This window comes from Micromonospora sp. DH14 (assembly GCF_029809455.1).
GTDB lineage: Bacteria > Actinomycetota > Actinomycetes > Mycobacteriales > Micromonosporaceae > Micromonospora > Micromonospora parva.
The window spans coordinates 111700-342385 of the sequence record NZ_JARVKT010000003.1 but is presented as its reverse complement, the minus strand read 5'-3'; the positions used below and the strand labels follow the sequence as shown (position 1 = coordinate 342385).

General features: G+C 72.7%; 204 protein-coding genes, 2 pseudogenes and 1 riboswitch (2 of these 207 running past the window's edge). Of the genes and pseudogenes, 103 read left to right on the top strand and 103 right to left on the bottom strand.

Going from position 1 to position 230686, the window contains the following annotated elements:
- Positions 1 to 438 carry the final stretch of a S8 family serine peptidase gene (locus QCZ28_RS07440; RefSeq protein WP_279515844.1) on the top strand. It extends 3276 nt beyond the left edge of the window, so the window shows 438 of its 3714 coding nt (coding positions 3277-3714); its start codon lies beyond the left edge, outside the window; it ends in the stop codon at positions 436 to 438.
- Between the two features lie 61 nt (positions 439 to 499).
- Here the strand turns inward: QCZ28_RS07440 and QCZ28_RS07435 are convergent, their stop codons facing one another.
- Genes QCZ28_RS07435 through QCZ28_RS07420 form a run of 4 tightly spaced genes read right to left on the bottom strand, consistent with a single transcriptional unit; the run spans position 500 to position 5452 of the window.
- Positions 500 to 2548 (bottom strand): penicillin acylase family protein, encoded by a 2049-nt coding sequence (locus QCZ28_RS07435; RefSeq protein WP_279515843.1) that lies wholly within the window; start codon positions 2546 to 2548, stop codon positions 500 to 502.
- On the bottom strand, positions 2545 to 3369 hold the full coding sequence (locus tag QCZ28_RS07430; protein ID WP_279515842.1) for an ABC transporter ATP-binding protein: 825 nt from the start codon (positions 3367 to 3369) through the stop codon (positions 2545 to 2547). The genes QCZ28_RS07435 and QCZ28_RS07430 overlap by 4 nt, the downstream gene beginning before the upstream one ends.
- A gap of 29 nt (positions 3370 to 3398) precedes the next feature.
- Complete coding sequence (locus tag QCZ28_RS07425) at positions 3399 to 4427, bottom strand: iron chelate uptake ABC transporter family permease subunit (RefSeq protein WP_279515841.1); 1029 nt, start codon at positions 4425 to 4427, stop codon at positions 3399 to 3401.
- Positions 4424 to 5452, bottom strand: coding sequence for an iron chelate uptake ABC transporter family permease subunit (locus QCZ28_RS07420; protein ID WP_279515862.1), 1029 nt, complete (start codon positions 5450 to 5452; stop codon positions 4424 to 4426). Before QCZ28_RS07420 ends, QCZ28_RS07425 begins: the two co-directional genes overlap by 4 nt.
- Before the next feature lie 157 nt (positions 5453 to 5609).
- Here QCZ28_RS07420 and QCZ28_RS07415 point away from each other — a divergent pair, with 157 nt between their 5' ends.
- From QCZ28_RS07415 to QCZ28_RS07390, 6 genes are all read left to right on the top strand, one after another.
- The gene (locus QCZ28_RS07415) at positions 5610 to 6641 is read left to right on the top strand and encodes an ABC transporter substrate-binding protein (protein WP_279515840.1); all 1032 of its coding nucleotides are present in this window, start codon (positions 5610 to 5612) and stop codon (positions 6639 to 6641) included.
- Positions 6642 to 6724: 83 nt separating this feature from the next.
- Positions 6725 to 8266 carry an aspartate aminotransferase family protein gene (locus tag QCZ28_RS07410; RefSeq protein WP_279515839.1) on the top strand — a complete coding sequence of 514 codons (1542 nt, stop codon included), beginning with the start codon at positions 6725 to 6727 and terminating at the stop codon, positions 8264 to 8266.
- Between the two features lie 35 nt (positions 8267 to 8301).
- Positions 8302 to 9579 carry a SidA/IucD/PvdA family monooxygenase gene (locus QCZ28_RS07405; protein ID WP_279515861.1) on the top strand — a complete coding sequence of 426 codons (1278 nt, stop codon included), beginning with the start codon at positions 8302 to 8304 and terminating at the stop codon, positions 9577 to 9579.
- A complete protein-coding gene (locus QCZ28_RS07400) occupies positions 9576 to 10184 on the top strand; it encodes a GNAT family N-acetyltransferase (protein ID WP_279515838.1) in 609 nt (202 codons plus the stop codon). Before QCZ28_RS07405 ends, QCZ28_RS07400 begins: the two co-directional genes overlap by 4 nt.
- On the top strand, positions 10181 to 12028 hold the full coding sequence (locus tag QCZ28_RS07395; protein ID WP_279515837.1) for an IucA/IucC family siderophore biosynthesis protein: 1848 nt from the start codon (positions 10181 to 10183) through the stop codon (positions 12026 to 12028). Before QCZ28_RS07400 ends, QCZ28_RS07395 begins: the two co-directional genes overlap by 4 nt.
- 49 nt (positions 12029 to 12077) lie before the next feature.
- Complete coding sequence (locus QCZ28_RS07390) at positions 12078 to 12578, top strand: anthrone oxygenase family protein (RefSeq protein WP_279515836.1); 501 nt, start codon at positions 12078 to 12080, stop codon at positions 12576 to 12578.
- Between the two features lie 33 nt (positions 12579 to 12611).
- Here QCZ28_RS07390 and QCZ28_RS07385 read toward each other — a convergent pair whose 3' ends face one another.
- Positions 12612 to 13085, bottom strand: a complete 474-nt coding sequence (locus tag QCZ28_RS07385) for a MarR family transcriptional regulator (RefSeq protein ID WP_279515835.1) — start codon at positions 13083 to 13085, stop codon at positions 12612 to 12614.
- A 137-nt stretch (positions 13086 to 13222) separates the two neighbouring features.
- On the opposite strand from QCZ28_RS07385, the gene QCZ28_RS07380 reads away from it, so the two are divergent.
- A complete protein-coding gene (locus tag QCZ28_RS07380; RefSeq protein ID WP_279515834.1) occupies positions 13223 to 13783 on the top strand; it encodes an NAD(P)H-dependent oxidoreductase in 561 nt (186 codons plus the stop codon).
- 110 nt (positions 13784 to 13893) lie between these two features.
- Positions 13894 to 15177 (top strand): MFS transporter, encoded by a 1284-nt coding sequence (locus QCZ28_RS07375; RefSeq protein ID WP_279515833.1) that lies wholly within the window; start codon positions 13894 to 13896, stop codon positions 15175 to 15177.
- Between the two features lie 4 nt (positions 15178 to 15181).
- Here QCZ28_RS07375 and QCZ28_RS07370 read toward each other — a convergent pair whose 3' ends face one another.
- Positions 15182 to 15685 (bottom strand): hypothetical protein, encoded by a 504-nt coding sequence (locus tag QCZ28_RS07370; protein ID WP_279515832.1) that lies wholly within the window; start codon positions 15683 to 15685, stop codon positions 15182 to 15184.
- Positions 15686 to 15720: 35 nt separating this feature from the next.
- Positions 15721 to 16206 carry a GNAT family N-acetyltransferase gene (locus tag QCZ28_RS07365; protein WP_279515831.1) on the bottom strand — a complete coding sequence of 162 codons (486 nt, stop codon included), beginning with the start codon at positions 16204 to 16206 and terminating at the stop codon, positions 15721 to 15723.
- A gap of 71 nt (positions 16207 to 16277) precedes the next feature.
- On the opposite strand from QCZ28_RS07365, the gene QCZ28_RS07360 reads away from it, so the two are divergent.
- A complete protein-coding gene (locus QCZ28_RS07360; RefSeq protein WP_279515830.1) occupies positions 16278 to 16703 on the top strand; it encodes a fasciclin domain-containing protein in 426 nt (141 codons plus the stop codon).
- Positions 16704 to 16754: 51 nt separating this feature from the next.
- On the opposite strand, the gene QCZ28_RS07355 is transcribed toward QCZ28_RS07360, so the two are convergent.
- Both QCZ28_RS07355 and QCZ28_RS07350 read right to left on the bottom strand, forming a co-directional pair.
- Positions 16755 to 17729, bottom strand: coding sequence for an aminoglycoside phosphotransferase family protein (locus QCZ28_RS07355; RefSeq protein ID WP_279515829.1), 975 nt, complete (start codon positions 17727 to 17729; stop codon positions 16755 to 16757).
- A gap of 41 nt (positions 17730 to 17770) precedes the next feature.
- Entirely contained in the window at positions 17771 to 18844 is a 1074-nt protein-coding gene (locus QCZ28_RS07350) for a LacI family DNA-binding transcriptional regulator (RefSeq protein ID WP_279515828.1), read from the bottom strand.
- 93 nt (positions 18845 to 18937) lie between these two features.
- Between QCZ28_RS07350 and QCZ28_RS07345 the strand changes: the two genes are divergently transcribed.
- The 9 genes from QCZ28_RS07345 (at position 18938) to QCZ28_RS07305 (ending at position 30123) form a co-directional block, all read left to right on the top strand.
- Positions 18938 to 19714, top strand: coding sequence for a cupin domain-containing protein (locus tag QCZ28_RS07345; protein ID WP_279515827.1), 777 nt, complete (start codon positions 18938 to 18940; stop codon positions 19712 to 19714).
- 117 nt (positions 19715 to 19831) lie between these two features.
- Positions 19832 to 20779 carry an ABC transporter permease gene (locus QCZ28_RS07340; protein WP_279515826.1) on the top strand — a complete coding sequence of 316 codons (948 nt, stop codon included), beginning with the start codon at positions 19832 to 19834 and terminating at the stop codon, positions 20777 to 20779.
- 23 nt (positions 20780 to 20802) lie between these two features.
- Positions 20803 to 21807, top strand: coding sequence for an ABC transporter substrate-binding protein (locus QCZ28_RS07335; RefSeq protein ID WP_030327376.1), 1005 nt, complete (start codon positions 20803 to 20805; stop codon positions 21805 to 21807).
- A 4-nt stretch (positions 21808 to 21811) separates the two neighbouring features.
- Positions 21812 to 22606, top strand: a complete 795-nt coding sequence (locus QCZ28_RS07330) for an ABC transporter ATP-binding protein (RefSeq protein WP_279515825.1) — start codon at positions 21812 to 21814, stop codon at positions 22604 to 22606.
- 38 nt (positions 22607 to 22644) lie between these two features.
- On the top strand, positions 22645 to 23796 hold the full coding sequence (locus tag QCZ28_RS07325) for a Gfo/Idh/MocA family oxidoreductase (protein ID WP_279515824.1): 1152 nt from the start codon (positions 22645 to 22647) through the stop codon (positions 23794 to 23796).
- The gene (locus QCZ28_RS07320; RefSeq protein WP_279515823.1) at positions 23793 to 24944 is read left to right on the top strand and encodes a dihydrodipicolinate synthase family protein; all 1152 of its coding nucleotides are present in this window, start codon (positions 23793 to 23795) and stop codon (positions 24942 to 24944) included. The genes QCZ28_RS07325 and QCZ28_RS07320 overlap by 4 nt, the downstream gene beginning before the upstream one ends.
- Complete coding sequence (locus QCZ28_RS07315) at positions 24941 to 25744, top strand: sugar phosphate isomerase/epimerase (RefSeq protein WP_279515822.1); 804 nt, start codon at positions 24941 to 24943, stop codon at positions 25742 to 25744. Before QCZ28_RS07320 ends, QCZ28_RS07315 begins: the two co-directional genes overlap by 4 nt.
- Positions 25737 to 26900, top strand: coding sequence for a hypothetical protein (locus QCZ28_RS07310; protein ID WP_279515821.1), 1164 nt, complete (start codon positions 25737 to 25739; stop codon positions 26898 to 26900). The genes QCZ28_RS07315 and QCZ28_RS07310 overlap by 8 nt, the downstream gene beginning before the upstream one ends.
- Before the next feature lie 181 nt (positions 26901 to 27081).
- Positions 27082 to 30123: a S8 family serine peptidase gene (locus QCZ28_RS07305; RefSeq protein ID WP_279515820.1), complete on the top strand. Its 3042-nt coding sequence runs from the start codon at positions 27082 to 27084 to the stop codon at positions 30121 to 30123.
- A gap of 57 nt (positions 30124 to 30180) precedes the next feature.
- Here QCZ28_RS07305 and QCZ28_RS07300 read toward each other — a convergent pair whose 3' ends face one another.
- Both QCZ28_RS07300 and QCZ28_RS07295 read right to left on the bottom strand, forming a co-directional pair.
- Complete coding sequence (locus QCZ28_RS07300; RefSeq protein ID WP_279515819.1) at positions 30181 to 30717, bottom strand: AAA family ATPase; 537 nt, start codon at positions 30715 to 30717, stop codon at positions 30181 to 30183.
- A 179-nt stretch (positions 30718 to 30896) separates the two neighbouring features.
- On the bottom strand, positions 30897 to 34361 hold the full coding sequence (locus QCZ28_RS07295) for a ThuA domain-containing protein (protein ID WP_279515818.1): 3465 nt from the start codon (positions 34359 to 34361) through the stop codon (positions 30897 to 30899).
- A 189-nt stretch (positions 34362 to 34550) separates the two neighbouring features.
- Here QCZ28_RS07295 and QCZ28_RS07290 point away from each other — a divergent pair, with 189 nt between their 5' ends.
- Positions 34551 to 39092 (top strand): WD40 repeat domain-containing protein, encoded by a 4542-nt coding sequence (locus tag QCZ28_RS07290; RefSeq protein WP_279515860.1) that lies wholly within the window; start codon positions 34551 to 34553, stop codon positions 39090 to 39092.
- Positions 39079 to 40419 carry a hypothetical protein gene (locus tag QCZ28_RS07285; RefSeq protein ID WP_279515817.1) on the top strand — a complete coding sequence of 447 codons (1341 nt, stop codon included), beginning with the start codon at positions 39079 to 39081 and terminating at the stop codon, positions 40417 to 40419. Before QCZ28_RS07290 ends, QCZ28_RS07285 begins: the two co-directional genes overlap by 14 nt.
- 30 nt (positions 40420 to 40449) lie before the next feature.
- Here the strand turns inward: QCZ28_RS07285 and QCZ28_RS07280 are convergent, their stop codons facing one another.
- Positions 40450 to 41577: an NAD(P)/FAD-dependent oxidoreductase gene (locus tag QCZ28_RS07280; RefSeq protein ID WP_279515816.1), complete on the bottom strand. Its 1128-nt coding sequence runs from the start codon at positions 41575 to 41577 to the stop codon at positions 40450 to 40452.
- Positions 41578 to 41671: 94 nt separating this feature from the next.
- On the opposite strand from QCZ28_RS07280, the gene QCZ28_RS07275 reads away from it, so the two are divergent.
- Both QCZ28_RS07275 and QCZ28_RS07270 read left to right on the top strand, forming a co-directional pair.
- Complete coding sequence (locus QCZ28_RS07275; RefSeq protein WP_279515815.1) at positions 41672 to 42325, top strand: TetR/AcrR family transcriptional regulator C-terminal domain-containing protein; 654 nt, start codon at positions 41672 to 41674, stop codon at positions 42323 to 42325.
- Positions 42326 to 42412: 87 nt separating this feature from the next.
- Positions 42413 to 43219 carry a protein phosphatase 2C domain-containing protein gene (locus tag QCZ28_RS07270; RefSeq protein WP_279515814.1) on the top strand — a complete coding sequence of 269 codons (807 nt, stop codon included), beginning with the start codon at positions 42413 to 42415 and terminating at the stop codon, positions 43217 to 43219.
- A 33-nt stretch (positions 43220 to 43252) separates the two neighbouring features.
- Here the strand turns inward: QCZ28_RS07270 and QCZ28_RS07265 are convergent, their stop codons facing one another.
- On the bottom strand, positions 43253 to 44806 hold the full coding sequence (locus QCZ28_RS07265) for an NAD(P)/FAD-dependent oxidoreductase (protein ID WP_279515813.1): 1554 nt from the start codon (positions 44804 to 44806) through the stop codon (positions 43253 to 43255).
- A 169-nt stretch (positions 44807 to 44975) separates the two neighbouring features.
- Between QCZ28_RS07265 and QCZ28_RS07260 the strand changes: the two genes are divergently transcribed.
- The 3 genes from QCZ28_RS07260 (at position 44976) to QCZ28_RS07250 (ending at position 47335) form a co-directional block, all read left to right on the top strand.
- A complete protein-coding gene (locus QCZ28_RS07260) occupies positions 44976 to 46202 on the top strand; it encodes a hypothetical protein (protein WP_279515812.1) in 1227 nt (408 codons plus the stop codon).
- A 107-nt stretch (positions 46203 to 46309) separates the two neighbouring features.
- Positions 46310 to 46882 carry a GNAT family protein gene (locus QCZ28_RS07255; RefSeq protein ID WP_279515811.1) on the top strand — a complete coding sequence of 191 codons (573 nt, stop codon included), beginning with the start codon at positions 46310 to 46312 and terminating at the stop codon, positions 46880 to 46882.
- Between the two features lie 39 nt (positions 46883 to 46921).
- Entirely contained in the window at positions 46922 to 47335 is a 414-nt protein-coding gene (locus QCZ28_RS07250; RefSeq protein WP_279515810.1) for a type II toxin-antitoxin system Phd/YefM family antitoxin, read from the top strand.
- A 77-nt stretch (positions 47336 to 47412) separates the two neighbouring features.
- Here the strand turns inward: QCZ28_RS07250 and QCZ28_RS07245 are convergent, their stop codons facing one another.
- The 5 genes from QCZ28_RS07245 to QCZ28_RS07225 all read right to left on the bottom strand — a co-directional run bounded on the left by QCZ28_RS07245 (position 47413) and on the right by QCZ28_RS07225 (position 51110).
- A complete protein-coding gene (locus tag QCZ28_RS07245; protein ID WP_279515809.1) occupies positions 47413 to 48480 on the bottom strand; it encodes an ABC transporter ATP-binding protein in 1068 nt (355 codons plus the stop codon).
- A complete protein-coding gene (gene modB, locus QCZ28_RS07240) occupies positions 48477 to 49247 on the bottom strand; it encodes a molybdate ABC transporter permease subunit (protein ID WP_279515859.1) in 771 nt (256 codons plus the stop codon). Before modB ends, QCZ28_RS07245 begins: the two co-directional genes overlap by 4 nt.
- Before the next feature lie 80 nt (positions 49248 to 49327).
- Positions 49328 to 50113, bottom strand: a complete 786-nt coding sequence (gene modA, locus QCZ28_RS07235; RefSeq protein WP_279515808.1) for a molybdate ABC transporter substrate-binding protein — start codon at positions 50111 to 50113, stop codon at positions 49328 to 49330.
- Positions 50110 to 50532, bottom strand: coding sequence for a MerR family DNA-binding transcriptional regulator (locus tag QCZ28_RS07230; protein ID WP_279515807.1), 423 nt, complete (start codon positions 50530 to 50532; stop codon positions 50110 to 50112). The genes modA and QCZ28_RS07230 overlap by 4 nt, the downstream gene beginning before the upstream one ends.
- A gap of 134 nt (positions 50533 to 50666) precedes the next feature.
- Positions 50667 to 51110 carry a helix-turn-helix domain-containing protein gene (locus tag QCZ28_RS07225; RefSeq protein WP_279515806.1) on the bottom strand — a complete coding sequence of 148 codons (444 nt, stop codon included), beginning with the start codon at positions 51108 to 51110 and terminating at the stop codon, positions 50667 to 50669.
- Positions 51111 to 51247: 137 nt separating this feature from the next.
- Between QCZ28_RS07225 and QCZ28_RS07220 the strand changes: the two genes are divergently transcribed.
- Positions 51248 to 52114, top strand: coding sequence for an aldo/keto reductase family oxidoreductase (locus tag QCZ28_RS07220; RefSeq protein ID WP_279515805.1), 867 nt, complete (start codon positions 51248 to 51250; stop codon positions 52112 to 52114).
- A 46-nt stretch (positions 52115 to 52160) separates the two neighbouring features.
- On the opposite strand, the pseudogene QCZ28_RS34500 reads toward QCZ28_RS07220, so the two are convergent.
- The 3 genes and pseudogenes from QCZ28_RS34500 to QCZ28_RS07210 all read right to left on the bottom strand — a co-directional run.
- A pseudogene (locus QCZ28_RS34500) lies at positions 52161 to 52247 on the bottom strand (hypothetical protein); the annotation flags it as partial.
- Between the two features lie 115 nt (positions 52248 to 52362).
- Positions 52363 to 52854 carry an SsrA-binding protein SmpB gene (gene smpB, locus QCZ28_RS07215; protein WP_279515804.1) on the bottom strand — a complete coding sequence of 164 codons (492 nt, stop codon included), beginning with the start codon at positions 52852 to 52854 and terminating at the stop codon, positions 52363 to 52365.
- 25 nt (positions 52855 to 52879) lie between these two features.
- Positions 52880 to 55117 carry a hypothetical protein gene (locus QCZ28_RS07210; protein WP_279515803.1) on the bottom strand — a complete coding sequence of 746 codons (2238 nt, stop codon included), beginning with the start codon at positions 55115 to 55117 and terminating at the stop codon, positions 52880 to 52882.
- 151 nt (positions 55118 to 55268) lie between these two features.
- On the opposite strand from QCZ28_RS07210, the gene QCZ28_RS07205 reads away from it, so the two are divergent.
- Positions 55269 to 56927 (top strand): FAD-dependent oxidoreductase, encoded by a 1659-nt coding sequence (locus QCZ28_RS07205; protein ID WP_279515802.1) that lies wholly within the window; start codon positions 55269 to 55271, stop codon positions 56925 to 56927.
- A gap of 161 nt (positions 56928 to 57088) precedes the next feature.
- Positions 57089 to 58546, top strand: a complete 1458-nt coding sequence (locus QCZ28_RS07200) for an ATP-binding protein (RefSeq protein ID WP_279515801.1) — start codon at positions 57089 to 57091, stop codon at positions 58544 to 58546.
- A 145-nt stretch (positions 58547 to 58691) separates the two neighbouring features.
- On the opposite strand, the gene QCZ28_RS07195 is transcribed toward QCZ28_RS07200, so the two are convergent.
- The 6 genes from QCZ28_RS07195 to QCZ28_RS07170 form a co-directional block, all read right to left on the bottom strand.
- Positions 58692 to 59210, bottom strand: a complete 519-nt coding sequence (locus tag QCZ28_RS07195; RefSeq protein WP_279515800.1) for an NUDIX domain-containing protein — start codon at positions 59208 to 59210, stop codon at positions 58692 to 58694.
- A gap of 106 nt (positions 59211 to 59316) precedes the next feature.
- Entirely contained in the window at positions 59317 to 59958 is a 642-nt protein-coding gene (locus tag QCZ28_RS07190; RefSeq protein WP_279515799.1) for an SRPBCC family protein, read from the bottom strand.
- Positions 59958 to 60323 (bottom strand): metalloregulator ArsR/SmtB family transcription factor, encoded by a 366-nt coding sequence (locus QCZ28_RS07185; RefSeq protein ID WP_030327423.1) that lies wholly within the window; start codon positions 60321 to 60323, stop codon positions 59958 to 59960. Before QCZ28_RS07185 ends, QCZ28_RS07190 begins: the two co-directional genes overlap by 1 nt.
- A 28-nt stretch (positions 60324 to 60351) precedes the next feature.
- Positions 60352 to 62436, bottom strand: coding sequence for a xanthine dehydrogenase family protein molybdopterin-binding subunit (locus QCZ28_RS07180; RefSeq protein WP_279515798.1), 2085 nt, complete (start codon positions 62434 to 62436; stop codon positions 60352 to 60354).
- The gene (locus QCZ28_RS07175) at positions 62433 to 63416 is read right to left on the bottom strand and encodes a xanthine dehydrogenase family protein subunit M (protein WP_279515797.1); all 984 of its coding nucleotides are present in this window, start codon (positions 63414 to 63416) and stop codon (positions 62433 to 62435) included. The genes QCZ28_RS07180 and QCZ28_RS07175 overlap by 4 nt, the downstream gene beginning before the upstream one ends.
- Entirely contained in the window at positions 63413 to 63907 is a 495-nt protein-coding gene (locus tag QCZ28_RS07170) for a 2Fe-2S iron-sulfur cluster-binding protein (protein ID WP_279515858.1), read from the bottom strand. Before QCZ28_RS07170 ends, QCZ28_RS07175 begins: the two co-directional genes overlap by 4 nt.
- Positions 63908 to 64030: 123 nt before the next feature.
- Here QCZ28_RS07170 and QCZ28_RS07165 point away from each other — a divergent pair, with 123 nt between their 5' ends.
- The gene (locus tag QCZ28_RS07165; protein ID WP_279515796.1) at positions 64031 to 64657 is read left to right on the top strand and encodes a nucleotidyltransferase family protein; all 627 of its coding nucleotides are present in this window, start codon (positions 64031 to 64033) and stop codon (positions 64655 to 64657) included.
- Here QCZ28_RS07165 and QCZ28_RS07160 read toward each other — a convergent pair.
- The 5 genes from QCZ28_RS07160 to QCZ28_RS07140 form a co-directional block, all read right to left on the bottom strand.
- Positions 64644 to 65312, bottom strand: a complete 669-nt coding sequence (locus tag QCZ28_RS07160; RefSeq protein ID WP_279515795.1) for a TMEM175 family protein — start codon at positions 65310 to 65312, stop codon at positions 64644 to 64646. The two genes, QCZ28_RS07165 and QCZ28_RS07160, sit on opposite strands and share 14 nt — an antisense overlap.
- A 110-nt stretch (positions 65313 to 65422) precedes the next feature.
- On the bottom strand, positions 65423 to 66799 hold the full coding sequence (locus QCZ28_RS07155) for a GH1 family beta-glucosidase (protein ID WP_279515794.1): 1377 nt from the start codon (positions 66797 to 66799) through the stop codon (positions 65423 to 65425).
- A gap of 29 nt (positions 66800 to 66828) precedes the next feature.
- Entirely contained in the window at positions 66829 to 67668 is an 840-nt protein-coding gene (locus QCZ28_RS07150) for a carbohydrate ABC transporter permease (RefSeq protein ID WP_279515793.1), read from the bottom strand.
- On the bottom strand, positions 67661 to 68653 hold the full coding sequence (locus tag QCZ28_RS07145) for a sugar ABC transporter permease (RefSeq protein WP_279515792.1): 993 nt from the start codon (positions 68651 to 68653) through the stop codon (positions 67661 to 67663). Before QCZ28_RS07145 ends, QCZ28_RS07150 begins: the two co-directional genes overlap by 8 nt.
- 70 nt (positions 68654 to 68723) lie before the next feature.
- Positions 68724 to 70022, bottom strand: coding sequence for a sugar ABC transporter substrate-binding protein (locus tag QCZ28_RS07140; protein WP_279515791.1), 1299 nt, complete (start codon positions 70020 to 70022; stop codon positions 68724 to 68726).
- Between the two features lie 236 nt (positions 70023 to 70258).
- Between QCZ28_RS07140 and QCZ28_RS07135 the strand changes: the two genes are divergently transcribed.
- The gene (locus QCZ28_RS07135) at positions 70259 to 71458 is read left to right on the top strand and encodes an ROK family transcriptional regulator (RefSeq protein WP_279515790.1); all 1200 of its coding nucleotides are present in this window, start codon (positions 70259 to 70261) and stop codon (positions 71456 to 71458) included.
- 229 nt (positions 71459 to 71687) lie between these two features.
- Entirely contained in the window at positions 71688 to 74321 is a 2634-nt protein-coding gene (locus QCZ28_RS07130; RefSeq protein ID WP_279515789.1) for a discoidin domain-containing protein, read from the top strand.
- Positions 74322 to 74436: 115 nt separating this feature from the next.
- Here QCZ28_RS07130 and QCZ28_RS07125 read toward each other — a convergent pair whose 3' ends face one another.
- Entirely contained in the window at positions 74437 to 75759 is a 1323-nt protein-coding gene (locus QCZ28_RS07125; RefSeq protein WP_279515788.1) for an FAD-dependent oxidoreductase, read from the bottom strand.
- Between the two features lie 276 nt (positions 75760 to 76035).
- Here QCZ28_RS07125 and QCZ28_RS07120 point away from each other — a divergent pair, with 276 nt between their 5' ends.
- The 3 genes from QCZ28_RS07120 (at position 76036) to QCZ28_RS07110 (ending at position 78813) form a co-directional block, all read left to right on the top strand.
- Positions 76036 to 76395, top strand: a complete 360-nt coding sequence (locus tag QCZ28_RS07120) for a YciI family protein (RefSeq protein ID WP_279515787.1) — start codon at positions 76036 to 76038, stop codon at positions 76393 to 76395.
- Between the two features lie 2 nt (positions 76396 to 76397).
- Entirely contained in the window at positions 76398 to 77606 is a 1209-nt protein-coding gene (locus QCZ28_RS07115; protein WP_279515786.1) for an RNA polymerase sigma factor, read from the top strand.
- Between the two features lie 73 nt (positions 77607 to 77679).
- On the top strand, positions 77680 to 78813 hold the full coding sequence (locus QCZ28_RS07110) for a glutamate--cysteine ligase (RefSeq protein ID WP_279515785.1): 1134 nt from the start codon (positions 77680 to 77682) through the stop codon (positions 78811 to 78813).
- A 29-nt stretch (positions 78814 to 78842) separates the two neighbouring features.
- On the opposite strand, the gene QCZ28_RS07105 is transcribed toward QCZ28_RS07110, so the two are convergent.
- The gene (locus QCZ28_RS07105) at positions 78843 to 80627 is read right to left on the bottom strand and encodes an N-acetylglutaminylglutamine amidotransferase (protein WP_279515784.1); all 1785 of its coding nucleotides are present in this window, start codon (positions 80625 to 80627) and stop codon (positions 78843 to 78845) included.
- 143 nt (positions 80628 to 80770) lie between these two features.
- Positions 80771 to 81202 (bottom strand): MarR family winged helix-turn-helix transcriptional regulator, encoded by a 432-nt coding sequence (locus tag QCZ28_RS07100; RefSeq protein ID WP_279515783.1) that lies wholly within the window; start codon positions 81200 to 81202, stop codon positions 80771 to 80773.
- 96 nt (positions 81203 to 81298) lie between these two features.
- Between QCZ28_RS07100 and QCZ28_RS07095 the strand changes: the two genes are divergently transcribed.
- Complete coding sequence (locus QCZ28_RS07095) at positions 81299 to 83077, top strand: ABC transporter ATP-binding protein (RefSeq protein ID WP_279515857.1); 1779 nt, start codon at positions 81299 to 81301, stop codon at positions 83075 to 83077.
- 57 nt (positions 83078 to 83134) lie between these two features.
- On the opposite strand, the gene QCZ28_RS07090 is transcribed toward QCZ28_RS07095, so the two are convergent.
- The gene (locus tag QCZ28_RS07090) at positions 83135 to 83965 is read right to left on the bottom strand and encodes a TetR family transcriptional regulator (protein ID WP_279515782.1); all 831 of its coding nucleotides are present in this window, start codon (positions 83963 to 83965) and stop codon (positions 83135 to 83137) included.
- 112 nt (positions 83966 to 84077) lie between these two features.
- On the opposite strand from QCZ28_RS07090, the pseudogene QCZ28_RS07085 reads away from it, so the two are divergent.
- The 7 genes and pseudogenes from QCZ28_RS07085 to QCZ28_RS07055 form a co-directional block, all read left to right on the top strand.
- Positions 84078 to 84986 (top strand): annotated as a pseudogene (locus tag QCZ28_RS07085) (ABC transporter ATP-binding protein); the annotation flags it as partial.
- A 92-nt stretch (positions 84987 to 85078) separates the two neighbouring features.
- Positions 85079 to 86704, top strand: a complete 1626-nt coding sequence (locus QCZ28_RS07080; protein ID WP_279515781.1) for an anibiotic ABC transporter — start codon at positions 85079 to 85081, stop codon at positions 86702 to 86704.
- 190 nt (positions 86705 to 86894) lie between these two features.
- Positions 86895 to 87836 (top strand): DUF559 domain-containing protein, encoded by a 942-nt coding sequence (locus QCZ28_RS07075; protein ID WP_279515780.1) that lies wholly within the window; start codon positions 86895 to 86897, stop codon positions 87834 to 87836.
- Between the two features lie 57 nt (positions 87837 to 87893).
- Complete coding sequence (locus tag QCZ28_RS07070; protein ID WP_279515779.1) at positions 87894 to 90983, top strand: hypothetical protein; 3090 nt, start codon at positions 87894 to 87896, stop codon at positions 90981 to 90983.
- A 220-nt stretch (positions 90984 to 91203) separates the two neighbouring features.
- On the top strand, positions 91204 to 92637 hold the full coding sequence (locus QCZ28_RS07065) for a hypothetical protein (protein WP_279515778.1): 1434 nt from the start codon (positions 91204 to 91206) through the stop codon (positions 92635 to 92637).
- A 52-nt stretch (positions 92638 to 92689) separates the two neighbouring features.
- Positions 92690 to 93028 carry a hypothetical protein gene (locus tag QCZ28_RS07060; RefSeq protein WP_279515777.1) on the top strand — a complete coding sequence of 113 codons (339 nt, stop codon included), beginning with the start codon at positions 92690 to 92692 and terminating at the stop codon, positions 93026 to 93028.
- A gap of 176 nt (positions 93029 to 93204) precedes the next feature.
- Complete coding sequence (locus QCZ28_RS07055) at positions 93205 to 93729, top strand: carboxymuconolactone decarboxylase family protein (protein WP_279515776.1); 525 nt, start codon at positions 93205 to 93207, stop codon at positions 93727 to 93729.
- A gap of 261 nt (positions 93730 to 93990) precedes the next feature.
- Here the strand turns inward: QCZ28_RS07055 and QCZ28_RS07050 are convergent, their stop codons facing one another.
- A complete protein-coding gene (locus QCZ28_RS07050; protein WP_279515775.1) occupies positions 93991 to 94284 on the bottom strand; it encodes a DivIVA domain-containing protein in 294 nt (97 codons plus the stop codon).
- A 315-nt stretch (positions 94285 to 94599) separates the two neighbouring features.
- On the opposite strand from QCZ28_RS07050, the gene QCZ28_RS07045 reads away from it, so the two are divergent.
- Entirely contained in the window at positions 94600 to 94842 is a 243-nt protein-coding gene (locus tag QCZ28_RS07045; RefSeq protein ID WP_030327471.1) for a winged helix-turn-helix domain-containing protein, read from the top strand.
- Between the two features lie 58 nt (positions 94843 to 94900).
- Here QCZ28_RS07045 and QCZ28_RS07040 read toward each other — a convergent pair whose 3' ends face one another.
- Positions 94901 to 96268, bottom strand: coding sequence for a helix-turn-helix transcriptional regulator (locus tag QCZ28_RS07040; RefSeq protein WP_279515774.1), 1368 nt, complete (start codon positions 96266 to 96268; stop codon positions 94901 to 94903).
- A gap of 117 nt (positions 96269 to 96385) precedes the next feature.
- Here QCZ28_RS07040 and QCZ28_RS07035 point away from each other — a divergent pair, with 117 nt between their 5' ends.
- Positions 96386 to 96640 carry a hypothetical protein gene (locus QCZ28_RS07035; RefSeq protein WP_279515773.1) on the top strand — a complete coding sequence of 85 codons (255 nt, stop codon included), beginning with the start codon at positions 96386 to 96388 and terminating at the stop codon, positions 96638 to 96640.
- Between the two features lie 34 nt (positions 96641 to 96674).
- On the opposite strand, the gene QCZ28_RS07030 is transcribed toward QCZ28_RS07035, so the two are convergent.
- Positions 96675 to 97844, bottom strand: a complete 1170-nt coding sequence (locus QCZ28_RS07030) for a hypothetical protein (protein WP_279515772.1) — start codon at positions 97842 to 97844, stop codon at positions 96675 to 96677.
- Positions 97810 to 98658, bottom strand: a complete 849-nt coding sequence (locus tag QCZ28_RS07025) for a hypothetical protein (protein WP_279515771.1) — start codon at positions 98656 to 98658, stop codon at positions 97810 to 97812. The genes QCZ28_RS07030 and QCZ28_RS07025 overlap by 35 nt, the downstream gene beginning before the upstream one ends.
- Before the next feature lie 294 nt (positions 98659 to 98952).
- On the opposite strand from QCZ28_RS07025, the gene QCZ28_RS07020 reads away from it, so the two are divergent.
- A complete protein-coding gene (locus tag QCZ28_RS07020; protein ID WP_279515856.1) occupies positions 98953 to 99390 on the top strand; it encodes a ribonuclease domain-containing protein in 438 nt (145 codons plus the stop codon).
- 101 nt (positions 99391 to 99491) lie between these two features.
- Positions 99492 to 99857 (top strand): barstar family protein, encoded by a 366-nt coding sequence (locus QCZ28_RS07015; RefSeq protein WP_279515770.1) that lies wholly within the window; start codon positions 99492 to 99494, stop codon positions 99855 to 99857.
- Positions 99858 to 100065: 208 nt separating this feature from the next.
- Here QCZ28_RS07015 and QCZ28_RS07010 read toward each other — a convergent pair whose 3' ends face one another.
- The 8 genes from QCZ28_RS07010 to QCZ28_RS06975 form a co-directional block, all read right to left on the bottom strand.
- Entirely contained in the window at positions 100066 to 101559 is a 1494-nt protein-coding gene (locus QCZ28_RS07010) for an FAD-binding oxidoreductase (RefSeq protein WP_279515769.1), read from the bottom strand.
- A gap of 151 nt (positions 101560 to 101710) precedes the next feature.
- On the bottom strand, positions 101711 to 102436 hold the full coding sequence (locus QCZ28_RS07005) for an HD domain-containing protein (protein ID WP_279515768.1): 726 nt from the start codon (positions 102434 to 102436) through the stop codon (positions 101711 to 101713).
- A gap of 83 nt (positions 102437 to 102519) precedes the next feature.
- On the bottom strand, positions 102520 to 103875 hold the full coding sequence (locus QCZ28_RS07000; protein WP_279515767.1) for a pectate lyase: 1356 nt from the start codon (positions 103873 to 103875) through the stop codon (positions 102520 to 102522).
- Positions 103876 to 103904: 29 nt separating this feature from the next.
- Positions 103905 to 105116 carry a Gfo/Idh/MocA family oxidoreductase gene (locus tag QCZ28_RS06995; RefSeq protein WP_279515766.1) on the bottom strand — a complete coding sequence of 404 codons (1212 nt, stop codon included), beginning with the start codon at positions 105114 to 105116 and terminating at the stop codon, positions 103905 to 103907.
- Positions 105106 to 106599, bottom strand: coding sequence for a mannitol dehydrogenase family protein (locus QCZ28_RS06990; protein ID WP_279515765.1), 1494 nt, complete (start codon positions 106597 to 106599; stop codon positions 105106 to 105108). The genes QCZ28_RS06995 and QCZ28_RS06990 overlap by 11 nt, the downstream gene beginning before the upstream one ends.
- On the bottom strand, positions 106590 to 107894 hold the full coding sequence (locus tag QCZ28_RS06985; RefSeq protein WP_279515764.1) for an enolase C-terminal domain-like protein: 1305 nt from the start codon (positions 107892 to 107894) through the stop codon (positions 106590 to 106592). Before QCZ28_RS06985 ends, QCZ28_RS06990 begins: the two co-directional genes overlap by 10 nt.
- 55 nt (positions 107895 to 107949) lie before the next feature.
- Positions 107950 to 109383, bottom strand: a complete 1434-nt coding sequence (gene uxaC / locus QCZ28_RS06980) for a glucuronate isomerase (protein ID WP_279515763.1) — start codon at positions 109381 to 109383, stop codon at positions 107950 to 107952.
- 25 nt (positions 109384 to 109408) lie between these two features.
- Positions 109409 to 110737 carry a Gfo/Idh/MocA family oxidoreductase gene (locus tag QCZ28_RS06975; protein ID WP_279515762.1) on the bottom strand — a complete coding sequence of 443 codons (1329 nt, stop codon included), beginning with the start codon at positions 110735 to 110737 and terminating at the stop codon, positions 109409 to 109411.
- A gap of 235 nt (positions 110738 to 110972) precedes the next feature.
- On the opposite strand from QCZ28_RS06975, the gene QCZ28_RS06970 reads away from it, so the two are divergent.
- From QCZ28_RS06970 to QCZ28_RS06945, 6 genes are read left to right on the top strand one after another with little or no spacing between them, the layout of a single operon-like run.
- Positions 110973 to 112103 carry a LacI family DNA-binding transcriptional regulator gene (locus QCZ28_RS06970; protein ID WP_279515761.1) on the top strand — a complete coding sequence of 377 codons (1131 nt, stop codon included), beginning with the start codon at positions 110973 to 110975 and terminating at the stop codon, positions 112101 to 112103.
- A gap of 19 nt (positions 112104 to 112122) precedes the next feature.
- A complete protein-coding gene (locus QCZ28_RS06965) occupies positions 112123 to 113469 on the top strand; it encodes an extracellular solute-binding protein (protein WP_279515760.1) in 1347 nt (448 codons plus the stop codon).
- A gap of 30 nt (positions 113470 to 113499) precedes the next feature.
- Complete coding sequence (locus tag QCZ28_RS06960; RefSeq protein ID WP_030327490.1) at positions 113500 to 114483, top strand: sugar ABC transporter permease; 984 nt, start codon at positions 113500 to 113502, stop codon at positions 114481 to 114483.
- Positions 114483 to 115370 carry a carbohydrate ABC transporter permease gene (locus QCZ28_RS06955; protein ID WP_279515759.1) on the top strand — a complete coding sequence of 296 codons (888 nt, stop codon included), beginning with the start codon at positions 114483 to 114485 and terminating at the stop codon, positions 115368 to 115370. The genes QCZ28_RS06960 and QCZ28_RS06955 overlap by 1 nt, the downstream gene beginning before the upstream one ends.
- Positions 115354 to 116058, top strand: coding sequence for a hypothetical protein (locus QCZ28_RS06950; RefSeq protein ID WP_279515758.1), 705 nt, complete (start codon positions 115354 to 115356; stop codon positions 116056 to 116058). The genes QCZ28_RS06955 and QCZ28_RS06950 overlap by 17 nt, the downstream gene beginning before the upstream one ends.
- A complete protein-coding gene (locus tag QCZ28_RS06945; RefSeq protein WP_279515757.1) occupies positions 116055 to 116906 on the top strand; it encodes a PmoA family protein in 852 nt (283 codons plus the stop codon). The genes QCZ28_RS06950 and QCZ28_RS06945 overlap by 4 nt, the downstream gene beginning before the upstream one ends.
- 7 nt (positions 116907 to 116913) lie before the next feature.
- Here QCZ28_RS06945 and QCZ28_RS06940 read toward each other — a convergent pair whose 3' ends face one another.
- From QCZ28_RS06940 to QCZ28_RS06855, 18 genes are all read right to left on the bottom strand, one after another.
- On the bottom strand, positions 116914 to 119133 hold the full coding sequence (locus tag QCZ28_RS06940) for a hypothetical protein (RefSeq protein ID WP_279515756.1): 2220 nt from the start codon (positions 119131 to 119133) through the stop codon (positions 116914 to 116916).
- Between the two features lie 50 nt (positions 119134 to 119183).
- Positions 119184 to 119939: a hypothetical protein gene (locus tag QCZ28_RS06935; RefSeq protein WP_279515755.1), complete on the bottom strand. Its 756-nt coding sequence runs from the start codon at positions 119937 to 119939 to the stop codon at positions 119184 to 119186.
- Positions 119940 to 119964: 25 nt separating this feature from the next.
- Entirely contained in the window at positions 119965 to 120426 is a 462-nt protein-coding gene (locus QCZ28_RS06930) for a hypothetical protein (protein WP_279515754.1), read from the bottom strand.
- Complete coding sequence (locus QCZ28_RS06925; RefSeq protein ID WP_279515753.1) at positions 120423 to 121352, bottom strand: hypothetical protein; 930 nt, start codon at positions 121350 to 121352, stop codon at positions 120423 to 120425. Before QCZ28_RS06925 ends, QCZ28_RS06930 begins: the two co-directional genes overlap by 4 nt.
- Complete coding sequence (locus tag QCZ28_RS06920) at positions 121349 to 121864, bottom strand: phage tail protein (protein ID WP_279515752.1); 516 nt, start codon at positions 121862 to 121864, stop codon at positions 121349 to 121351. Before QCZ28_RS06920 ends, QCZ28_RS06925 begins: the two co-directional genes overlap by 4 nt.
- Entirely contained in the window at positions 121845 to 124505 is a 2661-nt protein-coding gene (locus tag QCZ28_RS06915) for a putative baseplate assembly protein (RefSeq protein WP_279515751.1), read from the bottom strand. The genes QCZ28_RS06920 and QCZ28_RS06915 overlap by 20 nt, the downstream gene beginning before the upstream one ends.
- The gene (locus QCZ28_RS06910) at positions 124502 to 124936 is read right to left on the bottom strand and encodes a GPW/gp25 family protein (protein WP_210863368.1); all 435 of its coding nucleotides are present in this window, start codon (positions 124934 to 124936) and stop codon (positions 124502 to 124504) included. The genes QCZ28_RS06915 and QCZ28_RS06910 overlap by 4 nt, the downstream gene beginning before the upstream one ends.
- Positions 124933 to 125274, bottom strand: a complete 342-nt coding sequence (locus QCZ28_RS06905; RefSeq protein ID WP_279515750.1) for a hypothetical protein — start codon at positions 125272 to 125274, stop codon at positions 124933 to 124935. Before QCZ28_RS06905 ends, QCZ28_RS06910 begins: the two co-directional genes overlap by 4 nt.
- On the bottom strand, positions 125271 to 126863 hold the full coding sequence (locus QCZ28_RS06900) for a contractile injection system protein, VgrG/Pvc8 family (protein WP_279515749.1): 1593 nt from the start codon (positions 126861 to 126863) through the stop codon (positions 125271 to 125273). The genes QCZ28_RS06905 and QCZ28_RS06900 overlap by 4 nt, the downstream gene beginning before the upstream one ends.
- Positions 126860 to 127765, bottom strand: coding sequence for a hypothetical protein (locus QCZ28_RS06895; protein ID WP_279515748.1), 906 nt, complete (start codon positions 127763 to 127765; stop codon positions 126860 to 126862). The genes QCZ28_RS06900 and QCZ28_RS06895 overlap by 4 nt, the downstream gene beginning before the upstream one ends.
- A complete protein-coding gene (locus tag QCZ28_RS06890; RefSeq protein ID WP_279515747.1) occupies positions 127765 to 127977 on the bottom strand; it encodes a hypothetical protein in 213 nt (70 codons plus the stop codon). The genes QCZ28_RS06895 and QCZ28_RS06890 overlap by 1 nt, the downstream gene beginning before the upstream one ends.
- Before the next feature lie 1132 nt (positions 127978 to 129109).
- A complete protein-coding gene (locus QCZ28_RS06885; protein WP_030327509.1) occupies positions 129110 to 129592 on the bottom strand; it encodes a phage tail protein in 483 nt (160 codons plus the stop codon).
- 1 nt (position 129593) lies between these two features.
- The gene (locus QCZ28_RS06880; protein ID WP_279515746.1) at positions 129594 to 130844 is read right to left on the bottom strand and encodes a phage tail sheath subtilisin-like domain-containing protein; all 1251 of its coding nucleotides are present in this window, start codon (positions 130842 to 130844) and stop codon (positions 129594 to 129596) included.
- Positions 130845 to 130867: 23 nt separating this feature from the next.
- Entirely contained in the window at positions 130868 to 131566 is a 699-nt protein-coding gene (locus QCZ28_RS06875) for a carboxypeptidase-like regulatory domain-containing protein (protein ID WP_279515745.1), read from the bottom strand.
- Complete coding sequence (locus QCZ28_RS06870; RefSeq protein WP_210866078.1) at positions 131563 to 132171, bottom strand: glycine zipper family protein; 609 nt, start codon at positions 132169 to 132171, stop codon at positions 131563 to 131565. Before QCZ28_RS06870 ends, QCZ28_RS06875 begins: the two co-directional genes overlap by 4 nt.
- Before the next feature lie 13 nt (positions 132172 to 132184).
- A complete protein-coding gene (locus tag QCZ28_RS06865) occupies positions 132185 to 132520 on the bottom strand; it encodes a hypothetical protein (RefSeq protein WP_030327513.1) in 336 nt (111 codons plus the stop codon).
- A 148-nt stretch (positions 132521 to 132668) separates the two neighbouring features.
- Positions 132669 to 133451: a DUF3153 domain-containing protein gene (locus QCZ28_RS06860; RefSeq protein WP_279515744.1), complete on the bottom strand. Its 783-nt coding sequence runs from the start codon at positions 133449 to 133451 to the stop codon at positions 132669 to 132671.
- Positions 133452 to 133643: 192 nt separating this feature from the next.
- The gene (locus tag QCZ28_RS06855; protein WP_279515743.1) at positions 133644 to 134807 is read right to left on the bottom strand and encodes an FAD-dependent oxidoreductase; all 1164 of its coding nucleotides are present in this window, start codon (positions 134805 to 134807) and stop codon (positions 133644 to 133646) included.
- 45 nt (positions 134808 to 134852) lie between these two features.
- Here QCZ28_RS06855 and QCZ28_RS06850 point away from each other — a divergent pair, with 45 nt between their 5' ends.
- Both QCZ28_RS06850 and QCZ28_RS06845 read left to right on the top strand, forming a co-directional pair.
- Positions 134853 to 134993: a hypothetical protein gene (locus tag QCZ28_RS06850; protein ID WP_279515742.1), complete on the top strand. Its 141-nt coding sequence runs from the start codon at positions 134853 to 134855 to the stop codon at positions 134991 to 134993.
- 1069 nt (positions 134994 to 136062) lie between these two features.
- Entirely contained in the window at positions 136063 to 137187 is a 1125-nt protein-coding gene (locus tag QCZ28_RS06845; protein WP_279515741.1) for an FUSC family protein, read from the top strand.
- A 12-nt stretch (positions 137188 to 137199) separates the two neighbouring features.
- Here QCZ28_RS06845 and QCZ28_RS06840 read toward each other — a convergent pair whose 3' ends face one another.
- Both QCZ28_RS06840 and QCZ28_RS06835 read right to left on the bottom strand, forming a co-directional pair.
- On the bottom strand, positions 137200 to 137928 hold the full coding sequence (locus QCZ28_RS06840) for a phospholipase (protein ID WP_279515740.1): 729 nt from the start codon (positions 137926 to 137928) through the stop codon (positions 137200 to 137202).
- 87 nt (positions 137929 to 138015) lie between these two features.
- Entirely contained in the window at positions 138016 to 139005 is a 990-nt protein-coding gene (locus tag QCZ28_RS06835) for a LacI family DNA-binding transcriptional regulator (protein ID WP_279515739.1), read from the bottom strand.
- 160 nt (positions 139006 to 139165) lie between these two features.
- On the opposite strand from QCZ28_RS06835, the gene QCZ28_RS06830 reads away from it, so the two are divergent.
- Complete coding sequence (locus QCZ28_RS06830; protein ID WP_279515738.1) at positions 139166 to 140419, top strand: MFS transporter; 1254 nt, start codon at positions 139166 to 139168, stop codon at positions 140417 to 140419.
- A gap of 73 nt (positions 140420 to 140492) precedes the next feature.
- Entirely contained in the window at positions 140493 to 141395 is a 903-nt protein-coding gene (locus QCZ28_RS06825; protein WP_279515737.1) for an aldo/keto reductase, read from the top strand.
- Between the two features lie 86 nt (positions 141396 to 141481).
- Here the strand turns inward: QCZ28_RS06825 and QCZ28_RS06820 are convergent, their stop codons facing one another.
- The 10 genes from QCZ28_RS06820 to QCZ28_RS06780 form a co-directional block, all read right to left on the bottom strand.
- Positions 141482 to 141979 (bottom strand): MarR family transcriptional regulator, encoded by a 498-nt coding sequence (locus tag QCZ28_RS06820; RefSeq protein WP_279515736.1) that lies wholly within the window; start codon positions 141977 to 141979, stop codon positions 141482 to 141484.
- Between the two features lie 291 nt (positions 141980 to 142270).
- Positions 142271 to 142684 carry a Rid family hydrolase gene (locus tag QCZ28_RS06815; protein WP_279515735.1) on the bottom strand — a complete coding sequence of 138 codons (414 nt, stop codon included), beginning with the start codon at positions 142682 to 142684 and terminating at the stop codon, positions 142271 to 142273.
- 325 nt (positions 142685 to 143009) lie between these two features.
- Positions 143010 to 143636, bottom strand: a complete 627-nt coding sequence (locus QCZ28_RS06810; protein ID WP_279515734.1) for a GPP34 family phosphoprotein — start codon at positions 143634 to 143636, stop codon at positions 143010 to 143012.
- Positions 143637 to 143918: 282 nt separating this feature from the next.
- Positions 143919 to 144242: a hypothetical protein gene (locus QCZ28_RS34495; RefSeq protein WP_347815091.1), complete on the bottom strand. Its 324-nt coding sequence runs from the start codon at positions 144240 to 144242 to the stop codon at positions 143919 to 143921.
- Positions 144243 to 144292: 50 nt separating this feature from the next.
- A complete protein-coding gene (locus QCZ28_RS06805) occupies positions 144293 to 144472 on the bottom strand; it encodes a TetR family transcriptional regulator (protein ID WP_279515733.1) in 180 nt (59 codons plus the stop codon).
- Positions 144473 to 144629: 157 nt separating this feature from the next.
- The gene (gene ileS / locus QCZ28_RS06800; RefSeq protein WP_279515732.1) at positions 144630 to 147776 is read right to left on the bottom strand and encodes an isoleucine--tRNA ligase; all 3147 of its coding nucleotides are present in this window, start codon (positions 147774 to 147776) and stop codon (positions 144630 to 144632) included.
- Positions 147777 to 148055: 279 nt separating this feature from the next.
- Positions 148056 to 148721, bottom strand: a complete 666-nt coding sequence (locus QCZ28_RS06795; protein ID WP_279515731.1) for a hypothetical protein — start codon at positions 148719 to 148721, stop codon at positions 148056 to 148058.
- A 30-nt stretch (positions 148722 to 148751) separates the two neighbouring features.
- Positions 148752 to 149264 (bottom strand): hypothetical protein, encoded by a 513-nt coding sequence (locus QCZ28_RS06790; protein WP_279515730.1) that lies wholly within the window; start codon positions 149262 to 149264, stop codon positions 148752 to 148754.
- Positions 149265 to 149366: 102 nt separating this feature from the next.
- Positions 149367 to 150086, bottom strand: coding sequence for a hypothetical protein (locus QCZ28_RS06785; RefSeq protein WP_279515729.1), 720 nt, complete (start codon positions 150084 to 150086; stop codon positions 149367 to 149369).
- Complete coding sequence (locus QCZ28_RS06780; RefSeq protein WP_279515728.1) at positions 150079 to 150651, bottom strand: RNA polymerase sigma factor; 573 nt, start codon at positions 150649 to 150651, stop codon at positions 150079 to 150081. Before QCZ28_RS06780 ends, QCZ28_RS06785 begins: the two co-directional genes overlap by 8 nt.
- A 136-nt stretch (positions 150652 to 150787) precedes the next feature.
- Between QCZ28_RS06780 and QCZ28_RS06775 the strand changes: the two genes are divergently transcribed.
- Complete coding sequence (locus tag QCZ28_RS06775) at positions 150788 to 151123, top strand: hypothetical protein (protein ID WP_279515727.1); 336 nt, start codon at positions 150788 to 150790, stop codon at positions 151121 to 151123.
- Between the two features lie 2 nt (positions 151124 to 151125).
- Here the strand turns inward: QCZ28_RS06775 and QCZ28_RS06770 are convergent, their stop codons facing one another.
- On the bottom strand, positions 151126 to 151842 hold the full coding sequence (locus tag QCZ28_RS06770) for an MBL fold metallo-hydrolase (protein WP_279515726.1): 717 nt from the start codon (positions 151840 to 151842) through the stop codon (positions 151126 to 151128).
- A gap of 341 nt (positions 151843 to 152183) precedes the next feature.
- Positions 152184 to 152313: riboswitch (cobalamin riboswitch) on the top strand.
- Between the two features lie 312 nt (positions 152314 to 152625).
- Between QCZ28_RS06770 and cobN the strand changes: the two genes are divergently transcribed.
- The 12 genes from cobN to cobA are packed head-to-tail and all read left to right on the top strand — an operon-like array spanning position 152626 to position 168736.
- Positions 152626 to 156294, top strand: a complete 3669-nt coding sequence (gene cobN / locus QCZ28_RS06765; RefSeq protein ID WP_279515725.1) for a cobaltochelatase subunit CobN — start codon at positions 152626 to 152628, stop codon at positions 156292 to 156294.
- Positions 156295 to 156350: 56 nt separating this feature from the next.
- Positions 156351 to 158495: a putative cobaltochelatase gene (locus QCZ28_RS06760; RefSeq protein ID WP_347815090.1), complete on the top strand. Its 2145-nt coding sequence runs from the start codon at positions 156351 to 156353 to the stop codon at positions 158493 to 158495.
- On the top strand, positions 158495 to 159106 hold the full coding sequence (cobO, locus tag QCZ28_RS06755; RefSeq protein WP_279515724.1) for a cob(I)yrinic acid a,c-diamide adenosyltransferase: 612 nt from the start codon (positions 158495 to 158497) through the stop codon (positions 159104 to 159106). Before QCZ28_RS06760 ends, cobO begins: the two co-directional genes overlap by 1 nt.
- Complete coding sequence (locus QCZ28_RS06750) at positions 159100 to 160455, top strand: cobyrinate a,c-diamide synthase (RefSeq protein ID WP_279515723.1); 1356 nt, start codon at positions 159100 to 159102, stop codon at positions 160453 to 160455. The genes cobO and QCZ28_RS06750 overlap by 7 nt, the downstream gene beginning before the upstream one ends.
- Entirely contained in the window at positions 160452 to 161225 is a 774-nt protein-coding gene (gene cobI, locus QCZ28_RS06745; RefSeq protein WP_279515722.1) for a precorrin-2 C(20)-methyltransferase, read from the top strand. Before QCZ28_RS06750 ends, cobI begins: the two co-directional genes overlap by 4 nt.
- On the top strand, positions 161222 to 162046 hold the full coding sequence (gene cobM / locus QCZ28_RS06740) for a precorrin-4 C(11)-methyltransferase (protein WP_279515721.1): 825 nt from the start codon (positions 161222 to 161224) through the stop codon (positions 162044 to 162046). The genes cobI and cobM overlap by 4 nt, the downstream gene beginning before the upstream one ends.
- Complete coding sequence (locus QCZ28_RS06735; RefSeq protein ID WP_279515720.1) at positions 162043 to 163194, top strand: cobalt-precorrin-5B (C(1))-methyltransferase; 1152 nt, start codon at positions 162043 to 162045, stop codon at positions 163192 to 163194. Before cobM ends, QCZ28_RS06735 begins: the two co-directional genes overlap by 4 nt.
- A 32-nt stretch (positions 163195 to 163226) precedes the next feature.
- Positions 163227 to 164540: a precorrin-6y C5,15-methyltransferase (decarboxylating) subunit CbiE gene (gene cbiE, locus QCZ28_RS06730; protein ID WP_347815092.1), complete on the top strand. Its 1314-nt coding sequence runs from the start codon at positions 163227 to 163229 to the stop codon at positions 164538 to 164540.
- Complete coding sequence (cobJ, locus tag QCZ28_RS06725) at positions 164537 to 166264, top strand: precorrin-3B C(17)-methyltransferase (protein WP_279515719.1); 1728 nt, start codon at positions 164537 to 164539, stop codon at positions 166262 to 166264. The genes cbiE and cobJ overlap by 4 nt, the downstream gene beginning before the upstream one ends.
- Positions 166252 to 166443, top strand: coding sequence for a 4Fe-4S binding protein (locus tag QCZ28_RS06720; RefSeq protein ID WP_210866097.1), 192 nt, complete (start codon positions 166252 to 166254; stop codon positions 166441 to 166443). The genes cobJ and QCZ28_RS06720 overlap by 13 nt, the downstream gene beginning before the upstream one ends.
- Complete coding sequence (locus tag QCZ28_RS06715; protein WP_279515718.1) at positions 166440 to 167036, top strand: precorrin-8X methylmutase; 597 nt, start codon at positions 166440 to 166442, stop codon at positions 167034 to 167036. Before QCZ28_RS06720 ends, QCZ28_RS06715 begins: the two co-directional genes overlap by 4 nt.
- Positions 167033 to 168736 carry a uroporphyrinogen-III C-methyltransferase gene (gene cobA / locus QCZ28_RS06710; protein WP_279515717.1) on the top strand — a complete coding sequence of 568 codons (1704 nt, stop codon included), beginning with the start codon at positions 167033 to 167035 and terminating at the stop codon, positions 168734 to 168736. The genes QCZ28_RS06715 and cobA overlap by 4 nt, the downstream gene beginning before the upstream one ends.
- 3 nt (positions 168737 to 168739) lie before the next feature.
- Here cobA and QCZ28_RS06705 read toward each other — a convergent pair whose 3' ends face one another.
- The 7 genes from QCZ28_RS06705 to QCZ28_RS06675 form a co-directional block, all read right to left on the bottom strand.
- Positions 168740 to 170896, bottom strand: coding sequence for an FtsX-like permease family protein (locus QCZ28_RS06705; protein ID WP_279515716.1), 2157 nt, complete (start codon positions 170894 to 170896; stop codon positions 168740 to 168742).
- Entirely contained in the window at positions 170893 to 171573 is a 681-nt protein-coding gene (locus tag QCZ28_RS06700) for an ABC transporter ATP-binding protein (protein ID WP_279515715.1), read from the bottom strand. Before QCZ28_RS06700 ends, QCZ28_RS06705 begins: the two co-directional genes overlap by 4 nt.
- Positions 171570 to 172094 carry a PadR family transcriptional regulator gene (locus QCZ28_RS06695; RefSeq protein WP_279515714.1) on the bottom strand — a complete coding sequence of 175 codons (525 nt, stop codon included), beginning with the start codon at positions 172092 to 172094 and terminating at the stop codon, positions 171570 to 171572. The genes QCZ28_RS06700 and QCZ28_RS06695 overlap by 4 nt, the downstream gene beginning before the upstream one ends.
- Positions 172095 to 172198: 104 nt before the next feature.
- Positions 172199 to 172561 (bottom strand): fluoride efflux transporter CrcB, encoded by a 363-nt coding sequence (gene crcB / locus QCZ28_RS06690; protein ID WP_279515713.1) that lies wholly within the window; start codon positions 172559 to 172561, stop codon positions 172199 to 172201.
- On the bottom strand, positions 172558 to 173031 hold the full coding sequence (locus QCZ28_RS06685) for a CrcB family protein (RefSeq protein WP_279515712.1): 474 nt from the start codon (positions 173029 to 173031) through the stop codon (positions 172558 to 172560). The genes crcB and QCZ28_RS06685 overlap by 4 nt, the downstream gene beginning before the upstream one ends.
- Positions 173032 to 173143: 112 nt before the next feature.
- Positions 173144 to 173902: a class I SAM-dependent methyltransferase gene (locus tag QCZ28_RS06680; RefSeq protein WP_279515711.1), complete on the bottom strand. Its 759-nt coding sequence runs from the start codon at positions 173900 to 173902 to the stop codon at positions 173144 to 173146.
- 142 nt (positions 173903 to 174044) lie between these two features.
- On the bottom strand, positions 174045 to 175265 hold the full coding sequence (locus tag QCZ28_RS06675) for an MFS transporter (protein WP_279515710.1): 1221 nt from the start codon (positions 175263 to 175265) through the stop codon (positions 174045 to 174047).
- Positions 175266 to 175400: 135 nt separating this feature from the next.
- Between QCZ28_RS06675 and QCZ28_RS06670 the strand changes: the two genes are divergently transcribed.
- The 4 genes from QCZ28_RS06670 to QCZ28_RS06655 all read left to right on the top strand — a co-directional run bounded on the left by QCZ28_RS06670 (position 175401) and on the right by QCZ28_RS06655 (position 178987).
- The gene (locus tag QCZ28_RS06670) at positions 175401 to 175850 is read left to right on the top strand and encodes a MarR family transcriptional regulator (protein ID WP_279515709.1); all 450 of its coding nucleotides are present in this window, start codon (positions 175401 to 175403) and stop codon (positions 175848 to 175850) included.
- A gap of 75 nt (positions 175851 to 175925) precedes the next feature.
- Positions 175926 to 177248 (top strand): phenylacetate--CoA ligase PaaK, encoded by a 1323-nt coding sequence (gene paaK / locus QCZ28_RS06665; RefSeq protein WP_279515708.1) that lies wholly within the window; start codon positions 175926 to 175928, stop codon positions 177246 to 177248.
- A gap of 10 nt (positions 177249 to 177258) precedes the next feature.
- Entirely contained in the window at positions 177259 to 178365 is a 1107-nt protein-coding gene (locus QCZ28_RS06660) for a nucleotide disphospho-sugar-binding domain-containing protein (protein WP_279515707.1), read from the top strand.
- 55 nt (positions 178366 to 178420) lie between these two features.
- On the top strand, positions 178421 to 178987 hold the full coding sequence (locus QCZ28_RS06655) for a dienelactone hydrolase family protein (RefSeq protein WP_279515706.1): 567 nt from the start codon (positions 178421 to 178423) through the stop codon (positions 178985 to 178987).
- Positions 178988 to 179072: 85 nt separating this feature from the next.
- Here the strand turns inward: QCZ28_RS06655 and QCZ28_RS06650 are convergent, their stop codons facing one another.
- The 3 genes from QCZ28_RS06650 to QCZ28_RS06640 form a co-directional block, all read right to left on the bottom strand.
- On the bottom strand, positions 179073 to 179765 hold the full coding sequence (locus QCZ28_RS06650) for a hemerythrin domain-containing protein (RefSeq protein WP_279515705.1): 693 nt from the start codon (positions 179763 to 179765) through the stop codon (positions 179073 to 179075).
- A 90-nt stretch (positions 179766 to 179855) separates the two neighbouring features.
- Positions 179856 to 183140: a BTAD domain-containing putative transcriptional regulator gene (locus QCZ28_RS06645; RefSeq protein ID WP_279515704.1), complete on the bottom strand. Its 3285-nt coding sequence runs from the start codon at positions 183138 to 183140 to the stop codon at positions 179856 to 179858.
- A 108-nt stretch (positions 183141 to 183248) separates the two neighbouring features.
- Positions 183249 to 185492, bottom strand: a complete 2244-nt coding sequence (locus QCZ28_RS06640; RefSeq protein WP_279515703.1) for an adenylate/guanylate cyclase domain-containing protein — start codon at positions 185490 to 185492, stop codon at positions 183249 to 183251.
- Between the two features lie 194 nt (positions 185493 to 185686).
- On the opposite strand from QCZ28_RS06640, the gene QCZ28_RS06635 reads away from it, so the two are divergent.
- The 5 genes from QCZ28_RS06635 to QCZ28_RS06615 all read left to right on the top strand — a co-directional run bounded on the left by QCZ28_RS06635 (position 185687) and on the right by QCZ28_RS06615 (position 194130).
- Positions 185687 to 188584: a LuxR family transcriptional regulator gene (locus tag QCZ28_RS06635; protein WP_279515702.1), complete on the top strand. Its 2898-nt coding sequence runs from the start codon at positions 185687 to 185689 to the stop codon at positions 188582 to 188584.
- 140 nt (positions 188585 to 188724) lie between these two features.
- Positions 188725 to 189495 carry a DUF5995 family protein gene (locus tag QCZ28_RS06630; RefSeq protein ID WP_279515701.1) on the top strand — a complete coding sequence of 257 codons (771 nt, stop codon included), beginning with the start codon at positions 188725 to 188727 and terminating at the stop codon, positions 189493 to 189495.
- Positions 189496 to 189869: 374 nt separating this feature from the next.
- The gene (locus tag QCZ28_RS06625; RefSeq protein ID WP_279515700.1) at positions 189870 to 190271 is read left to right on the top strand and encodes a hypothetical protein; all 402 of its coding nucleotides are present in this window, start codon (positions 189870 to 189872) and stop codon (positions 190269 to 190271) included.
- Between the two features lie 87 nt (positions 190272 to 190358).
- On the top strand, positions 190359 to 192455 hold the full coding sequence (locus QCZ28_RS06620; RefSeq protein ID WP_279515699.1) for an amino acid transporter: 2097 nt from the start codon (positions 190359 to 190361) through the stop codon (positions 192453 to 192455).
- Positions 192456 to 192627: 172 nt separating this feature from the next.
- Entirely contained in the window at positions 192628 to 194130 is a 1503-nt protein-coding gene (locus QCZ28_RS06615) for a hypothetical protein (protein ID WP_279515698.1), read from the top strand.
- Positions 194131 to 194254: 124 nt separating this feature from the next.
- On the opposite strand, the gene QCZ28_RS06610 is transcribed toward QCZ28_RS06615, so the two are convergent.
- Positions 194255 to 195214, bottom strand: coding sequence for a TIGR03557 family F420-dependent LLM class oxidoreductase (locus QCZ28_RS06610; RefSeq protein ID WP_279515697.1), 960 nt, complete (start codon positions 195212 to 195214; stop codon positions 194255 to 194257).
- Between the two features lie 221 nt (positions 195215 to 195435).
- The gene (locus QCZ28_RS06605; protein WP_030327576.1) at positions 195436 to 195642 is read right to left on the bottom strand and encodes a hypothetical protein; all 207 of its coding nucleotides are present in this window, start codon (positions 195640 to 195642) and stop codon (positions 195436 to 195438) included.
- 254 nt (positions 195643 to 195896) lie between these two features.
- Here QCZ28_RS06605 and QCZ28_RS06600 point away from each other — a divergent pair, with 254 nt between their 5' ends.
- Positions 195897 to 196724 (top strand): hypothetical protein, encoded by an 828-nt coding sequence (locus tag QCZ28_RS06600; RefSeq protein WP_279515696.1) that lies wholly within the window; start codon positions 195897 to 195899, stop codon positions 196722 to 196724.
- Between the two features lie 34 nt (positions 196725 to 196758).
- Here the strand turns inward: QCZ28_RS06600 and QCZ28_RS06595 are convergent, their stop codons facing one another.
- The 3 genes from QCZ28_RS06595 to QCZ28_RS06585 form a co-directional block, all read right to left on the bottom strand.
- Positions 196759 to 197916, bottom strand: a complete 1158-nt coding sequence (locus QCZ28_RS06595) for a low temperature requirement protein A (protein ID WP_279515695.1) — start codon at positions 197914 to 197916, stop codon at positions 196759 to 196761.
- Between the two features lie 197 nt (positions 197917 to 198113).
- Entirely contained in the window at positions 198114 to 199070 is a 957-nt protein-coding gene (locus QCZ28_RS06590) for a 5'-3' exonuclease (RefSeq protein ID WP_279515694.1), read from the bottom strand.
- 59 nt (positions 199071 to 199129) lie between these two features.
- The gene (locus QCZ28_RS06585) at positions 199130 to 199357 is read right to left on the bottom strand and encodes a hypothetical protein (RefSeq protein ID WP_279515693.1); all 228 of its coding nucleotides are present in this window, start codon (positions 199355 to 199357) and stop codon (positions 199130 to 199132) included.
- Between the two features lie 176 nt (positions 199358 to 199533).
- Between QCZ28_RS06585 and QCZ28_RS06580 the strand changes: the two genes are divergently transcribed.
- Positions 199534 to 200421, top strand: a complete 888-nt coding sequence (locus QCZ28_RS06580) for a winged helix-turn-helix transcriptional regulator (protein ID WP_279515692.1) — start codon at positions 199534 to 199536, stop codon at positions 200419 to 200421.
- A gap of 50 nt (positions 200422 to 200471) precedes the next feature.
- Here the strand turns inward: QCZ28_RS06580 and QCZ28_RS06575 are convergent, their stop codons facing one another.
- Positions 200472 to 201839, bottom strand: a complete 1368-nt coding sequence (locus QCZ28_RS06575) for a glycosyl hydrolase family 18 protein (RefSeq protein ID WP_279515691.1) — start codon at positions 201837 to 201839, stop codon at positions 200472 to 200474.
- 200 nt (positions 201840 to 202039) lie between these two features.
- On the opposite strand from QCZ28_RS06575, the gene QCZ28_RS06570 reads away from it, so the two are divergent.
- The 3 genes from QCZ28_RS06570 (at position 202040) to QCZ28_RS06560 (ending at position 204902) form a co-directional block, all read left to right on the top strand.
- Complete coding sequence (locus QCZ28_RS06570; RefSeq protein ID WP_279515690.1) at positions 202040 to 203149, top strand: Xaa-Pro peptidase family protein; 1110 nt, start codon at positions 202040 to 202042, stop codon at positions 203147 to 203149.
- Positions 203146 to 204288 carry an acyl-CoA dehydrogenase family protein gene (locus QCZ28_RS06565; RefSeq protein WP_279515689.1) on the top strand — a complete coding sequence of 381 codons (1143 nt, stop codon included), beginning with the start codon at positions 203146 to 203148 and terminating at the stop codon, positions 204286 to 204288. The genes QCZ28_RS06570 and QCZ28_RS06565 overlap by 4 nt, the downstream gene beginning before the upstream one ends.
- Positions 204289 to 204395: 107 nt before the next feature.
- Positions 204396 to 204902, top strand: coding sequence for an Lrp/AsnC family transcriptional regulator (locus QCZ28_RS06560; protein ID WP_030327586.1), 507 nt, complete (start codon positions 204396 to 204398; stop codon positions 204900 to 204902).
- Here QCZ28_RS06560 and QCZ28_RS06555 read toward each other — a convergent pair.
- Positions 204832 to 205443 carry a histidine phosphatase family protein gene (locus QCZ28_RS06555; RefSeq protein ID WP_279515688.1) on the bottom strand — a complete coding sequence of 204 codons (612 nt, stop codon included), beginning with the start codon at positions 205441 to 205443 and terminating at the stop codon, positions 204832 to 204834. The two genes, QCZ28_RS06560 and QCZ28_RS06555, sit on opposite strands and share 71 nt — an antisense overlap.
- Positions 205444 to 205600: 157 nt before the next feature.
- On the opposite strand from QCZ28_RS06555, the gene QCZ28_RS06550 reads away from it, so the two are divergent.
- From QCZ28_RS06550 to QCZ28_RS06535, 4 genes are all read left to right on the top strand, one after another.
- Positions 205601 to 205795 (top strand): CsbD family protein, encoded by a 195-nt coding sequence (locus QCZ28_RS06550; RefSeq protein ID WP_088989634.1) that lies wholly within the window; start codon positions 205601 to 205603, stop codon positions 205793 to 205795.
- Between the two features lie 147 nt (positions 205796 to 205942).
- Entirely contained in the window at positions 205943 to 206890 is a 948-nt protein-coding gene (locus QCZ28_RS06545) for a polysaccharide deacetylase family protein (protein WP_279515687.1), read from the top strand.
- Between the two features lie 68 nt (positions 206891 to 206958).
- Positions 206959 to 207522: an RNA polymerase sigma factor gene (locus tag QCZ28_RS06540; protein ID WP_279515686.1), complete on the top strand. Its 564-nt coding sequence runs from the start codon at positions 206959 to 206961 to the stop codon at positions 207520 to 207522.
- Positions 207522 to 208586, top strand: a complete 1065-nt coding sequence (locus QCZ28_RS06535) for a hypothetical protein (protein WP_279515685.1) — start codon at positions 207522 to 207524, stop codon at positions 208584 to 208586. The genes QCZ28_RS06540 and QCZ28_RS06535 overlap by 1 nt, the downstream gene beginning before the upstream one ends.
- 53 nt (positions 208587 to 208639) lie before the next feature.
- On the opposite strand, the gene QCZ28_RS06530 is transcribed toward QCZ28_RS06535, so the two are convergent.
- Positions 208640 to 210031 (bottom strand): lysine 2,3-aminomutase, encoded by a 1392-nt coding sequence (locus QCZ28_RS06530; protein ID WP_279515684.1) that lies wholly within the window; start codon positions 210029 to 210031, stop codon positions 208640 to 208642.
- A 154-nt stretch (positions 210032 to 210185) separates the two neighbouring features.
- Here QCZ28_RS06530 and QCZ28_RS06525 point away from each other — a divergent pair, with 154 nt between their 5' ends.
- The 9 genes from QCZ28_RS06525 to QCZ28_RS06485 all read left to right on the top strand — a co-directional run bounded on the left by QCZ28_RS06525 (position 210186) and on the right by QCZ28_RS06485 (position 220714).
- Positions 210186 to 211235, top strand: a complete 1050-nt coding sequence (locus QCZ28_RS06525) for a zinc-binding alcohol dehydrogenase (RefSeq protein WP_279515855.1) — start codon at positions 210186 to 210188, stop codon at positions 211233 to 211235.
- 4 nt (positions 211236 to 211239) lie between these two features.
- Positions 211240 to 212805: an amidohydrolase gene (locus tag QCZ28_RS06520; RefSeq protein WP_279515683.1), complete on the top strand. Its 1566-nt coding sequence runs from the start codon at positions 211240 to 211242 to the stop codon at positions 212803 to 212805.
- Positions 212806 to 212839: 34 nt separating this feature from the next.
- Positions 212840 to 214396 carry a lysine 5,6-aminomutase subunit alpha gene (locus QCZ28_RS06515; protein WP_279515682.1) on the top strand — a complete coding sequence of 519 codons (1557 nt, stop codon included), beginning with the start codon at positions 212840 to 212842 and terminating at the stop codon, positions 214394 to 214396.
- A 71-nt stretch (positions 214397 to 214467) separates the two neighbouring features.
- A complete protein-coding gene (locus QCZ28_RS06510; protein ID WP_030327600.1) occupies positions 214468 to 215217 on the top strand; it encodes an OAM dimerization domain-containing protein in 750 nt (249 codons plus the stop codon).
- A complete protein-coding gene (locus QCZ28_RS06505) occupies positions 215214 to 215618 on the top strand; it encodes a hotdog domain-containing protein (protein WP_030327602.1) in 405 nt (134 codons plus the stop codon). The genes QCZ28_RS06510 and QCZ28_RS06505 overlap by 4 nt, the downstream gene beginning before the upstream one ends.
- A gap of 47 nt (positions 215619 to 215665) precedes the next feature.
- Positions 215666 to 216997 (top strand): glutamate mutase L, encoded by a 1332-nt coding sequence (locus tag QCZ28_RS06500; RefSeq protein ID WP_279515854.1) that lies wholly within the window; start codon positions 215666 to 215668, stop codon positions 216995 to 216997.
- Between the two features lie 573 nt (positions 216998 to 217570).
- Positions 217571 to 219283 (top strand): apolipoprotein N-acyltransferase, encoded by a 1713-nt coding sequence (gene lnt, locus QCZ28_RS06495; RefSeq protein WP_279515853.1) that lies wholly within the window; start codon positions 217571 to 217573, stop codon positions 219281 to 219283.
- Between the two features lie 34 nt (positions 219284 to 219317).
- The gene (locus tag QCZ28_RS06490) at positions 219318 to 220127 is read left to right on the top strand and encodes a polyprenol monophosphomannose synthase (protein ID WP_279515681.1); all 810 of its coding nucleotides are present in this window, start codon (positions 219318 to 219320) and stop codon (positions 220125 to 220127) included.
- Between the two features lie 68 nt (positions 220128 to 220195).
- A complete protein-coding gene (locus QCZ28_RS06485) occupies positions 220196 to 220714 on the top strand; it encodes an FxsA family protein (protein WP_030327607.1) in 519 nt (172 codons plus the stop codon).
- Between the two features lie 69 nt (positions 220715 to 220783).
- On the opposite strand, the gene QCZ28_RS06480 is transcribed toward QCZ28_RS06485, so the two are convergent.
- The 3 genes from QCZ28_RS06480 to QCZ28_RS06470 all read right to left on the bottom strand — a co-directional run bounded on the left by QCZ28_RS06480 (position 220784) and on the right by QCZ28_RS06470 (position 223899).
- Positions 220784 to 221125, bottom strand: a complete 342-nt coding sequence (locus QCZ28_RS06480) for an RNA polymerase-binding protein RbpA (RefSeq protein WP_030327608.1) — start codon at positions 221123 to 221125, stop codon at positions 220784 to 220786.
- 231 nt (positions 221126 to 221356) lie between these two features.
- The gene (locus tag QCZ28_RS06475) at positions 221357 to 222511 is read right to left on the bottom strand and encodes a hypothetical protein (protein ID WP_279515680.1); all 1155 of its coding nucleotides are present in this window, start codon (positions 222509 to 222511) and stop codon (positions 221357 to 221359) included.
- Positions 222512 to 222537: 26 nt separating this feature from the next.
- Entirely contained in the window at positions 222538 to 223899 is a 1362-nt protein-coding gene (locus tag QCZ28_RS06470; protein WP_279515679.1) for an MFS transporter, read from the bottom strand.
- A gap of 56 nt (positions 223900 to 223955) precedes the next feature.
- On the opposite strand from QCZ28_RS06470, the gene QCZ28_RS06465 reads away from it, so the two are divergent.
- The 4 genes from QCZ28_RS06465 to QCZ28_RS06450 all read left to right on the top strand — a co-directional run bounded on the left by QCZ28_RS06465 (position 223956) and on the right by QCZ28_RS06450 (position 227964).
- Positions 223956 to 224603, top strand: a complete 648-nt coding sequence (locus QCZ28_RS06465) for a TetR/AcrR family transcriptional regulator (RefSeq protein WP_279515678.1) — start codon at positions 223956 to 223958, stop codon at positions 224601 to 224603.
- 57 nt (positions 224604 to 224660) lie between these two features.
- A complete protein-coding gene (locus QCZ28_RS06460; protein WP_279515677.1) occupies positions 224661 to 226001 on the top strand; it encodes an NAD(P)-binding domain-containing protein in 1341 nt (446 codons plus the stop codon).
- A complete protein-coding gene (locus QCZ28_RS06455; RefSeq protein WP_279515676.1) occupies positions 225998 to 226852 on the top strand; it encodes an SDR family NAD(P)-dependent oxidoreductase in 855 nt (284 codons plus the stop codon). Before QCZ28_RS06460 ends, QCZ28_RS06455 begins: the two co-directional genes overlap by 4 nt.
- Before the next feature lie 104 nt (positions 226853 to 226956).
- Complete coding sequence (locus QCZ28_RS06450) at positions 226957 to 227964, top strand: RNA polymerase subunit sigma-70 (RefSeq protein ID WP_279515675.1); 1008 nt, start codon at positions 226957 to 226959, stop codon at positions 227962 to 227964.
- A 51-nt stretch (positions 227965 to 228015) separates the two neighbouring features.
- Here the strand turns inward: QCZ28_RS06450 and QCZ28_RS06445 are convergent, their stop codons facing one another.
- The gene (locus tag QCZ28_RS06445; protein ID WP_279515674.1) at positions 228016 to 228579 is read right to left on the bottom strand and encodes a dihydrofolate reductase family protein; all 564 of its coding nucleotides are present in this window, start codon (positions 228577 to 228579) and stop codon (positions 228016 to 228018) included.
- A gap of 123 nt (positions 228580 to 228702) precedes the next feature.
- A complete protein-coding gene (locus QCZ28_RS06440) occupies positions 228703 to 229353 on the bottom strand; it encodes a LysE family translocator (RefSeq protein ID WP_279515673.1) in 651 nt (216 codons plus the stop codon).
- Positions 229354 to 229584: 231 nt separating this feature from the next.
- Here QCZ28_RS06440 and QCZ28_RS06435 point away from each other — a divergent pair, with 231 nt between their 5' ends.
- Both QCZ28_RS06435 and QCZ28_RS06430 read left to right on the top strand, forming a co-directional pair.
- Positions 229585 to 230067: a DUF1992 domain-containing protein gene (locus QCZ28_RS06435; protein ID WP_279515672.1), complete on the top strand. Its 483-nt coding sequence runs from the start codon at positions 229585 to 229587 to the stop codon at positions 230065 to 230067.
- 32 nt (positions 230068 to 230099) lie between these two features.
- The gene (locus QCZ28_RS06430) at positions 230100 to 230639 is read left to right on the top strand and encodes a GNAT family N-acetyltransferase (protein ID WP_279515671.1); all 540 of its coding nucleotides are present in this window, start codon (positions 230100 to 230102) and stop codon (positions 230637 to 230639) included.
- Here the strand turns inward: QCZ28_RS06430 and QCZ28_RS06425 are convergent.
- Positions 230636 to 230686: the 3' end of a maleylpyruvate isomerase N-terminal domain-containing protein gene (locus QCZ28_RS06425; RefSeq protein WP_279515852.1), read on the bottom strand. The gene runs 522 nt beyond the window's last position; the window shows 51 of its 573 coding nt (coding positions 523-573); the start codon falls outside the window, past its right edge; the stop codon is at positions 230636 to 230638. The two genes, QCZ28_RS06430 and QCZ28_RS06425, sit on opposite strands and share 4 nt — an antisense overlap.

Here is a 230686-nt window from a genome sequence, read left to right as displayed (position 1 = left end):
AAGCGGCTGCCGTACCGGCTGGTGGTGGAGAACGACCGGGCCGCCTGGAGCAACCCGTACTCCCGGCAGACCCGCACCGAGTGGGGCTTCACCTCGGCGGTGACGGGGGAGGAGTCGGCCGAGGTGCTGCCGATGATCCAGCTGGACTACCAGGTGGACATCGACCGCGACGGGAAGGCGTCGCGGCGTACGCCGCTGACAGTCGTCGCCTCCCACCTGCCCGACGTCACCGGCACGATCGGCGCGGTGACCGTCGAGGTGTCCTACGACGACGGGGCGACCTGGCAGAAGCAGCGGCTGACCCGGCACGGCGACGGCTGGCGTACCTCGCTGGCCGCACCGGCGACGGCCGGCTTCGTGAGCCTGCGCACCACCGCGCGCGATGCCGCCGGCAACACCGTGAGCCAGCGCATCACCAGGGCGTTCGGCCTGCGCTGACGCCGTTGGGACCGGCCGTCGCCGGGGGTGCCTCGGGCGCCCCGGGCGGCGGCCGGTGCCGTCAGTCCCGCTCCTGCGTCAGCTGCTCCCAGTCGGTGACGACCGGCAGCAGCTCTCCGGCCAGCCAGGCGCGGCTCTGGTCGTCGTGGTGCGGGTCGCCGGGCACCCCGCACGCGCCCAGCGGGACCACCCACCGGCTGTCGCTGCGGCGGGCCAGGTCCCAGACGAAGCGCGCCGCCGGCCCCCGCAGGCACCGGTGGGTGACCCCGGGCACGCTGGAGGTGGCCAGCACGCAGTCGTGGTCACCGTCGAGCCGGGGGCCGGGCCCGGCGTCCGCGCCGGGCAGCGCCCGCCACAGCGCCAACCGGTGCAGGTCACCCCAGGGCACCTGCCCGGCGGCCGCGTCACCGGCTTCCTCGGCCGCCGCGCTCACCAGCGCGCCGATGTCCACACCGGGCGGCGGGTTCGCGCCGAGCAGGTGCTCCAGCGCGTAACCGACCCGCGGCGTCAGTGCCAGCCAGGGCGCGAACACCTCGGGGTACGCGGGCGGCTCGGCCAGCGCGGCCAGCGCCGGGTGGGCGGCGAGCCGGCGGACGGCAGCCGCCCGCAGGATGGCGTAGGCGGCCGCGTCCGTGCTGTCGGCGGCCATCCGGCGATCCCAGCGCAGCAGCCGGTCGCGCAGCGCGGCGGCGGCCGGGCCGAGCCCCGTCGACTCGGCGAGGACGGCCAGCAGCGGCCCGGCCGCGCCCAGGTACGTGTCGGTGTGCACCGTGGCCATCTCGTCGGCCGTCCACGTCGCACGGGCGTCGAGCAGTTCGGCGATGCGGTGCGCCCGGTGCGGTGCGGCGAACTCCACCCCGAACGGCGCCGCCAGCGCGCGCTCGTTGGCCATCACCGCCCGACCGGCCACCTCGGCGCGGGGCATCGGCGCGTGCCAGCCTTGCCAGGCGTGGGCGGCGTCCCAGCCGGGGACCACCCGCCGGCCGTTTTCCGGGTGCCGTACCGGCACCGCCCCGGCGACCCGGTGCAGCAGCCCTCCGGCGGTGTCCGCCGCCTGCACCACGTTGACCGGCTCCACCCAGTGCCGCAGCGCGTGATCCACATCGGCCACGGTGCGGGCGCGCAGCAGCTCCGGCAGCGTCGCGAAACCGAGGTCACCCCGGACCCGGGGCGGGTAGCGCAGGCTGAGCGCCGTCTCGTCGTCGGGCCCGCCGGCGATCACCGGGCCACGCTCGGTCTCCATTACCTCGACCTCGACCGGGTCGGCCCCGGCCACCTCGATCGTCTCGACGTGCCGGTGTGCCGGACGCCAGCCGTCCGGGCCGAGCGCCCACACCCGGGGGCCGTCGCGGCGCAGCCGTTCCGCGTACACGTCCTGGTAGTCGGCCATCGCGTTGGTGATCGCCCAGGCCACCTCGCCGGTGTGCCCGAAGTGGGCGATGCCCGGCACGCCCGGCACCGCCAGCCCGATGACGTCGTACTCCGGGCAGGCCAACCGGATCTGCTGGTAGACACCGGGATCCTCAAGGAACCGGTGCGGGTCACCGGCGAGCAGCGCGGCCCCGGTGCCGGTGCGCTCGGCGGCGAGCAGCCACCCGTTGCTGCCGGCCACGGCCGGCCCGTCGGTGGCGAACAGGTCGACCTGGTCCGGCCCGAGCCGCTGCGCGACGTGCTCGCGCCAGAGCTTGCCCGGGAACCCGGCGAACAGGATGTGGTGGCCCAGCCACACCGCGAGCGGTGTCCACGGCTCCCACCGGCCCGGGCGAAGCCTGGTGGCGGCGAACTCCGGCGACCGGGCCGCCCCGGCGGCGAGAGCGCCGTTGACGCCGTCCACGTAGGCGCCCACCCACTCGGCGGTCGCCTTGTCCAGCGCCGCGTGGCAGCGGCGGGCGGTGTCGTCGAGCCGGACCTGCCGGACGAACCGGTCCCAACCGAGCGCGTCCGGGCCGAGGAACGCCGCGCTGGTGCCCCGGGCCCGGTGCCGTTCCACCTCGATCTGCCAGGCCCGGTCGTACGCGGTCACCCGGCCCTGCGCCGTGGCGAGGGCGAGCGGGTCGTCGGCCCGCAGGTGCGGCACGCCCCACGGGTCGCGGAAACGTTCGGTGCTCACGCCGGCTCCGGTGCCAGGGCGCCGGAGCGGCGTCGGGCCGCCGGGACGACCAGCGGGGTGCCCGTCTCCGGGTCGTCGATGACCCGGCAGGGCAGTCCGAACACCTCCGCCACCAGGTCGGCGGTGACCACCGACGACGGCTCCCCGGCGGCCACCACCCGTCCGTCGCGCATCGCGATCAGGTGGGTGGCGTAGCGGGCGGCGTGGTTCAGGTCGTGCAGCACCGCGACCAGGGTGCGGCCCTGCTCCTCGTGCAGCCGGGCGCAGAGGTCCAGGATCTCGATCTGGTGGGCGATGTCGAGGTACGTGGTCGGCTCGTCGAGCAGCAGCAGCGGCGTCTGCTGCGCCAGCGCCATGGCGATCCAGACCCGCTGCCGCTGCCCGCCGGACAGCTCGTCCACCGCCCGGTCGGCGAGGTCGTCGACACCGGTGGCGGCCATCGACTCCTCGACCACCCGTTCGTCCTCGCGTGACCACTGCCGCAGCAGCCCCTGGTGGGGGTATCGGCCTCGGGCGACCAGTTCGGCGACGCTGATGCCGTCCGGCGCGATCGACGACTGCGGCAGCAGGCCGAGCGTCCGGGCCACGGTGCGGGCCGGCAGGTCGTGGATGTTGCGGCCGTCCAGCAGCACCGCACCCGCGCTGGGGCGCAGCATCCGCGACAGTGCGCGCAGCAGCGTCGACTTGCCGCACGCGTTCGGGCCGATGATCACCGTGAAGGAGCTGTCGGGCACGGCCACGGTCAGGTTCTCGACGATGGTGCGCTGGTCGTAGGCGAGGGTCAGCGCGGTGCCGCCGAGCCGGGAATCGCCGGGTCGCATGGGTGCTCCTTCGAGGGTGTCGCGGGTGTTCACAGCCGGCCCGCCCGGCGTTCCACGGCCAGCAGCCAGACCAGGTAACCGCCGCCGATCACGCCGGTCACCACGCCGACCGGCAGCTGGTGCCCGTCGAACGCGCGTTGGGCCAGCAGGTCGGCGCCGGCCAGCAGCGCCGCGCCGACGGTCATCGACGGGAGCAGGTTCGGGCCCGGTGCCCGGGTCAGCCGTTTCGCCACGTGTGGGGCGACCAGCGCCACGAAGGACACCGGCCCGGCGGCGGCCGCCGCGAACGAGACCAGCAGCACGGCGGCGGCGAGCAGCACCAGGCGCAGTCGGCGTACCGGCACGCCCAGGGCGCTGGCCGCGTCGTCGCCCAGCTCCATCATCCGCAGCGCCGGGGCGCAGCCGACGAGCACCAGCGGCGCCAACACGACCAGGACGGTGAGCAGCGGCCCGGCGTTGGCCCAGCCCCGCCCGTCCAGACTGCCGGTGAGCCAGAGCACCGCGCGGGCGGCGTCCATCAGGGGCGCCCGGGTCAACAGATAGCCGTTGACGCCGGTCAGGATCGCGGCCACCCCGATGCCGACCAGGATGAGCCGGTAGCCGTGCACTCCGCGCCGCCAGGCCAGCGCGTAGATCAGCAGGCCGGTGCCGAGCCCACCGGCGACCGCCGCGCCCGCGAGGGCCAGGCTGCTGCCGCCGAGGACGACCACCACCAGCGCGCCGGTCGACGCGCCCTGGGTGAAGCCCAGGATGTCCGGGCTGCCCAGCGGGTTGCGGACCAGCGACTGGAACACCGTGCCGGCCAGCGCCAGGGCCGCACCGACCAGCAGGGCGGTGACCAGTCGGGGCAGGCGGAGGTCGTACACGATGAACTGTTCCGCCACGGTGCCGCCGCCGGTCAGCGTGCGTAGCACGTCCGCCGGCCCCATCGGGTAGTCGCCGCTGCCCAGGGCCACCAGGCCGAACCCGGCCGCGAGCAACGCCGCACCGGCACCGACGCCCAACGCGCGGGGCCGGAACCGCACCGACAACCCCCCGGGGGTACGGATGACGCTCACGGTTGGGCCACCGGTCGGCGGGTGACCAGCCACAGGAAGAGCGGGCCGCCCAGCACGGCGGTCACCATGCCGACCTGGAGTTCCCCCGGTCGACCCAGTACCCGGCCGAGTACGTCGGCGCCGAGCAGCAGCGCGGGCGCGAGCACCGCGCAGTACGGCAGCAGCCAGCGCAGGTCCGGGCCGGTCAGGGCGCGGACCAGGTGCGGCACCAGCAGTCCGACGAAGACGATCGGACCGCACGCGGCGGTCGCCGCGCCGCAGAGCAGGGTGACCGCGACGATCACGGCGGCGCGGGTCAGCGCGGGTCGGGAGCCGAGGGCTCGTGCCGCGTCGTCGCCGAGCGCGAGCGCGTTCAGCGGACGGGCCGCGCCGAGCGCGACCAGCAGTCCGATCGCCATGAACGGCAGCACCCGGGTGACGGTCGCCGGGTCCGCGCTGGCCAGCGAGCCGACCGTCCAGAAGCGCAGCCGCTCCAGCGACGCGGTGTCCAGCAGCATCACCGCGCTCACGTAGGAGTAGAGGGTGGCGTTGAGCGCAGCCCCGGCCAGCGCCAGTCGGGCCGGGGTGGCGCCCCGTCCGCCGCCGACGGCGTAGACGAGCGCGGTCACCGTCGCCGCGCCGAGCAGCGCGAACCAGACGTACCCGCCGACGGCGGTGACGCCCAGGAACGCGGCGGCGGTGGCGACGGCCGCCGAGGCGCCGGCGTTGATGCCGAGCAGCCCGGGGTCGGCGAGCGGGTTGCGGGTGAGGGCCTGCATGATCGCGCCCGCCACACCGAGGGCGGCGCCGGCCAGCAGCCCGAGCAGGGTGCGGGGGAGGCGCATCCGGTGCACCACCGCGTACTCGGCGGCGTCGCGGTGCAGCAACCCGGACCAGGCGTCGGCGAGCGGCATGGCCTTCGCGCCGACCGCGATGCTGAGCACCACGATCACCGCGAGCAGTGCCACGGCGGCGACCAGTCCGCCGGCGCGGGCCGCCCGGCGACCACGCCGGCTCGGGGGTGCGACAGCGCCCCGGGTCGGCACGGACGGTGCCGGCCGGGTGACGGTGGGTGTGGCGTCCAGTGTGGGCTCCGGGGTGGTGGCGAAACGGCGAACCGCTGTTGACAATGACCGAGGTTAGGCTAACCTAACCCCGCTGCCCTGGTCGAGCCCGGCCAACCCCTGATCGAAAGACGCCACCATGCCCGATGCCCTGTCCGCCCGCCGTCTCTCCCGCCGTGGTCTCCTGGCCGCCGGTGGCGCCGCAACGCTCGCCGCCCTGCTCGCCGCCTGCGGCACCGACGACGCCCCGAAGCCTGCTGCCGGCAACGGAGGTGGCCCCTGGTCGTTCACCGACGACCGGGGCAGGAAGGTCGAGGCGGCGGCCCGCCCGACCCGCGTGGTGGCCTTTACCGGCGTGGCGGCGGCACTGATCGATTTCGGTCTCGACAAGCAGCTCGTCGGCGTGTTCGGTGAGACCAAGCGTGCCGACGGCACGGCCGACCCGCAGGCCGGCGACCTGAACGTCGAGGGCGTCGAGATCCTCGGCAACGTGTGGGGCGAGTTCAGCCTGGAGAAGTACGCGGCGCTGCGCCCCGAACTGCTGGTCACCCACATGTACGACCCGGACGCGCTCTGGTACGTGCCGGACGAGAGCAAGGACAAGATCCTCCCGCTGGCGCCCAGCGTGGCCATCACGACCGCCCGGGTGCCGATGACCAAGCCCATCGAGCGGTACGCGGCACTCGCCGAGTCGCTCGGCGCGGACCTGTCCGCCAAGAAGGTCACCGACGCGAAGGCCCGCTTCGACGCCGCCGCCGAGAGCGTCCGGCAGGCCGTCAAGGCCAACCCCGGCATCAAGGTCATGGCCTGCTCGGGCAGCCCCGACCTCTTCTACGTCTCCAACCCCAAGGTGAGCACCGACCTGATGTACTTCGCCGAGCTGGGCGTCGACATCGTGGTGCCCACCAAGCTCGAAGCCGGCGACTACTTCGAGGCGCTGAGCTGGGAGAGCGCCGGCAAGTTCCCCGCCGACCTGATCCTGCTGGACAACCGCAGCACCGCGCTGCAGGCCAAGGACCTCACCGCCAAGCCGACCTGGCAGCAACTGCCGGCGGTGAAGGCCAACCAGGTGAGCGCGTGGGACGCGGTGCCCCGCTTCTCGTACGCCGGCTCCGCGCCACTGCTGGAGAACCTCGCCACCGCCATCCGGAACGCGAAGAAGGTCAGCTGACCAACACCGCACCTACCCGAGGCGCACCGCCGCGCCTCGGGTGGGTTCCGGCTGCCCTCGTCGAGAACATGGAAGGACATTCCGTGACCGTGCCGACGTACCCCGTCGAGACCACCACGCCGCCGCCGTCGGCGTCGACCACCGCGCGGGCCCAGCTGCTGCACGGCGGCTCGGTCGAGCAGTACCGCCGGACAATCGCCGACGGCGTCGACCGGGTCGCCCGCCGGGTGGCGACAGTGGACCGTCCCGGCACCGGAATCACACCGACCGAGCTGGCCCCAGTGGTCGACCGGGTCGACCTGGACCGTCCACTGGGCGACGCGGGCGCCGCGCTGGACGAGCTGGAGAACGTCTACCTGCGCGACGCCGTCTGGTTCCACCACCCCCGCTACCTGGCCCACCTCAACTGCCCCGTGGCCATCCCGGCGCTGCTCGGTGAGGCGGTGCTCACCGCCGTGAACTCCTCCCTGGACACCTGGGACCAGAGCGCCGGGGCCACCCTGATCGAGCGCCGGCTGATCGACTGGACCGCCGAACGGATCGGCCTCGGCGCGCACGCCGACGGCATCTTCACCAGCGGCGGCAGTCAGTCCAACCTGCAGGCGCTGCTGCTGGCCCGGGAGGAGGCGTGCGTCGGCGCCGTCGGCCCGTCGGCACGCGCCGAGCTGCTTCCCCGGCTGCGCGTGCTCACCTCCGCCGCCGGTCACTTCAGCGTGCAGAAGTCGGCCAAGCTGCTCGGCCTCGCCCCGGACGCGGTGATCGCGGTACCCACCGACGCCCGGCGACGGATCCGGCCGGCCGCCGTCCGCGCGGAGATCGCCCGGTGCCGGCAGGCGGGGCTGGTGGTGATGGCCGTCGTCGGCACCGCCGGCACCACCGACTTCGGCTCGATCGACCCGCTCACCGAACTGGCCGAGATCTGCGCGGCGGCCGGCGTCTGGCTGCACGTGGACGCCGCGTACGGCTGCGGTCTGCTCGTCTCGCCGACGCGCCGGCACCTGCTCGACGGCATCGAGCGGGCCGACTCGGTGACCGTCGACTTCCACAAGTCGTTCTTCCAGCCGGTCAGCTCCAGCGCCCTGCTGGTCCGCGACGGGCGGGCGCTGCGGCACGTCACCTACCACGCCGACTACCTCAACCCGGCCCGCATGGTGGAGCAGCGCATCCCCAACCAGGTCGACAAGAGCCTGCAGACCACCCGCCGCTTCGACGCGCTGAAGCTCTGGCTCACCCTGCGGGTGATGGGCCCGGACGCGCTCGGCACGCTCTTCGACGAGGTCGTCGACCGGGCCGCCGACGCCTGGCAACTGGTCAGCGAGGACCCACGCTTCGAGGTGGTGACGCGCTCCGAGCTGAGCACCGTGGTGTTCCGCTACCTGCCCACCGGCCCCGGCCGGGACCTGGCCGACGCCGCCAACCTGCACGCCCGGGAGGCCCTCGCCGCGTCCGGTCTCGCCGTGGTCGCCGGGACCCGGGTCGACGGCCGGCACTTCCTGAAGTTCACACTGCTCAACCCGGAAACCACTGTCGACGACGTCGGGTACGTGCTCGACCTGATCGCCACCCACGCCGGGCGGTACGTGCACGACCACGTCGCCGCCGACCTGACCTGTCCCGTCGGCTGACGCCGGTGAACCTGAACCCGCGCCTGGAGACCCCGATGTCCACCCACGACTTCATCGCCATCGGGTTGGGCCCGTACAACCTGGGCCTTGCCTGCCTCACCGCGCCGATCGACGAACTCGACGGGGTGTTCCTGGAGGCCCGGCCGAGTCTCGCCTGGCACCCCGGCATGCTGCTGGAGTCGGCCCGGTTGCAGACCCCGTTCATCGCCGACCTGGTCAGCCTCGCCGACCCGACGTCGCCCTTCTCCTTCCTCAACTATCTGAAGGAGATCGGCCGGCTCTACCCGTTCTACATCCGGGAGAGCTTCTACCCGTTGCGTAGCGAGTACGACGCGTACTGCCGGTGGGCGGCGGCGAAACTGCCGAACCTGCGCTTCGGTCAGACCGTCACCACCGTGGAGTACGACAGCACCGACGAGCGGTACGTGGTGCGGGCCGCCACCGGCGCGGGGGAGACGGTCGAATACCGGGCCCGGCATCTGGTGCTCGGCACCGGCACCCCGCCGCACCTGCCGCCGGCCGTCGCCGGACTGCCCGGCGACGCCGTGCACAACTCCCACTACCTGGAGCACCGCGCGGCGCTGCGCACCAGGCGCAGCATCACCGTGGTGGGCAGCGGGCAGAGCGCCGCCGAGATATACCACGACCTGCTCGGTGACATCGACCGGTACGGCTACCAGCTCAACTGGGTGACCCGGTCACCGCGGTTCTTCCCGCTCGAATACACCAAGCTGACGCTGGAGATGACCTCACCGGACTACGTGGACTACTTCCACGCGCTGCCCGAGGCGACCCGCTACCGGCTGGAGTCCGCGCAGAAGGGCCTGTTCAAGGGCATCAACGCCGACCTGATCAACGACATCTTCGACCTGCTCTACGCGCTCAGCGTCGGCGGACCGGTGAACACCCGCCTGCTCACCAACACCGAGCTGATCAGCGCCGAGCACCGGGACGGTGGGTACACGCTGGGGTTGCGTCAGGTGGAGCAGGAGCGCGACTTCGCACTGCGTACCGAGGGCCTCGTCCTGGCCACCGGCTACCACTACCGGGTGCCGGAGTTCCTCGCGCCCGTGCGGGACCGGATCCGCTGGGACGCGCACGGCCGCTTCGACGTGGCCCGCAACTACAGCATCGACCACGATGGGCGGGGCATCTTCCTGCAGAACGCGGGCACCCACACGCACAGCATCACCTCACCGGATTTGGGCATGGGCGCCTACCGCAACTCCTGGATCATCTCCGAGCTGCTCGGCCGGGAGTACTACCCGATCGAGAAGAGCATCACCTTCCAGGAGTTCGGGGTGTCGTCGTGACCACCGTCTTCACCCGCGTCGACGAGCGGCTCGGCGAGTTCGCGCTGCGGCCGCTCGACCCGGACGCCGACGCGGCGCTGCTGCACGGCTGGGTGACCCACCCCAAGGCGGCGTTCTGGCTGATGCAGGACGCCGACGAGGCCCAGGTGGCCGAGGAGTACCGGCGGATCGCCGGGCACCCGCACCACGACGCGTACCTCGGGCTGTGGCGGGGGAGCCCGGCCTTCCTCGCGGAGCGCTACGACCCGGCCCACGTCGAACTTGTCGGCCTCTACGACCACCAGCCCGGTGACGTGGGCATGCACTTCCTCTGCGCGCCGGTCGGCACTCCGGTGCACGGCTTCACCCGGGCGGTGATCGGCACCGTGATGGCATGGCTCTTCGACGACCCGACGACCGGACGGGTGGTGGTCGAGCCGGACGTGCGCAACACGGCCGTGCACGCGCTGAACGCCGAGGTCGGGTTCACCGTCGTCGGCCCGATCGCCAAGCCGGAGAAGGACGCGCTGCTCAGCGTCTGCACCCGGGCCCAGTTCCAGGCCGCCGCCGACCGTGCCGCCGTCGACCCCGCCGCCGCCACCCGAACCGAAGGAGCCCCGGCGTGACCACCACCGCCGTCCCCAGCCACCCGCCCGTCGCCACCGCGTACCCCGCTTCCGGCGACCCGGTCGGGCACCTCACCCCGCAGCGGTGGGCCCGGGCCAACCGGCTGCTGGTCCGCAAGGCGCTCGCCGAGTTCACCCACGAGCGGCTGCTCACCCCGCAGGCCGTGGCCGGACCCGACGACCGGCAGTGGTACGAGGTCCACAGCGACGACGGCACCGTCAGCTACCGGTTCGCGGCGCGGGTACTCGCCCTGTCCCACTGGCAGATCGACGCGGACAGCATCACCCGGCACCGCGACGGCACGTCGCTGGCACCGGACGCGGTGGACCTGATCGTCGAACTGCGCGACACCCTCGGGCTCTCCGCGCGGGTGCTTCCGGTCTACCTGGAGGAGATCACCTCCACCCTGGCCGGTACCGCGTACAAGCTGGCCCAGGCCGCGCCGAGCGCCGCCGAGCTGGCCGAGGCGGACTTCCAGACCATCGAGACCTCGATGACCGAGGGCCATCCCTGCTTCGTGGCGAACAACGGTCGGCTCGGCTTCGGCGTCGACGAGTACCACCGGTACGCGCCGGAGGCCGCCGCGCCGGTGCGGCTGGAGTGGCTGGCCGCGCACCAGGACCACTCGACGTTCAGCAGTGCCGCCGACCTCGACTACGACACGCTCATCGAGGGCGAGCTGGATGCCGGCACGCGGGCCCGGTTCGCGGCCACGATGGCCGATCTCGGGCTGGACCTCGCCGACTACCACCTGATCCCGGCGCACCCGTGGCAGTGGTGGAACAAGCTGGCCGTCACCTTCGCCGGTGAGCTCGCCGAGCGTCGGCTGGTGCATCTCGGCCCCGGGCCGGACGTGTACCTCGCCCAGCAGTCCATCCGCACCTTCTTCAACGTCAGCGAGCCGGGCCGGCACTACGTCAAGACCGCGCTGTCGGTGCTGAACATGGGCTTCATGCGCGGGCTGTCGGCAGCGTACATGGCGGCCACCCCGGCGATCAACGACTGGCTGGCCGACCTGATCGCCGGCGACGAGGTGCTGACCGGCACCGGGCTGACCGTCATCCGGGAGCGGGCCGCGGTGGGTTACCGGCACCGGCAGTACGAGGCGGCGACCGACCGCACCTCCCCGTACCGCAAGATGTTGGCCGCCCTGTGGCGGGAGAGCCCGGTGCCCGACCTCGCGCCGGGGGAGCGACTGTCCACCATGGCCGCGTTGCTGCATGTCGACGACGAGGGCCGGGCGCTCGCGGCGGCGCTGATCGCCCGGTCCGGCCTGGCGCCCGAGGTGTGGCTGCGCCGCTACCTGGACGCCTACCTGACCCCGCTGCTGCACAGCTTCTACGCGTACGACCTGGCCTTCATGCCGCACGGCGAGAACGTCATCCTGGTCCTCGACGAGCAGGACACGGTCCAGCGGGTGATCTTCAAGGACATCGCCGAGGAGATCGCGGTGATGAGTTCCGACGCCGAGCTGCCGGCGGCGGTGGAGCGGATCCGCGTCGAGGTGCCCGACGACACCAAGCTGCTGAGCATCTTCACCGACGTGGTGGACTGCTTCCTGCGGCACCTCAACGCGGTCCTGGTCGAGGCAGGTGTGCTCGCCGAGGACGACTTCTGGCGTACGGTCGCGGCCTGCGCCGCCGACTACTTCGACCGGGTGCCGCACCTGGCCGAGCGGGTCCGCCACTACGACCTGTTCGCCCCGGAGTTCACGCTGTCCTGCCTCAACCGGTTGCAGTTGCGCGACAACCAGCAGATGATCAACCTGGCCGATCCGTCGGCGGCACTCCAGTTCGTCGGCACCCTCACCAATCCACTGGCCGCCCACGCGCCGGCCCGGTGACCGCGAATCGCGTTTGATCATTGTCGCCGTCAGCGGGTGCAATAGGCGGATGGGAGTCCTGAGCACCGCCAGCCTGTTCGCCGCCACAGTGACCACCGGCCTGACCGCCGGGTTGTTCGCCGCCTTCGCGTACGCGGTCATGCCGGGTCTGGCGCGTACCGACGACCGGACGTTGGTGCTCGCCATGCGGCGGATCAACGAGTCGATCCTCAACGGATGGTTCGCGGTGTGCTTCGGCGGCGCGCTGCTGTTCACGCTGCTGGCGGCGGCGCTGCAGCTGGGCGCCGGGCGTCGGGCGGTGTTGCCGTGGGTCGTCGCCGCACTGCTGCTGTACCTGGTGGTGCTCGGCGTCACCGCCGTGGTCAACGTGCCGCTCAACAACGTGCTGGCCCGCGCCGGCGACGTCGACGACGGCACCGACCTCGCCGCCCTGCGGTCGCGTTTCGAGGTCACCTGGGTACGCGGCAACGTGGTCCGGGCCGTCGCGTCGACCGGCGCCTTCGGGTTGCTGGCCTGGGCACTGGTGGCGCAGGGCCGGCTGTCCGGCTGAGCCGGGTGGGTGACCGACCGGGCCGCCGCCGGCTCAGTCGGTCGGCTCCGCGGTGCCGGCGCGCTGGAACGCGAGGGCCAGTTGGGTGAGGTCGAAGCCTTCGAAGTGCTGCAGGAACCGGCGGCGTACGGCGGCCAGGTGGCTGGGCCAGGACTCCGTCAGGCGGGCGAATCCGGCGTCGGTGAGGACGGCGTTCCAGCCGCGTGCGTCCTCCTCGCACCGTTCCCGCCGGACCAGCCCCTGCGTCTCCAACCGGATGATCGTACGGGTCATGCCGCTGAGCGAGAGGTGGCAGAGCGCGGCGAGCTCGTTCATCCGCATCCGCCGCTCCGGCGTCTCGGAGAGGTTCATCAGCGCGGTGTACTCGGTCAGTGGTAGCTGACGGTCACCGACCATGTCGGCGTCGATCGCGCGGGGCATCACGTGCATGACCTGGCCCAGGGCGCGGACCAGGGATTCCTCGTCAGGGGTGAGGGGTTGCGGAGTCGCTGCGGAGGGGTCAGGCATCCTCATATCATACTTGTTTGACTGAGCAAATGCTTACCCTGCGTGTGACCACGCCCATGGCTCACATATTTGCTTGACCAATCAAGGACCGGTTAGCGTTCCCGTCGTCCGGCACGCACCTCTGAAAGGCACCACACATGACCAGGATCGGGATCATCCTCGGCAGCACCCGCCCGGGGCGTAACGGCGAGGCCGTCGCCCGCTGGGTGCTCGAGATCGCCAAGCAGCGCTCCGACGCGGAGTACGAGCTGATCGACCTGCTCGACTACCAGCTGCCGCACCTCGACGAGGCGTACCCGCCCTCGATGGGCCAGTACAGCCAGCCGCACACCAAGCGGTGGGCCGAGACGATCGCGTCCTTTGACGGGTTCATCATCGTCACCCCCGAGTACAACCACTCGACCTCGGGTGCCCTGAAGAACGCCATCGACTTCCTCTACGCCGAGTGGAACAACAAGGCCGTCGGGTTCGTGAGCTACGGCTCGGTCGGCGGCGCGCGCGCCGTGGAGCACCTGCGGCTGATCTCCGGCGAGCTGCAGATGGCCGACGTGCGCTCGCAGGTCGCGCTGTCGCTCTTCACCGACTTCGAGAACTTCAGCGTCTTCAAGCCCGGCCCGTTCCAGCAGGACGCGGTGAACACCACCCTCGACCAGGTGGTCGCCTGGAGCGCGGCGCTCGCCCCGCTGCGCAAGGGCTGAGCGTTCGCTGATCCGGATGCGGCCGCGGGGATCCCGCGGCCGCATCCGGGCATTCAGGCCAGCCGCGTCAGGGCCACCATCGGACGGCCGCGTTCACTACCCTTGGCGCGATGAGCCGATCTGCCACCGCTGGGCGGGCTTCTCTCTGGCGGGACCGGACCTTCGGCACGTACTGGATCGCACAGTCGCTCTCGGCGGCCGGCGACTCCTTCGCCTACCTGGCGGTGCCGCTGCTGGTGTTGCAGGCGACCGGTTCGGTGGCGCAGATGGGCCTGCTCACCGCCGTCGCGGGCGCGGCGTCAGTGGTCGCCGGGATCTTCGGCGGGGTGCTGGTCGACCGGTACGACCGCCGCACCCTGATGATCGTGGCGGATCTGACCCGGTTGGTGCTCTACGCCCTGGTGCCACTGGCGTGGCTCGCCGGCCCGCAGGTGTGGCTGCTCTTCGTGGTGCTGCCGATCTGCGAGGCGGCCGGCATGGTGTTCCAGGTCGCCGCGGTAACAGCGGTCCGCAACCTGGTCGACCGCGACCGGATCACCGAGGCCAACGGCCGGTTGCAGGCGACGTACGCGGCGGCGGCGGTCCTCGGCCCGCTGCTCGCCGGGGTGGTGGCGGCCCGCTTCGGTCCGCCGACCGCCATCGCCGTCAACGCGGCGAGCTTCGCGCTCTCGGCGGCCGGAATGTGGCTGATCCGACTGCGCCCGGTGCAGGTGGACGAGGCGGTGGCCCGGCAGCGCCCGCTGGCCGAGTTCCTGGCCGGGGCGCGGTTCCTGTGGCGACAACCCGTGCTGCGGGCGTTGACCGTCCTGTTGTCGGTCTTCATCTTCCTCACCTACGGCTTCGTCGACGTGCTGATCTACCACGTCACGCACGACCTCGGCGGCTCCGAGGGCACCGTCGGCACGGTGCTCGGCCTGGCGGCGCTGGGCACTGTCGCCGGTGCGCTGCTGGTGGCCCCGTTGCGTCGCCGTCGTGGTTTCGGTGCCACCTGGATCGGCGCGCACACGATCTGCGGGTTCGCGGTGGCGGGCGTCGGCATCGCCACGACCGTGCCGGCGGTCACCGCGCTCACAGCGGTGTACCTGTGCTGCCTCAGCATCGGCGGGATCTGCTCGATGTCGCTGCGCCAGGAGATCACCCCCGACCATCTGCTCGGTCGGGTCACCTCCGCGTTCTGGAGCACCCACTACGCCCTCGGCCCGGCCGGTGCCGTCGTGCTCACCTGGGCCGCCGGCCGCTACGGCGCTCCGGCGGTCACGCTCGTGGCGGGCGCGGGATGTCTGCTGGTAGCGGTCGGCGGCCTCTTCACCCCGATCCGTCGCGCCGGTGGGGAGGCAGCCGCTGGACAACCCGGACTGCGCCCGGCACCGGCCGGAGGCACAGTTGGTGGTTGAGACGCTATGGAGCTGATGCCGTAAACGATTCACACGGTGGCGACGGTGCCGGGCGGTGGCGATGGTGCCGGGCGGTGGCGATGGTGCCGGCGGTGGCGATGGTGCCGGCGGTGGCGATGGTGCCGGCGGTGGCGATGGTGCCGGCGGTGGCGATGGTGCCGGCGGTGGCGATGGTGCCGGCGGTGGCGATGGTCCCGGCGGTGGCGATGGTGCCGGCGGTGGCGATGGTCTCGGCGGTGGCGATGGTGCCTGCGGTGGCGACGGTGCCGGGCGGTGGCGACGGTCCCGGGCGGTGGCGACGGTCCCGGGCGGTGGCGACGGTCCCGGGCGGTGGCGACGGTCCCGGCGGTGGCGACGGTGTGACCAGGGGAGCAGGTCCGACGGTGGAGACGACTCGGGCGGCACGGCCAGCAACCGATTCGTTTGCGACATCAGCTCCAAAGGCGCCGACCACCGGCACCGCTCCGAGGGCGCCGACCACCGGCACCGCTCCGAGGGCGCCGGCCACCGGCACCGCTCCAAAGGCGCCGACCACCGGCGCGGTCAGAACTCCTGGTACATCACGTGCAGGCCGACCCGGCCGAGGGTGGGGTGCCGGAACGCGCCCGGCACGGTGCCGACCACCTCGAAGCCCTCGCGCTGGTACAACTCCACCGCCGACCGGTTGGTCTGCACCACGGCGTTGAACTGCATGCCGGCGTACCCCTGGTGGCGGGCCCAGGTCAGAGCCTCGCGGCACAGCGCGGTGCCCACGCCCCGGCCCCGGATCTCGGCGGCGACCATGAAGCTTGCGGTGGCGACGTGCGCACCGGGCCCGGGTCGGTTGGTGCCCATCTTCGCGGTGCCGAGCACCCGCTGGCCGTCGACCGCCACGACGGTCCGGCCCGGTGCCGCCTCCACCCACATGCCGTACGACTGGTCGGCGGTCATCGTCGGGTCGTAGGGGAAGGTCTCCTGTGCCCGGATCACCTCCTCGATGATGGGCCACACCTGCGACCAGTCCTGGTCGACGAACTCCCTCATCAGCACCGGGGGAGGTTAAGGCGCGGACGAGCCCCGGACAAACAGTTATCCGCTGGTGCATCCGGGCGGCGTACCCGGTGCGAAGCATTCATCGTGACGAGACGTCACGGATCCGGTCGCTTCGACGAAAGGCGGCCTTCCAGCAGTTGGTCCGCGAGATCACGCAGGCCAAGAAGCTGCCGAGTGAGAGCGCGGCCTTCACTGCCGTCGCCGGGCTCGGCATCGACACCGTCGAGTCGGTGCTGCTCTACCACGTGGTGCCGGGCGCCACCATCGATCGCAAGACGGCGGTCCGGGCCGACGGCACGGACCTGACCACCGCGCTCGGCTCCACCGTGGAGGTCGACGTGCGTACCTACCTGTACTTCTTCCGCCAGGTGCGGCTGGTCGACGCCGACACCAACGACCGTGACGCGCGCGTCGTCACCTTCGACGTCATCAAGGGCAACCGGCAGATCGCGCACTCCGTGGATCGGGTGCTCCGCCCGATCGACCTGCCCTGACCGGCGGCGGGCGGCGTCCGACCACGCGTCGGACGCCACCCGGGCCGGCGGTCAGCCCGAGGCGAGCGTGGCGATCTCCTCATCGAGCAGGGCGGTCAGCTGGGCGTGCCGCCCGGGATGGCTCTGTGCGGTCATCCCACGGCTGGGCATCTCCACGGTCATCAGCAGGTACAGGTGCAACCGGTAGAAGGCGAGCCGGCGGCGGGCCGACCCGTCCAGCACCAGCGGCCGTGGTGCGGTGGCCTGGTAACCGCGCAGCAGCGGGTGCTCCGGGTCGTCCTCGACGCGCTGGAAGAGCCGCGGCGAGACCAGGTCCAGCAGGGGGTCGCCGTAGAGGAACCGCTCGCCGTCGACCAGGCCACAGAGCCGCAACCGGCCATCACCGTCGGGTGCCGCCAACACGTTGCCGTCCCAGCAGTCGAAGTGCAGCAGCGCCGGGCGGCGCACCTCGTCCAGCACGTCGGCGTGCCGCCCCAGCAGCTCGTGCAGGCGCTGCGGTGTCACCGGCAGTCGGACGCCCCAGTCGGCCGCGTCGGCCAGCAGTTCGTCGAGCATCGCGGTGAACGCCGCCCGCCAGGTCGCCCCGGCGGCCCGGCCGCCGTCGTAACCGAACCGGTCACCGGTCACCTGGTGCAACGCGGCGAGAGCCACGCCCAGGTCGTAGCGCGCCGGGCCGTCGTCGACCGCGCCGCCGGCCTCGGCCAGGTCGAACAGCGACCGGCCGGGCAGCAACTCGGTGACCAACCATTCGCCGTACGCGGGGTCGGTGCCGTGCCACAGCACCGTGGGCACGGGCACCTGCGGCGCCCGCTCGGCGACGAGCCGGAAGTATCGATCCTCGGCGGCGCAGAGCCCGTGCTCGTAGCGCAGCAGCGGCGTCTCGGCCGACGGAGCCAGCTTCAGCACCACCCGACGGCCGTCGTCGAGCAGCGCCCACCAGACCGTCGCGTAGCCACCGCCGGTCAGCGGACCGGCGTCGCGGACCCCGGTGCCCGGCCCGAACGACGCGCCAACCAGGTATGCCACATCGGCCCTGGTGAGGGACTGTTGGGTCGGGCTGACGGCGGTCACGACGTGGTGTCCCCCCGCCGGGCCCGTGGCGCGGGGCCTGCGGTGGCGCGGGTGGAACGCGGGACGGGGCCGGCGGTGTCGCGGCGGATCAGCTCGGCGGGGAGCACCTCGACCCGGGGCGCCGCGGCCCCGGGGCCGAGCACCAGGGACATCGCCCGCACTCCCATGTGGACCAAGGGTAGTCGCACGGTGGTCAACGCGGGGGTCACGTCCCGGGCGATGGGCATGTCGTCGAAGCCCAGCACCGACACCTGCTGCGGCACCGCCAGCCCGGTGGCGCGCAGGGTGGCGAGCGCGCCGATGGCCATCGAGTCGTTGAGCGCCACGATCGCGGTCAGCTCCGGGTCGGCGTCGAGCAGTCGGGCGGTGGCCTCGGCGCCACCGTCGCGGTCGAACTCCGCGTACCGGATGCGTCGTTCGGGCAGCTCGCGGCCCTGCTCGGTGAGCGCCTGCCGCAGACCGGCCAGCCGGTCGGTCGTGGTGGTCAGGATGCGCGGGCCGGCGATCACGCCGATCGCCCGGTGCCCCAGGCCGCACAGCTCCCGCCCGGCCAGGTAGCCGCCGGCCCGGTTGTCCGGCATCACCGCGTCGCCGGAGTGCTCGTGCCGGCCGATCACCGCCACCCGCCCGCCGGTCGCCTCGTACGCGGCGAGCTTCTCGTTGAGCTGCCGGGTGAACGCCTCGTCGTGGTAGCCCGAGCCGGCCAGGATCAGCGCCGCCACCTGGTGACCGCGCAGCAGCTCCACGTACTCCAACTCGCGGTCCGGGTCCCGGTAGCTGTTGCAGATCATCAGCAGCCGGCCCTGGTCGGTGGCGACCCGTTGCAGCCCTCGGGTGATCTCCGCGAAGTACGGGTCGGAGACGTCGTGCACGATCACCCCGACGGCGCTGCGGTGCGAGCGGGCCAGCAGTTGGGCGTGGGCGTTGGGCACGTACTGCAACTCGGCGACGGCGGCGAGCACCCGCTCGCGAAGCTCGTCGGTGACCGGTTTGCTGCTGCCGTTGATGACGCGGGAAGCGGTGGCGGGTGAGACGCCCGCCCGGCGGGCCACATCGGACAGGGTCGCCATGGCCCGCCCCCTCGATCTGTTGACGGCGTTTCGTCGTGCCGGCTAGCGTCACCGTACCGCAGAGAAAGCCCTTTCCCGCAGGGAGGCACTGCCGTGTCCGATCGCTTCGCGGTACGTCGACCCGACGACCCTGCCGCCCGCGGCGCCACCCGCCCTGATCGGCCGGCACCGCTGCCCGGCGGGATCGGGGTGTCCCGGCTGCGCGTCTACGACACGGTGGCCCCCGACGGCCTGGTCGGCGGCACTCCGCACGTGCACCTGTGCTGCACCGAGGGGTACGTGGTGACCGACGGCGAGGGCGCGGTGCAGACCCTCACCAGCGCCGGTTTCCGGGAGACGCCGCTGCGCCCGGGGGTGGTGGTCTGGTTCGAGCCGGGCACCGTGCACCGGCTGGTCAACGGGGGCGGGCTGACCATTGTGGTGCTCATGCAGAACAGCGGTCTGCCGGAGGCCGGCGACGCGGTGCTGACCTTTCCGCCGGAGGTGCTGGCCGACCCGGCCGCGTACGTCGCTGCGGCGGCGTTGCCCGACGGGGGAGCGCCGGGGGCGGACGTGCGCGCCGCGTACCGCAGGCGGGATCTGGCGGTCGCCGGTTTCCAGGCGCTGCGCTCCGGCGGTCCGGAGGCGCTGGCCGCGTTCCATGCCGCCGCTGTCGCGTTGCGCCAGCCGTTGCTGGCACGGTGGCGGCAGCGGTGGGAGGACGGCGCGGGCCGTGCTGCCGCCGACACCGCCGCCCAGCTCGACGCCCTGCGGCGGGGGGATTCCGGGCACCTGGGCGACGCCGGGGTGTACGCGGTGGACGAGCCGGTCGAGCGCGGCCGGCTGGGCATGTGCGGCCTCCTCGACACCTATCCGGCGATCGACGAATAGATCGAGGAAAGGCCTTGCCCGGCGTGAGGGGGCCGCCTACGCTCCAGGAAAGCGTTTGCCTGATCCGCCGACCGGCCCGCTTCACGAGCGCCGTGCCGGGCCCCGAGGAGGTTCCGCGTGACCGAGAACTCTTTGGACACGGCGGGCCGGCAGGCCGCCGACCAGGCGGGCGGTGCGCGCACCGACGCCTCCGGTACGGGAAGCGGCGGTGCTGCCGCGTCCACAATCGCGCAACAGTCGCGCGGGGGTGGTCGCCCCCCGCGCCCGACGCTCGGCCGGCGGGCGGTGGCCTTCGCCGACTCGCTGTGGCGTCCGGCGTTGGTGCTCGCGGTCTTCTTCGTCGCCTGGTGGTTCGTGGCGGCCCGGGAGTATGTCCCGAACTACCTGGTGCCCACACCCGGCCAGGTCTGGGAGACGATGACCACCCAGTGGTCCGAGCTGGCCCGGCACACAGTGGTCACCCTCTACGAGACGGTGCTCGGCTTCGTGCTGGCTGCCGCGTTGGGCCTGGTCACGGCCGTCGCCATCGCCTACTCCCGTACCCTGGACAAGGCGCTCTACCCGATCGTCCTGTTCGCTCAGGTCATCCCGAAGATCGCCATCGCGCCGCTGCTGGTGGTCTGGTTCGGCCTCGGCCTCACCCCGAAGATCATTCTGGCGGTGCTGATCGCGTTCTTCCCGGTGGTCATCTCCGGGGTGGCCGGGCTGCGCTCCACCGACCCGGAACTGCTCGACCTCGCCGCCACCATGGGCGCCGGCCCGTGGCGTACCTTCCGCAAGATCCGCTTTCCGAACGCGTTGCCGCACCTGATGGCCGGCCTGAAGGTGGCCGTCACCCTCGCCGTGGTCGGTGCCGTGGTCGGTGAGTTCGTCGGCGCCAGCGAAGGGCTCGGCTACGTCCTGTTGCTGGCCAACGGCAACCTCGACGCCCCGCTGCTGTTCGCCGACCTGATCCTGATGTCCGCCATCGGCATCGTCCTGTTCGTCCTGGTCGAGATCGCCGAGGCACTGCTCATTCCGTGGCACGCCAGCCGTCGCGCCGGCGTGTCCCTCACCACCTCCTGACCGACCCCATCACGGAGGCACCGATGAAACGCACCGCCACCACCATCCTGGTCACCGCCGCCCTGCTTCTCACCGCGACCGGCTGCGGTGGGGACGATCCCGCCGGCAGCACCAACGCCGACGGCAGCAAGCAGGTCACCCTCACCCTCAACTGGGTGCCCTACGGCGAGCACGCGCCCTTCTACTACGGCCTGCAGAAGGGCTACTACTCCGCCGAGGGCATCGACCTGAAGATCCTGCCCGGCAACGGTTCGGGCAACACGGTCAAGCAGGTCGCCCAGAAGCAGACCGACTTCGGTTGGGCGGACAGCCCGGTGCTGCTCAAGTCGGTGGCCAGCGGAATGCCGGTGCGCAGCCTCGGCGCGTACCTGGAGAAGGGACCCTCCTCGGTGGAGTTCTTCACCGAGGAGAACATCAAGACCCCGGCCGACCTCAAGGGCAAGACCGTCGGCGGCACCCCCGGCGACGCCCTCTACGCGACCTTCCCGGCCTGGCTGGAGAAGAACGGCGTCAAGAAGGACGACGTCAAGGTGGTCAACGTCGACGCCGCCGGCAAGATCGCCGCCCTGGCCGAGGGCAAGGTCGACGCCATCATGGGCTTCTTCCACGACCAGGCGCCCACCATCGAGAGCAAGACCGGCAAGAAGGTCGACGTGCTGCTCTTCGCCGACTACGGGATGAACCTGCTCGGCACCGGTCTGGTCGCCAACACGCAGACCCTGCAGAAGGACCCGGAGCTGGCCCGCAAGTTCGTCCGGGCCACCCAGAAGTCCTGGGCCGACGCCGCCCGGGACCCGGCCGGCGCGGTGAGCGCGATGGCGGCCCTGGCCGAGAACGAACCGGCGCCCGAGGTGCTCACCAAGCAGCTCACCCTCAACCTGCCACTGATCGGCGCGGACGGCCCGCCCGGGGTGAACACCGAGGCCCAGTGGACCGAGACCATCGAGCTGATGTCCCGCTACGCCGAGCTGAAGGACCCGGGAGCGCCCAGCGCCTACTGGGACTCCTCGTACGCGGCGCAGGGGTGACCCGGTGACCCCCGCGCCGGCAACCACCGGCACCGCCATCGGGATGTCCGGGCTGACCGTCCGGTTCACCACCCGGCGGTCGCAGACCACCGCCCTGGACAACGTCTCACTGGACATCGAGCCGGGCGAGTTCGTCACGATCGTCGGCCCGTCCGGCTGCGGCAAGTCCACCCTCCTGAAGATCGTCGCGGGACTGGTCACGCCGACCAGCGGCGAGGTGTCGCTTCTGGAGCGCCCGGTGCGCGGGCCGCAGAAGGAGATCGGCTTCGTCTTCCAGAAGGCCGCGTTGTTGGAGTGGCGCGGTGCCCGGGCCAACATCCTGCTCCAGGCCGAGATGCGCGGCATGGACCGGACGGCGGCGGCCCGCCGCGCCGACGAGCTGATCGAGATGACCGGCCTGACCGGCTTCGAGAAGGCGTTGCCGCACGAGCTGTCCGGCGGCATGCAGCAGCGGGTGGCGCTCTGCCGCGCGCTGCTGCACTCCCCGCCGGTGCTGCTCATGGACGAACCGTTCGGCGCCCTGGACGCGTTGACCCGCGAGCAGATGAACGCCGAGCTGCACCGGATCTGGCGGGAGACCGGAACCACAGTGGTGCTGGTCACCCACTCCATAGCCGAGGCGGTCTTCCTCGGCACCCGGGTCGTGGTGATGAGTCCCCGGCCCGGCCGGATCATCCGCACCTTCCCGGTCGAGCTGCCGGCGCACCGCGACTACGCGCAGGTGATGTCGGATCCCCGCTTCGACCGGCTCGCCACCGACCTGCGTGGGTTGCTCGGCAGCGCGGCCGCCAACCACTGAACGCGGATCGGCACGACCAGCACGACGGAAGGAACACCATGACCCGCAGGTCGATCGGCATCATCGTCAACGGCGTGACCGGACGGATGGGCTACCGGCAGCACCTCGTCCGGTCGCTGCTGGCCATCCGCGAATCCGGTGGTGTGGCGTTGGCCGACGGCACCACCATCTGGCCGGAACCGGTACTGGTCGGGCGCAACGAGACGAAGCTCCGGGAACTCGCCGAGCGGCACGGACTGACCGACTGGACCACCGACCTGACCTCGGCGCTGGCCCGCGACGACATCGAGATCTACTTCGACGCGCAGGTCACCCAGCAGCGGGAGAAGGCGATCCGGCAGGCCATCGAGGCCGGCAAGCACATCTACACGGAGAAGCCCCTGGCCGAGGACACCGCGGCCGCGCTCGACCTGGCCCGGGCGGCGGACGCGGCCGGCGTACGGACCGGTGTGGTGCAGGACAAGCTCTTCCTGCCCGGTCTGCGCAAGCTCAAGCGTCTCATCGACGGCGGCTTCTTCGGCCAGATCCTGTCGGTACGCGGCGAGTTCGGGTACTGGGTCTTCGAGGGCGACTGGCAGCCCGCGCAGCGGCCGTCGTGGAACTACCGGGCCGAGGACGGCGGCGGCATCGTGGTGGACATGTTCCCGCACTGGCACTACGTGCTGGAGGAGCTGTTCGGCACTGTCAACGCCGTGTCCTGCGTGATCGCGACGCACGTGCCCGAGCGGGTGGACGAGGCCGGCCACGCGTACCCGGCCACCGCCGACGACGCCGCGTACGCCATCTTCGAGCTCGACGGCGGGGTGATCGCGCAGATCAACTCGTCGTGGACCGTGCGGGTGTACCGCGACGAGCTGGTGGAGTTCCAGGTCGACGGCGTCGAGGGCAGCGCGATCGCCGGCCTGCGGTCCTGCCGGGTGCAGCACCGCGCGGTCACCCCGAAGCCGGTCTGGAACCCGGACCTGCCGGCAACCGAGGACTTCCGCGCCCAGTGGGCCGAGGTGCCGGACAACGAGGAGTTCGACAACGGCTTCAAGGTGCAGTGGGAGGCGTACCTGCGGCACGTCGTGGCCGGCGAGCCGTTCCGGTGGGACTTCCTGGCCGGCGCGCGCGGGGTGCAGCTGGCCGAGCTGGGGCTGCGCGCGGCCCGCGAGGGCGTCCGCGTCGAGGTGCCGGAGCTGCGCCCATGACCGCGGCCGTGGTGCTGCCGGGTGGGCGACGGCACCGGTTCGCCGGGGGGAGCGGCTTCGCCCGACCGGACGCGCCGGCGACCAGCCGGATCGCGTACGCCGCCGCGCACGTGGTCGCCGATCCGGGCGCGGAGAACGTGCCGGGCGCCCCGGCGGCGGTGGACTGGGACACCACCCTCGCCTTCCGGCGGCACCTGTGGTCGTACGGGCTGGGGGTCGCCGAGGCGATGGACACCGCCCAGCGGGGGATGGGGTTGGACTATCCGGCGACCCGGGAGCTGATCCGGCGCAGCGCCGCCGAGGCCCGCGCGGTGGGTGGGCGGATCGTCGCCGGGGTCGGCACCGACCAGTTGCCGGCCGGTCCGGCCACCCTGGCGGCGGTCACCGCCGCGTACGCCGAGCAGCTCGACGACGTGCGCGCGGCCGGCGCCCGGCCGGTGCTGATGTGCAGCCGGCACCTGGCCGCCGCCGCGCGGGGCCCGGAGGACTACCTACGGGTGTACGGCGAGCTGCTGAGCGCCGCCGACGAGCCGGTGGTGCTGCACTGGCTGGGCCCGATGTTCGACCCGGCGCTGACCGGTTACTGGGGTGCTGTCGACCTGGACCTGGCGGCCGACACGGTCGTCGAGCTGATCAAGACCCACCAGTCCACCGTGGACGGCATCAAGGTGTCGCTGCTGGACGCCGGCCGGGAGATCGCGTTGCGCCGTCGCCTGCCGGCCGGGGTGCGCCTCTACACCGGTGACGACTTCCACTACCCGGAGCTGATCCGGGGCGACGAGGTGGGTCACTCCGACGCGCTGCTCGGGGTGTTCGCGGCCATCGCACCGGCCGCCGCCGCCGCGCTGGCCGCCCTGGACCGGGGGGACCTGACGGCGTACGACGAGATCTTCGTGCCCACCGTGCCGCTGGCCCGGCACCTGTTCGCGGCGCCGACCTGGCACTACAAGACGGGGATCGTGTTCCTGGCGTGGCTGGCCGGGCACCAGGACCACTTCACCATGGTCGGTGGCGCACAGTCCGGGCGGTCGCCGGCGCACCTGGCCACACTGCTCACCCTGGCCGACGCGGCCGGGCTGCTGCCCGACGCCGACCTGGCCGCCGCCCGCGCCCGGGCCCTGTTCACCGTGGCGGGGGTGGCCCAATGAGCCTGACCCGCTTCTCGTTCAACCAGGCCACCGCGCAGCGTTGGCCGTTGCCCGAGGTGGTGGCCGGGTGCGTGGCGGCCGGCGTGCCGGGCATCGGCCTGTGGAGGGAGCCGGTGGCCGAGTACGGGTTGGCCCGTTCGGCGAAACTGGTCCGCGACGCGGGTCTCGCCGTCACGTCGCTGTGCCGGGGTGGGTTCTTCACGGCCGACGACTGGCGCGCGGAGAACCTGCGGGCCATCGAGGAGGCGGCCGTCCTCGGGGCCCCGGAGCTGGTGCTGGTGTCCGGTGGGTTGCCGGCCGGCAGCCGGGACATCGACGGCGCCCGGCGTCGGGTCGCCGACGCGATCGGCGAGTTGGCCCCGCACGCCGAGGCCGCCGGGGTGCGGCTGGCCATCGAGCCGCTGCACCCGATGTTCGCCGCCGACCGGTGCGTCATCAGCACCCTGGGTCAGGCGTTGGACATCGCCGAGCGGTTCGACCCGGCGGTGGTCGGCGTGGTCGTGGACGCGTACCACGTCTGGTGGGACGACACGGTGTACGCGCAGATCGCCCGCGCGGGCGAGTGGATCGCCGCGTTCCAGGTCTGTGACTGGGTGACCCCGCTGCCGGAGGGGGTGCTGCTCGGCCGGGCGTTGCCCGGTGACGGGTGCATCGAGCTGCGCCGGCTACGCGAGGCGGTCGACGCGGCCGGTTACGTCGGCCCGATCGAGGTGGAGGTCTTCTCCGCCGAGGTGTGGGCGCGTCCGGGCGCCCAGGTGCTCGACGCGGCGATCGCCGGGTACCTGCGCCACGTTGTCTGACCTGCCCGGACGACGGTGGCCGGCGGCGGTCGGCGCCTGGCTGGGCATCGGCACCGCACCCGCCACGCTGGTGCTCGGCGCGGCGATGGCCGCCCGGCACGGCGGCGCGGTGCCGGTGACCGGACTGCTGGTCGGCGGGGCGCTGATGGCGGCCCTGCTCTGGGGGCAGGGCCGGATCGGTCTGCGCCGGCCGCTGGGCGACGGCGCGCCGTTGACGGCGGTGCTGCCCGCGTACCTGGGGGACACCTCGCGGCTGCTGCTGGCGGCGGTGCTGACCGCGTCGATGATCGGGTGGAACGGGTTCAACGTCGGTCTCGGCGGGGCCTCGCTGGCGGCGTTGACCCACCTGCCGGCCTGGGCCGGGCCGGCGTTGCTGGAGGTGGTGGTCCTCGCCGTCTCCTGGGCGCCGGCCCGGCTCGGCAACCGGGTCGCGGTGCTCACCACGCTCAGCGCTGTGGTGCTGGTCGGCTGGTGCCTGACGGTGCTGCCACCACCGGGTGCGCCGGTCCGGCTGGCCGCCGGTGGGCTCGTCGACGCCGCGGCGCTGATCGGGTACGTGGCCGTGTTCGCGCTGCGCGCACCGGACTTCAGCGTGGGCCTTGCCCGGCGGCGGGACCTGGCCTGGTGCGTGGGGTTGTTGGTCGGGCCGGCGTTGCTCGGGGTGCTCGCCGGTGCCGGCCTGTGGCTGCGTACGGGCTCGGCGGACGTGGTGGCGTTGCTCGCCGCCGGCTCGGGGCTGGCCGGGTACGCGAACCTGTTCGTCGCGGTGGCGGTCTTCGCGGCGGCGCTGACCACCACGTACTCCGGTTCGTTGGCGTTGCGTGGCCTGGCTCCCCGGCTGCCGGTGCGGGCGGCGATGCTGCTCGTCGCGGTGCTCGGCGGTGTGCTGGCGGTGGCGCGGTTCGACCGTCTGGTGCTGCAGTGGTTGACGGTGCTGGCCGCCGCGCTGCCGGTGCTGGTGGTGCCGATGGCCGTGGAGGCGGCGGCCCGCCGGCGCGGTCGGGTCCCGCGTACCGTGCCCGCCTGGTGCTGGGTGCCGCCGGCGCTGCTCGCGGTGGCCTGCACGCTCGCCGGCGTGGGTGCCGCCCCGCTGCTCGGGCTTGCCCTCGCCGGGGTGTGCACTGTGCTGTGGTGGCATCGCAGAAAGTTGATCTAGGCGTGGCCCGCGGATCGTGATCTTATACGCACCAGCGATCCGTAACAGTCTCCGAATCCTCGATTAACCGTCGGCGGCTTAGGTGGGGGAGCGCTCCCAGGTGCGGGTCGCGATCGGAGAAATGCTCCACAAAGGAGCCATTGAAAGGAGCCTCGTGGCTACCAGCACGAGCAGAGACAGGGTGCGAAGACTAGCGATACCGACGCTGGTCTTCGCCCTGATCGCCGGCACCACCGGCATCGCGGGACCGGCGTCGGCGGCACCGGCGGGACCGAAGGGCGGCGCGGGCGGGTACTTCACCCCCGGGTCCGACAAGAAGGTCATCCTGACCGACGGCGCCGATCGCCGGCCGGGCGGCAGGAAGGCGGCCGAGCAGCAGGCCACGGCGGACGAGAGCCGCCCGGGCAGGTACATCGTCGAACTGGCCGAGGAGCCCCTGACCTCGTACGCCGGTGGCTCGTCCGGGCTGGCGCGGACCCGCCCGGAGGCGGGTGCCCGGCTGGACGTGACGTCGGCGCCGGCGCGGGCCTACCGTGGCCACCTCGACGCGCAGCGCGACGCGGTCGCCTCCGCCGCGAAGGTCACTGTCACCGCCGCCTACACCACCGCCTTCAACGGGTTCTCCGCGAAGCTGACCACCGAGCAGGTGACCGCGCTGCGGGCGGACAAGCGCGTCCGCGCCGTCACCGCCTCAAAGGCGCTCGGCACCCCGACGCCGCCGCCCACCGCTCCGATCGCGAGCACCCCGGCCACCGCCACTCCTGACGAGCTGGACAAGTCGGCGGGAGCGGACACCGCCGGCCGGCCGGACGCCCCCGGCAAGCCCGGTCCCGGGACCGGCGCGGGCATGGTGATCGGCGTCCTGGACACCGGCATCTGGCCGGAGAGTGCGTCGTTCGCCAAGAAGATGCCGGCGCCGGCGAGTTGGCACGGCACCTGCCAGACCGGTGTCGCCTTCGTGGCCGAGCACTGCAACGGCAAGATCGTCGGTGCCCGGTACTTCGCCGACTCGTGGCTCGCCTACGGCGGCACGGTGCCCGACGGTGAGATCCTGTCCCCCCGCGACGTGGCCGGGCACGGCACACACACGGCCTCCACCGCTGCCGGTCTGCCGCTGCCGAACGTCACCATCGACGGTCGCCGCTTCGGTCCCGTCTCCGGGGTGGCCCCGGACGCCCAGATCGCCGTCTACAAGGTGCTCTGGGGTGGCATGGGCTACGACGCCGACATCATCGCCGGCATCGACGCCGCCGTCGCCGACGGCGTGCAGGTCATCAACTTCTCGATCGGCTCCCAGCTCGGCGACTGGGAGGCCAACACCCCCATCGGTATCGCGTTCCTCAACGCCACGCTGGCCGGGGTCTTCGTGGCGGCGTCGGCGGGCAACACCGGCATCGTGAGCGGGGCGATCAGCAACGCGGCGCCGTGGGTGACCACTGTCGGCGCGGCGGTGACGAAGCTCGACGAGGCGACGGTCAAGCTGGGCGACGGCACGAAGCTCGTCGGCGGTTCGCTGGACGTCCTGCCCGGTGGCGACTCGCGGCCGATGGTCTTCGGCGAACAGGCCGGCTCGCCCGACCTGGGCGCCGTCTACTGCGAGCCCGGCAGCCTCGACGCTGCCAAGATCAAGGGCAAGGTCGTCGCCTGCGCGCTGTCCGACATGTTCGGCTCCGCCGCCGAGATCAAGGCCAAGGGCGGGGCGGCGATGGTGGTGTTCGACCCGGTCGGCAACTACCGGATCAACTCCATCTACAACTTCCCGGTCGTCTACCTGCCGACCGAGAAGCAGGCCGGCTCGCTCTTCAACTACCTGATGCGCCACCCCACCGACGCGAAGGTCTCCCTGCGCAGCGGCGGTGACGGCTCCAGCGTCCCCGGCCTGCCCAGCGTGGCGGACTTCTCCTCCACCGGCCCGGACAAGGTGACCCTCGGCGTCTTCAAGCCGGACCTGGTCGCGCCAGGGTCGAACATCATCGCCGCGGTCTCCCCGGCGGGCAACTTCGGGCGGAACTACGACGCGTACTCGGGCACCTCGATGGCCTCGCCGTACGTGGCCGGCGCGGCGGCGATCCTGCGCGCCACCCACCCGACGTGGTCACCCGGCGCGGTCGCCTCCGCGCTGCGCACCACCGCCACCGACACGGTCGGCACCAGCAACCCGCTGGAGCAGGGCAGCGGGTTCATCAACCTGGCCAAGGCCACCGACCCCGGCCTGGTCATCCAACCGACGGCGGCGGACCTGACCAAGTTCAGCGAGACGGCCCAGCCCGACGGCAAGGAACTCAACCTGCCGGCCATCTCGTTGCGCGAGTACGACGGCACGCGGCCGGTGACCATCACCCGCACCCTGACCAACGTGGGCAAGGCGAAGGAGACCTACCGTTCGTCGGTGTCCGGCCTGCCCGGCATGAAGGTCACCGTGTCCCCGGCATCGGTGACGCTGACGCCCGGCACGTCCGCGACGGTGACCATCACCGTGCGTCGGGGCAGCGCGCCCTGGGACCGTTACGTGACCGGCTCGATCACCTGGCAGGGCAAGGCACACAGCGCCCGGATCCCGGTGGCCGCCCGCCCGTGGGGCATCACCCCCCGGCCGTACGCCGACGACGGCGAGGAGTTCGGTCGGATGACCAACGGTGCGTTCGGCTCGCTCCAGCCCGGCTTCACCGGACCGTTCGCCGGCCGCAGCACCGGTTACACGCCGATGCGGCGGACGTCGTACTCGATGCCGGCCGGCGTCTACGGCGGCGTGTTCGACCCGAAGGCGACCGGGGTGAAGAAGGTCGACTTCACAGTGCCGGCGAACACCGCCGGCATCGTGCTCGAGACCACCACCGACGACCCGAACACGAACCTCGACCTGTACCTGTACAAGGGCGACACCCTGATCTACAGCAGTGACAGGTACTGGACCAGCACCGAGCAGGCCTACAAGTTCCTGCCCGAGCCGGGGCGCTACACGGCGTACGTGTTCGCGCAGTACCCCGGCGGTCCCGTCGTCGACTTCCAGCTCGGGCACGCCATCATCAGCCGAAACGCCACGTACGCGGGTGCCACGTTGGAGGCCCCCGCCAGTGTGGAACGCGGCCTGACGTACGGGTTCACGTTGAAGCCGAAGAAGCCGCTGGGCGACGGCGACTTCTGGGCCTACACCGAGTGGAGCACCAACGGCACGAAGATCCCCGGCAACCTTGTCTACACCCAGCAGAGTTCCTGGCAGTAGACCGTTCTGATCTGTGGGGCGGTGCCGTCGCGCACCGCCCCACAGCCCGCGTCCGGATCAGAGTGTCAGTCGTTCGACGAAGGCGCGGCGCGAGTTGACGTCGCTCAGCGGCAGGGCCGTCAGCTCGTAGCCGAGCTGGGTGTACGCGGCGGCCATGGCGTCGTGGGTGCGTACCGCCTCGGCGAAGTCTTGGTGTCGCTCGCTGTCGTTGGCGTATATCTCCGGCCAGGGCGGTGCGATGAAGACGCGCCGGTGGTAGCGGAACCGCCGTGCCGCCGCCGCCACGTGGTCCGGAACGGGCCAGCCGAGCAGGAGGTGGTAACCGACCAGGTCCGGAATGCCGCGATCGAAGAAGACCGGGCCGGTGTGCTGGCCGGCGAGACGGTAGGACCGGATCTCCCAGCTCAGCGTGATCTCGGCGTACAGCCGGGAATCCGCGCCGTGCACAGCCCGACCGCCGATAGAAAGCTGGTCCTGGGTGATCTGTCGCCCCGCCTCCTCGACGCAGGCGTGGCCGACACGTCGCAGGCTGTCGAGCAGCGTTGACTTGCCGGCTCCCGGTCCACCGGTGATGACCACGTATCGACTGCTCATGCAGACCCTCTGAATCGGTGGGCGACGGGCGCGCCCTTGGACTTCTCGCGGCGCTGAGACGGAGATCTTGGACAGTTTCCGTTCCGTCGGAACGGAAACTGTCCAAGATCTCCGTCACTTCACGACGCGATCGTCAGCGGTGGTGGGCGGGGGTCGCCCCGTCCACCACCGCGTGATGGTCAGTTGACCGTGATGGTCAGGTTGATCGAGCGCGTTTCCCCGCTGCTGTAGGTGGTCGTCACCCGGGCGGTGAAGGTGCCCCTGCGGGGGTAGGTGTGGGCGATCGAGCGCAGCGTCGCCCCGTGCGTGACGGCGCTGTTGTCGCCGAAGTCCCACGCGTAGTCGGTGATGTTCTGCCCGGACGGTGCCGTCGCGGTGGCCGTCAGCGTGGTGTTCAGCGTCCCGGTGCCGCTGGCCGGGTTCGCCGCCAGTGACAGCGTCCCGCCCGGCTCCTGCTTGACCCCGGCGCCGTTGAACCGTAGCCAGTCCAGGGCGAGCAGGTCCGGGGTGCCACCGGTCTGGGCGGCGTTGACGAACCTGGCGTACAGGGTGGTGGTGCCGGTGGGCTTGTTGGTCAGCGTGACGGTGGGGGAGACCAGGTTGTCCCATCCGCCGGTCGAGCCGATGGCGGCGCTGCCGATCAGCGTGCCGGTGGGTGAACCGGTGCGCAGTTCGATGGTGCCGCCGAGCCCGCCGTTGGTCACCCCGAGCGTCACCGACCCGATGTTGCGCAGGTCCACCGGCCCGTACGCGACCCAGTCGTTGTGGTCGACCTCGCCGAGCCGCTTCCCGGCGCGGGCGGTGGCCCGGTCGTTGACGGTGACGCCGGACTGGGCGCTGAAGTGCTCCGCCTCCTTGCTCTTCGGCTGCAACTGGACCCGGGTGGAGCCGGTCAGCGCCGGTACGCCGCCGGCCGCGCCGCCGTCGGTGTACTGCGCGGTGATCAGGGTGTAGAGGTTCTGCCCCGGCCCGTGGCCGTCACCGGCGTCGGCCTCGGTGGCGAGCAGCCCCGAGCAGCCGGTGTAGACGTCCAGCGGGTGGGCGTGCTGGTCGTGGCCGAGCTGCGTCTGCACTGTCACCTTGGCGCAGTCGATGGTGGCGTCCTCCGGGTCGCTGACCGTCACCGTGTACGGGATCTTGTCGCCGAAGTCGAAGAAGCCGCCGTCGGGGACGGTGATGGTGACCGTCGGCCGGGTGTTGCCGACGACCACCTCGGTGACGGCGGTGGCGGTCAACCCGTTGCCGCTGTTGCGCACGGTCAGCCGGGCGGTGTATTTGCCGGCGGTGGAGTAGGTGAAGCTCGGGTTGGCGGCTGTCGAGTCGGTGCTGCCGTCGTTGGTGAAGTCCCAGGCGTAGCTGAGTGCCGTGCCGTCACCCGCCGTCGTGCCGACCGAGGAGAAGCTGACCGACAGTGGCGCGCGTCCGCTGTCCGGGGTGGCGGCGATCTTCGCGGTCGGTGGCCGCCCGTTGGCGACGTAGTCGATCCGGTAGATGCCGGCTCCGGCGTTGCTGCCGCCGCGTCCGCTGCCGGTGCCCTCGCCGAAGTCGATGACGTAGAGCGAACCGTCCGGGCCGAACTCCGCCTCGAAGGGCTGGATCCAGCTCATGGTGTCGAAGATCCCGTTGATCGACTGGAGGTCACCCACGGCGGCCGGCGCGAAGCGGGCGTTGCTGAACGTCTGTGCCGTCTTGTGGATCGACAACGTCTTGAACCACCTGCGGGTCAGCTCATAGGTGATCCACTTGCCCTCGAAGTACTCCGGGAACTTCGTGGTGCGGGGGTTGGCCGGGTCGTAGTCGTAGACCGGGCCGCTCATCGGCCCGCCACCGCCGGTGCCCAGCTCGGGGAACTGGGTCGAGGCGGAGTACGCGTACCAGACCAGCGCGGACCGGGCCGCGGGCAGGGTGGTCAGACCGGTGTTGTTGGGCGAGTTGTTCACCGGCGCGGCGCAGTTGAACTTCGCCCCGGAGGTGTTGGTGGCGAAGTTGTAGTCGTTGAACGGGATGTTGTTGCCCACGCAGTACGGCCAACCGAAGTTGCCGGCGCTGGTGATCCGGTTGAACTCGACAGTCCCCTCCGGGCCACGGTTGGGGTCGGCGGCGCGGGCGTCCGGGCCGTAGTCGGCCACCAGCACCGCGTTGGTCTGCGGCTCGATGGTGATCCGGAACGGGTTGCGCATGCCCATCGCGTAGATCTCCGGCCGGGTCCTCGCGGTGCCGGCCGGGAAGAGGTTGCCGCTGGGCACCGTGTACGTACCGTCGGCCTGTGGGGTGATCCGCAGGATCTTGCCGCGCAGGTCGTTGGTGTTGCCGGCGGTGCCCTGGGCGTCCCAGGCGGCGCGGCCGGCGCGTTCGTCGATCGGGGTGTAGCCGCTGGAGGCGAACGGGTCGGTGTTGTCACCGATCGCCGCGTAGAGCCGGCCGGCACCGTCCATGGCGAGGGATCCGCCCATGTGCGAGTTGGCCCGGCCCTCGCCCCGGTAGGTGGGGACGGCCAGCAGGCGTTTCTCCGAGGAGAGCGCGACGCTGTTGTTGGCGACGGTGAACCGGGACAGGTTGAGCTGTTTGAGGGTCTTGTCCGACCAGAGCAGGTAGATCCAGCCGTTGCTGGCGAAGTTGCGGTCCAGGGTCATGCCGAGCAGCCCGTCGGACTGGTCGGTCATCGCCGAGGTGTACGCGAAGTCCAGCAGCGTGGTGACCTGGAGCGTGTCCTGGTTGACCACCTTCAGCGCGCCGGTGCGCTGGATGTAGTAGACCTTCCGGTCCGGGCCGACGGCCAACTCGAACGGGTCGGCCAGGTTCTCGGTGACCAGACCCACCCGTTCGAAGTTGCCGGTCTTGGTGGCCGAGCAGTCACCGGCGACCGCGCCGGCGGCCCACTCGATGCCGTAGCGCAGGTGCTCCAGGAAGGTGGCGCTGCTGAACTGGGAGCTGGCGTGCCCGCCGGCGGTGAACCAGGACCGGCCGCCGTCGTAGCGCTGACACCAGGAGTACGCGTGGTCGACGCCCTCGTCCAGGCCGTTGATCCCGTCGCGCACCTTGATCTGCGCGAGGGTGTGCACCTTGCCGGTCGGGTTGGTCCGCCAGTTGTACCACTCCTCGCTCTGCTCCCAGAGCTCCGGCAGGTTGCGGGTGGAGGGGTGCGCCCGGTCGAGCACCTTGACCCGGCCGGGGAACGTGCCACCGGTGGCGGAGAAGTCGGGGTGGTAGTCGAAGATCGTGCCGACCAGGCCCTCGTACCACTGCCAGTCGCGTTCGCTGGCCGAGGCGGCGTGCAGGCCGGCCCAGCCGCCGCCGTTGCGGATGAACGTCTGCAACGCCGCCCGCTGGCTGGCGTTGAGCAGGTCGCCCGAGGTGGGCAGCGAGTTGGTGTTGTTGAACACGAGGGCGTCGAAGGTGGCGAGGTTGGCGTCGGTGAACGCCGCCGCGTCGGTGGTGGCGACGACCTCGAAGTTGTGGGCGGCGCCGAGCTGCTGGATCGCGGCGATGCCGGCCGGGATCGAGTCGTGGTAGAAGTTGGTGATCTTGGAGAAGACCAGCACCCGGAAGCGCGGGGCGGCCTCGGCGGGCAGGGCGGTGGTGGTGCTCACCACGGCGGCGACGGCGAGCAGGATCAGACAGAACGCGCGGAGGTGTCGGGGCATGGGGGCGCTCCCTGTTGGACGGTGAGGGGTCGGAAAGCGCTTTCTTGCTGCCCGCATCACGGTACTGACAGCCAGTGACGACCGTCAATAGCGCTCTGGTAAGCGGTTTCCCGCGCCGTTGCGGCTGGTGACCCTTGCACTACGCTGCTTCCTGCGAGATGCGGCGATGAGGAGTACCGGTTGACCGACATGCGCGGCAACGGGCCGGAGCGGCCCTGGGGTGAGCTGGTAACGGTCATCATGGACAGGTACGACGCGCTTCCGCCGCTGCGTCGGATTCGTCCGGAGGTGGAAGAGGCGGCAGCCGTCCTGGCTCGCACCGGTTTCATTCGCGCGGCCGACGACCTGCCCCGCGACGGGCTCGCCGCCAGCGTGAAGGAGGCCATCCGCGAGTGGTCCCCGAACCCGCGCCGGCTGGTGGTCTACTGGGCCGGTCACGGCAAGGCCGTGCACGGCGGCGAGTTCTTCCTGTGCTGCCGGGACACCACCGGCCCGGAGCCGGCGCAGGAGACCGCGATGCCGGCGCGGCGGCTCGGTGAGCTGCTCGCCACGAAGGACGTCGCCGAGATCGTCGTCCTGGTCGACGCGTGCGGCGCCGGTGGTGCCGCGGACGAGATCGTCGACGGGTTCCGTCGGCAGGCGGAGCGCCGCGTCGCGGCCGGTGGCGGCCGGCCCAACATCGCGGTGATCAGTTCCGCGAGCCGGTTCGAGATGGCGAAGGAACGGGTCTTCTCCCGGGCGCTCGCCGAGGTGCTCAGGGACGGCCCGCCACCGGATCCGTCGTACCTGCCGTGGACCGACCGGGACCGGCACATCACCCCGAACGAACTGGCCCAGGCGCTGCGGGTGAAGCTCGCGAGCATCGGTGCCGGACGGATCCTGCAGACCCCCGACCACGACATGGCGGGCATGGTGGGCCGGTTCTTCCGCAACCCACGGCACCGCGGCTGGCTGCCCGACGTCAACGTCGACGAGCAGCGCCAGCGCAACGCGTTGCTGCCGGCGGACGTCGTCGAGCACTTCATGCTCAAGTTCCGGGGCATCGATGCCGGGGACGACCAGGGGTGGTATTTCACCGGCCGGCACACCGTGCTGCGACGGATCGTGGCCTGGCTCAACGACGACCGGCCGGGCATGCTCGCCGTCACCGGGTCCCCGGGGTGCGGCAAATCGGCAGTACTCGGCCGGCTGGCCATCCTGTCGGTCCCGGAGTACCGGCAGGAGGTGGAGATCCACGGTGGCCTCAGCGGGGTCCCGGTGGACACCATCCCGACAGCCGGGTCGATCCACGCGGGAGTGCACGCCAAGAACAAGGCCATCCTGGACTGTGTCAACGAGCTGTCCGAGGCCCTGAACATCACCGCGCCCAGCCGTGGTTGGCAGACCGCGAGCGAGTTCGTGCACCGCGTCAGCGAGGTTCGCCGTCACCGGGCGACGATCCTGCTGGACGCGCTGGACGAGGCGCAGCACCGCGACATCCGCCTGATCGCCTCGGAACTGCTGCGGCCACTCGCCGATCTGCCCGGCATCAAGGTCCTCGTGGCTACCCGACCGGACCGCTCGGGCGACCCGCTGAGCGCCGAGCAGGGCCACCGGCCGTTGCTGCGTGCCCTGGGGGTGAGCGACGACCAGGTGATCTGGCTGGACCGCGACGCCGACCAGGACGCGGACATCGCCAGCTACTCGTTCCGGCGGCTGACGCACACCACCGGCTCTCCCTACCTGGGACGCGACGGCGAGGCCCGGCGCGCGGCGGAGGAGATCGCCGCCCACAGCAACGGCGTGTTCCTCTTCGCCCGCCTCCTCACCCGACGACTCGCCCGGATGCCGCAGGTCGCGGACCTCGGCTCGCCGCAGATGCGCAGCCTGCTCAGCGGCAGCGTGGTCAATGCCTTCGCCGAGGACCTCGCCCGCTTCGGCGACCACGAGCGCAAGGTCCGTGACCTGCTCACCCCGCTGGCGTGGGCGGAGGGCGCCGGGCTGCCGCGCCGGGACGTGTGGCTCACCCTCGCCAACGCCGTCACCGACGGCGGTCGGTACACCGAGGCCGACCTGCACTGGTTGATGGCCAACGCCGGCGCGCACCTGGTGGAGTCGAGCGAGGACGGCCAGGCCGTCTACCGGCTTTACCACCAGTCGTACAACGACTACCTGCGATGGGGCACCCAGACCCGGCAGGTGCAGGCGCTCATCACCAGGGCCCTGGTCGACCTGACGACGATCGACGGCGTCCGTCGGTGGCCGGACGCCAACCCGTACGTCCTGCGGCACCTGGCGACGCACGCCGCCGCCGGTGACAGCCTGCCGGAACTCGTCGACGACAGCGGTTTCCTGCTCTACGCCGAGCCGACCCGGCTGTGGCGGGTCCTGGCCGGTGTCGACCACCGCGATCGGCCGTTGGTCCGGCTCTACTGGCGCACCGCCGCCGACTTCCCGGACATGTCCACCGCGCAGCGCGCCGCCGCGTTGCAGTCGGTGGCCCTCGCGCACGAGCCGGAGGCCCTGCCGCTGCTGCACCTGGTCGACGAGATCCCCTGGCGGGGCCTGTGGGGCCGGGGCGAGCGCAGTGCCATCCACCGACGCCTGGCCGGGCACACCAGCGCGGTGACCGCGGTGGCGATCCGTGAGGTGTCGCGCGACGTGGTCATCGCCACGGCCAGTGGGGACGGCACCGTCCGCGTCTGGGACACGACAGGCAACCACCGGGCGACGCTGCGGGGGCATCGCGCTCCGGTGCTCGCCGTCGAGATCGTCGCCGTCGACGGGCGGAACTTCGTCGCCACCGGTGGCGCCGACGGCACGGTGCGGCTGTGGGACCTCACCACGGGCGCGCAGGAGGCGTCGGTGAGCCACGCCGGCGGTTGGGTGCACGCGCTGGCGGCGGTCACCCTGCCGGACGGGCGGGCGTTGCTCGTCGGCGGCGACGAGGCGGGCAGCGTGCGGATCTGGGGGCTGCCGGCCCTGAACCTGCACGCCACCCTGCCGGACCATCTCACGACGGTGCGGGCGATCGTGACGGCCCGGGGCCGCGACGGCCGCTGCCTCATCGTCACCGGCGGCGACGACGGCCGGGTACGCCTCTGGGACCCCGAGGGGTGGGTCCTGCTGCGGACGTTGGGGACCACCGGTTGGATCTACGCGTTGGCGGCGGCCACCATCGGCGGTCGGCTCCTGCTGGCCACCGGCGGTGCGTTCGGCACGGTGACGCTGTGGGACGCGGGGACCGGCGAGTCCCACGTCAGCTGCACCGGCCACACCGGAGCGGTCAACGCGCTCGCCTTCGGTGAGATCGACGGCCGGACGGTGCTGGCCACCGCCGGTGACGACGGCGGTGTCCGCCTGTGGGACCCGGTGAGTGGCTCCGCGCTGCGCACGCTGCGGCATCCGCCGTCGGTGTACCACGCCGAATCCGACTGGGACGGCGGCGGCCGCCGGATGCTCGCGCTCGAAGGGCCGGAGGGTCCCGGCGATGAGCAGGAGCCGCGCGACAATCCGCCCGCCGACCGGGAGTCGATCCTCGCCCTGGGGTTCAACACGGGTCGGGGGCCGGCGGTGCTGGCCACCGGCGGTGCCGACCGCACCTTGCGGCTCTGGGAGACGGTGACGTCGACCGGCGGCGCCACCCGGGACGACGGCAGGTTCACCACCAGCGCGGTGTTCGCCCGGACCGGGTCCGGGCACATGCTGGTGACCGGCGGCCGCGACGGGCGGGTGCTGATCTGGGATGCGGTGACCGGACGGGTCCACCGGCCCATCGTCGGGGTCGGCGCGGTGAACGCCCTGGCGGTCACCGAGCTGGCCGGCCGGCCGGTCGTCGCCGTCGCCGCCGGCCAGTCCGTGCGACTGTGCGACGCCGTCACCGGCGACCTGTTGGACTCCACCCGCGGGAACGCCGTGCTGTCCGTCATGGCGGTGGCGTTCTGCGACCTGGGGGAGGGGGTTCTGCTGGCCTACACGGGCGATCAGGGGCAGCTCGTGCTGTGGTCTCCGACGACCCACGAGAGGTGGACGGTGCAGACGGCGGGCGGCCGGGTCAACGCCCTCGCCGTCGCCGTCCACGGGGATCGGAGGGTCGTGGCGACGGTCGGCTTCTCCGACACCGTCGAGCTGCGGGATCTCGCTGGCGAGGAGGTGCAGCTGCTGGCCGGGCACAAGGGCTACGTGCGGGCGCTCGCGGCCGGCCGTCTGTCCGACCGACCGGTGCTCGCCACCGGCGGGCAGGACAACAACGTCGTGCTCTGGGACGTCGAGCGGGGCGAAAAGATCCACACGCTGCGGGGGCACGGGGAGGCGGTGAACGCGCTCGCCATCGGTGAGATCGACGGGCGCACGGTGCTGGCTTCGGGCGGCGACGACCGCACGGTGCTGCTCTGGGACTGCCGGACCGGCCAGCGTCTGGCCCAACTGACCAGCCAGACGGCGGCGGTACGCGCACTGGCGATCATTGAACGCGACGGTCGGACGCTGCTGGCCAGCGGCGGCGACGACGGCGTCCACATGGTGGAGCTGCGGCAACTGCCGGTGCCGCCCGAGCACGACACTGCGACGGACGGCCGCCGGCAGCGCGTCCGGGCGGATGGGCCGATCTTCGCCCCGGAACCGGGGCCTTCCTCCATGGCGGCGACGCCCACCCCGGAGGGAGAGTCAGAGGGCCGGCGACGCCGTACGTGGACCCACTGGTCCCGAGGGAACTGGGCCATCCGAGCGGAGGAGCCGCATGCCCATCCGTGACCTGGTCGTCATGGTGCCCGGGGTGACGGGGAGCGTGTTGACGCTGCCCGGGCGGGGTGACGTCTGGAATCTGTCGTGGCCCACCGTGGCCCGCGGCGCCGCGTCGTTCACCCGTACCGTCGAACTGTTGCGCCTGGCCGACGGTGCGCCGGGGACGGACGGTCTGCGGCCGGCGGGTCCGGTTCGCGGTCTCCACCTGTGGCCCGGGTTCTGTGGCGGCCCCGGGTACGACCGCCTGCTGCGACAGCTCACCGACGCCTTCGGCCCGGCTCTGCGGGTGTTCAGCTACGACTGGCGTCGGTCGAACCGGCACACCGCGAGGCTTCTGAACGAGCACGTGCGGTCCTGGTTGGACGAGTGGCGGCGCGGCGCTGGTGGCCCGAGCGCCAAGGTCGTCTTCGTCTGTCACTCGATGGGCGGGCTCGTCGCCCGGTACCTCATCGAGGTGCTGGGTGGCCGGGAGTTGACCCGCCGACTGGTCACACTGGGCACGCCCTACCGTGGCTCGGTGAACGCGGTGCGGGCGCTGACCGGCGATGCCTTCCGGCCACTGCGTTCGCTCGGCTGGGACACGCTGCTGACCGACGTCACGCGGACCTTCCCGGCACTGTACGAGCTGTTGCCGACGTACCGTTGCCTGGACGTGGGCGGTGGACCGACGAGCGTGCGGGCCGTGGCCCTGCCGGGGCTGGCGCCGGACGCGGTGGCGTCCGGACTGGCCTTCCACGACGAGATCGCCGCGGCGGTGCGGGTGAACGGCCGTCCCGAGTACACCGTTCACGCCGTCGCCGGGAAACGCCAACCCACCTGGCAGAGCGTGACCGTCGACCGGGACGGCCTGTCGTACGGGAAGGCCTACCAGGGTCGGGACTATCTGGGCGACGGGACGGTGCCGCTGTTCAGTGCCGTGCCACCGGAGTGGGCCACCACCGAGGAGGCGACCTGCTTCGCCGAACGACACGGCCCGCTGACCGCGTCGCGTCGGGTGCTCGACGTGATCCTCGACAAGATCGATCCCGTCGACCTGGGGGAGATCCTGGCGCCGCCGGTGGAACTCGGCCTGGACGTGCCCGAGGTGGCGGTGGCGGACACGCCGCTGCCGGTGGTGGTGACCGCCGACCGGCCGGACCTGCTCCTGCACGCCCGACTCGAGTGCCCGGACCGCGGCGAACCGGTCGCCGTGACCATGCTGCGTCCCGACGGGCACTGCCGCTACGACGGCTACCTGCTGCCGCCGGTGGGGACCTGGCGGGTGGTCGTCGAGGCGGTCGCCGAGGTTCCTCCGGTGGCCATCTCCGACCTCGTCTTCGTGGCACCGGCGGGGTGAACCGCCGCTCTCCGGTCCGACGGGCTGCTGTCAGTCCGCGCGTGCCGGTTCCGCCGGCCGGGTGAAGAAGCGGACGATGTCGTCCGCCGCGGTAGGGGACAGCATCATGGCCTGGACCTGTGCGGACATCTCGGCGATCGGGTGGATCCTGGTGAACATCGACTCTTCGTAGCCGCGGATCGCCGCGTTCGGGTCGGCCGGATCGCCGGCGAGTCGGCCGGCGAGTTCCGCCGCGTCGAGCATGGCCTGGTTCGCGCCCTCGCCGACCGGCGGCATGAGGTGCGCGGCGTCGCCGATCAGGGTGACGCCCGGCCGGTTGGCCCAGCGCGTGCCGGTGGGCATCGCCTCGATCAGGCGTCGCGTCGGCGGGCTGTCGGCGGCCTTGATGAGTGCGGTGAGGCGGGGGGCCCAGCCGGCGAACAGGTCCAGCAGGGCGCGCTTGCCGCGGTACGTGTCGAGGGGCTGCTCCGGCGCGCGCAGCGAGATCCCGACCCGGAGGCTGCCGTCGCCGAGGCGTTGGGCGGCCAGGATCTGGTTCGCGCCGACGCACCACAGGTTCCCGGGGCCGACCAACTCGGCGAGGTCGGGATGCCGCCGGTCGACGTCCTCGACGCTCAGCTCCACCAGGGTCGCCACATAGGACAGCGCGACGTCGGTCAGCAGGGTGCGGACGACCGAGCGCGCGCCGTCCGCGCCGATGAGGATGTCGCAGCCGGCTCGGTGGCCGTCGTGGAACGTCAGATCCCAGCCCTCGTCGGGGCGTGCGGTCGCCGCGACGAGCCGGTGCCCCCAGCGCACCGTGCCGCTGGGCAGGGAGTCGAGCAGGAGATCACGCAGGGCGCTGCGGTCGATCTCGGGTCGCCCGGAGAATGAGCCGGGTTGCGGCACGTGGTGCACCAGGGTGCGTCCGGTCGGGTCGAGGATGCGATGTTCCTCGCCCTCGGGCCGCGCCGCCGACTGGAACCGGTCGGCGAGACCCGCCTCGGCCAGTGCCAGTTGCCCGGACTCCGGGTGCAGGTCGAGGGCGCCGCCCTGGGGGCGCGCGGACCGGCTCGCCTCCCGGTCGTACACCACGGCGTCGATGCCGCGCCGGTGCAGGATCCGGGCCAGGGTCAACCCGCCGAGGCCACCACCGGCGATCGCGATTCGCGTTCTCACGCCGCTACCGTACACTGTATTTGTGGATACACCGTACGGTAGCGAGCCGTTGTCAGTATGGGAGCGGCCCGAACCTCAACCGAGGGCGGCGCCGGTGCCGTTGAGCCGGGACAAGATCGCCGCTACGGCGATCCGGCTCGCCGACGCGGGCGGCCTCGACGGGCTGTCGTTGCGCAAGATCGCCAAAGAGCTCGGTGTGGGCCCGATGCGGCTCTACGACTACGTGACCAACAAATCCGAACTCCTCGATCTCATGGTCGACGTCGTCTATGCCCGGATCGCCGAGGTGGCCCAGCACGCGCAGTGGCGCGCCACGCTGCTGGCCATCGCCCACGCGACCCGTGACGCCGCCCTCGCCCACGAGTGGTTCGCCGACCTGCTCGGCGGGCGGCCGCACCTGGGGCCGCACGCGCTCGCCGTGGGCGAGGCGACAGCCGCGGCGCTCAGCAAGGCCCCCGCCGTACGTGACATCGACGACCTCCAGCGAGCGGTGGGCGCCCTCAACGCCTTCCTGGCGGGAGCGGTCCGTAGAGAGATCACCGAGCGCCGCACCACCCGGTCCACCGGCACCGACCTCGCCGCCTTTCAGGCCCGCCTCGGCCCCTACCTCACCCGCATGTTGACGACCGGCAGGTACCCCACCGTGGCCCGGCTCGTCGTCGACGGCGCGCACCTCAATGCCCAGGAGACCTTCCACCACAACCTGACCACCGTCCTGGACGGCATCACCGGCCGACCCCGACAGTGACCCGCTGCGCCTGCGGGCGTCGGACGACAGTCCGCCGGAGCGAGTTCACCTCGCCATTCAGACAGGAGCCCACCCATGTTGGTCAGCATGGCGACGAGCGCTGGCACTGCCGACCGGCCGAACGAGGACTTCGTGGGCGCCGTTCCTGGCGCTGTCGTGCTGCTCGACGGCGCCGGCATCCCGGGATCCGAATCGCTGTGCCGCCACGGCGTCGCCTGGTACACGCACCGCCTCGGCGGCGCGCTGCTCGGCCAGCTGTCGCGCGGCGACGGGCGAGGGCTCGCCGCGATCCTCGCCACCGCCATCGACGAGATCGCCGCCGAGCACGGCGACACCTGCGACATCGCGGACCCCAGCAGCCCGCAGGCCACCGTCGCAATGGTCCGCGCCCACCACCGCCGCCTGGACTGGCTGTTGCTCGCGGACTGCTTCGTCGTTCTCGACCGGGCCGACGCCGGCCCGCAGGTGCTCACCGATGAGCGCGAGACGACTGCCCGGCGGGAATGCTCGGCGCCGCTGGCCGGCCTGGTCCGGGGAACCCCGGAGTACGACCGGGTGCGCGCCGCGTGCGTCACCGCGCTACGTGCCCGTCGCAACCAGCCGGGCGGCTACTGGATCGCCAAGGACGATCCGCGCGCGGCACGGGAGGCGGTGACCGGCAGCCGGTCCCTCGCCGGCCTGAACGGTGTCGCGCTGCTCAGCAACGGCGCCAGCCGCATCGTCAGCCCGTACGCCCAGACCGACTGGCCGGGTGTGCTGGACCTGCTGCGCGCCAGCGGGCCGGCCGGCGTCATCGCTCGGGTCCGGCGGGCCGAGGCGCAGGCCGCCGCTGACGCCGACGCGCTGGCTCCGGACGACGCCACGGTGGCCCACTGCGCGCACCTGGCGCGGTGAGCGCCGGCTCGTTCCGCGAGGCCGTGCTCGGCGTCAGGCGTGCGACGGGGGAGCCGCGGCGGAGGACCGCTCGTCCGACCCGCCGGGTGCGCTGATCGAGGCCGCGATGATCCGGCTGGGCACCACCGGCGCGTCCCGCCCCGTGCCCCGCCGGTTGTCGCCGCCGGCGGATTCCTCGTGATAGTCCTGCTCCACGTTGACCGACCAGATGTCGTGCGTACTCCCGGTGGCGATGTTCTCGACGGTGAGCATCGCGGTCAGCATCGAGTGGTCCTGGTTGTTGTAGCGGTGCATGCCGTTGCGGCCCACCGGATGCACGTTCGGCACCGCCTCGGCCAGCCAGGCTCGGATCACCTCCACGTTGTGCTGGTAGCGCTCGTCGTACACCGGGTAGGCCTTGGGCATCCGCACGACGTAGCCGGCCTCCACCACACCGGGTCGGACCAACCCCAACCGCTCCAGCTCCGTGGTGGCCAGGGCCACCAGGTCGGCATCCGGGGTACGCCACATCTCGTCGTCCTCGAACACGAAGTACTCCAGGCCCAGGCAGGTGCGGCCGTCCTTCACCAGGTACGGCGACCAGGAGCCGAAGTTCTGGATCCGGCCCACCCGCACCTCCGGGTCGTGCACGTAGATCCAGTTGTCCGGAAACGAGAACTCGGCCGGCACGACCAGGGCGACCGTCAGGAAGTCGCGGTAGCGCAGGTCGGCCGCGCAGGCCCGGACCTCCGGCGGGGCCGGAGGGTGCAGCGCGGCCACCAGCTCCGAGATCGGCATGGACGAGATCACGTGGTCGGCCGCCTCGGTGCGCTGCCCGCCCGTGCCGTTGACGGTCACGCTGATCGCCCGTCGGCGGGCCGGGTCGCGGTGCACGGCGGTGACCCAGCTGCCGGTGGACAGCTGTCCACCCCGCTCGCGGACCCGCTCGGCGCAGCGTTCCCACATCATCCCCGGCCCGTACTTCGGGTACTGGAACTGCTCGATCAGGCTCGTCACGTCGGTGCGCCGACGCCGGGGCAGCAGCGCGTTGCGGATCGCCGTGGCCAGCGACAGATTCTTGATCCGTTGCGCCGCCCAGTCGGCCTGCAACCGGTGCGCCGGCATACCCCACACCTTCTCCGTGTACGTCTTGAAGAAGATCGAGTACAGCCGCCAGCCGAACCGGGCCGACACCCAGCCCTCGAAGTGCGACTGGTCGCGTGGTGGTCGCAGCCGGGCGCGCGCGTACGAGCCGAGGCAGCGGGCGGCCTCCGGCAGACCCAGGTTGCGCAGGGCGTTCATGGCGCTCAACGGGTAGTTGAACAGGGCTCCCCGGTAGACGATGCGGCTCATCCGGGGCCGGGTCAGGAAATCCTCGTCCGGCAGGATCTCGTGCCAGAACGCCTCGACCCGGGGCACCTTCGTGAAGAACCGGTGCCCGCCGATGTCGAACCGCCACCCGTCGCGCTCGACGGTCCGGCTGATCCCGCCGACCACCTCGTCGGCCTCGAACACCTGCACCGATCGGCCGTGCCGGAGCAGCTCGTACGCCGCGGTGAGCCCGGCCGGCCCCGCCCCGATGACCACCGTGCCGCTCTGCTCGCTCATGCTGACGCGCTCCCCCTGCTCACCGCCATGGTTGAGGCGCGGCGTCGACCCGTTCTGCGCAGAATGTCACACTTGGGGGTGGCTGGTCCCCGCTTCGGCGGGGCGCGTGGCGGCGTACCACGAGAAGAGCGACCCCCCACGCGGCCGGGGGAGCGGGGGAGCGGGGCGGATGGACCGGTGGCGCACTGGCACGACGGCGCTGGCCGCCCGGGCGGTCGTGGTCGGCCACGGCGCGGCGCGCGTGGCCCGTCGGGTGCCGGCGCCCTGGCCGTACGTCATTGCCCTGTTCCTCGGCGCGAAGCTGCTGCTCACAGTGCTCGGGCTCCTGGTCCTGCACGCCTGGGACGGTATCCCCGGGGCCCCGCCGCCGGACGAGGCGCTGATGTGGGCGCAACAGCGGGAGATCTCCGGGCACCGGTGGCTGTCGTTCTGGTTCGCCTGGGACTCGCTGCTCTACCTGCGGCTGAGCACCGTGTCGCTGAGCGGGCCGTGGGTGGACTTCGGCTTTCCGCTGCTGTACCCGTTCCTGGCCCGGCCGGTCGGTGTGCTGTTCGGCGGCGACACCGCCCTGGCCCTGCTGCTGATCAGCAACGTCGCGTTCCTGCTGGCGCTCTGGTACGGCTACCGGCTGGCCGAGCTGCTGCTCGGCGACGCGCACGCGGCCCGCCGGTTCACCCGGTACCTGGTGCTGCTGCCGACCGCGTTCCTGTTCCAGGCCGCGTTGACCGAGTCGCTCTTCGTCTGCCTCGCGTTGGCCGCCTTCTACTACGCCGAGCGCAGGCGGTGGCTGCTGGTCGGGGTGGTCGGCTACTTCCTGGCGATGAGCCGCTCCGTCGGCCTGCTCGTGGTGCTGCCGCTGGCCCTGGTGCTGGTGCGCCAGCACGACTGGCGGCTGGGCCCGCGCGCCCTGCTCGGCTACCTGCGGACCGGGTGGCCGTTGGCGCTGCTGCCCGCCGGGTGGTTCACCTTCATGGCGTACTGCCGGTGGCGGGGTGGGGACTGGTTCGCCTACCAGCACGCGCAGCGGACCGGGTGGGGGATCGAGGTGCAGAACCCGGTGCCGGTGCTGCTGAACGGGCTGGCCGGGGAGCCACGCGACGCCGTCCGGGTGTGGTTCGCCGTGGCCGTCCTGGGCGTGCTGGTCGCCGGGTTCCGCCGCCGGGAACTGGCCTACCTGGTGTACGGCGTCCTGATGGTGCTGGTGCCGCTGTCGATGGGCCCGCCGGTGTACAAGAGCCTGCTGCGCTACCTGCTCGCGGTCTTCCCGGTGGCGCTGGTGCTGGCCCGGTGGGCCCGGCACGCCAGCGTCGACGTGTGGCTGACCGCGACGCTCGCCGTGGTGCAGGGCGTGCTGTTCGTGCTGTGGCTCAGCTACTGGACCCACATGATCATCTGATCGGCTGGGCCGCCGGGTGCGCCTCGACGACGCTGCCCCGGCGCACGTGCGCCGGACACGTGTGCGAGCCTGTCACCGATGTTCGGAGCGTACTGAGTGGAGGCCCGGTGTTCGCAGTGCCGCTGACCGAGGACGTCGAGCTGCGCCCGCTGGAGCCGTGGCGGGCCGAGGAGTTCCTCGCCAACCTCGACCGGGCCCGGGAGCACATCCAGCCGTGGGTGTCGCCGACCTTCGTGGCCACCGACCTGTCGTCGGCCCGAGCGGTCCTGCAACGCTACGCCGACCGCTGGGCCAGCGACAGCGGCGGCATCTGGGGGCTGTGGTGGCACGGCACCCTGGTCGGCGGGGTCCTGCTCGTGTCCTTCGACGTGACCCGAGGTGTCTGCGAGGTCGGCTGCTGGGTGGAGCCGGCAGCCGAGGGAAAGGGCATGGTCGCACCGGCGGTCCGCTGGCTCGTCGACTGGGCGGTGCGCGAGCGCGGCATCCAGCGGGTGGAGTGGCGCACCAACGCCGACAACACCCGCAGCAAGGCCCTCGCCGGTCGGCTCGGCCTGCGCCTGGACGGCACGCTCCGCCAGGTCGCCCCCGGCCCGAACGGCAGGATCGACCTCGAAGTCTGGTCCGTGCTGGCCGACGAGTGGTTGGCCGGATCGAGCGCGACGCCGGCCACTGTCCACTGACGACGTATTTCTGTCGTACCCGGGCGACACCATGCATCCATGGCCGTCCCCGCGCTCACCCCTCGTCCCGACCCGCCGCGTTCCGTGCCGCTGCGTGAGGCGCGCACCCGGTTCAGCCAGCTCGTCGCGCTGGCCGAGCTGACCGACGCGGTCACCGTCGTCACCCGCGACGGCGACCCCCGCCCGGTCGCCGCAATCGTCCCCGCCGCGGCCGCCCGCAGCGGCGCGCAGGCCCGCGCCGACGCCGACCGTCTCGCCACTGTCACCGCCGGCTGGGCTCGGCGCCTCGACGAGCAGCACCGACGCAGCAGCCAGCGGCACGCCGCCGAGCTGAGTGCGGTCCGCGCGGCGCTGGCCGAGGTGTGGTCCGAGCTGGATCGCCGAGTCGTCCCGGGCAGCGACCCGGCGCTGGCCCGGCTGCGCGCCGCACACAACGACCTGCTCGCCGGCTGACGCACTCCCGCGCGACAGCCGGCTGACGCACTGCCGCGGGTGGCGACGTCCGCGCCGGTGCGAGCCGCGCGCCCCGGTCAGCCGGTGGCCGGGTAGGCGTGCGTCTCGGTCGCCTTGACCGCCGCCCACACCCGCTGGCCCGGGATCAGCCGCAGTTGGGCGGCGTCGGCCGGCGTGACGTCGGCGGCCACCCCGATCGGCCCGTCCAGTTGCACCCGTACGTTGTCACCGTGGCGCTGCACGCCGACCACCGTCCCCGCCCAGGTGTTGCGCGCGCTGCCCTCCGGCCGGGCCGGGTGCAGCGCCACCGCGGCCGGCCGGAACGCCACGAACGCCTCGCCGTCCAACCGGTCGGCGACAGTGAGGGTCAGCTCCGGTGAAATCCGCACCCCGTGCCCGTCGGCGCGGCCCCGGTACAGGTTCAACCCGACCAGCCGGGCGACGTAGTCGGTGCGCGGCCGGGCGGTCACGCTCGGCCCGTCGCCCTCCTGCACCACCCGGCCACCCTCGACGATGACCAGTCGGTCGGCCAGCGCCAGCGCGTCCAGCGGGTCGTGGGTGACCAGCACCGTCGCGCCCGCGTGCGCCGACAGGTGCCGGTGCAGCTCCGCGCGGGTGTCCAACCGGGTGCGGGCGTCCAGCGCGGCCAGCGGCTCGTCCAGCAACAGCAGCGACGGTGCCACGGCAAGCGCGCGGGCCAGCGCCACCCGCTGCGCCTGGCCGCCGGAGAGCTGCCGGGGCCGGTGGCGCGCCTGCGCGTCAAGCCCCACCCGGGTCAGCCACTCCCGGGCCGTGGCGCGGGCGGCCCGCCGCTCGACACCGTGCCGGCGCGGCCCGAAGGCCACGTTGTCCACCGCGCTCAGGTGCGGAAAGAGCAGGTAGTCCTGGAAGACCACGCCGATCGGCCGGCGCTCGGTGGGCACCCAGCACCCGGTGGCCGGGCGGTCCAGCTCGACGCCGTCGAGGGTGACATGACCGGCGGTGAGCGGATGCAGCCCGGCCAGCGCACGCAGCGCGGTCGTCTTGCCGGCCCCGTTCGGGCCGAGCAACGCGACCACCTCGCCGGGTGCGACCCGCAGCGGCACGGCGAGTCGGAAGGCGCCCCGGTCGACGACGACCCGGGCGTCCAGCAGGGCATCGCTCATGCGGTGCTCATCCAGCGCTCACGCAACGCGACCAGGATGCCCACCGACACCACGAGCAGCACCAGGCTGAGCACGATCGCGGACTCCAGGTCGGTCTCCAACGCCAGGTAGACGGCGAGCGGCATGGTCTGGGTGCGGCCGGGATAGTTGCCGGCGAAGGTGATGGTGGCCCCGAACTCGCCGAGCGCCCGCGCCCAGCAGAGCACCGCCCCGGCGGCCAGCCCGGGCGCCACCAACGGCAGCGTGACGTGGGTGAAGGCGGTCCACCGGCTGGCCCCCAGCGTCGCGGCGGCCTCCTCGTAGCGGTGGTCGGCGGCGCGCAGCGCACCCTCCACGGCGATCACGAGGAACGGCATGGCCACGAACGCCTCGGCCAGCACGACACCAGTGGTGGTGAACGGCAGGGTGACGCCGAACGTGGTGTCGAGCCAGCCGCCGAGCAGCCCGCGCCGGCCGAAGACCAGCAGCAGCGCCACCCCACCGACCACCGGCGGCAGCACCAGCGGCACGGTGACCAGCGCCCGCACCAGCCGGCGGCCGGGGAACTCGACCCGGGCCAGCACCCAGGCGAGCGGCACCCCGAGCAGCAGGCAGAGCGCGGTGGCCAGCGTCGCGGTCTGCACCGACAGCCGCAGCGCGGTCAACGCGCCCGGCTCGGTGAGTCGCTGCGGCAGGGTGGTCCACGGCGCCCGGATCACCAGCCCGACCAGCGGCAGGACGAGGAAGAGCAGCCCCAGCCCGGCGGGGATCAGCAGCGCCGCCGGCACCCGCCCCCGCCGTCGCGGCGTGGCCCGGCGCTCGCGTGCCGCGTCGTCACGCTCGCGTGCGGTGTCGTCGTGGACCTGCCTCACGGAGCCTGGAACCCGGCCTCGGCGAGGACAGCCTGCGCCGGCGCCGAGCGGACGTACGCGACGAAGGCCCGCGCGCCGGTCGGATTGGGCGCGTCCTTCAACGCGACGATCGGGTAGTCGTTGACCGCCCGCGCCGACTCGGGGAACTCCACACCGGTCACGTCGGCGCTCGCCGCTCGCACGTCGGTGCGGTAGACCAGGGCGGCGTCGACCTCACCCAGCTTCACCTTGGCGAGCGCGCCCTTGACGTCCTGCTCCAGGGTGACCGGTGTCAGCGCGACACCGGCCGCGTCCAGAGCGGTGCGGGCCGCCGCGCCGCAGGGCACCTGGTTGGCGCAGAGCGCCACCTTCACCCCGGGCCGGCTCAGGTCGGCCAGCCCGGTCACGCCCTTCGGGTTGCCCCGGGGCACCGCGATGACCAACTGGTTGCGGGCGAAAACGGTCGGTGTGCCATCGGCGTTGCCCGCCTCGGTGACCGTGGCCATGTTCGCCGGGGCGGCGGAGGCGAACACGTCCGCCGGCGCGCCCTGGTTGATCTGGTTGGCCAGGGCGGAGCTGCCCGCGACGTTGAGGGTCACGGTGCTGCCGGGATTGGCGGCCTCGAACTCCTTGCCGATCCGGCGGAACGACTCGGTCAGCGAGGCGGCCGCGAACACCGTCACCGCCCCGGTGACCCGGCCGTCCGCGGCACCGCCGGAGGCCCGGTCGTCGCCCGCGCCGCAGCCGGCGACCGCCAGCGCCATGACCACTGCCATCGCCGTACGCGTCGTCCGTGCGCTCATCCGCCCGACCGTCCCCTGCTCACAGCTGGTGCGGCCCGCTCCACCACCACCGTTGTCGACTTGATCACCGCAACGGCCACCGCCCCGACCCGCAGATCGAGCTCGTCGACCGCCTCCCGGCTCATCAGCGACACGACCCGGAACGGACCAGCCTGGATGTCGACCTGGGCCATGACCGTGTCCTTGCGGACGTCGACGACGATGCCGCGCAGCCGGTTGCGGGCCGAGGAGAACTCGGCGCCCGCGTCCGGGTCGGCGGCCTGGGCGCGGGCGAACGCCGCCAGGTCGACGCCGTCGATCACCCGGTGGCCGTGCTCGTCGCGCCCGGCCGTCAGCCGCCCGGCATCGACCCAGCGGCGGATCGTGTCGCTGCTGACGCCGAGCAGGTCGGCCGCCTCACCGATCCGGAACATCGTCACCGGCTCACCATAGCTGCCGCATCTGCGAGCGCGAAAGGCCGAAATGAGCCGTGTCTGCGTACCTCTTGGGGCTTCTGCGGCCGTGGCTGCGTGCCTTCCGCGCGGCCCGGTGGTTGCCGCGGGCGGCGCGCGGCTCAGGCGTCGCGGTTGTCGTACGTCGCGCGGTTGGCGAGCACGTCGTCCATGTGCGTTTCGGCCCAACCCTTCAGGCCGCGCATCAGGTGGTGCAGGGAGATGCCGAGGTCGGTCAGTTCGTAGGTGACGGTGACGGGCACTGTCGGCACGACGGTGCGGGTGATCAGACCGTCGCGTTCCAGGGAGCGCAGTGTCTGGGTGAGCATCTTCTGGCTGACCCCGGCCAGCAGGCGCGACAGCTCCGAGTAGCGCATGGACCGGGGCCTGCCGGCGCAGTCGAGGCCGAAGCGGTGCGAGCCGTCGCTGTTCAGCGCCGCCAGCACCAGGGTGACCCACTTGTCCGCGATGCGGTCGATCAGCTTACGACTCGGACACTGCGCCAGGAAGGCGTCATATTCCGCCTTGGCCTGAGCCCTCTTCTGCGCCGCCGTGGTCGTTGTCATCAAGCCGCTCCTCAGCCGCCGGGGCGTTACGCACCTTCAGGTGCCTACTTCCGATAGTGAAGCTACACCCCGATGGTGGAGCAGGTAGACGATGCGCCGGCACCGCTCGGCGCGACACGAGAGCCAGAGGTACGAACATGCTCACCACCTCCCTTCCCGGCGGCACCTGGACATTGGGAGGCCTGACGGTCACCCGGTTCGGCTACGGCGCCATGCAACTGGCCGGCCCCCGGGTGATGGGACCGCCGGCCGACCGCGACGGCGCACTCGCCGTCCTGCGTACGGCCGTCGAGCTCGGCATCACCCACATCGACACCTCGGCGGCCTACGGGCCGCAGGTCACCAACCAGCTGATCCGGGAGGCGCTGCACCCGTACCCCGATTCGCTGCACATCGTGACCAAGGTCGGCGCGAACCGTGACCCGCAGGGCGGCTGGCCCCTGGCCCGTGACCCGCAGAGCCTGCGCCGGTCCGTGCACGAGAACCTGGAGACCCTCGGTCTCGACGTGCTCGACCTCGTCAACCTCCGGTTGGGCGACGCCGCGGGCCCGCTGCCCGGCTCTCTCGCCGAGGCGTTCGAGACCCTCGCCGACCTGCAGCGGCAGGGACTGATCCGGCACCTCGGGGTGAGCAACGCCACGCCGGGGCAGGTGGCCGAGGCGCAGGCGATCGCACCGATCGTGTGCGTGCAGAACATGTACAACCTCGCGCACCGCCGCGACGACGAGCTGATCGACGCGCTCGCCGGGCAGGGCGTCGCCTACGTGCCGTTCTTCCCGCTCGGCGGCTTCAGCCCCCTGCAGTCGTCGGTGCTGTCGACGGTGGCCGCCCGGCTGGAGGCGGCGCCGATGTCGGTGGCGCTGGCCTGGCTGTTGCGACGGTCGCCGAACATCCTGCTGATCCCGGGCACCTCGTCCGCGGCACACCTGCGCGAGAACATCGCGGGCGCGGCGCTCTCCCTCTCCGAGGACGACCTCTCCGAGCTGGACACGATCGGCCGCTAGCACCCGGGTGGACCCGCCGGCGAGCCGGCGGGTCCACCCGGCGCCCTCAGCAGTTGCGCAGCTGCGGCGACTGGTTGAGCAGTTGGCCGCGGGTCGACACGAAGCGGCGGTAGCGCTCCCCGTCGACGGCGGACGGCGTCGAGCAGGGCGGGTGGGACGGTGAGCGTCCGGGCGCGCCGCGCCGCGACCCGCGCGGAAGACGCGCGCGACCGGTGGGAGAGACAGTGCCCGGGACTGACGATCCGAGATCAGGGACGGCGGGGGTGGCCCTTGAGGTGCCGGCCCAGCTCGCGGGCGATCTCCCGGTTGGCGTCGCGCTCGGCCAGCGTCTGCCGCTTGTCGTAGGAGCGCTTACCCTTGGCCAGGGCCAACTCGACCTTGGCGAAACCGTTCTCGAAGTACATCGACAACGGGACCATGGTCACCGCGCCCTCGCGGACCTTGTCCAGGATCCGGTCGATCTCGGCCCGGTGCAGCAACAGCTTGCGGTTGCGGCGCGGAGCGTGGTTGGTCCACGTCCCGTAGGCGTACTCGGCGATGTGCAGGCCGTACAGCACGATCTCGCCGTCGCGCTCGTGGGCGAACGCGTCCACCAGCGAGGCCCGCCCCTCGCGCAGCGACTTCACCTCGGTGCCGACCAGCACGATGCCCGCCTCGTACGTGCGCAGCACCGTGTACTCGTGCCGGGCCTTCTTGTTGGAGGCGATCAACCGGCGGGCGGGCGGTGTGGACGGGCTCACCCCGCGACGATATCCGGCCGCCGGCTCAGCCGGTCGTCCGGTGTTCGCGGCGCAGCCGCCGGGTCAGCTCCCGCACCGCCTCGGCGAACGCCTCCTGCGACTCACACGGCCAGTGCCCCAGGATCGGCGGGGGAACACTGTCGCTGGGCGGTGGCACCACGTCCTGCGGGTCGGTCAACCGCCGATCCACCGTCGCCGCCGGCCCGGTCAGCGTCTCGGCCTCCCCGGGACGGTGGGCGGCGAAGATCCAGCCGCCGATCGGGTCGGTGTCGCGCCACAGGTTGATCCAGCGCCAGCCCACCCGTTCGCCGATCTCGCGCAGCGCCGGCTCGTCGGCGTACGCCGGGAACAGCCGGGAGTACAGCCGGCCCAGCGGCGACCCGTAGGTCAGCAGGGCGACCCGGTCGGTGATCCGGGTGGGCAGTTGCAGCACCGTGGCGGCGAGCAGCACCGAGCCGTGGCTGTGCCCGGCCAGCAGCACACAGTGCCCCTGCTCCACCAGGTAGGTGATCCGTTTCGCCAACTCCGGCACGGCCCGCTCGGCGTAACAGGGTGGCGCGAACGGGTGCGCCGCCCGCGGCCAGAAGGTGCCCAGGTCCCAGAGCACGCCCACGTACCGGCGGAACTGCGGTGTCCGGTATGCGAAGATGCCGCCCACCACGAGACCGAGCAGGATCGCGGCGATGACGTAGCTACCGGACCCGATCAGGAAGTTGACCATGCTCTCCGGCACTCCCACGTAGCGCTGCGCCACCTTGCCCGGTCGGAGCTGGAGTAGGCCGAGCACGCTGGTGGCCAGGCCGAGCGCCGCCAGGCAGGCGTACACCACGGAGAGCGGTTCCAGGTTCTCGGTGAAACGCGCCCGGGCCACCGCCTGCTCGACCCGCCGCAGCCGGTCCGCCGCCTGCGGCGGCGCGTGCGGGAAGTCGGCGGCCACGATCGCCCGCGCGGCCCGCAGCCGCTCACGCCGGGTCATCCTGGTGACCAGACCGGCCACCAGCAGAGCCGTCACCACGGCCAGGAAAAACCCGAAGATCGCCCATTTGTACGCCAGCGGAGGGCTGGTCTCCAGACCGTCAGCGGTCGTCCCGTGGCGATCCAGCAGGTCCGCCACCCGGTAGACCAGCTCGGCGGAGAACGCCACGGCGAGCCCGGCCGAGATCGTCATGAAGACCGGCGACCCCAACGCGCGCAGAGGTGAACGGCGCTGCCCACCACCCCGGCGCCAGATCACCAGCGTGCCGAGCACCACCACCAGCACGGTCTGGCTGACGAACAGCCAGGCCACGATCGCGCCGTAACCGGGCAGCGAACCGCCCTGCGGCCACGGCGCCGGGCTGATGACGACGTGCACGATCACCAGCATCGTCAGGCCGCAGGCGATCGTGCGCAGCCCGCGGCAGACGCCGTCCACCCGGGGCGACGGGTCGGTACGGTCGATGCTCGCCACCACGGTGACCAGGACCAGACAGGCCAGCAGCACCGCCCCGGTTGCCGTCAGCAGGATCACCATCACCCACGAGGAGTGCTGGCTGGCCCGCGCGGCCAGCAGGCTGCCGCTCAGGGTGGCGAACGCCGCCGCGACGTGCACCGAGCGCAGCCGACCCACCAGCGGCTCGCCGTCCCACTGGCCGACGGCGCTCAACCGGTGTTTCGACGCCGGCGTCGTCGGAGTCCGGAACGCGTCGAACGAGTGGCTCGGGCGGGCGCCCAACCACCAGACGATCCCGATGGCGGCGACCGGCACGAGCGCCAGCACGCCCAGGCGTAGCCCGGGCGGGCGTCCGCCGAGCCAGGACAGCCAGCTCCGGCCGGCCAGGCACGACGGGGTGTCCATGCAGCGCCAGGCGATCAGGTCCAACGCCACCCCGACGATGGAGAGCACGTAGAGCGCGGTGAGGGTGAGCGCGAGCACCCGGCACAGCGCCATGAAGCCGCGCGTCGAGACGGTGTTCGCCGGTCGCATCCACAGCGCCACGTTGCAGAGCATGAACGGCAGCAGGAAGACCAGCGACAACGTCCGCACCGCCGTGCCGGACGGCAGGTCACTCCAGCGGTACGCCTCCAGCGTCACCCCGTCGGTTCCGGTGGAGTCCGGATAGCCGGGACGCGGTCGGTAGAACCCTCCGCTGCGGTCCCCGGCGACCTGGTGCACGTGGGGCCGGTTCAACACCTGGTCCGCCCCCGCGCCGGAGACTCCGTGCACCCGCAGCTCCACGATCGCGCCCGACGTCGTCGGTCGGGTCGGTGTCGCGTGCGCCATGGGTCCCCCGAGGTGTGCGCGGCAACCGGGCGGGTCGTCGATCTCCGGGCACCCACGCGGCTCCCCGGCTTACCCATCGCGAACGCGATCAACCATGGGCCCGACCCCGGCGGTGGTGCGGTCGACAGGGTGCAGGTGATTTCATGGCGCCATGGCGAACCCGGTGATCCTGACCGTCGACGACGACCCCGTGGTGTCCCGGGCGGTGGCCCGCGACATCCGGCGCCGCTACGGCGACCGCTATCGGGTGCTGCGGGCCTCCTCGGGACCGGAGGCGCTGGACGCGCTGCGCGAGGTCAAGCTGCGCGGCGAACAGGTGGCGCTGCTGCTGGCCGACCACCGGATGCCGGAGATGACCGGCGTCGAGTTCCTTGAGGCGGCCATGGACATCTTCCCGGCCGCCCGTCGGGTGCTGCTCACCGCGTACGCGGACACCGACGCCGCGATCGAGGCCATCAACGTGGTCGACCTGGACCACTACCTGCTCAAGCCCTGGCACCCGCCGGAGGAGAAGCTGTACCCGGTGGTCGACGGGCTGTTGGAGGCGTGGGCGGCCACCCCGGACGCGGCCAGCGTCGAGATCCGGGTCGTCGGGCACCGCTGGTCCGCGCCGTCGTTCAAGGTCCGCGACTTCCTGGCCCGCAACCTGGTGCCGTACCGGTGGCTGTTGTCCGACGACCCGGAGGGTGTCCGGTTGCTCGACGCGGCCGGGGCCACCGAGGCGGACGTGCCACTGGTGGTGACGCCCGAGGGCAAGGCGCTGGTCGCCCCGAGTGAGGCCGAGCTGGCCGCCCTGGCCGGGTTGACAGTGGTGCCGGCGTGTGACTTCTACGACCTGGTCGTGATCGGCGGTGGCCCCGCCGGGCTCGGCTCCGCGGTGTACGGCGCCTCGGAGGGGCTGCGTACCGTGCTCGTGGAGCGACGGGCGACCGGCGGTCAGGCCGGGCAGAGCAGCCGGATCGAGAACTACCTGGGTTTCCCGGACGGGGTGTCCGGCGCGCAGTTGACCGACCGGGCCCGACGCCAGGCGGTCAAGTTCGGTGCCGAGCTGCTCAGCGCCCGGGAGGTGGTCGGTCTCAGCGAGGCCGGCGGCGCCCGGCTGCTGCGCTTCGGCGACGGCACCGAGATCGCCGCGCACACAGTGGTGCTGGCCACCGGCGTGTCGTACCGGGTGCTCGACGCCCCGGGGCTGGCCGACTTCACCGGGCGGGGGGTGTTCTACGGCGCCGCCGCCACCGAGGCGCCGAGCTGCGTCGAGCAGGACGTCTACATCGTCGGCGGGGCCAACTCCGCCGGTCAGGCGGCGGTCCACTTCTCCCGGTACGCGGCCAGGGTGCACCTGCTCATCCGGGGTGCGGACCTGACCGCCTCGATGTCGCGATACCTGATCGACCAGCTGGAACGGATCGACAAGATCACTGTGCATCCGCACACCGCCGTGGTCGGCGCGGCGGGGGAGGACCACCTGCAACGGCTCACCCTCTGCGACACCCGCACCGGGGAGGCCCGCTCGGTCGACACCTCCTGGCTGTTCATCTTCATCGGCGCGGAGCCGCGCACCGACTGGCTGGACGGGGTGCTGGTCCGCGACGGGCGCGGGTTCATCGTGACCGGCCCGGATCTGCTCGCCGGTGGCCGGCGACCGCCCGGCTGGTCGCTGTCGCGCGACCCGTACCACCTGGAGACCAGCGTGCCGGGGGTGTTCGCCGCCGGGGACGTGCGGGCCGAGTCGGTCAAGCGGGTCGCCTCGGCCGTCGGCGAGGGCGCGATGGCCGTGTCGTTGGTGCACCGCTACCTGGAAGCCCAGTGAGCCCGGATGTGCGAGCCCCGCAGTCGCGAGCGAAGGAGATCCTGTGAGCGCGAGGAGTGAGCCGGTGTTGCGAGCCCCGCAGTCGCGAGCGAAGGAGATCCTGTGAGCGCGAGGAGTGAGCCGGTGTTGCGAGCCCCGCAGTCGCGAGCGAAGGAGTCCCTGTGACGACCGAGTCTGACCGGCTGACACCGGCGCAGTTGCGCACCCTGTTCCTGTTCGAGGCGCTCGACGACGGGCAGCTCGACTGGCTGGCCGAGCACGGCCGGGTCGAGCAGCGCGCCGGCGGCACCCTCGTGTACGGCGAGGGCGAGCCGGCGACCTGCTTCTTCGTGTTGGTGCGGGGGGCGGTGGCGTTGAGCCGCGTCGTGCGTGGCGACGACGTCGAGGTCAGCCGGACCGACCAGCGTGGGGTGTACGGCGGGGCCACCCAGGCGTACCTGGGTGACCAGGTCGAGCAGACCTACCGCAACAGCCTGCGGGCGGTGACCGACGCGGAGTTCTTCGTGCTGCCGGCGGAGGATTTCGCGTACGCCCTGCGGTCCTGGTTCCCGATGCCCATGCACCTGTTGGAGGGGTTGTTCTTCGGGATGCGGGACAGTCAGGCCATCGTCGGTGAGCGGGAGCGGCTGCTGGCCCTCGGTTCGCTCTCGGCGGGGCTGACCCACGAGCTGAACAATCCGGCTGCGGCGGCGGTCCGGGCCACGTCGGTGCTGCGGGACCGGGTCGCCGGGATGCGGCACAAGCTCGCCATGATCGCCGATGGGCGGCTCGACGGCAGTGCCCTGCACGGTCTGGTCGCGTTGCAGGAGGAGGCGGTCGCCCGGGTGGCCACCGCGCCGAAGTTGACCCCGATGGCGACCGCGGACGCCGAGGACGCCCTCACCGACTGGTTGGAGGAGCACGGGGTCGACGGGGCCTGGGACCTGGCGCCGATCCTGGTCGGCGGTGGGCTCGACGCGCAGTGGTTGGCGCAGGTGAAGGCCGCGGTCGGGGCGGCGGACCTGGAGGCGGCGGTGCGCTGGCTCACGTACACGGTCGACACCGAGCTGTTGATGCGTGAGATCGGCGACGCGGTCACCCGGATCTCCGGGCTGGTGGGCGCCGCCAAGCAGTACTCCCAGCTGGACCGCGCGCCGCACCGGGTGGTGGACGTGCACGACCTTCTCGACGCCACGTTGGTGATGTTCAAGGGCAAGATCCCCGCCGAGGTCAAGCTGGTCCGCGAGTACGACCGCAGCCTCCCACCGGTTCCGGCGTACGCGGCCGAGCTGAACCAGGTGTGGACCAATTTGATCGACAACGCGTTGGGCGCGATGGGGGAGAAGGGAGTGCTGACCGTCCGCACCGGACGGGTCGGTGAGCTGCTGGCGGTGGAGATCACCGACACCGGGCCGGGCATCCCGCCGGAGGTGCGTCCGCGCATCTTCGAGCCGTTCTTCACCACGAAGCCGGTGGGTGCGGGCACCGGCCTGGGGCTGGACATCTCGTACCGGATCGTGGTGCACAAACACCACGGCGACATCCGGGTGGAGACCGAGCCGGGGCGCACCACCTTCCGGGTCCTCCTGCCGATCACCGAGGGTCCACCGGACGCGCCCCACGACCCGCCAACCACCTAGCAGCAGCACGCGGTCCCGCGCGGCGCCCCGCCCCGCGTGATCGTGCTCGATCCGTGAAGTAGTGGCCTCGGCGGTCGTTTGATGCCACTACAACACGGATCGAGCGCGATCTTGCGCTCGTTGAGGGCCGCTGCGGGGCGGTGGGTCAGGCGGGGCGGCCTGGGGTGAGAAAGTCGGCGAGCACCCGGGTGTGGGTGGAGAACGCCAGCTCGACCGGGTCGGTGAGCACCAGCCACTCGGTGGCCTCGTCGGTCGGCGCCGACGGTGGCAGGTCCTCGGCCGCCCGTTCGGGCAGCACTCCGAAGATCATCATTGTGCCTCCCGCCGGTGCGCCGTGCACCGCGAACAGGCGGGCGTCCTCGGCCGCCGCGATCAGGCCGGTCTCCTCCCGCAGCTCACGGACGAGGGCGTCGGACCACTCCTCGCCGTACTCGATGAAGCCGCCGGGCAGCGCGAGCAGGCCACGGGCCGGCTCGATGTCCCGGCGGACCACCACCACCACGCCCAGGCCCCCGGCCGTGCGGACCGGCAGCACCGCGACCGCCACCGGCAGTGGGTTGCGCCAGACGGTCTCGCCGCAGGCCGCGCAGACCCGTGGCCATCCGGCGGCGGCCGGGTAGGCGGCGCCGCAGTAGGAACAGTGCGAGTACGGCGTGCCGGTCATGCCGCAGCACGTTACTCCGAACCCCGCCCCGACTGCCGCGCCGCCGTCGCGCCGTGCGGTCAGACCGCCGTCCCCGACGTTGCCGTGCCGCCGTCCCGCCCCGCGGTCAGGCCGCCGGGGTGCCGGTGTAGAAGGCGGTGGTGCGCTCCGCGGCGGCCTTCGCCTCGTCTGCGTCGGTGCCGGCGGCGATGCTCGCCTCGCACCACAGGTGGCTGCTCAGCTCCATGGCCCGCCGTCCCTCGTCGGAGGCGGTCCACTCCGCGCCCTGCTCCGGGGTGATCCCGCTGCCGTCGCCGGCCAGGTGCGAGGCGAGGCCGAGCAGCCCCAGGTCCCACCCGACACCGACCGCGCCGGGGCCGAACTGGGCCCACCGGTCCTGGTCGACGTGCGCGATGTGGTCCAGGTCGAGCCGGGCCCGATCGCCGTCGACCGGGGTGATCCGTACCTCGATCCAGCTCACCTCGCCGCCCATCTCCCAGGTGGCGGTGAAGCGGTGCGGCGGCTCGCAGCTTTCGACGGTGCCGTTCGCGTTGCCCTCGAGCTGGTACGTGCCGCCCAGCCGCAGGTCGCCGGAGATCGGCAGGAACCAGCGCGGGATGCGCTCGGCGCTGGTGCAGGCGTCCCACAGGTCCTCGGCCGTCGCCTGGTAGGTCTGGCTGATCGTGGTGACCCGGGCCTCGCCGGCTTCCAGGGTGCGGCTGCCGACGGTGCGTTGGACGGCGTTGATCTGCTCGGTGGCGTCGAACATCAGGTGTTCCTCTCGTCGGATGGGTCGGCGGGCCCACGGAGGCGACGCTCACGTCGGCCCCGGGCCAGCTCGGTGGCGAGTGCCGCCAGGGGTGGGGTCCAGAACCGGCGGAAGTGCTCCAGCCAGCCGTCGACCTCGCGCAGTGGGCGCGGGTCGACCGCGTAGAGCCGCCGGGTGCCCTGCGCCCGCACCGTGGCGAAACCGTTGTCGCGCAACACCTTGAGGTGCTGGGACACGGCGGGCTGGGAGATGCCGAACTCCTCGCGGATGACCGCGCTGACCGCGCCGGCGGGCTGCTCGCCGTCGGCGAGCAGCTCCAGGATGCGGCGCCGGACCGGATCGCCCAGCACGTCGAAGGCGTGCACGACGACAGTTGTATCACTGACGGCTTATTTAAGCCAAACCCGATACTCCGACGAGCTTGTCGAGCCGGATCGGCAGCTCCCGGATCCGGACGCCGGTCGCGTGGTGCACCGCGTTGGCCACCGCCGCCGCGGCCCCGACGATGCCGATCTCGCCGATGCCCTTCACCCCGGCCGGGTTCAGCTCGTCGTCCCGCTCGTCCAGCCAGTACGCCTCGATGGACTCCACATCCGCGCAACCGGTGATGTGGTAGGTGGCCAGGTCGTGGTTGACCCAGTCGCCGTACCGCTCGTCGAGCAGGCCCTCCTCGTGCAGCGCCATCGACAGCCCCATCGTCATGCCGCCGATGAGCTGGCTGCGCGCCGTCGTCGGGTTCACCACCCGCCCCGCCGCGAACACGCCGAGCATACGGTTCAGCCGCACCTCGCCGGTGTCCGCGTCGACCCGCACCTCGACGAACTGCGCCCCGTACGCGTACCGGGGTCGCGTCGGCTGACCGCCCACCTCCTCGGCGGTGTCCGCCTCGGCGGTCACCTCGTCGGCCGGCGGCCCGCCGTCGCGCAGCTTCTCGCGCAGCGCCTGAGCGGCCCGGATCACCGCCCAGCTCCAGCTGGAGGTCCCCATCGACCCCCCGGCCAACGGGGCGGTCGGCAGGGCGCTGTCCCCGATGTGGATCTCCACTTGCTCGGGAGGCACCCCGAGCGCGTCGGCGGCCACCTGCCAGATCGCCGTCCGCGCGCCGGTGCCGATGTCGGTGGCGTTGACCCGCACCAGGAAGCTCCCGTCGGGCCGGGCGGTGGCCGTCGCCGAGGATGGCCGGGCCCGGGCCGGGTAGCTCGATCCGGCCACCCCCGTGCCGATCAACCAACGCCCGTCGCGCCGGGCCCGGGGAGACGGATCACGGCCGGCCCAACCGAAGCGTTGTGCCCCCTCGCGCAGGCAGGCCACCAGGTTGCGGCTGGTGAACGGCTGCCCCTGGTCGGGGTCGATGTCGGTGTCGTTGCGGATGCGCAGCTCCACCGGGTCGATGCCGACGGCGACGGCCAGCTCGTCCATCGCCGACTCCAGGGCGTACGCGCCGGGGCACTCGCCGGGGGCGCGCATCCAGAACGGCGTGGGCACGTCGAGGCGGGCCAGCCGGTGCGTGGTGCGGCGGTGCGGCGCGGCGTACATGCTGCGGGTGTAGACGGCGGTCTGCTCGGCGAACTCGTGGATGGTCGAGGTCTGGCTGATCGCGTCGTGGCAGATGGCGGTGAGCCGGCCGTCGGTGTCGGCGGCGAGGCGGACCCGCTGGATGGTGGGGGTGCGGTAACCGATCGGCCCGAACAGTTGCTGGCGGGTCAGCGCCAGCTTCACCGGGCGGTCCACGTGTCGGGCGGCGAGGGCGGCGAGCACCACCGCGGCCTTGGCGTACCCCTTGCTGCCGAAGCCGCCGCCGACGTGCTGCGCGACGACCCGGACCGACTCAGGGGGCAGCTCGAACAGCTCGGCGAGGGTGGCCTGGACCGACGACGCGCCCTGGTTGGAGTCGTGCACCAGCAGCTGCCCGTCGTGCCACTGTGCCGTCGTGGCGTGCGGCTCCATCGGGTTGTTGTGGTACGCCGGAGTCCGGTACGTGGCGTCCACCCGTACCGGGGCCGCCGCGTACCCGGCGTCGAAGTCACCCTCGGCGGTGTCCGTCGGGTAACTGGGATTGACGTGGTCCGGCTTGTACAGGCCCGGGTGGTCGTCGGTGAGGACAGTGCTGTGCGGGCCGGTGTCGTAGTCGATGCGGACGAGCCGGGCGCCCTCGCGGGCCGCCTCCAGGCTGGTGGCCACCACCACCGCGACGTACTGCCCCCGGTAGTGCACCAGCGGTTCCTGCAACAGCCACAGCTCCGGCTGCTGGCCGGGGGCGATCCGGGGCGCGTTGCCGTGGTGCAGCACGGCCAGCACGCCGGGCGACGCCAACGCCTGCGTGGTGTCGACCCGGGTGATCCGGCCCCGCACCACCGTCGACGGCACCGCCCAGCCGTAGGTGACCCCGTCCACCGGGTACTCCACCGCGTACCGGGCCGTCCCGGTGACCTTCTCGCGGCCCTCCAGCCGGGGGTACGCCTGGCCGACGGTGCTCACGACGACGCCAACTCGGTGAGCGCCCGCACGGTGATGGCCCGGGTCAGCGGCAGCTTGAAGCCGTTGTGCCGCAGCGGGCGCGCCTCGGCCAGCTCCGCGTCCGCGGCGCGTGCCGCCAGCTCCGGGCTGAACGGGCGGCCGCGCAGTTCCTCCTCGGCCCGGTACGCCCGCCACGGCCGGTGCGCCACCGCCCCGTACGCCAGACGCACGTCGCGGACCACGTCCCCGTCGAGGTCCAGCACCGCGGCCACCGACCCGGCGGCGAAGGCGAACGAGGCCCGGTCGCGCACCTTGAGGTACGTCGAGCGGCGCGCGGCCGGCAGCGGCGGGACCCGGACGGCGGTGATCAGCGCGCCCCGGGCGAGGGTGGTCTCCCGCTCCGGGTGGGTGCCGGGGGAGCGGTAGAGGTCGGCGATCGGAATGTCGCGGGCGCCGTCGGACTCGTGCACCTCCACCACCGTGTCGAGGGCGGCCAGCGCGACGGCCAGGTCCGACGGGTGGGTGGCCACGCACTGCTCGGACCAGTCCAGCACCGCCAGGTCGCGGTTCTGCCCGTGCAGGGCGGCGCAACCGCTGCCCGGCTCCCGCTTGTTGCACGCCTTGCCGGTGTCCTGGAAGTAGACGCAGCGGGTGCGCTGCAACAGGTTGCCGCCGGTGGTGGCCATGTTGCGCAGCTGCCCGGAGGCGGCGGCGAGCAGGGCACGGGCCAGCACCGGGTAGTCGCGGCGCACCACCGGGTGGGCCGCCAGGTCGCTGTTGCGGACTGTCGCGCCGATCCGCAGCCCGCCGTCGGGCAGCTCCTCGACGGTGTCCAGCGGCAGCCGGGTCACGTCCACCAGCACGTCGGGGCGCTGCACCCCGAGCTTCATCAGGTCCACCAGGTTGGTGCCGCCGCCCAGGTAGGCGGCCTGCGGTTCGGCCCCCAGCACGGCGACCGCCTCGGCCACGTCGGTGGGCCGGTGGTAACGGAACGCCCTCACGACGCCGCCGCCTCACGCACGGCCGCCACGATGTGCGGGTACGCCGCGCAGCGGCACAGGTTGCCGGCCATCCGCTCGCGGATCTCCGCGTCGGTCAACGCGGCGGGCGTGCTCAGGTCGCCGGTGACGGCGCTGGGCCAACCCTGGGACACCTCGTCGAGCATGCCGCGGGCGGAGCAGAGCTGCCCGGGGGTGCAGTAGCCGCACTGGAACGCGTCGTGCGCGATGAAGGCGACCTGCAACGGGGACAGCTCGTCCGGCCCGGCCAGCCCTTCGACGGTCACCACCGACCGGCCGTCCACGGTGACCGCGAAGATCAGGCAGCTCTGCACCCGGCGGCCGTCCAGCAGCACCGTGCAGGAGCCGCACTGGCCGTGGTCGCAGCCCTTCTTCGCCCCGGTCAGGTCGAGGTGCTCGCGCAGCGTGTCGAGCAGTGTGGTGCGGTTGTCCAGGGTGACCTCGCGGGACACGCCGTTGACTTCGACCGTCACCAGGGACGAGTGCCGCTCGTCGATCGTCGTCGTGTTCTCCGCTCCGCCCTGCACCGGCCCAGACTAGCTTTGTCGGTATATCTCAGGGCGAATAACGCAAAGCCGTTCGTACGGGAGGTGACGGTGACCGCCGGACTGCTGCTGGCCGCCGGCGCCGGCCGGCGCTACGGCCGGCCGAAGGCGCTCGTCGAACTGGACGGCGAAACGCTGGTGCGGCGCGCGGTCCGGCTGCTCGCCGACGGCGGCTGCGCACCCGTGCACGTGGTGCTCGGCGCGGGCGCCGACGAGGTGCCCGACCTGCCCGGCGCGGTGCCGGTCCGGCACGACCGCTGGGCCGACGGGCTGGGGTCGTCGCTGCTGCGGGGCCTGGCCTCGCTGCCGGCCCACGTGCCGGCCACCGTCGTGGTCCTCGTCGACCAGCCGCTGCTCAGCCCGGTCGCGGTGCGCCGGGTGCGCGCGGCGTACGCCGACGGCGCGGTCGTCGCGGTCGCCACCTACGCCGGCCGCCCCGGGCACCCGATCCTGCTGGCCCGGCCGACCTGGCCGCTGCTGGGCGGGTACGCCGTCGGCGACCGGGGCGCCCGCGACCTGCTGCGCGACCGACCCGATCTGGTGGTCGAGGTGCCCTGCGACGACGTCGGCTCCCCGGTCGACGTGGACACCCCGGCCGACCTGCGCCGACTGACACCCCGGCCGGCACCGGGGCCGGCCGCACACCGGGGACCGCGTCGGCCGGTCAGCGACGGGTGAGCCAGCGGGGCAGCCCCTCGCTGGTGACCGCGTGATAGGCGATCATGGCGATGACGCCGATCAGGCCGAGCACCGGACTGACGAACCAGCCGAGCAGACCGCTGAGCCCGTACAGGATCAGGCCGGTGATCGGCCGCAGCCGCTGCGTCCGCACGTACCCGGGGGTGACCCGACGGTCCAGCAGCGCCGGGTGCCGGTGCAGGTAGCCGAAGAACACCAGCCAGGGGGCCGACATCAGGGCCGCGGCCAGGGCGTACAGGGCGACGGCAGCGCGTTGGTCGTCGGTGTCGCCGTGGGTGAACGCCGACGCCAGCACCGCCGTGGGGAAGGGAATGATCACCGCGCCGAACAGCACGGCGAGGTTGATCCAGCTCAACGCGAGGGTGGTGCCGCGGATCAGCCGCAGCAGCGCGTGGTGGTTGAGCCAGAGCACCCCGATGTAGACGAACGACACCACGAAGGCCAGGTAGGAGGCGCCCTCACCGAGCAGACCGGTGAGCAGCTCGCCCTCGTGGTATTCCGGCACCCGCAACTCGATGACCAGCAGCGTGATGACGATGGCGAAGACACCGTCGCTGAACGCCGTCATCCGGTCGGTCGGGGAGACCCGCCCCCGGGGACCGGGCTGCTCGACCTCGTCGGGTGCTGCGGACATTGCCGCAGGCTAGCCACTGGGCAACGCGGCCGGCGGCGATTTCGGCCGATCGGTACGCGAACGGCCGCCCGGGTTGGACACCCGAGCGGCCGTTCCCGTACCGCCGGTGGTCAGGCCACCGGTGCCGCGCTGCCGGTCGCCCGGGCGAGCCGCTGGTGGGCGCGGATCAGCTCGGCGTAGCGCAGACCGCTCGCCTTCACCGTCCGGCGCTGGGTGGCGTAGTCGACGTGCACCAGCCCGAAGCGCTTGTCATAGCCGTACGCCCACTCGAAGTTGTCCAGCAGCGACCAGACGAAGTAGCCGTCCAGCGGAACACCCCGGGCCACCGCGGACGCGCACGCCGCCAGGTGCTGCTCCAGGTGGTCGGTGCGCTCCTTGTCCTCGACGGTGCCCTCCGCGGTGACCTCGTCCGGCCACGCCGAGCCGCTCTCGGTGACGATGATCCGGCCCGGCCGGTACTCCTCGTGCACGTCGACCAGCAGCCGCTCCAGCCCCGCCGGGTACATCTCCCAGCCCATCGCGGTCTGCACCGAGCCGGGCACCGGCACCTGCCGGGCGTACGGCGCCGGGCCGGTCGGGTCGTCGACCACCAACTGCCGGAAGTAGTAGTTCACCCCGAGGAAGTCCGTCGGCGTGGCGATCGTCGCCAGGTCGTCGCCGCGTACCGGCGGCTCGACGCCGTAGGTGGCGACCATGTCGGCGGGGTAGCCCCGCCCGTGGATCGGGTCCAACCACCACCTGTTGACGTGCCCGTCGGCCCGGCGGGCCGCCGCGACGTCCTCGGGTCGGTCGGTCGCCGCCTCGATCGGGCTGAGGTTGAGCACCAGGCCCACCGAGGCCGGCCGGGCGGCGTTGGCGCGGATCGCCTGGGTGGCCAGGCCGTGCCCCAGCAGCACGTGGTGCGAGGCGTGCACCGCGCGGGTCAGGTCCCGCTCGCCGGGGGCCATGGTGCCCTCCAGGTGCCCGATCCAGCACACGCAGAGCGGCTCGTTGACAGTGCACCAGTCGGCCACCCGGTCACCGAGGCGACCGGCCACCACCGCCGCGTAGTCGGCGAACGCCTCGGCGGTGGCGCGCTGCGGCCAACCGCCGGAGTCCTGGAGAACCTGCGGCAGATCCCAGTGGTAGAGGGTGACGAACGGCCGAACCCCGTCGGCGAGCAGCGTGTCGACGAGCCGGTCGTAGAAGTCCAGCCCGGCGGGGTTGACCCGCCCGACACCGTCGGGCATGACCCGGGGCCAGGCCACCGAGAAACGGTACGCGTCCACGCCGAGGCGGCGCAGCAGCGCCAGGTCCTCCGGCCACCGGTGGTAGTGGTCGCACGCCACCGCGCCGGTGTCGCCGTTGTCGACGTTGCCGGGAGACGCCGAGAACGTGTCCCAGATGGACGGTGCCCGGCCGTCGACGTCGACGGCCCCCTCGATCTGGTACGCCGCCGTGGCGACACCCCAGAGGAAGTCGGGTGGCAGCTTGGACAGGTCGGGCACGGGTCGGTTCTCCTCTGGGTTGGGGTGGTTCACTTGACCGCGCCGGCGGTGAGACCGGCGACGAAGTACCGCTGCAGGGCCAGGAACCCGACGACGACCGGGACGCTGACCACCAGCGAGGCGGCCATGATCTGGTTCCAGTACACGTTGAACTGGGTGGAGTAGCCCTGCAGGCCGACGGCCAGCGTGCGGCTGCCCTCGTCGGTCATCACCGACGCGAAGAGCACCTCACCCCACGCGGTCATGAACGCGTACACGGTGACCGCGACGACGCCGGGCACGGCGGCCGGCAGGATGACCTGGAACAGGGTGCGCAGCGGGCCGGCGCCGTCGACCTGTGCCGCCTCGTCCAGACCCCGGGGGATCGAGTCGAAGTAGCCGACCAGCATCCAGATCGAGAACGGCAGCGAGAAGGTCAGGTACGTGATGACCAGGCCGGTACGGCTGGCGTACAGCTCGATGCCGGTGGCGTTGCCCAGGTTGACGTAGATGAGGAACAGCGGCAGCAGGAACAGGATGCCGGGGAACATCTGGGTGGACAGCACCGTCACCGAGAAGACACCCCGACCGCGGAACCGGTACCGGCTCACCGCGAACGCGGCGAAGATGGCCACCGCCACCGAGCAGATCGCCGCGATGCTCGACACCACCAGGCTGTTCACCAGGTACCGGGCCAGCGGCACGGTGCTCCACATGTCGATGAACGGTTGCACAGTGGGCCGGCTGGGCCACCAGGTGAAGCCGTTCTGCACGTCCTGCAACGGCTTCGCCGCCGAGGTGACCATCACGTAGAGCGGGATGACGACGAAGAGGGCGAGCAGGGTCAGCACGACGCGCCGGCCCCAGCGCTCACCGGCGGTCTCACGCATGGTCGTCCCTCCGACGGTTGGTGATCAGCAGGTACGCGGCCGAGACGATCAGCAGGAACAGCAGCAGCGCCACCGACATCGCCGACCCGGAGCCGAAGTCCCAGGTCTTGAAGGAGCTGCGGTAGATGTGGATGGAGATGAGGTCGGCCTGCTCCGGCGCGGAGCCGCCGAAGAGCACGAACGGGGTGTTGAAGTCGTTGAACGTCCACAGGAACAGCACCAGCAGCAGCACCAGGTTGACCGGCCGCAGCATCGGCAGGGTGACCGAGCGCAGCCGGCGCCAGAAGCCCGCGCCGTCGATCGCGGCGGCCTCGTACAGCTCGCCGGGCACGTTCTGCAGCCCGGCCATCAGGCACAGGAACGCGAACGGCCAGTTGCGCCAGACGGACACGACCAGCAGAGACCAGAAGCTGTTGTCGCCGATCAACCAGAACGGCCGGTCGTTCATCAGCCCGAGCTGGTCCACGAGGACGTGGTTGACCAGGCCGGTGTCGCGTTGCAGCAGGAAGCTCCAGGTGATGACGGCGGCGTAGACCGGCAGCGCGTACGGGGTGAGGAACAGCGCCCGCAGGATCGCCCGGCCCCGGAACGGCCGTTGCAGCACGACCGCCGCGGAGATGCCGAGCAGCCAGGCGAACCCGACCGAGAGCAGGCTGTAGGCCAGGGTGACCCAGAACGAGTGCAGCAGTTCCTTGCCGGCGGCGCTGTTCAGGTCGAGCGTCGCCCGGTAGTTCTCCAGCCCGACGAAGGGCGCGGTGGACCAGTCGCGGATGTGGAACTGGGTCAGCTCCAGCAGGCTCATCCAGACACCGACCACCATCGGGATCACGTGGATGGCGAGTTCCAGCACGACGGCCGGTGCGAGCAGAAGGTACGGCAGGAGCGAGCGGCGCGGGCCGCGGGGCCGGCGGGCCGGCCCCCGGGCCGGCGACCCGGCCCGGGGTTCGCGCCGGTCGGCGTCCGGCGCGGTGGTGCTGGTTGCCATCGGGGTCCTCTCGGAGGCGGTGGCCGTGGCCGGGCTCAGCGCCCGACCACGGCCACCGGTGCCGCCTGGGTCAGCGCATCTTCTGCTGCGCGTCGGTCAGCTTCGCCTTCACCGACTCCTCGGTGACCGGCTTGCCGCTGGCCGCGTCGGCGAACAGCTCCTTCATCGCGGTGCCGACCAGGGTCTCGAAGGTGCTCTCGTCGGGCACCTGCGGCAGTGGGGCCGCGGTGGTGACCAGCGTCTCCTGGATGGTCTTCTGCTCGGTGGCGCCGAACGCCGGGTCGGAGGCGGCGGTCTTCACCGCCGGCAGCGAGCCGTACGTCTTGTTGAGGATCGTCTGCTCCTCGTCGCTGGTCATGAACTTCACGAAGCTCAGCGCGCCGTCCTTGTTCTTGGTGTGCTTGAAGACCGCCATGTTGATCCCGGCGACCATGCTGTTGACCTTCTTGCCGCCGGCCGGCGGGTTGGCCAGGAACGGCACCGGGGCCACCCCGTACGCGTCGGCGGGCATGTTCTGCGTCTTCAGGTTCGACCCGGCGGACTGCCACAGCAGCATGGCGGCCTTGCCGTTGGCGAAGTCGGAGACCGACTGGTTCTGCGCGTACTCGGCGTTGCTCGGGTTGGTGATCTTGTCAGCGGCCATGAAGTCGATGTACCGCTTGATGGCCGAGACGTTCTGCGGGGTGTCGAAGGTCGGCTTGCCGGCCGAGTCGAACCACTCGCCGCCGTACTGCTGGCTGAAGGTGAAGGCGTGGTGCGCGTTCTCCGACGGGTTGGCCCCTTCGATCGCCAGGCCCCACTTGCCGCCGGTGCTGAGCTTCTTGCCGTACTCGGCGAGCTGCTCCCAGGTGGTCGGCGGCGCGGTGATGCCGGCGTCGGCGAACGACTTCTTGTTGTAGTACAGGCTGTAGGCCATGCTGTAGAGCGGCACGGCGGCCGGCGGCTTGCCGGGCGCGCCGGCGGCGGCGAGCGCGGCGGGCACGATCCGGTCCTTGCCGCCGACGGCCTGCAGGGTGGCGTCGTCGAACTCGACGAGCGCGCCGGTGGCCTGCAACGACGCCGACCAGGTGTTGCCGATGTTGACCACGTCCGGGCCCTTGCCGGAGGCGGCGGCCGCGAGCAGCCGGTTGAGCAGGTCCGACCAGGGGACCACCTCGACGGTGACCTTGATGCCGGTCTGCTTCTCGAACTTGTCCAGCTCGGGCTGGAGGATGGTCTTGTCGGCCTCCAGGCTGGCGCCCTGGTTGCTGGCCCAGTAGGTGAGCGTCTTGGGCGACGCGGCGGAGTCGTCGCCGGAGCCGCCGCAGGCGGTCAGCGAGGCGGCGGCCAGTACGGCGGCGGTGAATATCCCGAGGTGTCGTCTCGACACGGGTCAGCCCTTCCGGTGCGTGGTGGGGGTCCGCTGGCCTTCGTCGCCGATAGGGGTCGGGCGGCGGGGGCCGGCTGCGGGCAGGGTTTCGGGGGTGCGCCGTCGGGGTCCGTCGGCGTTTCCCGGGAGTTAAATCACGGCTTAATTTATGTCGTCATTAAAGTTGCTGGCCGGTGGGTCGTCAAGCACGAGGCGGTTACAGTCGCCTCGAACGGCCGACGGGAACGAGGTGACGAGTGGAGCTGGTGCGTGCCACCAACCGCAGCGTGCGGCTGCGCAACCGGTCCGCCCTGCTGACCAAGCTCTTCCTGGACGGCCCGCTCACCCGGCAGGACCTGGTGCGCAGCACCGGGCTGAGCCAGCCGGCGGTCAGCAACGTGGTGGCCGACATGATCGACGAAGGGCTCGTCGCCGAGGCCGGGGCCGCCGAGTCCGACGGCGGCCGGCCCAGCATGCTGCTGCGGATCGAGCCCCGCTTCGCCTTCGTGGTCGGCGTGGACGTCGGCGAGACGCGGGTCCGGATGGAGCTGTTCGACTTCGCGATGACCCTGCTGGCCAGCGTCGAGTACCCGCTCGACCCGGCCCGCACCGAACCCGACCTGGTAGCCGGGCACGTGCTGGCCGGCATCGGCGCGCTGACCGGCCAGGCCGGGGTGGCCCCCGCCGACGTGCTCGGCGTCGGGATCGGCGTCTCGGGCGTGGTCGAGCAGGGTGCCGAGGCCGTGGTGCACGCCCAGGCCCTCGGCTGGGACCGGGTGCCGCTGGAGCGCCTGATCGGCGCCGGCACCGACGTGCCGCTGCACATCGACAACGGCGCGAAGACCCTCGGTCAGGCCGAGATGTGGTTCGGTGCCGGTCGGGGCGCCCGGCACGCCGTCTTCGCGCTGGTCGGCTCCGGGGTGGGCGCGTCGGTGGTGACCAACGGCGTCACCTACCGGGGGGCGTCCAGCAGCGCGGGGGAGTGGGGGCACACCACCCTGGTGTACGGCGGCCGGGCCTGCCGGTGCGGCGCGCGCGGCTGCCTGGAGGCGTACGTGGGTGCGGAGGCGATCATCGACCGCTACCGCGAGGCGCGTCGGGGTCGCGCCGTTCCGGGCGAGGACGAGGAGTCCCAGCTCGCCGCGCTGGTCGCCGCCGCGTCGACCTCGGCCACCGCCCGACGGGTCCTCGACGACACCGCCGGTTACCTGGGCGCGGGTGTGGCCAACCTGATCAACCTGTTCAATCCGGAGCGGGTGGTGCTCGGCGGCTGGGCGGCGATGGCCCTCGGTGACCTGCTGCCGGCCGTCCGGGAGGCCGCCGGCCGGCAGGCGCTGCGCCAGCCGTACGAGCAGGCGTCGATCGAGCTGTGCCGGCTCGGGGTGGACGCGGTGGCGCTGGGTGCGGCCACCCTCCCGATCGCCCGCTTCCTCACCGAAGGTGGCGTCCGCCGCTGAGCGGGGACGACGGCGCGGGCGGCCAGCAAATTACCCAAAAAGAATCCTCGGGATAAATAACGAAGTTATAGATCGATGTCTTGACGTCGTCGCAATCTCGCCGCAACACTCCTACGAGAGCGCTCTCCTCCCTCGGTGTCGCGTCGGCGGCGACACCATCCACGGCGCTACGGGCGCGCCCGATCCCCTCCGCGTGGCAACCCGTAACCCCCTAGCGACAGGCGATGTCATGACATCTCGTGCTACATCCGTACGCCCGCGTCCCCGGGTCGTTCGACACCTGCTCGTCGGGCTCACCGTGGCCCTGGTCGCGGCGCTCACCCCGGCCGTGGCCGGCGCCCCCGCGCAGGCCGCGCCCACCCTGCTGTCCCAGGGCCGCCCCGCCACCGCCTCGTCCACCGAGAACGCCGGCACCCCGGCCTCCGCCGCCGTCGACGGCAACACCGGCACCCGCTGGGCCAGCGCGTTCAGCGACCCGCAGTGGCTCCAGGTCGACCTGGGCGCGCGGGCCACCATCAGCCAGGTCAACCTGCTCTGGGAGGGCGCCTACGGCCGGGCCTTCCAACTCCAGACCTCCGACGACGGGGCCACCTGGACGACGATCTACTCCACCACCACCGGCACCGGCGGCACCCAGAACCTCACCGTCACCGGCGCCGGCCGCTACGTGCGGATGAACGGCACCGCCCGGGGCACCGGCTACGGCTACTCGCTGTGGGAGTTCCAGGTGTACGGCGAGAGCGGCGGCAGCACCCCCACCTGCGGCAGCACCAACGTCGCACAGGGCAGCCCGGCGACCGCCTCGTCCACCCAGGACGCCGGCCTCGCCGCGTCCGCGGCGGTCGACGGCAACCCGGGCACCCGCTGGGCCAGCGCCGCCAGCGACCCGCAGTGGCTGCGCGTCGACCTCGGCAGCACCCGCACCATCTGCCGGGTGGTGCTCACCTGGGAGGCCGCGTACGCCCGGGCCTTCCAGCTCCAGACCTCGACCGACGGGGCCACCTGGACCACCATCTACTCCACCACCACCGCCACCGGCGGCACGCAGTCGCTCACCGTCAGCGGCAGCGGTCGCTACCTGCGGATGTACGGAACCGCCCGGGGCACCGCCTACGGCTACTCGCTGTGGGAGCTGGCCGTGAACACCACCGGCGGGGGCAGCAGCGAGCCGCCGGTCGGCACGACCGACCCGTACAACCCCAACCTCGGCCCGAACACCTTCGTCTTCGACCCGAGCACGCCGACGTCGACCATCCAGAGTCGCCTCAACACCCTCTTCACCCAGCAGGAGACCAACCAGTTCGGCCCGCAGCGCTACGCGGTGCTGTTCAAGCCCGGCACCTACACCGCCGACGTCAACCTCGGCTTCTTCACCCAGGTCGCCGGCCTCGGCCTGAGCCCCGACGACGTCAACCTCAACGGCCACGTCCGCACCGAGGCGTTCTGGTTCGGCGGCAACGCCACCCAGAACTTCTGGCGGGCCGCCGAGAACCTCTCCGTCACCCTGCCCGCCGGGCAGACCGTCGAGCGGTGGGCGGTGTCGCAGGCCGCGCCGTACCGGCGGATGCACCTTCGTGGTGCGCAGAACCAGATCCAGCTCTGGAACGGCGGCGACGGCTGGTCCAGCGGCGGCCTGCTGGCCGACACCCGCATCGACGGCCTGGTCGTCTCCGGCTCGCAGCAGCAGTGGTACTCCCGCAACAGCGAGTTCGGCAACGGCTGGACCGGCTCGGTGTGGAACATGGTCTTCCAGGGCGTCGTCGGCGCCCCGGCGCCGAGCTTCCCCAACCCGTCGCACACCGTCATCGGGCAGACCCCGCAGGTCCGGGAGAAGCCGTTCCTCTACGTCGACGGCACCGGCGAGTACCGGGTCTTCGTGCCCGCGCTGCGCACCAACTCCACCGGCACCAGCTGGTACAACAAGACCCCGGCCGGCTCGTCGATCTCGCTGTCGCAGTTCTTCGTGGTCCAACCCGGCACCAGCGCCGCCACCATCAACGCCGCCCTCGCCCAGGGACGGCACCTGCTCTTCACCCCGGGCGTGCACCACGTCACCGAGCCGATCCAGGTCAACCGGGCCGACACGGTGATCCTCGGACTCGGCCTGGCCACCATCCAGGCCGACAACGGCGCGGTGGGCATGCGGGTGGCCGATGTGGACGGCGTCAAGGTCGCCGGCATCATGTTCGAGGCCGGCACGACGAACTCGCCGGTGCTGATGGAGGTCGGGCCGGCCGGTTCGTCCGCGAGCCACGCCACGAACCCGACGTCGCTGCACGACGTGTTCTTCCGCATCGGCGGGCCGCACGTCGGCCGGGCCACCAACACGCTGACCGTCAACAGCGACAACGTGATCGGCGACCACATGTGGCTGTGGCGGGCCGACCACGCCGCCAGCGGCGTACCGACCGGGTGGACGCTGAACACCGCCGACACCGGGCTCACCGTCAACGGCGACAACGTCACCATGTACGGCCTCTTCGTCGAGCACTACCAGAAGTACCAGACCATCTGGAACGGCAACGGTGGCCGGACGTACTTCTACCAGAACGAGCTGCCCTACGACGTGCCGAACCAGGCGGCCTGGATGAACGGGTCGACCCGGGGCTACGCCGCGTACAAGGTCGCCGAATCGGTGACCAGTCACCAGGCGTTCGGGCTGGGCAGCTACAGCTACTTCAACGTCAACCCCGCGGTGGTCGAGGAACGGTCCTTCGAGGTGCCCACCAACCCGAACGTGCGCTTCACGAACATGGTCACCGTCTCGCTCGGTGGCGTCGGCACCATCAACCGGGTGATCAACAACGCCGGTGGCACCGCGAACGCGGCCAACCAGACGGTGTACCTGACCACCTACCCCTGACCCGGGCGCCCGCGCCGGCCCGGACGTCTGACGGACCGGGTCGGCCGGGTCGCACCGTGGGCCGAGGCCGGCCCGGTCCCGCCGAGACCGGGCCGGCCACGGTCGCGCCCGCCGCTCAGCCGGCCAGCACCTCGGCGGCCGCCCGCTCACCGGCGCGCACCGCGCCCTCCAGGTAGCCGGTCCACCGGGTCGCCGTCTCGGTACCCGCCCAGTGCACCCGGCCCACCGGCGCCCGCAGCCGCGGGCCGTACGCGCTCCAGGCGCCGGGAGTGAGCGCGCCGCAGAAGCAGCCCCGCGTCCACTCCTGGGTCGTCCAGTCGTACTCGACGAGGTCGACGGGGTCACCGGCGCGTGGCCCGAGCACCGCGGCGAACGCGTCCAACAGGCACCGGCGACGCTGCTCGGGTGACATCTCGCGCAGCACCGCGGCGTCCGAGGCGTAGCTGAACCCGGTCAACACCCCGAGCGGCGAGGTCGGCGTGGAGTTGTCGACCGTCTCGGTGAGCGGACCGGTGGTGCTGGTGGACACCCCGGAGAACCCGTCGGCGCGCCAGAACGGCTCCGGGTAGACGGCGTGCACCTTCAGCGCCGAACCCATCGGCATCCGCTGGGTCAACCCGTCGCGCTGCGCGGGCAGCGGCGGGGCGTACCAGATCCGGCCCGCCAGCGTCGGGGGCAGCGCGACCACCAGGAAGTCGCCGTCCACGCGCCCGGTGTCGGTCCACGCCGTCACCCCGTCGACGTTCTGTTCGACGGCCCGCACCGGTGTGGCCAAGGTCAGCACTCCCGGCGGCAGGGCGGCGGCCATCCGTTCGGCCAGCGCCGGCGGGCCGCCCACGATCCGGTCCTGCTGCGCGCCGCCCGCCATCCCCAGCAGCGGCCCGGTCCCGCCGCCGCTGCGCAGGTAGAACAGCAGGTGCAACAACGACACCTCGTCCGCGCCGGTGGCCAGCAGCCCGCCGGCGAGCACCCGCCCCAGGTAGTCGGCGGTGTCGTCGTCCCCGGCGGTGGCACGCAGCCAGCCGCCGAGGACCGTCCGGTCCCACTGCCCGGCCTCCGGCGCCTGCCAGGGCGCGGCCGGGTCCAGCCGGGCGGCGTACTCGTCGAGCAGGCCGAGGACCCGGGCAGCCTGCGCCGGCGGCTCGGCTCGGCGCTCGCCGGCCCAGAGCACCGTGGGCGCGCCGAACGCCGCCGACGCGAACGTGGTCAGCCCGTGCTCGGCGACCAGTGCGTACATCCGGTCCTGCGTCGGGCCGATCCACTGCGCGCCCAGGTCGAGTTGGGTGACGTCGGGCAGCCAACGGGTCAACACCCGACCGCCGACCCGGTCGCGGGCCTCCAGCAGTCGCACCTGGGCGCCGGCACGGGTGAGTGCCAGCGCGGCGGCGAGCCCGGAGAAACCGGCGCCGACCACGACCACCCGCAAGGCGTCAGCCACGCCGGGGTCTACCCACAACTGTCGTCGCTATGACTGTCGCTCCGGTCCCGGCATCGGCGGACGCGACCCCTGTCCTTCGTCCTTTGCTCTGCACCCACCGATGCGACACCCGGCCCGCGCCCCCGTCGCCTCCGCAGGTGCAGAGCAAAGGGCGCATCACCGCCGGGTTCGGTTCGGGTGCCGAGAATCTTCTGCCGACCTGTCGATTGGGACGGCGGCCGATCGTATGGAGGATGAGAGGTCGGCGAGCGGCCGGCCGCCCCGCGAGGAGGAACGATGACGTTGTACCTGCTCAGCCTTCACCAGCCCCAGGGCGAGCTGCCACCGGACCCGGAGTTCCTGGCCGGGGTGATGCGCCAGCTCGCCGGTTTCCGCGACGAGTTGGCCTCCACCGGGTCGTGGGTGTTCGGGCAGGGCCTGCACGGCCCGGAGAGCGCCACCGTGCTGCGCGCCCGCGAGGGCGGCGAGGTGCTGGTCACCGACGGACCGTTCGTGGAGGGCAAGGAGTACCTGGGCGGCATCACCATCATCGACGTGCCGGACCTGGACGCCGCGCTGGACTGGGGTCGCCGCTACGCGCTGGCGACCACCCTGCCGGTCGAGGTGCGCCCCTTCCAGGGCGGGGCCGGCGACTGACCGTGTCCGACGTGGGGGCGGTGTTCCGCGCGGAGTACGGCCGCGCGGTCGCCGTCCTGGTCCGCCTCCTCGGCGACATCGACCTCGCCGAGGAGGCCGTCCAGGAGGCCTTCGTCATCGCGGTGCGCCGGTGGGCGCGAAACGGCCCACCACCCAGCCCGGCCGGGTGGATCATCACCACCGCCCGCAACCGGGCCATCGACCGGCGGCGTCGGGAGGCGTCCCGGGCGCACCGGCACGCCGAGGCGGCCCTGCTGTTCGCCGCCGACCCACCCGTCGAGGAGGGACCTGTGCGCGACGACCAGCTGCGGCTGATCTTCACCTGCTGCCATCCGGCGCTCGCCCCGAACGCTCGGGTCGCGCTCACCCTGCGACTGCTCGGCGGCCTGAGCACCGCCGAGATCGCCCGCGCCTTCCTCGTGCCGGAGCCGACGATGGCGCAGCGGCTGGTCCGCGCCAAGTCGAAGATCCGCAACGCGGGGATCCCGTACCGGGTGCCCCGCGACGCCGATCTGCCCGACCGGCTGCACGGCGTCCTCGCGGTGCTCTACCTGATCTTCAACGAGGGGTACACGGCCAGCGCCGGCCCGCACCTGGTCCGCGTCGAGCTGTGCGCCGAGGCGATCCGGCTGGCCCGGTTGCTGGTCGCCCTGATGCCCGACGAGCCGGAGGCGATCGGCCTGCTCGCCCTGATGCTGCTCACCGAGTCCCGCCGTGGGGCGCGGACCACCGCCACCGGCGACCTGGTGCCGCTGCCCCGCCAGGACCGCGGCCGGTGGGACACCGGGCTGATCGCCGAGGGGCAGGCGCTGGTCCGCCGCTGCCTGCGCCGCGACCGGCCCGGGCCGTACCAGATCCAGGCCGCGATCGCCGCCGTGCACAGCGCCGCGGGGCGCGCCGCCGTCACCGACTGGGCGCAGATCCTTGCGCTGTACGACCAGCTCACGGCGGTCGCCCCCGGCCCGGTGGTGGCGCTGAACAGGGCCGTCGCGCTCGCCGAGGTGGCCGGTGCGGCGGTGGCGCTGGCCGAGGTGGACCGCCTCGATCTTCCCGGCTTCCACGTCTACCACGTGGTCCGCGCCGACCTGCTGGCGCGCCTCGGCCGGGGCGGGGAGGCCGTCGAGGCGTACCGGACAGCCGTCGCCCTGACGGACAACGCGGCGGAACGGGCCTTTCTCACCGCCCGCGCGACGGCCCTGGCGACGCCCTGACGGGGCGTTTGCCGCAGAGGTGGTCGGGAACCCCGACGCACCGGCCGGCCGCAGCAGGGGATGGGGAGGGGTCATGGCCTACCGTCCGACCGCCGTCGACACCGCGCCCGACCTGTCCACCCTCACGCTCGGCGTGGAGGAGGAGTACCTGCTGCTCGACCCGGACAGCGGCCGGAACCTGCCGGTCGCCGACCGGGTGCTCGCCGCGCTGAGCGGCACCGCCCGCGACCAGAGCCGCCAGGAGTTCCGGCACAGCATGGTGGAGATGGTCACCCCGGTCTGCGCCGACCTCACCGAGCTGCGCGCGCACCTGGTGGCGCTGCGCCGCTCCGCCGCCGAGGCCGCCACGGCGGCCGGGGCCCGACTGGTGGCGGTCGGCGCCACCCCGGTGGCCGAACCGCACCGGACCGTCCCCGACGAACCGCGCTACCACGCGATGTCCCGCCGGTACGGGCCGGTGGCGCACGACCCGGCGGTGTGCGGCTGCCACGTGCACGTGGGGCTGCCCGACCGGGAACTGGCCGTGCAGGTCTGCAACCATCTGCGGGTGTGGCTGCCGGTGGTGCAGGCGATCACCACCAACTCCCCGCTGCACGACGGGTACGACACCGGGCACGCCAGCTGGCGCTCCATGCAGTTGGAGCGGTGGCCCAGCATCGGCCCGACGCCGTACTTCGACTCCGCCGCCGACTACGACCGCACCGTCGACGAGCTGATCGCCGCCGGCATCATGCTCGACGCGGGGATGGTCTACTGGTACGCCCGGCCGTCGTCGGCGTACCCCACGGTGGAGGTGCGGGTCGGCGACGTCTGCACCGAGGTGGACGACGCGGTGCTGGTCGCCGCGCTGGTCCGGTCCCTGGTGGCCACCCTCGCCGACGACGTCCGCGCCGGGGTCGACGCTCCGAACGTCCGGGACTGCCTGGTCGCCGCGGCGCACTGGCGAGCGGCCCACGACGGCCTCGACGGCGAGCTGATCGACCTGCGGGCCGGCGGCACCCGCCCGGCCTGGGCGCTCGTCGACGAACTGATGGCGGTGATCGCGCCGGCTCTGCTGCGCCACGGCGACCTGGGGTACGTGTTGGCGCAGCTCGCCCGGCTCCGCCGGGACGGCACCGGCGCGACCCGGCAGCGGCAGGTGCTGGAGCGCGACGGGGACCTGCGCCTGGTCCTCGACGACCTGATCAGCCGCACCGCCGCCAGCTGACCGCCCGCCCAGGGCGGCGGGACGACGGTTCAAGTGATCCCGTGCGTCTGCAGCCACAGCTCCAGCAGGCCGAGCTGCCACAGCTTGTTGCTGCCGGCCGCCGCCTGCGCCCGGTCCGGCTCGGCGAGCAGATGAGCCACGTACTCCGGGCGGAACAGTCCCCGCTCGCGGGCGACCGGCGCCTGCAACGCCTCGGCGACCATCTCGCGCACCGGGCCGTCCACGTTGCGCAGCGCCGGCACCGGAAAGTAGCCCTTGGGCCGGTCGATCACCTCGGCGGGCAGCACCTCCCGGGCCACCTCCTTGAGCACGCCCTTGCCGCCCTGGGCGACCTTGTGCTCCGGTGGGCAGTGCGCGGCCAGGGTAACCAGATCCTGGTCGAGGAAGGGTGTACGCACCTCCAGCCCCCACGCCATGCTCATGCTGTCCACCCGCTTGACCGGGTCGTCGGGGAGCATCAGGTGGGTGTCCAGGCGCAGCACGGCGTCCAGCGCGGTCTGCGCCCCGGGCGCGCCGAGGTGCCCGGTGAGCAGGTCCCGGCTGGCGTCCTGCTCCAGCGCGTACGCCGGGCCGACGATGCGGCGCAGCTCGTCGTGGTCGCGGTCGAAGAACGCCGCGGCGAACGTCTCGGCGGCACCGTGCCGGGGCGCGTCGACCAGTGGCTGGTGGTAGCCGTAGCCGGCGAACACCTCGTCGGCCCCCTGCCCCGACTGGGCCACCTTCACGTGTTGCGCCACCTGTTCGGAGAGCAGGTGGAAGGCGACCACGTCGTGGCTGCCCATCGGCTCGGTCATCGCCAGCACGGCCCGTCGGACGGCGGGCACCAGGTCGCCGTCGGCCAGTCGGATCCGGTGGTGGTCGGTGTCGAACGCGCGGGCCACCAGGTCCGAGTAGTGGAACTCGTCGCCGGACTCGCCGCCGTGGCTGTCGAAGCCGATGCTGAACGTGCGCAGGTGCCGCTGGCCGGCCTCGGCGAGCAGCGCCACGATGAGGCTGGAGTCCAGTCCGCCGGACAGCAGCACCCCCACCGGCACGTCGGCGACCAGGCGTCGGCGTACCGCCGCGCGCAACGCGTCGCCGATCGCGGTCCGCCAGTCTGCGGCGTCCATCCCCGCGTCGGCGGGCTCGCGCACGTAGTCGGGCCGCCAGTAGACCTCCTCGCGGCTGCGTCCGTCCGCCTCGATGACCCGCACTGTGGCCGGCGGCAGCTTGCGCACGCCGCGCAGCACGGTGCGCGGAGCGGGCACGATGGAGTGCCAGGACAGGTAGTGGTGCAGCGCCACCGGGTCGATGCCGGTGTCCACGTCACCGGCGGCCAGCAGCGCGGGCAGGGTGGAGGCGAACCGGAGCCGCCCCGGTGTCTCGGCGAGGTAGAGCGGTTTGATGCCGAGCCGGTCGCGGGCCAGGATCAGCCGCCGCCGGGCCCGGTCGACCAGCCCGATCGCGAACATGCCGACCAGGTGGTCGACGAAACGTTCACCCCAGTGCGCGTACGCCACCAGGATCACCTCGGTGTCGCTGGTGGAGTGAAAGGCGTACCCGGCGTTCTGCAACTCCTCGCGCAGCTGCGGGTAGTTGTAGATGCAGCCGTTGAAGACCAGCGCCAGGCCCAGGTCGTCGCGGACCATCGGCTGCCCGCCGGCGTCGGACAGGTCGATGATGGTCAGCCGGCGGTGCCCGAGGGTCACCCAGCCGTCGGCGAACAGGCCCTCGTCGTCCGGACCGCGGGAGCGCATCGCCTCGGTCATCCGGGTGACCGCCGCCGCGTCGGGCGAGCGGCCGTCGAATCGCGCCTCCCCGCTGATCCCGCACATCAGGCGTTGCGGTGCTGGTCCAGGGCAGACATGGCCCCTCCTGTCAGGTCTCCCCGACTGGTGGTGGCGGGGCCCGGTGGGAACGGGGCCGCTGGCTACCCGCGCACCGGGCGGGCAAACCCGCAGGTGATCCCGCGCGCGGCTCAGTCGAGCAGGGTGCGCAGGATGCGGGCCAGCTCGTCGCGGTCGCTGTCGTTGAGGTGGCCGAAGAAACGGTCGGCCTCGGCCCGGCGGGCGGCCCGGATGGCGGTGCTGACCCGGTCGCCCTCCTCGGTGAGCGCGACCAGGGTCGCCCGCCGGTCGGCCGGGTCGGGCCGACGCTCGACCAGGCCACGGGTCTGCAGGTCGTCGACGACCTCGGTCGCCGAGCGCGGCGCGATGCGCAGGTGCTCGGCGAGGGTGCCGGGGCGCACCTCGCCGTGCCGGGTCAGCACGCGCAGCGCCCGGGACTGGCTGGGGGTGATGTCCCAGGGTGCCAGCGAGTCCCGGGCCTGCCGGCGCAGCCGGGACGCCACCGCCCAGAACGTCTCCGCCAGGCTCTCGTCGTCGGCGCTGTCGGCGGTGTGCTCGGTCACCGGAATACGGTAGCAGGAGATGTGGTTGCTCCCTCATGATGAGGTAACCTCAGCAATATCGCCGACGAAAGGCAGTGCCCCTTGGAACCCACCCCGATGGGCCGCGACCGCGGCCACCGCACCGTCAGCGCCGAAGAGAAGACGCAGGCCCGTCAGGTCTCCCTGCGCCGCATCGGCCGCCTGTTCACCCCCCACCGGCCCGCGCTGGCCGCCGTCACCGCGATCATCGTGGTCTCCTCGATCATCGCGATGGCCTCACCGTTCCTGCTGCGTGCCGTGATCGACCGGGCCCTGCCGCAGGGCGACGTGACGCTGCTGGTCTGGCTGGTCCTCGGCATGGTCGCCGTCGCGGCGGTCACCTCCGCCCTCGGCGTCGTGCAGACCTGGATCTCCACCCAGGTCGGCCAACGGGTCATGCACCGGCTGCGCACCGACGTCTTCAGCCACCTCCAGCGCCAGTCGCTGGGCTTCTTCACCCGCACCCGCACCGGCGAGGTGCAGTCCCGCATCACCAACGACATCGGCGGCATGCAGTCGGTGGTCACCTCCACCGCCACCGCCGTCGCGGCCAACCTCACCACGGTGGTCGCCACCGCCGTCGCCATGGTCGCGCTCTCCTGGCAGCTCTCCCTGGTCTCGCTCGTGGTGCTGCCGCCGGCCATCTGGCTGACCCGTCGGGTCGCCCGGATGCGTCGCGAGATCACCGCCCAGCGGCAACGCGAACTCGCCGACCTCAACGTCACCGTCGAGGAAGGGCTCTCGGTCAGCGGGGTGCACCTGGCCAAGACCCTCGGCACCGGCCCCGCGCTGATCGACCGGTTCACCGCCTCGTCGCAGCGACTGGTCGACCTGGAACTGCGCAGTGAGCTGGCCGGCCGCTGGCGGATGGCCTCGATGAGCATCATCTTCGCCGCCGTACCGGCGGTCATCTACCTCGCCGCCGGGCTGCCCGGCACCGCCGGGACGCTGAGCATCGGCACCCTGGTCGCCTTCACCGCCCTGCAGGGCGGCCTGTTCCGCCCGCTGATGGGCCTGCTCAACGTGGGCGTCTCGCTCACCGCGTCGCTGGCGCTGTTCGCCCGGATCTTCGAATACCTGGACCTGCCGGTCGACGTGGCCGACCCCGCCGACCCGGTCCGCCTCGACCCGGCCCGGGTGCGCGGTCACCTGCGCCTGGAGGACGTCACCTTCGGCTACCCGGGCAGCGACACCGCCGCCCTCGCCGGGATCACCCTGGACGTGCCCGCCGGCACCAGCCTCGCCCTGGTCGGCGAGACCGGCTCCGGCAAGAGCACCCTCGCCGGGCTGGTCAGCCGGCTGCACGACCCGACCGCCGGCCGGATCACCGTCGACGGCGTCGACCTGCGCGACCTGCGCCTGGCCGACCTGGCCGCGATCGTCGGCGTGGTCAGCCAGGAGACGTACCTGCTGCACGCCACGGTGCGGGAGAACCTGCGCTACGCCCGCCCGGACGCCACCGACGCCGAGATCGAGGACGCGACCCGCGCCGCCCAGATCCACGACCTGATCGCCGGGCTGCCCGACGGGTACGACACCATGGTCGGCTCGCGCGGGCACCGGTTCTCCGGCGGCGAGAAGCAGCGCCTGGCCATCGCCCGGACGCTGCTGCGGGACCCGCGCGTCCTGGTCCTCGACGAGGCCACCAGCGCGTTGGACACCGAGACCGAACGCGCCGTGCAGCGGGCGTTCGACGTGCTCGCCCGGGGCCGCACCACGATCACCATCGCGCACCGGCTCTCCACGATCCGCGACGCCGACCAGATCGCGGTGCTCGACCACGGCCGGATCGTCGAGGCCGGCACCCACGACAGCCTGCTGGACCGCAACGGCCGCTACGCCACCCTGGCGGCCTGACACCTGCCGGCCGGGCCCGGCTCACAACAATCTCAAAATGTTCTTGGAACTGTCTCGTTATGGCGCGGTCAGGTGCCGGTAGACGGTGGCCCGCGAGACACCCAGCGCGGTGGCGATGGCGTCCACCGAATGCGTGCCCGCCTCGTGCATCCGCCGGGCCGCCTCGACCTGCTCCCGACCCAGCGCCGGAGGTCGTCCCGGCCGCCGCCGGCCGCCGCCGGGGGACACGGCCGGCGGGCCCCCGAGAACCGCTGCCGCGTCCGCCGGCGGCCCGTCCGTCCGGGTCGCGCCCGTCGAGGTCGCGCCTGTCGGGGTCGCGCCCGTCAGCGCCCCGTCCGTCGGGGTCGGCGTGACGAGCAGGCGGCGTACGCCGTCGAGCATGTCGGCGCGCAGCACCTCGTCCGACACGTCGGTGAAGAAGACGATCGGATCGCTGCAGGCTGCCACCGCCTGCACCGCCCGGACCCGCTCCCGACGTCCGGCGTCCGGCCCCGCGATGAGGTCGTTGGCCCGCATCGCGATCACCATCAGCCGGTGGTACGTGTCGCCCCGGCCGACCAGTGCGATGTCGTGGAAGAGCATGCCGAGTGGCCGGCGGTGGGCGAGCATGACGTCCACCCAGCCCTCCAGCACCATCCACCGGGCCTGGTCGGTCGGCTGTCCCTGGGCGGCGTCGAGCAACCTCTCCAGGTCGGCCAGCAGTGGCTCGATCAGGGCGGCGAGCAGATGCTCCTTGGCCGGGAAGTGGTACAGGATCGCGGTCTTGGTGAGCCGTAACCGCTCGCCGATCTGACGCAGCGAGGTGCGCTGGTAGCCGTGTTCGGCGAACAGGTCGAGCGCGGCGCGCAGGATCCGGGTGCGGGTGTCGTCCGCGGGATCGGCGGTCATGCCGGCCAGCCTAGCGACGTCCTGACCGGTGGGCACTATCACCGTTGATTCCACTGACCAACGGTCAGTACAGTGAGGGCGGTCGACGAAGCAGTCAACGGCAGGAGGGGCCATGCCCGTCATCTCCATCGGCAACCTGGTCAAGACGTTCGGCGCCATCCGGGCGCTCGACGGGCTGGACCTGCACGTCGAGCGGGGGGAGGTGCACGGCTTCCTCGGCCCCAACGGCTCGGGAAAGTCCACCACCATCCGCATCCTGCTCGGGCTGCTCCGCCGCGACTCCGGCGAAGCGCAGGTGCTCGGCGCCGACCCGTGGCGCGACGCGGTCCGCCTGCACCGCCGGCTGGCGTACGTGCCGGGAGACGTCAGCCTCTGGCCCAACCTCACCGGCGGGGAAGCCATCGACCTGCTCGGTCAGCTGCGCGGCGGCCTCGACCGGCGCCGCCGCGACGAGTTGCTGCACCGCTTCGACCTGGACCCGACCCGCCGCTGCCGCACCTACTCCAAGGGCAACCGGCAGAAGGTCGCCATCGTCGCCGCCTTCTCCTCCCCGGTGGAGCTGTACGTGCTCGACGAACCGACCTCCGGTCTCGACCCCCTGATGGAGGCGGTGTTCCAGGACGAGGTCCGGCGGGTCAAGCAGGCCGGCGCCACCGTGCTGCTGTCCAGTCACGTGCTCGCCGAGGTCGAGGCGCTCTGCGACCGGGTCAGCATCATCCGCGAGGGCCGCACCGTCGAATCCGGCACCCTCACCGAGCTGCGCCACCTCACCCGCACGGCGGTGACCGTCGAGACCGCCCGCCCGGTCACCGGCCTGGACGCGCTCCCCGGCGTGCACGACGTGCACGAGGTCGACGGCCGCACCCACCTGGAAGTGGAGCCCGCCCACCTCGACGAACTGCTCGGGCACCTCATCGGCTTCGGCGTCCGCGCGCTGACCAGCACGCCACCCACCCTGGAACAGCTCTTCCTGCGCCACTACGGCGACGACCCGGCCGCCGCCGCCTCGGACGCCGGTGCCTCGGGCGGTCCCGCCGCTGGGGCCTCGGACGCTCCGGACGCTGGGGCCTCGGACGCCGATGCGCCCGCTGAAGCCCGGCAGGGCGGTGCCCGGTGAGCGCCCTCACCGGCACGACCCGGCTGGCCCGGCTCGTCCTGCGCCGCGACCGGATCCGCCTCGCCATCTGGGTCCTCGGCACACCCCTGCTCGGCTACGCCCTCGCCGGCAGCGTCGCCGGCATCTACCCCGACCAGGAGGCCCGGCTCGGTTACGCCACCACCTCGGCGTCCAGCCTGGTCGCCCGCGCCTTCAACGGCCCCATCCACGGCACCGACCTCGGTGCGGTGGTGGTCGCCGAGACGTACGTGACACTGGCCCTGATCGTCGCGCTGCTGAGCACCTTCGCGGTGACCCGGCACACCCGCCAGAACGAGGAGACCGGCCGCGCCGAACTGCTCGGCGCCAACGTCGTCGGCCGGTACGCGCCGCTGACCGCCGCGCTGCTCGTCATCGTCGCCGCGAACGCAGTGGCCGCCGCGCTGCTCGCGGTCGCGCTGGTCGGCGCCGGTCTGCCGCTCGCCGGTTCCGTCGCGGCAGCGGCAGCGATCGGCGGCGTCGGGGTCGCCTTCACCGCGATCGCCGCCGTCACCGCCCAACTCTCCGTCACCGCGCGCGGCGCCAACGCGCTCGCCGCCGCCACCGTCGGGCTCTCCTTCGTGCTGCGCGCCGCCGGCGACGTGCTCGGCGAGCAGAGCGCCGACGGCACCCGGGTCCGCAGCGCCTGGCCGTCGTGGATCTCCCCGCTCGGCTGGGGCAACCAGGTCCGCGCCTTCGACGGCGAACGCTGGTGGGTGCTCGCCCTGCCCGTCGCACTGCTCCTCGTCGGGGTGGCGCTGGCGTACGCCCTCGCCGAGCGACGCGACCAGGGCGCCGGGCTGATCGCCCCCCGACGCGGCCCGGCGACCGGCGCGCCACTGCTGCTCAGCCCCACCGGGCTGGCCTGGCGGACGCAGCGCGGCACCCTGCTCGGCTGGGCCGTCGGGGTGGCCGCGCTCGGCCTGCCCATGGGTGTCGCCGCCGACGAGTTCAACGACATGATCGACGCGAACCCGGCCGCCGCCGAAGCGATAAACGCGATGGGCGGCGGGGACGACCTGATCAAGGCGTACCTGACCGCGATGCTCGGCCTCTTCGCGCTGACCATCGGCGCGTACGTCGTGCAGGCCCTGCTCCGGGTCCGCGGCGACGAGGCCGACGGGGTGTTGGAGGCCGCCCTCGCCACGGCGGTCAGCCGCACCCGCTGGCTCGGCACCCAGGTGCTCGCCGCGACGCTCGGCGCGGTCGCCCTGCTGCTGCTCGCCGGCGTGACCACCGGCCTCGGCTACGGCATCGTCATCGGCGACCCGATCGGGCAGGCCGTCGAGCTGGGCGGCGCCGCGCTGCTGCGCCTGCCCGCCCTGCTCGTGGTCGCCGGGGTGGTGACCGCGCTCTTCGGGCTGCTGCCCCGCTGGTCGGTGATGCTGTCCTGGACGGCGCTGCTGGTCTTCCTGCTCCTCGGGCAGCTCGGCGCGGTGCTGGAGCTGCCGCAGGCCGCGCTCAACGTCTCGCCGTACACCCATGTGCCGGCCGTGCCCGCCGTCCACCCGGCGGCGCTTCCCCTGCTCGTGCTGGCGGCGGTGGCCGCGGCCCTGCTCGCCGTCGGCGTGGCCGCCTTCCGCCACCGCGACGTCCCGTCCTGAGCGGGCGTCTCTTGATCGTTGGCGGCCCAGCGACTCGGCACGCCGAGGCTGGCCCCGCTGAGCTGCCACCGATCACCTGACCTAGCACACCTGGGCCTTCGGCGGGCGTTGTGCACAGGGTGGCGGCTGTCCACAGGGGGTCTGCTGGTGTGGTTGCGGAGGGCTCGGGTGGGGCTTCACCGTTCAGTGCGTGAACGTGGTGCTTCGGGAACTCGTGGAGCTTGGGGCGGGGCTGGTGACGCTCGGGGCAGCCGGGCAGGTGGTGCCGTCGTGGACTCTCCAGCGGGCCTGTCGTAACGGCGAACTGGTACGGGTGCTGCCCGAGGTGTTCGTGGCGGCGCACGTCGTCGGTGGGCGACCCGGCGCACCGGTTCTGAGTCGACTCGACCCTGTCGTGAGTCTGCGGGCGGCTCTCGCCTGGGCCGGCGGAAACGGCGCGCTCAGTCATCTCAGTGCGCTCGCCGTGTGGGGGTTGCGTACGGAGCTGGTTGGTGACCTCGTGCACCTGAGCACACCGGCGGGTGCGAGCCTGCGGACCCGGCCCGGGGTGATCGTGCATCGACGCCGCGGCCTGACCATCGAGCCGCCGCAGGTGGTCGTCCGGCGAGACATGACAGTCACCCGCCTCGAACAGGCCCTTGTGGACTCGTGGCCGATGCTGCCGCCCGCCGAGCGGCGGGCGCCGGTAATCCGAGCGGTCAACGACTGGCTGACCACCCCCGAACGGCTGTCGGCGGCACTGGAGCGGGTGCCGAAGCTGATCGACCGGGCGGCGTTTCGGCATCTGCTGACGAAGCTTGCCGACGGCTGCCGCAGCCCGTTGGACATCTGGGGACACGAGCGCGTCTTCACCTGTCCCGCAATGCCGGCGTTCCGCCGACAGGTGCCGGTCCGTGTCGGGCGGCGCACGGTCTACCTCGACATGTTCGCGGAGCGGGAACGGGTCAACATCGAACTCGACGGCGCCACCACCCACGACAGCCCTGGTCAGCGGGAGTTCGATCTGCGCCGCGACGCCCAACTGGCGGCCATCGGGATCCTGGTGGTCCGCTTCGCCCACCGCCGCCTCGTGCACGAGATCGACGAGGTGCGCCGGGAAACCCTCGCCATCCTGGCGACCCGGCGAACCTGACGGCGGTCTGCCGCGGGTGGGGTGTCCTGGCGGGCGCGGGTCGACCACAATCGTGCGGTGCGCCGTCGCGGGTGGAAGTGGGGTTCGCTGGGTGTGGTGGCCGCGCTGGCCGTCGGCGGTACGGCGTGGGTGTGGCTGCGGTACGACTTCGAGAAGGTCAACTGGAGCTGGGGCGTCGTCGCCGGGGTCATCGCCGTCTACGTCCTGCTGGACCAACTCTTCCGCGGCGCAACGGCGGGTCTCGCCGAGGCCGCCGCGCACCGGCGCGCCGCCGCCGACGAACTCGTGGAGCTGATCCGACGCGACCCGACCGACGAGGCGCTGCTGCGGACCGTCGACGAGCCGTACCCACTGCCGGTGCGGTGGCGCACCGCCCCCGACCGGTTCCTCCCCTCCTGGCGGGCCATCGGCCGATCCAGCGCCGCCGTGCCGGTGGACCTCGCCGGCGGCAACGGGACACTGTGGAGCTGCTACCGGCGCGTCCCCTCCGGTCGGCTGCTGCTGTTGGGGCCGGCCGGCTCCGGCAAGTCGATCCTCGCGCTGCGGATGGCCCGGGAGCTGCCCGTGCACCGCGAGCCGGACGCGCCCGTCCCGGCGCTGGTCGCCGCCGACTCCTGGGATCCCGACCGGGAGGGCTTCCACGACTGGCTGGTCGACCGGATCGCCCGGCGCTACCCGCAGCTCGCGGCCGGCCACCCGCGCCGCGACGCCGTGCTGCGCGACCTCATCGAGACCGACCTGGTGGTATCCGTCCTCGACGGACTGGACGAGGTGCCCGAGGACCGGCTGATCGCCTGCCTGGACGAGCTGAACGCGCTGCCGACGCAGCGGTTCGTCCTCACCTGCCGCACCTCGGTCTACGAGCGTTACCTGACCCAGGGGGAGAAGCTGCGCGGCACCGCCGTGGTCATGCTCGAACCGCCGGCGCCCGCCGAGGTCGCCGACTACCTGGTGGACGCGGCCCCGCTGCACCAGGTCGACAACTGGACCGCCGTCGCCACCACGCTCGGGGACGCCCCCCAGCTGACCGCCGCGCTCTCCACCCCCCTGATGGTGGCGATGGCCCGCAGCGCCTTCGACCAGGCGGGCACCGATCCCCGGGACCTCGTGCCGCTGGCGCGGGAGCGGGGCCAACGTTCCGTCGAGGACGACCTGCTGACCAGGGCCGTGGACGCCGCGCTGCGCTCCCGTCGCGGCTCCCAGGGGCTGCGGCGCTGGGAACCCCACACCGCCCGGCGCTACCTGACGTTCCTCGCCGCGCACCTGGAGTCGCTCGACGTCAGGGAGTTCCGTTGGTGGCAGTTGGCGAGCGCGCAGCCCGGCCCGTTCTGGGCGCTCGTCGCCGGTGTGCGTACCGCGGCGGCGGTGTGGTTGGCGTTGACCCTCTCCGCGGACGCTCTCACGGCGACGGCGCAGTTGGTGACCCACCCACCGACCCGCAACCTCCTCGACGACCTGGTCCGCGGGACGGACGCCCTGGCGATCACGGCCTTCCTGCTGGCCGGGGTCGTGGCGCTGGTCGGTGGCTCGGGTTGGGCCGGTCGAGAGACACCCCGGCGGGTGGCGTTCGTCGGTGGTCTCCGGGCGTTTCGCGACGGGCTGCTCGATGGGCTGTCCGGCGGCGCCATCCTGGCACTGTTCACCTACGGCTTCCTCACGGCCTTCGCGCCCAAGGCTCAACTGATCGCGTTGGTGGACCGCGTGCCGGGGTTGCCACAGTGGCCCGACCCGGTCCGGGTCGCCGTCATGGTCGGCCTGCTCGGTGGGGCGTTCCGAGCGGTCCGCGCCGGACTCCGGGTGGACGTCGCCGCGCCGGCCCCCGAACTCGGGGCGACCAGTGTGGTCGAGACCGTCGAAGCCGATCGGGCCGCCAGCGTCGCCTCCGCGCTGGTCAGCGCCGCCACCGGCGTCCTTCGGCTGCTCGTCGTCGTCGCGGCGCTGCGTCTCACCGGGGTGCTGTCCGCCGTACCGCCGCTGCCGGCGCTGGTCTGGGCCGGGGTGGGGCTCGGGCTGGGCTGGTGGCTACACCGGCGCGGGGGTGGGGCGTGGATGCGCTTCGCGCTCACCCGTGCCGCCCTCGCCGTCCGTGGCCGCACGCCCCACCGGCTGCTCGCCTTCCTGGCGTACGCGGAGACCGTCGGCCTGCTGCGCGACGGCGCGGGCGCCTACCGGTTCCGGCACGGACGCCTGCAGAGCCGACTCGCCGCGGGGTCGGTGAGCGCCCGACGGGGCAGCCGGCTGCGCGAGGAGTTCGGCGTCGAGCTTGCCGGCGCCGGCTACTGGCCGGAGGCGTTCGGCGTCTTCGCCGACGTCACGCAGGCGCGGGCGGCGAGCATCGGGCACGCCGACGACCTCACCGTGGCGGCGCTGCGTCGCGCGCTGCTTGCCGGGGCGGCGGCGGGGGAATGGACCCGGCTGGCGAGCCTGCTGGCGCTCATCCCACCACCGAGCGAGCCGACGCCGTCGGTGGTGCAGCGACAGCGGCTCGCCCAGCTGATCGCCGACGACGCGCCGGTGACCGAGCTGATCGCCGCGGCCGAGGAGCTGGACCGGGCGGCCACCGGCGTCACGCCGGATCTCGCTTCCGTGACCCGCCCGGCAGCGCACGGGGTGCGGGAGTTCCTGGCCGTCCTGCACCACGTCAACGGGGACGTCGAAGCGGCGCGCACCCACCTGGACCTGTTGCGCGCCGCCGCCGACCAGGACGTCGGGGAGCCGGCACCTGTCGGTGCCGGCCTGCTCGCCAGCATGCTCGTCGACGCGGGTGAACCCGCCTCGGCCCTGGTCGTCTGCCATCACGAGCTGCTCCTCGCCGACGAACCGCCGGACCGGGTCGACCTGCTGCTGCTCGCCGAGACGTGGCGCTGGTCGGTCGAGGTGATGCGCCGCAACACCGACGAACAGGCCGAACTGCGCCGCCGCATCCGGGCGGTGCTGGCCGGACGGCGTGACCAGCCACGGCGGATCGAGCTGGGCCGACGCGAGGTCGCCGAGGTGGGACTTCAGCTGTGCCACGCCGTGATCGAGCACCAGACGTTGGGTCCGCTCGCGGTCGCCGCGTCCCGACGGCTGGTCGCCGTCCTCGCCGAGCCGGCCATCGTGGTGCAGACCGTCAACCGCAGCGCCCCCATGTGGTACGACGGCTGACAGAGCGTCACCAACCGGGTGGGCAGCGCACGCGTTGCAGATGTGGGCTTGGACGGGGAGACCTCCGGTGCGGTCCGCCACTGGAAGATCGAGGACAGCGAATTGACAGTGCGGGAATTACTGTCTCGACATGGCACCGTCCATTCCCAGAAGTGTCAGTGCGAAAGACGTTGCCGACCCACTGAGCGGCCGTATCGGCGGAGGGTCGACGCTGCCCTCGGTGCCGAAGGACCTGGCCAGCCGGCAGATGTGCTGCGCCATGCATCTGCGTCCGCCGCTGGCGGCGCAGGTGTTGCTGCTGTACAGCCTCGACAACCCGAAGGCGTGGTGTCCCTCTTTCGGGGTGGACGCGGTTGCGCTGGTGCGCCACGCCCAGGCGGCCGACACCCATTGGCGGAAGCTGTACGACGCGGTGGCGATGACGCGCTACGCGTTACTCGGTCTGGTCGGGCTGGGCATCCTCCTCCTCTGGCGGGACGGGCCGGTGACGGCGTTGCTCACGCTGCCGCTCATCGCCGTGGCGTGCGGGGTCGGGTGGCGCACCACCTTCCTCAGTCTCCAGGAGACCCGCACGGCGGCGATCGACACGATGGCGGAGGAGAAGGTGCTGGCCGCCCAGGCGTCAGAGCTCGATTCCGAGTTGGAGGACGAGCTCGCCGCCCTGCAGGACGCCAACATGATCGTCTTCGAGGTTGTCGCGGGCAACCCGTTCGTCGGCAGCGGCACCGAGATCGGCCGCTGGGCCCTGCCACCCATCGACGTCAGTCGCGGTCGAGAAAAGAACCGAGACGGTACGCGACCACCCGCGACCTTCACCATCCGCGACCTGCACGACGATCTGATCCGGCTCGCCCGGTCACGGCTCGGGCTCAGCGACATCGAGGTCACCAAGCGGATCTACGTGCGGGGGGACGTGCTGCCGGACTGTGAGGGGTTGTTCCACCCCGACGAGGTGCGCCCGCCGTCCCGACTGGAAACGTCCTGGGTTGATCTGGGCAGCGACGCGCCGGGGGAGCAGGCCAGGACGTACGTGTGCCTGGCGAAGAGTCTCGTCGGTGGCCAGATCGTCATCAACTTCTTCGCCCGCTACACCCTCGACCAGGGCATTCTGTCCTGCGAGTTCGCCGCCTTCGTGCTGCCACCCGTCCGTCGCGACCCCGCGCCCGCCACCGGCTTCTACGGCCTGTTCGGGGAGGATCTGAGCCCGCTTCACGGTCGCTCGACCACCTCGGCCCTCGCCCTCGCGGCGTGGCGCACCTACCTTGCCCAGCTGTTCCTGCGCTCGGACCGGGGCATCGACCTGGCCGAGGCGCACGAGGAACGGACGCAGCATCACTACGAGGCGCTCCAGGAGGGGCGACGCTACGACTACGGGGCGCCCTTCAGCGCCCGGGAGCTCGCGGCCAGCACGAGCATCGAGAGCTATTTCGAAGTCGCCGACGTGCGCGACTGTCTGTTGCGGATGCAGCGAGGAGTGATCGACTGTCTGGTGGCGTTCCTGACGGACAAGGGCATCGACACGTCCGAGATCGCCGCCGGAAAGCAGCGGATCATCAACAACATCACCAACATCGGAGAGGTGTCCGGCCGGGGCAACATCTTCGGAAACCACGGACGCATGACGAATGTCGATCGCGACGACCAGACGGACTGATCGGTTGATGTCCCGCAGGTCCGGCCAGCGGGCGACCCGGAAGGACGAGTCAGTGAGTCAGTTCAACTTCAGCGGCGACATCAACGGTGAGGCGAACGTCTTCGGTGACCACGCGCAGGTGCACAACCGGAGCAACGACTTCAGTCGAGGCTCGGACCTTTCCGGGCTCGTCGCCGCCCTGGTCGACGAGGTCGCGAAGCACCGGACGGAGGTCCGCGAGGCCGAACGGCTGACCCAGTTGGCGAGCACGGCAGCGGCGTACGCCGCCGAGCCACGCCCCAACGTGGAGGGCATCCGCAGCCTGCTACCGGCCCTGCTGGCAGGTGCCGGAACGGTGACCGCCGTCGCCGACGCCGTGCTGCGCGTCTCCCAGGCCGTCAACAGCCTGTAGCGGATGTGAACGCCGCCCTGGCGGCCCGACACCTGACGACCGTCTGGCCCTTCGCGCACGGCCGGTTTCCCGACAGCGTTCGCGGCCTCAACGGCGTACCGTCCCGGTCCAAACAGGGAGGAGGGAGCCGGATGAGTTTCCTACGGCAGGCAGAGCGGTCCCCGGACACCGAGCGGATGTTCGACACCGACACGAAGGCGATGGGCTACCTGCCCAACTACACCAGGTTGTTCGCCCACAACCCGGCGGCGTATCTGGCATGGCAGCAGCTCAACGGCGCGGTGAAGGACGGGATGGAGCTGCGCCGCTATGAGTTGGTGACCCTCGCTGCGGCCCGCGCCCTGAAATCCTCCTACTGCGGCCTGGCACATGGGAAGTTTCTGCGCGACAAGTTCTTCGACGCGCCGACTGTCGCCGCCATCGCGTCGGACCACGGCAGCGCCGGTCTCTCGGCGCAGGAGGTCGCAGTCGTCAACTTCGCCGGGAAGGTCGCGGCCGATGCGACCTCCGTCACCGAGGCCGACGTCGCGGGCCTGCGTGCTCACGGTCTCGATGACACGGATGTCTTCCGCGTCATCCTCGCCGTCGGCGCCAGATGTTTCTTCAGCACCGTCCTCAGCGCGGCCGGGGCTGAGCCCGATCCGCAGTATCAGGAGAGCCTGGACGCGGATCTGCGGCAGGCGCTGAGCTTCGGCGGTTAGACCCAGCGAGACGCACCCTGCCCGGGGTTGACGCAGCGGGTGCGGGAGCGCGGCGAAGGCCGACGAGTTGGACATATATCTCGCGTTTGGCGGTCGCGTTGCCTCGGCGGTTGAGGATGTAGCCGGTCAGCCAGATCCAACCCTCGTACGTCGGCTGGTCGCAGACCGAGACGACGCGGAAGGTCAGCGCGCGATCCCCGGCGAACTGCACCGATGCTCGGCCGTCGACGATGAGCAGGTCGCCGGGGGAGGGGCGCGCGGTCACCAGTGGCCGGAGTTGTGGTGGTGCTCCTGGGCCGGCGGGCACTCTCGCGCGTGCATGGTCTGCCAGTCGCGCAGCGCCCGCTTGATCCGGTCGTTCTCCTGGCTGAGCAGCCGTACCGTCTCGTTGGTCATGGCCAGCTCGTCGGCCACCCGGGCCTGGAACTCGCGTACCTCATCGGGGTCGACGCCGCGCCGGCACGCGGCGAACTCGCGGGTCCGCACCTCGTGCGGCGTCAACCGGCCTGGGTAGCCGGCGGGGTAGGGCTGGCCACCTCGATACACCTGAGCCACGGCGGTCCTCTCTGGGGGCAGGCGGGAGCGCGGAAGGTCCGTGCGGTGGGTCGGGAAGGGCGGGCCGTCCGCGCGAGGGCCGCGGACGACCCGCCCGCTCCGCCGCCGCAGCCCCATTCGGCGGTACGACAGCAGAGCAGTCCGATGGGTCGGGACGGGCACACGCACCCGCCCCGACCAGGGGATGAGCCGAACTCGTTGCCACGCGAGGAGCAGCTCTTGCATAACCATATATGCCTAAGTTGCGCGTCGCAACGCATAGTTGTCTCGCCGGTGCGTGTCGTGATCAAATTGGCGTGCCACGCAAGGAGTGCCATGCCACAGACACCGGACTACATCCGGATCTCGGACGAGATCATCGGGGACCTGCGCAGCGGGAAGGTCAAGCCAGGGGACAAGCTGCCCTCGATCGCTGACATGTCTGATCGCTTCGACGTCAGTTCATCAACCATCCAGATGGTCTACGTCCGTCTGGAAGCGTTGCGGGTGATCCGGAGGCATCAGGGCAAGGGCATCTTCGTGACCGACCCGAAGACCTGGATGCGGGAGCCACGGTAGCGAGCCCGGCGCGGAGCCGCGCCTCGCGGGGTACCGACGCGGTACCGAGTCCGCGCGCTCAGGTGACGCCGGTGCGGGCGGCGAAGCTGCGGAGCCCGGGCAACGCCTGACGGCGGTCGGCGCTGAGCAGCGCGCCGGTGAGCTGCTGAGCCCACGGTCGGTAGCGCACCTCCTGCGGCGCCGTCTGCTCGGCGGCGAGCAGCGCCCGGTACGCCTGCGCGTGCGCACCGCGCCCGAACAGGGCCAACGCGACGTCTTCCCAGTACCGCGCCCGCCGCTCCACATTGCCCAGCCGATCGGGGCGCAGTGCGCGGGCGTATTCGACCGCCGCACCGAAGTCACCCAGTCTTCGGGCGACACTGATCTTGTAGAGCGCGACGTCGACCTCCGCGAAACCGCCGCCCGCTTCGGTCCGCCGGCTGGCCTCGTCGGCTTCGGCCAGCAGCTCCCAAGCGGTGTCCCGACGGTCCGAGAGAGCTGCCGTGTATGCCGCTGTCGCCAGCAGCCGCCCGTACGCGCAGCTCTGCTCAACCGAGGTCAAGCCGGTCCCTGCGTCGAGGGCCTGGGCGGCGCTGACCGCCGTCTGTTCTGCGCGGGCTCGGTGCCGGGAGCGTCGCAGCACGATCGCGGAGATCCGCTCCGTCTCTGCGGTCAGCAGTGGGTCGTCCGCTTCGCGCGCCGCCTGGCGGGAACGGTCCATGGCCGACCACGCCATGCCGTCCTCGTGCAGCTTGATGAGCACCTGCGTTGCCAGATGATAGGTCTCGGTCAGGGCGCTGGCCGCCGTCGACCGATCATCAACGCCGGCGGTGACGCGCGCAGCCGTTGCCATCGACACCAGGCCCGAGAGCCGTGACGATAATCGGGCGTACCGGCAGGCGTGGAAGTCGGACCAGGCGGTCCCGAGCGCCGCGCGTACCGACGCTGTGCCAACGGGGCCGGTCGGGGGCGGTGCGTTCCCCAGTAGAGCGTCCTCCAGGCTGCTGACGACTCGGCCCGGCACCGCGGCCGGTCCGTCATCCGTCCCGGGAATGGCAGCGCCCACGAGGCCTGCCAGGCCGCCGAGCACGTCACGTCGTCGCACCGGACCATCTCCCGCCTCGCGCGATGGCTCTTCACCGTGCACCCTATCCAGTGAGCCACCGAGACGGTTGAATGTCGGGCTGCCTCCTCCTGCGAGTCCGAACAGCTCCGGCGGAATGTCGAATATCTCAGCGAGGCGACGCAACACCGTGACGTCTGTCAGCGGCTGGCGGCCACGCTCGATCCGGGAGAGGGTCGCTGCCGAGTATCCGCAGCGCTGACCGGCTTCCGCGAGGGTGAGCCGAGCAGCGGTACGGGCTACCCGCAGCAGCACACCGAAGTCTCCCGTGGAGGCCGCTTGCCTGGCCTCCGGTAGCTCGTACCAGCGACGGTCCGCGCCCATGGCGGCCTCCAGTCGGCCCCGATGTTGCCTCTGTCGACTGTGTTGCGTGAATGACGTCTCACGCAAGGCCGTTTCGCAATATGACAGGCCGAGTGCTTGCACACGCACACCAATGCTGTGCTGAACGTGATCGAACGCTACTCGTTGGGAGTCGTGATGGATGAGTCGGAGAAGCCGGCGCGAGATGATCTGTCGTCAAACGTGGTGGGCCGCGCCCTGGCTATCGGTGCGTCGGCCACTGCGGTGCTTCTGGTGGTCGCGTTGAACGGTCCTGAAGGCACGGCAACCGCTGCGGTCGCCGCGGTTGGAGCCATCGTCACTGCGCTGGTCGGCCTCGCCGCCAGCCACTCTCGTCGCGATGACCAACAGTGACACCGGCGACCTCTGCGCCCGGACCGCTGACCGCCTACGTTTCCTCTACCTGGTCGACCGGTGCTCGTCGGCCGGACCACCACTGTCGGCGCGGCCGTGGGGTGGCGGGAGTAGCCGTCGTGGTCTTTTCCGCCGGTGCGGTGCCGTTCAGGTTTGCCAGGGTCAGGTGCCGGCGTGGCCGCTGGGCCGCCCGAAGGTCGTTGAACCAACGGACGAACGTGCCGATGAAGATGCCGTCCGGGTCGTTGATGATGTAGATGCCGGTCAGTTCGACGATGTCCTCGCGCGGCCGCCCGTCGACGTGTTGGTGCATCTGCCAGATCAGCCGGCCTCCGTATTTTCCGTCTGCGGCGTTCTGGACGAGGACGAAACAGGTCGGGTATTTGCCGAGCACCGCCTCCAGCACCGCTTCCTTGCCCTGCTGGCCGGCTTTGACGATTTCCCGATAGTGCGCCAGGTAGTTCTCTGCCACGAGCTCCGCGATCGATTCGTCGGGGTGGCGCTCCAGACGGGCCATGTCGAAGTGCGAAAGCTGCACGATGCGGTGGTAGGCGACCTTGCCGAGCTTCCGGTTGAGTGATTCGAGGTAGCGCAGGCTGTGGTCTTTCACGTGAGCGTCGCCCGGTTGGACGCCGACTTCCACGAATGAGTTGACCGCGTAGATGCGGGAGTCGCCGTCCTCGTTCGCCGACTCGATGACCATCCGCGCGGCCGCGTAGAGGGCCCGCGCCTTCTCGTCGCGCTCCGGCGAGTGCTGGCCGGGATCCAGCGGATAGTACTGAATGGAGAGGCCGGCGCGTCGGGTCAACTCCTCGACGCTGCCGCGTAGTGAGGCGAGGATGGCGATCGCCACGATGAGGATGAAGATGAGCACCACGGTGAGCCACGTTGATTGGGTGATGGCCTTGTCGGCGACGTTCTGACCCAGCTGTCCCACCAGCGCCTGACCGAGCACCGCGAGCGTGAACGCGATCCCAGCGGTGAGCACGGCGACAAGTGGACTCTTTCGGAAGAACAGCCAGGTCCTGCGCATCAGCCCACCCGTCCTGGAGTTGTTTTCTCGGGCGTTGCGCCGACCGAGCCGCCCACCGTCCCATTTCGATGTTTGCACGCCGATCAAGGCGTCGAGAATGACAAAAATCTGACAACCGATTGCGCGCTGGGCCGCCTCAACCTGGCAGGTCACCACCGGTGTCGAGGCCACTCGGTCGGGGTGTGACGGTCGGTGTCGCGAACTGACCCTGCTGCGGGCGGCGGCGCTGGGCCAGCAGTTCGTCGATCCACCGGACGGCGTCCCGCTGTCTGCTGAGCAGGTGCTGGCGCGCGGTGGCCAGGTCCGGGTCGCCGCCGGCCACCGCCAGGTGGTCATCCAGGATCGCCACCCACCGGCGGCTGAGCTCTTCGGCGTACCGCGCCTGCCGCAGGTGCTCTTCGAGGCGGCATTCGAGGTTGACCAGCCGATCGATCTGTGGCTGAACCGCTCGTCTGATGTGCTCGTCGAGCCGGACGGCGACGTCCGGCGCGCAGCTGACCTCAAGGTCGCCGCGCTGGTAGCGCCAGGGGCCCTGCGCGGCGAGCGTCTGCTGCAGGTGCATCTCCAGCTCCGCCGCGCGGTGGGGGGCCAACTCCCGGGCGGCGTCGGCGGCGAGCCGGGTCAGCCGCTGGATCGCCTGCGGCATGAAGTAGTCGGCGTACCAGGTCAGCACCTCGGCGCGCAGGCTGACCGTCGACGACCAGGCGAACGTCGCGCGGATGTGGAAGGAGTACACGTAACCCTGGGCGGGCACCACGATCTGCCGGGGCGCGGTGCGCTGCTCGACGAGCGGGCCGGACGGTGTCGCGGGCGCGGCCAATCCGACCGGCTCCTCGTCCTGCAGGGCCGCCACCAGTCGGTCCCAGTTGCGCGCCCACCACCGCCAACTGCGGACGCTCGTGTCCCGGGTGGCGGTGAGGCTGCGGATTGCCCAGTGCCGCCGCGGCTCCGCCGGTCTCGGCCTGCCGTCGGGGGCGTCGGCCATACCACCCCTCCCTGGTCACGGATTCGCGTCCCACGCTAACAACGGGTAACCGATCTGGTCGCCGCCACGCCGACGTGACGCCGTGGCGAAGCGGTCACGCCCATTCAGGCCCGGGGGTACGACGGGGCCGGGCCTCCGGAGGGGAGAGGGTCGTCCGGGGTTCACCGAGCATTGTGGCGACGTTGGGGCGGCAGGGGCTGTCGCCGTCGACCGGCAACAATGAGACTGGTCCTGGTCCGACAATCACGCGGATCGATGGATCGGATGGTCTGGAGGCAGCCTGTGTCCACCCTCGTGTCCCCGCTGGCCACGCTCGGCGCGATCCGCCGGCGTACCACCAGCGTCGCCCTGCTCCTCGCCATGGTCGCCGCCGCGCTGGTCGGCCCGTCCGTGGTCGCCCCCCGGTTGACCGACTCGGCGTCGGCGGCGGTCTACAGCTCCTGCACCATGAGCCGCTGCGCGGACGCCCGCACCGCCCGCTCGGGCTGGTCCGCCAAGGGGTTCCCGACCAGCCGTGGCTGGTATTCCTGGAGCGGGGGGAAGTCCAACTTCGCCGGTGGCCAGTTCTACAACTACGAGGGTCAACTGCCCACCAACGCCACCTACTACGAGTACGACGTCTACCCGCGGACCCAGGGCGCCGCCCGGGACGCGTACCGGATCGTGGTGAACCGCAGCACCGGGGTCACCTGGTTCTCGCCCAACCACTACACGGACTTCTACCGGCTCTGACCGACTCGGGGCCGGCCCGTCGACCCACACCGCCCGCCCGGCCCCGCCCCCGCGCCCGCCCGGCCCAGCGGTTTCGATGCCTGACCACCGGGAGGCACGTGATGGCCGACGAGGACGACGGGCGGTGGCCCGACTGGTTGACCGTGTGCTGTGACAAGGCGCCAAACGTGTGGGGCGCAGTGGTGCTGGCCGGCGCGGCGACCCGGACCCGGCCCGCGCTCTTCGCCGCGATGGCCGAGGCACTGGCCCTGCCGGCCCACCTGGGGAGCACCTGGGACGCCCTCGCCGACGCTCTGCGGGACCGACTGGACGCCGGCCCGCTCACCCTGCTGGTCGGCGACGCCGGTCAGCTGCTCGTCGACGAGCCGGCGGGTCAGTACGCTCTGCTACTCACCGTGCTCGGCGACCTCGCCACGACCGCACCGCACCCGCTGCGCGTCGTCCTCCACGAAGTCCCGCCCGCCTGACCGCGCTCCGGGCCTGCGGTGAACCAGCTGCCGGTCGTAGGGCCGGCCCGACGACCCACACCCCCGACATCCGTCCTTTGCTCTGCACCCGCGGGCGCGACACGCACGCTCTGTAGCTGGTGCATGGGCGGGTGCAGAGCAAAGGACGCGCATGAGGCAGGTGAGGTGAGGGAGCGAGGCGCGGTGGGGTGGGGCGCGGTGGGGCCGGTCAGTGTGTTGCGGGCGGGATGCTCTGCTCGTACTGGAAGACGTTGTGCGGGTCGTACTTCGCCTTGATCTTGCGCAGTCGGGGGAAGTTGCGCCCCCAGTAGGCCTTCTCCCACTCGGCCATGCCGATGTTCGGCACGTTGACGTAGGCGCCGTCCACATAGGGGCGCAGCGCCTGGCTGAACTCGGCGATCCAGGTCTGCGCGATCGGGGTGACGGCGTCGTCGCTGTCGGGCTCGCCTCGGGTGCCCCAGCCGACGCCGGGCTCGGAGTAGAAGAGCGCGTCGCGGTGCGGGAAGGCCGCGCCGCCGAACGGCTCCTGCCGCTGCGCCCCGCGGCCGAAGGCCTGGGTGAAGAAGTTGCTGTCGGGAGAGGGTGCCTTCTCCATGAACGCCTTGACGATGCTGACCGCCTTCTCCGGGAACGGTTCCCGGGTGAACTGGGAGAAGAACTTCCACTTCGCCGGCTCGTCCTCGTTGGGGATCTGGAAGCCGGCGTAGACGTCGCCCCAGCCGCCGGTCTGCACGGTGACAGTGGGGTTGCCGATCGACAGGATCGGCGCCAGCAGCTTCCTGGCCTCTGCCTCGGAGCCCTCCGCGAGCACCGCGAACAGCAGGATCTCATCCGGGTGGACCTCGACCTGGCTGCCGAGCCGGGGGTCGGTGAACGGTGCGAGGCGTTGCCAGGCGTCGAAGACCTCGTGCAGGTCGCCGAGACCGGGCCAGGTCACCTGCAGGTAGGCGACGCTGGTCAGCGGAGCGACCTGGTAGGTCAGCGAGGTGACGATCCCGAAGTTGCCGTTGCCCGCGCCGCGCAGCGCCCAGAGCAGGTCCGGGTAATTCCACGGGTCCACCTCGAGCACCTTCGCCCCGTCGGCGCCCGCCGCCACGACGATCTCCGCGCCGATCAGGTTGTCGCAGGCCATCCCGAGGTAGCGGGTGAGGAAGCCGAAGCCGCCGCCGAGGGTGGCCCCGGAGAGGCCCACGGTCCCCTCCGTGCCGGTCGTCGCGGCGAGGTCGTGCTCCCCGAGGGCGGTCACCGCCTCCGACTGGTTGAGCCCCGCGCCGAGCTTCGCCGTGCGGCTGGCGGTGTCGATGTGGACGTCCTTCAGCTCACTGACGTCGATCACGATGCCGTTGTCGACGTTCGACCAGCCTTCCAAGTTGTGCCGGCCACTGCGTACCCGCAGCGCGACGTCGTGCTGCCGCGCCCAGGTGAGCGCGTTGACCACGTCCTGGGTCTCCTGAGCGAAGACGATGACCAGCGGATAGTGCACGAACAGCTCGTCCCAGCCGAGGCTGGCCTGCGCGTAGTCGGGGCTCTGCGGGCGGACGATACGGCCGGTCAGCTGCGCCGGCGGGTACTTCGTGTCCGCGGGCCACCCGGGACCGTCGGCCGCGTTCGCCGAGCTGCCAGCGATCACGCTCGGGATGGCGACCGCTCCGGCGCCGACGGCTGTGGCCCTGAGCAGATCACGACGGGAAAGGTCGCGCATGATCCGAATCCTCTCGATTGGTGGCGCGCCCGAAAGATGAACCACGAGGGGAGATATCGCTCATCTGGCGCAAACCAACCGTAATGCCCGAGGTTTCCCGGCAGACCTGAGAACTTGTCACGGAACCCGGTCGGGTGATCAGGGGGACGGGTCAGTTCGGCGCGGGCTGGTCCAGGATGGCGCTGAACCGCTCCTCGGCCAGGTCGAGCTGGCCGAAGATGTGCCGCTTCACCGCCAGCGACAACGGGGTGTCCGGTCGGCCGATCAGGTCCCGGAAGAGCGGCACCAGCGGGCGGTACTTCCGGGCCGACGAGATCACCTTCGGCCCCACCGTGTGGATCACGCCCACCCCGTTGTCGGTGAAGTCCGACACCTTGATCACCCGGGCCCAGGGCTCCCGCTCCAGGCTGACCGCCAGGTGCTCCCGGTACTGCGCGTTGCGGTCCCGCTCGGGGTCGTACACCGGATTGGTGACCGCGGCGACCAGCGTGGCCACCCGTGGCCCGAACCGCCCGGCGAGCGCGGCCAGCGCGGCCCAGGTCGGGTCGGCCCCCGGGTCACCGTCGGCCAGTTCCGCCGGATGGTCCTCGACAGCGTCGTGCAGCAGGCCGGCGACGATCACGTCCACGTCCCGCACCTGGTAGTGGTGCATCAACCGGATTGCCACCCGCAGCAGGTGGTTGAGGTACGGCTCGCGGACGCGTCGATCGTCGCGGTGCAGGTCGGCGGCGAGGTCGAGCGCGGCGGTCAACCGCGCCCGGGCAGCGTCGTCGAACTGCTGGACCTCCAACCGGAAACGTTCCAGCAGGCCCGGTTCGCCGTGGATCTCGGTGATCGCGTGCATCGGCATGCTGCCCAGGTGCGGCGGGAATTCCATGCGTCACTTATAGCCGATCTTCTCCGCATCGATGAGCCCCTAAGTCGCCGACCCGACCGCGAGTTGCCCGCGCGCCGAGCCGCTCAGATGGGCAGCCGGTCGGCGCCGGCGAGCGGGCCCACCAGGACGGGGACCAGCGGTGCTGGCAGGACGGGGTCGCGGCGCAGGGTGGGCGTCCAGCCCGCGTCCCCGGCCAGGTCGGGGTCATGGGCCGCGTTGTACGCCGCCAGCAGGTCGACAGGTCGCGCCACGCCACCGCCCTGGCGCACCCAGGAACCCCGCTCGGTCAACGCGGTGCCACCCCAGTCGTAGAGCAGGTCGGCCGGGTCCACCGGGGCGTCCAGTGCGAAGAAGTTGTTCTGCGCGTAGATCGCCGACTGGACACCCACGCCGAGCGCGTACTGAAAGTCGTCGCCACCGAGCCGGTAGTGGTTGTTGTAGACGTCGACCTGCCCGAAACGCACCCGGGGCAGTCGTTGCAGGACACCGTCGAAGAGGTTGTGGTGCAGGGTGACCCGCAGCCGGCCCACGTCCGGGCCCACAGTGTTGGACGATCCGATCAACAGCAGCTTGTCCCGACCGGAGAAGCGGTTCCAGGAGGCGGTGACCAGGCTCGCGGTGTGGGTGACGTCCAGCGACCCGTCGTGCACCTGGTAGGGCCGACCGAAGTACACCGGCTGGGCGCTGTCCGGGTTGTCACCGTCGGTGAAGGTGTTGTGGTCGACCCAGACGTTCTCGCTGCGGCGTACCGAGATCTGGTCGTACTGGCTGTTCCAGTTGCCGGCCTCGCCGTCGGTCGGTGACCAGGCCGGGAAGCAGTCCCGGGCGTCGACGAGGGTGAGGTTACGGACGATCACGTTCGACGCCCGGTCGATCATGAGGGTGAGCCCGGTCAGCCGTGCCCCGCGCAGCCCGACGATCGTGGTGTTCGGGCCGACGTTGATCTGGGTCTGCCGGGTCTGGTTGGCCACCGAACGCACCCGCGCCTCCTCCAGCGGCCCACTCGGCGTCACCCGACCCCACACCGCCGGGTCGTACGCGGCCAGGTAGGCGTCCAACCGGTACCCCGGGTCGGCCAGGTCGGCGCAGTCCAGGGTGGTGCCGTCCGGCCCTTCGAAGCCGTCGATGGTGCCGTCGACGTAGATCAGCTTCGGGGTGGCGTCGGTGGCGTTGCTGGCGTTGTCGCCACCCAACGCGGCGACCAGTTCGGCCCGGTTGTGGACCACCCGGCTCCGCTGGGGGGTGGCCGCCGAGCCGCCGGTGGTGCCCGGTCCGTCGGCCGCCCAGCCGTCCCGCGCGGGCAGCGCCTGCCGGCCGAGGTGCCGGGCCGTCCAGGAGAGCCGGTCGGCGGACGGGACGTCCGGGCTCGCCACGGCGACGGCCGGGGCGGCACCGAGGAGGACGGCGATCACGGTGGCGCCGCCGAGGATTCTGCGCATCGGCTCTCTCCGTTCGTTGTGGTGGAGGTCTATCCCGCCAGCTCGGCGCGGTACGCGGCGGACGCCCACGGCACCGCCAACTCGCTCGGCAGCGCCCCCCGCTCAGCCGACCGGCGCAACACGTCGACGACGCCCCGCAGGTGGCGGACCCGCTGCCCGCCCTCGCCGAGGGTGGTCACGAGATCGCCGTCGAGCAGCCGGGGCTCCGGCGCCGGCCGCAGCGCGTCCAGCAGCGCGGTGAACGGCGCGGTACGGGCCAGCGGCGCGATCAGCGGCACGCCCACCGGATCGACCCGATGGGCGAGCAGGTTCTCCAGCAGCCCCAGCCGCCCCGGCACCCGGCGGGTCACCACGTCCCCGGGCAGGCGCAACCGGTCGGTCGGGTACTCCAGCACCGCCTGCCCGGTCGTCCCGGTCACCACCACCTCGCCCGCCACGAACTCCTCCGCGGCCAGGGTCACCGCCACCAGCACCGGCGGCCCGACCCGGAACCGGACCCGCAGCACGGCGGTGTCCTCCACCTCGATCGGGCGGACCCGGTAGCGTTCCACCTCGATCGCGACCGGCCAGGGCGTCGCCCCGGCGAGCGCCTCGGCGATCGCCAGGCACTGCATCACCGCGTGCGCGAGCGGGTTGGCGAGCGCGCCGTCCAGCACCGGCCGGCCGTTCAGACTCCGGCGACCGGCCCAGGGGGAGCGGGCGTAGTAGGCGTCCGGCCGTTGCCAGGCGGCGATGGTGGAGATGCCGGTGACAGTGCCCAACCGGCCGGCGGCCAGCGCGTCGGTCAACGCGGTGAGCGCCGCCGAGCCGAGCGCCTGGAAACCGACCTGGGCCACCCGGCCGGCGGCGGTGAGCGCCCAGGCCAACTCCTCGTGCTCGGCCAGCGACAGCACCGGAGGTTTCTCCAGCAGCAGGTCCGCACCGGTGGCCAGGGCGTCGCGGGCGATCGTCAGGTGGGTGTGCGGCGGCGTGCAGATCACCACCACGTCCGGCCGGGTGGCGGCGAGCATCGCCCGGTGGTCGGTGAACACCGCCACCCCGGGCGGCACCGGGGCGGCCGGGTCGTCCTCCACCGGTCGTACGTCGACCAGGGCGACCAACCGCAGCCGACCGGCGTCGTGCAGGGGCGCGATCACCCGCCGGTGCCACCGACCGTGCCCGTTCGCCCCGATCACCGCCACCCGGGGCGGCGTCGCCCCGCTCACCGCCGACCGGCCGGTGTCGACCCGGTCACCGGGCACCGGCCAGGGTGGCCTCGACGCCGTGCCGTTGCAACGCGGTCAGCCAGGCGACCACGTCGGCGCGCACGTCGTCGTCCTCGGCCACCTCCGCCGGGATGACCTCGCGCAACGCGAAGACCGCGTCGACCGCGCCCGCCGGGGTCTGCACCCCGTCGTCCAGCGCGGCCCGGATCGGCCCGGCCAGGGGGTCCTGCAACGGCAACGGCCGGCCATCGTCGGCGTACCCCTGCGCGAAGCGCAACCAGGACGCCACGACCAGCGCGCCCCAGCGCGCGGACCGCCCGGTCGCGCGCAGGTCCGCGATGGTGTGCAGGACGCGCTGCGGCAGCTTCTGTGAGCCGTCGATCGCCACCTGCAGGGTGCGGTGGTGGATCGCCGGGTTGCCGAACCGGGCCAGGGCCTGCTCGCCGTAGTCGACCACCCGGACCCCGTCCGGCGGGGTGAAGCTGGCCGCCACGTCCTCGGCGATCAGCCGGCGCAGCACGTCGCGCAGGTGCGGGATCTCCAGCGCGTCGGCGATCGTCTCCCGACCGGCCAACGCCCCGAGGTACGCGATGGCCGAGTGCACACCGTTGAGGGTGCGCAGCTTCAGCCGCTCCCACGGGCCGGCGTCGTCGGTGAGCACCGCCCCGGCGAACTCCCAACCGGGCCGCCCACCGGGGAAGTCGTCCTCGATCACCCACTGCGCGTACGGTTCGGCGGCCACCGCGGCCAGGTCGGTCACGCCGAGCGCCCGACGGGCCGCCTCGATCGTGCCCGGGGTGCTGGCCGGCACGATCCGGTCCACCATGGTGCCCGGGCAGGTGACGTTGCCGGCCACCCACTCGACCAGCCCGGCGGGCACCCCGGCCGCCCGGCCGACCGCCTGGTCGAGCATGCCGCGCAGCCGTCGACCGTTGGCCGGCAGATTGTCACAGCTCACCACTGCCACCGGCCCGGCGTCCGCGGCGGCCCGGGCGGCCAGCCCGCGCAGCAGCAGACCCGGAACCGTGCTCGGCGGGCCGCCGCCGGCCAGGTCCGCGGCGAGCGCCGAGTCCGGGGACAGCTGGCCGGTCACCGGGTCGAGCTGGTACGCCTTCTCGGTGACGGTCAGGGTCACCACGCGTACCGCCGGGTCGGCGAGCAGCGCCACCACCGCGTCCGGGTCGCTGGGTGCGTGCCGCACGCCGCTCAGCGCGCCCACCACCTGGGTGGTGCTGCCGGCGGCGGAGAGGGTGCTGACGCTGAACAGGTTGTCCTGCGCGGCGAGCGCCTCGACCAGCGCGGTGCTGCGCGGGGCGACGGCCACGATGCCCCAGTCGCCGCCGGCCGCGCCGACCGCCGCCTCGGTGAAGACGGCCTGGTGCGCCCGGTGGAACGCGCCGAGCCCCAGGTGCACGACGCCGGTCGGCACGGTGCCCGGCCGGATCAGGGGTCGGGCCTCGGCGGGCAGTCGGCGCAGCGCACCCAGGCCGAGGCGGGAGGCGCCGACGGTCACCGCCATGCCGGACCGTCCGGGAAGCGGAACTGCGCGATCGACGTGGGCTTCATGGTGGCGCTGTAACCGGGCCGCTCGGGCAGCAGGTAGCGGCCGCCGCGGGTCCGCACCGGGTCGACGAAGTGTTCGTGCAGGTGGTCGACGTACTCGATCATCCGACCGTCCAGCCCGGTGCCCACCCGCAGGTAGTCGAAGATCGCCAGGTGCTGGACGTACTCGCAGAGGCCCACCCCGCCGGCGTGCGGGCAGACCGGGACGCCGAACTTCGCCGCCAGCAGCAGCTCGGCCAGGACCTCGTTGACGCCACCGACCCGGCAGGCGTCGACCTGCATCACGCCGATCGCCTCGGCCTGGAGCAACTGTTTGAAGATCACCCGGTTGGCGGCCACCTCACCGGTGGCGACCCGGCAGCGCCCGCCGGTCAGCTCGTGCACCGCGCGGGCGATCCGGGCGTGCCCGAGGATGTCGTCGGCGTGGGTGGGCTCCTCGATCCAGTACGGGTCGACCTCGGCCAGCGCCGCCATCGCGGTGATCGCCTCGTCGACGTCCCAGACCTGGTTGGCGTCCATCATCAACAGCGCGTCCGGGCCGATCTCCTCCCGGATGATCCGGGCCCGCCGCAGGTCGTCGGCGAGCGGGCCGCCGACCTTCATCTTCATCGCCCGCCAACCGTCGGCGTACGCCTGCCGGGTCAGCGCCCGCACCTTGTCGTCGGGGTAGCCGAGCCACCCGACCGACGTGGTGTACGACGGGAAGCCGTCCCGTTCCAGCGTCGCCAGGCGGTCGGCCAGCCCGTCGCGCCCTTTGTCGAGGATCGCCGCCGCGTCGTCGGGGGTGAGCGCGTCGCTGATGTGCTTGAAGTCGATGCTGGCCACGAGCTCGTCGGTGGGCAGCTCGGCGAGGAAACGCCACATCGGCTTGCCGGCCACTGTGGCCCGCAGGTCCCACACCGCGTTGACCAGCGCGCCGGTCGCCATGTGGATGACGCCCTTCTCCGGGCCCAGCCAGCGCAGCTGCACGTCGGCGCTGAGCGAGCGCCAGAACGCCACCGGCTCGGCGGTGATCTCCTCGATGGTGCGCCCCCGCACGTGGTGGGCCAGCGCCCGCACCGCCGCGCAGGTGATCTCGTTGCCCCGGCCGTTGGTGAAGGTGAACCCGGCGCCGGTCGGGCCGGTGTCGGTGCCCAGCTCGACGTACGTCGCCGAGTAGTCACCCCGGTTGATCGCGTCGGAGCCGTCGCCCCGGGCGGCGGTCGGGAACCGCACGTCGTGCACCTCGATGGAGGTGATGGTGACGGTCACTGCGCCTGCCCTTCGTTCGCGACTGCGGGGCTCCGCTGCGCTGCACTCCTCGCGCTCACTGGTGACCCCCTTTGAAGTTGAAGACCCGCCTGGGCAGCCGGTACGCCAGGTCGACGATGGTCTCGGCCGCCTCGTCCATCGGCAACCGGTGCTCGGCGACGAGGCGGGCCAGGAAGCCGGCGTCGACCCGACGGGCCACGTCGTGGCGGACCGGGATGGAGCAGAACGCCCGGGTGTCGTCGACGAAGCCGGCGGTGTTGTAGAACCCGGCGGTCTCGGTGACCGTCTCCCGGAACCGGCGCAGCACCTCGGGGGAGTCCAGGAACCACCAGGGCGCGCCGAGCAGCAGTGCGGCGTACCCGCCCGCGAGGGGCGCCAGTTCGCGGGTGAAGGTGTCCTCGTCGAGGGTGTAGAGGACCACCCGCAGCCGGGGGTCGTTGCCGTAGCGCTCCAGCAGCGGGGCGAGCGCGTGCACGTACTCGGTGGCCTGCGGGATGTCGCCGCCGACGTCACGGCCGTGCCGGGCGTGCAACCACCGGTTGTGGTTGCGCACCGCGCCGGGGTGCAGCTGCATGACCAGGCCGTCGTCGAGCGACATCCGGGCGAACTCCACGAGCATGTGCGCCCGGAACGCCTCCGCGTCGGCGGCGTCGGCCTCGCCGCGCCGACCCCGGTCGTAGAGCCGCTCGGCCTCGGCCGGGGTGAGGTCCAGGGTGCGCGCGGTGGGGTGGCCGTGGTCGGAGGAGGTCGCGCCGGCGGCGATGAACGCGGCGCGCCGGGCCCGCAGCGCGGCCAGGTAGCCGGTGTACGTGCCGGTGTCCTCGCCGGCCCGGTCGCCGAGCCGGTCCAGGTTCGTCGACCAGCCCTCGAACTCCATGTCCACCACGTCGTCGGGGCGGAACGTGGTGACCACCCGGCCGCCCGGCCCGCCCCACCCGTCGGCGGCGAGCTTGGCGTGCGCGGCGAGGTCGTCCAGCGGCGACTCGGTGGTCGCCAGGACCTCGATGCCGAACCGCTCGAACAGCGCCCGGGGCCGGAAGTCCGGCTCGGCGAGCCGGGCCGCGATCTCGTCGTAGACGGCGTCGGCGGTGGCCGGGCCGAACACGGTGTGCACCCCGAACACGGTGCGGAAGGTCTGCTCCAGCCAGAGCCGCGACGGGGTGCCCCGGAACAGGTGCCAGTGCGCGGCGAAGCGTCGCCAGATGACCCGGCCGTCGGCCTCCACCGGGCTGCCGTCGCGGGTGGGCACCCCCAGCTCCGCCGGGGGTACGCCCTGACTGAGCAGCATCCGGGTCAGGTAGTGGTCGGGCACGATGAGCAGCCGCGCCGGGTCCGGGAAGGGGCGGTCCTCGGCCAGCAGGGCCGGGTCGACGTGCCCGTGCGGCGAGATGATGGGTTGTTCCGCCGCCAGGGCGTACAGCTCCCGGGCCAGCGCCCGTTGGCCCGGCTCGGGCGGCAGGAGCAGGTCGGTGTGGTCGAGCGTGGGCACGGGGTGCGGCTCCTCGTCTGCGGTGTCAGCGGGGGGTGAGCAGGTCGGCGACGCGAACGGGTTGACCGGTCTCGAATGACCGGTTCGCGGCCAGCCCGGTGAGCAGGGCCAACGCGCCGTCGTCGGCGGTCGCGGCGCGGCCCAGCGGGTCGGGTTGACCGCCGAGGAGCACCCCGGTCATCCGGGCGTCCGCGCCACCGTGCCCGTGCCGACTGCGGCCCTCCACCGGGATCTGCCGGGGCGGGGCCCAGAACGGGCGCACCGTCAGCGTCGCACCCCCGCCCTCGGGCGGCGCCTCGGCGCCGTGCAGGGCCGCGCCCTTGACCGCGCCGGCGGTGCCCCGGTCGACGAAGTCGTTCTCGGCCACGTCCAGCTCCAGCCGGCCCCGGCTGCCGTTGACCATCACCCGGTAGCCCTCCCAGGGCGCGTACGCGGTGAGGTGGTAGGTCATGGTGGCGCCGGTGGAGTAGCGGGCCAGCACCGCCATGTCGTCCTCGATGCTCACGCCGGGCGCGAAGACGTTGCGGTCGCGCTGGTAGCCGTCCTCGGCCTCGGCGTCGAGGTACAGCTCACGCAACCGGGGGTGCGCGTCCAGGCGCAGCGCGAACGGGTCGTCGGCGGCGGCGGGGGAGCCGTGCGCCCGGTCGTAGTCGCGGGCGTAGCCGTGCCGGCGGCCCTCCTCGCCGTAGAAGAAGAGCCGGCCGGCCGCGTACACCTCGACGGGGGTGGCGGCCAGCCACCAGTTGACCAGGTCGAAGTGGTGGCTGGCCTTGTGCACCATCAGCCCACCGGAGGTGGCCTTGTCGCGGTGCCAGCGGCGGAAGTAGTCGGCGCCGTGGCGGACGTCCAGCAGCCACTCGAAGTGCACCGAGCCGATCTCGCCGACCGTGCCCTCGGCGAGCAGCCGCCGAACCTGTTCGTGCAGCGGGTTGTAGCGGTAGTTGAACGCGACGGTCACCCGGCCGCCGGTCTCGGTCACCGTGTCCAGGATGCGCCGGCAGCGTGCCGCGTCCACTGTCATCGGCTTCTCGGTGACGACGTCCCGGCCGGCGCGCAGCGCGGCCACCGCGTACTCGTCGTGGGTGACGTCCACGCTGGTGACCAGGACGACGTCGACACGCTCCTTGTCCAACATGGCCGGGAAGTCACCGGCCCGGTACGTGGGCACCGGGCGGTGGCCCAGCTCGGTTAGCCAGCGGTTGTGCGCGTCCATCCGGGCCTGGTTGGTGTCGGCGAAGGCGACCAGCTCGGTGGTGTCGGCGTGGTCGAGCACCAGCGCCCGGACGAACATCTCCGCCCGCGCGCCGGTGCCCACGACGGCGTACCGGACCCGTCCGGCGGCTCTCGGTGACATGAGGTGCGCCTCCCGTGCTGCTGCAAAGGTTTGCAATGAAGTAATCACGATCGATCCGATCGCGTCAACGACGGCGACGGGATCGGCGTTGTATGTCAGGTTTTGTGCGGCGGTAGCTCACCAAGGGGAGCGTGGGTGCAACAAAGCCGTAATCATTGACCGTTGACACTGGCGCAACCGTTTGCATTAATGGGCCACACCCGTGACCGCCACCACATCGGACGAAGGGGCCGCCGTGCCAGTCACCATCCGGGACGTCGCCCGGGCGTCGGGTGTGCACATCTCCACCGTGTCCCGCACCTTCTCCGCGCCACACCTGGTCAACCCGGAGACCCGGGTCCGGGTGCTGGCGTGCGCGGAGGATCTGGGCTACCGACCGAACCGGGCCGCCCGGGCACTGATCACCGGGCGGACGCACAACATCGGGCTGATCATCGCGGACATCGCGAACCCGTTCTTCCCACCGCTGATCAAGGCGGCGGAGAGTCAGGCCCGGCACCGCGACTACCACGTCTTCGTGGCCGACACCAACGAGGACCCGACCGCCGAGGAAGAGCTGGTCCACGCGCTGGCCAAGCAGGTCGACGGGGTGCTGCTGTGCAGCCCCCGGATGAGCAACAGCCTGATCGAACAGCTCAGCCGCGAGGTGCCACTGGTCGTGGTGAACCGCCAGGTGACCGGCCTGCCCTGCGTGCTGATGGACGTCGGTCAGGGTGCCCGCTCGGCGATCGAGCACCTGGTCGGCCTGGGGCACCGCAGCATCGCGCTGCTCGGTGGCCCGCGCAGCTCGTGGACCAACCGGGAGATGCGCCGTGCCGCCAGCGCGGCCGCCCGCGCCGGTGGCGCCGAGCTGACCGTGCTCGGCCCCAACGCGCCCACCGAGGTCGGCGGCTCGGCCATCGCCGAGCAGGTGCGACGCAGCGGCGTGTCGGCGGTGCTCGCCTACAACGACCTGATGGCGATCGGCCTGATCGAAGGGCTGGACGCGCTCGGGGTCCGGGTGCCGCAGGAGGTGAGCGTCGTCGGGGTCGACGACATCACCCTGAGCCGGCTCACCCGACCCAAGCTGACGACGGTGGCCACACCCACCGGGGCCGCCGGCCGGACGGCCGTCGACATGCTGCTGCAACAGGACATCGAATCACCGCGCGGTGCGCGGGGGTCCGGTGCCGGCACGGCGCTCGGCGTCCGTCGTACCACCGCACAGGTAATGCTCCAGACCGACCTGGTCATCCGCGACTCGACCGGCCCGGGCCCGTACGCCCGGCCGGCACGTCCCCTGGCCGCGCCGCGTGGCCCGGACCCGCATTGCCCTGCGGGCCCGGGCACCCCGACCGCGGCCACCGGTGACGCCGTCGCCTCCTAATGCCGAGGAGTGAGCGCACATGCACCCCGCAACGCCCCCCACCACTGGCACGCCCGTCGGGCGCGCCCACCGTACCCCGCTGCCCCGGCGGCGACTCCTGCGTGGCCTGCTCGCCGTGACGGTCGCCGCACCGCTGATGTTCGGCGCCGCCGCCTGCGGAGACGACGGCGGCGCCGCCGACCCGAACGCGCCGGTCAAGCTGTCCATCTTCTGGTGGGGCGGCGACGCCCGGGCCAAGCTGACCGAGGACGCGCTGGCCCTCTACACCCAGAAGCACCCCAACGTGACCTTCGAGAAGACCTGGCAGGCCAACCAGGGCTACTTCGACAAGCTGGCCACGCTCACCGCCGGTGGCAACCCGCCGGACCTGTTCCAGATCGACGACAACTACCTCGCCGAGTACGCGGCCCGCAACACCACGCTGGACCTGACCCCGTACCAGGAGTCCGGAAAGCTGGACACCTCCAAGTTCCCCAAGAGCCTCTGGCAGTACGGCGTCGTCGACGGCAAGCTCGCCGGCCTGGCCGCCGGGGAGAACACCCAGGGGCTGGTCTACAACAAGACGCTGCTGGCCAAGCACAACCTGCCCGAGCCGACCACCGGGATGACCTGGGAGCAGCACATCGCCTGGGCCGAGCAGGTCACCGCCAAGACGAAGGTGCCCGGCACCCAGGACCCGAGCGCCGACTACAAGGCGCTCTGGGTCTGGCTGCGTCAGCAGGGCAAGGACCTCTACAAGGGCAAGGAGTTGGGCTTCACCGCCGAGGACGTCACCAAGTGGTTCGACCTGTGGAAGGGCGCCCGGGACCGCAAGGCCACCCCGACCGCCGACGTCATCCACGAGGGCAACTCCAGCGACGTCACCAAGCAGTTGGTGGTCACCGGCAAGTCGGCGACCTCCTGGGTCTGGGCCAACCAGATGCCGGATCTGAAGAAGAACACCAAGGACGAGCTGGGCGTGATCGCCTACCCCGGTGACCCCAGCGCCCAGTGGGCCCGGGCGTCGATGTACTGGTCGGTGTTCAAGGGCAGCAAGAACAAGGACGTCGCGGTCGACGTGATCAACTTCCTGAACAACGACGTGGCGGCGGTCAAGCTGCTTGGCACCGACCGTGGCCTGCCGTCCAACCTGGACCTGCGCCGGGTGGTCAGCGACGACACCACCGACCCGGCCATGAAGCAGTCCATCGCCGTCGAGGCGGAGCTGACCCAGAAGTTCGGCGAGTCGCCGCAGGTCCCGATCAAGGGCCACAGCAAGGTGAAGTCCGAACTGATCAAGGCCGCCGAGAACGCGCAGTACGGCCGGGCCACCCCCGCCGAAGCCGCCGCCCAGTTCATCGAGGCGTGCAAGTCCGCCATCGCCTGACCGCCCCCGAGGCGAGGAGAGGAGCCGTTCGTGGCGTTGACCACGGCGCCCGACCCGACCCGACGCGGCCCCGGATCCGCCCGGGCCCACCCGCAGAGGCGTGGGCCCGGGCGCTTCCGGCACAGCGAAGGTCTGGCGGGGTACGTCTTCCTGTCGCCGTGGCTCATCGGTCTGATGGGTGTCACGGCGATCCCCATGCTGCTGTCGCTCTACCTGAGCTTCACCAACTACGACATCCTCACCCCCTTCTCCGAGGTGGAGTGGGTGGGGCTGGCCAACTACGAGCGGATGTTCACCGCCGACCCGTCGTACTGGCACGCGGTGCGGGTGACGCTGACCTTCGCGCTGATCGCCGTACCGCTGAAGCTGGCCGCGGCGCTCGGCGTGGCGCTGCTGCTCAACCGCGCCTGGCGCGGCGTCGGGCTGTTCCGGGGGTTGTTCTACCTGCCGTCCCTGCTCGGCGGCAGCGTGGCGCTGGCCATCGTCTGGGTCAACATGTTCAACCGCGACGGCGCGTTCAACTCGCTGCTGAGCCTCTTCGGCATCACCGGCAAGCCGTGGGTGAACGACCCCGACTGGGCCCTGGAGACGCTGATGGTGCTGGCCATCTGGCAGTTCGGCGCACCGATGGTGATCTTCCTGGCCGGGCTCAAGCAGGTGCCCACCGAGCTGTACGAGGCCGCCTCGGTCGACGGGGCCGGCCGGCTCCGCCAGTTCCGCGACGTCACCCTGCCGATGCTCTCCCCGGTCATCTTCTTCAACCTGGTGCTGGAGACCATCAACGGCTTCCAGGGCTTCACCGCCGCGTTCGTGCTCAGCAACGGCACCGGCGGCCCGGTCGACTCCACCCTGATGTACACGCTGAACCTGTACATCACCGGCTTCACCGACCTCAACATGGGCTACGCCTCGGCGATGGCCTGGGTCTTCCTGATCGCCATCGCGGTCATCACCGCGGTCTTCTTCAGCACCGGACGGTTCTGGGTGCACTACTCCGACGGGGAGGACCGGTGATGGTGGCGGTGACCCCGACGACCGCAGCACCGCCGACCGCGCGCCGACGACCCGGCGGACGCCCGGTGCTGCGACTGCTGATCCTGCTGGCGATCGTCGCCGTGGTGCTCTACCCGCTGATCTGGATGGTGGGCACCTCGCTGAAGTCCCAGGAGGAGATCGTCAACAACGTCGGGCTGCTGCCCGAGCGGTTCAGCCCGGGCAACTACACCGCCGGGTGGTCCAACTTCGACGTCAGCTTCGGCCGGTTCTTCCTCAACAGCACGATGGTCAGCCTGCTCACCGTCGTCGGCAACGGGCTGTCCTGCCTGCTGGCCGCGTACGCCTTCGCCCGGCTGCGGTTCCGGCTGCGCGGCATGTGGTTCGCCGTCATGATCGGTACGCTGCTGCTGCCCCAGCACGTGCTGATCGTTCCGCAGTACATCCTGTTCCGCACCCTCGGGCTGGTCGGCGGCGACTGGCCGTACCTGCCGCTGCTCATCCCGCAGTTCCTGGCCACCGAGGCGTTCTTCGTCTTCCTCATGGTGCAGTTCATGCGCGGCGTGCCCCGGGAACTGGACGAGGCGGCCCGCATCGACGGTGCCGGCCCGTTCGGCATCTTCCGGCACATCATCCTGCCGCTGAGCCGCCCCGCGTTGGTCACCACGGCGATCTTCTCGTTCATCTGGACCTGGAACGACTTCTTCCGCCAGTTGGTCTTCCTGTCCCAACTGGAGGACTACACGGTCCCGGTCGCGTTGACCCTGTTCATCGACTCGACGAGCCAGAGCGCTGTCGGTCCGATGTTCGCCATGTCGGTGCTGTCGCTGCTGCCGGTCTTCCTGTTCTTCGTCGCGTTCCAACGGATGCTCGTCGAGGGGATCAACACCAGTGGCATCAAGGGCTGAACCGACATCGCGGGCCGAACCCGCCGAACCCGACGACACCGCCGGGCGGCGGGACTGGCGCGACGTCGCCCGCGACGCCGCGGACCTCGCGCTGCTGGGCATCCTGCTCATCCTCGCGGCGGCACCAGTGCTCACCGCCGCCTCGGCGGCCGGCACGGCCAGCGCGGCGGTGCACGACTGGATGCGGACCGGCAGTTGGCCGTCGGCGCGTACGACGGTGCGCCGGTTCGGCCGCGCGGTACTGCCCGGTGTGCCGGTCAGCCTGCTCGGGCTCGGCGGCGCCGTGCTGCTCGCCGCCGACCTGGCGGCACTGGCCACCGGCCGGGTGCCGGGCGGCCCGGCGGCTCTGCTGGTGACCGCGCTGATCGCGGCCGGCCTGGCCGGGTACGCCGGGCTGGTCGTCGTCGAGGTGGGCGGCAACGGGGGCGGGCGGTGGCGGGCCTCGGCCCGCCGCGCCGCCCGCGCCTGCCTCGACGCGCCCACCCGCTGGGCCGCGCTCACCGGGGTCGTCGCGCTGGCCGGGCTGCTCGCCGTCCTGGTCACCCCGGTCGCGGTGCCGATCCTCGCCGGCTACACGGTGGCCGCCCTGCACGCCGTCACCGCCCGCCGACCGGTCCCGGCCGTCGGTCCGCCGAGCCCCGCCGAGCCGGTGCCGGTCGCCGGCGTCGGGCGTGGGGGACTGCGATGACCGGGGTGGGGGAGTCGGTGCGGCTGACCGTCGGGGCCACCGACGTGGCCGAGTACGTGCTCGACCCGGCGCTGGACGCGCGGCACGGGCCCCGACCGTACCTGCACCCGGTCCGCACGCTCGGCGGAACGGTGGTCACCGACGCGCTCCCCGCCGACCACGTGTGGCACCTCGGCGCGTCCCTCGCCGTGCAGGACGTCAACGGCAGCAACCTCTGGGGCGGGCGCACCTACGTCCGCGACGTCGGCTACACCTGGCGTGACGACCACGGCGTCATCGCGCACACCGGCGAGGTGGAGCGCTGCCCGAGCCGGTACGCGCACGACCTCCAGTGGCGCGACCGGGCCGGCGCGGTGCTGCTGACCGAGCGGAGGTGGCTCACCGCGTCGGTGATCGCGCCGCACGCCTGGCGGCTCGATGTGGAGTCCGTCCTCGTCGCCCCGGACGACCGGGCGGTGCGCCTGGGCAGCCCGGCCACGAACGGTCGCCCCGGTGGGGCCGGCTACGGCGGGTTCTTCTGGCGGGCCGTCGCCGACGGTGAACCGGCGGTGTTCACCGCCGACGCGGCCGGGGAGCAGGCGGTCAACGGCAGTGCGGCGCCGTGGCTGGCGCTGACCGGGTCCGGGCCGGGCGGCGGGGCGTACACACTGGTCTTCGCGGGCCTCGGCGGCGGCGACAGGTGGTTCGTGCGGACCGCGATGTATCCGGGGGTCTGCGTGGCGTTCGCGTTCGACCGCCCGGCGGTGGTGCCGGCCGGTGGGAGCCGGCACGGCCGGTACCAGGTGTGGGTGGCCGACGGGACCCTCGACCAGAACGAGGTGAGGGCCCTGGTCACGCTGATGCCGTGAGCGCGGATCAGCCGGATCGGTCGGTCAGCTCACGGATCGCCGCCTGGTACGCGGTCTGGGTGTGGTACGGCCAGTGCCCTTCGATCGGCGGCGGCACCGTGTCCGCCGGGTCGATGGTCAGGCTGCGGGGATCCCGTAGCCGGAGGTCGATGTCGACGCCAGCCGGTGGCCCGCCCGGGCCCGGGGGGAACACCGGCCCGCCGATCGGGTCGGTGTCGCGCCACAGGTTGCGCCACCGCCACCCGATCCGCTCACCCAGGTCGTGCAGCGTCCCTGGTCCGAGGTACGCCGGGTAGAGCCGGGCGTAGGTACGCCGCAGCGGTGAGCCGTAGGTCAACAGCGATACCCGGGCCAGTACGGACGGCGGAAGTTGCAGGATGGTGGCGGCGGCGAGCACCGAGCCGTGGCTGTGCCCGGAGATGACCACCGGCCCCCGTGCGGTGAGCCCAGTGACCCGCTTCGCCAGCTCCGGGACGGCGCGGGCGGCGTAGCAGGGCGGCGCGAACGGGTGGACCGTTCGGGGCCAGAAGGTGCCCAGGTCCCACAGCACCGCCACCACCCGCCGGGTCTGCGCCGACCGGTAGGCCCGGAAACCGAGAATCAGGAGGCTGATCACCAGCAGGCTGATCACCCACACACCGGCGTCGGTGACGTAGGCGGCGAGCACGGCGAAGGCGCCCCCGTGTCCGCCCAGGCGGGCCGCGAGCTGGGTGGGACCGATCCCGATCACGTCGAAGGCGACGGTGGCCAGCCCGAGCGACGCGATCACCAGGAACGCGACGAGCACCGGGCCCAACTCCTCGGCGACCCGGGACCGGGCGATCGTCTCCCGGACCAGGCGCAGCCGGTGCGCGTCCCGCGCCGACACGTCCGGGTAGTCCCGCTCGATGATCCGTGCCGCGAGTCGGCGTCGCCGCCCTCGCGTCAGCAGGAGGGTGGCCGAGGTCACCGCCCCGCCGATCAGCAGCGCGGCGAGCCCGGCGAGCGCGGCCCACCAGTAGGCCACCGGTGGTTCCAGCGGGCCGACGATCGGCGGGTTGGGCCGAATCGGATCGGGGATGTCGCCGCGGTCGAGGGCGTCCGCGACCCGGTAGACCAGGGTGGCGGTGAAGGCCGCGCCGACGCTCACCGCCGCCGCCGCCGCGATCGGGGTGCCGAGGCCGCGTAGGACGGGGCGCTCGTCGCCCCGGACGGCACGCTGTCGGACGTACGTGACGACGGTGAGCACCACGAGCAGGACGCCCTGCGCGGCGACCACCCCGGCGGCGGCACCCTCGTATCCGGGTAGCGTGCCCGACCCGGACGGTGCCGCTCCCGCGAGCGTCGCCGAGCTGAGGCACAGCACTGTCGCGACCACGGTGGCCGCCCAGAGGGGGCGCAGGATCCGTCGGGCCCTCACCGGGCTGGGCACGGGTAGGGCGAGCAGGGCCACGTCGGACCCGAGCAGCCCGACGGCGATCACGAACAGCGCGACGTGTCCGGTCGCGCCGATCCCACCCGGTGCGACGCTGGCGAGCAGGGCGACGTTCAGGGTTCCGACGCCGAGCAGCACGTGGATCTGTCGTAGCCAGCCGGTGGTGTGCGCGTCCTGCCAGAAGCCGGCGTCGGCGAGGCTCTCGGTCCCGTCGCCGGGCAGGGGTCGGGTCGACGACGGCCCGAACCCCTCGAAGGCCCGCGCCGACCGGGTGCCGATGGCCCATACGACCCGCAACGCCAGCAGGGGAACGACCGACAGCAGGGCCAGTCGGGGTCCGGCGGGGACGCTGTGCAGCCACGCCAGGTAGGGGCGACTGGCCCGACACCCGGGGTACGGCAGGCACTGCCACCCGATGAGGTCCAGGGTGACGCCCACCGCCGCCAGCACGAACGTGGCCGTGAGGGTGCCGGCGAGCAACCGGCACAGCAGGCCGAGCAGCCCCCACCTGTCGTGCCCCGCCGGCCGGAGCCAGATCGCCAGGTTGCTCAACATGAAGGGCAGCAGCAACAACATCGAGGCCGTCCGTACCGCAGCGCCGGCGGTCAGTGAACCCCAGCGGTACGCCTCGACGGCGACTCCCTCGGTGGCCCCGCCGGCGGTGCCGCTGCCGGGCCGGGGCCGGAAGAAGCCCGCGTGCGTGTCCCCGGCCACCCGGACCACGATCGGGTGGTCGAGGATCCGTTCGGCGGTCACGCCGGAAATGCCGTGCACGCGCAGCTCCACGGTGTCGCGCCCCGGCGTCTCGTCCACGCCGTCAGGGTCACAGACAATCCACCCGGCCGCTGCCGATCCCGCAAACGTCAACGGGCCGGCAGGGCGGCGGTTACCCGGAGGGCCTTGACGATCGCCGGGATGGAGCCGATGAGCAGCACCAGCCCCCAGATGATCGCGATGATCGCGAAGACCAGCGCCGCCACGTCGTCGACGATGCTGACCAGGATCACCGGCACCAGACCGTGCAGGAACTCCAGCACCACCGTGCACAGCAGTGTGGTGAGGATCAGCAGGACGAGGCCCTTGTTCTGCAGGAAGCGCGGCTGGGCCAGCACCAGCATCCCGGCCCACACCAGCTTGAGCAGCAGCACCAGCCCGAGCAGCACCGCCGCCTCGCCGACCGGGAAGAAGCCCCACAGCGCCAGGTACGCCAGGGTGCCGAAGGGGACGGCCAGGAAGAGCGACACCATGATGGACAGCTCCACGAACGCGATCACCAGCGCGACCAGCCCGACGATGATCAGGATGATCGAGAAGATCAGGCTGGCGACGCCCTGCACCCGACCCTGGATTCGTTCGGGCAGCAGCAGGCCCAGGCAGAACAGCCCGGTGCTCCAGACCGCCACCGCGTCGATCAGCGCGAGGTAACCGGTGCCCCGCCCGGACGGCTCGCTCACCCCGGACACGTCGTCGATCTCCACGTCCAACGCCCCGGCGCTGTCCGCGAGGGCCGCACCGGCGTCGGCGCCGCCGAGCAGCAGCCCCGCCCCCACCTCCACCCCGATCGCCAGGACGATGGCGAGCATCGCCATCAGCAGGAACGGCTTGCGCAGGTCACCCACGGCGACACCTTCCTCTCAGCCCGGGTCAGGATGTGGCCACGACGACAGTGCAGCCGCCCAGGCCTGGGCAGACCAGGCCCACCTCGGTGGCCTGGTCGACGGCGATCTTCGCCACCGCGCCGGTGCCGTCCGCCGCCGGTTCCACCTCGTCGCGGATGGTGAGGTCGGCGTCCCCGGGCGCCGGGGCGACGACAGTGAACGGCGCCGCGCTGCGCAACACCAGCGTGCGCAGCCCGCCCGGGTCGGCGACCCGCAGCACGCAGGTGCCGGAGAAGACCAGCCGACCGGGCTCCTCGAAGCAGTCGGCGTCGACCGTCGCCGGGTCCACCGCCGCACGCTCGCCGCCCAGCGCGGCCAACCGGTCGACCAACCCGTGTCGGGCCGCCGGATCACCCCGGTCGCCGCGGCCCGCCGCGACCGCGACCACGAACAGCGCCACCAGCAGGACGGCGAGCAACCCCAGCAGCGCCTTCTGTCGACCGCTCATCGGGCCACGGGTTGCGCCACGACCTCGGTGAACCGGATCTCGTCGACCCCCGCGAAGTAGCGGTTCGTGCCCTGCGTCTTGCCCACCACCAGCAGCGTGACCTGGTGCGGGCCCTTGCTGAGCCGCACCGTCCCGACGTCCAGCATCTCGGTCCTGCGCACCGTCGGCGTGAAGCCGAGGAACGTGCCCCCGACCTGGGTGCCGTCGATCGTGAACACGGTGTTGGCGTAGTCGAGGGACGTGGTGCGTACCGCGGCGAACCGCCAGGTGCCGTCGGCCGGGATCTGCACCGTCACGGTGACCCGGTCGCCGATGGCCAACCCCTGGAAGAACAACTGCGTGTCCCCGGACCAGGTCACCCCGCAGCAGTTGGGTTGCGCCTCCACCTTCGCCCCGCTCTTCGCCGGGGAGTCCACCACCGCGCCCGGCACCAGGCTCTCCGCCTCGACCGTGACCACCCGCGGCTCGCCGAGGGCCGGCTCGCCGCCGCGGGTCAGCAACACCACCCCCACGGCGACGACCACCAGCACCAGCGCCGCCGCGGCGGCGATCCACAACCATGGGGTACGCCGTGGCGGCGCGACCGCCCGCACCTCGTACGTGACCCGGCCGCTGGAACGGGAACTCTCCTCCGGCGCGGTGCTCGCCGAGTACGCGAACCCGGTCATGTCGTAGCGCCGGGGCGCGGTGCCGGCCGGCACGGCGAGCTTGACCAGGAACGACACCGAGCCCTGGCCGGGTACCACCCGCTGCGGCTCGGCGACGGTGAACCACGCCCGTTGGGAGCCGTCACCGGGTGCCACGTCGAACACCACCGTGTCCGGCGCGGTGCCCGGGTTGAAGACGGTGAAGGTCAACTCGCCGCAGTTGCGCGGGTCGACTGTGAACTGTTCGGCGGCGGCGACGACCGCCCACTCGGTGGTCATGACGACTCCTCCTCCAGGACGATCTCGACGGTGGCCGAGGCGGGTTTCTCCGCCTCGACGATGCGGGTGATCACGGCGAGCTGGCCGGCGGCGTCGACCGGCACCCGCACCACGACGTGGAAGGGCCGCTCGGCGGGTTCGTCGATGGCGAAGCCCGACGTCCCGGTGGCCAGCTCCAGGGCCCGGCGCAGCCCGTACGGGGTGCCGCGCCAGCGGGCCAGCAGGGCGGCGTTGGCCACCAGGTCCCGCAGCCGCCCCACCGGCAGCGGCAGCGGGGCGTCCGGGCGGGGCGAGGCGACCACGTGGTCCATCGCCACCCAGCGGGTCAACCGCACGACCAGCCTGTCCGGCGCCCGGTACGGGTCGAACAGCGCGTCCACCTCGGCGAGGATCGCCTCGTCCGGGGCGTGCAGCCCCTCCATCACGTCCAGCAGCGCCCAGAGCACGCTGCCCGGCACACAGGCCCGCTGGTAGGCGGCGGGCAGCAACCGTTCAATCGCCGAGCGTCGCATCCTGGCGCACCACCTCGATGTCGTGCTCGCCGGAGCAGAGCAGCCAGGTATCCGGGACGGTCACCACGTCGGCGGTGGCCTGGTTGGCGCTGGGCGTCCAGGTGACGGCGTCGGCGCTGCGGTGCACGCCGCGTTCCCCGCCGGCCAGGATCAGCCGCTCCGCCGCGCCGGTGCCGCCGGCCGCCGCGCCCGGCGCGCCCGCGCCGCCGGATGTCGGGCCGCTGATCGCGATGGCGTCGACCGGCACGAACCGGGTCCGGTCCCGCAACGGCAACCCCGAGTTGACCGACACCGCCTGCCACTGCGGTTGGGCGGCCAGGGTGTCCAACCGCAGCACCCCGCCGCTCTGGGTGGCCGCCACCGCCTGCTGGCCGGCGAACGCGAGGCCCCGGCAGGTGCCGCCGATCCACCCGGCCTGCATCGACTGCCACTTCACGTCGGACTCGAACAGCCGGGTGCGGTGGCAACCCTGGCCGGGTTTCTTCGGGTCCGGCTCGCCGGCGCCGCTCCACAGCAGGGTGGCCGGGCCGTCGTACTGCACGGCGAGCACCCGGTTGTCCACGTTGGCCAGTCCGACGTGGGTGAAGCTGCCGGGTCGGCCGCCGCTGGTCGACAGGTACACCCCGAAGCCGGCCTGGGCGGCCACCGCCACACCCGGCGCGCCCCGCTCCGAGACGAACGTGCGGACCGCGTAGAAGCCCCGGTCGGCGTCGGACGGGTCGACCAGGATCTGCAACGGCACCGCGCCGGGCAGCAGCGACACCTCGTACAGGCCGGTGTCGGTGGCCACCAGCAGCGCGCCCGCGCCGTCGCGGTCCAGCCACGCCACATCGGAGATCCGCGAGTCCAGGTCGGTGAGCAGCGACCACGTCTCGCCCAGGTCGGCGCTCAGGTGCACCCGGGAGCCGCCCGAGGCCCGCAGCGTCACCACCGCCACCGAACCGGGGCGGGCGACGATGCCCGGCCGCACCGGTGCGGGCGCGGGCGCCACCCGCAGCACCGTCTCGTCGTCGAAACGACCGGCCGGTTCCCACCCCGCGCCGCCGTTGCTGGAGCGGAACAGCACCGCCCCGCGCCCGGCGTACCAGGTGCGCGGCTGGTACTGGTCGACGGCGAGGGCGCGCACGTCGGCGTCGGGCGCCTCGTCGACCACGAACCGCACCGACTCGACGTAGCGCACCCCCGGCTCGGCGTGCTCCAGCAGCCGGTACACGTTGGACGCCCGCAGCGGCTCACCGAACGGCCAACCGGTCGGGTTGAGCGCGGTCGGCAGCGGGCTCAACGTCTGGTGCAACCGGTCGTGGATGCGGCGACGGACCGCGTCCACGTCCTCCTCGCGGCGGACCACCACCCGGGCGCGTACCGACACCGCCTTGAACCGCGCCCAGGTGGCCCGGGAGCGGATGCCGACCATCCGGCGTTCCTCCAGGTCCGCCTCGACCCGGTGGCGCGCCTCGGGCACCTCGTGCTCCCGCAGCACCGCCACCGGCAGTCGACCACCCGGACGGGCCGCCTCCGGCACGTACGGCACCAGCACCACCTCGACCTCGCCCGGCCGGGCGAAGCTGTACACCGCCGCGCGGGTGAACGCCCGTGCCCGCGCCACCGCCCCGGAGCTGGTCGCGAGGATCTCGAAGTCGCGGGCGGTGACCGCCCGCTGCTGGGCGAAGAACTCGTACGGGCCGCGCAGCAGCACCGATTCCAGCGCCTCCATCTCCCGGCCGCCGGCCGCCGGGGCGGGGTTGTCGACGCGTACCCCGGGCAGTGGGTCGCGCAGGGTGCTCAGCGTGCCCGCCGCCACGTTGCCGGTGGGCCCGCCACCGGCGCGGTACCAGAGCCGGACCTGCCGCCCGGCCGGCGGCACGGCCGCGACGGTGACCGATGTCGGCGCGGGCTCGGCCACCGGGGTCGCCCCGGTGGCGGGTCGCAGGTCGAGGGCCGGGGCGAAGGTGACGGTGCCCGAGCAGCGGTCGACCAGGTACGCCTTGGCGTGCGGGCCGAGACCGGCGAAGCTCTCCACCGGCTGCCAGATCTCGAACGTGCGACCGTCGTGCTCGCGGGCCGCCGCGCCCAGCTCGACGGTGCCGGCCGGCACCTCCACCCCGAGCAGCAGGTCCAGCGCCTCGGCGGTGCGCGTCAGCGGCGCGTGCGCCGCGCGCAGCACCTGCCCCGGCTGGCCGGTGCCCACGCCGAGCAGTTCCGCCTCGACCGGTTCGCAGTGGTGCATCCGGACCGTCACCGACGTCTCGTCGACCGGCAGCACCGTCGGCTCGGTGGTGACGAACACGACCGGCCGGGGGTCCGCGCCGCGGGCCGCCGCGACCCGCAGACCGGCCGGGATCCGCACCGCCGCGCGGTCGGTGCCGGTGCGGGTGAACCGGACGTCCGCCCAGGCGGCGGTCGGCGCGTGCCGGGTGACGCCGAGCAGGTTCAGGAACGAGACGTACGCCTTCTCCGGCAACTGGTTCAACCGGTAGATCATCACCTCGGTGAGGTGCGCGAACGTCTCCACCAGCGCCATCCCGGGGTCGTGCGCCGACAGGTCGGTCCACGCCGGGCAGGACTGCCGGATCCGTTCCCGGGCCTCGGTGACCAGGTCGAGGAAGCCGCGATCGTCCAGGTGCGGCACGGGCAGCGTCATGACGCTCCTTCCTGGGTGGGCTCGTCGGCCGGGAGTAGGTCGACGGAGAAGACCAGTTGCCCCGGTGTCAGGCTGGCCCGCACCCGGTAGTCCAACCGGATCACCAACCGCCACGCGTCGTCCGGGTCCGGCCCGGCATCGGTGTCGATCACCTCCACCCGGGGCTCCCACCGGGCGATGGCCTGCCGGACGTAGTGGATGGCCAGACCGGCGGTGGTGTCGTCGTTGGGCGCGAAGACCAACCGGTGCAGCCGGGAGCCGTACCCGGGTCGCATCAGCCGCTCACCCGGTGTGGTCGACAGGAGCAGGAACAACGCCTGCCGTACGCTCTCGTCGCCGTCGGTCATCGCCAGGCCGCCGGCCGCGGTCAGCGCCAACCCACCCGTACGGCCGGCGTCGAAGCCGGCGCCGACGAACCGGAACGCCCTCATCGGTCCGCCCCCAGGAACCCCTGAGCCGGGTCGCGCACGGTGTGCTTGACCAGCCCCGGCGGTGTGCCGTTGGTGAAACCCTCCAGGTGCGACAGCACCACCCGGTGCCCGTCCACGCGCACCCAGTCGCTGTAGCCCACCCGGACCGTCAACGTCTGCGTGCACGGCTTGATGGTCGGGCCGTAGTTCGGGCAGGCGACGATGGTGCGTCCCTGCGGGTCGTCGTCGACGAGCACGGGCACGCCGGAGACTGTCACCCACTGCCGCGAGGGTCGGTTCTCGACCCGGCCGTCGTGATCGCAGGTGATCACGGAGTCCCGGTGGATCCACCGCATCATCCGCCTCCTTGCTGATGGGCGCGGGCGAGCGAGCGGGCCTGCTCCGCCGCGGTGCTCGGGTCCTCGGTCGACTCGGCGTGCAGGAAGTCCACGCTGCGGGCGCGCACCACCATGGCCCGACCGGGTGCGGAGATCACCAGGTCGGACGCCGCGTGCAGGGTGGCCAGGTCGGGGGTCAGCTCCAGGAAGCTGCCGCCCTCGGCGGCCAGCCGCAGGCTGCGCCGCACGTCGTCGACGACTATCGACTGCCCGCCGGCGGTGCGCATCGTCCAGCGGCGGGCCCTTCCGCCGTCGATGCCCGCGTCGTACGGCTCGACGGCGCCGAACAGCGAACCGAGCACGATGCCCGAGGCCGGCTCCCCGCCGGGCAGCACCACCAGCACGGTGTCGGCCGGGTCGGGGAGCGCCACCAGACCCTTGCCCGGCCCGGCACCGGGGCAGAGCACGGCGAGCCAGCCGGCGTCCAGGTCCCCGTACGCCGGCAGGGTCAACCGGACCCGGCCCAACCCGTCCGGGTCGGCGACGTCGGTGACCGTGCCGAGGGTGACCACCGCGCCGCCGGTCAGGCCCGCCGGGATGGCCGGCGGCACCGTGGAGAACCGGGTCAGGTGCCCGTTGCCGTCCACCGTGTGCACCACCTCGGTCAGCACGTACGCCCCGGCGACCGGGTCGGGCACCCCGCCCAGGTCGACGCGGCGGCCCGGACGCAGCGCCGGATCGCCCTCGGCCACCCCCTCGGCGGTGACCAGCGTCGCCGCCCGGGTGTCCAGTCGGGCCTGGGCCAGCGCCGCCAACTCGTCGTCGCTGCGGCCGGGCTGGTCCACGGCGGTGCGGACCCCGCCGGCACCCACGTCGGCCGGGTCCGGGCGGTCGTCGGCGGGCCTGCCGCAGCGCGCCTCGTCGACCTGCTGGCTGATCACCTCGGCCCGCTGCGGATGCCAGCCCAGCGCGGCGCTGGCACCGCTGGCCTGATCGGTGTTGGTGGACAGCCGCAGGGTGTGCACCCCCGCGCCGAGCGTCAACGCGACCGGTTCCCCGTAACCGGCGAGGGTGACCAGCCGGACCCCGTCACCGTCGGCGGCCAGGTGCAGGCCGGCCCGGCCGGCCACCTCGCGCAGCAACTCCAGATCGCTGTGCCGGTGCTGGAGCAGCCGCTCCAACCGGGGGCCGTCATCCTCGGCGGTCACCGTCAGCCCCACCGCGTCGCACAGCTCCCGGGCCAGCTCGACGGCGGTCACCGAGGTGAACACCCGCAACCCCTGCCGTTTGCGCAACCGGTGCAGCGGGTCGTACGCCCGCATCCGCAGCACCGCCGCCCCGTCGGCCGCGTACTCCACCTCCACGCCGGTGACCTCACCGGTGAACAGGGCGTCCGCGTGGTCGGCGAGCCGTACGTCGAGCGCCGTGCCGGGGCGTACCGCCGGGTCGAACGCGCCGGCCCCGGCGGTGGTGGCGAGCACCAGCTCGGCCTGGGTGGGCTGGTCGAGGCGGGCCGCCACCCGCAGTGACCGGATCCGCTGACGAGCGGTGCCGACCAGCTCGGCACCGTCCAGACGGACGATCAACGCCCGGGGCGCGACGCTGGTCACGACGCACCCCCGGGGCTCGGGTGTGTGCTGGTCGGGGTGGGCCTGGTCGACGATCCCGCCGTCGGACCCCAGGCGGCGGGCGCGGTGGCGATGGAGGCGCCCACGAACGACGCGCCGGCGCCGACCGCGCCGGCCACCGCCCGCGCGACTCCGGTCACCGCACCCGCCAGTGTCGGCCCACCGCCCGGCGGGCCGGCTGGTGGGACGGCGAGGGTGGTGCCGGCCGGCACGGCGAGGGGGTCGGTGATCCGGTTGTGTTCGGCCAGCAGCCGCCAGCGCAGCGGCGAGCCGAGCGCGTCGTTGGCCAGCAGGTCGAACCGTACGCCGGAGCGACCCGGCTCGGCCGCGCCGTCACCGGCGGCGATCACCGCGCTGCCCGGCGCGGCGGTCGGGGTGCTCGCGGCGGCCAACTCCTCGGCGAAGCCGGCCTCGGCCTGGTCTGCCGTCTCGGCGGCGCGGACCAGCTTCAGCCGCAGCCAGGACCGTCGCGGTGACCCGGTGCCGGTGAACGCGTCGAAGCGTTCCGCCACCGCGACGATCACACCGGGCACGTTCCAGGTCTTCCCCCAGACCAACCGGACCAGCGGCGGCCGCAACCAACCGTGGTCGGCGGTGGAGTTCTCCGCCAGCATCCACAGCGGACGGGTGAGCACCCGCACGTCGGCCGGACGCAGTTGCGCCTCCACGAAGTCGACGTCGAAGAGCAGGTCGAGCACCAGCTCGGTGCGACCGCCGCCGGTGAAGACCAGCGGGTCGTCGGCCAGGCCGGACCCGGTGAGCTGCCCACCGCCGGCACCCCGCTGACGGACCCCGGCGAGCCGGGTCACCTGCACGGTCTCCGGGTTGAGCAGGCAGTCCACCCGCACCCCCGTGGAGTCGATGAGGAAGGCGACGCGTTCCATCAGTCACCCGCCTGTTCCCGGTCCAGCCGGGTCAGCTGGGCGGTGTCCAGCGCCGGCCCGGCGACCGACCACAGTGCGCTGTCGTCGGGCAGCGCCGGCCACGGGTCGATCTCCGCCGCGTCGGCCTGAAACACAGCGTCGGCCTGGAACGTCGTGCTCGCCGGCCCTCGTCCGCCGCCCGGCTCGCGGTACGCCGAGCCGATCCGGGCCACTCTCGCGGCCCCGGCGGCCGGACCGTTCCGGCGTCCGGTGTGGTGTCCAGCTCGTTCGCCAACCCGCTGCCCCGACCGGGCCCGATCCTCTGGAAGGGCCGGCCACCGGTCACCGCCAGCCGCCGCCCGGTCCGGCCCCGCCCCGCCCGCGTCGGCGTCGGCGTCGGCCGTCGTGGACCTTGGAAGGAAAGTGCCCCTGGAAGGGCCGAACTCTTCCAAGATCTCGCCAGGAGCGAGGTGTGGGGTCGGGGGGTGGGCTGGCTCTCCGATTCGGGGCAGCCCTCTCGGGTCGGCGGTCGTGGGGTCGTCGCCCGCCGGTCTCGTCGCCGCGAGCGGTCGGGATGACGCGCGTAGACGCCACCCGTCCGGCGGACGTCGAGCCGGATCCGCCGCGGAGGGCGCCTCAGTGGTCCTCGCGACGTCGGAGGCGCCGCTGCCGCCCCGTGGGCTGGCACCGCTGATCCCCGGGCTGCCGGACCGGTCGGCTGCGCCCGACGCGTGTGCCGACCTCACGGTCTCGCCCGTGGAGGGTGGACCGTCCGGCCGTCCGACTCCGCTCAGCGCCTCGGGGCCGTCGGCGCCGTACCCCGCGCCCACCGTCGCGTCGTCACCCACCCTGTGGTGCGTGGCGGACGCCGCGCGGCCCCGCCCGTCGGAGTGCACGGCCAGGTCAGGGCCGCTCGTGCTGGTCGAGCGGTCGCGCCCACCACCAGTGTCGGGGGCACGTCGACCCACCGTGTCGGGGGCACGTCGACCCACCGTGTCGGCAGGGGGCCCGGCGCCCTCTCCGGTGGGCCGAGCCGGTCGGGTCACCGCGGTCCACGGGTCCGGCCCGTCCTGAGCGGTCCGATCGCCGAGGCCGGACCCGACGGCGGGGTCATCGCGCCCCTGCGCCGGTTCCGCGGCGGGTGGGTCGAGGTCCAGGTCGTGCAGGAGGCCGGGCGCGTGGGCGGCGACCAGGTCCAGCCAGTGCTGCGGGGGTTCCCCGAAGCGGCGCGGTGGCGTCACCGGCGTGTCCGCCGGCGGCTGCGGTGGCAGGTGCCCGTCTGGTGCGAGGTGCCCGTCCGGCTCGACCCGCCCGGCGAGGCGCTGCACCGCCCCGGCCGCCGAACGCAGTCGGCCGGCCAGCCAGCTACGCGGGCGTCGGCGCGGTGGCACCGCCGGTCTCCAGCTCCAGGCCCTCGTAACGCAGGGTCAGCGAGGCGATGGCGATCTCGTGGCTGAGGGTGTTGAGGTGCGCGCCGCGCCACCGGGTCGGCCACGCGTCGATCAGGTTCCAGCGCAGCACCTCGGCGGTGCCCACCGAGTCGAGCAGCACCACGGAGACGTTGCGCCGGTTGAGGGTGCCCTGGGCGGTGGCGTTCACCCAGTCCCACAGCTCGCGGGAGGCGGTGAGGCCGAAGTGCAGCGTCACCGGCTCGTACTCGGCCTGGCCGGGCACCATCCGCATCCGGCCCAGGCCGTGCTCCCGGTACGGCTGCCCGGGGATGTTCACCTCCAACCCGGTCATCTCGGTGAAGTGGCCGTTGGTGACACCGTTGATGAGCAGGCGGAAGTTGTACGCCCGGTACGGGTCGACCGGGGCGCCGGGCTGCGGGGTCGCGGTGGTGGGCATGTCAGCCTCCGATCGTCTCGGTCTCGGTGCCGCCGGCCCACTGGCTCAGCTTGAACACCACGAATTCGGCGGGCTTGACGACCGCGATGCCGATGTGGGCGATCACCATGCCGGCGTCGCGGACCTCCGGCGGGTTGGTCTCCTCGTCGCACTTGACGAAGAACGCCTCCTCGGGGCTGCGCCCCAGCAGCGCGCCGTCGCGCCACACCCGGGTCAGGAACGCCCCGATGTCGCGGCGGATCGAACGCCAGAGGGTGAAGTCGTTGGGCTCGAACACCATCCACCGGGTGCCGTTGGCGATGGCCTGCTCGATGGCGATGCTGAGCCGCCGGACGTTGAGGTAGCGCCACTCGCTGGCCTCGGCGGCGAGCGTACGGGCGCCCCAGACGCGGATGCCCTCACCGGCGAAGTAGCGGATCACGTTGACGCCCTTGGGGTTGAGCACGTCGTGCTCGGGTCGGGTGACCAGGTAGCCCAGGTCGACGGCGCCGCGCACCGGTTCGTTGGCCGGGGCCTTGTGCACCCCGCGCAGTGCGTCGGTGCGGGCCCAGATGCCGGCCAGGTGCCCGCTCGGCGGGGTGAGTTCCAACTCGCCGCTGATCGGGTCGCGGACCCGCAACCAGGGGTAGTAGAACGCGCCGAACTCGGACTGTCGCGGCCGGTACGCGGCCCCCTCGTGGCCGCCGGAGCCGCCCGGCTGGGCGGAGCCGCCGCCAGGGCCGCCGCCCGTACCGTCGGCGGGCTTGGGGGGTTTGCCGGCGGACGGCGTGGCGACCCGGGTCAACGCGGAGATGTCGTCGATGTCCGGCGCCGGGTCGCAGATCGCGACCATGGTGCGGGTGCGTTCGGCCATGCTGAGCAGCGCCTCGTGGGACACGACGTCGTGGAAGCCGGGCGCGGCGATGATGGAGATCTCGTCGACGGCTTCCAACAGTTGCAGACCGCCGCGCCGCTGCCCGGTGCCGGTGATCGCACCGCCCTCGCCGACGTTGACGACCCAGCAGCGGGCGCCCCCGTTGTCCAGGAACCCGAAGACCGCCCGGGCCAGTGGGGTGCTCTCCACCCGCTCGCCGCCGGCGAAGAGCCGCAGGAACTCCGTCCAGTTGTTGACCGGCACCGCCTTGCCCAGGTGGGCGGAGCGGTCCGGGGCGACGCCGACGAAGGCGGCGATGCTGGTGCTCGCCGGCCCGATCGGTCGGGCGCCGCTGGGGACCTCCTCGACGTAGATGCCGGGGGAGAAGTAACTGGGCATCGGCCCTCCTTAGCGGGTGGGTGTCAGTGGGTCGGTGGCGCGCAGACGATGACGATGTCGTCCTCGCCCGCGTCGACGTCGGCGGTGAGGACGAGCCCGCGTCCGGTCAGCCGCAGCCGGACCGGGCCCGGGTGCTCGGGGTCGTGCGGCACACCGGCGATCAGGAACCGGCCCTGCGGGTCGGTGCGGGTGACGGACCCGGTGCCGGGCAGCTCGACCCGCATCGCGGCCAGTGGCTGGTGCTCCGGGCCGACGACCCGCCCACGGAGGCTGCGCACGTCGAGTTGCCGCAACCGCAGCGGTTGCCGTACCGGCGGCGCGGCCGGGGTCGGGTGGTCCACCTGGGCTGCCACGTCGATCAGCAGCGCCGGTCGGGGCGCCGCACCGAACGCCGTCCACAGTGGTGCGTCGCCGGCCTCCAGCACGACCGGGTACCTGCCGTCGCTGGTCGCGGCGGTGAGCACCCGATCCAGCCGGGGCAACCCGGCGGGCCCGGTCACGCAGAGCAGGTGGCGGACCGTGAACCGGTACGGTTCCCGGACCGCGCCGCTGGAGCGGGTCTGCCGGGCCGGGCGCAGGTCGAGGGGCCAGAGGGTGAGCCCGTCGGCGTCGTCGCACGCGCGGGGCGGGCCGACCGGGACGGGTTCCCCCGCCGCGCTGGTCACCCAGGCGACCAGCTCGGCGGTGGCGGTCTCGATCGGTCCGCGCCCGTGGCTGTTCATCGCGGTGGCGTCCCCTGGATCCGGTACGCGATGGCCTCGTTCCAGACGTGCGGGTAGACGCCGATCTCGAAGTACCGGGTGAAGCGGTTGATCGGCGCGTTGGTGTGGTCGTGGTAGAGCAGCCACACCGGCGCGATGGTGAACAGGACGTAGTTGGCCAGCACGAGGGGGATGTAGAGCGGCCCGAGCAGGCGACCCTGGAAGATGTGCACGTCCTCGTGCCGCTGGATGCCGGAACTGGAGCCGGCGCAGACCGTGCCGATGGTGGTGGCGTACCGGGGCGAGACCCCCTCCACCACGCTGACCCGTCCACTGCCCAGCGAGGTGGGCCGGTCCAGGGAGTGCCCGAAGATCAGGTGCACGGTCAGGTAGATGGCGCCGACGACGGTGTTGAGCAGACTCCAGGTGTGGTCGACGACGAAGAGGAAGATGCCGCGGGCGTCCGAGGCGTACACCCCGGCGGAGGCCACCGACCAGCCGAAGACCGCGCCGACCACCAGGCCCACGACGGCGCCGATCAGCAGCCCGATCGGGCCACCGGCGAGGAAGCCGAGCAGGGCCCCGAAGCCGACCTGGATGACGGCGCTGAGGATTCCGAAGACCATGACGACACCCCTCTCAGACCCAGGAACGGAAGACTCGGGGCTCGCGACCGCTGGCGACCTGCGTCGGCGTCGCCTGCCGGTTGCCGGGCGGGAACTGGTTGACGCCGAGCGCGGCGGAGAAGATGACCAGCGCGTTGAAGAACGCGATGACCCACTTCTCGCCGCCGGCGTCGTCGGCGAACGCCGCCGTCACGTAGGACAGCAGCAGCGCGATGGCGATGGCGATCCACTTGCGGAGCTTGTCGCCGCTCGGGCCGATCAGCCCGCCGATGACGTTGGTGGCCAGCAGGGTGGCGGCGCTCGCGCCGGCGATGGTCCCCAGAGCTGCCCAGGTGAAGAGATCGTTCATGACGATCCCCCTTTTCTGCGATGGTGCGACCGGGATGTGGTGGTGGTGAGGTTCGGTGCGCCCGCGGGGGGAGCACCGGGGCCGGTCGCCATCGGTTCGGGGGCGGCCGGGGCCGGGCGTGGCCGGCTGGGGCCGGCCACCAGATGGATCAGCCGGGCCCCGGGGCGCCGGCGGGCGGGCCCGGCGGCGGGGTCGGACCGGGCGCGGCCGGCGTCGCGGGGAGGCGTCGGCGCACCAGGAGTACGCCCACCGCGGTGATCACCAGCAGGAGGAGGACACCGCCGACGACCAGCAGCCAGGGGAATCCGCCGTCGTCGTCAGCGCCGGCGGCGGCCGGTGAGGTGGACGGGCGGGGCGGGGCCTCGGCCACGGCCCGCAGTTCGGCCGGTTTCTCCTGGTTGGGGTCGACCTTCCAACTGACCGAACGGCCGTTGACGGTGCCATTGCTGTCGATCACCCGGCCGGGAAATGTCACCGAGATCTCGAACGACATGAGCTTGAGGAACGCCTGTTGGTTCTGCGGATTCTGCTCCGCGACCTTTCCGCCATATTTCTTGGGGTCGAGCGGGAGCGTGAAGCGGTACAGATCGCCGTCCCGGACCAGTTTCACGCTCTCGGTGTCGAAACCGGCGAGCGGGGCCTTGCGGTAACTGATCTGGGATCCGTAGAAAGTGTCGTCCTGGTAAAGGGTTTCCTCGCCGGCCGGCAGGGCGGGGATGTTCTGCCGCAACTCCGCGAAGGCGACCGGGAGGTTCTTGTTGCGCCCGCTCAGCACGGACTTCTGGGCCGTCAGCAGGAGCTGGCCGTCGACAGTGTCGTCGGCGTTGACCGTCAACCCCATGTTGAGTTGCATGCAGCCGCTCAGCGCGGCGAGAAGGAGGAGGCACACCGCGACGCGGAGTGCCCTGCCGCGGTTGACTCTCCTGGTCATGGGCTCAGTGTGTGTGATCGCTTTCATCATCAGCAGTCAGCGATCGGTCACAACGAAGTCGCCGATTGTACCGACGCGCTGTCGTCTTTGATTAGCCCGGACGACGACCCGAATGACTATTCTGGAGTTTTGGGGCGACGACGGTTCATCGGCGGCGGTGCGCTGATCGGAAGAGAATTGTCCCGGGTATCCTCAGCCCGCCGGCGGTCGCCAGTCGGCGTACCGGGCCATGCTGCGCAGCGCGACCCGCCCCGGGGTGAGCCGCAACGCGGTGTCGCGCACCGCGACGGCGATCGGATGGCGCAGCTGCTGTCCGAACCGGCCGGCGGTGACGGAGGCCCTGGCGACGGTCTGACTGCGCGGTCGGCGCTGCTCGTCGTACGCGCCCAGGGCGGCCGGCAGCCCTTCGGCGCCGTTGGCACAGACCGCGCCGAGCACCACCGCGTCCTCGATGGCCTGTCCGGCCCCCTGGCCGAGGTTGGGTGTCATCGCGTGGGCGGCGTCGCCGAGCAGCGCCACCCGCCCCCGCACGTACGACGGCAGCGGCACGGCCAGGTGGTGGATGTCGTTGCGCAGCACGACGCCGGGCGGCGTGGCCGCGAGCAGCGCCGGAATGGGGTCGTGCCAGTCACCGAAGCGCTCCCGCAGGGCCGCGAGTTCGTCGGGGGCGTGGCCGCCCGGCGGGGCGTTCAGTGCGGCGTACCAGTAGAGCTGACCGTCGCCGATCGGCACCATGCCGAACTCGGCCCCCGGTCCCCAGGTGATGGCGGCCGGGACCGGGTCCGCACACGCGATGGCCGCCCGCCACGCCGTCGATCCGGCGTACACCGGGCCGGGGTGTTGCGGCCACAGCTGGGCGCGGACCCGGCTGCGCAGGCCGTCGGCGCCGACCACCAGATCGGCGGTGAGGGTGCGCGGGCCGTTCGGGGTCCGGTAACACACCGACGCCCGGTCCGGGTCGGACTCGACGTGCTCCACGGTGGCCGAGGTGTGCAGGGACGAGGCGGGCAGCGCCTCGCGCAGGGTGCGGTGCAGCGTGGCCCGGTGCACGCCGAGCGCGGTGGTGCCCAGCTGCCGGACCATCTCCGTGGCGTCCACCCGGGACAGCCACCGGCCGTGCCGGTTACGGATGCCGCCGGGTGCCTCGCCGTGCCCACCTCGGTGCAGGCTCGGGCCGAGGCCGAGGGTGTCCAGCGCGCGCACCGCGTTGGCCATCAGGCTCAGGCCGGCGCCGACCTCGCGCAGCTCGGGGGCGCGCTCCAGCACGGTGACCCGCCATCCGTGCCGGTGCAGGGCGAGCGCCGCGCTCAACCCGCCGATGCCGCCGCCCACCACCACCGCGTGCGAGTCGTTCATGCCGATCCTCCTTCTACACCTGTACACCGGCAGGGCGACCAGTTCGTGGCGTTCGTGGACGGGCTGCTCTTCGACCGGCTGGCCGGCGCGGGCGCGCTCACCGCCCCGCCGCCGGGCAGCGCGGCCAGCCGCGCCGACCTGAGCTCCGCCGTCCGGACACTGCTGCGCGCCCTCACCGGAAACTGACCCGACCGGCCCGCCGGCCATCGAGCGTCGAAGCGGACCTGGTGGGCGGACCTGGCGGTGGCCGGGCCTCGCGGTGGGCGGGCCTGCCTGGTGGGCGGGCCTGCCTGGTGGGCGGGCCTGGCGGGTCCATCGGGAACGTGGGCGCGCTGGCACCGGGCGGGGCTCGGCGGCAGTCCGGTAAGCAGGCCCGACGGGTGACGGGAGACGATCATCTCGGGATATCGTGGGCCGTCGACGTGGTGCCGTGGGTGGGCCCTTTGGAGCTGAATCGTTTACGACATCGAGCCAGCTCCGCTCGCGATATCAATCCGGATCGTCTTGCGACTCGGGCCAGGTCAGCTTTCGACATCGGGCCGGCTCAGCTTGCACCATCGAGCCAGGCCGGTTGCGACATCGGGCCAGCTCAGCTCGCACCATCGAGCCAGGCCGGTTGCGACATCGGGCCAGCTCAGCTCGCACCATCGAGGTAGACCGGGTTGCGACATCGAGCCAGTTCAGCTTGCGACATCGAGCCAGCTCAGCTTGCGGCATCGGGCCAGGCCGGTTTCGACATCGAGTCAGGCCCGTTTGCGATATCCGGCTCGATCCGACTACGACCGCGAGCGCGATCCGTTCGCGACATCGCGGTTGATTCGTCTACGACATCGGACTCGACACGGTCAGGGCCGCCAGTGTGAACCGTGCACGGGAGGGCGCCTGATTCGTTGACGGCATCAGCTCCAAAGGGGCCGCGAACGACGTATGCGGGTGGGCCGGCGGTGTCGTGGCGCACTCAGATGGGCTGGCGGTGCGGTGACCTGGTCGGTGGTGTGGTGACCTGGTTGGCGGCGGGGCCACGACCCGGGTTTCGCCTCGGCCTCGCGGTGCGATGAGCTGGTGACGTGCGGCCGGGCCGGCCCGACGCGCGTCGGGGCTTGCGGCGCGGCGAGCCCGGCATGTGGCGAGCCCGGCATGCGGCGAGCCCGGCATGCGGCGAGCCCGGTGCGGCGGGCCCGGCATGCGGCGGGCCTTGGGGCGGGGCGGGGCGGGGGCGCGGCAGGCGACCGGCGTGGGTGGGAGAGGTTGGGCGATGGTGCGGATCAGCGGGCTGCGGACGGCTGCTGGGCGGCTGCGGCGTGGCTGGCGGCCGGTGCTGGAGGCGACGGTCGCGGCGACAGTGGCCTGGCTGCTGGCCACCCGGTTGCTCGGGCACCCGCAGCCCTTCTTCGCGCCGGCCGCTGCGCTGATCGTTCTCGGTCAGGCCCGGGGGCAGCGCATCCGCCGCGCCGTCGAGGTCGTCCTCGGGGTCGCCGCCGGGGTGCTCGTCGCGGACCTGGTGGTGCAGGCGCTCGGCCCGGGCAGCACCTGGACGGTGTTCACCGTCATCCTGCTCACCGTCCTGCTCGCGGTGGCCTTCGGCGCCACCGGCGTGACCCTGGTGCAGGCGGCGGTCTCCGCGCTCTACCTGGTGGTGGTCGCGCCGCCGGACGGGTCACTGGTGCCGTTCCGTTTCGTCGACGCGCTGGTCGGCGGCGTCGTCGCGCTCGCGGCCAGCCTGCTGGTCGACGCCCGGCACCCGCTCGCCCCGCTGGTCGCCGAGGTGCGGCGGACCTTCGACGAGTTGGCCGGGTTGCTGGGCGGGATCGCCGACGCGCTGGACGACCGCGACGAGCCGGCGGCGGTCGCCGCGCTGCGGCAGGCGCGCGGGATGGACGCCCGGGTGGACGGGCTGCGCGACGGAGTGCTGGCCGCCGGTGAGGCGCTGCGGCTCAACGTCCGCCGACGTCAGCACCTCGGTCGGCTGCGCTCGGTGGACGAGTCGATCCGGCAGACCGACTACGCGGTCCGCAACGTCCGGGTGCTGGCCCGTGCGGGGGTGACCCTCAGCCGGATGCAGACGCCGGCCCCGGCCGAGCTGGGCGCCGCCCTGCGGTCCCTGGCCGAGGCGGTCCGGCAGGCCGGTGCCGCCCTCGCCGCCGACCTGAACGGGCGGGAGGAGACCGCCGACCGGCACGCCACCCGGGCCGACGAGTCGGCGTTGGCCGCGGTGCACGCCGCCGGGCAGCTCTTCGGCTCCACCCAGACCCTTCCCCTGGCAATGATCATCGGTCAGGTCCGGGCCACGGCCATCGACCTGCTGCGCGGCGTCAACCCGGGCGACGACGCCGCCGTCCTCGCCCGCGTCGACGACGCCCTCGGCCTTCCCCCGGTCTGACGCCCGCCCCGATCAGGGGCGGGCCCCGGCCCGTGGGGGATGGCCGGTGAGCCAGCTGACGGCCGAGTCGCGAACCGGCACGGGGATGTCGTGGCCGCCGGGGAACTCCTCGTAGGTCACGTCGTAACCGAGGTCACGCAGATGGGGGACGAGGCGGCGGCTGCAGACGTCGATGGGCAGCACCCGGTCCTCGACGCCGTGCGAGATGAAGACCCGTGGCCGGCCGTGCGTGACCGGCGGCGCGGCGAAACCGGGGGAGAACGCCACCACCGCGTCGATCAGATCCCCGTTCGCCAGGCCCAACGACAGCGCGTACGAGGCGCCGTCGGAGAAGCCGCCGACTGTCACGTCGGCGACCGGGTAGCCGTCGAAGACGGTCGCCAACAGCGCGTCGATGCGCCGCACGTCCGCCCCGAAACCGCCGGCGATCAGATCCCAACTGGCCGCCGACGAGTCCGGGGCGACCAGCAGCAGGTGCTGCGCGTCCGCGACCGGCAACAGCAGATCCAGGCCCTGTCGCGCCGAGCCGCCGGCACCGTGCAGGAGCAGCACCAACCGGTACGCCGAACCGTCGCCCGCCGGCTCCGGGACGTACCCCACTGCCAGCCGGTCCCCGTCGCGGCCGGTCATCGGCACCAGCCCGGTGCGCCTCGGCGCCACCGGTGGGTGGTGGCGGGCGGTCAACCGGCCGTCGCGCGGGCTCGGCGCCGGATCCCAGTGCGACGGCGCGGAGTCGGACACGGGTCGGCGCTCCTCGCGGTGGACGAAAGGTCCGCCCCGGTTACCCGGCCCGTGCGGGGTTAACCGTCGACGGTCCCCGGGGTCGACTCAGGCGCTGGCCCGCGCCACCAGCGCCGACGGGAAGAGGGTCACCGGGGCCGCCGGGCGCCCGTCGAGCACAGCGGTGGCCGCGGCGACGGCGATCCGCCCCACCGGGTGACTCGCCGTGGTCAGCGCCGGGGCGGTCATCCCGGCCAACGGAATGTCGTCGAAGCCGGCCACCGCGACGTCGCCCGGCACCCGCACACCGGCGTCCCGCAGGCCCGCGATCACCCCGAGCGCGGTGTCGTCGCTGATCGCGTAGACCGCGTCGATGTCCGGCCAGCGGTGCAGCGCCTCGCCGGCCGCCGTCCGGCCGCGCGCCGCCCGGAAGTCCCCGGGCAGGATCCGCTCCGGCAGGCCCGCCTCGGCCATCAGCCGGCGGTACGTCTGCACCGGGCGTTGCGCGCAGGGCAGCCATCGGGGGCCGGTCACCATGGCGATACGGCGGCGACCCGCGGCGTACAGGTGGCGCAGCACCGCTTCGGAGCCGGCGGCGTTGTCGACGTCGAACGACGGCACGGTGGCCGAGCCGACGCCGATCGAGACCACCCGACCGCGTAGCGACTGGGGAACCGCCGCCAGCAGCTCCTCGGTGGTGTTGACCAGGATCACCCCGCACACGCTGCGATCCCGGCCGATCTGGTCGAGGCTGCGGGGGTCGCCGAACGGCAGCCAGTGCAGCGCCACCCCGACACCGGCGGGCGTGCACACCCGGGCGGCCGAGCCGACCACCTGGTGCACGTACGGGTCGTCCAGCACCGCGGCGCTGGTTCCCAGGACGGCCACCACCAGTCGGACGCCGCCGCCGCGGACCAGCGCCCGGGCGGCCGGGTTGGGCACGTAGCCGAGCTGGTCGACGGCAGCGGTGACCTGTTCCCGGGCGGCCGGTGACGCGAACCCCGTGCCGGCGATCACCCGCGAGGCGGTGGACCGGGACACCCCGGCGGCCCGGGCCACGTCCTCAAGAGTGGCCGGTCGCTGTGCCGCTGTCGTCATCGTCGCCTCCCGCGGCGGCCCGTCCGGTCGGACCAGCGCCTGCGCCCATCATGCCCCGGCCCCACCAGCTGCGGTAAGGGGCGGTCCCGGGTTGTGGTGGTAGCGCTCTCAGGTGTGCGATCGTGCCAGGAGATCACCCCGAGAAAGAGGACCCACCCTCGTGAGCGCCCCCACCAGTCGACCCCTGGCCCCGGACACCGCCGCGCCGAACCTGCGGACGGTGCGGCTCGCCCGCAATGGTGTCGCTGCCACCTTCACCCTCAACGGGCTGGCCGTCGGCAGCTGGTTCTCCCGCGTTCCGGCGGTCCGTGAGGCGTTGGACCTCTCCGCCGGCCGACTCGGGCTGCTGCTGCTGGCGATGAGCGTCGGCGCGCTGCTCGCCATGCCCACCTCCGGCCTGCTTGCCCAGCGCTTCGGTGCGGCCCGCACCGTGACGATGGCCACCGTGTTGGTCGCGGTCGGCCTGAGCGTGGCGGGGCTGGGCGCCACGATGACCGGGTCGTTCGCCCTCGTCGCCCTGGGGTTGGTTGCCCTCGGTTACGGCTCCGGCGCCTGCGACGTGGCGATGAACATCGAGGGCGCGGCGGTGGAGCGGCGGCTCGGCCGGACGATCATGCCCCGTTTCCACGCGGGGTGGAGCCTCGGTTCGGTCGCCGGCGCGGCGCTCGGCGCAGGGGCGGCCCGCTTCGACGTGTCAGTCGGCGCGCACCTCGTCGCGGTGGCGGTGGTCGTGCTGACCGGCACCGCGCTCGCCGCCCGGACGTACCTGCCGGTGGGCAGCGACCACACCGGCGACCCGGCGGACGCCACCCCGGCGGCCCGCCGCCGGGCGCAGCTCGCCGCCTGGCGGGAGCCGCGCACCCTGCTGATCGGGCTGTTCGTGCTGGTGGCCGCGTTCACCGAGGGCGCTGCCAACGACTGGTTGGCGGTGGCGTTCATCGACGGACGGGACCTGAGCGAGGCCGCCGGCGCGGCCGTCTTCGCGGTCTTCGTGGTGGGCATGACCATCGGGCGTACCGCCGGCACCATCGCGCTGGACCGCTGGGGTCGGGTACCGGTGATCAGCGGCACCATCGGCCTCGCCGCGCTCGGCGCGGGCCTGGCCGTGCTGGCGGGTTCCGGGCCGGTGGCCGTCGTCGGCGTGGCCCTGTGGGGTCTCGGTGCGTCGCTGGGCTTCCCGGTCGGGATGAGCGCGGCGGCCGACGACGAGGCGCACGCGGCGGTGCGGGTGAGCGTGGTCGCGGTGATCGGCTACACCGCGTTCCTCGGCGGCCCGCCGTTGCTGGGGCTGGTCGGCGATCAGGTCGGCACCCTGCGCGCGCTGCTGGTGGTGCCACTGCTGCTGCTGCCGACACTGCTGCTGGTGCCGGTGCTGCGCCCGCCGCACGCCGTCTCGTCCGCCCCTAAAAACTAACCCACTCCGCCGTCGGGCGGTATCGGGTGCGTGGCCGACTGCGTCACGTACCCGGGCTGGTTAGGGTCGCCCGATGCCAACCGACGAGATCACCGCCGCAGCGGCGGGCACCTGGACACTGGGCGACCGCACCGTGCGCCGGATGGGCTTCGGCTCCATGCGGATCACCGCCGACCCCGACCCGGCCCGGGCCGTCGCAGTGCTGCGTCGGGCCGTGGAGTTGGGCGTCAACCACATCGACACGGCCGCGTTCTACGTCTCGCCCGGCGGAACCCTGCGGGTCGGCACCGGCCCGGCCCGCTACGCCACCGAGCTGATCCGCGCGGCGCTCGCCCCGTACCCCCAGGACCTGGTCATCACCACCAAGGTCGGCTTCGGGTACGACCCGGAGGCGGGCTTCACCGAGGCGTTCACCCCGGCGCAGTTGCGCGCTCAGGTGGAGGAGAACCTGCGTCGGCTCGGCCGCGACCACCTCGACGTGGTGAACCTGCGCCTCGGCCGAGGGCCCGGCGAGGTGCCGCTGACCGAGCGGTTCGGCGCGCTCGCCGAGCTGCGTGCCGCCGGGCTGATCCGGCACCTCGGGCTCTCCAACGTCGGGCCGGAGCAGCTGGACGAGGTGGCGGGCATCGCGCCGGTGGTCTGTGTGCAGAACAACTACGGCGTGGACGCCTACCGGGAGCAGGACCCGTTCGTCCGGCTCTGCGGTGAGCGGGGTATCGCCTACGTGCCGTTCTTCGCTCTCGCCGGCACCGGTCGGGAGGCGGGCGCGAGCGCCGCGCAGGGCGAGACCGTCGAGGCGGTCGCCCGCGCGCACGGCGTCACCGGGCACCAGGTGCGCCTGGCGTGGACCCTGCACCAGGGCCCTCACGTGCTGGCCATCCCCGGCACCGCAGACCCACACCACCTGGAACAGAACATCGCCGCCGGAGCCCTCCGCCTGACCGCCGACGACCTGACCCGTCTCCACACGCCGTAGGGCCTAGGTTCTGTCTTGTAGATCTTGGTGGTCGGGGACGGCGCGTAGCCAGTCAAGGGTTTCGACCAGGTCGGGGTCTGTCACTTCTAGGGCAGGTCGATATGGCGCCGCAACCTGCCAGCGATACGCGTCAACGCGCGCTGGTCAGCCGGGCTAAGGGCGTCAAGCACGAACTGCCGCACCGAGCGTACGTGGGTGGGTGCGGCCGCGACGACGACGCCGTAGCCCGTGTCCGTGAGAGCGGCGATCGTGTAGCGACCGTCCGCGGGGTCGGGGAAGCGCTGCACCCACCCGCGCTGTTCAAATCGCTTCACGACGTTGGACAGGCGGGATAGCGAGCCGTTGGTCAGGTAGGCCAGTTCACTCATCCGCAGGCGGCGCTCCGGTGCCTCCGACATGTGGCTGAGCGTCAGATAATCGAAGAGGGTCAGGCCGGCCGCGTGTTGCAGTGGCGCCTCCAGTCGGCCAGGCAGCAGCAGGACCAGCGAGACCAACCCACTCCAGGCGTCCTTCTCGTCCGGCGTCAGCCAGGGCGTCCGGTCAGGGACGTCCTTACCGGGATTCGGGGTCGCGGTGCTGGCCATGGTGCCACCATACCGGGATGCATGGACTTCACGGTTGAAATCACGTTGCGCTACGGTCAACTTCACCCATGAAGCACTACCTGGAAGCACTCCTCGATCGCCCACCGGCTTCGGCGATGCGGACGAAATCGACGGGACCGGTACGGCGGGGTCCGTCTGCCCGGTGGTCATGCGGCGCAGCGCTCGCGCCCGGCCGAAACGCGACCCGATCACGCTCGGCGGTGGCTGCTCCATGCCCACGGACAAAACCACACCGTCGCGACAGGTCAGAACGGATCTCCTGCTGGAGTACTAGCCGAGGATCGCGGCGACGCGAATCTCGATGCGCATTCCCGGTGCCCCGAGGGCCGCGACACCGACCTCGGTCCAAATTGGAGCGCGGTCGCCCATGCGCTTGCGAAACTGCTCCACCATGACCCGGTTGTGGTCATTCCAGTCAAAGTCAGAGGAATCGACGACGTGGAACGAGTCCACCGAGACGACATCACGCCACGTGGCGCCGGCTTCGGCGAGGGTTCGCGCGACGTTGTCGAAAGCTCGAACGATCTCGTCTTCGAGGGCTTCGGGGAAGGCAAAGTTGTCGTCCCAGCCTCCCTGACCCGAGATCTCCACACGGTTGTCGATCCGAACCGCCTGGCTGTAGTGCAGGTTTGCTAGCTGCGTGTCGCCGTACCCAGGGGTGGCGAAAAACTCTGGCTTGCTCATATCGATCTCCTCTTCGTGCGTCTGAATCTTGCGGGGTTCGATGGATCTCAAGCATCGATAGCACTGTCCTTGCAGTTAACTCTGATGCCGAGGTCCCCAATGTATTTATGGGCGATTTGTTCCCTCGCCTTGTAGAGTCACCACGACTGACAGTGAATGGCCGATTGGCCCGACGCGTCGCTTGGTGCTCCCACCTCCTGGCTTCAAGCGTGAAGTTACTGTACCACGATTTTTGTTCATGCATGAAGCGACCGGCTGATGCGGCCGGCCCGGCGCACTGTGTCGGGTGCCGTTGGGGGCGCTAGGGATGGTTCAGCTGCTGCGCTCAGTCACTGCGGCGAGCCGCGATGGAATAGGTCAGAGCCTTGCGCAGACCCGGCATTTCCTGGTCGATCCGACCAGCCAGCGCGCGAATGGCGCGCTTGTGCGTTCTCAGATCGCGCCACCGGAACATGGTGCCGACCAGCCCGTCGACCGCCAGGGTGGCGAGCACGGCCTCCTGGTGGCCCGATCCGGGTTCGGAGCCCGCCCGTACCGCGTCGCGGACTCGCTCTCGCAGCGCCTCGACCTGCGGGGGATCGGTGGCGACGATCCTCGTCCGCCGGATCGGGCCGATGATCTGACGGTGCTCGATCGCGATGTGCCCCGCCTCGGCGAGGTGGTCGCGAACGGTACCTTCGGCTTTGCTCCATCGGCTCTCCAGCACCTCGAACCAGCTTCGCGGACGGCTCGGTGAAACGTCGCCGAGCACCTCCGCGAGGAACGGATCGAGTGCCGCTGGTGTCCCGGCGTTGGTCCGCTCGGCCTTGCCGTCGCGGCTGTGCACCAGCCCGGCGAGGCAAAGCTCGGCGAGCGCGGCGGCGGAGAGCAGCGTTCCCCGTACCGATTCGCTGTCGTCGTCGAGGCGGCCCTTCTCGGCCTGAATGCTGAGGAGGAAAAGCTGGTGCGGCATCGGTAGGTGGTCGACGGTCGGCCTCGACCCGCTCTGGTGGGAGGTCGGCATCATGTGGATCTTCCTCATTGAAGGGGTACGGCGAAGGGCAACGCGCGTTCTGCGGGAGAGACGCGACGGCGCCGAGCTAGGTCACGATGCCACTGTCCGGGCTTGACGCACCGACGAACAGTGACGCTGCGTCATGTGTCGGACGTGAAGCGTGCGCCACTGCCGGACGGCCGCTCCGGTGCGCGCGGTTGGTCAGGGTTGGAGTGAGCGCAGCGCCAGGGAGAGAAAGCGTTAGGAGTCCGCAGCGACGTCGGGTCCGGCGGCTAGGACGACGCCGTGGTGGGCGGCGATCAGCAGTCGGAAGTCGGCGACGGTCAGGTCGGCCCGGACGGTGCCCATCGACTGCGCCTGCTCCAGCAGCCGGGCGATGACCCGTTCGGTCTCCTGGCGCTCGTGGTCGGTCCGTGCCCGGCGACCACCGCGTCGACGTACGCCCTGGTGAAGCCCCGGCCCGGCACCTGGTAGACGCAGAGAGTACGGGTCAGTTCCCGCAGCCCGAGCGCCGGATCCGGGTCGCGCAGGGCTGCGGCGTGCATGGCCGCGCAGTCGTCCCACCGGTCGGCGTAGTCGTCGGCGAGCAGGCGATCCCGGGTAAAAAGGCGCCGTTAGACGGTGGCGGTGGGCACACCGGCACGGCGGGCGATCCGCGCCATGGTGACGTCCTCGCCCTGCTCGGCGAAGGCGCGCCGGGCCGCGGCCAGGATTCGCTGTCGCTTCTCCTCGGCGTCCGAGCACACCGATGAGGCGTACGCGTGCCGCCTTGCCAGCAGGAGGAAGTGCGGCAACCGAACGCCGCGTTCGCGCTCGGCGTCGCAGACGACGCCGAGCGGCTCGGGGCCGGCGTGGACGCCGGGTCGGCCGAACGGAGCGTTGACCCGGCATCGACATACTGGTGAACAACGCGGCGATCGGCCACGCCGACGCTGACCACCGCCCGAAGGGCTAGGCCCGCACGACGTGGACGACGATCTCGTGGCCGTTGCCCACGGTGCCGGGGAAACCCTCCGACAACGCGTCCACCACTGTCAGCTGGAGCGCGAGGGTCTCGTGCGCGATGAGCAACTGATGCGTGGAGATCGCCGCCACCACCTCCGGGGGCGCGGCGATCGACACGGTGACCCGGTCGGATACCGCGAAGTCGGCGTCGCGGCGGGCCTGCTGGACGATGCGCACGACGTCGCGGGCGACGCCCTCGGCCGCCAGTTCGGGGGTGATCTCGGTGTCCAGCGCGATGGTCGCGCCGCGCTGGGTCTCCACCACCCAACCGGTGCGCGGCACCTCCGTGATCAGGATGTCGTCCGGGCCGACCTCGACCGGTGCGCCGTCGACCGACAGCGGGTACGTCCCGTTCGCCCGGACGCCGTCGACCAACTCCCGGGGGGCCACAGCGGCGATGGCCTTCGCGACGTGCTGGGTGCGGTTGCCGAACCGGCGGCCCAGGGTCCGGAAGTTCGCCTTGACCTGCACGTCGATGACGCCGCTCTGTGGATCGAGCGGTTCGAGGACCTTGACGTTCAACTCGTCGCCGATGTCGTCCAGCAACGCCTGCGGGAGAACCGTGCCGGCCGGCAGCCCCACCAGCGCCCGGCTCAACGGCTGCCGGATCCGCAGACCGCTCGCCTTACGCGCGGAGCGGCCCGCCTCCGCCAACGCCCGCGCCGTGGCCACCTGGGCCGACAACTCCGTGCTGATCAGTGTGGGGTCGGGGGTGGGCCAGGTCGCCAGGTGCACCGACTCCGGGGCTGACGCCGACCCCCGCCGGACGACCTGCTGCCACACCTCCTCCGTGACGAACGGAATGAACGGCGCGAGGAGCCGGGTGAGGATGTCGAGGCACTCGTACAGGGTGGTGAGCGCGTCGGGGTCGCCCTCCCAGAAGCGCTGCCGCGACCGCCGCACGTACCAGTTGGACAGGTCGTCGATGAAGTCGGCGAGCAGTCGGCCGGCGCGCGCCGTGTCGTAGTTCTGCAGTCGTTCGTCCACGGCGGCCGTGAGGGCGTGGACCTCGCCGACGATCCACCGGTCCAGCACCGGCCGCTGGGCGACCGGCTGCGCCAGGTGCGGCGCCCACGTCGTGTTCGCCGCGTAGAGGGAGAAGAACGCCGCGGTGTTCCAGTAGGTCATCAGCACCTTGCGGACGATCTCGTCGAGCGGGCCGGGCCCGACCCGGCGCGGCGACCACGGTGAGCCGGAGCAGGCCATGAACCAGCGCACCGCGTCCGCGCCGTGGGTGTCCATCAACGGGATCGGCAGCAGGATGTTGCCCAGGTGTTTGCTCATCTTGCGGCCGTCCTCGGCCAGGATGTGCCCGAGGCAGACGACGTTCTCGTACGGGGACCGGTCGAAGACCAGCGTGCCCACCGCCATCAGCGTGTAGAACCAGCCCCGCGTCTGGTCGATCGCCTCGCAGATGTACTGGGCCGGGTAGCTGCGCTCGAAGAGTTCCTTGCTGCCGGGCACGTGCGGGTAGCCCAACGACGCGAACGGCATCGCGCCGGAGTCGTACCAGGCGTCGATCACCTCGGGGACCCGGGTGGCGGTCCGGCCGCAGTCCGGGCAGGCGAGGGTGATCTCGTCGACGTACGGGCGGTGCGGGTCCAGCTCGGACAGGTCGGCGCCGGCCAGCTCGCCGAGCTCCGCGCGGGAACCGACAGCGGTCACGTGGTTGTCGGGGCAGCGCCACAGCGGCAGCGGGGTGCCCCAGTACCGGGAACGGGACACCGCCCAGTCGATGTTGTTCTTCAGCCAGTCGCCGTACCGGCCGTGTTTGATGTGCTCCGGGAACCAGTTGGTCTTCTCGTTCTCCCGGGTCAGCTCGTCGCGTACCTCGGTGGTCCGGATGTACCAGGACGGCTGCGCGTAGTACATCAGCGGGGTGTGGCACCGCCAGCAGTGCGGGTAGGGGTGCTCGAACGGCTCGTGCCGCAACAGTCGACCCGAGGTCCGGAGCCGGTCGATGAGCAACGCGTCGGCGTCCTTGAAGAACACGCCACCGACCAGCTCGATGTCGTCGTTGAACCGCCCGTTCGGCGCGACCGGGTTGACCAGCGGCAACCCGTACGCGCGGCAGACGGCGAGGTCGTCGGCGCCGAAGGCCGGCGCCTGGTGCACCAGGCCGGTGCCGTCCTCGGTCGTGACGTACTCCGCGAGGACCACCCGGTGCGCGTCTGGGATGTCCACCAGGTCGAACGGCCGCTCGTACCGCAACCCCTCCAGGGCCGACCCCGCGACGGTCGCCAGGATCTCCGCCTCGTCGCCGAGGACCCGCTGGGCCAGCGGTTCGGCGACGACGAAGGTGCCCTGCCCGGTGCGGGCGACCGCGTACGTCACGCCGGGATGGACGGCGACGGCGGTGTTGGACACCAGGGTCCACGGGGTGGTGGTCCAGATCAGCAGGTCGACGCCGCTGTGCCCGGCCACCTCCCCGCGCACCGGGAACCGGACGTACACGGAGGGGTCGACGACTGTCTCGTACCCCTGCGCCACCTCGTGGTCGGAGAGCGTCGTGCCGTCGCGGGTGCAGTACGGGGCGACCCGGAAATCCTCCACCAGGCGCCCACCGTCGTGGATCTGCTTCAGTGACCACCAGACGCTGTCCACGTACTCCGGTGACATCGTCTGGTACGGGTGCTCCAGGTCGATCCAGTAACCCATCCGCTCACTGAGCTGGACGAACTCGTCGACGTGCCGAAGCACCGAGGTGCGGCAGCGGGCGTTGAACTCCGCGATGCCCATCTTCTCGATGTCGGGCTTGCCGCCGAGCCCCAGTTCCTTCTCGACCGCCAGCTCGACCGGCAGGCCGTGACAGTCCCAGCCGGCGCGGCGCGGCACCGAGAAGCCGCGCATCGTCCGGTACCGGGGAAAGAGGTCCTTGAAGACCCGCGCCTCGATGTGGTGGGTGCCCGGCGTGCCGTTGGCGGTCGGTGGTCCCTCGTAGAACACCCACGGGGTGCCGTCGGCCGTCTGCTCCAGACTCCGGCTGAACACCGAGTTGGCCTGCCACCACTCGATGACCGCACGGTCCAGCACCGCGAAGTCGATCTTGGTGGGTAGTGGCACGAATGGCGACTTCGACGGACCGTCCGGCACCGACGCTCTCCCTACACTCCACATCCGCTCACGCGGGCATCAGCTCACTGCCCACGCGGGGACGAAGCGCCGGGCGTATGGCCAGGACTCCGCGGTACCACCCCGCTTGCGCCTCGATGGTGCGGGCGCCGCTCAATTCTGCGACGTGACGTGCCGCTGCGTCCGGTTCTACTGAGGCGGTCAGGCTGCCCGTTCTTCCGGAGGCTCCCCGGTGATGGCCGGATCGGTGCCGATGCCGCCCAGCATAGCTGTCCGTGCGCGGGGCTCGGGGCCGGAGTGCTAGCCGTGCCACCAGACGCGCAGCGGACCGGTGGTGGTGAAGCCCGCGCGAAGCGCCGGTGACAGGTCCTGGGTGGTTTCGTAGCCGACCAGCGGCGCGTCGGGCACCGTGGCGCACACCGCGCGCCAGACGTCGTGGGCGGTGCCGGTGCGGGTGAACAGGTTGGAGACGCCGTACGGGCCGTCGCCGCTGAGCACCGCCCCGCCGGTGAGCACCCCCCGATCGTCGTGGCGAGCGAGCACCAGCACCCGGGGGTCGGCCAGCAGCGCGGGGCGGAAGAGGGCCCCACCGCCGTGTGCCGCCGCCCAGGACGCCAGCTCGTCGGGGGTGCTGACCCGGTCGAGGGGGGCGTCGACCGGTGGCGGGGCCGGTTGCCGCTGGATCCACTGCGCGTCGAAGAGCACCCGGAACCCGTACCCGGACAGGTCGAGATCGGCGAAGCTGTCCTTCACCGACGCGCCGGGCCCCGCGTCCAACCGCGCCAGCAGAGCCTCGACGTCGACGCCCGGTCGCAGGGTGACCGCGTCCGGGTACCACTGCGGCGACCGGCGCGGAACCGACCAGGCGTCGGCGTCGGTACGGCCGGGCAGCCCGTGGCTGCCGCAGACGATGTCGCACCACTCGGCGTTGTTGCGGGCCGCCGCCACCCGCTCGTCGTCCCGCACGCCAGGCAGCCTAGGCGGCCCGCGTGCCGCTCACCGCGCGTAGGTCAGGTCCATCGTGTCGGTGTGCCCGGACCAGCTCAGGTCGAGACGCCAGCACCCGGCCCGGGGCAGGTCGATGATCGACGGACCGGGGCCGCCGGGGACCTCCCGGATCACCTGCGTGTCGGTGCCGTCCAACCTCGCGGTGATCACCAGGGTTGCCGGTGCGACCGGGTCGGGCGAGGTCGTGGCGGCGCGGGCCACCCAGAGGATCTTGTTGTTCGACCCGTCGTCGCGGACCTGCCGCAGCGGATGGGCGAACAGCACCGCCACGATGTCGCCCTTCGCGCCGAAGACGTGCGGAACCCGCGCGTCCCCGCTGAATCCGGCGTCCGCCCAGTCCGGCAGCGGCCCGGTCTCGACCCGCGAGCCGCAGCCCGTCGCGGCGCTCGCCGTGGTGGCGGTCGTGGCAGCCGGTGCGGCCGACCCGCCGCTGGTCGTGGCCGTGCACCCCGCCACCAGGACCACCGATGACACCAGCGTCAACGTACCCCGTGAACCCATCCGTGCTCCTCCGGTACACCGGCCGCCACCTCGGGCTGGAACAGACCGGGCGACGGCGAATCGTCGTGTCTTCAGGACACCGCCCGGGCCGGCCCGGTTCCCTCAGCGCAGCGAGCGGGCGATCTCGATGGCCTCGGACCTGGTGAGGTGGCCCTCCAGCCGGTAGCTCACCTCGTTGTCCTGCCAGATCAGGGTGGCGGCGGCGAGTCGGGCGGTCTCCCGGCGGATCCCGCCCGCCCGGTCCACGTAGGACAGCACGTGCGGGCCGTCGACCCACACGGCGAAGTCGCCGTTGACCTGGACCCAGTTCGCGCCCGGCGGGGTGACCTCCTTGTGGAAGGCCAGGTCGAGGTGACCGTCGAACGCGTCGACGCGCAGCGCGCCCCCCTCGTAGAGCAGCGTCGCCACCCGGTACCTGCCGGTCGCGTCCGGGTCGGCGACCAGCACCCGCTCGGGTGGTCCCAGCTTCGCCGGCAGGCGGATCGGAAACCGTACCGCCCGCTGAGCCTCGTCCAGGGCGACGACCCGCTGCCCGGGTATCGGCGACGCGGTCGCACCGGGTGGCGTCGGGGCGGGCGAGGTGGCGATGCTGACACCGGCGAAGCGCAACAGCCCGGTGACGACGTCGGCGATGGCGGCCCGGGTCGGCGGCAGCACCGCCACCAGCACTGTGACGAGCGCCACCGCGGCGAGCGAACGCCACCGGCGCCGCCGGGGCGCGGGCGTGCTGAGTCGGACGCGGACGCGGGCGCCCACGTCGGGCGGGTCGGGTGTGTCCAGCCAGGTGGACAGGTCCCGCAGTTCCCGTTCGAGGTCACCCATGTCGGACCTCCTCCCGGTCGAGCAGGGTGCGAAGCTTCGCCAGCGCCCTGGAGGTGCGCGACTTCACAGTGCCCCGGGGCCAGCCCAGCGTCGCCACCGTCTCCTCCTCGCTGAGATCGAGGAAGAACCGGCAGACGATCACCTCGCGGTCGCGTACCGGCAGTTGCCGTAGGGCCCGCACCAGCGACGCCCGGCGCTCCCCGGCGAGGACCGCGCCGACCGCGTCATCCTCGGCGACCTCGGACGTGGGGTCCGCTGCCGCCGCCCGCAGCACGAGCCCGTCGCGCCGGCCCCGGGAGCGGTGCAGGTTGCGGGTCTCGTTGGCGACGATCGCCAGCAGCCACGACCGGAAGGCCGCCTCGCCCCGGTAACGGGACAGCTTCCGGTACGCCTTCACGAACGCCTCCTGGATGACGTCCTCGGAGTCCGAGCCGGCGCCGAGCAGCACCGCCGTCCGGTACGCGGACGCGGTGTGCCGGGCGACCAGGAGGTCGTACGCCTCCAGGTCACCGCCGCGAGCGCGGGTGACGAGCGCCTCGTCGTCCAGGGCAGCCTCCGTTCGCATCACCCACATGACACCGCCCACCCGCCGCGGGTTCCACCCGGACTTCCGCCCCGGGTCAGCTCTCTCCCACCGGGCGTGCAGGGTTTTGCCAGGAATCGGTGCTGCACTGGAGGGGCGTCGAGGAGAGGGGCGGGGCATGAGCTGGTTCAATCGCCGGTCACGGGGTGCCGAGACGACCCCGACGAAGCTGGACCGGGAGGCGACCCGCGACGACCTCGCGGCGCTGGAGGAGTTCGTCGCCAGCCGGCGCGGGGTGGAGTTCTACCTGGAGCCGGAGACGACCGCCACGGACACCACGGTCGTGGCGATCGCCCACGACGGCGAGTGGATCCGTCGCCGTACCGGAACGCCCCGCGCGGCCGGGGCCATCGCCCGCAAGCACGCGGTGCCGTTGTACGAGGCGGCGCGCACCGGCTACCCGGAGCGGATGCGGACCTGGAGTCGAGCCCACCCGGAACGTCACGCCCGCTGAGGTCAGGCGGCCTCGACGGCTGACCGGGCCTGCTCGGCCGTCATCGGTTCGGCGTGGCTGGAGACGTACCACAGGTAGTCGTCCTGGAGCAGTCGGCGGACCAGGCCCAGGTCGGGGCCGTCGTCGGGTCGGCGCAGGTGTGCCGGCGGCGGGTAGAAGCAGTCGCCCAGCAGCATGACGCCCGAGTCCGGCACCAGCACGACGGTCGAGTCCGGCGCGTGCCCACCGCCGACGTGGCGTAGCCCGACTCCGGCCGGCAGTTCGTCGACGTCGGCGAAGGTCCGGGTCGGCGGCAGGACGACGAAGTCCGTCCAGGAGTCGATCGCGCGTGCGCGGGCCCGGAAGCTCGGGCCGAGGCGAGGATCGGCGCGTATCTGTTCGTCCAGGTAGCGGTGACTCCACGGCCGGGCGGCTTCGGCGCGCAGCAACGGCACGGCCGCATCGTGCGCGACGATCTCCACCGCGGGCCAGGCGCAGGCGCCCCAGACGTGGTCCCAGTGGTGATGGGTGTAGACCAGCCAGCGCGGCTGCGGCAGGCCGGCGGCGGTCAACGCGGCCCGGATCTCGCGGGCGTGCGCGGGGCTCTGCCCGGCGTCGATCATCACACTGCCGCGTTCGTCGGCGACGAAGGCGACGCCAGCCTGGACCGCCTCCGGGTCGGGATCGCCCGGGCAGAGCCAGACCCGGCCGGCCAGGTGGTGGAACTGCGGGGCGACCATGGTGATCGACCTCCGAGATTGATCACGGACACTGGTGTGGCGTTCGCCGATCCTAGGCCAGGGCGCCGTCTGCCAACGCCCGCCGGACGATCGGCGCAGGCCAGGGTAGGTGCGTCATCCCTTTGCTCTGCTTACCTATGGGCACCGGGCACGGAGAGTGACTGGTGCACATAGGTAAGCAGAGCAAAGGGAGAGTGGCATTGATGCGGGGCATTGCGACGTGCGGGTGGGAGGTCGCACCAATCGGTGAAACTCGATGAACAGCACCCGCCTGGCGGCGCTGGAGCCGGCGTTGACCGGCGGCGCGGGGGTGTGGCAGCATTCGCAGCCTGACGGCAGTGAAGGAAGTCGGTGCGAATCCGACGCGGTCCCGCCACTGTCACCGGGGAGCGATCCCCCCTCGTGAGTCACGGCCGTGTGTCTGCGGTTGGAAGGCCGGGGGAGAGCGTCGATCCGGAAGCCAGGATACTTCGGCCGTCGGGACGTACCCCAGGGCGTGGACACCCGAGGAGGACCCGATGACGCATGGCGTCTCTGTGACCGACGATCACCGTCGCGAACCGAGCGGCGGACGCCCCGCCGCGCCCCGACCCGGCCGCACCGACGCGCCGGCATCCGCACGCTCCCGCGCCGTTCACCGCTGAGTTCCCCACCGCGCCACCCGTCGCCGTCGGCCCCGCGCCGGTGAGCCGCCCGGGTCGCGGTGCCTGCTGAACCCCGCGCCCATCCCACGTCGCCAGTTCGCCTCGGCGAGCGCGTCGACGTCACTTTCCGGAGCCTGCCGTGCGCATCCTGCTGCTCTCCACCGCCGACACCGACCTGCTGGCCGCCCGCGCCAGCGGCGCCGACTACCGGTTGGCCAACCCCGCGCGGGTCACCCTCGAGGAGGTGCCCGCCCTGCTCGACGGGGTCGCCCTCGTCGTCGTACGCCTGCTCGGCGGCCGGCAGGCGTGGCCCGACGGCCTCGCCACGGTGCTCGCCACCGGCGTGCCCACGGTGGTGCTCGGCGGCGAGGCGACACCCGACGCGGAGCTGATGGCCAGTTCCACAGTGCCGTCCGGTGTCGCGACCCAGGCGCTGGCGTACCTGGTCGAGGGCGGCCCGGACAACCTGGGACAGTTGGCGCGGTTCCTCTCCGACACGGTGCTGCTCACCGGCGAGGGGTTCGCCCCGCCCGCGCGTACCCCGGCGTACGGGGTGCACGGCGCGCACCTGGCCGACCCGTACCGGCCCACAGTGGGAATCGTCTTCTACCGGGCACACGCCCTCGCCGGCAACACCGGCTTCATCGACGTGCTGGTCGAGGCGGTCCGGGCGGCCGGCGGCAACCCGCTGCCGATCTTCTGCGGCTCCCTGCGCGGGCTGACCGCCGACGCCGGCCCGCTCGGGCTCTTCGCCCGCTGTGACGCGCTGCTGGTCACCGTGCTCGCGGCCGGCGGTGCGGTCGCCGCCGACGCCTCCGGCGGCGGCGACGAGGATGCCTGGGACGTCGGCGCACTGGCCGCCCTGGACGTGCCGGTCATCCAGGCGCTCTGCCTCACCAGCACCCGGGCGCAGTGGGCCGACAGCGACGCCGGGCTGTCCCCGTTGGACGCCGCCATGCAGGTGGCCATCCCCGAGTTCGACGGCCGGATCGTCACCGTGCCGTTCTCGTTCAAGCAGATCGACGCCGACGGGCTCTCGGTCTACGCCGCCGACCCCGAGCGGGCCGCCCGGGTCGCCGGGATCGCGGTGCGCCACGCCCGGCTGCGGTACGTGCCGGCCGCCGACAAGCGTGTCGCGGTGGTGCTCAGCTCGTACCCGACGAAGCACTCCCGGGTCGGCAACGCGGTCGGCCTGGACACCCCGGCGTCGGCGGTGCGGCTGTTCGCCGCGCTCGCGGACGCCGGCTACCACCTGGGCGACGGCCCGGTGCCCACCGACGGCGACGCGCTCATCCACGCGCTGATCGCCGCCGGTGGCCACGACGTGGAGTGGCTCACCCCCGAGCAGCTGGCCGGCGCCGAGGCGCGGGTACCGGGGCAGACCTACCGGCGCTGGTTCGACCAGGTCCCGGCCGAGCTGCGCGAGCGGATCACTGAACACTGGGGTGAGCCGCCCGGCGAGCTGTACACCGACGGCGGCGACGTCGTGCTCGCCGGGCTGCGCTTCGGCAACGTGGTGCTGCTGATCCAGCCGCCGCGCGGCTTCGGGGAGAACCCGATCGCCATCTACCACGACCCGGACCTGCCACCGAGTCACCACTACCTGGCCGCGTACCGCTGGTTGACCGCGCCGGTCGCGGACGGCGGCTTCGGCGCGGACGCCGTGGTGCACCTCGGCAAGCACGGCACCCTGGAGTGGCTGCCCGGCAAGGGCCTCGGCCTGGCCGCCGACTGCGCGCCCGACGCGGTCCTCGGCGACCTGCCGCTGGTGTACCCGTTCATCGTCAACGACCCCGGCGAGGGCACCCAGGCCAAACGGCGGGCGCACGCCGTGGTCGTCGACCACCTGGTCCCGCCGATGGCCCGCGCCGAAACCTACGGCGACCTGGCCAAACTGGAGCAACTGCTCGACGAGTACGCCACCGTGCAGGCCCTCGACCCGGCCAAGGTGCCCACCGTACGGGCCCAGATCTGGGACCTGGTGCGCGCCGCCGAGCTGCACCACGACCTGCACGCCGAGGCGATGCCCGACCCGGACGACTTCGACGACTTCGTGCTGCACCTCGACGGGTACCTCTGCGAGGTCAAGGACGTGCAGATCCGCGACGGACTGCACATCCTCGCCGACGCGCCCACCGGCGAGGCACGGGTCAACCTGGTCCTCGCGGTGCTGCGCGCCCCGCAGATCTGGGGCGGCGCCCGCGCACTGCCCGGCCTGCGGCAGGCCCTCGCCGTCGCGTTCGGGCTCGACGAGCAGGAACTGCTCGCGACGCCGGGACAGCGACTGGCGCTGCCCACGGCGCTGACCGATGTGGTGGACGGGCCGGCCGGCACCGCCGCCGACGCGGTCGACCTCATCGAAGCCCTCGCGCGGCGGCTGGTCGTCGGCATGGAGACCCGGGGCTGGGCAGCGGACACCGCCGACGCCGTGGTGGCGGAGGTGACCGGGCAACCGATCCCGGACGCCGCCGCGGTACTGCGCTTCGCCGCCACCGAACTGGTGCCCCGCCTCGACCGGACCACCGACGAGCTGACCCACACCCTCGGCGCGCTCGACGGGAGGTTCGTGCCGCCCGGCCCGTCCGGCTCACCCACCCGGGGCCTGGTCAACGTGCTGCCCACCGGCCGTAACTTCTACTCCGTCGACCCGAAGGCCATCCCCAGCCGCAACGCCTGGGACGTCGGGGTGGCCCTCGCCGACTCGCTGCTGGCCCGGCACCTCGCCGACACCGGCGGGTACCCCCGGTCGGTGGGGTTGACGGTGTGGGGCACCAGCGCCATGCGGACCCAGGGTGACGACATCGCCGAGGTGCTCGCGTTGCTGGGCTGCCGGCCGGTCTGGGACGACAGGTCCCGGCGGGTCACCGGCATCGAGGTGGTGCCGACCGCCGAGCTGGGCCGGCCGCGCGTCGACGTCACGGTGCGCATCTCCGGTTTCTTCCGCGACGCGTTCCCGCACGTCGTGGCGCTGCTCGACGACGCCGTCCGGCGGGTCGCCGCCCTGGAGGAGCCGGACGAGGAGAACTACCTGCGCGCGCACGTCGCCGCCGACCTCGCCGAGCACGGCGACGAGCGGCGGGCCACCGCCCGGATCTTCGGCTCCAAGCCGGGCGCGTACGGCGCGGGGCTGCTGCCCCTGATCGACGCCCGGACCTGGCGCAGCGACGCCGACCTGGCCGAGGTGTACGCGGTGTGGGGCGGCTACGCGTACGGCCGGGGCCTGGACGGGCGGGAGGCGCGCGCCGACATGGAACGCTCGTTCGCCCGGATCGCGGTGGCGGTGAAGAACCAGGACACCCGCGAGCACGACATCGTCGACTCCGACGACTACTTCCAGTACCACGGCGGGATGGTGGCGATGGTCCGCCACCTCACCGGCACGTCACCGGCGGCGTACGTGGGTGACTCGGCGATGCCGCACGACGTGCGCACCCGCACGTTGGGCGAGGAGACCCGGCGGGTGTTCCGGGCCCGGGTGGTCAACCCGAAGTGGATCGCCGCGATGCGCCGGCACGGCTACAAGGGCGCGTTCGAGCTGGCGGCCACAGTGGACTACCTGTTCGGCTACGACGCCACCGCCGGTGTCGTCGACGACTGGATGTACGAGCACCTCGCCGCCGCGTATCTCTTCGACGACACCACCCGGGAGTTCCTGGAGCGGTCCAACCCGTGGGCGCTGCGTGGCATCACCGAGCGGCTGTTGGAGGCCGCCGACCGGGGGCTGTGGGCTGCACCGGAGCCGAGCACCCTCGACCGGCTGCGCGACACGTACCTGGCCAGCGAGGGCGACCTGGAGGAGCGGGTGTGAGCGCGAGGAGTGAGCCGTTCTTGCGAGCCCCGCAGTCGCGAACGAAAGAAGGCGCAGTGACGACGTATCCGTTCAGTGCGGTGCTCGGCATGGCCGACATGCGACTGGCGTTGCTGCTCAACGCGGTTTCCCCGGCGATCGGCGGGGTCCTCGTGCGCGGCGAGAAGGGCACCGCCAAGTCCACCGCCGTCAGGGCCCTCGCCGCGCTGCTGCCCCCGGTGCGCCAGGTGGCCGGTTGCCGGTTCGGCTGTGACCCGGCCGGGCCCGACCCGGCCTGCCCGGACGGCCCGCACCCGGCCGACGCCCCCGCCGAGACCCGCCCGGCCCGCCTGGTCGAGCTGCCGGTGGGCGCCGCCGAGGACCGGGTGGTCGGCGCGCTGGACCTGGAGAAGGCGATCGGTGAGGGGGTCCGCGCGTTCGAGCCGGGTCTGCTCGCCGCCGCGCACCGGGGGGTGCTCTACGTCGACGAGGTGAACCTGCTGCACGACCACCTGGTCGACCTGCTGCTCGACGCGGCGGCGATGGGCCGCAGCCACGTGGAGCGGGAGGGCGTCTCGGTCAGTCACGCGGCCCGGTTCCTGCTCGTCGGCACGATGAACCCGGAGGAGGGCGAGCTGCGCCCGCAGTTGCTCGACCGGTTCGGGCTCACCGTGGAGGTGAACGCCAGCCGGGACCCGGAGATCCGGGTCGAGGTGGTCCGCCGCCGGTTGGCCGCCGACGCCGACCCGGTCGGCTTCGCCGCCGGCTGGGCCGGCGCGGACGCCCAGGTCGCCGCCCAGGTGGCCGCCGCCCGCCGCCGGCTGCCCGGGGTACGACTGCCGGACGCCGCGTTGCGGCAGATCGCCGAGGTGTGCGCGGCGTTCGACGTGGACGGGATGCGCGCCGACATCGTGACCGCCCGTACCGCCCTCGCCCACGCCGCCTGGCACGGCCGGGACCGGGTCACCATGGACGACGTCCGGGTGGCCGCCCGGCTGGCCCTGCCGCACCGCCGCCGCCGCGATCCGTTCGACACCCCCGGCCTGGACGAGAAGCGCCTCGACGAGGCGTTGCAACGCGCCCAGGACGCCCACCCCGACGACCCGGACGACGACGGACCGCACGACGGTGGTCCGTCCGGGCCGCGCCCCGACGACCCGGACGACGGCGGCCCGCGAGGCGGCGGCCCGGCCGATGGTGGCCCACCGGGTGGTGGCCCGGCGAACGATGGCGGCCCGAACAGTGGCCCGCCGGGCGGCGATGGTCTCGACCGGGGCGCGTCCGAGTCGGCCGGGCAACCCGCATCGGGTGAGGATGGCCCGACTCGGCGCGGCGAAGGGGGATCGCAGCCGGTGGCCGTACCTCAAGGTGGGTTGACGGCGCGGCTGCTCACCGCGCCCGGCGTCGGTGACGGGGTGCCGGGCCGGCGGTCGCGCGCCCGGACCGGGCGTGGGCGGACGACCGGCGCGCGCCTGCCTGCGGGCCGGGTCGGCACGCTGCACCTGCCGGCCACCGTGCGCGCCGCCGCACCGCACCAGGTGGCCCGGGGACGGCTGGCGGGCCCGCTGCGCCTGCGCCCGGACGACGTGCGCGAGGTGGTCCGGGAGGGCCGCGAGGGCAACCTGGTGCTGTTCGTGGTGGACGCCAGTGGGTCGATGGGCGCCCGGCAGCGGATGACCGCCGTGAAGGACGCGGTGCTGGCGCTGCTCACCGACGCGTACCAGCGGCGGGACAAGGTCGCGGTGATCGCCTTTCGGGGCACCGGAGCACGGACGCTGCTGCCGGCCACCTCCTCGGTGCTGGCGGCCTCGACCCGGTTGGCCGAGTTGCCGACCGGCGGGCGGACGCCACTGGCCGAGGGCCTGCTCGCCGCCGCCGATCTGCTGCGGGTGGAGCGCCTACGCGATCCGAAGCGCCGCCCCCTGGTCCTGGTCGTCACCGACGGCCGGGCCACCGCCGGGCCACGTCCGCTGGATCGGGCGGCGTCGGCGGCGAGTGTCCTGGCGGCAACCGGAGCCGCGTGTGCGGTCGTGGACTGCGAGGCCGGCGCGATACGCCTGAACCTGGCAGATCGCCTGGCCGCCCAGCTGGGTGCTCCTCGCCACCACCTCAACGACGTCGCCTCGACCCATGGAGATCTTGGAAGGAAAACGCCCTCCCAGGGGCATCTTCTTTCCAAGATCTTGACCGGCAGCGCCACCGCAGACAGGGGGAACCACTGATGCCGCAGGGACGACCGAGCGTGGTGCCCGCTGACGGGTTGACGACCCGGCAGCGGCGGCACCGGCCGCTGTTGATGGTCCACACCGGGCAGATGAAGGGGAAGTCGACGGCGGCCTTCGGGCTGGCGTTGCGGGCCTGGACGGCCGGCCTGCCGGTCGGGGTGTTCCAGTTCGTCAAGAGCGCCAAGTGGCGGGTGGGGGAGGAGAGCGCCTTCCGGGCCCTCGGCGACGTGCACGAGCGCACCGGCCAGGGCGCGCCGGTGGCCTGGCACAAGATGGGCGAGGGCTGGTCCTGGATCCAGCGCGGCGGCGACGCCGACCACGCCGCCGACGCCCTGGAGGGCTGGCGGCAGATCCAGCGTGACCTGGCCGCCGAACGCTACGGGCTGTACGTGCTGGACGAGTTCACCTACCCGATGAAATGGGGCTGGGTGGACGTCGACGAGGTGGTCGCCACGCTGGCCGACCGGCCCGGCTTCCAACACGTCGTGATCACCGGTCGGGACGCCGACCCGCGCCTGCTGGCCGCCGCCGACCTGGTCGCCGAGCTGACCAAGGTCAAGCACCCGATGGACGCCGGCCAGAAGGGCCAGAAGGGCATCGAATGGTGAGCGGGCACTGGGCGCTGCCCCGGGTGGTGGTCGCCGCCCCGGCCAGTGGCCACGGCAAGACGACGGTGGCCACCGGGCTGCTCGCCGCGCTGCGCCGGCGGGGACTCGCCGTCAGCCCGCACAAGGTCGGCCCCGACTACATCGACCCCGGCTACCACGCCCTCGCCGCCGGGCGAGCCGGCCGCAACCTCGACCCGTTCCTGGTCGGGCCCGACCTGATCGCCCCCCTGCTGCGGCACGGCGCGAGCGTCCCCACGCCCGCCGACGTCGCCGTGGTCGAGGGCGTCATGGGTCTGCACGACGGCGCGGTGGGCCGGCGTGACTTCGCCTCCACCGCGCACGTCGCCCGGCTGATCGCGGCACCGGTGCTGCTGGTGCTGGACACCACCGCGCAGGGCCGTTCGGCCGCCGCGCTCACCCTCGGCATGGCCGCGTTCGACCCGGCGGTACGGATCGGCGGGGTGATCCTCAACCGGGTCGGCTCACCCCGGCACGAGACACTGCTGCGCGACGCCCTGGCCGAGGTGGGCGTACCGGTGCTCGGGGCGGTCACCCGCGCCGCCGAGGTGGCCGCGCCGGCCCGGCACCTCGGCCTGGTGCCGGTCGCCGAGCGGGCACCCGAGTCGCTCGCCATCGTCACCGCCCTGGCCGAACTGGTCGAGGCCACAGTGGACGTCGACGCCGTGCTCGACCTGGCCCGCACCGCCGCACCGTTGACCACTCCGGCGTGGGACCCGGTCGCCGCCGTCGGCGGCCCGGCCGGCGTCGAGCGACCACGGGTCGCGCTCGCCGGTGGTCCGGCCTTCACCTTCTCGTACGCGGAGACCGCCGAACTGCTCGCCGCGGCGGGCGCGGACGTCGTCACCGTCGATCCGTTGCGCGACCCGGCGCTGCCCACCGGCACCCGCGCGGTGGTGATCGGCGGCGGCTTCCCCGAGGCGTACGCCCAGACGCTTGCCGACAACACCGCGCTACGCGCCGAGCTGGCCGACTTCGACGGGCCGATCGTGGCCGAGTGCGCCGGGCTGCTCTACCTCGGGCGGTCCCTGGACGGTGTACCGATGTGCGGCCGGCTGGACCTGACCGCCCGGATGACCGACCGGCTCACCCTCGGCTACCGGGAGGCAGTGGCGAGCACCGACTCCCCGGTGGCCCGCGCCGGTGAGCAGGTACGCGGCCACGAGTTCCACCGCACCACCACCGACCCGGGGCACGGCGACGCACCGGCGTGGCGGTGGAACGACGCCGAGCACGGTTTCGTCGCCGGCCGGGTGCACGCGTCCTACCTGCACACCCACTGGGCCGGTCACCCGGACGCGGCCCGCCGACTGGTCGAGGCGGCCCGATGACCGCCACGCTCACCGGGGTCGGTGTCGGCCCCGGCGACCCGGAGCTGCTCACCGTCAAGGCGGTGCGGCTGCTGGGTGAGGCCGACCTGGTCTTCGTACCCGTGATGGCGGACCGGGCCGAACCCGGCGCGACCGCCGCTCCCACGCCGCCGGGCGCGCAGGCCGGGCGGGCCGAGGCGACAGTGCGGCAGCACGTCGCCACGGACCGGCTGCGTCGGCTGCCGTTCGCGCTGGACGACCGGGGAGGGGTGACCGCCCGGCGCACGGCGGCCTGGGACGACGCCGCCCGGGTGGTGGTCGAGGCGATCGACGCGGGCGCGCGGTCCCTCGCCTTCGCCACCATCGGCGACCCCAACGTCTACTCCACCTTCGGCTACCTGGCCCAGAGCGTCCGCGCGCTGCGCCCGGCGGTGCGGGTGGCGACAGTGCCCGGCGTCACCGCCATGCAGGAGCTGGCGGCCCGCAGCGGCACCCCGCTCTGCGAGGGACGCGAACCGCTCACCCTGCTGCCGGCCACCGCGGGCCTGGCGCTCTTCGCCGACGCCCTCGCCGGGCCGGGCACCGTGGTCGCCTACAAGGGCTGGCGGCGGCACCCGGAGCTGCTCGCCGAACTGCGCCGGCAGGGCCGCCTCGCCGACGCGGTCCTCGGCCGCAGCCTGGGGTTGCCCGGTGAACGCGTCGGGCCGGTCGACGACACCGGGGACGACCTGCCGTACCTGTCGACGCTGCTGGTTCCGGCCCGCCGTGAGCACCGAGGAGGAAAGCTGTGACCAGCGAGGCGAAGGTGTGGTTCGTCGGCGCCGGCCCCGGGGCGGCGGACCTGCTGACCCTGCGGGCCGCCCGGGTGATCGCCGAGGCGGACATCGTGATCTGGGCGGCCAGCCTGGTGCACGCCGACGTGCTGGCGCACGCCCGCCCCGGCGCGGAGATCGTCGACTCGTCGCAGCTGCCCATCGAGGGTGTGCTGCCGCTCTACCGGCGCGCCGCCGAACAGGGGCTGACGGTGGCCCGGATCCACTCCGGAGACCCGGCGCTGTGGGGCGCCGTGCAGGAGCAGCTGGACCTGTGCCGGGCGCTCGGCCTGGCCGTCGAGATCGTGCCCGGGGTGTCCTCGTTCACCGCCGTCGCGGCGATCGTCGGACGGGAACTGACGGTGCCCGAGGTGGCCCAGTCGGTGATCCTCACCCGCCTCGAAGGCGGCAAGACCCCGATGCCGCCCGGCGAGCGGGTCCGCGACTTCGCCCGGCACGGCACCACCATGGCCCTGTTCCTCTCCGCCGCCCGCTCCGGGCAGGTGCAGGCCGAACTGCTGGCCGGCGGCTACCCGCCGGACACCCCGGCCGTCGTGGCGTACCAGGCGACCTGGCCCGACGAGCTGGTGGTCCGCTGCACCGTCGGCACCCTGGAGGCGACCGTCAAGCAGCACAAGCTGTGGAAGCACACCCTGTTCCTGGTCGGGCCGGCGCTCGCCGCCGAGGGCACCCGCTCGCACCTCTACCACCCCGGGCACTTCCACACCTTCCGCCGGGCCGAGCCGGCCGCCCGCGCCGAGCTGCGCCGCGCCCGCGCCGGAGAAACAGAAACCCCGTGACGTACGCCGAGCCGCCGCTGCGCGAGCCGGACCTGCCGCGTACCGCGAAGGTCCGGCCCACCGCGCTGCGCACCGGCTGGACCACCGGGGCGTGCGCGACGGCGGCGGCCAAGGCGGCGGTCACCGCGCTGGTCACCGGCGCGACCCAACAGGAGGTGGAGATCGGGCTGCCGGCCGGGCGCCGGGTGCGCTTCCCTGTCGAACGCTGCGAGGTGAGCGGCACCCCACCGGTGCGCGCCGAGGCGGTGGTGGTCAAGGACGCCGGGGACGACCCGGACGTCACCCACGGCGCCGAGCTGACCGCCACAGTGAACTGGACCGACGTCCCCGGGCTGCGGCTGGCCGGCGGTGCCGGCGTCGGCACTGTCACCAAACCCGGCCTCGGGCTGGCGGTCGGCGGCCCGGCGATCAACGACACGCCCCGCCGGATGATCGGCGAGGCGGTCGCCGAGGTGGTCGACCTCGGCGAGGTCGGGGTGCGGGTGGTGATCAGCGTGCCGCGGGGCGAGATCATGGCCCGCAAGACCACCAACCGCCGCCTCGGCATCCTCGGCGGGATCTCGATTCTCGGCAGCACCGGGATCGTCCGGCCCTTCTCCACCGCGTCGTGGCGGGCCAGCGTCGTGCAGGCCGTGCACGTGATGGCCGCCCAGGGCGAGCGCACAGTGGTGCTCTGCACCGGTGGGCGTACCGAGCGGGCCGCCCGTGCGCTGCTGCCGGACCTGCCCGAGGTGTGCTTCGTCGAGGTCGGCGACTTCACCGGCGCCGCGGTCACCGCCGCTGTCGAGGACGCGATGACCGGGGTGGTGTTCGTCGGTATGGCCGGCAAGCTCGCCAAACTCGCGGCGGGCATCCTGATGACCCACTACACCCGCTCCAAGGTGGATCTCTCCCTGCTCGGCGCGGTGACCGCGGAGGCCGGTGGCGACCCGTCGCTCGTCGCCGCCGTGACCGAGGCGAACACCGGGCGGCACGCGTACGAGCTGTGGGAGGCCGCCGGGCTGCTCGCCCCGGCCGGTGACCTGCTGTGCCAGCGGGTCCAGGCGGTGCTGCGGCGCTTCGCCGGGCCGACGGTCACAGTGGACGTGGCGATGGTCGACTTCGCCGGTGCGCACGTCGTCGCCTCGTCCGGCCGGTGGTCCGGATGAGGCGGGCTGAGCCGGTGACCCGGGCGGAACCGATGCCACCGACGACCCGGGCGAACCCGGTGGTCCCGACGACCCAGGCGGGCCCGGTGGCCCCGGTGACCGTGGTCGGCCTGGACGCGGCCGGCGCCCCGCCGCACCCCGCTCTCGCGCCGGTGCTGGCCGCCGCCGGGCTGGTGGTCGGGGCCGCCCGGCACCTGGCCGCCGTGCCCGTACCGGCCGACGCGGACACCATCACCCTCGGGCCGCTCGCCCCCGCCCTGCGCCGCCTCGCCGAGGCCGTCGACGCCGGGGTGCCGGCCGTGGTGCTGGCCAGCGGCGACCCCGGCCTGTTCGGCATCGTCCGGCGGCTGCGCGCGGCCGGGCTGCCGCTGCGGGTGGTGCCGGCGGTGTCCAGTGTGGCCGCCGCGTTCGCCCGCGCCGGGCTGCCCTGGGACGGTGCGGCAGTGGTCACCGCGCACGGGCGTGACCCCCGAACCGCAGTGAACGCCTGCCGGGCGCTGCCACTGGTCGCGGTGCTCACCGCGCCCGGCGCCGGGGCGGCCGAGCTGGGTGCCGGCCTGATCGGCTGGTCCCGTCGCCTGCTGGTCGCCGAGCACCTGGGCACCGCCGAGGAACGGATCCGCGCGGTGACCCCCGAGCAGGCCACCGCCGAGACCTGGGCCGACCCGCACGTCCTCCTCAGCCTCGCCGACACCGGGTCCGCCGGGTCCGGGCCCACCGACGCCGGGTCCGCCGACGCCGATCTGGGCACGGTCGGCGGGATGCGGGTCGACAACCAGCCGGCCGCCGCGCCGGCCGGCGGGTGGGCGCTGCCGGAGAGCCGGTACGTCCACCGCGACTCCATGATCACCAAGTCGGAGGTGCGGGCCCTCGTCGTCGCCCGGCTGCGCCCCCGACTGGGCCGCCTCGTCTGGGACGTCGGCGCGGGCAGCGGCTCGGTCGGCATCGAGTGCGCGCTGCTCGGCGCGGCGGTGCTCGCCGTCGAGCAGGACCCGACGTCCGCCGCGACGATCTGGGACAACGCCGCCACGCACGCCGTCGACGTCCGGATCGTCGTCGGGCGCGCCCCGGCGGCGCTGGACGGGCTGCCCGAACCGGATGCGGTCTTCGTCGGTGGTGGCGGCGTCGACGTCCTGACCGCCGTGCTGGCCCGTCGACCCGAGCGGGTGGTGCTCACCCTGGCCGCGCTGGACCGCGTCGCGCCGGCAGTGGGTCTGCTGCGCGCCGCCGGCTACGCGGTCGAGGGCAGCCAACTCTTCGCCGCCCGCCTCGCCGACCTGCCCGGCGGGTCGATCCGTCTCGCGGCCACCAACCCGGTGGTCGTCCTCACCGGGGAGCGCCAGTGACCGACCAGAACCCGCCCGCCCGGATCGGCCTGGTGGCGGCCACCGCCGCCGGCCGCCGGCACGCCGACATCCTGGCCGCCGCGTGGCCGCACGCCCGGCTCATCGAGGGCGGGACCGTCGCCGACGCGCTGCGCGCCGCCTGGGCCGGTTGTGACGCGGTGGTCGCGTTCCTGGCCACCGGAGCGGTGGTGCGGATCGTCGCGCCGCTGCTCGACGACAAGCGCACCGACCCGGCCGTGGTGGTCGTGGACGAGGCGGCCCGACACGCGGTGGCGCTGCTGGGCGGGCACGCCGGTGGCGCCAACGACCTCGCCGAGCAGGTCGCTGCCCTGCTGGACGCCCGAGCGGTGATCACCACCGCCACCGACGCGGTCGGGTTGCCCGGGCTGGACACCCTCGGCTGGCCGGTCCACGGCGCGGTGGCCGCGGTGTCCCGGGCCATCCTGGACGGTGAACCGGTCCGGCTGGTCGCCGACGCCGACTGGCCGCTGCCCGCCCTGCCCCCGAGCGTGCGTGCCACCGACGAGGACACCCCGGACGACGGGTACCGGCTGCTGGTCACCGACCGGGTGGTGCCGACCGACGGGCGGACCGCCGTGCTGCGGCCGCCGTCGCTGGTCGCCGGGGTGGGCGCGAGTCGGGGCGTACCCGCCGCCGAGGTGGTGGAGCTGCTGCACCGGGTGCTGGCCGAGGCCGGCCTCGACCCGGCGAGCCTGCGTTGCCTGGCCAGCGCCGACGTCAAGGCCGATGAGGCGGGCATCCGCAGCACCGCCGACGCGCTCGGCGTACCCCTGGTGACCTGGCCGGCGACGCGGCTGGCGGCGGTCGACGTGCCGCATCCCAGCGAGGTGGTCCGCGCCGCGGTCGGCACGCCGAGCGTGGCGGAGGCCGCAGCCCTGCTCGGCCCGGACGGCCGGGCCGGCGACGCGACGCTGCTGGTGGGCAAGACCGCGACGGCGATGGCCACCGTGGCGGTGGCCCGGCACGCGCCACGCGGCCGGCTGGCCGTCGTCGGCCTCGGGCCCGGCGCCGCCGACCTGCGCACCCCCCGCGCGGTCACCGAACTGCGTCGCGCCGCCGTGGTGGTCGGCCTCGACCAGTACCTCGACCAGGTCCGCGACGTGCTGCGCCCCGGCACCCGGGTGCTCTCCAGCGGGCTGGGCGCGGAGGAGGCGCGGGCCCGCGCCGCCGTCGCCGAGGCCACCGCCGGCCGGGCGGTCGCGCTGATCGGCTCCGGCGACGCCGGGGTGTACGCGATGGCCAGCCCCGCCCTGGAGTACGCCGACGAGCGCATCGACGTGGTGGGCGTGCCCGGCGTCACCGCCGCCCTCGCGGCCGGGGCGCTGCTCGGCGCGCCGCTCGGGCACGACCACGCCTACCTGAGCCTGTCCGACCTGCACACCCCGTGGGACGTCATCGAACGACGGGTGACCGCCGCCGCCGAGGGTGACTTCGTGACCATCTTCTACAACCCGCGCAGCCGGGCCCGCGACTGGCAGCTCGGCAAGGCGCTCGGCATCCTCGCCGGGCACCGGCCACCGGACACCCCGGTGGGGGTGGTGCGCAACGCCAGCCGCCCCGGCGAACAGGTCCACCTCGCCACGGTGGCCACGCTCGACCCGGCGATCGTCGACATGTACAGCGTGGTGGTCGTCGGCAACAGCGACACACGGCTGGTCGCCGGCCGGATGGTCACCCCCCGGGGGTACCGGTGGCGCTCGTGACCATCGACGCCTGCCAGGGCTGCGGAGCCTGCCTGCGCACCTGCCCCACGCACGCCATCACACCAATCGCCGGTGGCCTCACCGTCCGCGCCGACCGGTGCACCGGCTGCCTGGAGTGCCTGGAGATCTGCCCTGTCGACGCGATCCGCGTCGTCGAGCCGTCGGAAGGAGCCCGATGAGCCGGGTGGTGCACCCCATCGAGGTCGAGTCGTACCGCATCCTGCGCGAGCGCGTCGACCTGTCGCACCTGCCGCGGCTGAGCCGCGCGGTGACCGAACGGGTGGTGCACGCCAGCGCCGACCTCGCCTACGTCGACGACCTCGTCTGCGACGAGACCGCCCTGCGGTCCGGGCTGGCCGCGCTGCGCGCGGGCGTACCCGTGGTGACGGACGTGGCGATGGTCGCCGCCGGCATCACCCGCACCGGCCTGGAACTGGTCTGCCCGGTCGCCGAGCCGGCCGCCGCCGACCTGGGCCGCTCGGCCGGCATCACCCGATCGGCGGCGGCCGTCCGGATCGCCCTGGACCGGGTCGGGCCCGGCGCGGTCTGGGTGGTCGGCTGCGCGCCCACCGCGCTCGTCGAACTGCTCACACTGCACGCCGCACCGGCGCTGGTCGTCGGCCTGCCGGTCGGCTTCGTGGGCGCCGCCGAATCGAAGGCGGCGCTGCGGGCCAGCGGCCTGCCCGCCGTGTCCAACGTGGGCGAGAAGGGCGGATCGGCGGTCGCCGCCGCCGCCCTCAACGCCCTGCTCTACGTCGAGGAGAAGTCATGACCGGATTGGTCATCGTCGGGCACGGTACGCGCAGCGCGGCCGGTGTCGAACAGTTCGCCGCTCTCGTCGAGCGGGTCCGTCGTCGCGGTGACCTCGGCGACGTCGAGGGCGGCTTCATCGAGCTGTCCCGCCCACCGCTGACCGACGCGGTGGGCGCGCTGGTCGCGCGCGGGCACCGGGCCCTCGTGGCGCTGCCGCTGGTGCTCACCGGCGCCGGCCACGGCAAGGGCGACATCCCCGCCGCGATGGCCCGGGAACAGCAGCGTCACCCGGGGCTCAGCTACCGATACGGCCGTCCGCTCGGCCCCCACCCGCTGCTGCACGACGCCCTCGAACAGCGCATCGACGCGGCACTGACGGGTGCCTCCACGGCCGGTGCCGACCGGGCCGGCACGGAACTGTCCGGTGCCGACGCCGGCACGGAACTGTCCGGTGCCGACCGGGCCGGCACGTGGGTGGCGTTGATCGGGCGAGGGTCCACCGACCCGGACGCCAACGCCGAGGTCGCCAAGGTCGCCCGGCTGCTCTGGGAGGGGCGCGGCTACGCGGGCGTGGAACCCGGGTTCATCTCCCTCGCCCAGCCGTCGGTGCCGGCCGTGCTGGAGCGGCTGCGCCGCCTCGGCGCGCGGCGGATCGTCGTCGCGCCGTACTTCCTGTTCGCCGGGGTGCTGCCGGAGCGCATCGTCGCCCAGTCGGCGGAGTTCGCCGCCGCCCACCCCGACCTGGACGTGCGCGTCGCCGAGGTGATCGGCGACTGCGACGCGCTCGCCGAGCTGGTGCGGGAACGCTACGCCGAGGCGCTGGGCGGTGACATCCGGATGAACTGCGACACCTGCGCGTACCGGGTGCTGATGCCCGGCTTCGCCGACAAGGTGGGCCGGCCGCAACGCCCGCACGACCACCCCGACGACCCGGTCGGCCACCACCATCACCACGGGCACGACCACCACCATGACCACGACCACGGGTCGGTGGCGGTGGTCGGCGGCGGGCCCGGACCCGACGACCTGATCACGGTACGCGGACAAGCCCTGCTCGACGCCGCGGACGTGGTGGTGGTCGACCGGTTGGCCCCGCAGGGACTGCTCGCCGGGCTGCGCCCCGACGTGCTGGTGCTCGACGCCGCCAAGGTGCCGCGCGGCCCGTCGATGGCCCAGGAGGCGATCAACGCGGCCCTGGTGTCGCACGCCAAGGCCGGTCGCCGGGTGGTCCGGCTCAAGGGTGGTGACCCGTACGTCTTCGGGCGCGGCCACGAGGAGGTGCAGGCCTGCACGGCCGCCGGTGTGCCGGTGACGGTGGTTCCCGGGGTGAGCAGCGCGCTCGCCGCACCGGCCCTGGCCGGCGTGCCGGTCACCCACCGGGGCGTGGCGCACGACGTCACCGTCGTGTCCGGACACCTGCCGCCCGGGCACCCCGACTCGCTCGTCGACTGGGCGGCGCTGGCCCGGGCCCGGGGCACCGTCGTGCTGCTGATGGCAGTCGACACCATCGCCAAGATCGCGTCGGTGCTGATCGAGCACGGTCGCGCCCCGCAGACTCCGGTGCTCGCGGTGCAGGACGCCGGGCTGCCCGAGCAGCGGTCGGTGTCCGCCCGGCTGGACGAGATCGGCGCGTCGGCCGCCCGGGAGGGCATCCACCCGCCCGCTGTCTTCGTCGTCGGCCCGGTGGTCGCGCTGCCGACCACCGGGCCCACGGTCTGACGGTCACTCGCTGCGGGCGGTCTCCGGACCGGTGATCCGTTCCAGCAGCGGCAGGGTGGACGCGATGACGGCGAGGCAGGCCGCCAACCCGACGACGATGATCACGTAGAAACCCGGCTGCGGCGCGACGAGCGTGTAACCCATCTGCGCCCGGAGGAACAGGTGGGCGGCGAGCAGACCCATCCCGATGGCGACCGCGGCGACGGCGAGCATCGGTACGGCGCTCTCCAACGCCACCACCCGGCGCAGGACCCGCACCGGTGCGCCGCTGAGCCGCAGCAGGCTGAACGGGCGTCGGCGTTCGGTGAGACCGCCGATCACGCTGACCGCGAGGCTGCACCCGCCGAGCGCGAGGCTGGCCACGATGATGACGTTGGCCAGTTGTTCCCAGCCGCGCAGCGTGTTGGCGAAGTCCGACTCGAAGTCGCCGGGCACGTTCGGCCCCACCCAGAAGCTCGGGAAGGCGACCTCCAGCACGGTGCGGACGCGCTCGATGGCGGCGGCGGAGCCGTCGGTGCCGACGACCATCGCCCCGACCGGCAGCCGCTGGAGTTCGTCGAGGGTGAACGACGCGGCCGGCCAGACCGTCGCGGGCGAGGCCGACTCCCGCCAGCGGCTGAGACCGATCGGCACCTCGATGACGCTCGCGCCGTCGGCGCACCGGCCGTACGCGCTCGGGAGGTCGGTGCACGCGATCAACCCGCCCTCGCCGCCGTTCATGATGTCCGGGTCTTCCCGGATGGCGGTCGCGGACCGTACGCCGCTGATCGCCCGCAACTCGGCGAAGAGTGGGTCGGGCACCGACGGCACCTTCTCGTCGAAGACGGTGGTCACCGTGCCCGCGTCGGTCGAGCCGACCGGTGCCGGGCCGCGGTTGTCGACGATCGTGGTGATCACGCCGACGGCCACGCTCGTCACGAAGAGCGCCAGCATGATGCCGCTGATCGCCCGGAACCCGGCCTTCGGGTTGTCGGCGAGACGCCGCGCGGCGATGAGGGTGGCGGTGCGGCTGGCGTACCGGGCCATGACCCGGGCACCGACCATCGTCAACCACGGGCCGGCGAAGACCAGGCCGGCCATGATGAGCAGCAGGGCGGGCAGGAACACCGCGGTCTGGCCGTCGGACGTGGCGGGCCGGAAGCCGATGGCGAAGAACAGCACCGCCACGCCGATCGCGATCGGGATCAGCCGGTACGCGCGCGGCGCACGGGGGGTGACCCGTCGGGTGACGCCCAGCGGCGAGATCCGTACCCGGCGCAGCGAGACCTGGGCGGCCACCGCCGCGCCCACCGGGACGCCGAGCGCCACCATGAGGGCGTCCAGCACGCCCAGCGACATGTCACTGGGGAAGAACGGCATGCCGGTGAACGGGATGCCCGCCATCCGGCCGCGGAAGGCGTAGAACAGGGCGAAGCCGACGGCGGTGCCGGCGACGGCGGCGGCGCCCGCCTCCACCGCGGCGACCGTCGAGATCTGCCGGGGCGTCGCGCCGACCAGGCGCAACGCGGCGAAACGCTGCTCTCGGCGGGCGGCGTTGAGCCGGGTGGCGGTGCCGATGAAGATCAACACCGGGAACAGCAGTCCACCGGCGATCACGCCCAGGATGAGGTTCACAGTGGTCTCGGGAAGCGCTGGTTTGTCACCGACGTCGCTGACCTGCCTGGCGTTGGGCAGCTCGCCGACGCTGTCCGGGGTGCCGCCGACGATGGCGAGCAGGGTGTTCGGTGAGGTCAGCCCGGCGGGGGCGACGGTGCCGACGTCACGGCCCGGGTAACGGTCGCTCAGCTGGTCTGCCGGGTGCGCGGCCAGCAGTTCCCGCAGCGCGGGCGAGGCGTAGAACTCACCGGGGCCGGGAGTGGTCGGGATGCCGGCCGGGGTGGGCGTGTTCGAGCCGGTGGCGGCCACGTCGATCCGGATGATCTGCTCGCCGTGGAAGTAGTCGTTTCGGGTCGACCACCACAGCGGGTCGGCGTCGCCGCCGGTCGAGGCGCTGGGATAGATGGAGGCGTAGCGGGTGAGCTGTGCGTCGACGGCGTTGACCCCGGCGAGGGTGGTCAGCAGCAGCCCGCTGCCGACCGCGACGGCGGCGGCGATGACGAGCAGGCGGGTGAGCGCCTCACGGCCGCCGGCCACGGCGAGGCGGAGCCCGAAGCGGATCATGAGGCGATCCGGTCCGGCGCGTTCACGCGCCCGTCGCGGACCATGACCTCGCGGTCGGCGTACGCCGCGATCCTGGGCTCGTGGGTGACCAGGATGACAGTGGTGCCCTGCTCGCGGGCGGCGCTGACCAGCAGGTCCATCACCTGCTCGCCGGTGAGCGAGTCGAGCGCGCCGGTCGGCTCGTCGGCGAAGAGCACCTGCGGCTCGGCGACCAGGCCGCGGGCCAGTGCGACCCTCTGCGCCTGCCCGCCGGAGAGCTCACCCGAGCGGCGTTGCTCCAGGCCGTCCAGGCCGAGGCGCGTGAACCAGGCTCTCGCCTTCGACAGCGCCGTTGTCCGGCGTACGCCGCTGAGCAGCAGCGGCAGCGCGACGTTCTCGGCCGCCGTCAGCTCGGGGACGAGCTGGCCGAACTGGAACACGAAACCGAACCGGTCCCGGCGCAGGCTGCTGCGCTCGGTCTCGGCCATGGCGTGCACGCTGGCCCCGTCGAAGAGGATCTCGCCGGAGTCGGGCACCAGGATGCCGGCCAGGCAGTGCAACAGGGTGGACTTGCCCGAGCCGCTGGGCCCCATGACGGCGAGGATCTCGCCCGCCTCCACGGCGACGCTGGCGCCGCGCAGGGCGGGGGTCTGACCGAAGGAGAACTCGACGTCACGCGCTTCGATCACGACGCTCACGGCCGCACCTCTTTCCGCAGGGCGTCCAGTCGGGCGCCGGTCATCTCGATCCATCGGAGGTCCGCCTCCAGGTGGTAGAGGCCGTGGTCGGCGAGGAGCGCGTCGACCAGGCCGCCGGCGCGCTTGATCTCGGTCAGCTCTCGCATCCGGCGCAGGTGCGCGCTGCGCTGCGTGTCGAGGTACTCGGCGGCCGGACGGTCCAGCATCAGCGCGAGCACGACCTTGGCGAAGAGCACCGTCTGCAGGTGCGGCTCCGGGTCGACCGGCTGGGTCAGCCACTGTTCGACCTCGGTCGCGCCGACATCGGTGATGATGTAGCGCTTGCGGTCGGGGCCGGAGCCGGGGGCGACGTCGCTGATCACCACCTTGCCGTCGCGGGCCAGTCGGCTGAGGGTGGAGTAGACCTGGCCGAACGGCAACGGCTTGCCCCGGCCGAAGAAGGCGTCGTAGTCGCGTTTCAGGTCGTAACCGTGGCTGGGCTCCCGTTCGAGGAGGCCGAGAAGAGTCAGTGGCACGCTCATGCCAGCAGACTACACCGAGGGTATACCTCGCGTATATACCCTCGGTGTGTGGTGAGTCGACGCCTGGTCGAGGCGTTGATGGCGAGGCGATCGGGCGGGCGGGGTCAGCCGGTCAGGGCGCGGGCCACCGCGTACCCGGCGGTGGCCGCGGCGAGTCCGGCGGCCACGCTGCCCAGCACGTTGGCCAGGGCGAGCAGCCGGTGCCCGCCCCTGGTCAGCCGCAGCGTCTCGTAGCTGAACGTGGAGTAGGTGGTCAGCGCGCCGCAGAAGCCGGTGCCGAGCAGGGTGCTGACCGCCGGGCCGACCGGCCACCCGACCAGGGCGCCGAGCAGCAGCGACCCGGTCACGTTGACGAGCAGGGTGCCCCAGGGGAACACCGAGCCGTGCCGGGACTGCACGGCCCGGTCGGCGAGGTAGCGCAGCGGCGCGCCGACGGCCGCGCCCAGGACGATGAGCAGGATGGTCACCGGTTCGCCCGCCGTAGCAGCCCGGCGGTGACGGCATCGCCCACCCCGACCGCGGCGAGCGCCCCGAGCACCGTGGCGGCGAGGTACGCCAGCGCGGTGCCCGGTGCGCCCGCGACGATCGCCTGCTGGACGTCGACCGTGTAGGTGGAGAAGGTGGTGAACCCGCCGAGCACCCCGACCCCGAGGAACGGGCGAGCCAGCGGATGCCCACCGTCGAGGTGCCCGAGCACCGCCATCAGGACGCCGATCAGCAGGCAACCGGACGTGTTGATGGTGAAGGTGGCCCAGCCGAAGCCGGTCGGCGCGTGGGGAACGGCGTGTTGCAGGCCGGCCCGGGCCAGCGCGCCGAGCGCCCCGCCGGCCGCGATCGTGGCGAGGATCGTCGCGGGGCGCGCGGTCAGCTCGCGGCGGTCGGCGGGGACGCGCAGATCGACGTCGGGGTCGGTACGCGGCTCGAACGGCTCTGGCACGGCTCCTCAGCGTAGTGCCGGCGTCAGCGGCGTCAGCGGGCTGCCGGCGTCAGCGGCGTCAGCGCGTTGCCAGCGGACGGCGGCGGTGGCGTGCCGCCGGTGGAGGGTGGCGTCAGCGGACTGCCACCACCGCGGCGTCCGGGCCGCCGCGCCAGAGCGTGCCGACCTCGCGGAAACCGGCGGCGGTGAGCGCGGCCAGGTGCCAGGAGACCGGCGGGTTCCACTCGGGGCTGTGCCCGGTCGGGTAGATCGCGTGACGCCGGGCGACCAGCGGGGCGAGCGCCGGGTCGGCGCCGGCCCGCTCCCACCAGTCCGACCAGGACAGCATCGAGCCGGCGGCGTACCGGGCGTTGCGCCGGCTCCGGGCCCGGTCCATCAGCCGCTTGGTCAGCTCCGGCAGGGTGTCGTCCGGCATGTGGTCGGCGTTGACGAAGACGCCGCCCGGCCGCAGCACGTCGCGCACCTCGGTGTAGAGCTGGCCGAGCCGGTCGGCCGGCAGCCAGTGCAGGGCGGTGGCGGTGAGGACGGCGTCGTACTCCCGGTGGGGGAGCGCGGAGTGCCATTCGGGGGTGCCGAGGTCGGCCGTGATGATGGTGGCCCGGTCGGCCAGCGAGGCGCTGGCGATGGCGAGCAACGCCGGGTCGAGGTCGACGAGGGTCGTCTGCGCGGTGGGGAAGCGGGCGAGGGTCCGCAGCGAGATGGTGCCGGTGCCGCCGGCCAGGTCGAGCACGCGCGGGGCCCGGCCGTCGATGACCGCGTCGACGGTGTCGAGCATCGCGGCGAACCGGTGTTCCCGGTCCGGGAGGTAGGCCTCCTGCTGGCGGTCCCAGCTTTCCTGCCAGGCCCAGGGATCCTCGATGTAAGGAGTCATAGCGATCAGGCTAGTTACGCCACGAGCGCGTTGTCCAGACCTTGTTGCACATCTTTTGCAATTGCGAGAAGATGGCGGGGCGATGATCAGAGCGACGCCGGGCCGGCGCTTTCGCCCGGCCCGGCGTCCTCGTCCCGCGCCGTCAGACCGCGGCGTCCACCAGGCTCTCGTCGGCCCGGGCCGGCTGGTCGCGACGGGCCAACCGCAGTGCGCCGAGCAGGACGCCCAGGCCGGCCAGAGTGAGCGCGGCACCGGCCCAGATCGGTGAGGTGTAGCCGAGTCCGGCGGCGATGGTCACACCGCCGATCCAGGCGCCCAGCGCGTTGCCGAGGTTGAACGCGGCGATGTTCGCCCCGGAGGCCAGGGTCGGCGCCTGCTGGGCGTACCGCATGATCCGCATTTGCAGCGGCGGCACGGTGGCGAAGCCGAACCCGCCCATCAGCACCAGCGCGACGATGGTCAGCACCGGGTTGGTGGCGGTCAGCGCGAAGCCGACGAGCACCACGGTGAGCAGCGCCAGGACGGTGACCAGGGTGCGCGACAGGGACCGGTCCGCCGCCCGGCCGCCGAGCAGGTTGCCCGCGAAGAGCCCGGCTCCGAAGAGGACCAGCAGCCACGGCACGGTGCTGGTGGCGAAGCCGCTGACCTCGGTGAGCGTGTAGGCGATGTAGGTGAACGCGCCGAACATCCCGCCGAAGCCGAGGACGGTGATCACCAGGGAGAGCCAGACCTGCGCGTGGGTGAAGGCCCGCAACTCGCCGCGCAGCCCGCCGGCCGGGCGGTCGGCGGTGGCGGTGTCGCGACCCGGGATGAGCAGGGCCAGCCCGACCAGGGCGACCACGCCGATGGCGGTGATCGCCCAGAACGTCGACCGCCAGCCGAAGTGCTGTCCGAGGAAGGTGCCGAAGGGCACGCCGAGCACGTTGGCGATGGTCAGGCCGGCGAACATCATGGCGATGGCGCCCGCCTTGCGCGCCGGTGCGACCAGGCCGGCGGCGACCACCGCGCCGATGCCGAAGAACGCGCCGTGGCAGAGCGCGGCGACGATCCGGCCGGCCATCATCACGGCGTAGTCGCCGGCGACTGCGGAGAGCAGGTTGCCGATGATGAAGAGCACCATCAGGCCGAGCAGGACCGGTTTGCGTGGCAGTCGGGTGACCGCCGCGGTGAGGGCGACCCCGCCGACGGCCACGCTGAGCGCGTAGCCGGAGATCAACCAGCCGGCCACCGGTTCGGTGACCGCGAAGTCGGCGGCCACCTCGGGCAGCAGCCCCATGATGACGAACTCGGTGAGCCCGATGCCGAAGGCGCCGATGGCCAGCGCGATCAGGCCGGGCGGCAGGGACGTGTGGCGTACGGACATGGTCTTCCCGTCGAGAGGGGGCAGATATAAGGCGTGTGCAACTACACGCGTCAGCAACGAGATACTTGCACACGCGTTATACCGGCGCAAGCGTGGTAGCCTGGGGCCCGTTCAGATCACACCGAGGAGGCAGCCATGGGCATCGCGGACGACGCGGTCGAGATCCGCGCCCAGGGTTGGCGCACCCTCGCCGCCCTGCATGGGCTGATCGAGACGTCCCTGGAACGCGCCCTACAGGCCGGCCACGACCTCTCCGTCGTCGAATACACGGTGCTCGACGCGCTGTCCCGCCAAGACGGCTGGCACATGCGGATGAGCCAGCTCGCCCGCGCCGCCGCGCTCTCCGGCAGCGCCACCACCCGGCTGGTCACCCGCCTCGAACAGCGGGGGCTGCTCACCCGGATCCTCTGCGCCGACGACCGGCGCGGCATCTACACCGAACTGACCCCAGCCGGCTCCGAGCTGCTCGCCCAGACCCGACCGACCCACGACCGGGTGCTCACCGACGCGCTTGCCCAGGCGGAGGCCACCCCCGAGCTGGCACCACTGGTCGACGCCCTGCACCGGCTGCCCGCCGCCCGCTGACCGTCCCGCCGGCCGGCGCGACGGCGGGCGTACGGTACCCGCAGCCCCACCGGGACCGCGCCAAGGAGGCAGCCGATGCAGGACCGCACCCCTCGTCCGGAGGAGCTGGAGCCGATCGAGCGCGCCGGCATCGACGAGCTGCGCGCCCTGCAACGCGACCGACTGCGCTGGTCGTTGCGGCACGCGTACGACAACGTTCCGCACTACCGGCGGGCGTTCGACGCGGCCGGGGTGCACCCCGACGACTGCCGGGATCTCGACGACCTGGCCCGCTTCCCGTTCACCGGCAAGGCCGAGCTGCGGGAGAACTACCCGTTCGGCATGTTCGCCGTGCCCCGGGAGCGGGTGGCCCGCCTGCACGCCTCCTCCGGCACCACCGGCCGCCCGACGGTGGTCGGCTACACCCGCGACGACCTGCGCACCTGGGCGCGCCTGATGGCCCGCTCGATCCGCGCCTCCGGCGGCCGTCCGGGTGACCGGGTGCACGTCGCGTACGGCTACGGGCTCTTCACCGGGGGTCTCGGCGCGCACTACGGGGCCGAGGAGCTGGGCTGCACCGTCATCCCGGTCTCCGGTGGCATGACCGAGCGTCAGGTCATGCTGATCCGCGACTTCGAACCCGAGGTCATCATGGTCACACCCAGCTACCTGCTGGCCATCGTGGACGAGATGCGCCGCCAGGGCATCGACCCGCGGTCCACCTCGCTGCGGGTGGGCATCTTCGGGGCCGAGCCGTGGACCGAGGACATGCGCCGGGAGATCGAGCAGCAGCTGGACATCCACGCCGTCGACATCTATGGGCTCTCCGAGGTGATGGGTCCCGGTGTGGCGACCGAGTGCGTCGAGACCAAGGACGGGCTGCACCTCTGGGAGGACCACTTCTACCCGGAGATCATCGACCCGGTCACCGGGGCCGTGCTCCCCGACGGCGAGCGCGGTGAGCTGGTGTTGACCTCGCTGAGCAAGGAGGCGATGCCGGTCGTGCGCTACCGCACCCGCGACCTGACCCGGCTGCTGCCCGGCACCGCCCGGCCGATGCGCCGGATCGAGAAGATCACCGGCCGGACCGACGACATGATGATCCTGCGCGGGGTGAACATCTTCCCCACCCAGATCGAGGAGCTGATCCTGCGGATCCCGCAGTTGTCGCCGCACTTCCAGTGCGTCCTCGACCGGCACGGCCGGCTGGACACCCTCACGGTGCGGGTCGAGCGGCGCGCCGGCGTCGCCGTGGACGCCGCCGAGCGGGCCGGCGGCACGCTGGTGCAGCTGGTGAAGAACACCATCGGCGTGAGCGTGGCGGTCGACGTCCTCGCCCCGGACACCGTGGAACGGTCGATGGGCAAGATGCGCCGCATCGTCGACCAGCGGCCCACCTCGACGTCGAGCCCGACATAGAATCCCACGCATGCGTGTGCTGGTGGTCTCCGCCCCGCTCGTCGGGCACGTCTTCCCACTGGTGCCGCTCGCGGTCGCGCTGCGCGACGCCGGCCACGACGTGCTGGTGGCCACCGGCGGCGGGGGCCTGGCCGCCGCCGAGGCCGGTCTGTCGGTGCACGACATCGCGCCCGGCTTCGACTTCGGGCCGATCGCGCTGCGGGTCTTTCCCCGCCATCCGCTGATCGCCCGCGCGGAGCTGGCCGGCACCGCCGGCACCCGAGGCGCCGGCCTGCTGTTCGGCGCGCTCAACGACCAGCTCACCGACCCGGTGGTCGCGCTGGCAACCGACTGGCGGCCGCATCTGGTGGTGTACGAGCCGTTCGCGGTCGCCGGTGCGGTCGCCGCCGCGCGCCTCGACGTGCCGGCCGTACGCCAGGAGAACGCCCTCTTCGACGGTCGGGACCTGGTCCGCGCCACCGTCGCCCGACTCGGCGGCGCGCTGCGCCGCCACGGCCTCACCGGGCTGCCCGCGCCGGCCGCCGCCCTGGCCGTGGCCCCGCCCAGCGTTGCCACGCAGGGCGGCTGGCCGATGCGCTACTCGTCCTACGTGGGCGGTGGCGAGCTGCCGGACTGGCTGCGCGAGCCGGGTGACCGCCAGCGGATCCTGGTCACCCGCAGCACCCTGACCGGGCCCGGCGACCGGGGGCCGATGCCCGCCGTGGTGGCCGCCGCCGCCGAGGTGGACGCGGAGATCGTGCTGGTCCGTCCCGACGAGCGGTCGGCCCGCTCGGTGCCCGGCAACGTCCGGGTGGTCGACTGGATCCCTCTCGACGAGGCGTTGCCGGCCAGCACGGCGCTGGTGCACCACGGCGGGGCGGGCAGCGCCCTCGGCGCCCTCGCCGCCGGCCTGCCCCAACTGGCCACCATGGGTCCGGGGGACCGGCGGCACAACGCCGAGCTGGTGGCCCGCCGGGGCGCCGGTCTGGCGCTGCGCCCGCGCGACATCACCGCGCGGGCGCTCACCCAGCTGCTCACCGACGAGCGCCTGCGTACCGCCGCCGTACAGGTCAGCCGCGAGATCGCCGGGATGCCGCCACCGACCGACCTGGTCGCGCGACTGACGGCACTGGTCTGACACCGGCTCCGCGTGGCCACCCCGGATCGTCGGTCGTCTGCGGCAGGATGACCGGATGCGACACGTCGTGCTGTTCCACTCCGTGTACGGGCTGCGGCCCGCCGTGCGCGCCGCCGCCGACCGGTTGCGCGCCGCCGGGCACCAGGTCAGCGCCCCCGACCTGTACGGCGTCCCGGCCGCCGACACCGTCGAGGAGGGCTTCGCGCTGCTCGACAAGATCGGCCAGGAGGTGGTGCTGGACCGGGCCCGGGCGGCGCTGCGTGACCTGCCACCGGAGACCGTGCTCGCCGGTTTCTCGATGGGCGCCGGGGTGGCCGGGGCGCTGCTGACCGAGCGCCCCGACGCCGCCGGTCTGCTCTTGCTGCACGGCACCGGTGGGGCCCCGGACGCGGTCCGCGCCGGATTGCCGGTGCAGCTGCACCTCGCCGACCCCGATCCGTACGACGCGCCGGACGAGGTCGACGAGTGGCAGCGGGCCATGACCGGCGCCGGCGCCGACCTGACGGTGTTCCGCTATCCCGGGGTGGGCCACCTGTTCACCGATCCGGAGGTGGCTGAATACTCTCCGGACGCCAGCGCGGCGGCCTGGCCGCGCGTGCTGGCCTTCCTGGCCGATTGTTGAGCACCAGGCCGGGGCCGCTTGCTGAGCACCAGGCCGGCGGCGTGACCTCGTCGCCCTGGCCGGTCGGCTGAGCCGCCGGCCCTGCTCAGCTGGCGGTGGCGCCGATGCGTGGGGGCGTGGCGGTGCCGTGCACCCGCCGGGCGTGGTTGGCGAACAGCCGGGGCGCGATGATCGGCATGAGCAACCGGGCCGGCAGCGGGGCGTGCGCCAGCACCGCCTTGACCACTGCCGGGTCGCCCTCGTACATGGCCAGGCCGAAGGCCAACGGCAGCTGCTTCTTCGGGGACTTGCTCATCCCGTGCTCGCCGAGCCGCATCCACTCCCGGGCGGTGACGTGCCGTTCCGCCAGGGGCAGGATCTCCTTCTCCTCCAGGGCCATGTGCTCGATCAGCGCCTCGCGGAGCTGCTCCAGGGCGTCGGCGAGCTGCTCGCCGTCGCGCCCGGTGCGACGCCACCGGGGGAGCAGGGTGACCACCGCCGCGTGGGCGTCCTCGATGGCGTGGTGCTGCGCCTCCATGGTGGGGACGATCGCCGTCGCCTGCGCGCCGCCACGCTCCAGCAGCAGCGGCCACAGCAGCAGGTCCTCACCCTCGTGGTGCAGGTGCAGGATGTGGCAGAGCATCTCGGCGTGGGCGCCGACGACCTCCGCGCGCCTGGTGTCGCCCGGTGTGACGTCCCGGACGAGCTGCGGCAGCAGGCTGAATTCGCGACGGAGCGCGGAGTGCGCCATGTACATGTCGCGCACGTCGGCCATGGCTTCGCGGTGGTTCTGGTTCACGGTGACCTTTCCGAGGGATCAACTGGCACAGATCTGTTGATCATGCTCGGTGTCACTTGGAACCGGCTTGGAATCCACCAACCGTGCCGGTCAGCCGGCCAACGCCGCCGTCGCCTCGGCCAGCCAGTGCGGCGACTCCCACCGGCGGGCCACCCGCGCGGCGAGCGTGAAGTGCCGGGCCGCCTCCTCGGTGCGGCCCAGCAGCCGGCACAGCTCCCCGAGCGTCAACGCGACCGGCCGCACCACGGCCGCGGTGGTGGAGAAACCGGCCAGTTGGTCACGGACCGGGAGCAGCGCGTCGATCACCGGCTGGGCCAGGTCCCGTCGACCCAGCGCCACGATGACCATCCCGCGTACGGTGAGCAACGCCGACTCGAAGTAGTCCGGGCGGTACGTGTGCCGCCCGATCGGCATGGCCCGCGCCTCGGCCAGGCGTCCGCTTCCGATCAACGCCAGCGCCAGCAGGTCGTCCACGATCGGGCCCAACGACTCCCGGATCCGCCGGGTCGCCGCCAGGTGCTCACCGAACCGTCCCTGGCTGATCAGCAGGGTCCCGGTGGAGAAGTAGTGGAAGGACTCGGCGTGCAGCGAACCCTGCCGCCGCATCTGCACGGCGACCTCGTCGTAGTGCCGTTGCGCGGCGACGAAGTCGCCGGCGACGTGCGCGAGGGTGCCCAACGAGCACAGGTTGATGGTCTGCGCCTCGTTCAGCTGGTACGTCTCGGCCAGCCACCCCTGCCGGGCGACGCTGAGGCGTAGCTCGTCCGGCTCGTTGAGGGCGGCGGCGCAGTGGCCCAGCACCTGCTCGGCAACCGAGCGGTAGGTCACCAGCCCATGCTCGTCGGCGAGGTCGCGCAGCTCCACGGCCAGCACCCGACGGTCCGGCGCTTCCCGTTCGTAGCTCATGGTGCGCATCCGCGCGGCCAGCCCGAGGGCCCGCAGCTCGGGGTCGTCGAGGCGCCGCCCGAGGGCCAACGCCTCCCGCCCGGCCGCCACGCCGCGCGGATCGGATTCGCCGTCCAACTCCGTGGCGAGCGCCTCCAGCAGTCGGCAACGGGCAACCGGGTCCAGGTCGTCGGCGCGCAGCAGCCGGGTGAGCACCTCGACGACGCGGTGGTCCACCACGCCGTACTCGTGGGTCAGCCACGGGGTGGGGACGGTCCACGCGGTGAACGCCGCGACCAGCAGATCGTCGCGGCCGGACTGCGCGGCGACGTCGAACGCCCGGGCGCGGGTCTGCCGGGCGGCGGCCACCGCACCGGCGCGCGCGTAGGCGCGCAACAGCCGGCCGAGCAGGTCGACCCGCAGCGCGTCGCGGTCCCCGGTGACCGTGGCGGCGGCCTCGACAGCGTTGCTGAGCAGCTCGATCGCGGCGTCGTACGCGTACCGTCGCTCGGCCAGTTCGGCGGCCCGGATGGCGTAGTCGACGGCGAGCGGCGCGGTGTCGGCCGACGCGGCGCGGGCGTACTGGTGGGCGAGGGCCGGGTAGTCGTCCGGCCGCAGCCGGCGGGTGGCGGCGGCGATCCGGGCGTGCAGGCGGGTGCGGCGCAGCTGCGGCAGGTCGGTGTAGATGGTGTCGCAGACGAGACCGTGCACGAACCGCACCCGCCCGGGCGCCGGTTCGGTGAGCAGTCCGGCGGCCAGCCCGGCCTCCAGCGCCCGCAGCACCGTGGCCTCGTCGGTGCCGGCGGCGTCGACGAGCGTCGGCACGTCAGCCTCCCGCCCGACGGCCGCGGTGAGGCGCAGCACCGACACGGCCGTCGCCGGCAGCCGGGAGAGCCGTCGGCGCAGCACGTCGCGTACGCCCTCGGGCACGTCGGAGGTGGCGACGAGCGTGCCCTCGGCGGCGAGCAGCCGCGCCGACTCCCGGACGTAGAACGGGTTGCCGCCGGTCCGCTCGGCCAACGCGGCGACCGTGTCCGGGTCGACGGTGGTCCGGGCCAGCGCGCCGAGCAGCCGTTCGACCTCGGACGTGCTCAGGCCGCCCAGCGGGATCCGGTGGGGTGACCGGCGGGCCAGCACGGCCATCGTCTCGGCGAGGCGGTCGGCGTTGTCCGCGGGCCGCAGCGCCGCCACGAACAGGACGGCACCGGTGGTCATCTCGGTGACGCTCTGCAACAGCAGCAGGGTCTCCGCGTCGGCGGCGTGCAGGTCGTCGAGGATCACGGCGACCGGTCTGCGGGTCGCGGCGGTGTCCAACCAGGTGCCCACGGCGCGGTGCAGCCGGAACCGGCCGGCGGTCACGTCGCCACCGGGCTCACCGTCGCCGCCGCCGACCAGTGGGGCGAGCGCGGGTGCGAGGTCGCCCGGGGGTGCCTGCTCGGCGAGTTGCCGCAGCGCCTCGACCCAGGCCCAGGCCGGCGGTGCGCCGTCGACCTCGGGGCAACGGCCGACGGTGACCAGCCAGCCGTGGTCGGTGAGCTCCTGCCGGAACCGGGCGAGCAGGCTGGTCTTGCCGGCCCCGGCCTCACCGCTGAGCAGGGCGACACGCGGCCCGCTCGCCACCGTGTCGGTGGCGGCCTGCCGCAGCTTTTCCCACTCGACCTTTCGGCCGACGAAGACCTCCTGCGACACCTGTCGGCCGCCGCGTACCGGTGCCGGCGTCACCGGTGGCAGCAGGTCGAGGCGCTGGCCGAGGATCGCGGACTCCACCTCGACCAACGCCGGGCCCGGGTCCAGACCGAGCTGGTCGGCCAGGGTCGCCCGCGCCCGCCGCAGCGCGGCAAGCGCGTCGCCCTGCCGGCCGGTACGCCACAACGCCAGCGCCAGCAACCGCCAGCTCTCCTCGCGCAGCGGCGCCTGCCGGGTCAGCAACTCCGCCTCCGGCACCGCCTCGGCCGCGTCGCCGCAGCGCACCGTCACGTCGAGCAGCAACTCCCGGGCGCCCAGGCGCAGCTCCTCCAGCCGCAACACCTCCGGCTGCGCCCACGGCTCCCCGGCGAACTCGGCGTACGCCCGACCGCGCCACAGGTCGAGCCCGTCGCGCAGCAGGTGACGTGCCCGGCTCGGGTCGGTGGGGCCGATCGCGCGCGCCTCGGCGAGCAGGGTCTCGAACCGGCCGGCGTCGACGGCGTCGGCGGGCAGCCGCAGCGCGTAACCCGGTGCCGCGGTGACCAGGACCCGGGCCGGCGCCCGGCGTTCGCGGGCCGGTTCCACCAGGCGGCGCAGGTGCGAGATGTACGCCTGCAGGGAGGCGATCGCCCGTGGTGGCGCGTCACCCCGCCATAGATCCTCGATCAGCTGACCGACGGAGACGACCTCGCCCCGGGCCGCGAGCAGCAGCGCGAGCACGGCGCGTTGCCGGGGGCCGCCGAGGTCGACCGGCCCGCCTGTGTCGACCTCGACCTCAAGCGGCCCGAGCACCCGTAGCAGCATGACGAGACCAATCCTAGTCACGCCGGGTGACCGGCTCGCCCACTCCCGTCGGACGGTGGGAAGCCAGCTCACCCCAGGTGGGGGCGGCACCTCGCTCTCGACCCGACCTCAGGCGCAGGCGGCCAGAGCGTCCGACCACCGCGGCGACGGCGTACCGGGCGTGACGCGTAACGGGGGTGTCTCCCCGACACCGACGAGCGCACCCCGTCGGGCGGAGCCCGGCACGGCGGGCCTCGCGCTGATCGCCGCCCGGGATCGGGCGACCTCCGGAGGCCAGTGCGCGGCCGCGTTCCGTCGGGACGCGGCCGTCGAGGCGGCCGGGGTCGGCGGCACGTCACCGGCCGACACGACGACCCGCAGCCGGCCGGAACCCGGCGAACGGTGGGTCTGCCGATTCGGCGCGGCCGGCGCGGTGGCCATCCTCGGGGTGCGGACGGGTCGGTGCCGCACCGGGCCGGTGGCACCCGGTCGCGACACCGGGGCCAGCGCGGCCAGGCCGGCCCGGGAGCGGACCGCGTCGAGACGCACGACCTGCGCGGTCGCGGCGTCGACGACTCCGGCGCCGACCGCCTCGGCACGGTCGGCGGGTTCGCCGGTGTGCGCGTCGACGGTGTCGAGGCGCGGCGTGTCGGCGGTTCGGCTGGCGAAGACGGCCCGCAGGGCGCGGGGCAACCGCTCGGCGGCGACCTGGCGCAGCGCGGGCGCGGCGAACGCGTACCCGTCGACGCGGTGCGGACGCAGCATCCCGGCGGCGACCAGACCGCGCAGCGCGGATGCGGACCGGCCGGGCGTCCAGCCGAGCGCCCGGTCCACTGCCGCGCCGCAGATGATTCCACCGAGGGTGCCGGCGGCCATCAGCACCGCCCGCCGCTCACCGTCGAGGTGGTCCACTTCCGCGCCGACGGCCCGGCGTACCGCCTCGGGTAGCACGAGGGCCGCCGGGTCGGCACCGTCCACCAGCGACGTCACGTACGCCGTCGAGTGCCCGGGGCGGCCTCCCACCAGCGGCAGCAACCGGTCGACCAGGGCCACCGGCTGCCCGGCCCGGGTGAGCAGGTGGCGCAGCAGCCGCCCGGACTGCACCGTGGCCAGCGGGCCGATCGTCACCCGTCGGGCCGGGCCGGGCCGGGTGTCGGCCCACTGCGGCTGGTGCACGGTGAGCACTGCCAGCGGCAGCGCGCGCTCGGTCGCCGCGCGGAACAACGCGTGCAGGAACCGGCTCACCGCCGGCGCGGCCCGGTCCAGGTCGTCGACGGCCACGATCAGCGGCCGGTGGGCGGCCAGGCGCAGCAGGACCTCCCGGCAGATCGCCGCGCCGGCGAGGGCGGCGGCCGAGCCGTCCGGGGTGGTCAGCATGCGCTGCAGCGCCGGGACGGCGGTGGCCACCCTGGTCGGCGGGAACAGCGGCGTCAGGGCGGCGACGAGCCGGTCGTGGACCGCCGCCGGGCCGTCGCTGTGCCGGATCCCGGCGAGGTTTCGCAGCAGGTGCGCGACCGGCGCCAACACCTGATCGGGGTACGGCTGGCAGGCCGCCACGCACCAGCGGACCGGCGTACCGTCCACCGTGGTCAGCCCGCGGGTCAGCTCGTGCAGCAGCCGGCTGCGGCCACTACCGGTGGGGCCGACCAGGGAGATCCAGCGTGGTGCCCGGTCCCGGATGGCCCCGCCCAACTGGTCGCGGATGGTGGCCAGTTCGCGGCGTCGACCGATCAGCGGGCCGTCGTGCCGGTCGGCGCCGGGGCGGACCGGGCCGACGGCGTGCCACAGCGGCACCGGCGGCACCCGGCCGGCCACCGGCACCGGCGTCAGCTGACGCTGGGTGATCAGGCCGGCGGTGGCGCGGGCGGTGGCCGCGCAGAGCGCGACGCCGCCGGGTGCGGCGTACTCCTGCAGGCGGGCGGCGGCGGTGATCACCGCGCCGCTGGCCACGCCGTGCCCGCCGGTGACGACGTTGCCGAGGTCCACCACGACCTCGCCGGTGGCCACCCCGACGCGGACGCGCAGCCTGATGTCGCCGACCATGGGCCGGCGGTCCAGCGCGGCCTGGATCTCCAGGCCGGCGCGGACCGCCCGGTAGGCGTCGAAGCCGTCGGAGTGCCGTGCGCCGAAGAGGGCCATCACGGCGTCGCCGATGTACTTCTCCACCACCCCCTGCCAGCGGTGCAGCACACCGGCGACGGTGTCGAAGTAGGCCTGCTGCAACGCCCGGACGTCCTCCGGGTCGAGGCGGTCCACCAGGGCCGTGGAGCCGACGATGTCCGCGAAGAGGACGGTGACGACCCGCCTCTCCTGCGGTACCGGCCAGAGCGGGGTGACGGTCCGTTGCGTGTCGACGATGATGCTGGTGGTCATGGGTGTCGCACCGGCCTTTCTCCCCGCGGTTGCCTGATCACCTCCGGAGATTGGCACTCCTGGGCCGACGGGGGATCTGCAGAACGACGTATGTCGGCCACCTGCAACCTTTAGTCGCAAAGTCGACGCGAGGAGTACCACAAGCGGCAGGCAGCCGTAGAACGGTGTGGGGCCCTGTGATTAGGCTGCGTGGCATGGCCAGCGATGTGGACACCGCACCGCTCGTGGGCCGGGCCGAGCTGGTGCAGACGGTTCGGTCCGCGTTGCTCGGTGACGGCGCGCACGGGCAGACCGCTGCGGTCTTCCTGACCGGCGAGAGCGGTGTGGGAAAGACCCGGCTGTTGGGTGACATCGGCGACCGCCTGCGGGAGCGGGGTGCCGTGGTGCTCACCGGCAGCTGCCTGGACATCGGCGACGCCTCACCGCTGCACCCGCTGTTGCAGGCGCTGCGCCGGTTCGACACCGAGGTGTCCGCCTCGCCCGCCCGCACCTCCTCGGCGGTGCGGGGGCTGCTGCAGATGTTCGCCGACGAGACCGCCGGCCCGGACGGCGCGGGCGCGTTGCTGGAGCGGGTCTCCCGCGGCCTGCACCTGATCGCCGAGGGCCGGCCGCTGGTGCTGATCCTGGACGACCTGCAGTGGGTCGACCGCAGCACCCGTCAGCTCCTGCTCTACCTGCTCGCCGGCCTGGGTGATCTCCAGTTGTCGGTGCTGGCCGCGGTGCGGGCCGAGTCGTTGCAGGGCGCGCACCCGCTGCGTCGGGTGCTCACCGAGCTGCGTCGGCTGCGTACGGTGCGGGTGCTCGACCTGGCGCCGCTGGGCCGGGCCGACACCGAGACGCTCGCCGCGGCGGTGGTCGGCCGGACGCTGAGCGCCGACGCGGCCGAGCAGGTGTGGCAGCGCAGCGGCGGCAACCCGTTCGTCATCGAGGAACTGGCCCGCGACCTGCGCGACGGCCGCGACGGCCTGTCCGAGACACTGCGGGAGATCTTCCTCGACCGCGTCGACGCGTTGCCCCAGCACGCGCACGCCGTGGTGCACGCGGTGGCCGCCGGTGTCGAGCCGGTGCAGCACTGGCTGTTGGCCGAGGTGCTGCGGATGCCGGAGGACGAGCTGATCGCTGCGGCTCGCGCGGCTGTGGCGCACCGGCTCCTGGTCGGCGCCGACGACGGTTACCGGCTGCGGCACCGCCTCGTCGCCGAGGTGTTGGCCCACGAGCTGCTGCCGGCCGAGCGCTCCGGGCTGCACCGCCGCTACGCCGAGGCGCTGACCACGGCGCCGGGCGAGCTGCACCAGGCCCGGCTGGCGCACCACTGGCGGCTGGCCGGCGAACCGGCGCGCGCCCTGCCGGCGGCGGTGGCCGCCGCGCAGGAGGCCGAACGGCTACATGGTTACGCCGAGGCGCACCGGCACTGGTCCGCGGCGTTGCAGTTGGCCGCCGAGCCGGGCCCGTCGACGGTGGACCGGGTCGAGTTGCTGGAGAACGCCGCCGAGGCGGCCCACCACTGTGGGGAGCACGCCCGCGCGTTGGCCCTGCTGGAGGAGTTGGTCGCGCTGCGCGGTGGCGAGCCGAGCTGCGCGCTGCACATCCGCCGTGCCCGTTACCTGGCCGCCGCCGGTCGCTCCGCGTTGGCCGAGGAGGAGTACCAGCGGGCGCTGAAGGCCGAAGACTGCTCCCCCCGGGACCGGGCCACCGCCGCCGCCCGGCTGGCCGAGCTGCTGCTGCACCTGGGTCGGTACGCCGACGCCGGCGAGCGGGCCCGCGAGGCGCTGGCGTTGGCCGAGAACGTGGCGGGCTCGACCACCGAGGTGGTGCTGGCCAGTTCGGCGTTGGGCTTCAGCGACGCCTTCCTGGAAGACCCGGACGCCGGCCTGGCGGTCATGCGTGACGCCCTCGACACCGCCGAGCGCGCCGGTCAGCCGGAGGATGTGGCCTGCGCGTACCTGCATCTGGCGGAGCTGTTGACCGGGCCGCTGAACATCCTCGAAGAGGGTGTGGTGGTGGCCCGTCGGGGTGCCGAACGGGTGGCCGAGCTGGGGCTGGGCCGCACCTGGGGCACCCGGCTGCTGGCCATCGCCATCAACGGGCTGTTCCGGGTGGGCCAGTGGGCCGAGGCGGAGAAGGTGGTGGCCGTAGCGCTGCGACACCGACCGTCCGGTGCGGACGCTGTGGAGCTGCTGCTGGCCCGGTGCCGGCTCTCGGTGGGCTACGGCGACATCGAGGCCGCCGGTCGGGACCTCGACGCGGTGGCGACCCTGCTCGCCGGCGGCGGGGCGCGGCACGTCATTCCGCTGCTCACCCTGCGCTCCGGGCTGGCCATGTGGGAGGGCCGGCACGACGTGGCGCGGCAGGCCGTGCAGCGCGGCCTCACCGAGAGCCGTTCCGACGACGTGATGATCCTCTCCGCGTTGGTCTGGCACGGCCTGCGCGCCGAGGCGGAGGCACACGCCAGCCGCACCGTGGAGGTGGACCCGACGGCGGTGCGCCGGCTGCGCGACGTGGCCGACCGGATGGCCCGCAAGAGCGCCGGCGCCGCCCGGCCGGTGCGCTCGGTGGTGGAGGGCTTCCTGGCGTTGTGCGCCGCCGAGGTGAGCCGCCTCGACGGCAGCGACCCGGAGCTGTGGGCGGTGTCGGCCGCCGAGTGGGATCGACGCAATCACCCCTATCCGGCGGCCTACTCGCGGCTGCGGCAGGCCGAGGCGCTGCTGGCCCGCCGCAGCCGGCTGGCCACCGCCGGCAAGCTCCTGCGGGAGGCGTACCGGGTGGCGCAGGGGTTGGGTGCGGTGCCGTTGACCTCGGAGATCCGCGAGTTGGCCGGACGGGCCCGGGTGCCGCTGGACGAGCGCGACACCGGCGCCGGTACGCGCAGCGCACCGGCGGAGGCGTCCGACGACGAGTTGACGGCGCTCACCGCACGGGAGCGGGAGGTGCTCGCCCTGGTCGCGGAAGGGTTGACCAACAAGGAGATCGGGCAGCGGCTGTTCATCAGCGAGCGGACGATCGGCGTGCACGTGTCGCACATCTTCGACAAGCTCCAGGTCCGGACCCGGGTGCAGGCCAGCGCGATCCAGCTGCGCAACCAACGGGGCTGACCGACCACTACGACGTATCCCGGCGCGCGTGTGCGCGCCGGGATACGTCGTTCTACTGATCCGGCGGGCCGGTGTCGGCTGAGAGGCTGAGCCGCGTCGACGACGGCACGGGGGATGCCGCCGACCACCATGGAGGAGAAATGATCGAACCGGTCTGGGGGCCCGTGCACCGGGACATCGTCGACCTGCTCGCCGACCACCCCGCGGACGTGCCGGCCGTGGTCGATCATCTGACCAAGCTGCAGGACATGCTGGTCCGGCTGCCGCCGTTGGAGGCCAGTTGCCCCCTGGCCGACTTCAACAAGCTCTACCTGACGATCACCAGCAGCGTGTTGGACGGGCTGTACGACGACCGCTTCATCGACCCGGTCTTCCTCTCCCGGCTCGACGTCGAGTTCGCCGCCCGCTACTTCGACGCGATGCGGCTGTGGACCGACTCCAGCCCCGGCACCCCGAAGGCGTGGTCGTGCCTGTTCGAGCGGATGCGGGGGCCGGACGCCCGCCCGCTGCCCTCGGCGGCGGCCGGGGTGAACGCGCACATCAACTTCGACCTGCCGTTCGCCCTGGTGACCACGTTCGACCACCTGGAGTCGGAGCCGGTCGACGGCAGCGACCAGCACCACGACTACCTCGAGATCAACAACATCTTCGCGGACAAGATCCCCGGCCTGCGTCGTGGCTACCTGGAGCGGTGGCAGCTGCTCATCGACATGCTCAACGGTGAGATCGACGACTGGTACCAGGGGGAACTGGTCGAGTACACGCGCGATGTCGCCTGGCGCAACGCGCAGAAGATCTGGCGGTGCCGGCACGACCCGCAGGCCCGCGAGTGTGAGCGCACGCGGTTGGACGACAACGCCGCGGCGCTCGGCCGGTTGCTGCTCTCGCCCCTCGGGGCGTTCCTGCAGTAGCCGGGACGGGGGGCTCCCGCGCTCCGCCCCGTGGGGGGCGGCGGAGCGCGGGAGCGCGTCCCACCAGTTCCGCCCCGCGTGGCCACCCGAGGTCGGGTCGGTCACGGGAGGGGACAGCCGGTCGGCCCGGGGGGTGTCGACCGTCTGCCACCGTCGGCCGGCCCGGGGGGTGTCGGCCGGCGGTGGGGGAACGCCGGGTGGGGGCGCGTCGACGACGTGCGAATCCGGGGGTGTCGGCGGGCTCGGATCGGGTACGCCCGCGCCATGACCGTCCTGGCCCGGCGTCGGCCCGCCGCCCGCCCCCGGCCCGCGCGGCCCGGCCCGCTGCGGCCGGGCGGCCCGGTGTCGCGACCCACCGCGCGGCCCGGCGCCCGATGACCGGCGTCGCGGCGCGGTTTCCGTTCCGCTTCGATGCGGCGTTCCGGCCGATGCTGGCCCTGCTGGGGGTCCGTCCGGCGACGGCCTGGGTCGCCGTCAGCGAACGGGACCTGATGATCCGGTACGGGCCGTGGCGGCTGCGGACCGCCCGGGACAACGTCGTCGCCGTCGAGCTGAGCGGGCCGTACCGCTGGTGGCGGGCGATCGGCCCGCACCTGTCGCTGGCCGACGGCGGTGCGACCTTCGGCAGCAGCACGGTCGGCGGGATCTGTCTGCGCTTCGGCGTACCGGTGCCGGCGTTGCTGCCCGGCGGGCGGCTGCGGCACCCGGCGGCCACGGTGACCGTCACCGACCCACCCGCGCTGGCCCGGATGCTCGCCGTCGCGGACCTGTCCTGAGCAGGCCGAACAGGTGGCCGGTTCCGCCGACCGGGCGCCGGGGCAGCGCCTACCGTCGGATCAGGACCTGTGAGGGTGGGACTGGCGATGGGTGACGAGCACCGGGCTAAACCACGACGCTGGAACGGCCGCCGGCATGCCCCGACCGGGCCGGACCCGGCACTGCGGGCGGCCCGCGACCCGGCCCGCCCGCACCGGGGCGGCCGGCAGGGTGTCGTGGTGCCCGAACGTGTGGCCACCCCGGCCCGCTCACTGTCGCCGACCAGCCCGTTGCGCCGGTGGCTCTTCCAGCACCAGGTGCAGCCGCCCGGCCCCGAGGCGATCGAGGGGCAGAGCCGTCGGCACGCCTGGTGGCAGGTGATGTGCCTGACCGGCGTGGACTACTTCTCCACGTTGTCGTACCTGCCGGGCATCGCGGCGGTGGCAGCCGGTGCGCTCTCCCCGTTGGCGACCCTGTTGATCGTCGTGCTCACCCTGTTCGGCATGCTGCCGATGTACCGGCGGGTGGCCCAGGAGAGCCCGCACGGTCAGGGTTCGGTGGCGATGCTGGAGCGGTTGTTGCCGTTCTGGCGGGGCAAGATCTTCGTCCTGGTGCTGCTCGGCTTCGTGGCCACCTCCTGGATCATCACGATCACCCTCTCCTCGGCCGACGCCACCGTGCACCTGTTGGAGAACCCGTACCTGCCGGACACGGTGCACGGGTCCCTGGTGCCGGTCGTGGTCACCGTGGTGCTGCTGCTGATCCTCGGCGGGGTGTTCCTGCTCGGATTCCGCGAGGCGGTGGTGGTGGCGATCCCGCTGGTCGCGGTCTTCCTGGTGCTCAACGCGGTGATCGTCGTGGTCGCGGTGGCCCGGATCGCCGCCGACCCGGGCATCGTGTCGGACTGGACGGCCGCGATCACCACGACCGGCGGGGGACCGGGCCACGTGCTGCTCACCGCGGTGCTGGCGTTCCCGCTGCTGGTGCTGGGGCTCTCCGGTTTCGAGACCGGGGTCAGCATGATGCCCCTGGTCGCGGCGGATGGTCCGGACCAGCAGGCCCGGCTCGCCGCCCGGATCCGCAACACGCGCCGACTGCTCACCACCGCCGCGTTGATCATGTCGGTGTACCTGATCTCGACGACCTTCGTGACCACGGCGCTCATCCCGAAGCAGGAGTTCGCGCCGGGCGGCGCCGCGAACGGGCGGGCGCTGGCCTTCCTGGCGCACACCTACCTGGGTGAGGTGTTCGGCAGTGTCTACGACGTGAGCAGTGTGCTCATCCTCTGGTTCGCCGGGGCGTCGGCGATGGCCGGCTTGATCAACATCGTGCCGCGCTACCTGCCGTCGTACGGGATGGCGCCGGAGTGGGCGCGGGCGGTGCGCCCCGTGGTGATCGTCTACACCGTCGTCAGCGTCGCCATCACGATCGCCTTCCGCGCCGACGTCAACGCCCAGGCCGGCGCGTACGCCACCGGGATCCTGGCGATGATGGTCTCCGGGGCGGTGGCGGTGACGATCTCCGCGGCCCGTCGCCACCGGCGCGCCTCGGCCATCGGCTTCACCGTGCTGACCCTGGTGCTGCTGTACGCGCTGCTGGAGAACGTCATCGAACAGCCGGACGGGATCACGATCTCCGCGCTGTTCATCCTCGGCATCATCGCGGTCTCGTTGGTCTCCCGGGTCACCCGGACCACCGAGCTGCGGGCCGAGCGGATCGAGTTCGACGAACCGGCCCGTCGGTTCGTCACCGAGTCGCTGGCGCACGACGGGCAGCTGCACCTGATCGCGAACAAGCGGCAGAAGGGGTCGGTGAAGGAGTACACGATCAAGGAGCGGGCGCAGCGCGGGATGAATCCGGTCCCCGGCGCCGCGGACGTGCTGTTCCTGGAGATCGACGTGGTGGATCCGTCGGACTTCAGCCAGGTGCTGCGCGTCCACGGGATCGAGGTGGGCGGCTTCCGGGTGTTGCGGGCCAACAGTCCGGCCGCGCCCAACGCGATCGCCGCGATCCTGCTGGCCCTGCGGGACGCCACCGGGGTCCGGCCGCACGCGCACTTCGAGTGGTCGGAGGGGAGCCCCATCGCGCACCTGGCGCGCTACCTCATCCTGGGTCGGGGGGACACCCCGCCGGTGGTGCGGGAGATCATCCGTCGGACCGAACGGGACCCGCTGCGCCGGCCCGGCATCCACGTCGGTGGGTGACGTCGATGCCGGTTTGCCGGTATTGAAGATGAAAGAGGGCACTATTCACGTTCACACCTTCCTGTCCGTATTACGGACCTATCGTGACGTTTGGTGGTCGGCGAGCATGTCGAGCCCTCCGCGCCCGGATCGGCGCGGTCACGTCAGGTAGGCAGGAAGGTAGGCACCGTTGATGTCCACGTACCGAGAGGGAGACCGCGCGAGACGACCCAGACGGCGGTCCCGATGGTTCTTAGCCGGCGGTTTACTGGCGGGGAGCCTGGTCGTGGGCGTGGCCGGAGCGGCTGCCGCCGCCGACCGCGCCCACACCCTCCCAGGTCTGGCCCGACTGACCCCGGCGGCCGACGACGACCGCCGTGACGGCGACCGGCGGGCGGCGCAGCAGGACCAGGACGGCCCGGAACAGGACCGACCGAGCACCCCGGGCACCGGCAAGCGGGGCGTCGTGTCGGTGCCCTGCGACGCCGCGAAGCTGGTCGCGGCGCTGGTGACGGCCAACGCCGAGGGCGGCGGCGAACTCCGGCTCGCGCCCAAGTGCCGCTACACCCTCACCGAGGCGTTCCACGAGACCGATCAGTACGACGGCGGGATCCGCGACGCCCGGGAGGCGGCGGACGCGGCGGAGACCCCCGGTGACGCCGAGGCGCCGCCGCACAACCCGGCCGACGACACCGCCGGACTGCCGGTGATCTACCAGGCCATCACGATCGACGGCGCGGGCGCCACCATCGCCCGTGACGCCCAGGCCGCCCCGTTCCGTTTCTTCACCGTCCGCGACGGCGGCGAGCTGACCCTGCGGGACATGGAACTGCACAACGGCCGCTCGGCCATCGAGGGTGGCAGTGTGCACGTGGTGCACGGCGCCACCGCCGTGGTGGAACGGGTCACCGTCTCGCAGAGCACCTCGCTGTCGCCCGAGGGCGGCGGTGGCGGCATCTTCAACGACGGCAACATGGTGGTCACCGACTCCACGTTCGTCGGCAACAGCGCCTCGGGCGCCGCGGGCAAGGGCGGGGGCCTGCTCAACGGTGGTGTCCTGACGCTGAAGCGTTCCGAGTTCCACCGCAACAGCGCCAACGGCTACGGCGGCGGGCTCGGCAACTACCGGGGTGCCGCCGACGTGGAGAGCGTCTCCTTCACCCAGAACAGCGCCACCCAGGGGGGCGGGCTGGCCAGCTTCTCGGCCCGCACGAAGGTCTCCGACACCGAGCTGCTGAACAACACCGCGCAGGTCGGCGGCGGCGCCGCCAACTCCGACGCGGTGCTGGTGATGCGCACGATGACCATCCGGGGCAACACGTCCACCGTCAACGGCGGCGGCATCTCGACGGTGAAGGGCCTGACGCCGCTCGACGACAGCGTGGTCGAGGGCAACACCACCCACGGCCTGGGTGCCGGCATCTACGCCGAGAAGGCGAACCTGCTGGTACGGGGCAGCGACGTGGTCCGCAACGAGGCCGTCGGCGCGGCGTCGCAGGGTGGCGGCATCTACGCCAGCGCGGGCTCGGTGGCGATCTACACCAGCAAGGTCACCCACAACGCGTCGACGCTGAAGCCCGGTGGTGTCTTCGGCATGCACGCCCAGGTCAAGATCGACGATGAGAGCGTGGTCGTCGAGAACGAGCCGACCAACTGCGAGGGCAGCCAGGTGCCGATCGCGCACTGCTTCCGCTGAACGTCGACCCGCGCACCTCATCCCGAGAACGCGGACGAGCCGCTCCGATGATCGGTCGGGGCGGCTCGCCCGTGCCCGCCCCGGTCGATCGCCGCCGCCGACGTCACCCCGCCGCCTGCCGGGGTCACCCCATCGCGCGTAGCCGGCCGGCGAGATCGCCGGCGAAGAAGTCGAGGAAGCCGTCCGGGTCGGGGCCGGCGTTCTGCAGGACGATGTGGTCGAAGCCGGCGTCGACGTACGACCGGACCTTGGCGACGTGCGGTTCCGGGTCCGGGCCGACGGCGAAGAGCTGCCGGATGTGCTTCTCCTCGACGTACGCGCTCGCCGCGTCGAAGTTGACCGGGTTCGGCAGCTCGCTCATCACCTTCCAGCCGGTCACCATCCACCGGCTCGTCTGCAATACCGCCTGCACCGCCTGCCGCTCGTCGGTGGCCCAGGCCAGGGGCACCTCGGCGTAGCGGGGGCCGGCACCCTGCGCGCGTCGGTAGTGTTCGACGATCGACGCGTCCGCTTCGGTGGCGAACAGGCCGTCGCCCAACTCGGCGGCGAGCCGCGCCGACGCCTCACCGCTGGCCGCCACCGCGATCACGGGCGGGGTGTCCGGCAGGTCGAAGACCCGGGCGTCCTCCAGGTGCAGGTGCCGTCCCTCGTACGACTGGTAGCCGCCCTGCCAGAGCAGCCGGATGATTTTCAGCGCCTCGCGTAGCCGCTCGTGTCGGCCCCGCACGCTGGGGAAGCCCTGCCCGACCACGTGCTCGTTGAGCCGCTCGCCAGCGCCCACTCCCAGGGTGAACCGGCCGTCGGAGACCAGTGCCATGGTCGCCGCGGCCTGGGCGATGATCGCCGGGTGGTAGCGGACGGTCGGGCAGGTGACACCGGTGGCCAGACGCAGGGTGCTGGTCCTGGCCGCGATGGCGCCGAGCACGCTCCAGGTGAAGGACGAGTGCCCCTGCGCGTCCAGCCAGGGGTGGAAGTGGTCGCTCATCTCGACGAAGTCGAAGCCGGCCCGCTCGGCCAGGACGGCCTGTCGGATGATCTCCTGTGGGCCGTACCCCTCCGAGGCCAACTTGTAGCCGATCTGCATGCGCGCTCCCGATGTCCGTCCGGCTGGCAGGGCTCCCTTCCCGGCCGGGGCACCGGCAAACGCCGCACGACACCTGCGAACCAGCCTCCTAGGATGCCCTACGGGGTGTGACGGCTCCGCGCCACGACACACCACACCCGGCCGCCCGCGTCGACGGCCCCGCCCCGAAACGCGTCAGCCCGTGCCCCCAGGGCGGGGGCACGGGCTGACGGGCGTCTGTCCTACTTGGAAGGCTCGGGCAGCTTGCAGTCGACCTTCGGGTTGGCGCCGATGTAGTTCAGCGGCCCGGCCACGATCGTGACCAGGATGGTGCCGGCCTCGGCGCAGTTGGTGTCGTCGCCGCTGTAGTAGCCGCGCTGGCCAGCGGCGATGGCGCCGATCACCAACCAGATCACGACGATGACTCCGAGAATCGAGGTGCCGCGCATCGCTGCCTCCTGAGGTATGTGGTGGATCTGAGGTGCAGCGGTTGTACCCAATCGGGTCGCGCCGCTAACTGTTGCGTGCTAAGGCCCCTGCGGCGGATCCTCCGTCCGGCCGATGCCGTCCGCCGATGCGTACCGCCCGGGCATCCGCCGCCCGCACCGGGTAGCGCCTGTCGGCTATCGGATCGACGACCGACCTCGCCGCGATCGGGCTGAGTGGACGTAGAACTGCCTCACGGCCCCGCCGAGGAGGACTCATGGACGCCCCGACACCGCCCCTGTACATCGACCGCCCCGAGGACGTCGCGGTCGCGGCCCGCGCGCTCGCTGGCGGCGCGATCGTCGCGGCGGCGTTCGCCAACTTCTACGTCATCGTCAGCCGTCCGGACGCGGCCACCGTGCGCCGGGTCAACCTGGCCAAGGGGCGACCGGCCCATCAGGTCGGCAGCATCACCACAGCGATCGGCCGGATCCCGGGGATGTTCGACTGGACGCGGATCTCGCCCCGGCTGCCGGTCGGTCGGGTGCGCGCGCTGATGGACGCCCTCTACGGGGCCGGACCGTTCGGCTTCCGCGGGCCGGCCGCCGACCGGCTCCCCGACCACCTCACCCAGGTCGACCAGGGGATGCGGACCACCCAGGTGATCGCACCGGGGCTGACCTGCCCGTCCAACGCCCTCTTCGAGCGGGCGCTCGCCGAGACCGGCACCGATCACCTCTACATCACCTCGGCGAACCGGTCGCGGCATCTGACCGGCGCGGCGGAGGAACCGGCGCACTGGAAGGCGGACGCCCTGGCCGCCGACTTCGCCCACCTCGACGATCTGGTGGTGCTCGTGCACCGGGACGAGGCCGCCGCCCGTGCCGCGTACCCGGGTTACCTCACCACCTCGGTCACCCTGCTCTCGTTCCACGCACCGGAGGGTGATCTCGAAGAACCGCCGGTGCTCACGGTGGACCGGCACGGGTCGCTGCACCTGGACGACGTGCGCCGCGCCGCCGCGCCGCTGGGCCTGCAGGTGCGTCTGGCGGGCACCGCCCGGCAACGGTTGCAGGTCCGGGGGTACGCGGGGGCGCTGGTGTGAGCCGTCGCCGGTGACGCCCGCGGCCCGGCCGGCGTCAGTGCGGCGGTGAGGGGGCCTCCGGTGGCTTGCCGTGGCTGCGCCGGAAGTCCGCGTAGGCCACGCCGACCAGCACCAGCAGCCCGCCGAGCGAGGCGAACACCGGCGGCAGGTACAGCAGGGCGGGCGCGACGGTCAGCAGCGCCAGCACCCCACCGGGTCGGGACCAGGACACCCGGCTGAACACCTCGTACTCGAAGGAGGCCCGGCCGGCCAGGAAGAGCGCCGGGCCGCCGAGGATCACCGCGAGCCAGGCCGGCGGCGTCCGTCCGGTCGGTTCGTGCAGCACCAGGTGGAACCCGGACGCCGTGGTGACCACGCCGGCGATCATCAACAGATGGGTGTACGGCGCGCTGAACAGGAACCTGCTGGGGGAGCGGGCCGTCTGGATGGCGGTCGGCAGCAGTTCGCCGGACTTGTGCACGTAGATCCGCCAGAGCAGCAGCGTGGTCAGGAACGCCACAGCGAACGCGCCGATGTTCTCGGCCTCGTTGTGCTCCATGCTGACCATGGTGCCGATGGTCAGGATGGCGTCGCCGAGCGCGATGATGAAGAACTGCTGGTAGCGCTCGGAGAGATGTTCCGCCGTGACGTTGCGTTGCTGCTCCGGGACCACCCCCAGCCCCGGCACCGGGTACGCGAGCCGGAAGCCGAGGTAGTCGATGGCGAGCGCGGTGGCCCAGCACGCGATCCGGGCGTCCCCGCTGACGAAAGCGCCGATGAGCCACGGGATCGCCGACACCACGAACCACAGGAAGATGCGGGCCGCCCGCCGTTGGGTCTGTGGTTCGCGGCGTACCGCTGGCATCAGGAACAGGCCACGCCCCAGGTGGATCGCCACGTACGTGCCGGCGAAGACGATCCCTCGATTGTTGAACGCCTCCGGGATCGCCGTGGTCATCAGCAGCGCGCCGAACATCACGGCGGTGATCAGTAGCTTGATCTCGGTGCGTTCGGGGTTGTACATGTCGGTGACGAGCGTGGTGATCGCCCAGGTCCACCAGACGGCGGCCAGCATGATCAGCGCCTCGGCGGCGCGGTGCCAGTCGAGCTGGTCGACCATGCCCCGCGAGATGAGCGCGAGCGCGACCACGTACACCAGGTCGAAGAAGAGTTCGAGGAGGGTGACCCGGCGCGGTCCCTCCGGGTCGCGCACCGGTGGACCGCTGGCCCGTGGTGACCCGGGTTCCGGCGCGGGGAGGTGCACGGGATTCTCCTGCGGAACCGTTCGACTCGATGGACCTGTGGGTCCGCCTCAACGGACGGTAACGAGCGGGCGAGGGCACTGTCGCGCGTTCGCCCGCCCGTCCCCCGACCGGGTTGATCGACTCGGGCTCCCGGGTGTCGGGGTGGTCAGCCCGGTTCCGGGGATGTCGCGGCGGTGGCCTGCCCGCGGGGGGCGGCGAGGGCGTCGACCAGGCGGCGGGCCGAGCCGGCCAGGTTCCATCGTTGGGCGAGTTCGAGCAGCCGGTCCGGGTCGGCCGGCGCGCTCGGCAGTGCGGTGGGCAGCTGCGGCAGGGGCACGTCCAGGGCGACCCGGACCACTGTCGGCGCGACGCCCAGGTAGTCGCGTGCCGCGACCAGCTTGGCGCGCAGGCCGGGCGCGAAGGACGAGTCGGAGTCGTCGAGCGCGGCCAGGATGCCGGCGATGCTGCCGTAGCGCTCGATCAGTCGGGCGGCGGTCTTCTCGCCGACGCCGGCCACTCCGGGTAGTCCGTCGCTCGGGTCGCCGCGCAGCGCGGCGAAGTCGGCGTACCGGTCGGCCGGTACGCCGTAGCGGGCCCGCACCGCGGCGTCGTCGCAGTCGTCGAGTTTGGCCACGCCGCGCCCGACGTAGAGCAGCCGGACCTCTCGGGCGTCGTCGACGAGCTGGAACAGGTCCCGGTCTCCGGAGACCACCTCGACCGGGCCGGGTTGGGTCACCGAGAGGGTGCCGAGCACGTCGTCGGCCTCGTAGCCGGTGGCGCCGACCGCGGTGATGCCGACCGCGGTGAGGACCTCCAGGATCATCGGGACCTGCGGGGAGAGGGTGTCCGGAACGATCTCGCCGCCCTGCGGGGCGACCCGGTGCGCCTTGTACGACGGCAGCAGGTCGACGCGCCACGCCGGACGCCAGTCGTGGTCCAGGGCGCAGACCATCCGGTCGGCGCCGCGCACCCGGATCAGGGTGGCGAGCATGTCGAGGAAGCCGCGTACCGCGTTGACCGGGGTGCCGTCCTCGGCCTTGGCGGCGGACTCCGGAATGCCGAAGTAGGCCCGGAAGTAGAGGCTGGCTGCGTCGATCAGCAGGATCGGGGGTCGGTGTGCCACGCCGGACAGCCTGGCACAACCCACTGACGATCGGGGGTACGCCCGGCCGTTCGGTGGGGTCAGCGGCGCTCGTCGGGCTGGTAGACGGTCTCGCGGCGGGCCAGGTGCTGCACGATGTAGCTGGTCACCAGCAGCAGGATCGCGACCACCACCTCGATCCAGGCGGCGACGCCGTCGGCGACGGTGAGGCCGATGATCAGCAGGACCAGGCCGACGAGGGCGAGGACGCCGGCCCAGAGTTGGCGGCGGCGGCGTGTCGCGGCCTGGCTCGCCTGGTTCGCTGCCATGTCGGTCCTCCCGGTCGGGGAGTCCGGGCGGCTCCCCGCTTCCAGGCTAGGGCTCCCGGTGGCGTTCGATGAGGGAAACCGACGCGCGGGAGCGTGCCGGGCTCCCGGCCGTCGCCGCCCGGTCCGTTCCAATCCGGAACGAACTATAGTCGGGGTGGGACCAATGGAGGTGGCCGGTGCGGCGAGAGGATCTCGCCGATGCGGACTGCGGCATCGCGCAGGCGCTCGGCGTGCTGGGGGACTGGTGGACCTTCCTCATCGTTCGCGACGTCGCCGGTGGGACGACCCGCTTCGACGCGCTCCAACGGGAGTTGGGCGTCAGCCGGCGGGCGCTGACCGAACGCCTCGCCGCACTGGTCGAGCACCGTGTGCTGGAACGCAGAGCGTATTCGCACCACCCGCCCCGCTACGACTACCTACTCACCGCGCGGGGCGAGGGCCTGTTGCCGGTGCTGATCGCCATGCAGGACTGGGGGACGAGGTATCTCATGGGTGACGGTGACCTGACCGCTACCGCCGACGCCGGCTCGGCCGAGGCGCGCCGGGCACATGATCTGGTCGGTCGGCGGCTGCCCGAGATCGTCCTGCCCGACGCCGACGGGCAGCCGGTCGCGCTGGCCGCGACGGACACGTGGAGCGTCCTCTACCTGTTCCCGGGGGCGTACGCGCCGGGGACGCACGGCTACCCGCTCGGCTGGGCGGAGATTCCCGGTGCCCGGGGGTGCACGCTGGAGTCGACCACCTACGCCAGGCGTCACCCGGACTTCCAGGCCGCCGGTGTCCGGGTGTACGGCGTCAGCACCCAGCGGCCCGACCAGCTCGCCGCCTTCGCCGCGTACGCCGAGCTGCCGTTTCCCCTGCTGTCCGATGAGGATGGCCGGCTGGGGGCGGGGTTGCTGCTGCCGGTGTTCCGCGCGGGCGGGGTGAACCGGTTCAAGCGACTGACGTTGCTGGTCGACCCGACGGCGGTGGTGCGGGCGGTGCAGTTCCCGGTCACCGACCCGGCCGGCTCGGTGCAGGAGATGCTGACGGTGGTCCGTGAGCTCGCCGGGGCCCCCGACTGACGCGGTGGCGTCGATCGGGAGCCCCGGGGCAACAGCCTGCGGGCGTGGCGTCAGGCCGGCAGCGTCCAGCGTTGGTTGGCGCCGGCGAAGCAGTCCCAGATCTGCAACCGGGTGCCGTCGGCGGAGCTGTTGTCGGTGGCGTCGAGGCACTTGTTCGACTGCGGGTTGCGCAGCGTCCCGTTGGACTGCGCCTGCCAGACCTGAGCGCCGCTGCCGTTGCAGTCCCAGAGCTGGACCTTCGCGCCGTTGGCCGTGGAGCCGCTGGTGATGTCGGCGCACTTGCCGAGGGCCCGCAGCGTGCTGTCGCCGGCCACGGTCCAGGTCTGCGCGTTGGTGCCGTTGCAGCCCCAGAGCTGGATGGCGGTGCCGTTGGCGGTGCTCGCCGAGGCCACGTCGACGCACTTGCCGCCGATGCCGGTGATCCGGCCGGTACGACCGGTCGGTGGCGGGGTGGTGCCGCCCATGATGGTGTCGTACATGGCGCTGAGCAGTGAGGTCGAGCCGCTGGTGTCCTGCGACAGTTCCCAGTTCATGACGCCGCCGGCGTTTGCGAGGGCCCACTGGGTCTTGCGCTTGACCGTGGGGATGCCGTTCCAGCACTGCTGGCTGCCGCCGATGGTGGCGCAGTCCCGGTTGGCGTTCGCCGGGTCCAGTCCGACCAGGTACGAGTAGTTGTAGTAGACGGGGCGGCTGTAGAACGGGATGCCGAGGACGGCCTTGCTGGCCGGCAGTCCGCGGGCCTTCCACAGGTTGATGCTGTTGATCGACCAGTCGTAGTTGGCGTGCGGGCTGCCGCCGTCGTACGCCATGATGTTGAGCCAGTCGACCAGGGGGAAGACGGCGGTCTGGACGCCGTCGACGGAGTAGCCCTCGGAGACCACGGCGGCGGTGAGCAGCTTGCCGCGACTGCGCATCGCGCTGCTGAGCTGTGTCATGAGCGCGGTGTAGTTGTTCGCCGAGGCGCCCGGGTCCGGGTACTCCCAGTCCATGTCGACGCCGTCGAGGTTGTACTGGTTGACGAAGTTGACCAGGTTGTTGACGAAGGTGGTCCGGCTGGTGGAGTTGGCGGCGAGCGCCTCGAAGGCCGAGTCGTTGCCGTCGTTCCAGCCGCCGACGGCGATGGAGACCTTCACGTTGTTGGCGTGGGCCCGCGAGACGAGTGACGAGAGCCGGCCACCGTCGACCCCCTGCAGGCTGCCGTTGGAGTTGGGCAGGATGAAGGCGTAGTTGATGTGGGTGAGCTTGTTGTACTGGATGGTGTTGATGTCGCCGGCCCAGGAGGGCAGGTAGCCGACGCTCTTGAAGTTGTTCGGCAGCACCACGGCCTGCGCGGCGGTGGGGACGACGGTGAGGGTGGCGCCGGCCGTGGCCAGCGCGAGGAGGCCGGCGGCGAGGGCGCGGCGTAGTGGTGAGGACATCGGGGGCCTTCCCGTGGGCGGGGGACGACACCCGCCCACGCGGGGTGTCGCGGGCGGGGAGTGCGGGACGCAGGTACGGGTGGGCCTCGAGGCAGCCAAATCTTAAAGAGTGTTAACTGTCCGAGTCAATCAACACCGATGAATTTCCGGCCGAGCGGTGCCGATAGGGAGTTTGCCCAAACGACCGTTAAGCTGACGGGGTGGGAATCGACGAGCTGTATCCGCCCGATCGGCTGATCGCCGCGCAGCGCGCCACGGCCGCCGCCGGTCTGGACGCCCTGCTGCTCACCCCCGGCTCCGACCTGCGCTACCTGACCGGGTACGACGCCCACGCGGGGGAGCGGCTGACCTGCCTGGTGCTGCCCGCCGAGGGCGAGCCGACCCTGATCGTGCCGAGGCTGGAGCGTCCCGCGGCGGAGGCGGCCCCGAACACCGGGGTGCGCATCGTCGACCACGTCGACGGCAGCGACCCGTACCCCCTGGTCGTGGCCGCCCTCGACGGCCCGGTCGCGGCGGTCGGGCTCGCCGACCGGATGTGGGCCGAGCAGGTCCTCGGCCTGCGCGCGGCGCTGCCCGACGCCACGCAGCGCCTCGCCGGGGAGGTGCTGCGCGAGCTGCGGATCCGTAAGTCCCCGGCGGAGGTCGCGGCGCTCGCCGAGGCCGGCGCGGCGATCGACGAGGTGCACCTGCGGATGGGCGAGTGGCTGCGCCCCGGGCGCACCGAGGCCGAGGTCGGCACCGACATCGCCGCGGCGATCCGTGCCGCCGGGCACGTCAGCGTCGACTTCGTCATCGTGGCGGCCGGGCCGAACGGGGCCAGCCCGCACCACGGCACCTCCGACCGGCCGATCGGCGTCGGCGAGCCGGTGGTGGTCGACATCGGCGGCACGATGCCGTCGGGCTACCGCTCGGACTGCACCCGCACCTACCTGGTGGGTGGGCCGGCGCCGGCCGACTTCCTGGACTACTACGCGGTGCTGCGCGACGCCCAGCGCGCCGCCGTCGAGGCGGTGCGACCCGGAATCACCGGCGCGGCGGCCGACGCGGCGGCCCGGGAGCCGATCGCCGCCGCCGGCTACGGCCCCGCCTTCCTGCACCGCACCGGCCACGGCATCGGGCTCGACGGGCACGAGGAGCCGTACCTGGTGGCCGGCAACGACCGGGCGTTGGAAGCCGGCATGGCGTTCTCCATCGAACCGGGCATCTATCTGGCGGGCCGGCACGGCGCCCGCATCGAGGACATCGTCGTCTGCACAACGGACGGCGTGCAACGGCTCAACACCACCCCCACGGAGCTCATCGCGCTATGACTGTCGACCGGATCCTGCCCACCGACGAGGCCCACGACCTGCTGGGTCTCGCCACCGAGCTCGCCGACGGCGAGCTCGCGCCGAAGGCCGCGGCCTTCGAGGAACGCGCCGAGTTCCCCCGCGAGGTGCTGCGGACGCTGGGCCGCGCCGGCCTGCTCGGCCTGCCGTACCCCGAGGAGTACGGCGGCGCGGCGCAGCCGTACGAGGTGTACCTGCAGGTGTTGGAGATCCTGGCCAGCCGCTGGCTCGCCGTCGCCGAGGCGGTCAGCGTGCACACCCTGTCCTGCTATCCGGTGGCCGCGTTCGGCAGCGATGAGCAGCGCAAGTTGCTGCCGGACATGCTCGGTGGCGAGTTGCTGGGCGCGTACTGCCTCTCCGAGCCGCAGGGTGGCTCGGACGCGGCGGCGCTGAGCACCCGGGCCGAGCGCGACGGGGACGCGTACCTGGTCTCCGGCACCAAGGCGTGGATCACCCACGCCCGGACGGCCGACTTCTACAACGTCTTCTGCCGCACCGGCGGGCCCGGCCCGAAGGGGATCTCCTGCCTGGTCGTCGACGCGGGCACGCCCGGCATCACCCCGCAGGCGGCGGAGCGGACGATGGGGCTGCGTGCCTCTCCGGTGGCGCAGATCGCCTTCGACGAGGCGCGGGTGCCGGCGGACCGGCTGATCGGCGGCGAGGGGATGGGCTTCACCATCGCGATGTCCGCGCTGGACTCCGGTCGGCTGGGCATCGCGGCGTGCGCGGTCGGGCTGGCCCAGGCCGCCCTGGACTACGCGGTCTCCTACGCCCGGGAGCGGCAGCAGTTCGGGCGCTCCATCATCGACTTCCAGGGGCTGGGGTTCCTCCTCGCCGACGCGGCCACCCAGATCTCCGCCGCCCGCGCGCTGACCCTGGCAGCGGCCCGGCTGCGCGACGCCGGCCGCCCGTACGCGATCGAGGCGGCCAAGGCGAAGCTCTTCGCCACCGACATGGCGATGCGGGTGACCACCGACGCGGTGCAGGTGCTCGGCGGCGCGGGGTACGTGGCCGACCACCCGGTGGAGCGGTACATGCGCGAGGCGAAGGTGTTGCAGATCGTGGAGGGCACCAACCAGATCCAGCGGATGGTGATCTCCCGGGCCCTCGCGAAGGGCTGACGGAGGCGCCCGGTGGCGCGGTCGCGGTGGGTGTGTCACGGCCTGTCGCGGCCCGCCACCCGGGTACCGCGTCGCCGTGCGGCGATTTTCCCGGTAGGTTGCACGCCGTGGAGGAGATCGACCGCGCTATCGTCGCCGCGCTGACCGCCGACGGCCGTCTGTCGTACACCGACCTGGCCGAGCGGGTGGGGCTGTCGGTGTCCGCGGTGCACCAGCGGGTCCGCCGGCTGGAGCAGCGCGGAGTGATCAAGGGGTACGCCGCCCGGGTGTCGTTCGAGGCGTTGGATCTGCCGCTGACCGCGTTCGTGGCGATCCGGCCGTTCGATCCGTCGCAGCCGGACGACGCCCCGGAGCGGCTGGCCCACCTGCCGGAGATCGATTCGTGCTACTCGGTGGCGGGGGAGGACTTCTACCTGCTGCTGGTGCGGGTGGCCAGCCCCACCGACCTGGAGCGGGTGCTGCAGGAGATCCGCACCTCGGCGAACGTCACCACCCGCACGACAGTGGTGTTGTCCACGCCGTACGAGAACCGGCCGCCGAAGATCACCGCTGCGGCGCCGAGTCGGTCGCGGTCCCGGGCGCCGGAGGAGCCGGCTGGTTCCACCGCAGGATGACCTGCCGGCCGTGTTCGTGGCCGAGCGCGCTGACCGTGGCGGTGTCCAGGCGTAGCCGCCCACCGGTGGACGGGGGCATGCCGATCCAGCGGGCGCCGAGCACCCGCAGGCTGTGCGCGTGCCCGACCAGCGCGACGGTGCCCCGGTCGAGCAGCGGGGTGACGCGGGCCAGCACCCGGTCGAGGCGTTCGCCCACCTGCGCGGGGGACTCCCCGCCGGGGAAGCCGTCGGTCCAGATGTTCCAGTGCGGATCGTCGTCGTGGATGTCGGCGGTGGTGCGGCCCTCGTACTCGCCGTAGTTCCACTCGCTGAGGTCCTCGTCGACGCTGTCGACGGTGAGCCCGGCCAGCTGCGCGGTGCGCAGCGCCCGGGAGCGGGGGCTGGCCAGCACGGTGACGAAGCGCCGGGGGGCCAGGAACGCCGCGAGGGTGCGGGCCTGTCGCTCGCCGTCGGGGGTCAGCTCCAGGTCGGTGTACGAGGTGTGCCGGTGGCTGGCGCTCCAGGTGGTCTCGCCGTGCCGGATCAGCAGGAGCTCTCCCATGCGGCCAGTTAACCATCGCGGGACTGCCCCGACAGTCGACCCCACCACAACCTATCTTCCTAGGACGCTTTACCGGATGTGCCGACCGGCACCACCGGTTTCAGCACCGGGAGACCGGGCACACGAGCCAGGACAACCGCCAGACCGAGGAGGCGCGATGAGCTTCACCGAGAAGGCAAAGAACAAGGTTGAGCAGATGGCCGGCGCCGCGAGGGAGCGCGTCGGCGACATGACCGACAACGAGCGGATGCGTGGCGAGGGCGCCAGCCAGCAGAGCGACGCGCGCGCCAAGCAGGCCGGTCAGAACGTCAAGGACGCCGGTCGCAACGTGAAGGACTCGTTCACGAAGTGACCTGAGCGGTTCGCGGGTCCCCGGGCGGCGATGCGCCCGGGGACCCGTCGTGCTGCGGCTGCTGCCGGAGCCGGGCGCGCGCCCGTGAGCGCTGCCGACCGCCCGCAGGGGCAGTGAGGTGCCTTCGCGTTTGCGATGATCTGCGGCGTGATCCGAGCTGGGCTTCGCCCGTCAATTGGCGTACTGGTGGTGGCGGCCATCCTCGGCGGTGCCGGGTGTGAGGCGTCCCGGGTGCCGCCCGCGGACCAGCCGGTCTTCGTCGGCTCGTCCGCCTCGTCGAGCCCATCCCCACCGTCCGTCGCGCCGTCGGTCGGCGCCTCGTCGGAGGCGCCATCCGCCGGTGCCGCCCCGGCGGTCACGCCGTCCGGTGTCCCGTCGCCGCAGGCAGGTCCCTCGGTGCCGGGCGCGACGCCGACCGGGGCCAGGGCGCCGGTGGTGGACCACGGGCCGCGGACCGGCAACAAGGTCGCGCTCACCTTCGACGCGGACATGACCGACGCGATGTTGGCCAACCTGCGGGCCGGTCGGGTGAAGTCGTACGCCAACCTGCGCATCCTCGACCTGCTGGAGCGGGAGCAGGTGCCGGCGACGTTCTTCCTCACCGGCAAGTGGGTGCGGCGCTATCCGGACGTGACCCGGCGGATCGCCGGGAACCCGCGCTTCGAGGTCGCCAACCACACCTACGGGCACGCGGCGTTCACCAGGGACTGCTACGACCTGCCCTCGCTGCCGGTCGGCGAGCTGGCCGAGGACGTGGCGAAGACCTTCGAGGTGATCGAGCCGTACGGGGGTCGGCAGACCCGCTACTTCCGCTTTCCGGGGCTCTGCCACGACGCGGCGGCGCTGGACGCGTTGGCGCCGTTGGGTGTGACGGTCGTCGACGGGGACGTGGTCAGCGGTGATCCCTTCGCGACCGCGTGGAAGCCGCTGGTGCGCGCGGTGCTGGACCACGTCCGCCCCGGGTCCGTGGTGATCATGCATGTGACCGAGGCGAACGCGGCGATGACCGACGAGGCGTTGCCGCACATCCTGGCCGGGTTGCGCAAGCGGGAGCTGGTAGCAGCGCCGTTGTCCGAGGTGCTGGCCGGCGGCTGAGCGCCGGTCGTGCTGCTCTGACCGGCGTGGCCTGTCACGGCAGGGGTCGCGCCGGACATGGAGTGGGTGTGAGCTCCGGGACAGAGCAGGACGAGGACCGATTCCGGCGGGCGTACGCCGAGGATTTCGAGTCGCTGTTGGCGTACGCGTTGCGGCGGGTCGCGCATCCGGAGGACGCGGCCGACGTGGTTGCGGAGACCTTCCTGGTGGCGTGGCGTCGCCGGCAGGACATTCCGGTTGCCGGGGCGACCCGGCTGTGGCTGTACGGGGTCGCGCGGCGGGTGCTGGCCAATCATCACCGTGGTGGCGTTCGCCGGCAGCGCCTCGGTGAGCGGTTACGCCAGCAGATTGCCGCGTCGGTGACCGATCCGGGCAGTGAGGTGCCGGAGCGTCTTGCCGTTCGGGCGGCCCTGTCCGGTCTGGCCGAGATGGACCGGGAGGTGCTGATGCTGACGGTGTGGGAGGGGCTGCAGCCGCATGAGGTTGCCGCGGTGCTGGGGGTGTCCGCCGCGGCGGTGCGGACCCGGTTGTCGCGGGCGCGGGTGAGGTTGCGGGCGTTGGTCGGCGACGATCCGGGGCCGCCAGGACATGTACTCGACGTACTGACCGCATCCACCCGCAAGGAGGATTGATGAGCACGGAGGAGCGTGTCGACGAACTGGTTCGGGATGCCGACCCGGGTGGGCTCGGGATGGTGGGGGACCTCGGCGGGGTGAAGCAGACCCTCCTGGAGGACATCGTGTCCGAGTCGTTGGTCCGGCGTACCGTCGGGTCGGCGCCGCGGCGGTTGTGGGTGCGTCGCTTCGCGGGCGTCATGACGGCGGCGGCCGTGCTCGTGAGCATCGTGCCGGCGTCCATGGTGTTGCGGGGGCAGGGCGAGGACGGCGGGGTCTCTCCGCTCGTCAGCGCGGGTGCGCGAGCCGGGGCGGTTTTTTCGCCGTCGGCGTTGGAGGCGGCGGAGAGGAGCCCGCGGTTACTGGTCGACCAGACCGGTTGGACGGTGGCGGCGCTGTCCGAGTTCTCCGAAGGCTATGGCACGGTCCGGTTTCGCCGGGGTGTGCGGGAACTGGAGATGAACTGGTATCCGGCGTCCGTGTACGCGGACCGGTATGCCGATCAGCGCGAGACGGGGCCGGGAAGGTCGGTGCTGGTGGACGGTTGGCCGGCCGATGTGTTCCAGAGCTTCAGTGGTGATTTCACTGTGCTGTTGCGTCCCCGCGACAACCTGGTCGTGGAGATCAAGTCCTCCGAGAACTGGTCGCGGAAGGACCTGGACCGGGTTCTCGCGGCCATCGTTCGGGTGGATGCGCGGACGTGGTTGGCGGTGCTTCCGGCGGAGATGGTCGTGCCGGTGCGGGAGCGGGCGGCGAAGGTGCTCGCTGACGTGCCGTTGCCGCCGGGGTTCGATGTGGGCGCGCTGGAGGAGATCGGGGTGAGTGACGCGTACCGGTTCGGGGTGGGGGTGACGTCCCGGGTGGGTTGCGGGTGGATCGAGCAGTGGCGGCGGGCGACAGCGAGCGGGGATGGGGAGGCGGCGCGGCAGGCCGCTGAGGCGCTGCGGGGCAGTCGCGGCTGGCGGGTGCTGCGGGACATGGATCAGGCCGGTGACTGGCCGGAGGTGTTCTGGGGGTACGCCGACGAGGTCGCGGCGGGGACGTCGCCGACCGGGTACGTCGAGGCCCTGGGCTGCCGGTGACGGGAACGGCGACACCCCCGGGCAGTCTGCCCGGGGGTGTCGCCGTTGGTGGGTCAGTCGTCGCGGTGGTCGTTCCACCACTGCTGGCCGCCCTCGGGGAGGGTGTCGATCGGGTCGTAGTAGGCGTAGCGCTTGTTGAGCGCTTCCAGGTCGGCCGATTCGATGGAGGTGCGGTAGTTCTTGGTCCAGTAGGAGATGCCGCGCTCGCGGTCGTAGTCGGTGAGCATGTGGACCCAGCGTTTGCCGACGAACGGGACGTCGCAGACGATCCGGGGGGTGGCGTAGCCGGGGAGGTAGCCCATGATGTCGTGCTGGAGTTGTTGGGCGTGCCAGACCGGGACCCGCCAGTGTTCGGCGTTGGGGATCATGTCGCACATGTAGAAGTAGTACGGCAGGATTCCGGCTTCGCCCTGCAGGGCGAAGCAGAGGTCGAGCAGTTCCGGGGTGGTGGCGTTGACGCCGCGCATGAGGACGCCCTGGTTGCGGACGTCGCGGACGCCGACGTCGAGGGCGGTTTGGGCGGCTTTGGCGACCAGTGGGGTGAGCGACTGGGCGTGGTTGACGTGGGTGTGGATGGCGAGGTTGACGCCGCGGCGGGCGGCGGTGCGGGCGACGCGCTCCAGGCCTTCGACGACGTCGGGTTGCAGCCAGTGCTGGGGGAGGCCCATGAGGGCTTTGGTGGCGAGCCGGATGTCGCGGACCGTCTCCAGTTCCAGCAGGCGCATGAGGTACGACTCGAGGTTGCGCCAGGGGACGTTGGCCACGTCGCCGCCGGAGACGACCACGTCGCGGACGCCGGGGTGGGCCTTGAGGTAGGCGATGTGGGCGTCGTAGCGGTCGACGGGCTTGAGGGTGAGCTTGAGTTTGTCGACGGCGGGGGTGGAGTTGCCGACGAGGTCCATCCGGGTGCAGTGCCCGCAGTACTGGGGGCAGGTGGAGAGCAGTTCGGCGAGGACCTTGGTGGGGTAGCGGTGGGTGAGCCCTTCGGCGACCCACATGTCGTGTTCGTGGAGGCTGTCGCGGCTGGCGTAGGGGTGTGAGGGCCAGTCGGTGCGGCGGTCGGAGGCGACCGGGATCATGTAGCGGCGGATGGGGTCGGCGAGCAGTGCCTCGGTGGTGGGGGTCGCGAACGGCACCATCGTGTTGATCATCTGGGGTGGCACCAGCATGGACATGGTGGCCAGGGCCTTCTGGTCGGCCTCGAGGTCGGCGTAGAAGGTCTCGTCGATCAGGTCGCCGAAGACGGTGCGGAGCTGCTTGATGTTCTTGACGCAGTTGACGCGCTGCCACTGGGCGGATTCCCACTGGTCGCGGGTGACGTGGCGCCAGCCGGGGAAGCGGGTCCAGTCCGGTTCGACCAGGGGGCGGCGGTGGTATTCGTAGGGCTGCCCGGCGGTCGGTGCGGCGACCGGGGCGTGACGGGGGTGCGGGATGGTGTGGGTCACGGCCCCTCCTCGGTGGTGCGGCTGATCATCGAAGCCCGAAGGCTACTGGAAAATATTCGGTACAGAAACTAGTCTGCCGTAAGTTTTCCCGTTACGCGAGCCTTGACCGGGGCTTCGGGCGGCTGGACAGGGGGAGGTCGGCGTGACGTCACCGGTGGGACTGCACCGCGTCGTGCAACCGGCGGGGGTGCTGCCGCAGGCGGCTTGGCGGCTGGACACGTCGGCGGTGATCGCGCCGAACGAGGTGCGGATCCGGGTGCAGCGGCTCAACCTGGACGCGGCGAGCTTCCGGCAGTTGTCGGAGAAGCACGGCGGTGACGGTGACGCGGTCCGCGCCGAGGTGCTGGAGATCATTGCGACCCGGGGCAAGATGCAGAACCCGGTGACCGGGTCGGGTGGGATGTTGATCGGCACGGTCGAGGAGGCCGGTCGGCGCTCCCCGTTGGGGCTCCGGGCGGGCCAGCGGGTCGCCACCCTGGTGTCGTTGACGTTGACGCCGTTGGTGATCACCGACGGGTTGGCCCGCTGGGACGGGCGCAGCGAGCAGGTGCCGTGCGACGGGTGGGCGATCCTGTTCGCGCGGTCCATCGCCGCGGTGCTGCCCGACGACGAGGACCCGCAGTTGTCCCTGGCCGTGCTGGACGTGTGCGGGGCGCCCGCGCTGACCTCCCGGGTGGTGTCGCGTTACGTCGAGGACCGGCGGCGCGCCGGTGACCCGTCGCCGGTGCGGGTAGCGGTGATCGGTGGAGCGGGTAAGAGCGGGTCGTTGTCGCTGGCTGCGGCGCGGCGCGCGGGCGCCGCCCGTACCGTCGGGGTGGTGCCGGTGGCGGCGGAGCGTGACGCGCTGACGGCCGTCGGTCTGGCGTCGGTGGTGGCGTTGGCCGACGCCCGGGATCCGGTGGGGTTGTCCACGGCGGTGACCACCGCGTTGGGCGCCCCGGCGGACGTGACGGTGGTCTGCGTGGACGTGCCGGGGTGTGAGCACGGGGCGGTGTTGGCCACCGCGGACGGCGGCACGGTGATTTTCTTCTCGATGGCGACGAGCTTCTCCGCTGCGGCGTTGGGTGCGGAGGGGTTGGCGGCGGACGTGACGATGCTGGTCGGCAACGGGTACGTGCCGGGGCACGCGGAGTTGGCGTTGGGGTTGTTGCGGGCCGAGCCGGGGGTGCGTCAGCTGTTCGCGGCGCGGGTCGCGGCAGACTGAGGTCATGACGAACCCCTCGACGTTGTATCGCGGCGGCGTGCTGCACTGCCCCGCCGACCCGAGCGCGACCGCGCTGCTGGTGTCCGGTGGGCGGATCGCCTGGTTGGGCACCGATGGCGACGCGCCGTCGGCCGACCGGGTGGTGGACCTGGGTGGGGCGCTGGTGACGCCGGCGTTCGTGGACGCGCACGTGCACGCCACCGACACCGGGTTGGCGTTGTCCGGGCTGGAGTTGTCCGGGGTGCGCTCGGCGGGGCAGCTGCTTGACGCGGTGGCCGGGTTCGCGGCGGGTCTGCCGGCGGACGCGGTGGTGCTGGGGCACGGCTGGGACGAGTCGGGTTGGTCGGATCCGACGTTGCCGGACGCGGCGGCGGTGGACCGGGCGGCCGGTGGCCGGCGGGTGTACCTGTCGCAGGCGTCGATCCATTCGGCGTTGGTGTCCTCGGCGATGCTGGCGGCGTGTCCGCAGGCGGCGACCGAGGCCGGGTACGACGCGTCGGGGTGGTTGCGGCGCGACGCGCACCATGTGGTGCGGGCGGCCGCGCAGGGGTCGGTGAGTCGGGCGCAGCGGGTCGCGGCGCAGCGGGTGGCGTTGGCGCACGCGGCGTCGTTGGGCATCGCGGCGGTGCACGAGTGCGGTGGTCCGGAGATCTCTGACGAGGAGGACTTCACCGGTCTGCTGGGCATCTCCGGGGCGGGGTTGCCGGAGGTGTACGGGTACTGGGGTGAGCTGGGTGGCGCGGCGCGGGCCCGGGAGTTGGGTGCGGTGGGCGCCGGTGGGGACCTGTTCGCCGACGGGGCGTTGGGGTCGCGGACGGCGCACGTGTCACAGCCGTACGGCGACGGTGACGGCTGCGGGCACGGGTACCTGACGGTCGAGCAGGTCCGCGATCACCTGCTGGACTGTGCGGCGCACGGCCTGCAGGGCGGGTTCCACGCCATCGGGGACGCGGCGATCGGCACGGTCCTGGACGGGTTCGCGGCGGCGGCGCGGACGGTGGGTGTGGAGCGGTTGCGGGCGGCCCGGCACCGCATCGAGCACGCGGAGATCATGAACAAGCGGTTGATCGCGCGGTTCGTGGAGTACGGGGTGGTGGCGAGCATGCAGCCGGCGTTCGACCGGTTGTGGGGTGGCGCGGGTCGGATGTACGAGGCGCGGTTGGGGTTGGACCGGTCGTTGGAGTCGAACCCGATGGGTGCGATGCACTCGGTGGGGGTGGCGTTGGCGTTCGGGTCGGATTCGCCGGTGACGCCGCTGGACCCGTGGGGGTCGGTGCGGGCGGCGGCGGCGCACCACAACCCGGCGCAGCGGATGGGGGTGCGCTCGGCGTTCGCGGCGCACACCCGGGGTGGGTGGCGGGCGGTGCACCTGGACGTCGAGGGGGTTCTGGCGTTGGGGGCGCCGGCGACGTTCGCGGTGTGGTCGACACCGGCGGGGGTTCAGCGGGGTCTGCCGGTGTTGCTGGCCGAGGACCCGGAGCAGTGGGGTCCGGACGACCCGACGCCGCTGCCGGTGTGTCGGCGTCTGGTGCTGCGCGGTGAGGTCATCTACGAGGAAGGGTCGTCGTGAACGAGCGGATGAGTGGTGTGGCGGGGGCGGCGGCGTGACCGGCAAGCTTGATCTTGATCCGGTGTTGGTGGCGCGGGCGCGGGAGTTGGCGCGTCGGGCCGGGCAGCCGGTGGTGGACCTGGCCCGCAGCCACACCACCGTGTCGGTGGAGCGGGCGGTGCTGCGGTTGGCCGGGGTGAGTGGCGCCGACCCGGACGGCATCCCCTGGGTGAACCGGCTCGTCGACGCGGTCGCCGCGGACGTGGGGTTGGGTCACGGGGTGGCGGTGCCGGTGTTCGACGCCCTGGCCCGTGAGGGCGGCACCGATGTGACGTTGCTGGCGCAGAAGGCCGCGGCCGGGTCGGTGCGGTTCACCCAGCCGACCGGGCGGGCCGCGACGGCGGCCCGGTCGGCGGCGCGCAGGGCGGTCGGCGCGGGTATCCGGCGCATCGACCGGCGGCGCGCCGAACGGGACCGGCTCATCAAGCGGCACGGGGACCCGAAGCAGCGGCCGTGGATCTACCTGATCGTGGCGACCGGGGACATCTACGAGGACATTCCGCAGGCGCAGGCGGCGGCGCGGGCCGGCGCGGACGTGATCGCGGTGATCCGTTCGACGGGGCAGTCGTTGCTGGACTACGTGCCCGAGGGCGCGACCCGGGAGGGGTTCGCCGGCACGTACGCCACGCAGGAGAACTTCCGGCTGATGCGCGCGGCGTTGGACTCCTCGTCGAAGGAGTTGGGCCGCTACGTGCGGTTGACGAACTACGCGTCGGGGTTGTGCATGCCGGAGATGGCGACCCTGGCCGGGTTGGAACGCCTCGACATGATGTTGAACGATTCGATGTACGGGATTCTGTTCCGCGACATCAACCCGGTGCGTACGTTCGTCGACCAGCGGTTCTCCCGGCAGGTGCACGCCCGCGCCGGGATCATCATCAACACCGGTGAGGACAACTACCTGACCACCGCCGACGCCGTCGACGAGGCGCACACGGTGACGGTGTCGCAGCTGCTCAACGAGTTCTTCGCGCACGAGGCGGGGTTGGCGGACTGGCAGTTGGGTCTGGGCCACGCGTTCGAGATCAACCCGGAGGTGCCGGAGTCGTTCCGGCTGGAGTTGGCGCACGCCCTGCTGGCCCGGGAGTTGTTCCCGGACGCGCCGCTGAAGTGGATGCCGCCGACGAAACACATGACCGGTGACGTGTTCCGGGGCAACCTGCTCGACGGGTTCTTCAACCTGGCCGGTGCGCTGACCGGTCAGGGGATCCTGCTGGTGGGGATGATGACCGAGGCGGTGGTGACGCCGTGGTTGTCGGATCGGGACATCGCCCTGCAGAACGTGCGGTACGTCCTGGGCGCGGCCGGTGGGCTGCACGAGGACTTCGTGCCGGCGCCGGGCGGGTTCATCCGCCGCCGCGCCAACCAGGTCCTCGGTGAGGCGCTGGACCTGTTGGAACGCATCGGGGAGCAGACGTTGCTGACGGCGATCGCCGAGGGCACCTTCGGGATCATGAAGCGGCCCGCGGACCGGGGCAAGGGCCTCGACGGGGTCGCCGCGCACGAGGCCGACTACTACAACCCGGCCACGCAGATCCTGGAGGCGGTGTGAGCGAGCGTAGCGAGCGAACCGGCCAGCACAGCGGTCCCGCGCTCACGCCGCCGGCGCGAAGCGGCGGCGGCGTGAGCAAGCAGATCGTGCGCCCGTACGGGGACACCACCGGTGACGGGATGGTGCAGGTGTCGTTCACCCTGCCGGTGGCCCATGACAAGCGGGCCGAGGGCGCGGCGGTGCAGTTGGCCAACAAGATGGGCATCGACCCGGCGATGGTGGTGCACGCCAAACCGATGGGCGACGGGTTCACCTTCTTCGTCGTCTACGGGCGGGTGAACCACCTGGTCGACCTCGACGCCGTGCAGGTGGTGGAGCGTGACTTCGCGTTGCTGTCGGCGAAGGACGTCAACACGGTGATCAAGCAGCGGTTGCGGCGCAAGCTGTCGGTGGTCGGGGCGTGCATCGGCACCGACGCGCACACGGTGGGCATCGACGCGATCCTCAACGTCAAGGGCATCGCGGGGGAGAAGGGCCTGGAGTACTACCGGGAGTTGAAGGTCACCAACATGGGTGCGCAGGTCAGCGTGCCGGAGTTGGTGGAGACCGCCCGGGCGGAGAAGGCCGACGCGGTGCTGGTGTCGCAGGTGGTCACCCAACGCGACGCGCACCTGCACAACACCCGGGAGATGTCGGCGGCGTTCCGGGAGGCGATGCCGGCGGGGCGCCGGCCGCTGCTGATCGTCGGTGGTCCCCGCTTCGACGAGACGATGACCGACGAGTTGGGCGTGGACCGGATCTTCGGTCGGGGCACCACGCCCGGCGAGGTGGCCAGCTACCTGGTGCACGCCCTGATCACGCAACGGAAGGCGATGGCATGACCGACGCACGGCTCGGGTTGACGGTGACGCACCGGCGGTATGTGCCGTACTCGCACGCCCACTACGGCGGGAACCTGGTCGACGGGGCGTACGCGCTCGGGTTGTTCGGTGACGTCGCCACCGAGGTGTGCATCCGCACCGACGGTGACGAGGGGCTGTTCGCCGGGTACGCCGACGTGCGCTTCCACGCGCCCATCCACGCCGGGGACGTGGTGCAGGTGACCGCGCAGGTGTCGCGGGTGGGCACCCGCAGCCGCACCCTGGAGTTGAGCTGCGCGGTGGTGTGCCGGGGTCGCCCGGACCGTTCCGCGTCCGCCGCGGAGGTCCTCGACCCGCCGATCGTGGCGGTCACCGCGACCGGCACCGTTGTCGTCCCCGCCGCAGTCGGTCGCGAGGAGTGAGCCGGGGTTGCGAGCCCCGCAGTCGCGGACCGGGAGAGCCCGCGACCCTGGCGGTCTGCGCTGACGTCGGTTCCACGTACACGAAGGTGGCGGTGGTGGACCTGGCCGCCGGTGTCCTCGCCGGTGCGGCGTCGGCGCCGACCACTGTCGGCACCGACGTGCTGCACGGCCTGGACGCGGCGGTCGCGGCGGCCACCGCCGGGCTGCGGGTGGGTGACGTGCCGTGGTACGTGTGCTCGTCGGCCGGGGGTGGGTTGCGGCTGGCCGTGATCGGCTACGAGCCGTTGGTCACCGCGCAGGCCGGGCGGCGGGTCGGGTTGTCCGCGGGCGCGCACGTGGTGCACGTCGCCGCGGGTCGGCTCGGCGCGGCCGACCTGACGACGTTGCGGGCGGCCCGACCCGATGTGGTGCTGCTCGTCGGTGGCACCGACGGCGGTGACGCCGACACGATCACCCACAACGCGACCCGGCTGGCCCGGGCCCGGTGGCGCCGGCCGGTGGTGTACGCGGGCAACGCCGACGTGCGCGAGCAGCTGACCGGGTTGCTGGGCGACGCCGGGGTGCCGGTCACCGCCGCCGACAACGTCCTGCCGCGCATCGGGGTGCTCGCCCCGGAATCGGCGCGCTCGGCGATCCGCGCGGTGTTCCTGCGGCACGTCATCGGTGGTAAACGACTGTCCAGGGGCACCCGGTTCGCGCGGCTGGTGCGGGCGGCCACCCCCGACGCGGTGCTCACCGGTGTGGAGGTGCTCGCCGACACCCTCGGTGGTGATCTCGCCGTGGTCGACGTGGGTGGGGCCACCACCGACGTGTATTCGGTCCTCACGCCCGACGAGCGGGCCACCGGGCCGGGCAGGGAGGTCGCCGGCAGTCTGTGGCGGGCCCGCACCGTGGAGGGCGATCTGGGGATGCGGTGGAGCGCCCCCGGGGTGGTCCGCGCCGCCGTCGAGGAGCGGCTGCTCGCCGGGGACGAGTCCGACGTCCTGGCGGCCGCCGCGGCGCGTCGGGCGGGCGACCCGGCGTTGCTGGCCGTCGACGACGTCGAGCGGGCCGTGGACCGGCGCATCGCCACCCTCGCCGCGACGGTGGCGCTGCGCCGGCACGCCCGGGGCGCGGCCACCGGTGAGCGGGCCGGGCGGGACCTGCGCGACGTGCGGCTGCTGGTGGGCTCCGGTGGGGTGTTGCGGCACTCCCCGGCGGACATGTCCGGGCAGGTGTTGTCGGCGGTGCTGGCCGATCACGCCGGCGGGTGGGCGCTGCCGCGTGCCGCCGCGGCGGTCGTCGACGTGGACTACGTGCTGGCCGCCGGAGGGCTGCTCGCCGAGGAACACCCGGCGGCCGCGGCGGCGCTGCTGCGTCACCATCTGCGTACGCAGTGAGACTCGCCGACCGACACGCCGTGTTGCAACACACGACAGGCCGGGTGCGGGTTGACAACCGACGGGGGTCGGCACGTACCGTCTTTGAGTCCTACCACGGGAAGCGGCTGTTGTTCGCTTCGTCCCTTCGTCCGCTGGCCGAGCGACATGTTTCAGCGTCATCGTCGCGGCGGCCAGGTCCAGCGGGCGGGGGTCGGCGGGGCGGCGCGAACCGGCCGCGGTTACCGGTGTACGGGCAGGGTGAGGTGCACGGCCAGTAGACAACGGCCCGGCGGGGGCAGCCAGTCCACGTCCGGTCGGTCCGAAGGTCGTCGTGCCCCATCCTCGCCACACCGGCCGGGAAGGGCCTGGGAGCATCGGGGCGCGGCGTCAGCCGCGCCCCGATTTCATACCCCACCCTCACGCCACGCCACCCCCACGCCCCGGCGATCTTGCGGTTTCGGTCGTCGATGTGGGCGGGAATGCCCCTTGTATCGGCACAGAAAGCGCAAGATCGGCGAGCGGGGGGCCCGGCCGGCGGGACCATCAGGCGGGTAGCCTTCGCCGGGTGATCGAGGTGAAGCTGCGGTGACGATGCTGGACCAGGATGAAACCCGCACCCCCCGGGTGACCGGCGCGCCGGCCGTCGCGGGTCGGCCGCTGCCGCTGCGGGTCGCTGTGCCCCTGGCTGTGGCCGCCGGGCTGGCCCTGCTGGTGGCGTTCCCCCCGTACGGGGTGTGGCCGCTCGCGCCCGTCGGGGTGGCGTTGCTGGCCGCCGCCGCGCACCGGCGGCGGTTGCGCGCCGGCGCCGGCCTGGGCTTCCTGACCGGTGTGGCGTTGTTCGCCCCGTTGCTGGCCTGGACGAACCTGCACACCGGTTACCTGCCGTGGGTGCTGCTGTCGTTGCTGCAGGCCGGTTACCTGGCGCTGCTGGGTGCCGCTACCGCCTGGGTGTCGCCGCTGGCCGACCGGGGCCGCTGGGCGTGGCCGGCGCTGACCGGGCTGCTCTGGGTGGGCCAGGAGGCGCTGCGCGACCGCACCCCGTTCGGCGGGTTTCCCTGGGGGCGGCTCGCGTTCAGCCAGGACGAGTCGCCGCTGCTGCGCCTGGCCGCGCTCGGCGGCGCGCCAGTGGTCACCTTCGCCGTCGCCCTCGTCGGCGGTCTGCTGGTCACCGCCGGCTGGCGCACCGTCAGCACCCTGCGCCGCGGCACCCCCACCGGCACCGGCCCGAGCACCGACCCGGCCGACACCGACCGGCCCGACGACCCCGTCGACACCAACCCCACCACCACCGCGGCGTCTGGCCGTGGTTCGGCGCGGCGGTGGGCGCCGGTCGTCGTACCGGCGGTCGTGGCCGTCGCGCTGACCGCCGGTGCCCTGCTCGTGCCGGTCGCCTCCACCGGGTCCGGCGCAGGCGTCACCGTGGCGATCGTGCAGGGCAACGTGCCGCGGTTGGGTCTGGACTTCAACGCCCAACGGCAGGCGGTGCTCAACAACCACGTCGACGCCACCATCGAGTTGGCCGGGCGGGTCGCCGCCGGGCAGCAGCCGCACCCCGACGTGGTGGTGTGGCCGGAGAACTCCAGCGACATCGACCCGCTGCGCAACCCCACCGCCGGTGCCCGGATCTCCCAGGCCGCCGACGCCATCGGCGCGCCGATCCTGGTCGGCGCGGTGCTGCTGGGCCCCGACGTCGGGCAGGTCCGCAACGCGGGCATCCTGTGGCGCCCCGGCACCGGCGCCGACCTGGAGCAGCTGTACACCAAACGCCACCCGGTGCCGTTCGCCGAGTACGTGCCGCTGCGCGACGTGGCCCGGATGGTCAGCAAGCAGGTCGACCTGATCCGCAACGACTTCGTGCCCGGAAGCACCCCGGGCGTGGTACGCGCCGGCCCCGCCGTGCTCGGTGACGTGATCTGCTTCGAGGTCGCCTACGACGAGGTGGTCCGTGACACCGTCACCGGCGGCGCGCAACTGCTGGTGGTGCAGACCAACAACGCCACGTTCGACGTGGCGGAGGCCCGCCAACAGCTGGCCATGGTGCGGTTGCGGGCGGTGGAGCACGGCCGGCCGGCGTTGATGGCCTCCACGGTCGGTGTGTCCGGGTTCGTCGCACCCGACGGGCGGGTAAGCGATGCCACCGGGTTCAACACCCGGGAGGTCGTGGTGCGGCAGTTGCGCCTCGACGACGGACGCACCCTCGCCACCCGCCTCGGTTGGTGGCCGGAGGTGACGCTCGCCGCGCTGGCCGCGGCGGCCCTGGTCGGCGCGGCGGTGCTGCGCCGACGGCGGGTCATGCCCGGATAGCAACAGCCGGTACGCCGGCGGGAGCGGAGGAACCGTGATCCAGGCGACCGATACGATCCGACGCCCGGACGAGGTGCCCGGGGTGGGCCGGGTGCTGGTGGTGATCCCCACCTACAACGAGGCCGACAACATCGCCGCGATCGTGGGCCGGGTCCGGCGCGCCGCCCCGGCGGTGCAGGTCCTCATCGCCGACGACAACAGCCCCGACGGCACCGGCGCGATCGCCGACGCCCTCGCCGACGGTGACGCGCACGTGCAGGTGCTGCACCGCCAGGGCAAGCAGGGCCTGGGCGCGGCGTACCTGGCCGGGTTCGGGTGGGCGCGCGAGCGCGGCTACCAGGCGGTCGTGGAGATGGACGCCGACGGCTCGCACGCCCCGGAGGACCTGCCGGCGTTGCTGGACGCCGCCCGCGACGCGGACGTGGTGATCGGCTCCCGGTGGACCAGCGGCGCGCGGGTGCTCAACTGGCCGCTGCGGCGGCTGCTGCTGTCGCGCTGCGGCAACCTGTACGCGCGGCTGGCGCTGGGCATGCCCGTCTCGGACGCCACCGGTGGTTACCGGGTGTACCGGACCAGCGCGTTGGACGCGATCGACCTGGAGTCGGTGACCTCGCAGGGCTACTCGTTCCAGGTGGAGCTGTCGCGGCTGGCGCACCGGGCCGGGGTGCGGATCGTGGAGGTGCCGATCACGTTCGCCGAGCGGGAACGCGGCGACAGCAAGATGAGCCCGAAGATCGTGGCGGAGGCGCTGTGGCGGATCACCGCCTGGGGGGTTCGGGACCGACGCCAGTCGGTACGCCGCAGCGTGCACGGCACCGCCACCGGTCAGGCCCGGTGGCCGTGAGCGCGGTCGTGTCATGCTGGATGAGCGGACCACGTCCGTGGTGTCCGCAGGGATGGCGATGAGGTGAGATGCGCCGAGGACTGAGGTTCGTACCGTTGGCCCTGTTGCTGGCGGTGGTGCTGGAGCTGGCGGTGTTCGTCGGCGTGGGACGGGCGCTGGGGTTCGGCGCGGCGGTGTTGCTGGTGTTCGCCGCGTCCCTGCTGGGTCTGGTGCTGCTGCGCCGCGAGGGGATGCGCGCCTGGCGGGGGTTCCGTTCCGCCGCGGCGGCCGGGCAGCCCCCCGGCGGGCAGGTGACCGACGGCCTGGTGGGGTTGGCGGGCGCGTTGTTGCTGGCGGTTCCCGGCCTGGTCAGCGGGCTGGTCGGGGTGTTGCTGCTGGTGCCGCCGGTGCGTCGGCTGGCCCGCGCCGGGGTGCGCCGCGCCACCGAGCGGCGGGTGTCGTCGATGGTCGCCGGTGACCTGTTCGGGCCGCGCACGGTGCGGGTGCGCCAGGGTGCGCCGCAACCGACCCCGCAACCGGAACAGCCGGTGGTGGTCGACGGCGGTCGGGCCATCGAGGGTGAGATCGTCGAGCCCGGTCGGCACTGACACCGCCCATCAGCAACGGCGACGCCCCCGGGGAAACCCCGGGGGCGTCGCCGTTGTGCGTCGTGCGGCTCAGGCGCGGCCGCGGCGGGTCCGAACCTCCTGCAGGCGCTCCTCCAGGATGTCCTCCAGCTCGGCGATCGAGCGCCGCTCCAGAAGCATGTCCCAGTGGGTACGCGGCGGCTTGGCCTTCTTCTGCTCCGGCTCGCTGCCGTCGACGAGTCGGGCGACGCTGCCGTCGAACTTGCATTCCCAGGTCGTCGGGACCTCGGCGTCGACGGCGAACGGCACCTCGAACTGGTGGCCCTTGGCGCAGAGGTACTCGCGGGTCTGACGCGGCGCGAGCTCCGTGTTGCGGTCGGATTCATAGCTCACCGCGCCAAGGCGGCTTCCGCGCAGCATACGCTCGCCCATGATCGACTTCCCCTCGTTCGTGGTGCTGGTCTTCTGGGTGTAACGGTGCGTCCCCGCCGCGCCATTCCCGCCCGAGGGCGTGAGGCGTCCACGGGTGGGCCGGGACCAAGGGTAGCCGGCCGGGACGGTCACCCGGTGAGGTGATCCCCAGGCGAGTCGCGACAACGGTGCGTGTGCGCGGCCACCGGGGAGGTTAACCGCGCAAGCTTACCGAAGGTTGCGCCACGATCCTCAAGTCGTGTCGCCGGGAGTGCCGGCGCCGAGACGGGCCAACGCCAACGCCAGGTCACTGACCTGGTCGCCGAGCTGCGCCACCCGCCGCTGGGCCAGATCCCGGTCGGCCTCGGCGGCGTCGAGCCGTACCGTCAGGGCGGTGCGGTGCCCCTCGGCGGTCGCCGCGGCCTGCCGGGCCACGCTCAGCTCGGCGGTGAGCGTGTCGCGGTGGGCGGCCACGGCGGTCAGCTCCGCGCGCAGCCGCGCGGCCAGCTCCGCGGCCTCCTGCCGGGCCTCGTCGGCCTGCCGGGCGGCGACCTCGGCGCGGTCGCGGGCCCGGTCGGCCTGCTCACGCGCCCGGGCCGCGTCGGCGGCCTCCGCCCGGGTACGCGCCGCGTCGGCGCGGGACTGCTCGATCTGACGCCGGACGTCCTGCACCTCGGCCTGCCACCGCCCGGCCCGCTCGGTCGCGTCGGCGGCGGCCCGGGTGGCCCGCTCAGCCTCGGCGCGCACCGCGTCGCGTTCCACGACCAGATCGGCCACTCGCTGCCGCTCGGCGTCGCGTTGCGCGCGCAGGTCCCGTACCTCCGCGCGGGCCTGGTCGCGGTCGCGTTCGGCCTGCACGCGCAGCGCCTCGGCGGCGCTGGCCGCGTGGCGCGCCTGGTCCCGGGTGTCCTCGGCGTGTTGTGCCCGCTCGTCGGCGGCGGTGGCCTGCCGGTGCGCCAGCTCGGCGCGCTGACGGGCGGCGTCGGCGTCGGCGCGGGCGTCGCGGGCCTGCTCGCGGGCGCGCGTCGCGTCGGCCGCCGCGGCCTCGGCGTCGTCGCGGGCCTCGTCGCGTTCGGCCTGCGCCGCAGCGATCTCGGCGGCGGCCTCCGCGCGGGCCTGGGCGAGCTGCCGCTGCACACCCCCCGGGGACAACTCGGCGTGCAGCGACTCGGTCAACGTCTCGACGATCTGGTCGAGCCGGTCCACCGCCTCCCAGGTGCGGGCCACCTGCCCCGGCAGGCCGGGGGCGTTGCGGTGCCGCATCCGGCTGTTGCGGGAGGCGCGCTGGCAGGCGCCGTCGTTGTCGCGGCAGTAGCGAAACGGTCGACCCGCGCCGACACGCTGCGGCACCGGCGCTCCACAGTGGGCGCAGGGACGGGTCTCGGTGGTGGCGGGCTGGGCGTCCATCGAGGGCGAAGTCTAGTGCCGGCCGGTCAGGTCGTCGTCCGGGCCGTCGCGTCCAGGGTGTAGCGGCGTTGCAGCAGCAGCGCCGCGAGCATCGCCACCGCCGGCAGCAACCCGAAGCCGTAGCGGACGGCCGCGAGCGCGGCGTCCGGCTGCACCGGCGACTCACCGGCCGTCGAGGCCACGAAACCACCCACGGCCAGGCACAACGCGTACGCGTACGGGCCCAGCGCCGCGCCGGTGGCCTCGGTGGCCGTCCACACCCCGGTGTAGGTGCCGGCCCCGGTGCCGCCGGCGTCGGAGCTGGCGGCGCGGATCACGTCGGGCAGCATCGAGAACGGCAACAGTTGCATGCCGGCGAACGCCACCCCGAGCACCGCCACCGCGCCGATCAGCACCGGCAGGCCGGCCGGGCGGCCCACCGCGAGCACCAGCGAGCCGACGGCGAACGCGCCCTGCGCGCCGAGCAGCGCCCGCTGCTTGCCGACGCGTCGCGCCACCACGAGCCAGAGCGGGGTGACCAGCAGCGCCGGCGCCACGAACGCGGCCACCAGCACCGTGGTCAGGCCGGGCGCGCGCAGCTCGTACTCGGCGTAGTAGGGCACCCCGGCGAGCACCAGGTGGGTGGTGGTGGACATCGCCAGGTACGCGGCGACCAGCCACCGGAACTGCGCGTCGCGCAGCGCGACGCGCAGCGCCCGCCACCCGCCGTGCCCGGCCGGGGTCCGATCCGCCGCGGAGCCGCGCAGCCGGCCGATTCCGACGACACCGACCAGCATGGCCACCAACATCCCCACCGCGAGGATCACGCCCATGCGCTGGTAGCCGCCCCGGGTCGCGGCGTCGCCGCCGGTGAGCAGGGGGGCCAGCAGCCCGGAGACCAGGATGCCCAGGGTCAGCACGACCATCCGGAAGGCCATCAGCCGGGTGCGTTCGTGGTAGCCGATCCGCAGGTCGGCGGGGGTGGCCAGGTAGGGGACCTGGTAGGCGGCGAAGAGCAGGTTGCCGGCGATGAAGAACACCGCCACCCACGCGGCGGCCGGTGCCCCGGTCAGGCCGCCGGGCACGGCGAAGAGCGCGGCGAACGCGACCGGCAGGGCGCAGCCGAGCAGCAGCAGGCGACGCCGGTCGCCGCGGCGGGTCTGTTCCACGTCGGCGCGGTGCCCCACCCAGGGGTGCAGCAGCACGTCGGCGATCTTCGGCAGCAGCAGCGCCAGGCCGGCCAGCCACGGCCCGACGGCCAGCACGTCGGTGAGGAAGTACAGCAGCAGCAGGCCGGGCACCGTCACCCAGACACCCATGCCGAGGGAGCCGGCGGCGAAGCCCGCCAGTGGGCCGCGGGGCAGTGTCGCGTCGGTGGCGGCCGCCGGCCGCCGGTCCAGCCCGGTCATCGCCGCATCCTCTCCGCAATCCAACGGTTGCTGGATTCTAGGGGCAGAATGGCGTCATGACCATGCCCCGCCGCCGCCCGGGTCGGCCCCGCCGCGACGAGACCCGGCCGACCCGCGAGGTGGTGCTCACCGCGGCGACAGCGCTCTTCGCCGAGCGGGGTTTCGACGCCGTCGGGTTGCGGGAGGTCGCCGCCGCCGCCGGGGTCGACGTCGCCACCGTCGCGCACCACACGGGTACGAAGGCGGCCCTCTACGACGCGTGCTTCGCCCGGGTGTTCGCCGCCGAGCGGGAGGTGCTGACCGCGGCCGCCGAGCAGGCCCGCGCCGCTGTCGACGCCGGTCCGGAGGCGGCGCGGCGGGCCCTGCACGAACTGGTCGACGTCTTCGTCGACTTCCTCCAGGACCGCCCCGAGACGACCGCGCTGTGGCTGCGGCGCTGGCTGGAGCCACAGCGGCACGCCGAGCTGGACAAGCGTTACGCCGAGCCGTTGTACCGGCTGGTCGGGCAGCTGCTCACCGCCGCCGCGGCGGCGGGCGCCCTGGCCGAGCCGACTCCCCACATCACCGTGCGGAGCCTGGTGTGGGCCACCCACGGGCACGTGGTGGCGTTGGCCGCCGGCGCGCCCGGCGCCCGGGAACGGCGCGAGTTCCGGGCGTTCGTGCACCGGATGCTCGACGGGCTGTACGGGCCGCCGGCCCCTTGACGAGTCGCCGTCGCCCGACGATTATCCATCGGACGTTGGATTATTGGGGGCGGGGCGATGGGCGCAGCACAGCGGGTGGCGGTGATCGGCGCCGGTGCCGCCGGGCTCGCCGCGGTCAAGGCACTACGGGACGCCGACGTGCCGACGGTCGGCTTCGAGGCGGCCGAACAGGTCGGCGGCCTCTGGGTGTACGGGGCACCCGACTCGCCCGCGTACCGCACGCTGCACCTCAACACCAGCCGCGGTCGTACCCAGTTCGCCGACCACCCGATGCCCACCGACTGGCCGGACTACCCCGACCACCGGCGCGTCGCCGGATACCTCGCCGACTACGCCGCCCGCTTCGGGCTGGCCGACACCATCCGGCTGCGGCACACCGTCGAGCGGGTCACCCGCAACCCCACCGGCACCTGGACGGTGGCCGCCACCGGCCCGACCGGCCCGGTCGAGGTCACCGTCGACGCCGTGGTCGTCGCCAACGGGCACAACCGGGTGCCCCGGCTGCCGGACCCCGGCTACCCCGGCGCCTGCACCGCCGAGCAGATGCACAGCCACGACTACCGGGGCCCGGAGCAGCTGGCCGGCAGGCGGGTCCTGGTCGTCGGCGGCGGGAACTCCGCGATGGACATCGCCGTCGACGCGTCGTACGCGGCGGCCCGCACCCTGCTGTCGCTGCGCCGGGGCGTCTGGGTGGTGCCGAAGTACCTGCTGGGTCGCCCGTCGGACACCCTCAACGGGGCGTTGGCCTGCCGACTGCCGTGGCGGCTGCGTCAACGCGTCAGCCAGACGATGCTGAGCGCCACCGTCGGCAACCCGGCCCGCTACGGGCTGCCCGCGCCGACGCACGGCTTCCTCCAGGACCACCCGACGCTCTCCGACGGGTTGCTGTCGCGGCTGACCCACGGTGACGTCGAGGCCCGCCCCGGCGTCGCCGCCCTCGACGGCGACCGGGTGGAGTTCACCGACGGCCGCAGCGACACCGTCGACCTGATCATCTGGTGCACCGGCTACCGGGTGGACGTGCCGTTCCTCGACCCGGCGCTGCTCGCCGGCGGCGCCGACACCCTGCCGCTGTACCGGCACGTGTTCCACCCCGACGCCCCCGGTCTGAGCTTCGTCGGGTTGATGCAGTCCACCGGTTCCGCGTTCCCGCTGGTCGAGGCGCAGGCCAAGCTGATCGCGGCGCACCTCGCCGGCCGGTACGCGCTGCCGGACCCGGACCGGCAGCGCGCCGTGTGCCGGGCCGAACTACGGGCCGCCACCGCCCGGTGGGGTCAGCGCCGCCCGGCGATGCGGGTGGACTTCGACGTCTACCTGGCCGAGCTGGCCCGGGAGCTGGCCGCCGGGGCCCGCCGCGCCCGCTCCGGCGCGCCGTCCCCGGTGCGGGCACCCCGGTGAGCGGCCGATCGTTGGCCGGCCGACGGGTGCTGGTCACCGGGGCGAGCGGGACGTTCGGCCGCCACCTCGGCGCGGCACTGAGCGCGGCCGACGCCCGGGTGGTGGGGCTCGACCTGCACGCCCGCCCCGACGACGACGTGCCGGTGCTCGGCTGCGACCTGACCGACCCGGACGCCGTACCGGCGGCGGTGCGGGCCGCCGTCGACCGGCTCGGCGGGCTCGACCTGCTGATCAACAACGCCGGGGTCGGTGGTCCCGCGCCGGCCGAGTTGCCCCCCGACGAGGTGGTCCGCCGGCAACTGGAGGTCAACCTGCTGGCCGCCTGGCGCACCACCGCCGCCGCGCTGCCCGCACTGCTCACCGCCCGCGGACGGGTGATCTTCGTGGCCAGCCGGATGGCGGTGCTGCCGCTGCCGCTCGCCGCCGCGTACGGGGTGAGCAAACGGGCACTGGTCGCCTACGCCGACGCGCTGCGCCACGAGGTGGGCACCCACGTCGGGGTGAGCGTCGTCTACCCCAGCATGGTCGCCTCACCGATTCACGACAGCACCGCCGAGGCCGGGCTGTCGCTGCGGGGGGTGTCCCGCCCCGAGCCCGTTGAAGGGGTGGTCGCGGCGATCCTGCGTACCGCCACCGCCCGGCGGGCGCCCCGGGACGTGGCGACCACCGCCCGTGGCCGGCTGGAGATGGCCGTCGGCCGGCACGCGCCAGCGCTGGCCGACCGGCTGGTGCGTCGTACCCTCGCCGCCCGGCTCGCCGCCGGTGACCTGGACGCCGCGCCGCTGGCCGCCGGGATGGTCGACCGGCACCGGGGGGCCGCCCGGCGTACGCCGGAAACCGGCGACAGGTAGCCGAGGCGGGCAGCGGGTCGCGCGTGACCGTGCCGGCGCGATCAGAAATGATCCACCAGGTCGTCAGCACTGTTGGCCGCTCGCACCGCTGGAAGGATGCTGACATGACCGACGCCACCCGGTTGGACGCCGACGAGACCGAGTTTCTCGCGGCGGTCCGCGCGGGAGATGCCGCGCGGTTCGCGCTCCTGACCGAGCGCCACCGGCGTGAGCTGCAGGTGCACTGCTACCGGATGCTCGCGAACTACGAGGATGCCCAGGACATGACGCAGGAGACGTTCCTGCGCGCGTGGCACAAGCGGGAGTCGTTCAGGGGCCACGCGGCCCTGCGGACCTGGCTGTACCGGATCGCGACGAACGCCTGCCTCGACTTCCTGAAGAAGCCCACCAACCGCACACCCGTAGCGTCCGTGCCGACGGAACCCGACTCCGAGGTGATGTACCTGCAGCCGTACCCCGACCAGATGCTCCCCGAGGACCCGCAGGAATCGGTGGTGGCGCGGGAGACGATCGAGCTGGCGTTCATCGTCGCCGTGCAGCACCTACCACCGCGCCAGCGGGCGGTGTTCATCCTGCGTGACGTCCTCGGCTGGCCGGCGTCGACTGCCGCCGACGCCCTGGAGCTGACCGTCGCATCGGTGACCAGCGCACTGCAGCGGGCCCGCGTGACGATGCGCGAGCAGCTGCCCGACCGCCGCCTCGACTGGCGCAGCCCCGCCACGCACGAGCTGTCGAGCGACGAGCGCGGCGCGGTGACGTCGTACATCCGCGCGCACGAGCGCAACGACCTCGACGCGCTGATGTCCCTGCTGCGCGACGACCTGCGCTTCGCCATGCTGCCCGACCCGGGCACCGTGACCACGACGGCCAGGGACGCGGTGGACGGCTGGGTCTCCGGTGGGCTCTTCCAGCGCGGCCACGACGACTGGCGCGGAATCACCACGACGGTCAACCGCATGCCAGCCGCCGCGCTCTACCTGCGCGCCCCCGGCGACTCGCAGTACCGGCCGTTCGCCATCGCCGTCCTGCACATCGTCGACGGGATGATCGCCGAGCTCACCGGCTTCGACGCCACCGACAAGCCGTGGCTGGACCTGGCACCGACGCTGTGATCACACAGGTCCCCATCGTTGACAAGTCCAGCCACGGGCCGGGCAGGCCGCCTATCGCCTCGTCTCGTACCGGGCCAGCGTCACACCGCCCGGGAACGTCCGCGTCTCCACCAGGTTCAGGTTCACCCAGCTGTCCAGTGCGGTGAAGAACGGCTTGCCGCCGCCCAGCAGGACCGGGTGGGTCACGATCTCGTACTCGTCGACCAACCCGGCCCGCATCGCCGCGCCGGCGAGGGTTACGCCACCAACCCTCATCGGCCCGCCGTCCTCGGCCTTGAGCCGGGTGATCTCGGCGACCGCGTCGCCGGTGACCAGACGGGTGTTCCAGTCGACCTTGTCGATCGTCGAGGAGAACACCACCTTCGGCGTGTCCCGCCAGTTCCGCGCGAACTCGACCTGGTCCGGGGTGGCCCCCGGCTGCTCGTCGCCGGTCGGCCAGTAGGAACTCATGGCCTCCCACAGCCTGCGCCCGTACAGGAACAGCGCGATCGCCCGTTCCCGGTCGAGCCACCACTGAAACAGCTCGTCGTTCGGGGCGCTCCAGCTGATGTCGTCGCCCGGCGCGGCGACGTAACCGTCCAGCGTCGCGTTCATGCCGAAGATCAGTTTCCGCATCGTGTCAGCCTCTCGTCAGTCGATTTCACCCGTACAGACGAGCGCGACGCGGAAACCTCATCGGTCCCTCGCACGGGAGAGCGGCGCAGGACGGCCGCCCGACCGGGGCGGTGCGCGGCCGGGTCAGGGCGTGGCGACGGCCGCGCGCGAGCGGTCCGCGGCGATGCGGACCGCCAGCGCGGCCAGGGCCGTGCCGGTCACCCAGCGCTGCACCCGTAGCCACGCCGGCCGGCGGGCGAAGAACCCCGCGAGGGCGCCAGCGCTCAGCACGATCAGCGCGTTCACACTCAACGCCACGGCGATCTGGGTCAGACCGAGCAGCAGGCTCTGCGTGGCGAGGTGCCCTCGGGCCGGGTCGATGAACTGGGGCAGCAGCGACACGTACAGGATGGCGATCTTCGGGTTGAGCAGGTTGGTGACCAGACCCATGGTGAACAGCCGCCGGGGCGGGTCCGGTGGCAGCGGTGTGGGGGCGAACGGCGACCCGCCGCCCGGACGCAGCGTCCGCCAGGCCAGCCAGAGCAGGTAGCCGGCACCGGCGAGCTTCACCACCGCGTACAGCGTCGGCACCAGGACGAAGACGGTGGCCAGGCCGGCGACCGCCGCCGCCAGGTAGACGCCGAAGCCGGCGGCCACCCCGAGCAGCGAGACCAGCCCGGCCCGGCGGCCCTGCGCCACCGAACGGGACACCAGGTAGACCATGTTCGGGCCGGGGGTGAGCACCAGCCCCAACGCCACCAGCGCGATACCCAGCAGTGCGCCCGCACCGACCACGACGATTCCCCCGTTCGGTAGACCCCCACACTGACCGTAATCGGGACGAACATCCCGGCCCAGAGCCACCTGGCGAGCCGTGGCCTGCGATCCGGGGTGATCCACTCGCGTTTGCCGGCCCCCCCGCGGCCACGGCGGGAATGCCCACCGTCACGGGCGCGCTGATCAGTGGCACATGCGTGCCGCCAACCGGAAGCGGCGCGTTACGGTGGCCAGGGGAGGTGCCGCAGGGTGACCGAGGCGTGGGAAGCGTCAGTCGAGGCGAAGATCCAGGATGCCGTTCAGCGCGGCGAGTTCGACGACCTGCCCGGCACGGGCAAGCCGATCCCCGGTCGCGGGACGCCGTACGACGAGGCGTGGTGGATCAAGAGCTTCCTGGAGCGCGAGGCACTCCCCAGTGACCTGCTGCTGCCCACGTCGCTGCAACTGCGCCGCCGCATCGAGCAGGTCCCCGACGAGGTCCGTGACCTGCCCACCGAGCAGTCCGTCCGGGACTTCGTCGGGCAGTTGAACGTGCAGATCGTGGCGTGGCTGCGCTTTCCCGACGACGGGCCCCGGATCGCGGTGCGCCCGGTCAACACCGAGGACGTCATCCGCCGTTGGCGGGCCGAACGGGCCCGCCCCGAGGCCACCGTCACCGCCACCGAAGCGGTGACCGCCGTGAGACCGTCGCGCCGGGGCTGGTGGCAGCGGTGGCGCCGCCGTCGGGGCTGACCCCACGGCCACGGGCACGGCAGAATGTGCCGATGCTCATCGGATCACCGGCACCCGGCACACCCTCGACGCCGGGTGTCACCCTGCGTCAGTGGTGCGCCGACGACCTCGATGACCTGGTGGACGCGTACCGGGACCCCGTCCTGCGGCACTGGACCAGTCATCCGGTGACCAACGCCGCCGAGGCCCGGCGGTGGCTGGAGGGCACCCTGCGCGACCGGGCCGACGGCCGCCGGTACACCTTCGCCGTCGTCGAGGAGCAGGCCGACGGCGCGCGGCTGGTCGGCAACGTGGTGCTCAAGGGGGTCACCCCGCAACGCCCGGCGCCGGAGGTGGGCTACTGGACAGCGTCGTGGGCACGCGGTCGGGGGGTCGCCCCCCGCGCGGTAACCGCGCTGAGCCGCTGGGCGTTCGACCAGTTCCCCGAGGTGACGCGTCTCGACCTGCTGCACCAGGTGGACAACGTGGCGTCCTGCCGGGTGGCGCAGAAATGCGGCTTCGTGTTCCAGGAGGTGCTGCCGGCCCGGCCGCCGTTCCCGCTCGACGGTCACCGGCACGCCCTGCACGCCTAGGGCCTGTCCACCCTGGCCCGCCAGACCCAGGAGGTGCGCCGGGCACG

Coding starts and splice junctions, on each gene's coding strand:
- cobO (WP_279515724.1), top strand. CDS start 158,495: ATGCCGCAGGGACGACCGAGCGTGGTGCCCGCTGACGGGTTGACGACC.
- QCZ28_RS06790 (WP_279515730.1), bottom strand. CDS start 149,264: ATGGGTTCACGGGGTACGTTGACGCTGGTGTCATCGGTGGTCCTGGTG.
- QCZ28_RS07260 (WP_279515812.1), top strand. CDS start 44,976: ATGGACCGGTGGCGCACTGGCACGACGGCGCTGGCCGCCCGGGCGGTC.
- QCZ28_RS07145 (WP_279515792.1), bottom strand. CDS start 68,653: ATGGCAACCAGCACCACCGCGCCGGACGCCGACCGGCGCGAACCCCGG.
- QCZ28_RS06460 (WP_279515677.1), top strand. CDS start 224,661: ATGGGCGCAGCACAGCGGGTGGCGGTGATCGGCGCCGGTGCCGCCGGG.
- QCZ28_RS06610 (WP_279515697.1), bottom strand. CDS start 195,214: ATGCAGATCGGCTACAAGTTGGCCTCGGAGGGGTACGGCCCACAGGAG.
- QCZ28_RS07160 (WP_279515795.1), bottom strand. CDS start 65,312: ATGTCCGCAGCACCCGACGAGGTCGAGCAGCCCGGTCCCCGGGGGCGG.
- QCZ28_RS06810 (WP_279515734.1), bottom strand. CDS start 143,636: ATGCCGCACCAGCTTTTCCTCCTCAGCATTCAGGCCGAGAAGGGCCGC.
- QCZ28_RS06880 (WP_279515746.1), bottom strand. CDS start 130,844: ATGCCCAGTTACTTCTCCCCCGGCATCTACGTCGAGGAGGTCCCCAGC.
- QCZ28_RS06905 (WP_279515750.1), bottom strand. CDS start 125,274: ATGATGCGGTGGATCCACCGGGACTCCGTGATCACCTGCGATCACGAC.
- cbiE (WP_347815092.1), top strand. CDS start 163,227: ATGCCACCGACGACCCGGGCGAACCCGGTGGTCCCGACGACCCAGGCG.
- QCZ28_RS06785 (WP_279515729.1), bottom strand. CDS start 150,086: ATGGGTGACCTCGAACGGGAACTGCGGGACCTGTCCACCTGGCTGGAC.
- QCZ28_RS06955 (WP_279515759.1), top strand. CDS start 114,483: ATGGTGGCGGTGACCCCGACGACCGCAGCACCGCCGACCGCGCGCCGA.
- QCZ28_RS06825 (WP_279515737.1), top strand. CDS start 140,493: ATGCCAACCGACGAGATCACCGCCGCAGCGGCGGGCACCTGGACACTG.
- QCZ28_RS06910 (WP_210863368.1), bottom strand. CDS start 124,936: ATGAGGGCGTTCCGGTTCGTCGGCGCCGGCTTCGACGCCGGCCGTACG.
- QCZ28_RS06450 (WP_279515675.1), top strand. CDS start 226,957: ATGACCGACGCCACCCGGTTGGACGCCGACGAGACCGAGTTTCTCGCG.
- QCZ28_RS06895 (WP_279515748.1), bottom strand. CDS start 127,765: ATGGAACGCGTCGCCTTCCTCATCGACTCCACGGGGGTGCGGGTGGAC.
- QCZ28_RS06505 (WP_030327602.1), top strand. CDS start 215,214: ATGACCGACGCACGGCTCGGGTTGACGGTGACGCACCGGCGGTATGTG.
- QCZ28_RS07390 (WP_279515836.1), top strand. CDS start 12,078: ATGGGAGTCCTGAGCACCGCCAGCCTGTTCGCCGCCACAGTGACCACC.
- paaK (WP_279515708.1), top strand. CDS start 175,926: ATGCAGGACCGCACCCCTCGTCCGGAGGAGCTGGAGCCGATCGAGCGC.
- QCZ28_RS07205 (WP_279515802.1), top strand. CDS start 55,269: ATGGCGAACCCGGTGATCCTGACCGTCGACGACGACCCCGTGGTGTCC.
- QCZ28_RS07285 (WP_279515817.1), top strand. CDS start 39,079: ATGCCCATCCGTGACCTGGTCGTCATGGTGCCCGGGGTGACGGGGAGC.
- QCZ28_RS07150 (WP_279515793.1), bottom strand. CDS start 67,668: ATGCGTGAGACCGCCGGTGAGCGCTGGGGCCGGCGCGTCGTGCTGACC.
- QCZ28_RS07375 (WP_279515833.1), top strand. CDS start 13,894: ATGAGCCGATCTGCCACCGCTGGGCGGGCTTCTCTCTGGCGGGACCGG.
- QCZ28_RS06465 (WP_279515678.1), top strand. CDS start 223,956: ATGACCATGCCCCGCCGCCGCCCGGGTCGGCCCCGCCGCGACGAGACC.
- QCZ28_RS06565 (WP_279515689.1), top strand. CDS start 203,146: ATGACTGTCGACCGGATCCTGCCCACCGACGAGGCCCACGACCTGCTG.
- QCZ28_RS06695 (WP_279515714.1), bottom strand. CDS start 172,094: ATGAGCGTGCCACTGACTCTTCTCGGCCTCCTCGAACGGGAGCCCAGC.
- QCZ28_RS07055 (WP_279515776.1), top strand. CDS start 93,205: ATGTTCGACACCGACACGAAGGCGATGGGCTACCTGCCCAACTACACC.
- QCZ28_RS07120 (WP_279515787.1), top strand. CDS start 76,036: ATGACGTTGTACCTGCTCAGCCTTCACCAGCCCCAGGGCGAGCTGCCA.
- QCZ28_RS07315 (WP_279515822.1), top strand. CDS start 24,941: ATGAGCCTGACCCGCTTCTCGTTCAACCAGGCCACCGCGCAGCGTTGG.
- QCZ28_RS06480 (WP_030327608.1), bottom strand. CDS start 221,125: ATGGGCGAGCGTATGCTGCGCGGAAGCCGCCTTGGCGCGGTGAGCTAT.
- QCZ28_RS06990 (WP_279515765.1), bottom strand. CDS start 106,599: ATGGCGGTGACCGTCGGCGCCTCCCGCCTCGGCCTGGGTGCGCTGCGC.
- QCZ28_RS06635 (WP_279515702.1), top strand. CDS start 185,687: ATGGCCAGCGATGTGGACACCGCACCGCTCGTGGGCCGGGCCGAGCTG.
- QCZ28_RS07190 (WP_279515799.1), bottom strand. CDS start 59,958: ATGTTCGACGCCACCGAGCAGATCAACGCCGTCCAACGCACCGTCGGC.
- QCZ28_RS06445 (WP_279515674.1), bottom strand. CDS start 228,579: ATGCGGAAACTGATCTTCGGCATGAACGCGACGCTGGACGGTTACGTC.
- QCZ28_RS06780 (WP_279515728.1), bottom strand. CDS start 150,651: ATGCGAACGGAGGCTGCCCTGGACGACGAGGCGCTCGTCACCCGCGCT.
- QCZ28_RS07405 (WP_279515861.1), top strand. CDS start 8,302: ATGTCCACCCACGACTTCATCGCCATCGGGTTGGGCCCGTACAACCTG.
- cobA (WP_279515717.1), top strand. CDS start 167,033: ATGACCGGATTGGTCATCGTCGGGCACGGTACGCGCAGCGCGGCCGGT.
- QCZ28_RS07245 (WP_279515809.1), bottom strand. CDS start 48,480: ATGAGCGATGCCCTGCTGGACGCCCGGGTCGTCGTCGACCGGGGCGCC.
- QCZ28_RS07095 (WP_279515857.1), top strand. CDS start 81,299: ATGGGCCGCGACCGCGGCCACCGCACCGTCAGCGCCGAAGAGAAGACG.
- QCZ28_RS06930 (WP_279515754.1), bottom strand. CDS start 120,426: ATGAGCGGTCGACAGAAGGCGCTGCTGGGGTTGCTCGCCGTCCTGCTG.
- QCZ28_RS07105 (WP_279515784.1), bottom strand. CDS start 80,627: ATGTGCGGGATCAGCGGGGAGGCGCGATTCGACGGCCGCTCGCCCGAC.
- QCZ28_RS07385 (WP_279515835.1), bottom strand. CDS start 13,085: ATGCCTGACCCCTCCGCAGCGACTCCGCAACCCCTCACCCCTGACGAG.
- QCZ28_RS06965 (WP_279515760.1), top strand. CDS start 112,123: ATGCACCCCGCAACGCCCCCCACCACTGGCACGCCCGTCGGGCGCGCC.
- QCZ28_RS07325 (WP_279515824.1), top strand. CDS start 22,645: ATGACCCGCAGGTCGATCGGCATCATCGTCAACGGCGTGACCGGACGG.
- QCZ28_RS06705 (WP_279515716.1), bottom strand. CDS start 170,896: ATGATCCGCTTCGGGCTCCGCCTCGCCGTGGCCGGCGGCCGTGAGGCG.
- QCZ28_RS06660 (WP_279515707.1), top strand. CDS start 177,259: ATGCGTGTGCTGGTGGTCTCCGCCCCGCTCGTCGGGCACGTCTTCCCA.
- QCZ28_RS07015 (WP_279515770.1), top strand. CDS start 99,492: ATGGCCGACGAGGACGACGGGCGGTGGCCCGACTGGTTGACCGTGTGC.
- QCZ28_RS06555 (WP_279515688.1), bottom strand. CDS start 205,443: ATGGGAGAGCTCCTGCTGATCCGGCACGGCGAGACCACCTGGAGCGCC.
- QCZ28_RS07010 (WP_279515769.1), bottom strand. CDS start 101,559: ATGCGCGACCTTTCCCGTCGTGATCTGCTCAGGGCCACAGCCGTCGGC.
- QCZ28_RS07025 (WP_279515771.1), bottom strand. CDS start 98,658: ATGGCCGACGCCCCCGACGGCAGGCCGAGACCGGCGGAGCCGCGGCGG.
- QCZ28_RS07430 (WP_279515842.1), bottom strand. CDS start 3,369: ATGCGACCCGGCGATTCCCGGCTCGGCGGCACCGCGCTGACCCTCGCC.
- QCZ28_RS06640 (WP_279515703.1), bottom strand. CDS start 185,492: ATGACCACCAGCATCATCGTCGACACGCAACGGACCGTCACCCCGCTC.
- QCZ28_RS07090 (WP_279515782.1), bottom strand. CDS start 83,965: ATGACCGCCGATCCCGCGGACGACACCCGCACCCGGATCCTGCGCGCC.
- QCZ28_RS06605 (WP_030327576.1), bottom strand. CDS start 195,642: ATGCGCGGCACCTCGATTCTCGGAGTCATCGTCGTGATCTGGTTGGTG.
- QCZ28_RS06860 (WP_279515744.1), bottom strand. CDS start 133,451: ATGACCAGGAGAGTCAACCGCGGCAGGGCACTCCGCGTCGCGGTGTGC.
- QCZ28_RS06600 (WP_279515696.1), top strand. CDS start 195,897: ATGGACGCCCCGACACCGCCCCTGTACATCGACCGCCCCGAGGACGTC.
- QCZ28_RS07005 (WP_279515768.1), bottom strand. CDS start 102,436: ATGGAATTCCCGCCGCACCTGGGCAGCATGCCGATGCACGCGATCACC.
- QCZ28_RS06645 (WP_279515704.1), bottom strand. CDS start 183,140: ATGCTGCTACGGGTGCTCGGGCCGCTTGAGGTCGAGGTCGACACAGGC.
- QCZ28_RS07225 (WP_279515806.1), bottom strand. CDS start 51,110: ATGACAACGACCACGGCGGCGCAGAAGAGGGCTCAGGCCAAGGCGGAA.
- modA (WP_279515808.1), bottom strand. CDS start 50,113: ATGAGCGCACGGACGACGCGTACGGCGATGGCAGTGGTCATGGCGCTG.
- QCZ28_RS06855 (WP_279515743.1), bottom strand. CDS start 134,807: ATGAACGACTCGCACGCGGTGGTGGTGGGCGGCGGCATCGGCGGGTTG.
- QCZ28_RS07130 (WP_279515789.1), top strand. CDS start 71,688: ATGACATCTCGTGCTACATCCGTACGCCCGCGTCCCCGGGTCGTTCGA.
- QCZ28_RS06550 (WP_088989634.1), top strand. CDS start 205,601: ATGAGCTTCACCGAGAAGGCAAAGAACAAGGTTGAGCAGATGGCCGGC.
- QCZ28_RS06680 (WP_279515711.1), bottom strand. CDS start 173,902: ATGACTCCTTACATCGAGGATCCCTGGGCCTGGCAGGAAAGCTGGGAC.
- cobI (WP_279515722.1), top strand. CDS start 160,452: ATGACCGCCACGCTCACCGGGGTCGGTGTCGGCCCCGGCGACCCGGAG.
- QCZ28_RS06715 (WP_279515718.1), top strand. CDS start 166,440: ATGAGCCGGGTGGTGCACCCCATCGAGGTCGAGTCGTACCGCATCCTG.
- QCZ28_RS07250 (WP_279515810.1), top strand. CDS start 46,922: ATGGCCGTCCCCGCGCTCACCCCTCGTCCCGACCCGCCGCGTTCCGTG.
- QCZ28_RS06915 (WP_279515751.1), bottom strand. CDS start 124,505: ATGACGCTGCCCGTGCCGCACCTGGACGATCGCGGCTTCCTCGACCTG.
- QCZ28_RS06820 (WP_279515736.1), bottom strand. CDS start 141,979: ATGGCCAGCACCGCGACCCCGAATCCCGGTAAGGACGTCCCTGACCGG.
- QCZ28_RS06575 (WP_279515691.1), bottom strand. CDS start 201,839: ATGTCCTCACCACTACGCCGCGCCCTCGCCGCCGGCCTCCTCGCGCTG.
- QCZ28_RS07415 (WP_279515840.1), top strand. CDS start 5,610: ATGCCCGATGCCCTGTCCGCCCGCCGTCTCTCCCGCCGTGGTCTCCTG.
- QCZ28_RS07320 (WP_279515823.1), top strand. CDS start 23,793: ATGACCGCGGCCGTGGTGCTGCCGGGTGGGCGACGGCACCGGTTCGCC.
- QCZ28_RS06925 (WP_279515753.1), bottom strand. CDS start 121,352: ATGACCACCGAGTGGGCGGTCGTCGCCGCCGCCGAACAGTTCACAGTC.
- QCZ28_RS06585 (WP_279515693.1), bottom strand. CDS start 199,357: ATGGCAGCGAACCAGGCGAGCCAGGCCGCGACACGCCGCCGCCGCCAA.
- QCZ28_RS07335 (WP_030327376.1), top strand. CDS start 20,803: ATGAAACGCACCGCCACCACCATCCTGGTCACCGCCGCCCTGCTTCTC.
- QCZ28_RS06920 (WP_279515752.1), bottom strand. CDS start 121,864: ATGCGACGCTCGGCGATTGAACGGTTGCTGCCCGCCGCCTACCAGCGG.
- QCZ28_RS06835 (WP_279515739.1), bottom strand. CDS start 139,005: ATGACGACAGCGGCACAGCGACCGGCCACTCTTGAGGACGTGGCCCGG.
- lnt (WP_279515853.1), top strand. CDS start 217,571: ATGCTGGACCAGGATGAAACCCGCACCCCCCGGGTGACCGGCGCGCCG.
- QCZ28_RS07045 (WP_030327471.1), top strand. CDS start 94,600: ATGCCACAGACACCGGACTACATCCGGATCTCGGACGAGATCATCGGG.
- QCZ28_RS07270 (WP_279515814.1), top strand. CDS start 42,413: ATGGCGACGAGCGCTGGCACTGCCGACCGGCCGAACGAGGACTTCGTG.
- QCZ28_RS07295 (WP_279515818.1), bottom strand. CDS start 34,361: ATGCCCCGACACCTCCGCGCGTTCTGTCTGATCCTGCTCGCCGTCGCC.
- QCZ28_RS06430 (WP_279515671.1), top strand. CDS start 230,100: ATGCTCATCGGATCACCGGCACCCGGCACACCCTCGACGCCGGGTGTC.
- QCZ28_RS06520 (WP_279515683.1), top strand. CDS start 211,240: ATGACGAACCCCTCGACGTTGTATCGCGGCGGCGTGCTGCACTGCCCC.
- QCZ28_RS07000 (WP_279515767.1), bottom strand. CDS start 103,875: ATGCGCAGAATCCTCGGCGGCGCCACCGTGATCGCCGTCCTCCTCGGT.
- QCZ28_RS07210 (WP_279515803.1), bottom strand. CDS start 55,117: ATGGCGCACGCGACACCGACCCGACCGACGACGTCGGGCGCGATCGTG.
- QCZ28_RS06615 (WP_279515698.1), top strand. CDS start 192,628: ATGTCCACGTACCGAGAGGGAGACCGCGCGAGACGACCCAGACGGCGG.
- QCZ28_RS07350 (WP_279515828.1), bottom strand. CDS start 18,844: ATGGCGACCCTGTCCGATGTGGCCCGCCGGGCGGGCGTCTCACCCGCC.
- QCZ28_RS06470 (WP_279515679.1), bottom strand. CDS start 223,899: ATGACCGGGCTGGACCGGCGGCCGGCGGCCGCCACCGACGCGACACTG.
- QCZ28_RS07195 (WP_279515800.1), bottom strand. CDS start 59,210: ATGACCGGCACGCCGTACTCGCACTGTTCCTACTGCGGCGCCGCCTAC.
- QCZ28_RS06630 (WP_279515701.1), top strand. CDS start 188,725: ATGATCGAACCGGTCTGGGGGCCCGTGCACCGGGACATCGTCGACCTG.
- QCZ28_RS07110 (WP_279515785.1), top strand. CDS start 77,680: ATGGCCTACCGTCCGACCGCCGTCGACACCGCGCCCGACCTGTCCACC.
- QCZ28_RS07290 (WP_279515860.1), top strand. CDS start 34,551: ATGCGCGGCAACGGGCCGGAGCGGCCCTGGGGTGAGCTGGTAACGGTC.
- QCZ28_RS06670 (WP_279515709.1), top strand. CDS start 175,401: ATGGGCATCGCGGACGACGCGGTCGAGATCCGCGCCCAGGGTTGGCGC.
- QCZ28_RS06815 (WP_279515735.1), bottom strand. CDS start 142,684: ATGAGCAAGCCAGAGTTTTTCGCCACCCCTGGGTACGGCGACACGCAG.
- QCZ28_RS06475 (WP_279515680.1), bottom strand. CDS start 222,511: ATGGACGCCCAGCCCGCCACCACCGAGACCCGTCCCTGCGCCCACTGT.
- QCZ28_RS06675 (WP_279515710.1), bottom strand. CDS start 175,265: ATGTCCGTACGCCACACGTCCCTGCCGCCCGGCCTGATCGCGCTGGCC.
- QCZ28_RS06870 (WP_210866078.1), bottom strand. CDS start 132,171: ATGGTCTTCGGAATCCTCAGCGCCGTCATCCAGGTCGGCTTCGGGGCC.
- QCZ28_RS07040 (WP_279515774.1), bottom strand. CDS start 96,268: ATGGGCGCGGACCGTCGCTGGTACGAGCTACCGGAGGCCAGGCAAGCG.
- QCZ28_RS07300 (WP_279515819.1), bottom strand. CDS start 30,717: ATGAGCAGTCGATACGTGGTCATCACCGGTGGACCGGGAGCCGGCAAG.
- QCZ28_RS06655 (WP_279515706.1), top strand. CDS start 178,421: ATGCGACACGTCGTGCTGTTCCACTCCGTGTACGGGCTGCGGCCCGCC.
- QCZ28_RS06535 (WP_279515685.1), top strand. CDS start 207,522: ATGAGCACGGAGGAGCGTGTCGACGAACTGGTTCGGGATGCCGACCCG.
- QCZ28_RS07380 (WP_279515834.1), top strand. CDS start 13,223: ATGACCAGGATCGGGATCATCCTCGGCAGCACCCGCCCGGGGCGTAAC.
- QCZ28_RS06625 (WP_279515700.1), top strand. CDS start 189,870: ATGACCGGCGTCGCGGCGCGGTTTCCGTTCCGCTTCGATGCGGCGTTC.
- QCZ28_RS06975 (WP_279515762.1), bottom strand. CDS start 110,737: ATGTCACCGAGAGCCGCCGGACGGGTCCGGTACGCCGTCGTGGGCACC.
- QCZ28_RS06620 (WP_279515699.1), top strand. CDS start 190,359: ATGGGTGACGAGCACCGGGCTAAACCACGACGCTGGAACGGCCGCCGG.
- QCZ28_RS06845 (WP_279515741.1), top strand. CDS start 136,063: ATGGTGCGGATCAGCGGGCTGCGGACGGCTGCTGGGCGGCTGCGGCGT.
- QCZ28_RS06770 (WP_279515726.1), bottom strand. CDS start 151,842: ATGGTCGCCCCGCAGTTCCACCACCTGGCCGGCCGGGTCTGGCTCTGC.
- QCZ28_RS07220 (WP_279515805.1), top strand. CDS start 51,248: ATGCTCACCACCTCCCTTCCCGGCGGCACCTGGACATTGGGAGGCCTG.
- QCZ28_RS06775 (WP_279515727.1), top strand. CDS start 150,788: ATGAGCTGGTTCAATCGCCGGTCACGGGGTGCCGAGACGACCCCGACG.
- QCZ28_RS06875 (WP_279515745.1), bottom strand. CDS start 131,566: ATGAACAGCCACGGGCGCGGACCGATCGAGACCGCCACCGCCGAGCTG.
- QCZ28_RS06865 (WP_030327513.1), bottom strand. CDS start 132,520: ATGAACGATCTCTTCACCTGGGCAGCTCTGGGGACCATCGCCGGCGCG.
- QCZ28_RS06485 (WP_030327607.1), top strand. CDS start 220,196: ATGCGCCGAGGACTGAGGTTCGTACCGTTGGCCCTGTTGCTGGCGGTG.
- QCZ28_RS07265 (WP_279515813.1), bottom strand. CDS start 44,806: ATGAGCGAGCAGAGCGGCACGGTGGTCATCGGGGCGGGGCCGGCCGGG.
- QCZ28_RS06750 (WP_279515723.1), top strand. CDS start 159,100: ATGGTGAGCGGGCACTGGGCGCTGCCCCGGGTGGTGGTCGCCGCCCCG.
- QCZ28_RS06945 (WP_279515757.1), top strand. CDS start 116,055: ATGACCGGGGTGGGGGAGTCGGTGCGGCTGACCGTCGGGGCCACCGAC.
- QCZ28_RS06885 (WP_030327509.1), bottom strand. CDS start 129,592: ATGCCCACCACCGCGACCCCGCAGCCCGGCGCCCCGGTCGACCCGTAC.